Raw genomic sequence first — 230686 nt, 5'->3', positions numbered from 1 at the left:
GGTTCCGCGACGCGATGGCGGCGCACGGCTATCCGTACATCCCGTGCGTCGAGGGGAATTTCACCCTCGGCAGCGGAGAGGCCGCGATGGAGCGGTTGCTGAGCGAGCATCCCGGCATCGACGGCGTCTTCATCGCCAACGACCTGATGGCCCAGGGCGCCCTTCCCGTGCTGCGCCACCACGGGTGCCGCGTGCCCGGCGACGTCGCCGTGGTCGGCTTCGACGACAGCAGCGCGGCGACCGCGAGCAGGCCCCCGCTAACGACGATCCGCCACCCCGTCGAGGACATGGCGGCCGAGATGGCACGGCTGCTCATGGCCCACGTCGACGATCCCGGCCAGCCGGTGACCTCGATCATCTTCGAGCCCTCCCTGGTGGTCAGGGACTCCGCCTGACGGCACGCGCCCGCCGCCCCGGAGGTCTGGATCCCGGCCGCGTGAATCGAAGCGGCGTGAATCGAAGGCGCGCGCATGAGGGGCGGGTGGATCCGGAGCCGCGTACGCGGGTCGGGCGCCTCGGGCGGGCGCGCGCGTACGCGGCTCGCGGTCTACTTCACCGCACCAGCGGTGAGGCCCTGAACGAGATAGCGCTGGAGGAGCAGGAAGCCGGCCACGACCGGGATGCTCACCACCAGGGACGCCGCCATGACCTGGTTCCAGTAGACGTCGTTCTCGGTGGCGTAGCCCCGGAGGCCGACGGCAAGGGTGCGGGTGGAGTCGTCGGTCATGACCGAGGCGAAGAGCACCTCGCCCCACGCCGTCATGAACGCGTAGATGGCGACCGCCACGATGCCGGGGATCGCGGCCGGGATGACCACGCGGAACAGCGCCCCGAGCGGCCCGTTGCCGTCCACCTTGGCCGCCTCGTCCAGCGCCACCGGGATGGAGTCGAAGTAGCCGACCAGCATCCAGATCGAGAACGGCAGCGAGAACGTCAGGTAGGTGACGATGAGCCCGGTGCGGGTGCCGTACAGCTCCAGGCCGGTGGCGTTGCCGAGGTTCACGAAGATCATGAACAGCGGGAGCAGGAACAGGATGCCCGGGAACATCTGGGTCGACAGCACCGTGATCGTGAAGGTCTTCCTGCCGGGGAAGCGGTAGCGGCTCACCGCGTAGGCGGCGAAGATCGCCACCGTCACCGACAGCACGGAGGCGATGGACGCCACGACGACGCTGTTCACGAAGTACCGGGCCAGCGGGATGGTCTTCCAGATGTCGGCGAAGGGCCGGAAGCTGATCGTCGAGGGGATCCAGCGGAAGCCGTTCTGCACGTCCTGCAGCGGCTTGATCGCCGAGCTCGCCATCACGTACAGCGGGATCAGGGTGAACAGGCCGAGGAATCCGAGGCCGATCCATCGCGCCCACGGCAGCCAGCGCGGCTCATGCATTGGTCCTCCTCCGGGAGGTGATCGCCAGGTACGCCGCGGTCACCACGAGGAGGAACAGCAGCAGCAGGACCGACATCGCCGAGCCCGAGCCGAAGTTCCAGGTGATGAACGAGCTCTGGTAGATGTGCACCGAGATGAGGTCCGCCTGTTGCGGCGCCGCCTTCCCGAACAGCACATATGGGGTGTTGAAGTCGTTGAAGGTCCACAGGAACAGCACCAGGATCAGCACCTGGTTCACCGGGCGCAGCATGGGCAGTGTGATGGAGCGAAGCTGCCGCCACCACCCGGCGCCGTCGATGGCCGAGGCCTCGTACAGGTCGCGGTCGATGTTCTGCAGGCCCGCCATGAGGATCAGGAACGCGAACGGCCAGGACCGCCACACGCAGACCACCACGACCGCCGCGAAGCTGTTCGTGCCGATCAGCCAGAACGGGCGGTCGGCGCCGCCGAGGCCGAGCTGGTCGACCAGGACGTGGTTGACGAACCCGGTGTCACGCTGGAACATGAAGCTCCACGTGATCACTCCGGCGTAGACGGGCAGCGCGTAGGGCACCAGGAAGAAGGTGCGCAGGAGCCCGCGACCGCGGAAGGCGCCCTGCATCAGCACCGCCCCTACCGTGCCGAAGAGCCAGGAGAACCCGACCGCCAGCGCGGTGAACGCGATGGTGATGAGGAACGAGTGGAGCAGCGAGCTGCCGACGGCCGAGTTGACGTCGACCGCGATCTGGTAGTTCGACAGCCCCACGAAGGGGGCGGCCGACCAGTTCCTGATGAAGAACTGCGTGAGCCGCAGGAAGCTCATCCCGACGCCGATGAGCATCGGCACCACGTGGATGAGCAGTTCCAGCACGATCGCCGGGAGGATCATCAGATAGGGCACGCCCAGGCGGCGCAGCCGTACCGGGATCCGGCCCGCGACCCGCGATGGCAGCCCCCTTCCGGGCGGGGGCGGCCCGCCTCCGGCGGGCGCGGTCGCGCGCCGCTCGTCTTGCTGAGGCGTGGTACGGGCGACCATCTATTCCTCTCGATTCGGCAGTGCCGGTCGTGGACGGCGTGAGGGTGTTCGTGTGGACGGCTTGAAGGTGTTCGTGGACCTCCCGCCGGGCCGTCTCGTGAACGACCCGGCGGGGGCCGGTGCCGGCCGGGAGACGATGGGGGAAGGCCCCCGCCCGGCACCGTCGTACTCGGGTGGAACGTCAGCTACCGGGCTGGACCTGCTGGTTCGCCTGGGTCAGCTTGGCCTTGACGGCCTCCTCGGTGATCGGCTTGCCGCTGGCCGCGTCGGCCCAGAGCTGGTTCATCGCGGTGCCGACCAGGGTCTCGAACTGGCTCTCCTCCGGCACCTGGGGCAGCGGCGCGGCGGTCTTGCCGAGGATCTCCTGGAACGTCTTGATGTCCTCGCTCTGGAACGCCGGGTCGTTGTAGGCGTCCTGGACGGTGGGCAGCGACCCGTACGTCTTGTTGAGGATCTGCTGCTCCTCCGGGCTCGTCATGAACTTCACGAACTTCAGAGCGCCGTCCTGGTTCTTCGTGAAGTTAAAGACGGCGAGGTTGATCCCGGCCACCATGCCGTTGACCTGCTTGCCCCCGGAGTCCGCCGCGGGCAGCGGAATGGGCGCGAGGCCGTAGGTCTCGTTGGTCAGCCCGGCGGCCTTGATCTGCGAGCCGATGGACTGCCACATCAGCATCGCGGCCTTGCCGTTGACGAAGTCGTTCACGGCCTCGGTGCCGTTGGAGTACTCGGCGTTGCTCGGGTTGACGATCTTGTCGGCCGCCATCAGGTCCAGGTACTGCTTGATGGCCGCGACGTTCTGGGGAGAGTCGAACTGCGGCTTGCCACTGGAATCGAAGAGCTCCGCGCCGTGCTGCTGGCCGAAGATGAAGGCGTGGTGGGAGTTCTCGCTGACGCTGGCGCCCTCGACGGCGAGGCCCCACTGCTTGCCCTTGGTGAGCTTCTTGCCGTCGGCGACCAGCTCGTCCCAGGTGACCGGCGGTTTGTCGATGCCGGCTTCCTTGAACATCTTCTTGTTGTAGTACAGCCCGTACGTCATGCCGTAGATCGGCACGGCCGTGGGCGGCTTGCCGGGGGCGCCCGTCGCGGCGAGGCTCGGGCCGAGGAAGCGCTCCTTGCCTCCCAGCCCGGCGAGCAGGGTGTCGTCGAAGGGCAGGAAGGCGCCGGTGGCCTGCAGCGAGGCCGACCAGGTGTTGCCGATGTTGACCACGTCCGGGCCCTTGCCCGACGTGGTGGCGGCGAGGATCCGGTTGAGCAGGTCGGCCCAGGGAACCACTTCGACGTTCACCTTGATGCCGGTCTGCTTCTCGAACTTGTCGAGCTCGGGCTGGAGCACCTGCTTGTCGTTGTCCAGGCTGGTGCCCTGGTTGGACGCCCAGTAGGTGAGCGTCTTGCCCGCGCCGTCGTCGGCCGACCCGCCACCGGCCGCGGTGCCGCCGCCGTCGCCACCGCCACCGCACGCCGCGGCCGCCACCATCAGCGCGCCCGCGACCGCGACATATCCGAACTTGCCTATACGCACAATGAACCCCTCACTAGAACGCGGCTCCGGCCTCGTGCCGATGGAGCCGCCCTACGCCGGATCGGCCTCTCCGCCAGGGGACGGGAAGTCGAAAGGAGGCCGTCAAAGGCCAAAAGAGAGACCTCCTCCTTCAAGGACGCCGGGTCCCGCCGCCGGCGGGACCCGGATGATGTGTCATGGGTAGCGGTCGACGTGGACGACCCGCGTACTCGCGTTCGCCGGTCCCCCGGTCGTGTCGATGACGTGACGCATCGTGGCGACAGCGTCGTGCCCGAGTCCGCCACCACCGCCGAGGCGGGTGTGCCCGCGTTCTCGGTGAAGAGGGTGGAGGCGGTCTCGCCCTGAGAGAGCAGGCTGTCGACGGCCACGGCGGGGCCGGTCACCGCCAGGCCGGACGCGATCGACACCGCCGGGAAGGCGGTGAGCGGACCTGTGTGGTGTAGGCCCGGACTGCGTGCAGGATTGCACAGCCTCTCCTTGGTGCAAGGGGGTACCCGTCGATCAAGGGTGACGACGGATGAGGGAGAGCGCTCTCCAGACAGAGATTGTCCGCTGTATCACGACTTGTCAACACATCCTTGCTGACGATTTGGAAACCCCCTGCTCACCCCCTCGAAACACGTGGGGCCTCATCGAGCCACTTGTCTGACCTCCACAGAGCCGTGAGACGCGCCTGGATCACAGTGTGGACACCAGATCGATCTTCGATTGCCTTACCGCTCGTCAGGAACGCGGTGAACCCACGGGTCAGAGGCCTGCCGGGGCCTCCGAGGCCCCCTCCTGACGGCCTCCGGACGCGGCCCGGAGACGGCCGGTCGCCGGATGGCGGCGACGAAACACGCGCGTAACCCTCGACGGAGAGCGCTCTCCGCTGCCGCCTGGCCGACCCCCTCGGGGGCCTTGCCCGACCGGCCCCTTCCTTCGAACGCGGCCCGTTCTCCGTGGCGGCCTTGTGCTCGCGTGCCGGGCAGGAAGAGACTGGGTTGGGCCAGGTCCCAGGTCGGGAGGTCGACATGCCGCTGACGGTCCGCCGCGAGGCCCGCCGCGAGTTCACCGTCATCACGATCATCGGCGAGGTGGACAGGAACGGCGCCCCCCATCTCGGGGAGAGCATCGACGAAGCCCTGCGCGCGACCAGCCCCAGGCTGCTGTTCGACCTGTCCGGCATGGAGTTCATCGACTCGGCGGGCCTGCGGCTCCTGGTGGGGGCCTGCGAGAAGGCCACGCGGTGCGGCGGCACCTGCGCGCTGTGCTGCCTCTGCCCCACGCCCAGGAAGATCATGGATGTGACGGGCATCGGCGACGCTTTCGACATCTACCCGACCATGGCCGCCGCCCTCGCAGGCGGCCCTCTGGAGAGCCCCGCCTCCCGCAAGCTCCCCTGACCGGCCGTCCGGGAGCGGCCGTCCGGAAGCGGCCGGGCCCCCCGTACGGCGAGCCGGTTCAGGCTACGGTGCGGCGTCCCCCCGCTCGGCCTCCTGGGCGCACACCTCCTCGACGTCGGCGAGCCGGCGCATGCCGTAAACGCTGCGGGCCGTTCGCGGGTTACCCGCCAGGAGCTCCTCGTTGCGGGAGACGAACCACCAGTAACCCGAAGTGAACGGGCAGGCGACCTCGCCGGTCCGCCGGTCGGGACGGTACCGGCAGCCCCCGCAGAAGTCGCTCATCCGGTTGATGTACGCGCCACCGGCGGCGTAGGGCTTGGTCGCGAGCATCCCCCCGTCGGCGTACTGGGACATGCCCACCACGTTGGGCACCATCACCCAGTCGTACCCGTCGACGAAACAGCGGTGGAACCAGTCGGTGAGCCGGGCGGGGTCGAACCCGCGTTGCAGCGCGTAGTTGCCCAGCACCATCAGCCGCACGATGTGGTGGGTGAACCCGGTGTCGCGGACCTGGCGCAGCGCCCACGACAGGCAGCGCGCCTCCACGGCGTCGGCGTCCAGTTCGGTGAACCACCCGGGCAGGGGCGTCCGCGCCGACAGGCGGTTGAGCTCCCGGTACCGCTCGCCGAAGTGCCAGTACAGGTGCCAGACGTAGTCACGCCAGCCGATGAGCTGCCGGACGTACCCCTCGACGCTCCCGAGTGGCGCCCGTCCGGCCCGGTAGGCGTCCTCGGCGGCGCGCACGCATTCCATGGGGTCGAGCAGGCCGAGGTTGACGGCGGGAGAGAGCATGCTGTGGGCCATGACCGGATCGGCCGACAGCATGGCGTCCTGGTACGGCCCGAACACCGGCAGCCGGTGGGCGACGAAGTGCTGAAGCGCCCGCAGCGCCTCCTCCCTGGTGGCGGGGAAGGTCCTCGGCCCGTCACGTCCCACGAAGGCGACCTCGCCCTCGCGTTCCCTGCGGTCGAGGTCGTGGCGCACCTCCTGGTCGATCTCGTCCTCCTCGGCCCGCCACGGCCCGGGGACCTCCATCCCCTCCGACGGCGGCGGGCGGCGGTTGTCGGCGTCGAGGTTCCACCGCCCCCCGGCCGGGCCGTCGCCCTCCATGAGCACGTCGAGGCGGCGCCGGGCGTCGCGGTAGAAGTCCTCCATCAGCAGCCTGCGCCCGTCGCCCCTGCCTTCCGCCCATGCCTTGAACTCCACAGCGGTCGTGGTGAAGCCGCGCGCCGGGAGCACGGTCACCTCCTCGCGGCTCCGGACGAACGCGTCGGCCGCGTAGCTGGTGGGATGGCAGACGGTGAGCCCCCCGCCCACGCGGTCGAGCGCCTCGCCGTAGGTCTCCGTCCGCAGGAACACCGCCCGCTCGCCGAGCTCGGCCGCGCGGTGCCGGAGCGCCGACAGCACGAGGTGGGCCTTCTGCCGGTGGAAACGCCGGCGCCGCAGCACCGACCGTGCCTCGACCAGCAGCACCGGCTGCTCCGCGGAGTCGAGGAAGTGGTCGCCGAGCTGGTCGGCGAAGAGCCATCGCCTGCCGTGATCCCCCATATGCCCATCTTCGTACGGCCGTTTCCGCACCTCACCGCGGGTGGAGGGCTCAGCCGACCGCCGCCGCGCGGGGCTGGTCGAACTGCGTGCGGTACAGCTCTTCGTACCGGCCGCCCTGGGCGAGCAGGTCGGTGTGCGTGCCGCGCTCGACGACCCTGCCGTCCTCGATCACCAGGATGAGGTCGGCGGCCCTGATGGTGGAGAGCCGGTGGGCGATGACCACGGCGGTCCGCCCGGCCAGGGCCTCCCCCAGCGCTTCCTGCACCGCCGCCTCCGACGTGGAGTCGAGGTGGGCCGTGGCCTCGTCCAGGATCACCACGCGCGGGCGCGCCAGCAGCAGCCGCGCGATGGTCAGCCGCTGGCGTTCGCCACCGGAGAGGCGGTAGCCGCGCTCGCCGACGATGGTGTCCAGCCCGTCAGGGAGCGCCGCGATCAGATCTTCCAGGCGGGCCCTGCGCAGCACGTCCCACAGTTCCTCCTCCGAGGCCTCGGGCCTGGCGAGCAGGAGGTTCGCGCGGACGGACTCGTGGAACAGGTGCCCGTCCTGCGTGACCATGCCGAGCGTCTCGCGGATCGACTCGGCCGACAGGTCCCTGACGTCCACGTCCGACAGCCGCACGGCGCCGGCCTCGACGTCATAGAGCCGCGTCGCGAGCTGCGCGATCGTCGACTTGCCCGCCCCCGACGAGCCGACCAGCGCCACCATCTGGCCCGGTTCCGCGCGGAACGACACCCTGTGCAGCACCTCGGCCCCTCCCCGCGTGTCCAGGGTGGCCACCTCTTCGAGGGACGCCAGCGACACCTTGTCGGCCGCCGGGTAGCCGAAGACCACGTCGTCGAACTCCACCGAGACCGGCCCGTCGGGGACGCGGCGGGCGTCCGGCCGGTCGGCGATCAGCGGCTTGAGGTCGAGCACCTCGAAGACCCGCTCGAAGCTCACCAGCGCGCTCATCACCTCGACCCGCGCGCTGGCGAGGGCCGTCAGCGGCGCGTACAGCCGGGTGAGCAGCAGCGCGAGCGCGACGACGGCGCCCGGCTCCAGCCGGCCGGCCAGGGAGTAGTAGCCGCCGAGGCCGTAGACGATGGCCAGCGCCAGCGCGGACACCACCGTCAGCGCCGTGACGAACACCGACTGCACCATGGCCGTGCGGATCCCGATGTCGCGCACCCGCCGCGCCCTGATGGCGAACTCCGCCGACTCCTTCGCCGGCCTGCCGAAGAGCTTGATCAGCGTGGCGCCCGGCGCTGAGAAGCGCTCGGTCATCTGCGTGCTCATGAGGGCGTTGTGGTTGGCCGCCTCCCGCTCCAGCCGCGCCAGGCGCGAGCCCATGCGGCGCGCGGGCAGCACGAACACCGGCAGCAGCACCAGGGCGATCAGGGTCACCTGCCAGGAGATGCCGATCATCACGACCAGCGTCAGCGCGAGCGTCACCACGTTGCCGACCACCCCGGACAGGGTGTTGCTGAACGCCCGCTGGGCGCCGATGACGTCGTTGTTCAGGCGGCTGACCAGCGCTCCGGTCCTGGTGCGCGTGAAGAAGGCGACGGGCATGCGCTGCACGTGGTCGAACACCGCCGTGCGCAGGTCGAGGATCAGCCCCTCACCGATGCTCGCCGACAGCCAGCGTGTGAGCAGCCCCAGCCCCGCGTCCAGGAGCGCGATGCCCGCGATGAGCACGGCGAGCCCGAGGATGGTCTCGAAGGGCGAGCGGTTCACGATCGCGTCCACGACGCGGCCCGCGAGCACCGGCGTAGCCACCGCCAGCACGGCCGTCACCACGCTGAGCACCAGGAACCACGCCAGCATCCCGCGGTGCTTTCGCGCGAACCCGCCGACGCGCCGCAGGGTGGCCATGGAGAACGGCCGCCGATCGTCCTGCGCGTGCATCGCGTTGTACAGCGAATGCCACGCGGTCACTTCCATGTCCATGACGTACCACCGGTCCTGATCTGGGTCAGTATGCGAAAGAGGTCACCGGGGCGGTCGTCACCGGTGACCTGTACCAGACCCTAATTGCTCAACTTAAGTCGAGGTCAAGCTTTCCGGTGTCAGGGCGGGACGGCTCCTCCTGAGATGGGCGGTCGAGTGCCCCGCCACGTGGATGCGCCTCCCCCAGTAGGGGATCCCCCTGTCTGTGACCCGGGCCACCAGCGCCGGCCAGCTGCAGACCGCTCGTTCGAGGACCCAGCCGGGCGCGAGCAGGGAGCTGGTGAACGGGAAGACGCGCCTGCCCCCGCCCCGGCGCCTGCCGACCTCCGCGAGCACGACCACCAGGCCCGCGCACGCGAGGACCGCCCGGTGACGCCTCCGCACGAGCGCGGCCGTCACGGCGGGCAGGATCAGCAGGAAGACCGCCATCCGGGCGGGCTGCGCCAGGTCGTCGTAGGCCTGCCAGACACGCTGCGCGCGGAACCGGTCCAGACCGGGCGGGACGCGGGGGACGAACAGGTCGCGGGGACGGCATTCCCGCCCGCCGTGCGCCCGCACCGTGCGGATGAGTTCGAGGTTCTCGAACAGCACGTCGCCGTCGTACCCGCCCATCGCGAGGAAGGTCGACCGGCGCACGCCGAACGTCCCCGGGTAGTCCGCGCCGAAGGCCCGGTTGAGCAGGGTGCGGGCGGTGTCCCAGCGGGCGTGCCAGGGCAGGGGGCGGTAGTAGTTCTGCGGGCGCACGAGGTCGGCCCCGGCCAGCAGGGCGTCCACGCGGGCCAGCGTGTCCTCGTCGTGGCGGACGTCGTCGTCGGCGATGACCACGTGCTCCCCCCGGGCCCGCCGCAGGCCCGTGGTGACGCCCGAGACCTTGCCGTTGACGAAGTCGAGGTCGCCGTCGGGCCGTACGTGGTCGGCGAGGTGCCCCCAGGCCCGCGCGTGCCGCTCGAACAGCTCCGGCGCCGAGCCGTCGACGACCACGACCCGGGCGTACGTGCTCAGCCGGCGCAGGTAGGCGGTCATCTCCTCCAGCCTGGCGTCATCCCTCCATCGAAGGGGCAGCACGTAGTCGAGATCCATCACGCGGGTTCCGCCGCCAGGCCACCGCCTCGGAGCGACGTGGCCCCGTTCTCCCACGATTTCATGACATGTTCGGCGAAGAGCCGGTCGAGCGCCAGGCCGCACGCGGCCCCGTACAGGATGTCGCCGGCCATGGACGGATACGCGGCGGCGAACGTCCCGCACATGTCGTGCCCGGCGATCTGCTCGTGGACGGCGTCGGCCTGCACGTGCTCGTCGTAGAACCGGGCGGCGGTCGCGTCTCCCCCGACGCGCCGCAGTCCGCGCCCGTACTTGGCGTTCGGGAGCGAGGACGTCATCTCCAGCGCCGCGAGGTGGCCGAGCAGGGCGCCCCTGTGGCGGCGGTGGAGCCCGAAGAGCGACATGACGTTGTTGACCGCCAGGGTGATCGCCGGGACCCGGCCGAGGAAGGCCCCATAGGAGTCGGACAGGCCGAGACCGCGCATCGTGGCGCGGAACAGCTCGGCGTGCATCCGCTCGGTGCGCCCGCCTCCGTACTCGTCGGCCTGGATCTCCACCAGCGCCGCCTTGGCGTGACCGCGCAGCCGGGGGATCCCCCAGGTGTGCGGGTCGGCCTCCTTGAGGTGGTAGATCGACCGGTGGACCACGAACTCGCGGAAGTGCGCCCGCCCGGCCTCGTGGTGCAGGTAGTCCGCGAGCGGGGGGCCGTCGTCGGCCTCCGCCGCCAGCCTGCCGAGCGCCCTCGGCAATTCCCGCGCCGGCACCGGCGGCGGCCGGCGGACCACGGCCGCGAGGCCGTCCTCGAACCGCCGTTCCAGCGTCGCCCGCACGCGCAGCAGCGACGGATCCCACTCCCACCGGTCGTCGACCTCGCCGAAACCCTGGTAGTGCAGCTCGTAGCAGGCGAAGAGCGCGAGCTGGAGATCCTCGTCGTAGGGGACAGGATCGGCGGAGGGCACGACGAGCTCGCCCAGCTCGTGCGGCGGGCGTACGAGCCGCTCGAACAGGAAGGCGCTCACCGGCCCCCGGGGCTCCGGCAGCGCCGGGGCGGTCTCCCCTGCCTGTCTCGCGCTCACGATGTCCACGGGTTCCATGCGGTTCTCACTCCGGAGTGCCGGTGTCGCGCAGCGCCCGCCGCTGGACGGCGAGCAGCCAGGCCATGGACGGCGCGATCAGCGCCACGCCGATGGCGGTCACGACGAGGGTGGCGGTCAGTACCGAGGGCTCTGCGGCGGCCTGGCGGTAGGTGAGGGACGGCGGGAGCATGACGGGGAACTGCGCCAGCGCCCATCCCCACAGGATCGTGATGACGCCCAGCATGGCGGTGGCACGGACCAGCGGGTAGACGCGCCGCCAGAGCAGGACCAGGGAGCCGACGCCGAGCACGGCCCCGGCCACGACCAGGGGAAGCCCCCGGTGGGTGAGCCCGGTGAACAGCCCCGGGGCGTCCCAGCGCAGCACGGCGATGCCGCCGAGCGCGACGGCCCCGATGAGCACGGCCGCGACCAGCCCCCGCACGCGGAACCACTCCGCCAGATCGGGACGCCCGGCCTCGACGGCGTCGTCGCACAGGTACGCCCCGGCGAGGTAGACGCAGACCATGACGGCCAGCACCCCGCCCAGCAGCGAGGTCGGGTTGAGCCAGCTCGTCAGGATGTCCCCCCTGGCCAGCCCCGGCGGCACCCGTCCCGAGGCGATGGCCCCGGCGGCCGTGCCGAGGAAGAACGGGGTGAGGACGGAGGAGACGGCGAAGGCCCCGCCGAAAAGGCGCCGCTGCCAGAGCTCCGTGGCGGCCTTGCGGAAGGCGAAGGCCGTGCCCCTGGCGATGATCCCGATCGCCGCCAGCGTCAGGGGGATGTACAGCGTCGACATCACCGAGGCGAACACCCCCGAGAACGCCGTCCACAGCAGCACGAGCACGAAGATCAGCCATACGTGGTTGGCCTCCCAGACCGGCCCGATCGACCGCTCGATGAGGCCGCGCCGCGCCATGCCCGTACGGCTGCGCCCGGCGAGCAGGTCCCAGGCGCCCCCGCCGAAGTCGGCCCCGGCCAGGAGCGCGTACAGGGTGATCCCCACCCACATCACGACCAGCACGATCCGCGCGGTGTCCATCAGGAGGGTTCCGGCTCGCGCGTGCGGTCCCGCTCCTGGGGGGCGACCGGTCTCTCGCTCCACCTGATCAGGCGCATGACGTAGAGGGTGACGACGGTGAGCACCGTGTAGACGAGCGCGACGACCACGAAGCCGGTCCACAGTCCGGGGGCGGGGTTCACGGCGTCGGACGTGCGCAGATGCCCGTACACCGTCCACGGCTGGCGGCCTACCTCGGTGACGGTCCACCCCGCCTCCACCGCGACCACCGCGAACACCCCCGACAGGGCGGCCGCCCGCAGGAACCACGGTGAGCGGGGCAGTTCCCTCCGCCGCCACCAGGTGTAGCCCAGCCAGGCGGACAGCAGGAGCAGGAGGAAGCCCATCCCCACCATCATGTCGAAGGCCAGATGGACGATCATGACGGGCGGGCGGGCGGCCCTCGGGACCGCGTCGAGTCCCTGGACGACGGTGCCGGGGTTGTGCCCCACCAGGAGCGACAGCCCGTACGGGATCTCGATGGAGTAGCGCAGCCGATCGCCGGTGACGATCCCGCCGACGCTCAGCGGAGCGCCCGCCCCCGTACGGAACAGCGCCTCGGCGGCGGCGAGCTTGGTGGGCTGCAGCGTGGCGACGCGCTTGCCCGCGAAGTCGCCCACCAGGATCTGGATCGGGGTGAACACCGCCGCCAGGGTGAAGGGGACCAGGAACCCCAGCAGGTGGTAACGGTCACGGTGACCCCGGAGCATGCCCGCGGCGTAGACCCCGGCGACCAGGAAACCCGCGACCATGAAGGCCGCCACGATCATGTGAAGGGTCTCGTGGGGCACGGCCGGGTTGAACATCGCCCGCCAGGGGCTCACCCGGTTCACCACCCCGTCCCTGAGGGCGAATCCGCGCGGCGCGTTCATCCACGCGTTCGCGCACACCACCAGGAACGCCGACAGCGTTCCCGCGACCAGCACCGGGATGCCGCTGAGCAGGTGGGCCCTGGGCGGGACGCGGTCCCACGCGTACAGGTAGATGCCGAGGAAGATGGCCTCGATGAAGAACGCGATGCCCTCCGCCGCGAACGGCAGCCCGATCACCTGGCCGTAGGTGCCCATCATCCCCGGCCAGAGCAGGCCGAGCTCGAAGCTGAGGATCGTGCCGGACACCGCGCCGGCCGCGAACAGCACCCCGATCGCCTTGGCCCACTGGCGGGCGAGCCGCGTGTAGTCGGCGTCCCCGGTGCGGATCCCCCGCCACTCGATGATCAGCATCAGCGCGGGCATGCCGACGCCCAGGCAGGCGAGCACGATGTGCCAGCCGAGCGACAGCGCCATCTGCGTGCGGGCCGCGACGAGGTCGGCCGGGGTCGCCGGGCCGGCGGCCGCGAGGACCGACTGCCACGTCGCCATCCGCACCTCCCGCCGCGCCCATGGCGCGCCGGTCGAGGCACGCGTGGTCTGTTTCTGCAGGTTAAGCGGTTGGTGTACGGGAGAGCGGCTTCCCACGCGGCGCGTCGCGCGGGGCCGTGGCGCCTTTGCCCGAACCCGGTTACGGATTTAACTCCCCTCGGGTGACCCGTGCGCGTGGCCTGGCTAGTGTGGGGGTCGTACCGCGCCGTATGGCGTCTCCCGGGAACCCATCGCGACGCTCCGTAGGCCCAGGGCGCACCACACCCCTGAAGGCCGCAGACGAATCTGGATACGGAGTGATTCCCATGCTCAGACGACTCATCGCCACCGGTCCTCTGCCGGCCCTGCACCTTCGGGGCGGGGACGACGACTGGGACGACGACTACGACGACGATTTCGACGACGACTACTAGAACGGTTTCTAGAAGTCGACGACTCCTGGAAACCGTCGGCGACACGGGCCCGGCGACCGCGACCGGTGGCCGGGGCCCAGAGCGCGAAGGCGTCGCCCCGCGAGAAGCTCCTCGCGGGGCGACGCCCATGCGCGCGTGTCCCGGTTCTACCGGTCGGTGATGTCAGGGTCAGCCGCAGCGCCTGCCGTTGTTGATGCAGTCGACGGCCTGCTTCATCAGCGCTTCCGACATCACGTTGATGAAGTCGCCGTGGTCGGTGACCGGCTTGTGGAGCTGCTCGGGGAAGCTGTCGAGCGCGAAGCCCGGACCGGGCGGCACGTTGTAGGTGATGCGCTGCTCCAGGGCCGGGATGGCCTGGAACCCGCTGGGACACGACCCGTCGGCCCCGGTGAACGCGACGTGCGTGCGGTGGTTGGCGCTGTCGGTGTTCTTACCGTCCCAGCAGCTCTGGAACCGCAGGAGGCGCACCACCTGGCTGCCGCGCGGGCAGATCGGGTACTTGTCCTTGAGCTGACGGTTCTCGAACCCCGTGCACGTCCACCGGGCGTTGGCGTTCGTCGGGCCGTTGGTGAACGACTTGGCGTCCCCGGTGATGATGCGCAGGAAGACCGGCATGCCGACCACCTTGCTGGTGGGGTTACCGCTCAGCGTCAGCGTGACGGTGGCGGGGCGCACGATCTGGCCGACGTTGCCGTCCAGGCCGCCGCCGGGCTTGTCGGCGTCGTCACCCTTGCCCTTCTGCAGGCGCAGGACCGGCCAGTAATGGGTGGACTTGTCGCCGTTGGAGCAGGTGGTGCCGGCCGCCTGGAGGCTGTCGTTGGTCGAGAAGCCGCTGGTGTCCCGGTTGCCCACGTAGTCGTGGACGTGGTGGGCGCCGTTGGTGACCCCCGGCGCGACGATCACGTTGTCGGAGTTGTGGTGGCCGTCCTCGTTGCGCCCGCACCGGGAGACGAAGGTGCCCCTCGACGCGCCCTGCTGGTCGCGCGGCTTGTCGGCGTTGGGCCGCACGGTGCGGATGTCGACGAAGTCGTCGGGCGAGGGGCCTGTCGCGCCGCCGGTCGCCGTGGCGCTGGGCGAGGCGGAGGGAGAGGCCGAACCCGAGCCCGTCGGGCTCGCGGTGGGGTTCGCGGTGTCGCTGGGCGACGGCGAGGCGGAAGGGTCGCCGGTGGCGGTGGCCGTGGGGCTCGGAGACGGGGACTGCCCGCCGCCCGCGCCGTTCCGCACCGTACACGCCGTCAGGTTCCGCAGGTCGGCCCGGGTGCCGGCGCGCCGCAGGGCGGTCCCGATGCGGTTGACCGTGACCGAGCGCTGGAACCGCAGCGGGTTGAGCACCGCGTTGCGGATCTGGCTGTTGCTCGCGCGGGCGCCGATCCTGGCAAGCCGCTGGTTCGCCTGGGCGATCTGCCTGTCGATCGTCACCAGGTTCCGGTCCACCTCGGCCTGGGCGGCGGCGGGAACGTCGGTCAACCTGTCGGCGACCGCCGGGCAGTTCACCGTACGGACCTCGCCCGCGCCGGTCCTCGCAAGGGCGCTGGGCGACTCGGAGGCGCCGGGGTCGCCGGAGGCGCTCGGGTCGTCGGACGCGCTGGGAGCCTGGGACGGACCTGGGTCCTCAGACGGGCTCGGAGCCTCGGAAGGCGCGGCGGCCTGGCTCTCGCCGTTCTGCCCCGCGTCGGGACTGGGCGCGCCGGTGCTCACGATGCTCACAAGGCTGTAGCCGGCGCCGGCGGTGAGGGCCGGCAGCGACCCGTCCGCGCTGACCGCCTGCCCAGCCGGAGCCAGGCTCGCCACGACGAGACCGACCCCCGCCCCACCCAGGGCAAGGACACTCAGGACGGGCCTGAACCGCCGTCTGTGCTGGATTCGGATCATTCGAACTCCTCCCGGAGTACGTGCTCATGGCGGCATTGGTTGGTGCCCCATCGTCACGAGGTACGCGGCACGGACCGGAAGAGTTCGACATCCGGGAAAACTTCTGTTCCCACCTGACTCATCCGTAACTACTGAACCGGACCCGCTCCCCGCGCGTACCCGCTGACGGTGACTTCTGCAGGCACACTGATCGGAGATCCGCCATGGGACGCCCAAGCCTCACCACGCGCGCGACCGCCCTCGCCGGGTCCGCCCTCGCGCTCGCGCTCGTCACGGGATGCGGTGGCGGCGCGACCTCGGACGACCCCTCCCTCGCGGCGGCGGGCGGCGCCGCCGCGGCCGACCCCGGCCCCCCGGCCACCCTCAAGCAGCTCGCCACCAAGACGGGATGCGCCAAACCGCAGGTCCAGACCGACGCGGAGGAGCTACGCCAGGGCGTGTGCAAGACCGACAAGGGCCAGTACACCGTCACGACGTTCTCCACCGACAAGGGCAAGGCCGAGTGGCTGGAGGAGGCCAAGAAGTGGGGCGGCAACTACCTCGTCGGCACGCGCTGGGTCATCGCGGGCAACGACCCGGGGGTGCTGCGGTCCTTCAGCGAGAAGGTCGGCGGCAACATCGAGACGACCGCGCCATGACGGGCCGCGCCAGGCGTACGGCCGCGCTGGCCGGCGCCGCCCTCGCCCTCGCCGCCCTCGGCGGGTGCGGCACCGCGCGCGGCGCCACCGGCGGGCCCGCCACCGTGGAGGAGATCGCGGCCAGGACCGGCTGCGGGAAGCCCCAGATGCAGGTCGAGGCCGACGAGCTGCGGCAGGGCGTGTGCAAGACCGGCAAGGGCCAGTACTCCGTCACGACGTTCGCGACGGAGAAGGGCAAGCAGGAGTGGCTGGACGACGCGCTGAGCTACGGCGGCGCCTACCTCATCGGCACGCGCTGGATCGTCCTCGGCAACACCCGGGAGATGCTGGAGTCCTTCCGCGCGACGCTCGGCGGCAGCGTCAGGATGGGCGGGCACATGATGCCGTCCGGCGAGCCCATGCCGGAGGGTCACACCATGCCGCCCGGTGAGCACACGATGCCCATGCCGTGACGCGCGGGGCCGGTCGCCGAGAACGGCTCGGCCCCGCGCGGGACGGCGGATCCTCAGAAGTGCTCAGGAGATGGACAGGGCCCCGGACGGGCACACCTGCACCGCGCGGCGGACGCCCGCCTCCTGCGCGGCGGACGGCTCATCGGTGAGCAGCAGCACGGTGCCGTCCTCCTCGCTCTGGTCGAACACCTCGGGAGCCGTGAGCACGCACATCCCGGCTCCGATGCAGACATCGGTATCCGCTTTTATCCGCATGAGTTGGGAAACCTCCTACCAGGCGACCGGCAACCGGTGAACGCCGTAGATAGCCATGTCGGAACGCATCGAGACCTCCTCGCTCGGTATGGCGAGACGCAGGTCGGGGAAGCGCCGTAGCAGGGCCGGGTATCCGATGCGCATCTCGATGCGGGCGAGCTGCTGGCCGAGACACTGGTGGATGCCGTGGCCGAACGAGACGTGCCCCGTGGCCTGACGCGTGATGTCCAGCTTATCGGGGGTTTCGAAGCGTCCTGGATCACGGTTGGCGGCGCCCAGCGACAGCGTCACCGCCTCCCCCGCCTTGATCGTCTGGCCCTCCACCTGGACGTCCTCCAGGGCCGTGCGCATCGGGCCGATGTGGACGATCGTCAGGAACCTCAGGAGTTCCTCGACGGCGCTCTCGGCCAGTGAGGGGTCCCCGCGAAGCGCGGCGAGCTGGTCGGGGTTGTTCAGCAGCGTGTACGTGCCGAGTGCCAGCATGTTCGCCGTGGTCTCGTGGCCCGCGATGAGCAGGAGCACCGCCACGCCGGTGATCTCCTCGTCGTTGAGCTCCCCCGTGGCGACCAGCCCGCTGAGCAGGGCGTCGTCCGGCTGGGCGCGCTTGCTGACCACGAGGTCGTGAAGGTAGTCCATCAGGCCGTCCATCGCCTCGCTCACCTGTTCCGGCGTCGACTTGAGGCTCAGCAGCCTGGCCGAGTCGCGCTGGAACCGGTGATGGTCGGAGTAGGGCACGCCCAGCAGCTCACAGATCACCAGGGAGGGGATCGGCAGCGCGAACAGCTCCACCAGGTCGGCGGGTGAGCCGGCCTTCTCCATGGCGTCCAGCTGGTCGGAGGTGATCTTCTCGATCCTCGGCTCCAGCTGCTTCATGCGGCGGACGGTGAACTGGCCGGTGAGCAGCCGGCGGAAGCGCGTGTGCTCGGGCGGGTCCTCTCGGAGGAAGAACCCGGGGCGCTTCCTGAGCGCCGCCTGCCTCAGCAGGTCACCGATCGGCGGGTGCATCAACTCGATGCGGGTGCTGAAACGGGGATCGGCGAGCACCGCGCGCACGGTCTCGTACCGGGTGGCTATCCATCCCACGTGGCCGTCGGCGTAGAGCATCGGCCTGATCGGGCCTTCCTCACGCCAACGTCCCAGGTCATCTGGGGGGTCCACCGGGTTCTTCCGTGACATCGGAAGGGTGACCGGTTCGGGCATTGCCTTGGTCATGACGCGCTCCTTGACTTTACAGCGGTCGAAACTTGACGCCCTTTCCTGTAGTCACAGAAAACAGTACCCTCTTTGAAATTGCAATGGATGAAAGAAAACAGCGGATGCAGTAAAGTTCCCCCATGGACCATGGTCCCGGTCTGAGAGAACGCAAGAAGCTGCGCACGCGCCGGGCGCTGATCGAGTCCGCCATGCGCCTCTTCGAGGACAAGGGGTTCGAGGAGACGACCGTGGCCGAGATCGCGGCCGCCGTCGACGTGTCCACACGCACGTTCTTCAGCTACTTCGCGAGCAAGGAAGACGTCGTGTTCTTCGACACGCGCACGCGCGTCGACCGCGCGCTCGCCGTCATCGCCGGCCGGCGGCCATCGGAGCCGGTGGTGGAGCTCCTGCTCCGGGTGGCCGAGGCCACCTTCAACCTCGGCGCCGCGGACACCCACGACCCCTCGGACTCCCACGACCCTTCGGACACCCATGACGCCGAGGAGATCGAGGACCCCGGGGACGCCCAGGTCGCCGAGGACGCCGAGGTGGCTCTGGAGATGACCCCCGCGCGCTCCCACCTGATCTTGTCGGTCCCGGCCCTCCAGTCCCGCGCGCTGCACCTGCTGTTCGACGTCCAGCGGGAGCTCGCCGAGGCGCTGCGGCGGGCCTATCCCGGCGAGCTCGACCCCATCGAGGCCGCCGCCGCCGTCGGCGTGTTCGTCGGAGCGGCCAAGATGGCGGCCATCGCCAGCAGGGACAGGGGCGACCCGCCCGCCATGAGGTGGGCGGCGATCCGCAGGGGCGTCGACATCGCGGTGAACGGGCTGCTCTCGCTCGACACGGGCGCGGGCGCCCTCGGCACGTCCAGAGAGGCGACGACCGCCGGCCGTTCCTAGGCCGCTCCCCCTGTGCAGCAGGCATTTTCGCTACAAAAGGGTAACCGATGGGGTGATGCGGCACGCATTGTGGGCCGAAACGGTTTGATCAGGGTGATCAGCTCGCCACCAGCCTGTTTTACGACAAAATCATCCTCCGAGGGCGTCCACGTGGTGAGCCCTCGACCGTGAGCATCGCGCCCCCTCGGGAGTCCCGCGCCAAGTCCCTGGCGGAATTGGATTGCGGCGCGGCTGTTCGTGGTGTTCCGTCTCGCTGTGGGGTACAGACATGAACAGTCGTGAGACTCTGCCAGCTGGCGAGGGGTCCGAGACGGCCCACACCGGCGGGATCCCGCTCGTCGGCCGCCGCGACGCGCTCCGCTCCTTCACCCAGACGGTCGACGCGACGCTCACCGGCGGGTTCCAGTTCCTGGCCGTGGTCGGGGAGCCGGGGGCCGGCAAGACGCGGCTGCTGGCCGAGCTCGCCTCGTCCGCCGCGGGCGCGGGGCTCAGCACACTGTGGGGCAGGGCGGCGGAGTTCGAGCAGATCATGCCGTTCAGCGCGCTCGTCGACGCCCTGGACGACCACCTGGAGGCCCACCGCGACGAGCTGTCCGAACGGCTCGGAGCGGGGCAGGCCCGGCAGCTCGCCACCGTGTTCCCCGCGCTCGCCGCCAAGATGCCCGAGGGAGCCGAGGGGGCCGAGGCCGCCGACCAGAGCGGCATGGTGCGCTACCGGCTCTACCGCGCGCTGCGGCAGCTCATCGACGAGGTGGCGGCCCCGTCCGGGCTCGCGCTGATCCTGGACGACGTTCACTGGGCCGACGACAGCTCGGCGGAGTTCCTCGACCATCTGGTCCGCCACCCGCCGCGCGGCAAGGTGCTGGTCACCGTCGCCTACCGCCCGGCGCAGGTCACCCCGCGCCTGGCGGCGCTGGTCATGAGCGCGGGCGGCCACGGACGGCAGGTCACGGTCGGCCCGCTCAACCAGGCCGAGGTGGAGGAGTTCCTCGGCCCGCGCGTCAACCGCACACGCGGCCGGGCGCTGTACGAGGCCAGCGGCGGCAACCCCTTCTACCTGGAGGCGCTGGCCCGCATGAGCCGGCTCGACGTCAGCGAGCTGCCGCCGACCGTACGCGCCGCGCTCCAGGTGGAGCTCGGCGACCTGTCCCCCGGGTCGCTGCTGGTCGCCCAGGCGGCGGCGGTGACGGCGGACGAGTTCGAGCCCGCCCTGGCCGCCGCCACCGCCCAGGTCTCCGAGGCCACCGCGCTGGAGGCGCTCAACGAGCTGGTCGCCCGCGACATCGTCCGGCCCGCCGCGGCGGGCCGGTTCCGGTTCCGCCACCCGCTGGTCCGGCGGGCCGCCTACGAGTCCTCTGCCGCCGGCTGGCAGCTCGCGGCCCACGCCCGGCTGGCCGCCCACCTCGCCTCCCTCGGCGCGCCGGCCACCGTCCAGGCCCACCACTTCGAGCGGTCCGGCTCCTTCGGCGACCAGCGGGCGGTCGCCACCCTGGTGGAGGCCGCCCGCGCGGTCGCCGCCCAGGCTCCGGTCACCTCCGCCCACTGGCTGCGCAAGGCCCTCGACCTGATGCCCGAGGAGCCGGGCACGCTGGAGGAACGGCTGGAGCTGCTCCTGGAGCTGAGCCGGGCGCAGGGTGTCAGCGGCCGGCTCACCGAGGGCCGCGACACCGCCCGCGAGCTGCTGCGACTGCTGCCCGAGGACGACCACGCGCGCCGGGCCAGGGCCGCGCGCATCTGCGCCCTCATGGAACGCCAGCTCGACCGCCCCCACGAGGCGCGCGCCCTGCTGCTGGACGAGTTGCGCCGGATGCCCGACCCCCGCGCCGCCGCGGCCATCCCCCTGCGGATGCGGCTGGTCGCCGAGAGCATGATGCGGGTCGACTTCCGCGCCGCGCAGGCCGTCCTCGACCTGATGCCGGACTCCGGGGACGACTGGGAGCCCGACCTCGCCATGGCGGTGGCGGCGCTGCGCCCGATGCCCGCCTACGCCGCGGGCCGGATGGAGGAGGCGCTGCGCAGCGCGGACGCCGCCGACCGGCTCATCACCACGGCCCTGGACGAGCACCTGGCCGAGTGGCTGGACGCGGTGGCCTGGCTGTGCTGGGCGGAGACCAACATGGGCCGCTACTCGGTGGCGCTGCGCCACTTCGAGCGCGCCGCCGCCGTGGCCCGCTCCACCGGGCAGACCTACATACTGACCAACCTGCTCGCCGGCAAGGCCCGCACCCTCATCGTGCTCGGACGGCTCCCCGAGGCGCTGGCCACCGTCGAGGAGTCGGTCGAGGGGGCCCGGCTGCTGGAGTCGGGGCAGCAACTGGTGTTCGCCCTCACCCAGCTCTGCATGGGCTCGGTCTGGACCGGTGACCACGACGCCGGCCTGCGCGCCGGCGAGGAGGCCGTCCAGGCGGGCGTCGGCGGCGGCGAGGCGTGGGGCGACATGGCGCGGCACGCCCGGGGATCGGCGCTGATCGCCGCCGGGCGGCTGGAGGAGGGCATCCAGGCCGTCCTCGACGCCTGCGCCGGGTTCGAGGAGCCACGTCTCGACCGGGGCACGCTGATCGCCTGCTGCGAGCTGCTCGCCCACGCCGAGGCCGCCCGGGGCCGGAGCGACGAGGCCGCCGCGTGGGCCGAGCGGGCCGCCGACCTCTCCCATCCCCATCTGCCGGTCTTCTCGGGCCTGATCCCGCTCGCCCGCGCCCACGCCCTGCGCGCCGTCGACCCCGCCGCCGCGGCGGCCCACGCCGGGAAGGCCGCCGTGCTGCTGGCCGCCGGGGAGCGGCGCCTCGACGCCGGGCGGGCGCTGCTGGTGGCGGGGCTGGCCCACGGCGAGGCCGGCGAGCGCCGCCTCGCCCGCGAGCGGCTGCGCGAGGCGACCGAGGTCTTCCAGGCGTGCGGCGCGCGCGGGCTGGAGGCCCAGGCGATCCGCGAGCGCCGCCGGCTCGGCGTGCGGGTCTCCGCCCTCGGATCCGCCGGGCAGGGCGGCCAGGGCGCCGCGCCGTACGGGCTGTCGCCCCGGGAGCTGGAGATCGCGACGCTGGTCGCCGAGGGGCTCACCAACCAGCTCATCGCCGAGCAACTGTTCCTCAGCGTCCGCACCGTGGAGACCCACCTGTCGCACGTCTTCGCCAAGCTCGGCGTCGGCTCGCGGGTCGGGGTCGCCACCAAGCTGAACCGAAACCCCTGAATCGGAGTCTCATATACGGAATCCCCTGCTCCGGGTACGGGGTTCCCCGGAGTTATGTACGGGGTTTCCACGATGCCGTACGTGCCCGGCGGTTGGCATTGTTGGACCGGGTCACGAGGAGGACGGTCAGATGGAGCACCGCATACCGCGGTACACGCTTGAGGGCGTGAGGGGCGCCGAGGTGTCGGTGCATCCTTTCTCGACCGAGGACGAGCTCGGTCTGACGCTGACGAGGTTCCTCGCGCAGGAATCCGACGACGTCGTGCTGCTCGTCCACGGGCTGACCTCGTCGAGCGACATGTTCATCATGCCGGAGCACCGCAACCTGGTGAGCTACCTGCTGGACAGCGGCTTCGGCGACGTCTGGACGCTCGACTTCCGGATGAGCAACCGGTTCCCGTACAACATGGAGACCCGGCGGCAGACCCTGGACGACATCGCCGCCTACGACCACCCGGCAGCCATGAAGGAGCTCCGCCGTCACGTTGGGGCACGGCGGATCCATGTCATAGCGCACTGCCTGGGGTCGGTGTCGTTCCAGATGAGCCTGTTCGGAGGAGCGGTCGAGGGCGTCACCAGCATGGTCGCCAACAGTGTGGGGCTGACCCCGCGGGTGCCCGCCTGGGCCCGCGTCAAGCTGGGCCTCGGTCCGCTCCTCCTGGAGTACGCCCTCGGCCTGTCCTACCTGGACCCCCGGTTCCACGACGCCCCGCCGCTGACCCGGCGCTGGCTGCTCGCCCGCGCGATCTCGTTCTTCCACCCCGAGTGCCGGGAGCCCGCCTGCCACATGCAGAGCTTCATGTGGGGCAGCGGGCGCCCGGCGATGTACCGCCACCGCAACCTCGCGTCGCGCACGCACGTCCACGAGCGGCTCGCCGACCTGAACGGCGCGTCCGACGTCAACTACTACCGGCACATCAGCAAGATGGTGCGGGCCGGTCACGCGGTGAAGTGCGACCCCGGCAGCCTCGCCCTCGCCGGCCTGCCCGACGACTACCTGGAGCGGGCCGGCGACGTCGAGACGCCCGTGCTGTTCATGACCGGCGACCACAACGACGTCTTCACCGACTCCAACATCGTGTGCCACAAGGTGCTGTCGAAACTCGCGCCCGGCCGCCACGAACTGCAGATCCTGGCCGGGTACGGGCACATCGACCCGCTCATCGGCAAGGACGCCCACGTGGACGTGTTCCCCCGCGTCCTCGACTTCCTGAAGCGCAACGCGGGCTGAGCGACCTCATGAGCACAGCGAGAGGGGCGCACGCGGGCGCCCGCGAGAGTGAGCATGTCGACGCGCTGGTCGTGGGCTCGGGCTTCGGCGGCTCGGTCGCGGCGTACCGCCTCGCCTCGGCGGGGCTGTCGGTGGTGGTGATGGAGAGGGGCCGCGCCTACGCGCCTGGCATGTTCCCGCGCAGCCCCGCCGAGATGGGCAGGGCCTTCTGGGATCCCAAAGAGGGCCACTACGGCATGTACGACGTGTGGAGCTTCGGCGGCTGCGACTCGGTGGTCTCCAGCGGCCTCGGCGGAGGCTCGCTCATCTACGCGAACGTGATGATGCGCAAGGACGAGCGCTGGTTCGTGCACGAGGAGCCGATGACGGCGGGCGGGTACGAGTCGTGGCCGGTGGCACGGGCCGATCTCGACCCCCACTACGACGCGGTGGAGCAGATGATCGGCGCCACGCCGTACCCTCTCGACCACCCCGTCTACTCCGACACCCCGAAGACCAGGGCCATGCAGGACGCCGCCGCCGAGCTCGGGCTCGACTGGCGGCTCCCGCCGCTGGCCATCAGCTTCTCCCCCATCAGGGGCGCCGAGCCGGGGCTCGGGCTCCCCATCGCCGAGCCCGGGTACGGCAACCTGCACGGCGTGCCTCGCCGCACCTGCCGGCTGTGCGGCGAGTGCGACATCGGCTGCAACGACGGGGCCAAGAACAGCCTCGACCACACCTACCTCTCCGCCGCCCGCCACCACGGCGCCGACCTGCGCACGCTCCACGAGGTGCGGGCGATCCGGCCGCGCGCGGGCGGCGGCTACGAGGTGAGCTACCGCCGGTACCACCCCGAGAGCGGCCCGCGCGTCATCAGCTGCGACCGGCTGGTGCTCGCGGCCGGCACGTACGGCACGACGTACCTCCTGCTGCGGAGCCGCGCGCGGCTCCCCGGGCTGAGCGGCACGCTCGGCAGCCGGTTCTCCGGCAACGGCGACCTGCTCACGTTCCTGCTGCGGGCCAAGGACCGCAGCCGCACCCGCACGATCAACGCCAGCCGGGGCCCGGTCATCACGAGCGCGATCCGCCTGCCCGACGACGCCGACGGCACGCGCGAGACCGGCAGGGGCGCCTACATCGAGGACGGCGGATACCCGGCCTTCATCGACTGGCTGGTCGAGGGCGCCGACGTGGGGCACGAGATCCGGCGCGCCGCCCGCTTCATCGCCGACCGCCTGCGCGCCTTCGTCACGCACGACACCAACCTGTCCGCCGAGATCGCCGGCCTGGTCGGCGACGGAGAGCTCTCGGGAAGCTCCCTTCCGCTGCTCGGCATGGGCAGGGACGTACCCGACGGAGAGCTGCGGCTGCGCGACGGCAGGCTCGACGTCAAATGGAGCTCGCAGGCGAGCGAGGAGTACTTCGACCGCCTGCGCGCGACCATGCGGCGCATCTCGGACGTGCTCGGAGCCGAGCAGTCCGGCCTGCCCGCGTGGCTCGGGAAACGCATCATCACGGTTCACCCGCTCGGCGGCGTGCCGATGGGACGTCACCCCGGCGAGGGCGTCTGCGACGCCTACGGCGAGGTCTTCGACCATCCCGGGCTGTACGTCGCCGACGGCGCCGCCCTGCCGGGGCCTGTGGGCGCCAACCCGTCGCTGACCATAGCGGCGCTCGCCGACCGCATGTGTACCCGGCTGCTCGAAAAACGGCCTGTGGGAACACAGCACAGGAAAGAAGGACAGGCTCGAATGACCGTGGGAACCGGAGGGGTGGAAACCGCCCTGTCCGAGGAGGCGCTGAGCCTCGTGGCGGGCGAGCCCGCCGAGCGTACTTCGCTGTCGTTCACCGAGAAGATGGCCGGATTCGTCTCCCTCGGCGTGACCGACCCCCGTTCCGGTGGCCTGACCGGACGATCCGACGGTGACCGGTTCTCGTTCCGGCTCACCATCGACGTCGACGATGTGGACCGTTTCCTGTCCGAGCCCGAGCACCTCGCCCGGGCCGAGGGATGGATCGACGCCGCCTTCTGCGGGGGCAGGCGTCCGATCGAACGAGGATGGTTCAACCTCTTCGCGCCGGGCGACACTCCCGACCGGCGCGAGATGCGTTACCGGCTGTGGTTCACCGACCACGAGGGCCAGGCCCGCACCCTGGCCGGCTGGAAGGACGTACACCACGGGCCCGCCACACGGCTGTGGCTCGACACCTCGACCCTGTACACGCGGTTGCTGCGGGGTCACGTGCCGGAGGGCGGGGACGACGGGGCGGTGGTGGACGGCGCGGGGACGCTGCGCATCCAGCCCCTGGACCTCGCCGCGACCCTGAAGAGCTTCGACACCGAGGGCCCGCACGGCGTCGCCGCGCTGGTCCGGTTCGGGAAGTTCTTCGTCGGTCAGCTCTGGGACGTCTACGGACCGGGGTGAGGCGGAAACCCCGAGGCGGCCGATCGGTGAGAGGGAGGTGGATCCCCCGCCGATCGGCCGCCGGTCCCGGGGGTTCGGCGGCGCCGGTCGCGGTCGACGCGGTGCCTGGGTGAAACAGATGGCTCTCTGGACGCCTTCGTCCCCTATTTGGAGGGGTTAGGGGAGGGAGGCGGGGGTGTGGGCAGCGCCGCGAAGTCGACCTTGCCCGTGCTTTCGAGGAGGGTCATGTGCTTCATGACCACGTCGACCGCGACCTGCGCGAAAGCGCGGATCTCGGAGTTCTTGGTGCCCGCGCGGACCAGGGCGACCGCCGCGAACACCTTGCCGTGCGCCGCTCGCAGGCGGTCGGCGAAGGTCTTGTCGTAGGCCTGGCCCGTCTTGGTGGACAGCTCGGCCATCCACCCCTGCTGGTCCTCGTTCGGCGTGCTCGGCAGCTCGACGTTCAGCTTGGCGGCGAGGGCCCGCACCTGCTCGTCGAGCTTGGTGTGGTCGGCGACCAGCATCTGACCGACCTCCTTGACCCGCGTGCTCCCGGCCCGCTGCTGCGCCTGCTGCCCGGTCGGGATCTCCCAGAGCCCCGCCTGCCGCACTCGAACGAGGAAGTCGCGGTCGGCCGGCCCGAGCGGGCCCGACTCGGTGTCGGTCCAGTCGGCCGGGGAGTCCCCGCTGGCCGAGGTGACGGCGTTCGGCGCGATCATGAAGACCGCCACCGTGGCGATGACCAGGAAGGTCAGCGCCGCGAGAACCTCGACGAGCCGCATGGACCTGAGTTGAAGTCGGTTCACCGATGCCCTCTCCCTTTCGTGTCCCGGATCCCTACCGGCGCGCTTGTCAGGAGGAGGTACGGGGGGAAATCGCCGATGGTTCAACCAATGTGGTGAGATTTTCGAATCTTACGGAAGTTGCCGAATTTGCTCACGTGACGGGTGATGCGCTGCCACCATGTGCCTGTGCAGCGTCACCGCAGCGTCCGGTCCCGACCGGAGGAAGCCCACGACGACTCGGAAGAGCAGCTGGTCACAACGCTCTACCGCGAGTTCGGCGGTCCCCTCCTCCGCAATGTGCGCAGATTGACTGGAGGCGACCAGCAATGGGCAGAGGATGTCGTACAGGAGACGGTCTTTCGCGCGTGGCGGAACGCGGGGAAGCTCAACAGGGAGCCCGGCCTCCTGTGGGCGTGGCTCATGACCGTGGCCCGCAGGATCGTCATCGACGCCCACCGGCAGCGATCGGTGCGTCCGCAGGAGGTCGAACCTGACAGGCTTGACAGCGTCGCCATTCCCGACGGGTCTGAGCCGATGCTGTCGGCGATGGTGGTATCGGAGGCCCTGTACAGCCTCTCGGAGGAACACCGGGAAGCGCTCGTGCAGACCTACCTCCACGACCGTACGATCAATGAGGCGGCAGAGGTGCTGGGAGTTCCGCCCGGGACGGTCAAGTCCCGGGTGTACTACGCGCTTCGCGCCCTCCAGAAGACGATGAAGGAGAGGGGGTGACCGGTCTCATGGATTCACCCCCCCACGTCGAGGTGGCCGCGTACATCCTCGGAGTCCTCAACAAGGAGGACTCCGAGGCCTTCGATCTCCACCTGCTCGACTGCGCGAGCTGCCAGGACGAGCTACGGGACATGTACGAGCTGCCCGACGCGCTGGATGTGATCAAGCGCGGCATGAAGGGCACGGTGGACGACGCGGCCCGGGGCACGGTGACCGGCCCGGTGTTCAGCCCGCTGAACGACCCGGGCACGGGCACGGTGAACGGCACCGGGTACAGGACGAACGGAGCCGTGAACGGATCCTCGCCCACCGGCGTGGTGAGGGACCTGTGGTCACCTCATCCGCCGCGCAGGCCCCCCGTCCGGAGCCATCGCCGGGCCGCCTCCCGCGCCGGACGGCCGGACGACGAGCTCGCCGAGGCCCGGGTCCGGCGCCGCAGGGCCATGTGGCTCGGCGTCGCCGCCGCCCTGGTGATCGGGGCGACCGGCACCGCCACGGCGCGGCTGTGGCCGCGCGGGGCTCCCTCGTCCACGGTCGTGGCGGCGCCCAGCGGCTCCGCCAAGGCCGACGTCAGGGAGGGCACCAGCCCCGACACGGGGGTCAGCGGCTCGGTCGGCATGGTGGCCAAGGGCTGGGGCACGGAGGTCGCCTTCCAGCTCGCCGGGGTGCGGGGGCCCGAGCGTTGCAGCCTGGTGGCCGTCTCCCGGTCCGGCGACACCGACGTCGTGTCCGGCTGGCGGATCCCACCCGGGCAGGGGTACGGCGTGGCCGGGCATCCCGACCCGCTGCGCCTGACGGGCGGCACGGCCCTCACCAAGGCCGAGATCGACCATTTCGAGGTACGCAGGGAGGACGGGGTCCGCCTGCTGGCGATCCCCGTCGCCTGACCGGGGAGGAAACAGGGGGGCGCGGGCCAGGCGACGGCGCCTGGCCGCGGGGCATCCGCGTGCCACCGGGAGGGGCCCGGAGGCACGCGACGGGCACGGGGACGATGAGGACACAGCCATCCTTTCTATGTCCTACCGCCTGCTCTCGGTCGGGGCCGGGGTGAGCCGGAGCGCGAGCGCGGGGCACATCTCGATCGCCCTGCGCGCGTCGCCTTCCAGCCGGCCCGGTACGGACGCGGTGCTGACCACGGGGTAGCCGTGCTGGTCGAGCCTGATCAGCTCGGGTATGACCAGGGAGCACAGGCCGTGGCCCTCGCACCGTGCCCAGTCGAGGATCAGCTGCGCCTCGGCGGCGCGGGACGAGGGCTCGGCCGGCAGCGGCAGCACACCGCGCACCGGCATGCCGCAGGTGCCGTACGCCGCGTGCGTCATGATGTCCTCGGCGAAGACGTCGATGGCCGACAGCACGAACCGCGCGGTGCCGTCGGGGTGGCCGCAGGCGCCCCGCCCCCTCATGGTCGCGGCGGCGCGCTGCACCGCCTCGATGTGCCCGGTGCCGTCGGCCAGGGCTCCGAACGCCTGCGCCAGGTCGGGCAGGCCCATGTAGCACGGCCCGCACTGCCCGGCGCTCTGGCCCGCCATGTACCTGGCGACCCGGGCGGTCTCGCCCAGCGGGCAGGAGTCCCATCCGAGCGGCACCACGATGCCGGCGCCGAGCGCTCCGCCCAGGGCCTCGAACCCGGCGCGGGACACCTCCGCCCGCTCTACCGCCTCGGCCGACATCCACTTGCCGTGGTAGCCGCCGAGCAGGACTCCCTGTCCGACGGTGGCGTCGCACAGGTCGAGCACCTCGCGCAGCCGTACCCCGGTGGGCGTCTCCACGACGGCGGGACGGCGCGCCGAGCCGGTGACGCTCAGCAGCACCGTTCCGGGCTCGGAGGCGAGGCCCACCGAGGAGTACATGTCGACGCCCAGCATGGCCATCAGGGCGAGCTGCGCGTAGGTCTCGGCGTTGGACAGCATGGTCGGCATCCCGCCCACGCCGCTGTCGCTGGAGCGGACCTTGCGTCCGGGCGGGATGGGCCGCTCGCCGTTGATGCCGCGGACCAGCGCCCCGCCCTCACCGGAGATGAAGCGGTCGGGCATGCGGACCACCCGGACGGTGTCCGTCATGCCCCGCTCGTGGATGGCGTTGAGCAGCGAGCGCTCGCCGGGACCGCCGTGGGCCACGCCCACGACGATCTCCACGGCGGACAGCGCCCTGGCCACCAGGTCGGCGCCGTCCAGGATCAGGTGCGGGGCCCGGGTGAGCAGCACCTTGTCCTTGTGGGCCGCGGGCTCCCCCTCGGTGGCGTTGACCACCACCGTGATAGGCGCCCCCCGGCGACCGGCCGAGTCGATCACGGCTCTGAGCTTGCGGGCGAACGGGAAGCCCGCGCCGCCGCGACCGCGCAGGTCACCGAGCTCGGCCAGCGCGATCAGGTCGTCGATCGGCAGCCGGGGCATGTGACCGTGTACCCGCCGGTGGGTGTCGTAGTCGAGCCTCGGCGAGCTGTCGAGGCCGGCGGTCAGGCGACCTGGCCCGATCCGGAACACATCCTGGACTCCGTACGTGGTCATCGCCGCACCTCCTTTCTCAACGTCACCCAGAACTCCTCGTCGAAGACGTCGTCCACGCGGATCTGCTCCGCCTTGCGGCCGATGTTCGCGGGGCGGGCGGCGACGGGGCCGTCCTTGGGACCGACGGTCACGACCAGCCGTACGAGCACGGCGAGCGCGACCGCGGCGAGGGAGCCGACGTAGCACATGGTCACCCAGTCGGCGGCGGGCCGTCCCGCCGTGAGCCCGTGCACGATGGAGACGGGCCAGGAGACGTAGGCCGTGACGTGCAGCGCCCGCCACAGCCAGGGCCATTTGATGCCCACGAACCGCCCGCGGAAGGCGCCCGTGGCCGCCACCAGGATCATCAGGTCGGAGGCGATGGTGCCGAGCCCGACCGCGAAGCCGGATCCGCCGAACGGCAGGAACGCGTCGGCGGGGTTCACGCGCCCTCTCATTATCTGCAGGACCACGTGGGTGATCAGGGAGCCGACCGCCACGACGGCGAAACCCCTGTGCAGGCCCTGCATGAACACACGGTGCCGTACCGCGAGGATCAAGCGATCGGTGGCGGCCAGTCCGACCACCACCGTCCCGGTCAGTCCAAGGAGAGTGAACACCCCCGCATAGAAGATGAGGAACTGCTGCACTGCGACGAGGACCGATGCTCCGAGGAGAGCGGTCCCCGCCAGAAGCGACGTGGACGTGAACAGTCCGACCACGATTGGGCCCGTGATCGAGACCGTTGGGGAGCTCGTCGATGTCGCGTTTGATTCATCCCGTCCTCCGCCAGATAACGCAGTTCCGGCATAAACCGGACAACGTGCTGCTGGGTGCCTACCGGGATCTATCGGGACATTTGCGCGCGCGATCACACTAGCGCCTCGGCAGCCCCGCTGGTACCAGAACGTTACAGAAATTCGGCGCGCTTGAATTTTGCACGATCCGGGGTAAATACTGCTGGACAAATCAGACAAGCAATGCTAGACGACCGCTTATCGCCCGAAAACAAGTGGCCTGACCTCGGCGATCCGCTCTAACGTTTGACGACGTGGAGACTCTCAGCCGCCGCACGATCACCGATTCCGCGGGCCATCCGGTACTCAGCTATGTCGAAGGCACCCGCGCCGGGCGTCCGTACGCCGACCTCGCGGAGGTGCTCGGGCCGGGAGCGGTGGAGGTCATCCTCCGCGAGATGGCGGGCTGGGTCGTCTCCGGCGACGAGGACCTCGGACGGCGCCTGATGGCCGCCGGCGGGCGGCGCCTCCGCCACGCCCACGTCTACTCCCGCGACCTGCGCGCCGACCCCGCCCCGCCGGAATGGGCGGAGACCGGCTACGGCGTGGTCGCCTGTGACGCCGTCCCGGCCGAGGAGGTCTTCCCGGCCTGGCGGAGCGCCTACCCGCCGGAGCATCCGGACCACAACGCGGGCGACGACACCACCGTGCTGGAGCGCGATCTCGCCCCGATGCTCGCCGGTCGGTCGTACGGCCGGCTGCTCCCCTGCGGCGGCCTGCTCCTGAGGGAGGGCCAGGTGGCGGCGGGCGTCGTCGTCGGCGAGCTCGACGGGAGTCCGCCCTTCGGCGGCCCGTGGGTCCTGGACGTCTTCCGCGCCCCCGACCCGCGGTTCGCCGGGCTCGGCGCCGTCATGCTCCGCCGCGCCCTGGCTCTGGCCACCCTGCACGGCCTGCCCATGCTCGGCCTCGCCGTGAGCGACGGCAACCCCGCGCGGCGCGTGTACGAACGCCTCGGGTTCCGTCACACGTTCTCGTCGATCACCGTGATCGTCCCGGGCTGACCCCGGTGGTCAGGAGCGCAGGTAGGCGAGGACGGCGAGCACCCTGCGGTGCTGGTCGCCGTCGTCGGCGTACAGGCCGAGCTTGTTGAAGATGCTCCTGACGTGCTTCTCCACCGCCCCGTCGGTGATGACGAGCTGGCGGCCGACGGCGGGGTTGGACTTACCCTCGGCCATCAGCCCGAGCACCTCGCGCTCCCTCGGGGTCAGGGAGCCGAGGGGATCGTCTCTGCGACGCCTGACCATCAGCTGGGCCACCACCTGCGGGTCGAAGACGGTGCCTCCGGAGGCCACCCGGCGAAGCCCGTCGAGGAACTCCTCCACGTCGGCGACCCGGTCCTTCAGCAGGTAGCCGACCGCCCCCCGGGCGTCGGCGAGCAGGTCGTCGGCGTAGGAGACCTCGACGTACTGCGAGAGGATCATCACCGGGGAGCCCGGGACCCGGCGCCTGGCCTCGACGGCGGCGCGCAGGCCCTCGTCGGTGAAGCTGGGCGGCATGCGGACGTCCACCACGGAGATGTCGGGACGGTGGGCGGCGACGGACTTCACCAGAGCGTCGCCGTCTCCCACCGCGGCCACCACCTCGCAGCCGAACTCCTCCAGCAGCCTCACCAGGCCTGATCGGATGAGAACGGCGTCATCGGCCACGACTACGCGCACGGAACCTCCGCAATGATCAATGTCGGGCCGCCCGCCGGGGACCGCACGATCAGCTCGCCGTCGACGGCACGCAGCCGATCGGCCAGACCGGCAAGACCGTGGCCCTTGGCGACGTGTGCGCCGCCGACCCCATCATCGCCGATCGCGAGCAGCAGCGTGTCACCCACGCGGCTGAGCGCGAGCGTGCACAGCTCGGCCCTGCTGTGCTTGCCGATGTTGGTCAGCGTCTCGGCCGCCACGTAGTAGAGGGAGTTCTCGACGACGGCGGTGTACCTCTCGACGGTCTGCACGTCGAGCTCGACCGGGATGATGCAGCGACCGGCGAGCGCGGCGAGCGCTGGGGCGAGCCCCCGGTCGCTCAGGATCGGCGGGGCGATGCCCCGCGACAGCGCCCGCAGCTCGTCGAGCGTCTCGCGGGTGGCCGTGATCGCCTCCGACAGCGTCGCGTGAGCGCCCTCCGGGTCCTTCTGGAGCTGGCGCTGGGCACGGGAGAGCTCCATCGCGAGGTACACCAGGCGCTGCTGCGGCCCGTCGTGGATGTCCCGCTCCAGCCGGCGCAGGGCGCTGGCCTCGGCGGACACCGCGGCGGCTCGTCCTTCGGTGAGGTCGTCGATGCGCTCGTGCAGCTCGGCCACCCCGGTGAGCAGGGCCCTGCCGAGCCCCGCCTGGAGCAGGGCCCCGCCCCTGACGATCCCCGGAAGGGTGATCGCGAAGACCGCCCCGATGACCAGGTAGAACGCACTGTCGGTGAGGTAGCCCCTGCCGAACCCGAGCAGCTCGGGGAGCTGGGTGTTGCCGGGGATGTTGGAGATGATCCAGCCGTACAAGGGGTACAGCAGGCCCGCCACGGTCACCGCCCACCAGGTCACGGTCACCACGAACGTCACGATCGCGATCGGGAAGACCACCACGCCGTGCAGCAGGTCGAGCCAGGACTGGCCGTTGGCCAGCGGCTGGATCAGCCTGCGTGCCCACCCGGCCGTCTCCGGGGGCTTCTTGTACCGGGGGCGGGCCACCGGGCGGCCGAGGATCTCGGGGAGCCAGCGCCGCTCCACGTCGGCGAAACCGCGTGCGATCAACATGGTCACGGACAGGATGGGGAGCCCGATCCAGACCACGACGGTGCCGAGCCCCGCGGAGAACCCGGCGACCAGCAGGCTGAAGCTCAGGATGGCGAGGGGTAACCCGAGCAGGGTGTAACGGGTGTCGGCGCCAAGGTGCTTGAGGAGGGATCTCATGGCGACCAAGCTACGAGCCGCGACGGGGCCCGTTCGACCCCGTGCGCCGGTCTCACCGGGGTAGGGCCAGCCCTACCGGAAACGGTCATGTGATCTCCCCTGAAGACACCCGTATGCGTCACTGCGCCGGCATGTCCTCCGGCGGGAGCCTCGGGTCATCGGATTTCCCCTGATTTCCCGTGGCTCCCCCCTGACGATACGAGGTGCGCCGTGCCTGCACTGCTCGACAGACCCCCGATCGCGCCTCCCCAGGCCGAGGTGACCGGCGGAGGCGTCACCCGCCCCGCCTCCGCCCCCGCGCGCCACGGGCGGCCCGGACGCGACGTTTTCATCGACCTGCTCCGGCTTTTCGGCATCGCCGTCGTGGTGCTGGAGCACTGGAGCATCCCGGTCCTGTCCTACGCTGAGGGCCGAATCACCACGGGCAACGCGTTCACCGCGCCCGGAGCGTTCGCCATCACCTGGATCAGCCAGGTGATGCCCCTGGTCTTCTTCGCGGGCGGGGCCGCCAACGCGATCAGCCACCGGTCGCACCTGGAACGCGGGGGCGGCGAGCCGCTCTGGCTCGCGGGCCGCGTCCGCCGCCTGGCCTGGCCGGTGCTCCCGCTGGCGGTGGTGTGGATCCCCCTCCCCCACGTGCTGCTCGCCCTCGGCCTGCCCGGACAGCCGGTGGAGACGGCCGCCCGCCTGGCCGGGCAGCTGCTGTGGTTCCTCGCCATCTACCTCCTCGCGGTGGTCCTCACCCCGGTCCTGCTCCGGCTCGGTGAGCGGTACGGATGGCGCGTCCCCGCCGCGCTGGCCGCGGGGGCGGTCGTGGTGGACGTGGTGAGGTTCACCGGGCCGGAGGCGGCCGGGTTCCTCAACGTCGGGCTCGTCTGGCTGGCGGTACACCAGCTCGGATTCCTCTACGCGAGCGGCCGGCTGGGCGGGTATCGGCTGATGGCGGCCGGCGGTTTCGCCACCGCCGTCGTCCTTGTGGCCTTCGGGCCGTATCCGGGCAGCATGATCGGGATGCCGGGCGCCGCGATGTCCAACATGGCCCCGCCAACCGTCGCGCTGCTGGCCGTGGCCTGCGGGCAGATCGGGCTGGCGATGATCCTGCGCCCCGCCATCCTGCGGCTGGCCGCCAGGCCCGCCGTCAAGCGGGTCGTGACCTGGGCCGGGCCGCGCATGATGACCGTCTACCTGTGGCACATGAGCGCGCTGTTCGTGGTCGCGGGCGTGGCGGTCGTGGGGCTGGGCATCGCGACCCCCTCTCCCGGCGGCGGCGCCTGGCTGGCCGGATGGCCGATCTGGCTCGCCGCCCTGGTGCTCGTCGTACGGCCGCTGATCAGGCTGTTCGCCCGCTTCGAGGAGCCGCCCGCCACGTCGTACGGGACCCCGGGGTGGGTGAGGGCCGTCTCTTCGGCGGGGCTGGCGGGAGCGGGGCTGCTCACGCTGACGGTCACCGGCTTCGCCCCGGGAGCGGCGCCGATGCTGGGAAGCGCCGCGATCGTCACCGGCCTCGCCCTGGTCACCCCGATCGGGCGCCCGGCTCAGTGATCGGCGGAAAGCCAGACGTAGCCCGCGAACCGGCCGGTCAGCCGCTCCCTGCGATGGGAGTAGAGGCCGGCCGTCTCGATGGTGCAGCGGTCGTCGTGCCGTACGTCGGTCACCCCGGCCCTCGCGAGCTGGGCGGCGATGCCCGCCCGCAGGTCGAGCGCCGGAGTGCCCGCGCGGCTGACCGACCACGCCTCCGGCAGCACCTCGGCCACCTCCCGGCGCAGCTCCTCGGGCACCTCGTAGCACGCGCCGCACGCCAGCGGCCCGACCAGCGCGACCAGGTCGGCGGCCCCGTGCGAGCGCATCGCCTCCACCAGCGCGGTCACCACGCCGGCCGCCGTACCGGCCCGGCCCGAGTGCGCCCCGCCGACCAGGCCCGCGACGGGGTCGGCGAGCAGGACGGGCGCGCAGTCGGCCGCGAGCACGGCGAGCCCGAGGCCCGGCCGGTCGGTGAAGACGCCGTCCAGCGAGGGCGGGTCGGCTCCGAAGGGCCCGGCCGCGTAGCTCACGTCGCGGCCGTGGACCTGCCGCATGAACACGACCTCGCCGGGGTCGAGCCCGAGCTCCTTCGCGGTGCGCGCGCGGTTCTCCGTGACGGCCGCGGGATCGTCGCCGACCGACCCGCCGAGGTTGCGCGTGCCGTACGGCCCGGCGCTCACCCCTCCGTGACGGTCGGTGAACGCCATCCTGACCCGGTCGATCGCAAGCACGCCGCCAGTTTACCCAGCGCGGGCTCCATGATCACCGCTGGCTACAGGTGGGTGCCGGCGGCCATCGGGGAGACGTCGAGGCGTCCGTCGTCGCAGGGGGCGGCCTTGAAGGGGATCTCCAGGTGCGCGTCGACCTCGTCGGGCGGCAGGATGATCAGCCGTGCGGACTCCGGGCACCGGGTCTCGCGCCCGGTCGGCACCACGGTCCAGTGCGTCTTGGCGTAGGCCCCGGCTCCCGGCCGGAGGGTGATCCGGCGCGGCTGGGTCCCGTCCCTGCGTGTCCTGGTGCGCAGCACGTCGCCCCTGCCGTCGATCATGATCAGGCCGACGTAGCCGTACACCCAGCAGGTCCTGGCGGATTTGTTGGTGAGCACCAGAGGGGCGTACCGCTGCCCGGCGCCGGGCGAGACGGCGCCGACGCGCGCCGCGAGCGAACCCGTGTGGCACCGCCCGGCCGCGGCCGCGACCGTGGAGGACCCCGCGGAGGAACCGGCCGTGGCCGTAGAGGACCCCGCGGAGGAACCGGCCGCGGCCGACACGGTCACCACACCCGCCACCACGGCCGACACGAAGGCGAGACGTCTGGCGTTGTTGGATGGCTTCATACCGTGTTAGACGCACCTTGCGCGGCATTTGTTCTGAGGCTGTCGTAGAGCGCCTGGGTGCGGGCGGCGATGGCGGGCCAGGAGAAGTGCTCGACGGCACGCCGGCGCCCCGCCTTGCCCATCGAGGCGGCCAGTTCGGGGTCGGACAGCACGGCGTTGACCCGCTGGGCGATGGCGTCCGCGAACTCCTCCGGATCGTGCGGCTCGCCGTCGGTCCCCTGGTCGATGGGGACGAGCAGGCCGGTCGAGCCGTCGGCGACGACCTCGGGGATCCCGCCGGTGGCGGTGGCCACGACGGCGGTCTCGCAGGCCATGGCCTCCAGGTTCACGATGCCCATCGGCTCGTACACCGACGGGCACACGAAGACGGTGGCGTGGGTGAGGATCTGGATGACCTCGGTCCTCGGCAGCATCTCGGAGATCCACACCACCCCGGCCCTGCTCCCGCGCAGCTCCTCGACCAGCCCGGCGACCTCGGCGGCGATCTCCGGGGTGTCGGGCGCGCCCGCGCACAGCACGAGCTGGGCGTCCGGGGCGAAGGACCGCGCCGCGCGGAGCAGGTGGACCAAGCCCTTCTGCCGGGTGATGCGCCCGACGAAGACCACGTACGGCCTGGCGGGGTCGATGCCGTGCGCGAGCAGGACGCCGGTTTCCCGGTCAGGCGCGTACTCGCCCGTGTCGATGCCGTTGTGGATCACGGTCACGCGGTCGGGCGCGATCTCCGGGTAGCAGGTGAGCACGTCGCGCCGCATGCCCTCGGACACCGCGATCACCGCGTCCGCGCCGAGGAGGGCGGTGCGCTCGGCCCAGGAGGACAGGGTGTAGCCGCCGCCGAGCTGCTCGGCCTTCCACGGGCGCAGGGGCTCAAGGCTGTGGGTCGTGACCACGTGCGGCGTGCCGTACAGCATCTTGGCGACGTGACCCGCGAAGTTGGCGTACCAGGTGTGGCTGTGGACCACATCGGCCCCCTCGCACGCCGACGCCATCTCCAGGTCGACGCCGAGCACCTGGAGCGCCGGGTTCGCGGTCTCCAGGCCGCCGGGGACGCGGTAGGCGTCCACGCCGCCCTCGTCGCGCCGGGCCCCGAAGCACCGGACCCGCACGTCGGCCAGGCTCCGCAACTCCCTGGCGAGATACTCGACATGGACCCCGGCTCCGCCGTACACCTCGGGCGGGTACTCACGGCTCAGTAGATCAACACGCATGGATAAACCTTAGCGTTTGGCGGTGTTTCGGCAGGTTTAGCAGGGTAAAGCCGGGTAACGTCCTCTCATGACGACGCCCAGAATCCTCGCTATCGTGCTGGCCGGTGGCGAGGGGAAGCGGCTGATGCCGCTCACAGCCGACCGTGCCAAGCCGGCGGTGCCCTTCGGAGGAATCTACCGCCTGGTCGACTTCGTCCTGTCGAACCTGACCAACGGCGGCTACCTCAAGATCGTCGTCCTGACCCAGTACAAGAGCCACAGCCTCGACAGGCACGTCACGCGCACCTGGCGGATGTCGACCATGCTGGGCAACTACGTCACACCGGTGCCGGCGCAGCAGCGGCTCGGCCCGCGCTGGTTCGCCGGGTCGGCCGACGCGCTCTTCCAGAACCTCAACCTCATCTACGACGAGCTGCCCGAGCACTGCATCGTCTTCGGCGCCGACCACATCTACCGCATGGACCCCCAGCAGATGGTCCAGCAGCACATCGAGTCCGGCGCCGACGTCACCGTCGCGGCGATCCGCCAGCCCCTGTCGCTGGCCGACCAGTTCGGCGTGATCGAGACCGACCCGGCCGGGCACAGGATCGTGGCGTTCCGCGAGAAGCCCACCGACGCCATCGGCCTGCCGGACGCCCCCGACCAGGTCTACGCCTCGATGGGCAACTACGTCTTCAGGACCCAGGCGATGATCGACGCGCTGAGGGAGGACGCGCTCGACCCCAGCAGCAAGCACGACCTGGGCGGCAACATCATCCCGATGTTCGTGAAGTCGGGCGGCGCGCAGGTGTACGACTTCGCCCACAACGTCGTGCCCGGCTCCACCGAGCGCGACAAGGGCTACTGGCGCGACGTCGGCACCCTCGACGCGTACTACGACGCGCACATGGACCTGGTCTCGGTACACCCGGTGTTCAACCTCTACAACGACCGCTGGCCGATCTACACCGGCCACGACCCGCTGCCGCCCGCCAAGTTCGTGCACAACGACGGCGACCGCGTGGGGCACGCCGTCGACTCGCTCGTCTCGCCCGGCGTGATCGTCTCGGGGGGCGTGGCCTCGCGGTCCATCCTGTCTCCCGGGGTCGTGCTGCACTCCCACTCCCAGGTCGAGGACTCGGTCCTCATGGGGTCCGTCAAGGTCGGCAGGGGCGCCATCGTCCGGCGGGCGATCATCGACAAGAACGTGGTCATCCCGGACGGCGCCCGGATCGGGCTCGACCTCGAACACGACCGCTCCCGGTTCGCCGTGACGAGGGAGGGCGTGGTCGTGATCGGCAAGAACGAGGTCGTCGAGAGGTGACCCCCCGAGCCCTTGAGGATCTGGCGAGCGATTTCACGGCCGCCGGAGGGCAAGATATTGCCAGATAGGGGTATGGCATCAGGTATGACCGAAACCACGCGCGGACCCGATGACATGGGCGATGACGCGCAGTTGACCGAGATAGAGGAATGGACGGACAACCTGCCCATCGGCCATGAGATCGCCGAGGACGATCCCGACGATCGGAACGGCATCTCACGGCGGGTGTGGCAGGAGGCGCCCGAACGCGGTCGCGTGCCCCGCGAGGAACACCGGCTCGTCGCTCCGGACGAGGGCGCCCACGCGGACGTCGACTCCGAGGAGTACGCCCAGGAGGTCGGACCGGACGACGGCGACCTTTCCGCCGAAGAGCGGGCGATGCACATCGAGCCCGACTAGCACGCGAGCACCCTCCGGGGTTTCTGCCCGCTTGATCAGGCTTGCCCGGCCGAAGCGCTCTATCTCGCGCTAAGGTCCCGATGTGCGGAGATCACGGCCATTCTGGCGGCTGACGCCGGCGGAACGTCAGGTGTGGGACGCCTATCCCTCGGGCGCGTGGGTCGACCTGCGCACCGGTGACGCCGGGCGCGACGACCCCGCGCAGGGTGCGCGGTGGGGGCGAGAGCGGACCGTCCGCGCTGGCCTCATCACCGCGCTCATGCTCGGAGCGCATCCCGCGGGGCCAGGTCAGGTGGCGGGGCTGCGCCTCGCCGGGGCCCGCGTCGTCGGCGAGCTCGACCTCTCGGACGCGACGATCACCACGAAGCTCCACCTGCTGAACTGCCACCTGTCGGGCATCGTCTCCCTCACCGACGCGACCGCCAAGGGCCTGCGCTTCCGCGGCTGCGACATCCGCCGCATCCGAGGGGCCCGCTGCACGGTCGACGGGCTGTTCGAGCTGGACGCGTGCACGATCCGCGCGGGAGTACGGCTCGACAACGCCCACATCGCCGGCCAGTTCCGCCTCAGCCGTACCCACCTGTTCGCGCCGGACCAGCCCGCCTCCGTCGCCTCCGAGAGCTTCAAGGAGGACAGGAGCCGGACAGTGACCGAGGCTGAGAAGCGCGATCGGGGCTGGGACCAGGACCACTGGGCGCTGTGGGCCGGGGGCCTGACCGTGGACGGCGGCGCCTTCTTCCGCGACCTGCGGGCCACCGGCGGCCTCAGGCTGATCGGTGCCCGCTTCAACAGCGGCCTCTACCTCCAGCGCGCGGTGATCAAGGGCACCGGCCCCCTCGCCGTGTACGCCGACCACATGCACGCGTCCAGCGCGGAGTTCAGCGCCGGCTTCACCGCCGAGGGCACCGTACGGCTGCGCGGGGCGCGGGTGACCGGAGTGCTCTCCTTCGACCGGGCCGTGGTGAGCGCCCCGGTCCGCTGCCTGCACCTCAGCCACATGCAGGTCGACGAGCTCATCCTGCGCCCGGAGTCGGTACAGGGCGAGATCAACCTCGGCTACTCGCGGATCGGCGTCCTGCTCGACCACCCCGACGCCTACCCCGGGCACGTCCGCCTCAACGGGCTCACCTTCGAGTCGCTGCGGGGCGGCACCTCGCTCGCGGACCGCCTGGCCTGGGTGGCCCGTGACCCGCAGGGCTACCGGCCGCAGCCCTACGAGCAGCTCGCCGCGTGGTACCGCAGGATCGGCCACGACCAGGACGCGCGCGGGGTCCTGCTCGCCAAGCAGCGGGCCCGGCGCTCCACGATGCGCTTCCCGGGACGGCTCGCGGGCTACCTGCTCGACCTGGTCGTCGGGTACGGGCACCGCCCCTGGCTGGCCGGGGTGTGGTTCGGCCTCCTGCTCACCGTCGGGACGGCCGTCTTCGCCACCCATCCCCCCGCCCAGGTGGGGCTGGACGAGCGGCGGATCTTCCACCCCTTCCCCTACACGCTCGACCTGCTGGTCCCGGTGAGCGTCTTCGAGCAGCGGGGCGCCTGGGAACCCGTGGGATGGACGCAGTGGCTGGCGAACATCCTCATCGCGTCGGGCTGGATCCTCGCCACGGCGCTGATCGCGGGCGGCACCCGCGTGCTCAGGCCGTCGAACAACTGAGCGGCCGACCGGCGCCCACCTCAGACCCCAGGGCCCGCCGCGCGTCCGGTGAGGTTCTCCAGGCGGGGACCGGCGGTCTTCTCCGCGCGGGAGCGGGCGGGCCGTTCGCCCGGGAGGTCCTCCACGCGCAGACGCGGCAGCGCCTCGGGGTGGTTCTCCCGGATGTAGGCGATCAGGTGCTCGCGCATGTCGCACTTCAGATCCCACACGCTCGGCGCGTCGGAGGCGCTCATCAGCGCCCGCAGCTCCACCACGCCGTTGGGCTGGATGCCGGTCACCTGGAGGGTCCAGTCCTTCTGGTCCCACAGCGGATGCTCGCGCAGCCGCCGGTACAGCTCCGCCCTGATCTCCTCGACGGGCACCGACCAGTCGACGTACAGCATCACGTGCCCGACGACGCGGCTCTCGTAGCGGGTCCAGTTCTCGAAGGGGGTGGTGGTGAAGTGCGAGACCGGCAGGATGAGCCGGCGCTCGTCCCAGAGCCGCACGACGACGTAGGTCAGCGTCAGCTCCTCGATCCGGCCCCACTCGCCGCCGACCACCACGGCGTCGTCCAGCCGGATGGCGTCGCTGAAGGCGAGCTGCAACCCGGCGATGAGGTTGCTCAGCGTGGACTGCGCGGCGATGCCCGCCACCACGCCGGCGATCCCGGCCGAGGCCAGCAGCCCGGCGCCGAGAGCCCGCACGGACGGGAAGCTGAACAGCATCGCCCCCGCGGCCACCACGATCATGACGGCGGCGGCCACCCGCCGTACGAGGGTGATCTGCGTGCGGATGCGGCGCGCCCTGCGGTTGCCGTCGCCCTCGATCGTCCCGAGCCGCGCCAGCACCACGTCCGTCACCGCGTACGCGGCCTGGATGACCAGCCAGGCCACGGTCGCGATCAGCAGCACGGTGACGCCCTGCTCCACCGCGTAGGAGGCGTCCTCGCCGGTCATGCCCGGCGCGAATCCGGTGTTGAACGCGACCAGGCCCGCCGTGGCGAACCCCGGCCACGTGCACCGCTCGACGATCGGGCCCGCCAGCGAGAAGCGGCCGTTGACGCGACGGGATCTGAGCAGCCGCCTGAGCAGCTCCACCGCCACGATGGCCGCCACCACGACGAGCACAAGGACAACCCAATTGACTGCTGATGACACGGACGGCGCCTCCTTCGTCGTCTTTCCTACCGTGTGCCATCGGTTGGGGGAAATCAGATTGGCTCAGAACACCTCGTCGAAGCTCACCGTGCCCTCCACCGCCACCTGGTAGGCGGACACCCTGCGCTCGAAGAAGTTCGCCAGCTCCTGCACGTCCTGGAGCTCCATGAAGGCGAACGGGTTGGCCGTGCCGTACCGGATGGGCAGCCCGAGCCGCACCAGGCGCCGGTCGGCGACGTACTGGAGGTACTCGCGCATCTGGTCCGCGCTCATGCCGGCGAGGCCCTCGCCGCACAGGTCACGGGCGAACGCCAGCTCGGCGGCGACCGCCTCCTCGATCATCCGGGTCACCTGGGCGCCCAGCTCGTCGTCGAAGAGATCCGGCTCCTCCGCCCGCACGGTGTCCACCACCGAGAAGGCGAACTCCATGTGCATGGACTCGTCGCGGAACACCCAGTTCGTCCCGGTCGCCAGCCCGCCCAGCAGGCCGCGCGAGCGCAGCCAGTACACGTAGGCGAAGGCGCCGTAGAAGAACAGGCCCTCGATGCAGGCGGCGAAGCAGATCAGGTTGAGCAGGAAGGCCCCGCGGTCCTGCCGGGTCGCGAGGCGGCTGAGCCCGTTGATCGAGTCGATCCACCGGAAGCAGAACTCCGCCTTGTCCCTGATCGACGGGATGTGCTCGATCGCCGCGAACGCCTTGGCCCGCTCGTCGTGGTCGGGGAGGTAGGTGTCCAGCAGCGTGAGGTAGAACTGCACGTGCACGGCCTCCTCGAAGAGCTGCCGTGAGAGGTACAGCCGCGCCTCGGGGGCGTTGACGTGCTGGTACAGGTTCAGCACCAGGTTGTTGGCCACGATCGAGTCGCCGGTCGCGAAGAACGCCACCAGGCGGTTGATCAGGTGCCGCTCCCCCGGGCTCATCTTCGCGAGGTCGGCGAGGTCGGACTGGAGGTCCACCTCCTCGACCGTCCAGGTGTTGCGGATCGCGGCCCTGTACCGCTCGTAGAACTCGGGGTACCGCATCGGCCGCAGCGTCAGGTCCATTCCGGGGTCGAGCAGCATCACTGGCAGGCCTCACAGATCTCGGGGTTTTCGAGGGAACACGCGACGGCCGCGAGGTCGGGCACGACCTCGAACGTCTGGACGGAGTCCGCGCCGCGCGCGGACGGCGACGGGGACGCCGACGGGGAGCCTGCCGTGGACTCGGCGGCCACGGTGGTCTGCGCTATGCGCGTCGCCGGACGCGAGCGCAGGTAGTACGTGGTCTTCAGCCCGGACCGCCACGCATAGGCGTACATCGACGACAGCTTGCCGATGGTCGGGGTGGCCATGAAGAGGTTGAGGGACTGCGACTGGTCGATGTACGGCTGCCGCGCGGCGGCCAGGTCGATCAGCGCCTTCTGCGGCAGCTCCCAGGCGGTGCGGTACAGGGCCTTGAGGTCCTCGGGAACCGAGGCGATCTCGCCCACGGACCCGTCGGCGCGCTTGACCGCGTCCCTGACCTGCGGCGTCCACAGCCCGCGCTCCTGCAGATCGCGGACCAGGTAGCGGTTGACCTGCAGGAACTCACCCGAGAGCGTCTCGCGCTTGAAGACGTTGGACACCTGCGGCTCGACGCACTCGTAGCATCCGGCGATCGAGGCGATGGTCGCCGTGGGGGCGACGGCCAGGAGCAGCGAGTTGCGCAGCCCGGTGACCGCGACGCGCTCGCGCAGCTCCGCCCACTCGGCGGGGTGTACCGGGTTCGCCGCCGGGAAGTGGTCGAGGTGCAGGACTCCCCCGGCCGCGCGCGTGTCGGCGTACGACGGATGCGCCCCGTGCGCCTCGGCGAGGCTCGCGGACGCCCAGTAGGCGGCGAGCGCCATCTCCTCGGCGATCCGCGTGGACAGCGCGAGCGCCTCCGGCGAGTCGAAGGGAAGCCGCAGCGAGAAGAAGACGTCGGCGAGGCCCATCACGCCGAGGCCGATCGGCCGCCAGCGCAGGTTGGCGGCCTCCGCCTCGGGTGTGGGGTAGAAGCCCCGGTCGATGGACCGGTCGAGGAAGCGGACGGCCGTCGCCACCGTGGAGCGCAGCCGGGCCCAGTCGACCCCGCCGTCCACCAGGTGCGCGGCGAGGTTGACCGAGCCGAGGTTGCACACGGCCGTCTCGGCGTCGCTGGTCACCTCAAGGATCTCGGTGCACAGGTTGGACAGGTGGATGACGTTCCCGGGCCTGGCCGTCTGGTTGGAGGCCCGGTTGGCGGCGTCCTTGAACGTCATCCAGCCGTTGCCCGTCTGCGCGAGGGTGCGCATCATGCGGCCGTACAGGGTCCTCGCGGGGAGCTGGCGGACGTAGAGCCCGGCCTCCTCCGCCTCGCGGTACCTGGCGTCGAACTCCTCGCCCCACAGGTCGACCAGCTCGGGGACGGCCTTGGGGTCGAACAGCGACCAGACGCCGTCGTCCTCGACGCGGCGCATGAACTCGTCGGGGATCCAGTTCGCCAGGTTGAGGTTGTGGGTGCGGCGGGCGTCCTCGCCGGTGTTGTCGCGCAGCTCCAGGAACTCCTCGACGTCGGCGTGCCACGGTTCGAGGTAGACGCAGGCCGCGCCCTTGCGCCGCCCGCCCTGGTTCACCGCCGCGACGCTGGAGTCGAGCGTGCGCAGCCAGGGCACGATGCCGTTGGAGTGACCGTTGGTCCCCCGGATGAGCGAGCCGCGCGACCGGACGCGGGTCCAGGAGACCCCGATCCCCCCGGCGTACTTCGACAGGCGCGCGATCTGGCCGTACCGCTCGTAGATGGCCTCCAGCTCGTCGCGGGGCGAGTCGAGAAGGAAGCACGACGACAGTTGCGGGCGCCGCGCCCCGGAGTTGAACAATGTCGGCGAACTGGGCAGGTACGACAGCGTGGAGATCAGCCGGTAGAGCTCCGCGGCCTCGGCCACCGTGCCGGCGAGCCCGCAGGCCACGCGCAGGAAGAAGTGCTGAGGCGCCTCCAGCACGCCGCGCGTGACGGGGTGGCGCAGCAGGTAGCGGTCGTAGACGGTGCGCAGCCCGAAGTACTCGAAACGCGCGTCGCCCTCGGGGTCGACCAGCTCGTCCAGCACGTCCGCGTTGGCCCGCACGAACTCGGCCAGCTCATCCTGGATCAGCCCCGCCGCGTGCGTGGCGGCGATCGACTCCGAGAACGTCCGCACGCCGTGCGCCGCCGCCTCGTCCGCGATCTCCTCGGCCAGCAGCCCGGCGGCGATCCGGGAGTTGGCGGGATCGGTGACGACCCGGGCGGCGGCCTCCTCGATGGCAAGGCGCCTGTCCCCGGTCTGGTACGGCAGTGGCAAATCGCGTGTCACGGTCACGTGCTCTCCCTCGTTGCGCTCGAATCCCCGCAAGGAGGGCACGCGTCGGAGCACGACCGGCAGGCGTCGCGCCGAGCGGGCAGGCCGGATACCCCGTCCGCGGCCCTCCCTCGAGGCCTGGACGACATGTCACCGGCAGGTCTTCGGACTCGCGGGCGTCTTCTCACGCCTAGTGGCCGTCGCTTCCCAGGCCTTCCGCTGCCCAGTGCTCATGTGACGGCGGTCGTTCCCGCTCACCGCTGCGGGGCAGCCCCGGAATCGCACCGGGTTCCCTCTTACCTCGCTCCGCAGAGCGAACCAGCAACGATCAGGATCCTACATGTAGTGGGCGCCGCCACAACAACCCCTACAGGTTGTGTCAGGGGCCGTTACTTACTGCCACTCGCACCATGGATTACCTCCTCAACGAACCGTGACACGAAATCGAGGGCGCTCTGGAGGGGGAGAGGGGTTGCGGCCGGAGCGGCGTCGCCGGGCGGCGGGATCATCGCCCTGTGCGTCCCCCGGCAGCCGCGCCATCCCCCGCGACCGGGGGACCCCCGGCACGGTGGTCGTGATCGATGCGAGCCAGTGCCGCGACGCCTGTGGCGAGCGCGCCTCGCAGCGCGGTGCGCTGTCCGGGTTCCAGGCCCCCGAGGTCCTCCTCCAGGTCGTCGAGGAGGTCGGTGAGGATCTCCTCGGCCAGTGGTTCGATCGCGGTGGCGGGTCCGAGCTTGCTCAGCACCGCTGCCGCACGCGCCGGGGTGAGCCGCTCGACCGCCTCGGCGACAAGCCATCCCGGGACACCTGCCGCTCCCTCGACCGGCGGCACATACGGCCGGGCACCCTGATAGCGGGAGTCCTCAGCGAAGCGCGGATGCTTGCGTTTGACCAATGGACGCGGGATGGCCCGCGTGCTCGCCTTCCAGCGCCCGGCCGGTCTGAGCACCAGCCCCTCGGCGAGGTTGTCCGCCAAGGCGGGCAACCCGAGCAGTGCGGGGAGCCGGCTGGAAAAGGCCGGCGGTAGTTCGCCGAGCGTGGACAGCGCCCCTTCGGCGAGGCGCGGCACGCAACGCGCTCCCGCCCGAGCGGCCGCCTGGCGCAGGGTGTCATCGGCGAGCCAGACGACGCCCTCTTCGGTCTCGAAGGCCGCGTCAAACAGGATCCATACCAGATCAGGGCAGTACCACACGCCTGTCTGCACTGGTTGGACGCCGGGCACCGCCGTCACCTCAGGATGCGGATAGTGACCGCCGGCCAACTCCCCATAGAGCACCAGGTTGCCATCGAACCCCTCCAGGCCACGCAGGAACCGGGCCATCTCGGCGGCCGTGACCGCCAGATCCGGCCAGATCCGCGACAGCCCGAAGAAGGAGTCGAGCTCCGCCTCCGACAGCAGGACCCGCCGCTTGGCAGGCCATACCGATGTGCCGTCGCACACCACCGCCAGATGCGCGCCGTGGATCTTCTCGGTGGCCACCCACGGGCCGCCGGTGTGCGGGACAGGGCCCGCACGCCGCGCCATCTTCGGGTAGACCGACCACTCGACGTCCATGACCAACCCTTCCGTATCGAAGACCTCACCGCCCGGCCAGAGTAGAGCCAGACCGATCATCGACGACAAGGGTTTTCGGCTCGACGCACGCGGTCGCGACGCTGCCACGCGGTTGGTGCCGGTGACCGAGACGGCGTCGGCGTCGGCGTCGGCGTCGGCGAACGGCCTCGACACTCTCCCCGGCGGCCGTGGCCGCTCAGGCGCGCAGGCCCAGCTCGCCGAGTGCCCGGCTCAGCCGGGCGGACTCCACGCGCAGCCACTGCCGGAACTCCTCGCCCTCCAGGTACAGCGGGGTCCAGCCGTTCCGCGCGCACAGCGCCCTCCAGCGCGCCGAGTCCGCGATGTCGTGGCACAGGCCGATGAGGGCGGCCCGGTCGTCGTCGGCGAGGTCACCGGCACCGAGCAGGCCGCGCCAGTTGGCGCAGGACAGGTGTACGTCGCACTCCAGCAGCGTCGGGGCGTCCAGACCCTGGATGCGGTCGGGCGAGGAGACCGCCAGCGCGTGCAGCTCTCCGGCCCGTACGCGCTCGCGCACCCCGGCATGGCTGCCGAGCGCCGCCACCACGCCCCCGCCCGAGAGCGCGGTGACCGCTTCGTCGCTGGTCGGGTAGGCCACGTAGTGGAGCAGACGCGCGTCCAGGCCGAGGCTCTGGGCGAGCATGCCGAACAGGACGTGGTCCATCCCGCCCTCGGCCCTGCCCGCCACCGCCAGCCTGGCCGGATCGCGCCGCATCGCGTCGGCGAACGCGCCGAACGACCCGAGGCGCGAGGACACCGGGACCACCAGCACCTCCCACTCGCCGCAGAGCCTGGCCAGCGGCGTGGTCCTGGCGAAGGCGCCCGCGGGCCGGACGGTCCGTACGGTGCCGACCAGTTCGGGCTCGGCCATGAGGATCTGGTCGGCGCGCCGCGCGCGGGCGAACTCCGTCAGCGCGACGTGCGGCGGGCGGTTGACGACCCGCACCTGGCCGGCCAGCGCGGCCCGCTCGGCCGTGCCGGCGAGGGCCCGCGCGACCCGGTCGGCCTCGCCCCCGTACGGCCCGGGGACGACCATCGAGAGCCGCGTCGCGGCGAGCGAGCGTGAACCGGTGGTGCTCCCGCATCCCGCGGCCAGCGCCACGAGCCCCGCGCCGAGTGCGAGCACCTCCCGTCGACGCATGGTTCATGCCCTTTCCCCCGATATACGGCTAAATGCCCACTTCAGACCATGTACACACGAAGGTGCGGCAGGAGCGCCCTCCCGGCCAAAGGGCTCGCGTCGGCGTCAGCCTCGGCACACGGCCCGGCCCGGCCGCTCGCCGGTCGAGGTCTAAGACACTCAAACTTGATACTCTCATCTATGAGTGTTTCACCTATGAGTGCCTGCGAGGACGTATGGATGGATTCATCGGCAGGCGGGGAGAGCTCGCCGCGCTCTCGCGCATGCTCGCACGGACCGAGGCGGGAGGCCGGGCAGGACGTCCCGGCCGAGCGGTGCTCATGCGCGGGCGGCGGCGCGTCGGCAAGTCCCGCCTGACCGAGGAGTTCATCGGGCGAGCCGACGTACCCCACCTGTTCTTCACCGCCTCCGCGCAGCCGAGTCTCCAGGCCGATCTTGCGCTGTTCACCGACGCCGCCCGTTCTTCCTCACTTCCGGGAGCCCAAGCCTTCCAGGAACAGGCCCCGCGGACGTGGGACGCCGCTTTGCATCTGCTCGCGGCGGCGTCGCCCGCCGATCGTCCCAGCGTCGTCGTCATCGACGAGATGCCGTACCTGATCGCCAACGATCCGGGGTTCGAGGGCACCCTGCAGAAGGTCTACGACCGGGAACTGTCGAAGCGCCCCGTCCTGCTGCTGTGCATCGGTTCCGACCTGGCGATGATGGAAGCGCTCAACGAGTACGGCCGTCCGTTCCACCAGCGCGCCACCGAGATGGTGATCCCCCCGCTCAATCCGGCCGAGGTCGCCGAAATGCTCTCGCTGCCGGCCGCCGACGCGTTCGACGCGTATCTGGTGACCGGCGGGCTCCCGCTGGTCCTCGACGAATGGCCTGAAGGCGACAGCGTCTTCGACTATCTCGGGGACGCCGTCATGGATCCCACGTCCGCCCTGCTGGTGAGCGGTGAGCGCGCCCTGGTGGCGGAGTTCCCCACCGGGGCCATGGCGCGGCAGGTCCTCACCGCGATCGGCTCAGGAGAGCGCAGCTTCTCTCTCATCGGCCGGGCGGCGGGCGGCATGCCCCAGGCCTCACTGAACAGGGCACTGCACCTGCTCACCACGAAACGGATGGTCGAAGCCCTCGTACCACTCTCCACCCGTCCTTCGAGGGAGACGCGGTACGTGGTGGCGGACCCGCACCTGCGCTTCTGGCTGAGCTTGCTCGGCCCCTATCTCGTGGAGGTGGAGCGTGGTCGCGGCGACCTGGTGCTGCAGCGGATCAAGAAGTCATGGACGGCATGGCGGGGCCGGGCAGTGGAGGCGGTCGTCCGGGAGGCCCTGTTCAGGATGCCAGGCAGCATCCTTCCCGAGGGCACCGGAGCGGTCGGAGGCTACTGGACGCGCACCAACGACCCTGAGATCGACATCGTGGCGGCCGATCGCGCGCCGGTCGCCAAGCGCGTCACGGCCGTCGGCTCGATCAAGTGGCTGGAGAACCGCCCCTTCGACGGCCACGACCTCGCCCGGCTGGTTCTCCACCGCTCCCTGCTGCCGGGAGCGGACGACACCACCCCTCTGCTGGCGGTGTCCCGGAGCGGGTCCACGGTCGACGGGCTGCCCACGATCGTCCCCGACGACCTGCTGAGCGCCTGGAGGTGACGAATGTGCGTCACCCCGCGCATCGCGGGGTGACACGCGTTCGCCGGCCGTGGCGCGGGGGGGCGTTCCGCGTTCAGCCGTCCCGTGACGGGCGTAGTTCGATGGAGGAGACGGCGGGCATGGGGAGGTCGAAGGTGAGGCTGAGGGTGCCGGAGGTGGGGTGCGCGGGCGCCGGGGGGTGGAGGTGGTCGAGGGTGTCGCGGGCGTGCAGCTCGTCCCACTGGTCCGCGTCCGGCCAGTCGCCGCCGCCCAGGGACGCCCACACGGCCTGGATGTCGGAGTGCCCGGCGGCCACGCGGTGGTGGGTCAGCTCGTAACGGTCGGCGGGAAGCCCGTCCAGGGTGAGGGTGACGCGCCGTTCGAGGATCGGGGCGCCTCCCGCCTGGGCCTGGTTGAGCGTGCCGTTCCACACGAGCACCCCGATGCGGCCGTCGTCGTGACGCGCCGCCCACGCCTCGACCCCGGCGACGTCGCCCGTGACCCGCGTGGCCAGCTCGTGGTCGCCGAGCCGTTCGGCCAGGCGGAGCGCGAAGTAGCGGGGCTTGCGCAGGTTGCCGACCGTGAGCAGGCCGAAGCCTCCGTGGAAGAGGCGCGGCGGGCGGCCGAGCTCCTCGAAGTGGTCGGAGGCCACCCAGTGCGACAGCGCGTCGACGCGTCCCGCCGCCGACTTCATCCCGTGGAGCAGGAACGCCGCGCCGAAGGGCCCGTCGCCGATGCCGTGGAAGTGCGTGGGGGTGGGCCCCCACTCGGTCCACCAGATCGGCGTGCCCGCCCTGCCGTGCCTGGCGAGGACGGGCCGCCAGTCGAGCGGGGCGTTGCCGTAGGTGTGGGTGGAGACGAAGTCGAGCGCCGCGCCGGAGCCGGCCGTGTGCGCGATCAGCTCCTCGACCCAGCCGTTGGCCGCGCTTGCCGGGCCGCCCACGCGCAGACCGGCGTCGACGCTCTTCACGGCCGCCGCCGTCACGTCGTACAGCCGGAAGTACTCCTCCGGCGTGCCGCTCCAGAACACCTCCAGGTTGGCCTCGTTCCAGACCTCGAAGGACCAGTTGGCGGCCACCTCGTTCAACCCGTAGCGGTCCACGAGGTGCCGTACGAGCGCCTGGACCAGGTCGCCCCAGCGGCCGTAGTCCTTCGGCGGGGAGATGATCGCCCTGTAGCCGAACACGGTCTTCGACGGGTCGGCGGCCAGGTCGCGCGGCATGTACCCGAGCTCGACCACCGGGCGCAGGCCGAGTCCCATGAGGGTGTCGTAGACCCGGTCCACTCCGGTGAAGTCGTACACCGGCACCCCGTCGACCTCGCGGTACACCCCGAGGTCGTCGCCGAGGATCGCGTGGGCGCGGACCGCCCGTACGCCCAGCTCCTCGTGCGCGAGGCGCAGCGCCCCGGCCAGCTCGGTGCCGATGGGCCGCCCGCCGGTCTCGTCCCGGCTCAGCAGGTGCGACAGGTGCTCCGACCCGATCATCTCGCGCCAGGGGCGCGGCAGCGGCCCGGTGACCTCGGCGGCGTCCACCCGGACCGTCACCGCCCCATCCCCGTCCTCGCGGCGGGCGGCCGCCACCGCCGCGCCCCCACCCTCGCGGGGCGTGGCCGCCACGGGCGCCGAGAACGGCCCGGCCAGGTCCATCGTGGCGAGGGCCGCGACGACGTAGTGGACCGTCTCGCCCGGTGTGACCGCCGTGTCGACGTACCGGGCGCCCGGCACGCCCGGTACGTCCACGTCGGGCTGCTTGGTGGTGAGGAACGGCCCGGCCGCGTCCGCGCCCCGATGGACGAGGTAGCCGATGGCCCCGTCCACGGGGTCCCACTCCAGCGTGACCTGCCCGGCGCCGGCCGACGCGCGCAGGCCGGTGGGCGCGGCGGGCACGACGCCGACGGCCATGCCCGCCTCGCCCGACCTCTTGTAGATGCGTTCTCTCCAGTCCGTGAGGGCGGACTCGGTCATGTGACTCTCCCCGATCGGTTGTGGTGAGGGCGTCTCCGCCGCCCGTCAGTGAAGCCGCGCGTCCCAGCGCTCCAGGCCAAGGACAGGCTTGAGGAGCCTCTCGGGCCCTCCGGGGGTGAAGTAGCGGCGCAGGTCGTCGCCGGCCAGGGCGTTGCCGAGGGCGCCCATGATCATCCCCTGGTCGAGGGCGAGGTACTCCTTGGCGACCTTGCCGCTGCGCACGGCCACGGCGTCGTAGAAGCCGCCGGGGCCGTAGGAGTCGAAGTTCGCCCGCAGCCGTGCAAGGTTGTCCAGCGCCTTGTCACCCGCGTAGCGCAGGGCGAGGAAGGACGCGTGAGGCGTGACCACCCCGTCCCCGTAGTGGTCCGGCTCGGGCTTGGCGGGCCGGCAGTCGCCGAAGCCCGGGTCGGAGGAGGTGCGCTCCTCGTCGGAGGTGTAGCCGTCGGTGTCCATCCCGAGGCCGTCCACGCCGTACTCGCGGTAGCCGCCGTTGGGGTCGTCGGAGGGCGAGAAGCCCCAGTAGCCGTATTTCGCCTCGTTCATACCGTGCTCGATCTGCGCGGCGACGAAGACCGGATGGTTGCGGCCCCAGCTCCGCGCGCCCCACGTCTCCTCGGGGACCACGAGGTTCGCCATCAGCGCCTCGAACATGCTGCCGCCCCAGTTCGGTACGAAACGCATGCCGCGATAGCCGTACGTCCCCTCGAAGACCTTGACGCCCTGGTAGGTCTGCCAGCTTCCCTGCGGCTTCTGGTCGGCCCAGCCCCAGTCGCAGGTGTCGGGGAAGGTGCGCCAGAGCCCGAAGTAGTGGGTGGCGGGCACCTGGCCGAGCGCGACGGCGACATAGGTGACGATGCGGGTCTCGGACATGGCGCCGTAGCGGTGACAGGTGGAGTACACCGTCGTGCCCGTGTGCGCGTAGTCGGTCTCCTGCGAGCACCCTTCGGGCTTGTCCGGCCAGTAGCCGCCGGTCATCAGGCCGGTTCCCGCGTCGGCGCGGGCGGCCGGGTCGTAGAAGGCGGCGAAGTTCATCCGTGACAGAACGCTCCCGGCCTGCCTCGCCTGCCCCGGCATCGCGTTCTTCACCATCATCAGCGCGGCGGCCAGCCAGGCGTTGTCCACGCTGGACACGAAGGGCAGCACGGGTGCGCCGCTCTCCGGCCAGGTGTGGACGACCTCCAGCGTCGCGGGGTCGTACCAGTTGTAGAACAGGCCGGTGGCGGTGTCGTGGTCGAGCCTGCCCAGGGCGTCGAGCACCTTGGCGACGCGCGCCGTGGCCTCGCGCTGGTCGATGAGCCGCAGGTCCCTCGCGGCCAGGGTGCTCCACAGGTACGTGCCCGCGTTGGTGGGCGAGGTGACCTTGGCGCGGGTCCGAAGGTCGCCCGACACCTTGTCGGACGGCATCCCGGTGCCGGGGTCGGCCATGGCGGCCATGGATTTCCAGGTGTCGGCGGCGTACGTGCGCAGCACCGCCGTATGGGAGGCCGCCGGACCTGTGAGGGAGGGCGACGGCTCGCCCGTACGGGTGCGCGCCAGCGCCTCGGAGGGGATCGCGGCGGCGAGGCCGAGTGCGAGCGTGCAGGCCAGAACTGTCTTGCGCATGGGCACCTCAGATCGCTCGAATGCTGCGGACGTTCACGGGAAGGGCGCTCACTTGAGTCCGGCCGTGGCCACGCCCTGGACGAAATAGCGCTGGAGGGACACGAAAAGGAGGAGGACGGGGGTGATGACGACGATCACCCCGGCCAGCAGCAGCCCGTAGTGCACGGTCTCCCGGCTCGACAGGCTCGCCAGCGCGACCGGCAGCGTGTACATCTCCTTGTGCTGGGCGACCACCGCCGGCCAGATGAAGCCGTTCCACGACCCCATGAAGGTGATCAGGCCGAGCGTCGCGAGGACCGGCTTGCAGAGCGGCATCACGATGCGGAAGAAGATGCGGAACTCCCCCGAACCGTCCACCCGGGCCGCGTGTACGAGCTCGTCGGGGATCTCGCCCATGAACTGCCGCATCATGAACACCCCGAGCGGGGTGACCAGCCCGGGCAGGACGATGCCGGCGTAGGTGTCGGCCAGGTTCAGGCTCGCGACCGTCACGAACTGCGGGATCAGCAGGACGATGCCGGGCACCATCATCTGCAGCAGGACCAGGCCGAAGACGAACCGTCCCCCGGCGAAGTCCAGCTTGGTGAGCGCGTAGGCGACCAGCGAGCAGAACAGCAGGTTGGACCCCACCACGATCACCGCGACGACCACGCTGTTGACCGTCACCGTGACGACGTCCATCCGCTCGAACAGCGCGGAGTAGTTGCCGGTGATCCAGCGGACGGGCAGGAAGGTGGGCGGGTCCCGCCGGATCTCGGCGTCGGTCTTGAACGAGCCGAGCAGGGTCCACAGGAAGGGCCCGGCGACGACCACCAGCCCGGCCGTGAGCGCGGCGTACAGCACCGCGGTACGTGCCCTCTTCACGGTTGCGCTCCTCACGTCTTGGGCCGCAGCCATCGGAACTGCGCGAACGAGAACGCGGCGATCACGGTGAACAGCACGGTCGCCGCGGCGGCCCCGTAGCCGTAGTTGCCGAAGCCGAACTGGTTGTAGATGGCCAGCGAGGCCGACAGCGTCGAGTTGAGCGGCCCGCCCTTGGTCATCACCAGGGGCTCCTCAAGGAACTGCATGAAGCCGGCCGCGCTGTAGACGCCGCAGAACAGGATCGCGGGCCGCAGCATCGGGACCGTGATGCTCCGGAACTTCGCCCACACGCCGGCGCCGTCCACGTCGGCCGCCTCGTACAGCTCCCTGGGCACACCTTGGAGGGCGGCCAGGAAGACCACCATGTCGAAGCCGAAGTTGCGCCACGCCGACATGAGGACCAGCGAGGGCAGCGCAGTGCGCTCGTCCAGCAGCCAGGCGGGACCCTCGATCCCGGCCGACCTGAGCAGGGAGTTGAGCAGGCCGGCCTGCGGGTCCAGCAGCAGCCGCCAGGCCACCGCGATGCCGATGATGCTCGTGACGTACGGCAGGTAGTAGCCGAGCCGGAAGAACGTGCGCAGCCTGGTGATCCCCGAGTTGAGCAGGATGGCCGCCGCCAGGCCGAGCGCGATCGTCAGCGGCGTCGTGGTGACCACGAAGAACAGCGTGTTGGCCGCCGCCCTGCGCATCGACTCGTCCTGGAACAGGCGCTCGAAGTTGCCGAGGCCGACGAAGTTCACCGCGAAGGGGTCGCGCACGTCCGTACTGCGCATGTCGGTGAACCCCATGACCAGCCCCGCGAGCAGCGGCAGCGCGTACATCACGCCGAACACCAGCAGGAAGGGAGCCGAGAACAGCCAGGCATGGCCGGTCTTCTTCGGCGGGTTCAACCCGGGCCGGGGACGGTGCCGTCCCGCCCGCGCCTGGTCAGGGGCGCGGCCGGACCGGTCCGCGGTCGCCAGGCCCGCGGCGGGCGCGGCCATCAGAGGCCGGTGCCGACCGTGTCGGCCTGCGCCTGGACGGCCTTGGCCGCCTCCTGCGGGGTCGCCTTGCCGAGGGCCACCTTCTCGACCTCCTGGTCGATCACCTTGGAGATCTGGTCCCAGGTCGGGAAGGGAGGCGGCGTCTTGGCGTCCTTGAGCTGCTCGCCGAACACGGTGACGCGCTTGTCGGCCGTCAGCTCGGGAAGCCGCCACGCCGCCTGGACGCTCGGCAGGTCCTTGACCGTCGTGAACCACTCGGCCTGGGTCGCCGGGTCGCTCAGCCACTGGACGAACTTCCAGGCCGCGTCCCTGTTCTTGGAGTCCTTGAAGACCACCAGGTCGCTGCCGCCGATGAAGCTCGTGCCCCCCGCGCTGCCCTTGGGGTAGGGCGCGACGTCGAACTTGTCAGCGAAACCGGGGCCGCCGTCCTTCTCCATCCCGGCGATCATCCACGGGCCCGAGTAGTAGGCGCCGACGTCGCCCTTGAAGAAGCTCGCGGGGAACGAGGCCGGATCGACCTTGCTGGAGGCGAGGCCCTCCTTGAAGTACGACTGCTGCTGGGTCAGCGCCCTGACCATCTCGGGGGTGTCGAAGGTCCACTTGCCGTCGGAGCCGATGATGGAGCCGCCCTGCTGCCAGACCAGCGGAAGGATCTCCTGCCAGGAGCCGGTGGTGTAGTTCAGGTTCATGCCCTGGCCGGCGCCCGCCTTCTGCAGGCCCTTGACGAAGCTCTTGGTCTCGTCCCAGGTCGCGGGCGGGGTGAGCCCGGCCTTGGCGGCCAGGTCCTTGCGGTAGTACAGCACCCGCGTCTCGACGTACCAGGGGACGCCCCAGGCCGTGCCGTTGACCTCGACCGTCTCCCACGCGCTGGGGAAGAACGCCGACTTGTCGATGACGTTGCCCGGCGTCGGGTCCACCGCGCCGGACTTGGCGAGCTCTCCCATCCAGGTGGAGCCGATCATGCTGACGTCCGGGGTCGTACGGCCGGCGATCGACGCGGTGATCTTGTCGTGTGCGACGTCCCAGCCGATGGGCGTGACGGTGACCTTGATGCCGGGGTTGGCGGCCTCGAATCCCTTGGCGAAGGAGGCCAGCGCCTCCCCCTCCGACCCCATGGCCCACACGGCCAGGGTGCCGGTCGCCTTGGCGGAGGTGTTCACGTCCGTCGGCTTCTCCGCGGTCCCACCGGACCCGCGCCCGCAGCCGGTCAGTACGAGGAGCCCGGCGGTGACCAGGGCGAGTGAACTGGCGGTGTATGGCTTCAACTCAATGACCTCCTGGGGATGCGGCTACCGAGGACGCGACTCCCCGGCACGCGGCTCTTGCGGGTGCTGCTCAAGGGGACGCACCTTGCCGCGGTACGCCTCTTCTTCGGAATGCGGGCCGCAGCTGCGGCGGATCACCGGCTCGGTGGCGAGGGTGCGGTGGCTGTCTTCGAGGCTCACTCCGGCGATGAGCTGGTCGAGCGCGCGAGCGGCCAGCGCGCCGAGCTCCCGCATCGGCTGCCGCACCGTGGTCAGCGCCGGCCTGGCGTGACGGGCGGCCATGATGTCGTCCCAGCCCGTCACGGCCACGTCGTGCGGTACGGAAAGCCCCAGTTCCTCGGCCGCCAGGATCGTCCCCAGAGCCACCTCGTCGTCCGAGCAGATCACCGCCTCCGGCCTTTTTCCGGCGCCGAGCAGCCGGAGGGCGGCCTCGTAGCCGCTCTCGACGGTGTACTCGGCGGTCAGTACGGGCTCGATGGCGTCCCCCAGCACCTCGCGGACGCCCTGCCAGCGCTGGTCCACGTCGTCGCCCGTGGCGTACGGCGCGCCGAGGAAGGCGAACTTCGTGTGGCCGTGGCCGAGCAGGTGGCGTGCCAGCGCCCGGGCCGACGCGAGGTTCTCGCTGCGCAGGGTGACGGCCCCCGGCCTCTCGGCGTGGGAGATGAGCACCAGCGGCAGGCTCGACGCGACCAGCTCGTCGATCACGTCGTCGGGGACGGTGCTCCCGAAGACCACCAGGCCGTCCACCCGCCCGGCCAGCTCGCGCACCAGATCCCTGATCGCGTCACGCCCCTTGGTGGACAGGATGACGACCGAACGGCCGAGCTCCGAGGCCACCTCCTCGTACCCGATGAGGACCTCGGCGAAGTACGGCCCGGACAGGTTGGGGAAGACGATGCCGTTGGCGGCGTGCCGGCCCTCGGCGAGGCTCACCCCCGCCCGGCTCGGCGTGAACCGCAGCTCCTCGACCGCGCGCATCACCTTCTCGCGCGTGGCCCCCGCCACCGGCCCTGTCCCTCGCAACGCCCGCGACACCGTGGCGATGGACACCCCGGCCCGCCGTGCGACCTCGTAGATCGTCACACCGCCCGCCGCCGAGACGTCTCGTCCATCCATGACTACCTCCTGGGTGTAAGCGCTTCCACCGGAGGTACTGCGGAAGTACGGCAGTGGAAGCGCTTACAGTCTCAGGAGTATGCCGCCGCATTACCGAAATGTAAACACCCACGCACAACGCCCCATGTCAACCGGTACGTTCCGCTGAGATAGACGACCCCTTCGGCTACAACCACGGATCATCGAGCAGTGGCAGTGGCAGTGGCGGCACGAACATGCCGGTCCCAGAGATGGTGAAAACAGCTACATCCCGAAGTCGCCGGCTCTCAGGTGACCGATGAAGTTTCTCCACTCGCCACGACCGAGTCGAAGGACGGGACCACAGGGGTTCTTGGAGTCTCTCAGGGCGATGTCGCCGCCGATCTCCGCGATCTCCAAGCAGTCGTTTCCGCCTCCGCTGAAGCTGCTTTTCCGCCACGCCGCACCAGCAAGATCAACCTGCTCGGCCATTACAACTCCTCAGCCGCTCCCGCGACCATGATCGCGGTCTCTTCGGGGTCCAGCGCAAGCTCGCACAAGCGCTCGAACAGCAGCGTATAGCGCCGAACTTCCTCGACGCTCTCCAGATAGAGGTCTCCCATCGCCCCCTCGACATAGGCGACGTCAGCATCGTGTTCTTCAGGGAAGCGGAGCAGGACGAACGGGCCCTCGATCGCCGCGTGAGCTCCAATCGCGAACGGAAGGATCCGGATGACCACGTCCGGACGCTCTCCCATTTCGATGAGCCGTCCCAGCTGAGCCCGCATAGTCGATGATCCGCCGACGGGTCGCCCTATAACAGCTCACCGGGCTGGTGACGGGAGGCGGGCGAGGGCGCCGAGTTCGAGGGCAGCCCACATCGCGCCGTCGGGGCCGGGCGCGATGCCGTGGGGTTCGGAGGAGGGGGTCGGCAGATCGTGCTCGTCGATCAGGCCCGCGGAGGTGATGCGGCCGATCCGGTTGGCGCCCCATTCGGTGAACCACAGGTCACCGTGGGCGTCGGCGGCGATGGCGTGCGGCCGTGCCGCCCGGTCCGGGAGCGGGAACTCCTCGATCTTCCCGTCCGGCTGGATCCGGCCGATCTGACCCGCGCCGATCTCGACGAACCACATCGCGCCGTCCGCCCCGGCGGTGATGCCCACGGGAGCGGAGCCGGGGGCCGGCAGCGGGTGGATCGCGACCTTGCCGCCCGTACCGATCCTGCCGATGGCGTCCGCCATGTTCATCGTGAACCACAGCCCGCCGTCCCGTCCTGCGGCGATCGCGGACGGGAAGCCGCCCGCGACCGGGAGCGGGAACTCGGTGATCTCCCCGTCGGTCGTGATCCGGCCGATGCGGTCGGCGCCCGTCTCGGTGAACCACAGCGCGCCGTCGAGGCCGGGCGCGATGCCGAAGGGCCCGGCCTCCGGGGTCGGCAGGGCGAAGGAGGTGAGGTCGCCGCCGGTCGTGACGCGGCCGATCCGATGGTCCCTGAACCGCGTGAACCACAGCGCGCCGTCCGGGCCCCCCGTGATGATCGTCGGCCCGGAGTCCGGGCCCACGTCGTACGTGGTGATCGTCGGCCCGGAGCCCGGGTCCGCGTCGTCGGTGGTGGGCTCCCTGACGCCGGGCTCGAACCGGGCTATCTGGCCCTGGTGCACCAGCGTGAACCACAGCGCGCCGTCGGGCCCGGTGGTGATGGCGTACGGTCCCGCGTCCGGGCCGGACACGGAGATCTGCTCCATCTGTGTCACTGCGGTGCTCCTTCGAGTCGATCGCAGTCCGGTGAGGCTGTCAGAGGCGGCGGCCCCGGGGTTTGAGGGGGGTGACCGGCAGGGCCGGGGCGGGGAGGGGGGCGCCGTCGAAGCCCTCGACGGTGCCGAACTCGGCGCCCTCCGACCATTCCTTGCGGAACCGTTCGATCTCCTCGTGGCTGCGCCCGACGAAGTTCCACCACATCACGATCTCCTCCTCGAACGGCTCGCCGCCGAGGAGCAGGACGCGGCTCGGCCGCCGGGCGCGGAAGGCCAGCTCCGAGCGGCCGGACCCGAGGTAGAGGAGAGGACCGGGATCGAGGTCCACCCCGTCGGCCTCGACGCCCCCGGACATCACCAGCGCGGCGTACTCGAAGTCCGGCCGTACGGGCAGCGTGATCCGCGCCTGGTCGTCGAAGGTCATCTCGGCGCCGGCCAGAGGACTGTGGACGCGAGCCGGTGACGTCACGCCGCCGAGCTCGCCGGCGATGACCGTCACGCGGACGCCGGGCATGTCCAGCGCCGGCAGGACCGGATGGTGTTCGAAGGAGGGCTCGACGTGGCGCGCGGAGCCGGGAAGCGCCACCCACAGCTGGACGCCGTGCAGCACCGTCTCCCCCGGCGACTCCTCCGAATGGGAGATCGCACGGCCCGCGGTCATGAGATTCAGCTGACCCGGCCTGATGAGCTGCTCGCTGCCGACGCTGTCGCGGTGCAGCACCTCGCCTTCGAGCAGCCAGCTCACGGTCTGGAGCCCGGTGTGCGGGTGGGGAGGCACCCGCATGCTCGCCCGCTCGGGGCCGTAGTGGTCCACGAAGCACCAGGCCCCGACCATCCGGCGGTCCCGGTCCGGCAGGGTCCTGGTCACCTTCATGCCTCGCGGCCCGCCGAGGACCACCTCCCGGCCGGTCAGCAGGTCGCGCGCCGGTCCCTCGCCCGCCTCGCTCAGGCCGCCGCACACCGTCTCCCGCGGATCCCGCTCCAGGTTGCTCACCCGACGACTGTACGACGGCCTCCCGGGCCCGGTGTCACTCCACCGTCACGCTCTTGGCGAGGTTGCGGGGCTTGTCCACGTCGCGTTCGAGGGCCACGGCCGCGTGGTAGGCCAGCAGCTGGAGAGGGATCCCGAGCAGGATCGGGTCCAGCTCGACCTCGTTCTTCGGCACCACGATCACGTCCTCCACGAGCCTGCTGTCGGGCACACGGTGGCCCACCATGAGCACCTTGCCGCCGCGCGCGCGGATCTCGCCGAGGGTGGTGAGGTTCTTGTCGAGCAGTTCGTCGTCCGGCACGATCGCCACGGTCGGCATCTCGGGGCCGATGAGCGCCAGCGGGCCGTGCTTCAGCTCGCTCGCCGGGTACGCCTCGGCGTGCACGTAGGAGATCTCCTTGAGCTTCTGGGCGCCCTCGCGGGCGACCGGGTAGCCGCGCACCCGGCCGACGAACATCATGCTCGGGTGGGTGGCGTACTTCTGGGCGAGCGCCTCGATGGCGTCGCTCTGCTTGACGATCTCCTCGATCTGCTCGGGCAGCCTGCGCAGGCCCTCGACGATGCGCCGCCCGTCCGCCGGTGACAGGTCGTGGACCCGGCCGAAGTGCAGGGCGATGAGCGCGAACGCCACGGCCGTGGAGGTGAAGGCCTTGGTGGAGGCCACCGAGACCTCGGGGCCCGCGTGCAGGTAGACGCCGCCGTCGACCTCGCGGGCGATGGCGCTGCCGACCGCGTTGACGACGCCGAGCACCCGGCCGCCCTTGCGCTTGAGCTCCTGGACGGCGGCGAGGGTGTCGTAGGTCTCCCCCGACTGGCTCACGGCGACGTACAGCGTGTCGTGCTCGACGACGGGGCTGCGGTAGCGGAACTCGGAGGCAGGCTCGGCGTCGGCGGGGATGCGGGCAAGCTCCTCGATGAGCTGGGCGCCGATCTGGCCCGCGTAGTACGCCGAACCACAGCCGATGATCTTGACGCGGCGGAACGCGCGGGTCTCGCGGGGGTCGAGGTTGAGGCCGCCGAGGTGGGCGATGTTGAACCGGCCGTCGAGGCGCCCCCGCAGCGTACGGGCGACCGACTCGGGCTGGTCGGAGATCTCCTTGAGCAGGTAGTGCTCGTAGCCGCCGGTGTCGTAGTGCCCGAGGTCCCAGTCGACGGTCAGCGGCTCCTTGGAGGTGGCGCGGGCGTCCATGGTGAAGGTGTGGAAACCGTCGGCCCTGAGCACGGCCAGCTCGCCGTCCTCCAGGTGGACGACCTGCCGCGTGTAGCGGACCAGGGCGGCGACGTCGGAGGCGCAGAACATCTCCCTCTCGCCGATGCCGATGACGATCGGGCTGCCGTTGCGGGCCACGACGATCTCACCGGTGCGCTCGGAGTCCAGCACGGCGATGCCGTACGTGCCGACGATGCTCTTGAGCGCCTTGCGGACCGCGTCCTCCAGGGAGTCGGTCTCCTGAACGGTGCGGGCGATGAGGTGGGCGAGCACCTCGGTGTCGGTCTCGGAGACGAAGACGGAGCCGTCGGCGACCAGCTTGGCGCGTAGTTCGTCGGCGTTCTCGATGATGCCGTTGTGGACGACGGCGATGCGCTCCTTGCCGTCCAGGTGCGGGTGGGCGTTGACGTCATTGGGGACTCCGTGCGTGGCCCAGCGGGTGTGACCGATGCCGAGGCCGCCCTTGAACCTCGCCGGTACGGCCGCCGCCAGATCGGCGACCCTGCCCTTGACCTTGCGGACCTTGAGCCCCTTGTTGCTCACCACGAGGCCGGCCGAGTCGTAGCCCCGGTACTCCAGGCGCTGCAGGCCCTCCAGCAGGATCGGCGCCGCATCCTTCGGGCCGATATAAGCGACAATTCCACACATTTTCGATCTCCTTGGTGCGCTAGCCGTACACGATGCGGCGCAGTTGGCGCAGGGACAGCTCGGGTGCCGCGACACGGCGTGCGGACAACTCGGCGGCTATGGAAGGAAAGATGCGCTCATTAGTGAGGCCGCGGGCCTTCATCTCGCCGTGGCGGCGCCTGACGAACTCCTCGACGGACTCGGAGAAGTACGCCACGACCTCGGCCACCACCCGCGTGGCCTCCCCCGGCCCGAGCGACGTGGTCCGGGTCAGGTGCGCGATCAGATCCTCATAGGAATGCCGTGCCGTTGACACAGGCAGGGACTTTACGCAGGAAAGAGACGACACGCCAAGATTCCTGCCCGATTCCGGGCAGGGTACGCCCTCAACTGCGCCTGAGGTGTCCCAGGACGGGCCTGCCACCGCCGATCACGGTGCCCCCGAACGGACCGGCCGCCGCCGGTTCACGGTGGTCGCGGGCGGGCCGGCCTCCGCCGGTTCAGGCGTGCGGCGGCGACGCGAGAAACCTCACGTTCACATGCGGCTCGCGTCGTGGACTGCGCACGCCGGGTCTCCGGACGCGCTAGAGTCTTTGCGTGGCCGGGGATCGTTTCCCCGAGATTCACGCGGACGTGGCTCAGCTGGTAGAGCATCACCTTGCCAAGGTGAGGGTCGCGGGTTCGAATCCCGTCGTCCGCTCGAAGATCCTGGTGGAGTGGCCGAGAGGCGAGGCAGCGGCCTGCAAAGCCGCGTACACGGGTTCAAATCCCGTCTCCACCTCGACGGGATCTCGCACCTCCGGGATCCGGTAAAGTTGGACAGGCATCACACGGAAACGACTTCCGAGTGATCATGCGGACGTGGCTCAGCTGGTAGAGCATCACCTTGCCAAGGTGAGGGTCGCGGGTTCGAATCCCGTCGTCCGCTCTGATTTTCCTCATCGAGGGCGATTAGCTCAGTGGGAGAGCGCTACCTTGACACGGTAGAGGCCACTGGTTCAATCCCAGTATCGCCCACCACCACCCTTGGCGCACCCGGGCCGTACGTCCGTTCGCGACCCGCGCGGGGCCCGGGGTCCTCGCCGCCTCGCGGGGGTTCTGCGAGGCTGGAACCGTGCCGCACTTCGTCCCGGAACCCGTCACGGCCGACCCGCCCAGCGCCACGCCGGATCCCCTGCTCACCCAGTCGTGGCTCGACATGGCCTTCCTCCACTGGTCCGCCGACCCGGCCGACGTGGCGCCCCTGCTCCCGGACGGCACCGTGCCCGACACCCTCGACGGGGTGACCTACGTGGGCCTCGTCGCCTTCCGGATGCATCGCATCGGCTGGTTCCGCCTCCCCGGCATCCCTTACCTCGGCACTTTCCCCGAGACCAACGTCCGCCTCTATTCGGTGGACGCCCACGGCCGGCGCGGGGTGGTCTTCCGCTCGCTCGACGCCTCGCGCCTGATCCCGGTGCTGGTCGCGCGGGCCGCCTTCCGGCTTCCGTACGTGTGGTCGCGCATGGCCGTCCGCCACAGCGGCGACACCATCGCCTACACCAGCAGCCGCCGCTGGCCCGGTCCGCGCGGCGCGCACTGCCGCGTCACCATACGGACCGGCGAGCGCATCGAGGAGCCCACCGAGCTCGAACACTTCCTGACCGCCCGCTGGGGCATGCACAACACCGTCTTCGGCCGGACGACGTACCTGCCCAACACCCACCCGCGCTGGCCCCTGTACAGAGCCCACCTGACCGGCTGTGACGAGGACCTGGTCGCGGCGGCGGGACTGCCCTCACCCGCCGGGGAACCCGCGAGCGTGCTCTACTCCCCCGGCGTCCCCGTGCGCTTCGGCCGCCCCGTTCCCGAAGGCCGCCCCACCCGTTCATGAAGCCCCGGCGGCGGTGTGAAGGAGGGCGGGTCAGCCGGTGGCGGTGATACCGGCGGCCGGGGTGGCGTTGAGGAACTCCTCGATGACCAGGGTGGCCGCGCCGAGCGCCACGGCGTCGGGGCCGAGCCGGCCGAGCACCAGGGAACTGGCGGCGTACGGCTGCGCGAGGGAGTTCTCGGCGACCACGGCGCGGATCTCGGGAAGCAGGGTCTCGCCGAGCAGGAGCCCGACCCAGCCGCCGATGATGATGCGCTCGGGATTGAGCAGGTTGATCAGATTGGCCAGGCCCACCCCCAGATAGCCCACCGTCTCCTCGACCACGGGAGTGCGCGAGGCGAGCACCCGGGTGAGCTCCTCCTGCCAGCCGGCCTTCTGCGTGGAGACCCCGGCCCTGTCGAGGATGGCCTCCGCGCCGATGTAGGCCTCCAGGCACCCGCGCCCGCCGCACCGGCAGGGCCGTCCGCCCGCGACGATCTTGGTGTGCCCCCACTCTCCCGCGCTGCTGCTCACCCCGTGGAAGGTCGCCCCGTCGGCGACGACGGTGGCTCCCACGCCCGCGCCGATCAGGACGATGACGGCGTTCGCCGCGCCCCGGCCGGAACCGAACCACAGCTCGGCCTGACCCATGGCCTTGGCCCCGTTGTCGACGTGCAGGGGAAGCGAGGTGCCGGCGCGTAGGAGCGCTCCCAGGGGAACGCCGTTCCAGCCGAAGGCCTTGGCGTGGATGAGCACGTCGGCGCCGCGCTCAACGATGCCGGGGACGCCGACTCCGACCCCGAGGACCCGCTCGGCGGGCACCCCGGCGTCCGAGAGCACCACCCCGATGCCCGCGAGGATGTGCATGGCGACCAGCTCGGGATCGTGGCGGGCCGGCCGCAGGGCGTACTCGACCTTGGCGAGCTGGTTCAGGTCGAGGTCGAACAGCTCGACGCGCACGTGCGTCTCGGACACGTCGACGCCGATGGCGTAGCCGTACCGGGGGTTGACGCGCAGGAGCACGCGCGGGCGCCCGCCGTCGGAGTCGACCTGGCCGGCCTCGACGATGATGTCGTCGCCCAGTAGCCCGCCGGTCATGGTGCTGACCGTGGCCGCGCTCAGGCCGGTGAGCGCGGAGAGGTCGTTGCGGCTGGCCGGTCCGTCGAAGTACAGCATGCGCAGCAGCATGGCGCGGTTGCCTCTGCGGACATCGCGCACCGTTCTGCGCTCGGGCCTTGCCATGACGTACCTCCACGAGTTCCACGGCCATGCTAGTTCAGCGGCGTTAGTTCAGACGCCGAAGGAAGCCGGCCCTCACCCGTTCGGCACGAGCCTGACATGCTCCGATGCCCGTGTTACCAAAGCGTTTCACAGAAGGGCTGAACTTATTTCGATGCTTAGATTATGTTCTGTGAAACCCCCCGTTGAGGAGAGCGAAATGATCAGGAGAGTGACAGGGGCGGCCGCCGCGACGGTGCTGCTCGCCGGGCTCACCGCGTGCGGCGGCGGCTCCGGAGGAGCGGAGGCGACCACCACGCTGACCTACTGGATGTTCCAGGACCGCACTCCGCAGGCCACAGAGGTGGTCGAGAAGCTCCGCACGGACTTCGAGAAGGCCAACAAGGGCGTCAGCGTCAAGATCGTCAAGATCCCGAAGGACGACTACAACACCAAGCTGGGCAGCGCCATCGCCAGCGGTTCGGTGCCGGACGCGGGCGTCCTGGACCAGCCGCTGGTGGCCCGCTACGCGCTCGACGGCACCATCAGGGAGATGCCCGCCGGCACGATCGACGAGAAGTCGCTGTACGCCGGGGCCCTCGACACCAACCGCGTCGACGACAAGCTGTACGGCGTGCCGGTGGACCACACCACGGTCGGGCTCTTCTACAACAAGAAGCTCGTCCCGGCCCCGCCCAAGACCTGGGACGAGCTGAAGCAGATCACGACCCAGATCCACCAGAAGGACCCGAAGATCGCCGGCATGGTGGTGCCGAAGGGTGACGGGTACGGCGGGTGGATGTGGCCGGGCTTCGTGGCCGGGGCCGGCGGGTCGATGGCGGACATGAAGGCCAAGAAGATCCTGTTCGACCAGCCGCCCGCCGTCGAGGCGCTGCAACTGTGGGTCGACCTGCTCAAGTCGTCGCCGAGGGAGATCACCGACTCCGACAAGCCCTTCGAGAACGGCCTGGCCGGCATGATGATCTCCGGCCCGTGGGACGTGGCCAACATCAAGGACCAGTTCCCCGACCTGGAGTTCAACGTCGCGCCCCTGCCGTACAAGACCGGGCCGGCCGGCAACATCGGCGGCGAGAACGCGGTGGTGTTCACCAAGGGCAAGAACGCCGACCTGGCCTGGAAGTGGCTGGCCTACCTGACCAACGCCGACAACAACACCAAGCTGGCCCAGGCGCTGGGCGGCTTCCCGACCAACATCGCCGCCGCCGAGAGGGACGCCGCCACGTTCGGGACCGAGCAGGCCGCCTTCCTGGAGCAGCTCAAGGTCGCCCAGGCCCGCCCGCCCGTACCGCAGTGGATCCAGATCAACGACGAGATCATCGCCCCCGCGATCGAGTCGGCGCTCAGCGGCAAGGCCACCGCCCAGCAGGCCCTCACCGGCGCCGCGGACAAGACCCGCGCCCTGCTCGGCTGGACCGGCTGACCGAGAGGCAGGCAAGCGTGGCAACTCCAGTGGTGGCCGACAAGCCCACTGTGACGCCCCGCCCCGGGCGGCGCCGCCGCCCGGGGTTCGGGGGGAGCGACCGCGTCATCGGCTGGCTCCTGATCGCTCCCGCGATGGCGTACTTCATCGTCTTCCTGCTCTACCCGGCGCTCGCCGCCCTGTACTACAGCTTCACCGACTGGGACCTGCGCTCCGCGCCTGGCTGGGTGGGTTTGACCAACTACACCGACCTGCTGTTCGACGACGCCAAGTACCCGCACTTCTGGCAGTCGGTGAAGGTCACCCTGCAGTACACGCTGATCGCGGTGCCGCTGACCATGGGGAGCGCGCTGTGCCAGGCCCTGCTCATCAACGCGATTCGCAGGGGCTCCAACCTGTTCAGGCTCCTGCTCTTCCTGCCCGTGGTCACCGCGGAGACGGCCGTCGGCGCGATCTGGCGGTGGCTCTACGATCCGCAGTACGGCCTGATCAACGTGTTCCTCGGGCTGTTCGGCATCCCCCGGCAGAACTGGCTCAACACCCCCGAGCTGGTCATCCCGGCCCTGGCGTTCATCGCGGCGTGGCAGTGCGGCATCTCGATGATCATCTATCTGGCGGGGCTCAAGGGCATCCCCTCGTCGATCCGCGAGGCGGCGATCATCGACGGCGCGGGCCCGGTCCAGCGGTTCTGGAGGGTCGTGGTCCCGATGCTCAGGCCCACGACGTTCTACCTGCTGGTGACCGGGGTCATCGCGGCGCTACAGGTGTTCGGCCTGGTCTACGTGATCTTCTCAGGCGGCGGCGGCAGGAGCGTCACCGGCGGGCCCGAGCAGGCGGGGCTGACCTACGTCCTGCACCTGTATCTGTTCGCCTTCCGCTACGACGCGATGGGCGCGGCCTGCGCGATGTCGTTCATCCTGCTGGCCTTCATCATGATCATCACCGCGCTCCAGTTCAGGTTCGTGAAGCAGGAGGTGTCGTGAGGACGCTACGGCTCTCCCCCATCTACGTCGCGCTGGTGCTGCTGGTGCTCGTGTCCGTCGTCCCGTTCGTGTGGATGCTGGCCACCTCGTTCAAGCACGGCCCGGACGTCTACACCAAGGTGCCCAGCCTGCTCCCGCTGGACCGCAAGACCGGCGAGTGGTCGCCGACCCTGGACAACTACGAGCACGTGATCCAGATCGGCGGGCTCGGCCGCGCGTTCCTCAACAGCGTGTGGGTCTGCCTGATCCTCGTGCCGGCCAAGCTCCTGGTGGACGCCCTGGCGGCCTACGCCTTCGCCCGCATCCCCTTCCCCGGCAGGGACAAGCTGTTCGCCGTGCTGCTGGCAGGCATGATGGTGCCGACGATCACCCTGCTGGTGCCGCGCATCCACATCACCCAGGCGCTCGGCATGTTCGACTCCGGTTGGGGCCTGATCCTGCCGAACGTGGCCTCGGTGCTGGACATCTTCCTGCTCCGCCAGTTCTTCCTGACGCTGCCCGGCGAGCTTGAGGAGGCGGCGCTCATCGACGGCGCGGGCCGGATGCGGATCTTCTGGAAGATCGTGCTGCCGCTCTCGAAGCCGGTGCTCGCGGTCGTCACGATCACCAGTTTCATCTTCCACTGGAACGACCTGGTGTGGCCGCTGGTCGTGCTGAACGACCCCGACCTGTACACGCTTCCGCTCGCCCTGCAGCAGCTGGCCAGCAGCGAATCGGGGCGCGCCTACTACATCATGGCGGGCGCCGCGCTGGCCGTCATCCCGGTGATCATCGTGTTGATGGTGTTCCAGCGGCGGATCATGGAGGGGATCGCCTTCAGCGGGCTGAAGAGCTGACCCTTCACGGGTTCACGCGGTGATGGCCAGTGTCTCCGGGTCGACCGGGTGCAGCAGGGGCTCGTCGGCGGCGAGCCGCAGCACCTCCTCGACGGCGGCGGCGCCGAGCCTCGCCACCTCGTTGCCGAGCGACCCGGCGACGTGGGGGGTGAGGACGACGTTGGGCAGCTCCCACAGGGGCGAGCCCGCCGGGGGCACCTCGGGCTCGGTCACGTCGAGCACCGCCGACAGCCGCCCGGTGACGAGCTCGGCGACCAGCGCGTCCTGGTCGACCAGCGACCCCCGGGCGGTGTTGAGGAGGGTCGCCCCGTCGCGCATCGACGCCAGCCGCCGCGCGGTGACCATCCCCCGGGTGCGCGGGGTCGCGGGAGCGTGCAGGGAGACGACGTCGCTGAGCTGGAAGATCTCGTCGAGCCCGACGAGCCGCGCCCCCAGCGAGGCGGCCGTCGCCGCGTCGACATGGGGGTCTGCCAGCAGGGGCGAGAGGTCGAAGGGACGCAGCAGCGCAAGGACGCGCCTGCCGATCCGGGACGCCCCGACCACCCCGACGACCCTGCCGTGGTTGCCCACGTCGTGGCCGCGCCTGATCAGCCCGAGGTCCTCGCGCCGCGCGCGGTACTCCCGGGCGAGTGCGGGGACGGCCTTGTTGGCCAGCAGGATCATCGCGATCGTGTACTCGGCCACGGGAACGGCGTTGGCCGCCGCGGCGGAGCTGACCTGGATGCCCCGGGCGAACACGGCGGGGCTCAGGTGTCCCTTCACGGTGCCCGCCGCGTGGACGACGGCCTTCAGGCCGGGGGCGCCCGCGAGGGCCTCCTCGTCGAGCGCCGGGCTGCCCCAGCCGGTCAGAAGGATCGTGGCCCGCCGCAGGCGGTCCCGCGCCTCCGGCGAGCGGAACTCGGTCAGCGGCGAGGCCAGGTCGATCTCGGCCACCGCCCGAAGGCGCGCGGCCACCTCCGGCGGGAACAGCCTGCCGGGAAGGCCAGGGTACATGGCCAGCTCGACGACCGTCATCGGCCCGCCCCCACCCCGCCGCCCGAGACCGTCCGCGGCGGGGACCCGTGCCTTCTGGGACGAAACAGTCATGCGCCGGATTCTATGCTTGAAATAAGCAACAAAAACAGAGCGGACAGACACCCCCCGCCGCGCGTGGCGCCGCCTTCAGGACCCCTTCCGTAAAGATCTTAAACTAAGTATTGACAAGATCGTGGGCCACGGGTCAGTCTCAGTCGGAAGCGAAGTCGATGCCAGAAGTTCGATGCCAGAAGCCGATGTCACGAGATTCGACGTCACGAGATTCGGCGTCACCCGAGATTCGATGTCACCTGAGATGGAGAACCACCGGATGCAGAGGATCCGGCCGGCCGTGCCGCGCGACCGTGAGGACCTGCGCCGGCTCGTACGGGCGCTGACCGAGCCGCTGATCCCCCACTTCAGCCCAGGCGGGGCCCGGCCGCGCCTCGGCGTCAACGCCGCGCACCACTCGGACGCCGCCGCCGAACTGGAGTCGTTCGCCCGCCCGCTGTGGGGGCTCGCGCCGCTGGTGGCCGGCGGGGGGTCGTTCGACCACTGGGAGCTGTGGCGCCGGGGGCTCGCGGCCGGCACCGACCCCGGGCACGAGGAGTTCTGGGGCGCGGTCACCGACATCGACCAGCGGCTGGTGGAGACCGCCGCCATCGGCCTGGCGCTCGCGCTGGCGCCCGAGGAGGTCTGGGACCCGCTGAGCGGCGGGGAGAGGGACAACCTGCGGGCATGGCTGCTCCAGGCAATCGCCGCCGAGCCCGTGGACAACAACTGGGCGTTCTTCCCGGTCGTGGTGGGACTCGGTCTCGATCGCGTCGGCGTCGCCTTCGACCCGACGCCCAACGCCGCCCGCCTCGACCGGCTGGAGTCCTTCGCCCTCGGGCGCGGCTGGTACAGCGACGGCCCCACCGCCCAGCGCGACTACTACATCCCCTTCGCGATGCACTACTACGGCCTGATCTACGCGGCGCTCGCCGGGGAGCGCGATCCCGGCCGCGCCGAGCGGTTCCGTGAGCGTGCCGCCGAGTTCGCGCTCGACTTCCAGCACTGGTTCGCGTCGGACGGGGCGGCCGTGCCCTTCGGCCGGAGCCTCACCTACCGCTTCGCCCAGGGCGCGTTCTGGGGAGCGCTCGCGTTCGCGGGCGTCGAGGCCCTGCCCTGGGGCACGGTCAAGGGCCACCTGATGCGCCATCTGCGCTGGTGGCTGCGGCGGCCGATCCAGGACCCCTCAGGGCTGCTCACCCTGGGCTACGGGTACGCCCAGCCCGCGCTCACCGAGCAGTACAACGGACCCGGCTCCCCGTACTGGGCGTTCAAGTCCTTCCTCCCCCTCGCGCTGCCCGACGGTCATCCCTTCTGGGCCGCCGAGGAACGGGCCGCGCCGCCCCTGCCGGAGGTCAGCGACCAGCCCGAGGCCGGCGTCGCGCTGATGCGCTGCGAGGAGGGCCGCCAGGTCGTCATGCTGAGCGCGCAGCAGCACCACACCTGGGTGCGCAACGGCGCCGCGAAGTACGCCAAGTTCGCCTACTCCACCTCCTTCGGGTTCAGCGTGCCGAGCGGTTCGTGGGGGCTGGAGCAGGCGGCGCCGGACAGCACCCTGGCGCTCAGCGAGGACGGCGTCCACTGGCGGCCCTGCGAGGTCCCCCGTGACTCCACGGTGCGTGACGGGCTCCTGCGCCTGCGATGGAACCCCTGGCCGGACGTGGAGATCGAGACCTGGCTGCTCGCGTGCCCTCCGTGGCACATCCGGGTGCATCACCTCTCCACGGGGCGGCCTCTGAGGTCGGCGGAGGGCGGGTTCGCGCTGGACCGCGACCTTCCCTTCGGCCACGTGGAAACCGGCCCCGGTCGCGCGCGGGTGTGCTCGCCCGCGGGAACGTGCGTGGTCGACGACCTCACCGGCGCCCGGACCGGACGGCTCGTCGAGGCACTGCCCGGCACCAACGTCATGGCGCCGCGCACGGTGATCCCCGCCCTGACCGACGCCCACGCGCCCGGTGAGCACCTGCTCGCCTGCGCGGTGCTGGGCGCGGTGGACGCGCCGCCGGCCGAGGGCTGGCCGGCGTCTCCCACCTTGGAGGCGGTGAACGAACTGCTCTCCCGCCACCCCGGCCCCGAGGCCGCCGTGCTGCGCGCGACGCTCCGCGAGGCACCCTGGGTCTTGTGAACGCGGCACCCTGGGTCGTATGAGCCGATCACCCTTGGTCGTATGAAGGCGCGGGAACATCTCCGCCGGACGGAGGAGCGTTCTCGGTCTTCCGGCCGATGGCCCGCCGTCCCGGCGGCGAGGAGTCTGGACGCGGAGGCCCGGACCATGTCGTGGCCCGGGGTGAGCCGACGGAACTGCTGGGGGCGGTCATGGAGCACAGGGTCCGTACGACACGGTGGCTGGGCTGGACGGCCCTCGCACTCGCCGCCACCCTGCTCGTCGCGTCATGCGCGGGAGGGGGGAAGCCGGGGGCGTCCGGGAGCCTGGACTCGGCGTCGGTCACCGGAACGCACAGCGGGCACGGGAAGCCGTTCACGGCGCCGCCCGCCGCGCCGCTCCGGGCCTCGGAACGGTTCGTCAACCTGACCCTGGCCGAGCCGTACACCCCGGCGGCGCCCTCCGGGGGGACCGATGAATACCGCTGCTTCCTGGTCGACCCGGGGCTGACCGGCAGGGCGTTCCTCACCGGCAGCCAGTTCATGCCGCAGAACACCGCGCTCGTCCACCACGCGATCATCTTCAGGATCGGCCCCGACCAGGTGAAGGCGGCCAGTGACCTCGACGCCCGTACGCCAGGTGAGGGGTGGACCTGCTTCGGCGACGCCGGGGTGGAGAACGGCGCCTGGATCGGCCACTGGGCGCCGGGAGCCAACGAGACTCTGCTCGCCGGCAACGTCGGGTACCCCATGCCCCCGGGCAGCCGGCTGATCATCCAGGTTCACTACAACCTGCTCGCCACCGAGGGCAGGCCGGGCGGCAGCGACCGTTCCTCGATCCGGCTGCGGCTCACCGACGGCAAGGCCGACCTCGACCCCCTGGACACCGCGCGGCTCATAGCACCGATCGAGCTGCCCTGTACGAAGCGGGAGTCCGGGCCGCTGTGCGACCGTGAGGCGGCGGTGCGGGACGTCGTCCACCGTTTCGGGGAGCAGGCGGGGACCACCGTCACCCAGCTCAACCAGTTCTGCAACCAGGCCAAGCCTCCCGTCCCGGAACCGACCCAGCACTGCGACCAGCCGGTCCGCAGGGCGGGCACGGTGTACGCCGTCGCCGGGCACATGCACCTGCTGGGGCGCTCGATCAAGCTGGAGCTCAACCCCGGGACGCCCAAGGCCAGGACGCTTCTCGACATTCCCAGCTACAACTTCGACGAGCAGGCCATCCGCCCGCTGGCCACGCCGGTCACGGTCAAGGCCGACGACACCGTGCGGGTGACCTGCACCCACGACGCCGGCCTTCGCGAGATGCTCCCGGCGCTGCACGACGTCCCACCGCGCTACGTCGTGTGGGGCGAGGGCACCAGCGACGAGATGTGCCTCGGGCTGCTCGTCTGGTCACCCAAGGCCCCGGCCGCGGGCTGACCCACCGGTCCTCACAGTCCCACGTCCCGGCGCATCAGGTCCTCCGCGCCCTCCCTGCGCACCACCAGCCGTGCCCCGCCCCTGCCGACCGCGACCACGGGCGGGCGCCCGGTCATGTTGTAGGTGGAGGCCATGGAATGGTGGTAGGCGCCGGTGGCCGCCATGACGATCACGTCGCCTGGGTGGATGTCGGCCGGGAGCTGAACGTCCTCGGCGAGCACGTCTCCCGCCTCGCAGTGGTGACCGACCACGTGGAAGGCCCGCGTGCCCACGTGGCACTCCCGCCCGATCATCCGGACCTCGTACGGCGCGCCGTACAGGGAGTGGCGGGGGTTGTCGCTCATGCCGCCGTCCACCGCCACGTAGGTGCGGGTCAGCCCCTTCTTTACGGATATGACCCGATAGAGGGTGACCCCGGCGGGCCCGCTGATCGCCCGCCCCGGCTCGACGATGAGCCGGGGCATGGGCAGCCCGAGGCCCGCGCAGCGCTCCCGCAGGGCTCCGGTGATCCGCTCGGCGAACGTCTCCAGGCCGAGCCCGCGCTCCCCTTCCAGGTACGCGATGCCGTGGCCTCCGCCGAGGTCCAGCTCGGGGAGGATCACCCCCCGGGTCTCCCGGATCCGGGCCGTCTGCTCGACCATGACGCGCACGGCGGTCTCGTACGGCTCGGGCGCGTCGATCTGCGAACCGAGATGGCAGTGCAGGCCGGTGAGCTCCAGGCGGGGCTGGGCCAGCACCCTGGCCACTGCCTCGCCCGCCGCGCCGGTGGAGATGGAGAGCCCGAACTGCTGGTCCTCCCCGCCCGTGCGGATCGCCGTGTACGCGCCCGCGCCCACATCGGGGATGACCCTGATCAGCACCTTCTGCCGGTGCCCGAGCGGGACGAGCGCGGCGAGGCGGCTGATCTCGGCGAGGTTGTCCACCACGATCCGCCCGACGCCCTCGTTGACCGCGGCGATGAGCTCTTTCGGGGTCTTGGCGTTGCCGTGGAAGATGATCCGTTCGGCGGGGAAGCCTACCGAACGCGCGACCACGAGCTCCCCGGCGCTGCACACGTCGAGGCTGAGCTTCTCCGCGCGGATCCAGCTCGCCATCGCCCGGCACAGGAAGGCCTTGGCGGCGTAGGCGATCTCGGCCTCGGGCAGGGCCGCCCTGTAGGCGCGGCACCGCCGGCGGACGTCGGTCTCGTCGAGGACGTACGCGGGGGTGCCGAACCGGTTGGCGATCTCCATGAGGGACACGCCCGCCACCGTGGCCTCGCCGTGCGCCCCGAACACCGCGGACGAGGGCCACGGCCCCTGAGCGGTCTGCGTCATGACGGTCATGCGTGCCTCGTTTCGGACGGTTCCGCGGCACCAAGCGAGTCTCGGCCCGGGTCGGTGCCGGGAACGGCCGCTCGGCCCGGGTCGGTGGCGAGAACGGCCGCTCGTACCTGGTCGGTGGCGGATACGTGGTCCACCCGCTCTTCGGCCTGGGCGGAGCCGGACGCCAGGTCCTGCGTCAGGGCGCACATCAGGCGACCCGCAGATCGTGTGCCTCGTACCGCCGTTCGCGCCGCGGGTGCGCCGCTAAGAGCAGGTCGCTCATGATCTTTCCTCCTGCTGAACCCTTCGTCAGACCGGAAATACGGCCTCGAAAGGAACGCTAGGCGGGTTAACCGGCGATCTCCGCCATCTTGACGCCCTCCTGACGGAGAGGCCGCGAGAACTGACGCCCCCTTGACGGCTCCTTATCGAGAGCACCCCCTTTTATGAGAGGTGATTCACCTGTTAACTTGGCCGCAACAATTCTCTTCGTCAAGGGATGGCGATGAACGCAGTCCGATCCCGTACCGTCCGCACCGAGCGTCTGACGACGCACCTCCGGGAGACGGGCGCGGGTGTCCCCGTCGTTTTCGTACACGGCAACCTCTCCGACGGCTCCGCCTGGGACGAGCAGCTCTCCCTGCTCCCCGGCGGCTACCACGGCATCGCCCCCGACCTGCGTGGTTACGGGAACAGCGAGCCCGCTCCCGTCGACGCGACCCGGGGGGTCGGCGACTACCGCGACGACCTGGTCGCGCTGCTCGACGCGCTCGGCCTCGACGCCGTCCACCTGGTCGGCCACTCGCTGGGCGGCGGCGTCATCCTTGACTTCGCCATCCACCATCCCGGCCGCGTCCTCTCGCTCACCCCGGTGGCGACGGTCTCGCCGTACGGGTTCGGCGGCACCAGGCGCGACGGCACGCCGTGCGCGCCCGACTTCGCCGGCTCGGGCGGCGGCACCGCCAACCCCGACCTCGTGAAGCTCATGGCCGAGGGCGACGAGTCGGACGCCAGCCCGCTCTCGCCGCGCAACGTCGTGCGCAGCCTCTACTTCCCCGGCCCGGACGCCGTACGGGACGAGGAGGCCCTGCTCCGGGGGATCCTGGCCACCCACCTCGGCGACGGCAGCTACCCCGGGGACACCCAGTCGTCGGAGAACTGGCCAGGCGTCGCGCCGGGCACGCGCGGGGTTCTCAACGCGATCTCCCCGAAGTACCTGAACTGGAGCGGCCTGCCCGAGTCGGGGTGCAGCGCCCCGGTGCTCTGGGTCCGCGGCGACCAGGACGCGATCGTCTCCGACACCTCGATGGTCGACCTCGGTCACCTCGGGGCCCTCGGGTACGTGCCGGACTGGCCCGGCGAGGAGTCGTTCCCCGCCCAGCCGATGATCCAGCAGACCAGGGACGTCCTCACCCGGTACGGCCGCTACTCCGAGCACGTCATGGAGGGCGCGGGGCACTTCCCGTACACCCAGCGGCCGGGTGAGTTCTCGTCGCTGCTGCACGCCCACCTGTCCCGGGTGTCCGCGGGCTGACGCTTTGACCGGGGGAGCGCGAATGCAGGCATGGCGGGTCGAGGACGAGCCGCCGCCCACGAGCACGCGGGGCCGCCCGCTGTCCCCGAAGGGGGAACGCACCCGGCGGCGGCTGCTCGACGCCTCGGAGGAGGTGTTCGCCGAGCTGGGCTACCACGAGGCCTCGATCGTCAAGATCACCGAGGCGGCCGGGTGCTCGCAGGGCACGTTCTACATCTACTTCGAGGGCAAGCAGCAGATCTTCGACGAGCTGGTCGCCGACCTCAACCGGCGCGTACGGCGGGCGATGTCCGAGGGTGCCCGGCAGGGACGTACCCGGCCCGAGTCCGAAAGGCTGGGCTTCAAGGGGTTCTTCCGGTTCACCGCCGAGCATCCCGGGCTCTACCGGATCATCCGCCAGGCCGAGTTCGTCTCGCCGGGCATGCTTCAGCGGCACTACCGGACGATCGCCGACGGCTACGTGGGCGGGCTGCGCGCGGCGATGGCCGACGGTGAGATCGCCCAGGCCGATCCCGAGGTGCTCGCCTGGGCGCTGATGGGGGTGGGCGAGCTGATCGGCATGCGATGGATCCTGTGGAAGGACGGTCCCGGCGGGGTGCCGGACCAGGTCTTCGAGGAGATGTACGCGTTCATCCTCCGCGGCCTCGGCGCCGACGGCGCACCGTCCGGACAGGGCACACACGTGCCCGAGGCGTCCGGCTCGGGTCCGAACGGATCCGGGGTGTTCAGCTCGGGTCCCAACGGATCCGGGGCGTTCGGCTCGGGTCCGGACGGATCCGGGGCGTTCGGAGGGGGATCGGAACGGTGACTCTCGCACTGGGCCGGTGGCTGCGCGACCGGGCGCGTGCCACACCCCACCGCACGGCCATCGTCTTCGAGGGCGATGACACCTCGTACGGCGAGCTGGATGCCCGGTCGGAACGGCTGGCGGCGGGCCTGCTCGCCGCCGGGGTCCGGCCGGGCGACCGGGTCGCCACCCTGACGGGCAATCGTCCCGAACACGTCGAGCTGTTCTTCGCCTGCGCCAAGGCAGGGCTGGTCCTCACCCCGGTCAACGTCCGGCTGACGGCGCCGGAGGTGGCCTACCAGCTCACGGACGCCGAGCCGTCGATCCTGCTGGCCGCTCCCGAACTGGTCCCGCTCGCGGAGGAGGCCCGCATGAGGTCCGGCCACCCATGCCGGATCGCGGAGCTCACCCGGGACGGCCTCGACGCGCTCGCCTCGACCGCCTCCGAGGCCACGGCCCCGCACACGCCGGGCGAGCACAACGGCACCGGAGACGACGGCGGTCCGGGAACCGGCCATAGTGTCCCCAACGACCCCAACGACCCCAACGACCCCGCCGACGACGCCGGGCTGCTGCTCGTCTACACGGGGGGAACGACCGGACGGCCGAAGGGCGCCCTGCTGACCCACGCCAACTGCTTCTGGACCAACCTGTCCCTCGACCGTGGCTGCGAGCTGCGCGAGGACGACGTCGTCCTTCAGGTGCTCCCCCAGTTCCACGTCGGCGGGTGGAACGTCCAGCCCCTGCTCGCGTGGTGGAAGGGCGCGACCGTCGTGCTGGAGCCGTCGTTCGACGCCGGGCGGACGCTGCGCCTCATCGCCGAGCGGGGCGTGACCACGATGATGGGCGTGCCCGCGACCTACCTGTTCATGGCGCAGGACCCCGGCTTCGCGACCGCCGACCTGTCCCGGCTGCGCCGCGTCGTGGTCGGCGGCGCCCCCATGCCCGAGCCGCTGCTGCGCACCTGGCTCGACCGTGGCGTGCGGATCGTCCAGGGGTACGGCCTCACCGAGGCCGCGCCGAACGTCCTGTGCCTCCCCGAGGAGGACATCGAGGGGCGGGTCGGCTGGGCGGGCATCCCGTACCCCCACGTCGACGTGGCGCTGCGCGACGTCGAGACCGGCGGCACGCTCGACGGGGCGGGCATCGGCGAGCTGGTCGTGCGGGGCCCGAACGTGTTCCCGGGCTACTGGCGCGACCCGGAGGCCACCCGCGCGGCCGTGACCGGGGGCTGGCTGCGCACCGGCGACATCGCCGAGCGCGACGCCGACGGCTTCTACCGCATCCGCGGGCGGGCGAAGGACATGTACGTCTCCGGCGGAGAGAACGTTTATCCGGCGGAGGCCGAGTCGGTGTTGCAGGGGCACGCCGAAGTGGCCGAGGTCGCGGTGGTCGGCGTCCCCGACGAGCGCTGGGGCGAGGTGGGCTGCGCCTTCGTGGTGCCGGTGCCCGGCGCCGCGCCGGAGGCGTCCGACCTGATCGCGTACTGCAGGGTCCTGCTCGCCGGGTTCAAGGTGCCCAAGTACGTCCGGCTGGTCGACAGGCTGCCTCGCTCCGCCGTCGACAAGGTGCTGAAGAGCAAGCTGCGCGGCGTGTGGGAGCAGGCCGGATGACCCGCGTGCGGCTCGCCGCCACGGCGTCGTACCTGCCGGAGCGGTGGATGGGCGCGGCCGAGATCTCCGGCCTGTCCGGGATCCCCGAGCAGGTGCTGGTCGACAGGTTCGGCCTGCGCGGCAAGCACATCGCCGCCCCGGACGAGCATGTCAGCGACATGGCCGCCACGGCGGCACGGCGGCTGCTCGCCGAGCAGGGCATGGAGCCGGACGAGGTCGACGCCCTGGTCTACTTCGGTTCCACCTGGAAGGACTTCGAGGTGTGGCACGCCGCGCCGCGCGTGGCCCACCTGGTCGGCTGCGGGCGGGCGACGGTGCTGGAGCTCGCCTATGTCTCCTGCGGGTCGCCGGTGGCCGTACGGGTGTGCCGCGACCTGCTGCGGGCCGAGGACGAGCTGCGCACGGTGCTCGCGGTGGCCGCGTCCCGCGAGTCCTCCCTCATCGACTACGGCAACCCGCGCACGCGGTTCGCCTACGACTTCGGCGACGGCGCGGTGGCGGCGCTGTTCGTCAGGGACCCCGGTGACGACGGCGGGCGGGTGCCGGGGGAGGTGCTCGGCTGCCACATGATCACCGACGGGTCGTTCTCCCTGGACGTGATGGTCCCGGCGGGGGGCAGCGCCGAGCCCGCGAGCCACGAGACGGTGCGCGCGGGGCGGCACCTCCTCGACGTGCCGGATCCGGGCTCGATGAAGGAACGGCTGGACCCCGTCACGCTGCCCAACTTCCTCGCCGCCGCCGACGAGGCACTGCGCCGCTCGGGCGCCGGTCGCGAGGACGTCTCGCATCTGTGCGGCATCCACGTCAAGCGCTCGCTGCACGACACCCTGGTCAAGGAGCTCGGGCTCTCCCCTGACCGGGTGACGTACCTGGACGACACCGGCCACATGAGCGGGGTGGACCCCCTGCTCGGCCTCGACCGGGCGGCCCGGTCGGGACGGCTCTCCCCCGGCGACCTCGTGCTCCTCCTCGCCGCCGGCACCGGCTACACCTGGGCCGCCAGCGTCATCCGGTGGTGAGCCCCCCGTCGCCGATCACGCGCGCGGTCACGGCGGACGCACCGAGCCCCGGACCCTAAGGTAAGCGACGGGGAAGCACCCCCCGAGAGCGAGGGGATAGTCGATGCCGCACGAGAAGCTGTCGTCGATCTACGACAACGTCCTGCGCCGCAATCCAGGCGAGGCCGAGTTCCACCAGTCCGTCCAGGAAGTCCTTGAGAGCATCGGACCGGTCCTGGTCAAGCATCCCGAGTACGCCGAGTCGAAGATCATCGAGCGGATCTGCGAGCCGGAGCGGCAGATCATCTTCCGGGTTCCCTGGGAGGACGACCGGGGCGAGGTACACATCAACCGCGGCTTCCGCGTCGAGTTCAACAGCGCGCTCGGCCCCTACAAGGGCGGGCTGCGCTTCCACCCCTCGGTCTACCTCGGCATCGTGAAGTTCCTCGGCTTCGAGCAGATCTTCAAGAACAGCCTGACCGGCCTGCCGATCGGCGGGGGCAAGGGCGGCTCCGACTTCGACCCGAAGGGGCGCTCCCCTCGCGAGATCATGCGCTTCTGCCAGAGCTTCATGACCGAGCTCTACCGCCACATCGGGGAGCACACCGACGTTCCCGCCGGTGACATCGGCGTCGGGCAGCGCGAGGTCGGCTACCTGTTCGGGCAGTACAAGCGCATCACCAACCGCTACGAGTCCGGAGTGATCACGGGCAAGGGCCTCGGTTACGGCGGCGCCCAAGTACGCACCGAGGCCACCGGGTACGGCTGCGCGTTCTTCGTCGACGAGATGCTGAAGGCACGCGGCACGTCGTTCGACGGCAAGCGCGTCGTGGTCTCCGGCTCCGGCAACGTCGCCATCTACGCCATCGAGAAGGTCCAGCAGCTCGGCGGCGTCGTCGTCGCCTGCTCCGACTCCTCGGGGCACATCCTCGACGACAAGGGCATCGACGTCGACCTGCTGAAGCGGCTCAAGGAGGTCGAGCGCGCCCGGTTGCACGTCTACGCCGAGCGGCGCGGCGGGAGCTCCTCCTTCGTACCCGGCCGGAGCGTCTGGGAGGTGCCGTGCGAGGTGGCCATGCCGTCCGCCACCCAGAACGAGATCAGCGCCGCCGACGCCGAGACGCTCGTCCGCTCCGGCTGCGTCGCGGTCGGCGAGGGCGCCAACATGCCTGCCACCCCGGGCGCCATCCGGGTGTTCCAGCAGGCGGGCGTGTCCTTCGGACCGGGCAAGGCCGCCAACGCGGGCGGCGTCGCGACCAGCGCGCTGGAGATGCAGCAGAACGCCAGCCGCGACTCGTGGACCTTCGACTACTCCGAGCAACGCCTGCGGCAGATCATGCGGGACATCCACGCCCGCTGCCTGGAGAGCGCCGACGAGTACGACATGCCGGGAAACTACGTCGCCGGCGCGAACATCGACGGCTTCAAACGGGTCGCCGACGCGATGCTCTCCCTCGGCCTGATCTGAGCACCTGGTCTGAGCACCTGGTCTGAGTGCCTGGTCTGAGTGCCTGGTCTGAGTGCCTGGTCTGAGTGCCTGGTCTGAGCATCCCAGGAGGGAGGTTCCTCCCTCCTGGGCGTCAGGGACCTGGTCCGTCGGGCAGTCGAGAACCGGATCGGCTGTGACGAGCCGCCTCCCCCGTCGGCCTGTCAGGCGACGACCGGCTCCCCGTCCTTCCACACGCGGGCGACCAGGGGGACGCCGGGGCGGTACGCCAGGTGGACGTGGGACGGGGCGTCCAGGAGCACGATGTCGGCGCGGGCCCCAGGGGCGAGGTGGCCCACGTCCGTACGGCGCAGTGCCCGGGCGCCGCCCATCGTGGCCGCCCACACCGCCTCTCCCGGCGTCATGTTCATGTCGCGCACGGCCAGGGCGACGCAGAACGGGATGTTCGTGGTGTAGCTCGACCCGGGGTTGCAGTCGGCGGCCAGGGCGACCGTCGCCCCGGCGTCGAGCAGGCGGCGCGCGTCGGGGTAGCGCGAGCGCGTGGAGAACTCCGCGCCGGGCAGCAGCGTCGCCACCGTGTCACCGGAGGCGAGCGCCTCCACGTCGGCGTCGCTCAGATGCGTCACGTGGTCGGCCGACGCCGCCCCCAGCTCCACCGCGATCTCCACGCCGGGACCGGGCCCGAGCTGGCCGGCGTGTACCCGCGGCACCAGGCCCCGTTTCATGCCCGCCGTGAGGATCGCCCTGGTCTGGTCGCCGTCGAAGGCCCCGCGGTCGCAGAAGACGTCGATCCACCTGGCGTGCGGCGCGCACGCGTCGAGCATCGCGCCGCTCACCAGCTCGACGTACGCGTCCGCGTCGCCGCCGTACTCCGGCGGGACCACGTGGGCGCCGAGGTAGGTGACCTCGGCGGTGTGCTCGGCGGCCAGGCGCAGGCTCCGCTCCTCGTCCTCGACCGTGAGGCCGTACCCCGACTTGCACTCGATCGTGGTCGTGCCCGACCTGAGCGCCTCGGACACAAGGCGCCGCAGGTTCGCCCGCAGCGCGTCGTCGGTCGCCGCTCGCGTCGCCGCCACCGTCGTACGGATGCCACCGGCCGTGTACGGGCGGCCGGTCATGCGGGCCTCGAACTCCCCCGTGCGGTCCCCGGCGAAGACCAGATGCGCGTGGCTGTCGACGAACCCGGGGATGACCGCCCGTCCCCCTGCGTCGAACCGCTCACTCGCGGCCCCCTCGGGCACCCGCGAACGCGGGCCCGCCCAGGCCACGCGGCCGTCCTCGACCACGAGCGCGGCGTCGCCCACGATGCCCAGCACGCCCTCCCCGATATCCGGGGCATTGGTGACGAGCGAGCCGATGTTGTCGATGAGAAGGGCACTCATGTCAGCTCCGAAACCACGGTGGCAAGGGCATTCAGGTCTGGATTCGCGGGGCCGGGGGCACTCATGTCAGCTCCGCGATCGCGGCGGTGAGGGCGGCGGGGACGTCGTCCACCAGCAGGTGCCGCCCGTCGGTGACGACGCGGCGGCCACCGGCGACCACCTCGCGGACGTCGGCCGCCGTGGCGGCGAACACCACGGACTCGACCAGGGCGCCCACGGGCGAACCGGCCATCCGTACCGAGTCGAGGGTGACGGTCACCAGGTCGGCGGGGACGCCCACCTCGATGCGGCCCGCCTCCGGCCAGCCGAGCGAGGCGTGGCCGCCCGAGGTGGCCGCCCGCAGCAGGTCGGAGGCGAGCCAGTGCCCCCGTTCACGCGTGGCGAGGCGCTCGTCCAGCTCCACGCCGCGCGCCTCCTCGAAGAGGTCGACGACCGCGTTGCTGTCGCTGCCCAGCGAGAGCGGCGATCCGGCGTCCGCCAGCGCCCGCGCCGGGCCGATGCCGTCCGCGAGGTCGCGCTCGGTGGTGGGGCACATGCACACGCCGGTGCGGGACTCCCCGAGAAGCGTGAGGTCATGCGGGGTGAGGTGGGTCGCGTGAACGGCGGTCGACAGCGGGCCGAGCGCGCCGTGCTCGGCCAGCAGCTCCGCCGGGGTGCGGCCGTAGGCCGACAGGCACGCCTCGTTCTCGGCGACCTGCTCGGACAGGTGGAAGTGCAGCGGCGCCCCCCGCTCGCGCGCCCAGCCGCTCACCGCGCCGATCGCCTCAGAGGGCACGGCGCGCACCGAGTGGACGGCCGCGCCGACGCGGGCGTGCTCGCCGCCCTTCAGCCCGGCGGCCCTGTCCGCCCAGGCTTCCACGTCGCGGTCGCCGAAGCGCAGCTGCGGCCCTTCGAGCGGCATCCCGAAGCCGCCCCGCAAGTAGCAGGTGTCGAGCAGCGTGACGCGGATCCCCGCCTCCGCGGCGGCGGCGATCAGCGCCTCCCCCATGGCGTTGGGCGAGGCGTAGGGCCGTCCCCCGGTGTCGTGGTGGAGGTAGTGGAATTCGCCGACACAGGTCACCCCGGCGAGCGCCATCTCGGCGTAGGCGGCCCGGGCGAGGGCGTGGTAGGTGTCCGGGGTGAGACGGGCCGCGACGTCGTACATCTGCCGGCGCCACGTCCAGAACGTGCCGCGCTCGCGCTGGGTGCGCCCGCGCAGCGCCCGGTGGAAGGCGTGCGAGTGGGCGTTGGCGAGCCCCGGCACGGTCACCCCGCGCAGGTGGACGGCCCCGGGCGGCGGCGTGGCCACCCCCTGGCGTACGGCCGTGACGCGCCCGCCGCCGACCTCGACGACCACCCCGGCCACGGTGCCTTCCCCGCCCAGCCAGGCGTGATCCGCGTAGAAGACGCTCACCACCCCACACCCCCTGCCAGATCCTCCAGCACGGCGGTCAGGGCCACGACCCCCGTCACGCAGTCTTCCGTGCCGGCGTGCTCGGCCGGGCTGTGGCTCACCCCGGTCGGATTGCGCACGAAGAGCATGGCGGTCGGGACGGAGGCCGACAGGATGCCCGCGTCGTGCCCCGCCCCGGTGGGCAGGGCGGGGACCCCGCCCAGCGTCGCGGCGATCCGGTCGCGCAGCCCGTGGCCGAATTCGACCACGGGAGTGGTGGACTCCGCCACGACCTCCACCCGCACACCGTGCTCGGCGCCCGCTTCGCGCGCGGCCTCGGCTATGCGGCCCACCATCGCCTCCACGGTGGCGGCGTCGGGCGCGCGGCCGTCCAGCCAGGCGTCGACCCGTGAGGGGATGGCGTTGGTGCCGTTCGGATCGACGCGCACCTTGCCGAACGTCGCCAGCGCACCGGCCTGCTCCGCCGCCCGCCGGGCGGCGAGCACCGCCGAGGCGAACGGCAGCATGGGGTCGTGCCGGTCGGCCAGCCGGGTGGTTCCCGCGTGGTTGGCCTCACCGTGGAAGGTGCACCGCCACCGGCCGTGCGGCCAGATCGCGCTCGCCACCCCGACCGGCGAGTCCAGGTCGGCGAGCCCGCGTCCCTGCTCGACATGGAGCTCCACGAAGGCTCCGATACGCGCGAGAGCCTGGTCGTCTCGTCCCAGCGTGCCGGGATCGGCGTGCGCCGCCCGCATTGCTTCCGCCAAGGTCACTCCGTCGCCGTCGCGCAGGGCTCGGGCGTCGTCCGGGTCGAGGATCCCGGTGAGCAGGCGGCTGCCGACGCAGGCCACCCCGAAGCGGGCGCCCTCCTCGTCGGCGAAGTTGACCACCGCGATCGGCCGCGCGGGGACGACGCCCCGCTCGCGCAACCCGTCGACGGCGAGGAACGCCGAGACCACGCCGAGCGGGCCGTCGAAGGCGCCGCCTCCGGGCACGCTGTCCAGGTGGCTCCCGGTCACCACGGCGCCGGGGGCGGGAGTTCCCCACCAGGCCCATTGGTTGCCGTTCCGGTCCAGCTCGTACGTCAGGCCGCGCAGCGCCGCCTGTTCCCGGAACCAGTCGCGCAGGGCGAGGTCGACCGGCGTCCAGGCGAACCGCCGGTACCCGCCGGCCCCGCCGTCCCCGATCGCGGCGAGGTCCCTCCACATCCCTTCGAACCGGGCATGGAGCGCCTCCCGTTCACCGCTTTCCAGGCCGGTGTGGCCGGTCACAGGGTTTTCCCGTCCGCCATCGGGACCGCGACGCCGCGCTCGGCGGCGATCTCGGCGGCCCGGTCGTAGCCCGCGTCGACGTGCCTGATGACGCCCATACCCGGGTCGTTGGTCAGGACGCGCTCCAGCTTCTGCGCGGCCAGGGCCGTACCGTCGGCGACGGCCACCTGGCCCGCGTGGATCGAGCGGCCGATGCCGACCCCGCCGCCGTGGTGGATCGACACCCAGGACGCGCCCGAGGCCACGTTGACCATCGCGTTGAGCAGCGGCCAGTCGGCGATGGCGTCGGAACCGTCGAGCATGGCCTCGGTCTCGCGGTACGGCGAGGCGACCGACCCGCAGTCGAGGTGGTCGCGGCCGATGACCAGCGGGGCCCGCAGCTCGCCGGAGGCGACCATCTCGTTGAACCGCACCCCGGCCTTGTCGCGCTCGCCGTACCCGAGCCAGCAGATGCGGGCGGGCAGCCCCTGGAAGGCGACCCGCTCCCCCGCGAGCCTGATCCAGCGGGCCAGCGACTCGTTCTCGGGGAACAGGTCGAGGATCGCGCGGTCGGTCGCGGCGATGTCCCGGGCGTCGCCCGACAGCGCGGCCCAGCGGAACGGGCCCTTCCCCTCGCAGAACAGCGGGCGGATGTAGGCGGGGACGAAGCCGGGGAAGTCGAAGGCCCGCGTGTAGCCGGCGAGCATCGCCTCCCCGCGGATCGAGTTGCCGTAGTCGAAGACCTCGGCGCCCCCGTCCATGAAGCCGACCATGGCCTCGACGTGCGTGGCCATGGCCTCGCGGGCGCGCAGGGTGAAGGCGGCCGGGTCCTTGTCCGCCTCGTCGCGCATGTCCTCGAAGGCCATGCCGAGCGGCAGGTACGACAGCGGGTCGTGCGCCGAGGTCTGGTCGGTGACGATGTCGATCGGCGCGCCCATCGCGAGCAGCCTCGGCAGCACGTCGGCGGCGTTGCCGAGCAGCCCGATCGAGAGCGGTCGCCGGGCGTCCCGGGCCTCGACGGCGAGCCGCAGCGCCTCGTCGATGTCCCGTGCCTCGACGTCGAGGTAGCGGTGCTCGATCCGGCGGGCGATGCGCGAAGGGTCGCACTCGACGCAGATCGCGACACCGTCGTTCATGGTCACCGCCATCGGCTGGGCGCCGCCCATCCCGCCGAGACCGGCGGTGAGCGTGATCGTCCCGGCGAGCGTCCCGCCGAACCGCTTGGCGGCCACCGCGGCGAAGGTCTCGTAGGTGCCCTGCAGGATGCCCTGGGTGCCGATGTAGATCCAGGAACCGGCGGTCATCTGGCCGTACATCGTGAGCCCGGCCGCCTCCAGGCGCCGGAACTCCTCCCAGTTCGCCCAGTCGGGGACCAGGTTGGAGTTGGCGATCAGCACACGGGGCGCCCACTCGTGGGTCCGCATCACGCCGACGGGGCGCCCGGACTGCACGAGCAGCGTCTCGTCCTGCTTCAGGCCCTGGAGCGTGCGCGCGATGGCGTCGAACGACGGCCAGTCGCGCGCCGCCTTCCCCGTGCCCCCGTACACGACCAGCTTGTCCGGATGCTCGGCCACCTCGGGGTCGAGGTTGTTGTGCAGCATCCGGAAGGCGGCCTCCTGCTGCCATCCCTGGCAGGACAGTTCCGCGCCGCGGGGAGAGCGGATGACCCGCCGGACGTCGTCACTCATCGCTGTTCTTCTCCTTGCTCGGCCCGCGTCGCCCGTTCGGGGCGGCGGCTCGGTGATCGAAGACTCTTTGCTGAAAGCATGGTGTCCGCCGGGGGGACCCGGGCGGCGGCCCGCCGCTCATTCGGGCAGGAAGAGCCGGCGTTGCGCGGCACTGTTCTCGAACTCCTCGATGGACGCCTGCTCGCGGGCCGGCAGCGCGTAGATCATGGAGTGGACCAGGGCCGCGCACAGCACGCTGGGCGCGGCCTGCGAGTCGAAGGCGAACTGCGAGCTGACGGGCGCGGTGAGCACCACGTCCGCGTGCTCGGTGAGCGCGCCGACGGAGTTGTCGGTGACCAGCGCCACCCGCAGGCCCACCCGTCTCGCCCAGACGAGCCCGTCGCGCAGCTCACGCGGGTAGCGGGGCAGGCCGAACGCGAGCACCCACCCGGCGCCGGCCTCCCTGGCCCGGCTCAGCGTGTCCTCCAGAGTGGACCCAGGGGTGTCGACGACCCGTACGTCGGGATGCGCCTTGGCCGCCAGGTACCCGAAGAGGTGGGCGAGCGGCGCGGACACCCGCAGCCCGATGACCGGCAGCGGCCGGGACGCCGCCAGGGCCGCCGCCACATCCACGAGCCGCCGGGTGTCGCTGAGGGAGTCACGGAGCGATTCCAGGTTGCGAAGCTCGGAGTCGACCATGGCCTGGACGGGGTTGAGCTCCGCGGGCTCGGCCGCCACGCCGTCGCCGTCGCGCAACGCGGCCCGCAGGTGGTCGCGGAACTCCGGGAAGCCGGTGAACCCCAGCGCGAACGCGAAGCGCGTCACGGACGGCTGGCTGGTGCCGACGGCCTCGGCGATGTCGACGCTGGTGAGGAACACCGCCTCGTGGGGGCGTTCGAGGAGGTGCCGCGCGATCCGGCGCTGCGAAGGCGACAGCCGATGACCTTCGAGCAGCTCCCGCAGACGGGCCGCCACCCGCGACGCGTCCTCGGCCGCCACCCCCTGGCTCACCGGACCACCCACCCCCTCGTCCCTCTCTCCCGCTCGCCCCCCTGCCACCGGGGCTCGGCGTGGCCTGCCTGGTTTCATTCTCTTGCTTCGAATGCATACTTTCATGCAGGATTGTCGATGTATACGTGCATGTCAATGGGTCCGGGCGAAATGCAGAGTAAAGTGCTTGACAAGGGGCTCTCTCGATGACGTCGCGGACGATCACCCTGGACGGGACCCGAACCCGTCCGGCGGACATCACGGACATCGCTTACGCCGATGCCCCGGTCTCCCTTGCCACCGAAGGGCTCGACCGTGCCGCCGCCGCCCACAAGGCCGCCGCAGAGATCGCGCGACGACGGCCCGTCTACGGGCTCAACACAGGGGTCGGCGCCAACCGCACCGAGGACGTCGCCCCCGCCGACAGCGACACCCACGGACTCCGCCTGCTGCGCAGCCACGCCGGCGGCATCGGCCCGCTCGTGCCGGCGCCCCAGGTGCGCGCGATGCTCGCCGTCCGCGCCAACCAGATCCTGGCCGGAGGGGCCGGCCTCCAGCCCGTCTTCGCCGAGGCGCTGGCCCAGGCGCTCAACTCGGGGCACCTCCCCGAGATCCACGAGATCGGGGCCATCGGCACAGGAGACCTCACCGCGCTGGCCGAAGCCGGACTGACCCTCATCGGCGAACGCCCATGGACAGGCGGTCACCTCGGCGAACGTCCATGGACAGGCGGTCACCTCGGCGAACGCCCGTGGACAGGCGGTCACCTCGGCGAACGCCCGTGGACAGGCGGTCACGCCGGAGAGCGCCCCTCGTCCGGCGGGCACGCGGCCGCGCCCGGGCCGATCAGGCTGGAGACCGGAGACGCGCTCGCCTTCTGCAGCAGCAGCGCCCTGACGATCGGCCAGGCGGTGCTCGGCTGGTCGGACATCACGCGCCTGCTGCGGGCGACGCAGGTGGTCGCCGCCCTGTCGCTGATCGCGGTCGACGGGGGCGGAGAGCCGTACGACGAGCAGGTGCACGCCGGACGACCCCATCCCGGCAACGTCGCGGTGGCCGCCGAAATGCGACGGTTGCTGGGCGGACGGGCGGCGCCACCGGCACGCGTCCAGGATCCTTTCGGCTACCGCTGCTTCCCGCAGGTCCACGGCCCGGCCGTGGAGGCCGCCACCGCGCTCGAACGCGTCCTGGACGTCGAGATCAACTCGGCGTCGGAGAACCCGCTGATCTCCGCCGGGAGCGGCACGGTCCACCACCACGGGGGCTTCCACCAGGCGACCCTCGGACTCACCCTCGACCACCTGAGGGTGGCGCTCCTGCACACCGCGCACCTGTCGGCCGCCCGGCTGGCCACCCTGGTCGAACCCGCGTTCACCGGGCTGCGGCCCTTCCTCGCCGAGGGCGCCCCGGCCAGCTCGGGGGTGATGATCCTTGAGTACTCGGCGAACTCGGCGCTGGCCCAGTTGCGCAATGCCGCGTACCCGGCCGCGCTCGGCCACGCCGTGCTGTCGCGGGGCGTGGAGGAGCACGCGAGCTTCGCGGCCCAGTCGGCGCGGCAGACGTTACAGGCCGCCGCGTCCTACCGGCTCGTCCTCGCGTGCGAGCTGGTGGCGGTCGTACGGGCGCTGCGCCAGCGCGGCGTCACCCCCGGCCCGTCGACGCCCACCGGCGCGGCCTTCGCGGCGGCGGCACCCCGGCTCGACCCCCGAGGCGAGGACCGCTCCCTGAGCGCGGACGTCGAGGTGGCCGCCACCCTTCTGGACGCCCTCGCCGAGATCTGACCACCACAGGACGACCCACTCGATGCCCTGGCCGAGATCTGACCACCACAGGACGACACACTCGATGCCCTGGCCGAGATCTGAACAAACTCACCGCGAGGCGGCCGTCCGGGTGGGCTCAATGGCCCTGTGGCACCGGGAGGTCGAAGCGGCCGAAGAGCCAGGTGCCCGGGGCGTCCGGGTCGTCTCCGGCCCAGAACTGCGTCCAGAGCCGGACGAACTCCCCCTGTGAGAGGTAGCCGTCACCATCGGGGTCGAGCAGGGGGAAGATCTCGTCGGTGTCGGTGGCACAGCCGTTCCACGTCTCGATGAGCTGGTTGTACTCGGCCGGGGAGATCCGCCCGTCGCCGTCCTTGTCGACGGCCTGGAACATCGCCTCGGCGGTCCCGGTGACCGCGTCGGACCTGGCGTCAAGCTGGTCGACGACCAGCAGGACCTCCTCAAGCGTGACCTTGTCGTCGCGATCGAGGTCGGAGGCCGCCAGCAGGGCGGTCCACCATCCCATCATGATCGAGGTCAGCCGGGTGTGGCCCGCGGAGCCGGGCGTCACGCCCTGGACCTCGGCCCACCGCTCGGCCAGCGCCGCGAAGTCCTGCTCTCGCAGGAGACCGTCACCGTCGGCGTCCATGGCGTCGAACACTCCGGCGATCTTGCTTCTCTGGAACCCGCTTGCCACGGTTCATCCTTCCGGCCGGCTGTGTGTGGGCGAGAAACGCGCGGCTCCAGAGTGGCCGACCGCCACTCCAGGCGACACTCGCCACAGGGGTCAACTCACGTCCCGCCGGAGTTACCCATTGCTTACCTTCGACAACCCACCGTGCCCACCGGCCGGGCGTCCCCCGCGCGCGACCGGCAAGGCGTGACAGCCTTCAGAGCGGGATGTCAGTGAGCGCGTGAGGCAACATATTTCAACATATATTGACATAATCTCCCGCAGCCCCACAATGAAGTACACATCTCCGGTACCACCCCCCGCCGGGAGAACTCGTGAGAACTTCGCATCGGCTGGCCGCCGTCGCCGTGGCGCTCCTTCTCTGCGTCTGCGGGACGCCGGCCGCTCCCGCCGCCGCCGTCCAGCCGCCGAGCCGCTACCCCCGGACGCCGCAGGGCACCATGTTCCTCGACCATGGCGCGCTGCTCGGCCCCACCGAGGACCCGGCCTGGTTCGAGGCCAACATCCCGTTCCTTGAGGTGCCTGACCAGCAGATCCAGAGCGTCTACTACTACCGCTGGCAGACGTACAAGGAACACCTCGTCTACACCGGCCCGGAGTACGGCTGGCTGTCCAACGAGTTCTTACAGCCCGTCTCCTACGGCGCCCCCTACGGAGGAATCTCCGCCGCCGCGGGGCACCAGATCAGCGAGGGCCGCTGGCTCCGCGATCAGCAGTACGTCAAGGACGTCATCCACTACTGGCTCAACGGGCCTGGCCGGTTCCCGAAGCCGATGGTCGACGCGGTCAACGCCGACACCTCCGACTGGGCGCACGAGTACAGCTTCTGGGCCGCGAGCTCCGTCTGGCAGCAACTGCTCGCCGGCGGCGACCGCGCGTTCACCCTCGCGCAGCAACCCGCGCTGATCAGGCAGTACGACGGCTGGGCCAACCACTTCAACCCCGCGCTCGGCCTCTACTGGCAGGCGCCGGTGTGGGACGCGACGGAGTTCTCCGCCTCGTCGCTGGAGTCCTCCGACCCCTATCACGGCGGCCACGGGTACCGTCCGACGATCAACTCCTACCAGTACGGCGACGCACGGGCCATCGCCCGGATCGCCTCCCTGGCCGGGGACGCCGGCACCGCCGCCGACTTCAACGCCCGCGCCGCGGCGTTGCAGAACGCGGTGCAGGCACGCCTGTGGGACGGCGGACGGCAGTTCTACTACGGCATCGCGCGCGACGGCAATCCGAACCTCGCCAAAACGGGCAGCAGGGAGCTTATGGGCTACCTGCCCTGGGTCTTCGGCCTGGCCCCTGCGGCCAACGCGAGCGCGTTCCAGCAGCTCCTCGACCCGAACGGCTTCGCCGCCGCCTACGGCCCGACGACCGCCGAACGGCGCAGCCCCTGGTTCATGTACCAGGCGGGCTCGTGCTGCCGGTGGAACGGCCCCTCCTGGCCCTTCGCCACGTCGCAGACGCTGACGGCGCTGGCCAACCTGCTGCAGGACTACCCCGCGCAGCCGTACGTCTCCGCCGCCGACTACGTCAACCTGCTGCGCACCTACGCGGCCACGCAGTACAAGAACGGCAAACCGTATGTGGCTGAGGCGCACCACCCGGACAATCCCACCTGGATGTACGACGGCGCCAACCACAGCGAGGACTACAACCACTCGACCTACACCGACAACGTCATCTCCGAGCTGGTCGGGCTGCGCGGCAAGCCCGACGACACCCTTACCGTACGGCCGCTGGCCCCGGCCACCTGGGACTACTTCGCCCTGGAGAACACGCCTTACCACGGGCACAGCGTCACCGTCCTTTGGGACCGCACAGGCGGCAGGTACGGGCAGGGCGCCGGCCTGCGCGTCTACGTCGACGGCGTCCTGGCCGGGAGCCAGGCCGGGCTCGGCGCGATGACCGTCAACGTGGGCGCGCCGATCACCCAGTCCGGAGGCGGCGGCACGGTGAACATCGCCGCCAACGGGCAGCGGTTCGGCTACCGTGCGCAGCCGTTCGCCTCCTACACCTCGCCGTACGACAACGTGTGGAACGTCGTCGACGGCCTGGTCTGGCGCCGCGACATCCCGAACAACACCCGCTGGACCAGCTACGGCACGCGCAACGCGAGCGACTCGGTGGGGGTGGACTTCGGCCGCGCCGTGACGGTGCGGGACCTGCGCCTGTGGTTCTACGACGACGGCGGCGGCGTCCGCACACCGGGGAGCTACGACCTGCAGTACTGGACCGGCGCCAACTGGGCGACCGTCCCCGGCCAGGTCCGCACGCCGGGCGTGCCGACCGGCAACGCGCTGAACGAGATCACCTTCCCGCCGATCGACACCTCCCGGCTTCGGGTCGTCGCGCCCAACCCCGGCGGCGGCACCGGCTGGGGACTGTCGGAGTTCGAGGTGTGGTCGCCACCCGTGTTCAAGATCTTCAACGTCGGCAGCGGCAAGCTGCTCGCCGTCCAGAACGCCTCCCAGGACGACAACGCGAACGTGCAGCAGTACGCCGACAGCGGGACGCAGGACCATCTGTGGGAACTGGCCGACGCGGGCGGCGGCTACTACAAGATCCTCAATCTCGGCAGCGGCCTGCAGCTCGCCGTCCAGGACGCGTCGACCACGGCCGGGGCACAGGTGAGGCAGTTCCACGAGAACGGCACGGCCGACCAGGTGTGGAGCCTGGTCGACGCGGGCGGCGGCCGGTTCAAGGTGCGCAACCGCAACAGCGGCCTGCTGCTCGGCGTCGCCGGCGCCTCGACCGCCGACAGCGCCGACATCGTCCAGGTGGCGGACTCGACCGCCGACGACCGGCTCTGGACGTTCCCCGCCGCGGCCCAGCCGTCGCGGCTGACCGACGACTTCGAGACCCAGAGCACCGCCCAGTGGCAGCCCCAGTCGGGCTCGTGGTCGGCCTGCCGCCCCGCGTCATGGGAGCTGTGCTCCACCGGCACCGGCGACAGCGTGACCCTGGCCGGCGGCGCCGGCTGGCGGGCGTACACCGTCGACGCCTCGATCCGAGCGGCCGCGAACCCACCGGACTCGGGCATCGCCCTGCTGGCCCGAGCACAGGACGGCACCCACTACTACCAGGCCGAACTCAAGCGAAACGGCGACGGTACCCAGGAGTGGATCATCGCCAGGAACGACGGCGGCCAGTGGGCCACCCTCGCCTCCGGGCGTCTGACCTGGCCGTCCGCCACCTACCTGAACCTTCGCTTCGCCGCACAGGGGCACCGGCTGACCATGGGCCTGATGGGCCCCGGCGGCACCTGGCAGACCCTCGGCTCCGCCACCGACACCCGGTACGTCAGCGGCCGCCCCGGCCTGCGCACCTGGGGCCTCACCGGCAGCTTCGACCTCGTCCACGTCCGCTCCGGCTGACCGTGGCCGAGGTCTGGTGAAGTCACCGGCACGTGATCGACCGGCGGGAACAGGCCCTGGCCTGTTCCCGCCGCGGGTCAGGCGGGCACCGAGTCGACCCAGGCGCCCACGATCTGGTCGAGCACGCCGAGCGGCACCGCGCCGTTGCCGAGCACCGCACCATGAAAGCCCCGGATGTCGAACCGGGATCCGAGGCGGTCCTCGGCGAGGGCGCGCAGGCGGCTGATCTCCCGGCGGCCGATCATGTACGCCGGCGCCTGGCCGGGCCACGAGATGTAGCGGTCGACCTCGTTACGGACGTTGGCCTGCGTCGTCGCGGTGTTCTCCCACATGAACCGCCGGGCCTGCTCCCTCGACCAGCCGAGGTGGTGCAGGCCGGTGTCGACCACCATGCGGCAGGCCCTGAGCGCGTCGAACGACAGCATCCCCAGCCGGGTGATGTCCGAGGTGTACAGACCCATCTCGTCGGCCAGCCGCTCGCAGTACAGGCCCCAGCCCTCGACGTAGCCGCACACCTCGGCGTCCAGGAACCGCCGGTACTCCGGCAGGTCGGTCAGCGTCTGCGCGGAGGCGATCTGCAGGTGGTGGCCGGGCGAGCTCTCGTGGAACGCCAGCGCCTCGTACTCGTAGACGAACCGCTCCTGCGGGTCGGTGGTCAGCACGCAGAAGGCGCCAGGACGTGACCCGTCACCCGCCGGCGGCCGGTAGTGCGCGAGCGCGGCGCTGCCCGCCTCGATCGGGTTGATCTCCTCGATGACACAGCCGGCGATGTCGTACGCGGGGAACCAGTCGCCGCGGACCTCCTCCGCGCGGCGCAGCCCGTCGGAGACCATGTCGACGATCTGGGAGCCGGCGCTGAACCGCAGGGACGGGTCGTCGCGCAGCCGGGAGAGGATCTCTCCCACGTCGCTCGTGCCGAGCGCCCTGCCACCCAGCTCGGCCCACTGCGTCCGCAGCTCCGCCAGGCAGTCGAGGCCTAACTGGTGGATCTCGTCAGGAGTGAGGTCGGTGGTGGTGTGCCGCCTGACCGCGTTGCGATAGCCCTCCTCGCCGCCTGGGACGAAGCGAATGCCGACCCGGTCGTCGGGACGGGCCACCGGCAGCAGCTCCTCCTCAAGGCCTTCGACCAGGCGCCGCAGCGCGGGGCGTACGGACTGCTCCACGATCTCGGACAGGCGGGCCCGCACCCGGGCCTCGTCGACGTCGTCCGGCAGCCGGGGGCTGAGGAAGGTGTCGTCGGCCAGGCTCAGCGAGAGGTGCCCTTTGATCTGGTCGATGGCCTGGCCGACACCGACGCGGGTCGGGACCCGCCCGTCCGCCTTGGCCAGCCGATGGCGGTCGAGGACCGCGTCGAGGAACGGCGGCAGGGCGGTCAGCCGCTGGGCGTACCGCTCGACGGCCTCGGCGTCGGTGAGCGAGGCGGCGGGGACCGCCATGAACATCATCGCCTGCGGCGAGGAGTACCCGGCCGCGGACGCCCCCGTCTCCCACTGCGCGTCCTCCAGATCGGATCGCACACCCCAGGCGAGGCTGCCCAGCACCGCGTGGTTGATCCGGTCGGCATGGTTCAGCCCGGCGGGGTCGATCTCGTCCAGGCGCCGCTCGATGTCTGCCACCTTCGCGACCTCGGCGGCGGTGCCGGCACGGCTCGGGTCGGGCACCAGGCCGTCGAAACCCGAGACGCCGAGCAGCGTGGCGCTGAACGGGTCGGCCGCGTGCTTCACCTGGAAGAACTCCGCGCTGAGCCGGGCGAGCCGGTCATCCGGCCCGGCGGTCGCCTCGGCTGCGGGTTTGTAGTCTGCCACCACTGCTCCTCGCTTCGGTCGTTACGACACGATCATTGTGAGGCCAAGATTGTCTTAAGTGCCGGAAGTGTCCCGACATTTTTCGGGGCCGGCGACCCCGGTGTGGTGCGCGCCGGAGCGGGCATGCATCCTGGCCATACGCAGGCCGTGGAACGGGGTCGGGGGGCGCTCATGTTGCTCGTCGGGACGTCCGGGTGGCAGTACACCCACTGGCGCGGAGTGCTGTATCCGCCCGGGGTGCCGCAGCGCGTGTGGCTGGAGCGGTACGCCGAGTGCTTCGACACGGTGGAGAACAACAACGCCTTCTACCGGCTGCCGTCTCGAGAGACGTTCGAGAGCTGGCGCGAGCGCACCCCTGCCGGGTTCGTCATGGCGGTCAAGGCCAGCCGCTTCCTGACCCACATCAAGCGGCTCAAGGACCCGGAGGAACCGGTCCAGCGGCTGATGGACGCCGCCGGAGGTCTCGGCCCCAAGCTCGGGCCGATCCTGCTCCAGCTCCCCCCGACGCTCCGGGTGGACGCCGACCGGCTCGACGCCTGCCTGCGGTGCTTCCCCCGCCACGTGCGCGTGGCCGTGGAGCCCCGGCATCCCTCCTGGTGGACCGGCATCGTCCGGGACGTGCTCACGTCGCACGGCGCCGCCCTGTGCTGGGCCGACGCCCTCGGCCGGCCGCTCACTCCCCTGTGGCCGACCGCCGGATGGGGCTACGTGCGCTTCCACCAGGGCCGCGCCAGCCCGTGGCCCTCGTACGGCGACGCGTCACTGCGGTCCTGGCTGCACCGCGTAAGCGACTCCCTGGACACGGAGTGCGACGTGTACGCCTACTTCAACAACGACCCTGGCGGCGCCGCCGTACGCAACGCCGTACGGTTCGCCGACCTTGCCCGCGCGGAGGGCTGGCCGGTGAGCCGCACCCCGGAGACCCTCCCCGAGAGCGCGGCCGTGAGGTGACGTCTCGCGGCATCTTCCCGCGCCGCGTCTCCATGTGATCACGGTTCCGCGGTCGCCCTGACGGCGAGGGGTCAGATGAGCGAGCATCCCGGACATGGCTGGGGGTCGGCGGCGCCAGGCGATGGTGGCCACCATCGCGGTCTTCCTGGCCTTGACGGTGCTCACCGCGATCCTCATCTTCGTGTTCACCAGGGTCGACATGGGCGAGAAGCCGCACGTCGGCGATGCCGCGAGCGTCCTGCTCGCCGTGGTCCCGCTCGCGGCCGGGCTGATCTTCTGGCTGCGGCGTACCTTGGCGGCCCCGGCCCCGGGGGATATCACCGACGTCAAGACGACCTTGGCAGGGCTGGTGTGCGCCCGGTGGGAGGAGGAGACGGCCATCCGTTCCCAAGGGGCCCCGCGCATCCCGATCGCGTGGCACCTGACCGGGCGAGCCACCCTCAAGGACCATCCACGGTTGGTCGCCGACGGCGAGCTCGTCCTCACCGGCGGCTCGGCCGACGTCGCCGCGCTGGCCGCGAGCTTCCGCAGGCTCCGGCGCCGCCGACTGGTCATCACCGGAGGCGCCGGTACGGGGAAGACCACCCTGGCGGTCGAGCTTCTGCTGGAACTCGTCCGCACCCGCGCTCCGGACGAGCCGGTCCCGGTGCTGCTGTCGATCGCCGACTGGGACATGGAGGTCCACCCGTACTTCCACGACTGGCTCGCGGCACGGCTGCGGACCGACTTCGCAACGGTACTCGGAGGCGGGCGCGGCCCCGACGGGGCCGATCTTCTCGCGCGGCGCGGCCACACCAGGTCGTCAGCCATCCTGCCGATCCTCGACGGCCTGGACGAGCTTCCCGGCCCGGCGCGGGCCAAGGTGATCATCACTCTCAACCGGACGCTCGCCGAAGGCGACCAGGTGATCGTCACTTCCCGGACCACCGAGTACGCCGACGCGGTGAAGTCCGCGAAACGCGTGCTGAAGGCCGCGGCCGTCATCGCGCCCATGGCGCTGTCACGGGAGGTCGCGGTCGGCTACCTCGCGGACGACCTGCCGCCGAACCCTCCGTACACCTGGGAGGAGACGTTGCGCGCGCTGGGTCGGGCACGGCTCCGGCACTCGCCTCGGTGACCAAGACCGCGCTCGGACTGTGGCTGATCCGCACCGTCTACATCGGCAGGGACGCCGACCCCGCCCCCTTGCTCACCGTCTACCGCGACGACGTCGCCGCGCTGCGCGCGCACCTGCTGGACAACCTGATCGGAGCCCTCCTCGACCGGCCGCCCGCACAGGACCGCCCGCCCGCACAGGACCGCTTCCGGCCGCGCCGGTCCTGGGACCCGGATCAGGTGCGCAGGTGCCTGACTTACCTAGCCGTGCTGTCGGCGAGGCACGGTACCCGTGACCTGGGCTGGTGGCAGATCACCCGATGGGCGGCGGAACGTCCCGATCAGCGGCTCAGCGTGCCGGTCAGATCCTTGGCCACCTTGTGGACCGGCATCGTGCTCGGGCTGCCGGCCATGCTCGCGGCCCTCCTGAGCGGCAGGCCCGTGCTCGGACTCGCCCTGGGCCTCACGTTCGGGCTGGCGAGCGCGACGTACGGCTCCGGAACGCCGGTCTTCTCCCGCCTGGAGCTGCCCGGCCGGCTGGCCGCCCTCATCACCGAGCAACGTCCGAACGTCCGGCTGGCCATGCTCACCCTACCCACCCTCGGCCTGCCGACGGGAGTGGTGGTCGGGGCCACGAACGGCGTGGCGGCCGGGCTCGCCACAGGCGCGATCATGACCATCATGACCTGGCTCGGGCTCGCCCTCCAGCGTCCCCCCGAACCATCGGAGGAGCGGCTGCCACGGTTCACCGCCGCCCGCACCCCCATGTCCACCTGGAAGGTCAACCGGGCTCTGATCGGCGTCCGGCTCATGACCGGTCTCGCACTCGGCGCCGCGGTCATGCTCGGCGCCGACTGGATGATCGCGCAGCTCGGCCGGGGGACGGCGGACCTGTGGAGCAATCTCGGGCTGGGGATGGCCCTCGGAAGCTGCTTCGGGATGGTGCGACGCCCACGGCAGGCGTGGCTGATGTCCACGATCACCGTACTCCTCCTGGCCCCGACCGGCCGCCTGCCGCTGCGCATGATGGCCTTCCTCGACGACATGCACAAGCTCGGCCTGCTCCGCGCCGTCGGCCCCCTCTACCAGTTCCGGCACGCCGAACTCCAGGACCACCTCGCAAGCAGCCCCAAGAAAGCCGGCCCCCCACCGGTCACCTCGCCGCCGAGCTGACGCCCCTCCTCACCGCAACCCTCAGCCGCACACGACAGACGCCAACAGGCCCAGACGCCGGCGATCAGGGGTGATGCCGTGCTCGTCTGCAAACCTGTCAGGCCCATTTCGAGCAGGCTGTGCCAGCCGATGGGGTTCTCTCTTCGCTGCAGTCGGCACACTCACAGCCATTGGGCGGATATGCGTGTAAGGCACCCGAACGTCTAACAGTCACTCGGTCGTGACAATCGAACTAAAAAGCGCTAGTAGATTGGCCCTATCAAGAAACACCCCTCAAAAGGAGACAGTTATTTCTTGACTGGCATCACCATCCATCGGATGCTGGGGCTTGCCCTGATGCTCCAGCTTGGAGGGAACGCCTCGTGCAGAACGATGTCACGCGAGCTCACTACGACAGCCTCGCTGACAGGTACGACGAGAACTGGGCATACAGTCCAAATTTCATCCAATGGATGACCGGAAATATTCTCGACCGGCTTCGGATCGGCCCGGGTCATCGTGTGCTGGATGTCGGTGGGGGAACCGGGCTTTACGCGCGCAGGCTTGCCGAGCACGCCGACGCTGTGGTCTGCGCCGACCCGTCCACCTCAATGTTGGACCAGATTTCCCCCCATCAGCGTTTGATCCCGCTGCACGCCGCAGCGGAAGATCTTGCCGAAGGGCGTGCGGAGCTCCCGTATGACAGCTACGACTCCATCCTTATCAAGGAAGTGATCCACCACGTCGGCGATCCTCCCCGTGTCCTTGACGGTCTTGCCCGCCTCTTGCGACCCGGCGGGCGGATGCTCGTGGTCATGTTGCCTACGGTCATCGCCTACCCGCTGTTCGCCGCCGCGCTGAAGCTCTTCAAGGACCGGCAACCCGACCCCTCGAAGGTCGCCGCGGCAATGAGGAGTAGTGGGCTCACCTCCGAACTGACCTACGACGAGTTCATGCTCACCTTCAGTACAGAGCGCTACGTGCAAATGGTCCGCAACCGATACATGTCTCTGTTGTCCAGCTTTGACGACACTGGGATCGAACAGGGCATCGCGGAGATTCATCGCAGGCATCCTGGCTCCGAGTTGCGGTTCCCGGACCGATTCGCCTTCGTGCTCGGGGCGAAAGCGTGAGCAGCGTGGAGTTCGACACCCGTCTCTACCAGCTGCGCAATGAGCTGGACGACCACTCCCGTGTCGCCCGCCATCTCGGGCTGGATTTCGAACGTCCGATCAAGTCGCTCGGCGATGGGTATCCGGAGAACACGATCGCCCTGGTCGGGAAGATCACCGAGCGTATCCTCAAGCAGCTCTGGAGGTATCACAACGTCCCCGGCGATCCCGGCGGCAAGGCGCTGAGCGAGCTGATCAAGGGCGCTCAGCCGCATATCCGCAGCAGTGTCGTCATCGACTCGCTCCGTGACATCCAGCGTCTACGCAACCGTTCCACTCACGACGGTTACCACGTCGCCGACGAAGACGGGCTGACCGCAGTCCGCCGGTTGCTCGATGTGCTGGCCTGGTTCAGCAGCACGGGCAGCGGCATCCTGACCGGGGATATGCCCAAGCTCTCCCCCGATGTAGCGCTGAAGGCCGAGTTCCTCGCCGGGCTCTACCTGACCCTGGACTACAAGCCGGTCAAGCGCTTCGAGCTGTCCCGCAATACCATCTACCAGCTCTTCTTCCGCGAGCGAGGGCTGCGAAGCGAGTACGTCGAACTGCTGCTCAGTAAGAACGTCGATGATGTGACCCAGGTCTTGGACGCCACCGGCGGCGATCTGTTACAGACGCAACTGCCGAAGCTCACCCGGTTCCTGATCCTGGAGGAGAACGGTGTCCACGTGGCTCCGAGCCCGCTGGGCAGCGATTACCGGGTCGTCACGTACGACCGCTTCATGGATGCCTTCGTCGATCTGGACCGGCATCTGGCAGACGTCTCCAACGCCTATCCGGGGTTGCTCGACGCGGCGAGCATGGCGATCTCCGGCGATCTGCTCACCACGAACGAGCGCACCGGCGAGCAGCGGATCTCCCGCGTTGGGGCCGCCGACCGGTTGGTGGACGAGGTCGCGTCGTCCGGGGGGAACCTGCTCATCGTCGGCCGTTCCGGAAGCGGGAAGTCGACGCTGCTGAAGCGATTGGTAGCCGGATCGGCGACGGCGAGCCGACGCCGCTACCGCTTCTACTTCGACATGAGCCTGAAGAGGCGGGACGAGGAGTTCCGAGAGTTCGTCACCCGTACGCTCGCGCCCTACATGGCCGTCGAGAGTTCGTACGTCTTCGACGTCTTCCAGTACTTCGCGCGTTCGGGGTCGGTGGCGTGCGCCCTGGACGGAATCGACGAGGCGGTGCCGTCGATGACGTTGCAGGGGTTCCTGGAGCTGTTCACCGAGTTGGCCCAGGTGCTGTCCGCGGAGTCGGCGGTCGTCACCAGCTCGCGGGTTTCCTTCCTGGAGGATTCCCCGCAGGTGCGACGGCTGCTGGACGGCACCGCGCTGGTGTCGGAGAAGCTTGTCCAGCAACTCCATGCCCAGGGCGTGAACCCACTGCGTGTGCCCCGATTCTCGGCACTGAGGCTCCAGGATGTGGCCGGCGCCGGCACCCCCCTTGAGATGCGCCTGGTACGTGAGCTGGAACTCGACAGCGGCGATCTTCCTCATCTCGCCGAGTTGGCCTGGCAGCACATGGAACGGGTCATGGCATCGACCCATCTCACGGACTCAATGCGGTCGATCATCACGTACTTCGGCGAGGCTTTCCTCCGAGGTCAGACGACCTTTACGTTCGTGGACATCGTGAACGATGTGGGTATCTTCCTCTTCGAGGGAGGGCGCCTGAGCTACAACGCGTTCCGATTGAGAGCGTTCTTCAGGCCCGTCGAGTCGTCCGGGGTCGCCTTCGTGCACTCGGCCTATCAGGAGCTGCTGGCCGCCGAATACCTACGTGATCCCGCTAACCGGGAGTCCGCCGTCGAGACCGGCCCTCGCCTGACCGAGCAGGTTCGGGACTTCCTGTACCGGCGATCCCGCCATGCGCCGCAGGCACCCAGCGTCGACTGCGTCCTCCCCGCCGGTACATATCTCGTCGGGCCGAGCCACCATCTGATGCTCCGGCACGTCGAACGGCCCGTCCGATTCGATCGCTTCCCGGTCACGGTCGGCCGCTACAACCGCTTTCTGGAAGCCGTCCGGCAGCATGGCTCACATGAGTGGGACCACCCGGGCAAGCCGCCTTCCTACTCCCACGAGCCATGGCAGGAACGCCTCAAGGTGCAGGACTACTTCACCGATCGGGCGTACGAGAACCACCCTGTGATCTGCGTCAACTACTGGAGCGCGTACGCCTTCGCCCGCTTCGAGGGCAAGCGCCTGCCCACGTCTCTCGAATGGGAGGCCGCCGCTCGAGGAAGTGACGGCCGGTTGTTCCCCTGGGGCGACGACATCGACCTGGACATCGTCAATTGCGCGGACACATGGAGCGGGCAGCCGCTGATCACCTACGAGGCGTGGAGAGAGGAATTGGACGGTGGGCGGCTGAGCCAAGCCATGCCCGGTCCGGTCGACGCGCATCCTGGCAACGTCTCTCCGTTCGGGATCAGGGAGATGGCCGGAAACGTATGGGAGATCACAGGAACGGTGCTTGAGAACCTCAACGAGGTCGTCATCTGCGGCGGCTCCTACGACAACCCGTACCGAGCACTTCAAGTCTCCTCCAAGGGGCTCTCCCGGCGCCGGGGATGCAGCAACGCGGTCGGTTTCAGGTGTGTCGAGGAGCTCGGGTGACCAGCGAGGAGATCAGAGCGGCGAGCGGTCAGCGGTTCGGCAACATCGTCGACCGCATGCCACTCGGCAGCGGTCACGAGGGCCGCCAAGGCACATACGTGGTTCGGGATATCGAGACAAATAAGCATCACGCCTTCATGTACGCCGACATCGTGACCGAGGGATTCCGCACCATCAGGACAGGTGAGCGGGTGAGATTCATGGTGGACCCCGAAGATCCGGAGCACGCGCGCTATGTCATCCGTCTTGACCTTCCCGAAGTGGAGGACTACTACCGGTGACCCGGTTCGCCAGGCACGCCCTGATCGTCGTCTACGAAGCGCGATTCCCCTCCACACCGGAATGGGCGCCTGGGCCACTGGTCCTGCAGCATCGGCAGGTGCGTTCCACCGCCGAGGCACGCAGCGAGTATTACCGCGACAAGGCGACCCATGTGCTGTACGGGCGGGAAGATCACCCTAACCGTTGGCACGATCCCACCCAGCGCGTGGTCGGCGACGTCGAGATCCTGGGCATCGAGGCTCTCCGCGTATCCGACGAGCCGGACGCCTGTGGGTTGGTGGCGATCCACCTGCGGTCGAGACGAGGAGCGCCGATCTCGCTGCTGCGTGGTCTCGCCGGACGCAGGGACGCGCCACCCGTCAGCTTCGATGCGCAGGCTCTAGTGAACGGACAAGCCAAGATCGAGTCCGCCGTACCCCCCTTCACCGTCTGCTTCGTGACCCCCGCCAAACGGGGGCTGCCCCGTCTGTACCTGCACCCCAGGTACTGGCGCTGGCCTGCGGCCCGTCAGTGGCTGTGGGCACTGGCCTCGCGCACCATCCTGGCGGACTATCCGCCCGATCCCAAACACCTCGAACCGGCCGACGACGAGATCATCAGACTCTCCGTCGACTGGCATGCCGTCGTGCTGCGCGACGGGATGGGCGTCGTCGGCGTCCGTCCTGACGAAGGGCCAGATGATGCGTTCTTCGGCTACGCGGAGCTGTACCTGCGCTCGATCTACCTGGACGCGGTCATGCTCGGCTTGCTCCAGAGCCAAGGGCTCAAACATCTCGAACAGCGTATGGTGGCCGCGCTCGACACCAACCTGGCGACCACGATGGCCCGACTGGAGAGGGAGGTCGGTTCCTTCCGGCGTCGACTGTGGGCTCAGCACCTGACGACCCACGGGATCCCGAACCGGCTCCTGGCCGCCTACCAGCGCCAGCATGGGCTTCGCGAGCGTTTCGATCAGATCCTCACCGAGATCAGCGACTTCAATCGGCTGACCAGAGAGGACGAGACCAGGCACGTCAACAGCGCGGTGGTCGTGTTCACGCTCATCACCGTTCCAGCGGGTATCGCACTGGCACTGCTCCAGGTCGTCCCGTCAGATGATCCTTGGTTCTTCACCGCCGTCGCCGCAGGCTTCATCGTTCTGACAGCCGTACTCCTGCGCACTCGCTCTGCCCGATTCGCGCTGAGGGCGCTACGCGGCCGGTTCACTTCGTAGTGAGTGAGAACACCCGGGTGATCAGGTCAGTCCGGCGCGTCGGATGATGTTCGTTCACACGAGGCGCCAACAGGCCCAGACGGTCTTGCCGGAGGTACCAGAGGGGCCGGAGAGTGGCGTGATGCCGCACTCGTGGGCCAGGGCCTCGACGATGGTCAGGCCGCGGCCGTGGACGGCCTCGATGCCGAGGTGGAGGTGGCGAGGCAGTTCGGCGGCGTGGTCGGTGACCTGGACGCGCAGTAGTTCGCCATCCTCGGCGGAAAGGGCGAGCCTGACCGGTGGCTCTCCGTAGCTCAGCGCGTTGGCCAGCAACTCGTCGACCACCAGCACCACATCGTCGGCCAAGGACTCCAGCGTCCATGAGGTGAGGATCTCCCTCACCATGCTCCGGGTCTTGCCGATCACCGACAGGTCGCAGGGTAGATCCCAGCAGACGGTACGCGCGCCGTCCGGCGTGCTGTCCGGCATCTTCGCTCCTCGGGGTGGACGCGACATTGGCAGGGGCCTACGCGGCTCCGGCCGCGTGGGCAGGGGCAGGCGGGGCACGAGCCCCGGCCGTACGGCGGGCACCGGCTGTATGGGCAAGGCTTCGAGGGGCACGTGCCCCGGCTGTACGGCGGGCACCGGCTGTACGGGCAAGGCTTCGCGGGGTACGGGCGCCGTCGGTGGCCGTGGGCGACGCGCCCATGCGGACCGCTCGGCCTGGAGCACAAGATCGCGCCGCCCGGCCTCACGTACTAGGTCGCCCACCTCGGCCTCACGCATCCGGTCGCGCAACTCATCAGCGGTACCGGCCTGCACGATCAATGGCTCGGACGCGGACCAGACGGCAGCGGCATAGAAACGGCGCGCACCCAGCCCGTACCAAACGGCCCAGACCGGCTCCAATAGATCCAACTGCCGCGCGGCGGCCCGCTCAGCCGGATCCCAACCCCTCGGGCGAACCCGAACCACTGCCTCACTCCGCCGATGCCGGCCCCGTTGCCGCGTCGTGTTCTCGTGATCGTTCATGCCGCTCCCCCGCCCATATCCGGCACGGGGATCGCCTGCGGAGAGTGGCGGAGGAGTGACAGATCCCTAGCCGGCACTCGGAGGAACGGACCATCGAGACCACGCTTTCCCGCTCTCGATACAGCCATTCTTATCCCCTCTTATCTGGACATAGTGGACCGTCTTTTATCGCCCCTATATAGGCATCTCCGCAGCATCGGCAGGAGGTCTGCTTAGGTCGCCTTCTCGGCCCCTCAAGTCACTTCACAGAGTGCCTCTGACCGGCTACGTTGTGCATCCAAAGGCAGAGCACATTGCCGGACGGTTTGTACTACCGGTGTGCTGGCTGTGCTGAAGGAGTAGCGATTTCTCGCCGGACGGAGGCAGCATGTACGTACCCCCCGATCCTGACCCGACTGTTAAGCCTTTGGTTTTTCTGGGCGCCGAAATGCGCAAGCGCCGAATTCGGGCGAATTTGACCCAAGACCGACTGGCCAGGACCATCCAGTTCAGCCAGAGTCTGGTCGGCTTCATCGAGCGCGGCGAGCGCACGCCGAGTCAGAACTTCATGCAGCGCTACGACGACGCCCTCAACGCGGGCGGCGAACTCGTCCGCCTGTGGGCACACCTGACCCGGGGCGCGAGCCCCAGATGGTTCCGCAACTGGCTGGAAGTCGAGCATGAGGCCCACACCCTGCATAGCTGGGAACCACTCGTGGTACCAGGCCTTCTACAGACAGATGCCTATGCGCGAGTGGTCATCCGCGGTGAACCCGGTCTCACCGAGGAGCAGGTCGAGACCGCAGTACAGGCACGAATGGAGCGACAGAAGATCTTGACCCAGTCCACCCCGCCGATGCTCTGGGTCGTGCTCGACGAGGGCGTTCTACACCGGCCGATCGGCGGCAATAAAACCATGCACCGCCAACTCGAGCGCCTCCTCGAAGCAGATGAGTCGCCGAGGGTGAGCATCCAGATAGTCCCCCTGACACTCGGGGCGACTACCGGAACCTCCGGCGGGTTTATCATCGCGCAGCTTCCTGGAGATGGGGATACCGTATACATCGAGTCCGCGACTCACGGCCACGTCACGAATCGGCTAGAAGACGTCGAGGCGATTCGCGCCAGGTACGACAAAATCCGAGCTGACGCACATCCCCAGCATGTCTCGATCCAGTTGATCAGAGAGGCGCAGACATCATGGATTTAAGTGACGAGTTGAAGACCGCAGCCTGGCGCAAGGCGACCAAGAGCGCGTCCAACCAGGGGAACTGCCTAGAGGTGGCTCCGCTCTCGGGGGGACGGGTCGGGTTGCGGGACACCGAAGCACCCGACAAGGCGCCCTTCGTGGTGAGCGCGAGCGTCTGGGATGCCTTCCTCGACGGAGCAAAGCAGGGCGAGTTCGACTTCTAACCTCAACGCCAGACCCACGAGAAGCCCGTAGGCCACCGCCACGGGCTTCTCGTCGTCCAAGCCACGCGGTGTCCGGCTTCAGGTTCCTGGGGATTGGAGACGTGCCAGCAGGTCTCTGATCTCCAATGTACGGGCGTCGTCGGGGCCGTAGATGACGGAGAAGTCGTCGTGCAGAGGTTCGAGGACGGCGACGGCGTCCTTCCTCTGTCCTTCGGCGGCGAGCAGGTACCCGATGTCTCGTCGCAGGTCCAGCACGGTCTCGTCCCCGTCGCCCCTCTCGGCCCGGAACCGTGCCAGCACCTGTCGCAGCTCTTCGAGGGCCACGGTCCCCTGGCCCAGTTCCGCGCGGCAGTAGGCCGCCTGCCGCCGGCATTCCAGGGTGTCCACGTCGGCTGGGCCCGCGACCCGCGCGTACGCGGCGGCGAGCCTGTCGAACTCGGGCAGGGCACGCCGGACGTCACCGCCGATCACCAGGATCGCCGCCCGCCGCTGCCGAAGCCGCAGCACCCGCTGGTTGTCGCTGCCCAGGGCGTCGGAGGCCGCTTTGAGCACCGCGTTGAGCACGTCGGCGGCCTGCGTGTACCGATCCTCGGTGAGCAGTTCGTCGGACTCGGCCTCCGCGTCCGCGATGGCCTCAAGTGCCTCCCCCGCGGAGACAGGCTCCGCGTCACTCTGCTCGACGAGGCTCTGATCAGGCCGGGGGCGCGGCGCGCAGGGGTTCCGGTACGGGCGAGTGGGGTCGGGCAGTCGTGCCCCGCCTCGCTCGGCGACCTCTGGACGCTCACCCGGGGCCGGCAGGAACGGGATCAGCCGCTCGAAGACCTCCTGAGCATCGGCGGGGCGGTCTTCCGGTCTTTTGGCCAGCAGTTGCAGCGTCAGCCGTTCGAGATCCTCCGGCACGTCTCCCCGGAGCAGCCCCAGCCGCCGTGGCTGCTCGAAGAGGTGCTGCCACATGAGACGAGCGCCGTTCAGACCACCATCGAAAACGGGTTCCCCAGTGCAGAGCTCGTGCAGGATGCATCCGACCGCGTACAGGTCGGTTCGCGGAGTGACCTGGACCGCCTGGACCTGCTCGGGGGACATGTAGCGGGCCGTCCCCATGGGCACTCCGGCCTCGGTCAGCCTGGTGACGTCGGGCCGTAAGATCGCGGCGATGCCGAAGTCCAGGACCTTCACCGTCCCGTCGGCGGCGACCATCAGGTTGTCCGGCTTCAGGTCTCGGTGGACGACCGGGATCGCGTGCGCGTACGACAGGACGGTGCAGATCTGGGCCACCACGGACGCCACCCAGGAGATGGGCAGCGGCGCCTCCGGGGAGATGAACCTGGTGAGCGGCGTGCCGTGCACCAGCTCCATCACCAGGTACAGGTGCGCGACCGAACGCTCCAGAACCGCGTCGTACACCTCGGGGACGCCGTGATGACCGATGCGAGCCGTGACCCTGGCCTCCCGGCGGAACCGCCTGGTCAGCACCTCGGCGTGTTCAGGGTAGGAGATGAGCTCCGGGAGGATCCGTTTGATCGCGACCTCGCGGTCGAGCACCGCGTCGTACCCCCGCCAGACCTGGCCCATCGCCCCGGCGTCGAGCTCCTCGACGAGCTCGTATCGGCCCGCGATCTTCCGTGATCTCACCGTTCTCCCGGTCGTCTCACATCGTGACGCAGTTCATGTCCCCTGTGGGGATCACTGTTGATCATCGGGATCCGTGTCCGCTGACCACAGGGACATCCCCCATCTCGTCGAGAGTGTTACGCCACGTCGTCCGCGATGCCCTGCTGGCGGCGGATCAGGTTCCACGCGGCGCTGCGGGCGCTGCGGTTGAGGGAACTGCGGAAGTCGCGATCCGGGGCGAAGTACTTGCGACCGAGGTCCGCCATCGTGTCGAGGTGCTCCATCATCTTGTCCTCGAAGACCGGATCGAATACCTGGCCGAAGTTCTCCTCGTCGACGTTCGCGACGGCGGCGAGTTGGACCTTCGACTCCTTCATCGCCTCCTCGAAGGGCTTGATGATGTCCTGCTCGGTGAGCGAGGTGCCGAACCGCTGGTTGAACTTCTCCACCAACTCCGACAGCAGCGACTTCTCCGGCTCCTTGCCACCACCGGCTCCGTCGCCGAAGCCTCCAAGGACGGCCTCACCCTCCGAGGTCAAGCTGACGTCGTACTCCCCGGTCTTCTCGACCCGCAAGTGGCTGAGGTCGACGTCGCCGATGTCCACGCTGCCGTCCTCCCGCCGGTCCAGGCGGGTGAGCAGGTGCCGGCCGTAGAGGTAGAGGCGTTCCAGGTCCTCGTCGCTGTAGGGGATGATCTGAGCGAGGAAGGCGTACTTACGGACGTAGTCGTCCAGGTCCGCGCGGAATTTGTCCGCCGTCTCCCGTTCCTCCTCGTCATCGCTGTGGAGCAACGCGGAGAACCGCTCGCACGCGGGCGCGAGGTGCCGGTAGAGCTCCGCATGCAGCTTCACCCATTTCGCCTGGTCACCGGCCGCCCGCTCCTCGGCGGCCAGGTAGGCGGCGGCGAAGGCGTGCATCTCCGCCTCGACCAGGACCGCCGCCGACATCACCCTCGTCTGCGCGGTGTAGAGGAGGTTCGGATCGGTGGGGAAGGTGATCGCCTGCTCGAAATACGGCCGGAAGGCGTCCTGGATGTCTCCCGCCTTGTTGGTGAAATCCAGCACGGCCAGGTCGCCTTGCGACTTGCGGTCGGCGGTGCGGTTGAGCCGGGAGAGGGTCTGCACGGCGTTGATGCCGGTGAGCTTCTTGTTGACGTACATCGTCGTCAGCAACGGCTGGTCGAATCCGGTCTGGTACTTCTCGGCCACGACGAGGATCCGGTACTCGGGCTGTCCCGGTGCGCCCGACGCCACGGACTTGTCGTCGGCGCGGGTGTAGCCGAACGCCTTCGGCAGGGCGGGTTCTGACAGCCCGCCGTTCTCCTTGGACTCGCTGGTCTCCTCCCCCTCATAGGTGAGGGTCCCGGAGAATGCGACCAGCACACCGATCCCCGCAAAGCCGCGGTCACCGATGTACTGCTTGATCTTCCTGGCCATCCGCACGGCATCGAGACGGGAAGAGGTCACCACCATCGCCTTGGCACGGCCACCGAGACGGCCCGCGGTGTGCGCGCGGAAGTGCTCGACGATCACCTGCGCGTGCCGCACCACCGTGGATTCGTGGGTGTACGCGGCTCTGGCGAGCAACGAATTCGCCTTGGCGGCGTCGACCTCCCGCTCGTCGGGGTTGTTGTTGACGAGCCTGTAGTAGGTGTCGTAGGTGACGTAGTTGCGCAACGGGTCGAGGATGAAGCCCTCCTCGATGGCCTGCCGCATCGCGTAGGTGTGGAAGGGACGGTAGACGCGGTCGCCGCCGAGCGTCCCGAACAGTTCCAGCGTCTTGGCCTTGGGGGTGGCGGTGAAGGCGAAATAGGACAGGTTCGCGCTCATGCCGCGCCTGGCGGCCCTGGTCTTGAGTTTGGCGGCGGTGCTTTCCGCGCCTTCCGGCGCGGCCTTAGCGGCGGTCGCGCCCTCCTCGTCGGTGTCCGCGTCCAGGCCGAGATCCCGCAGGGCGTCGCGTACGGCCGTGGCCGCGTCACCGGACTGGGAGGAGTGCGCCTCGTCGACGATGATCGCGAAGCGGCGACCCTTGATCTCGGTCGGCGTGCGCCTCAGGTAGTCCATGAGCGCGGGGAAGGTCTGCAACGTCACTGTGATGATCTTGCCGCTCTCTTTCGAGAGCGCCTGGGCGAGCTGTTCGGACTTGGCGCCGCGGCTCTCGTCGATCGACACCACCAGCCCGGCCGTCTGCTCGAAGCTGCCGACCGTTTCGCGGAGCTGCGCGTCGAGGTTCCTCCGGTCGGTGAGGATGACGACCTTGTCGAACACCGGGGCCCCTGGCTTGAGGCCGGCCGCGACCGCGTCCGGATCGAGCCGCGACACGTCGGTCGAGGTATGTAACGATGACAGACGGTGTCCGAGCCAGGCGATCGTGTTCGACTTGCCCGACCCGGCCGAGGCCATGATGAGGTAGTTGTGCCCCGCACCGTGCCGGGCGGCGTGCTCGGTCAGCTTCCTGACCGCGTCCCACTGGTGATAGCGGGGGAAGACCAGCCTCTTCGTCGTCCGCCCGTCCGCCCCCTTCTCCTTGTGCAGGTGGACGAAGCGCTCCAGCAGGTCCAGCCAGTTGTCCGGCTGCCAGATCTCCTCCCACAGGTAGGACGTGGCGTATTTCCCGGGACCGGCCGCGACCGCGTTTCCCTTGCCGCCCTTGTTGCCCGGCCCTTCCGACCCTTGGTTGAACGGCAGGAACACCGTCTTGGCACCGCGGAGCCGGGTGGCCACGAAGACGAGGTCGGGGTCGACCGCGAAGTTCGCCACCACCCGCCGGAGGAAGATCGGCTCGGTGGGGTCACGCTCGGTGCGGTACTGCTCCTTGGCCTGCTCCACGCTCTGACCCGTCAGCGGGTTCTTCAGCTCGGCCGTCGCGACAGGGATGCCGTTCAGGAAAAGGGTCAGATCGAGCCGGTTGCCGTGGTCCGCCTGCTTGGTCGCGTACGCCAACTCCGGGACCACGGTCAGCCGGTTCTGGCGATATTCGGCCAGGATGGCGTCGGAGGTGACCAAGGAGGGCTTGAAGTAGGCCACCCGGATCCGGACGCCGCGGTCCTTGACCCCCTTGCGCAGCACTTCCAGGAGGCCGTCGTTGGAGATGGCCTGATCGAGCCGCTTCGCGAACCCCTGCTGCGCGGCGTCGGGGTCCCCGCCGTAGGCGATGAGCAGTTCGTTCCATTCATCGATCTGAGTGGCGCCGATGAACGTGAACAGCTCGCCCGTGTCCAGCCCCAGCTCGGGGCGGTAGCCGGCGGGGTCACCTAACTCCCACCCGTTGTCGACCATCGCGGAGACGATAGCGGCGCCGAACACGGACTCGTGATGAATGGGGCTCATTGGGGGGTTACCTCTTCCCGGTGATCAGGTACTCGACGTCCCGCCAGAACTTGTCGAAGGACGGCGAGTTCTGCCGCGCCAGGTGGAGTTCGAAAAGGGCCGCCAGACTGGTCTGGTGTTTCTTCGGGTTGTACGACTGGTGGTCCGTCCGATGGTTGGTCAGCCACTCTTTGCACCCCCTGATCCGCTCCGGATCGTCAGGGGGCCGCAGATCCGCCCGAAGGCTCGTACATCCTCGGAGAGATTTCGCGGCGGCCAGGAACCACGCCTCGAACTCCCGGTTGGCCAGCACCACGGCTATGGGGACATCCGGTCTCGCCGCACATGCCCGGGACAGCAGCTGGGGGCCAAGGTCTGCCGGGCAGTCATCGTCCGCATCGAGCAGCACTAAGACGCCCGTCACGCCCTCGACGTCCGAGATCAGGCGGTCGACCGCGTCCTCGATGCCTCTGGGAGCCACCAGGGAGTTCCGGTTCACGCGGCGAGGTGCGGGCAGGTCGGCCCACCGATGCGGGGCGATCTCCGTCACAAGCCTGCGCAGAAGCACCGGCAACGCCTGCACTTCCCCATGCCCTTCAACGATGGTGGCAATACGGATCGACGTCACTGCTGCGGTCCCTGCCCGCCGTCGACTGAGGCCGCAGGGCGGAGATGTCCCTGCCGATGCATGTCGGCCAGGTGGGAGGGATTCTTGAGCAGATTTCGCTGAGTGTGGTCGCTGAGTTCGCCGATCCTGGTCACGCCGTCCACCATCTCGACGATCCGAAGGAGTGAGGGATGCACCTCTTCTGTGTCCAGCAGATCCGAACTCTGCGTCGTCACGATCACCTGAGTCCTGATCGAGGTCTCTTTGATCGCATCGAATAGGCCCGCGACCCTCGCGGGATGGATGGCGATCTCCGGCTCCTCGATTGCCACCAGCGGGATCGCGCCCGTCAAGGCATCTGGCTGGAAAAGAGCCGCGAGCACACCCGTCCCCCGAACGGTGCCTTCGGAAAGCTGCTCGGACTGGAACACCTCGACGTAGGGGTCTCCAGAATGAACCGCATTGGAGTTGACCGCGTTCCAGAACGGTAGGACCGGGTCACCGGTCCAGAACCGCGCCTGGATCGTCGCGTAGTCGCCCTGGAGCCGCTGATCCACACCCAGTAGCGACGGGATCAGCCAGCGCATGAAACCGTCCAGGGACTCCTTGAACGACGGATGCTGGGCGGCGAGGAGTCCCAGCACCTGCCCCAGGTGTTCACCCCGCTCGCCGAGCTGTGTCCGTCGGAGGCGAGTGTCGTCCAGTCCCCGCAGGACATCGGTCTCCAACTCGTAGAATCGCATCGCGAGCAGCGCCCGCAACAGCTCGTCGTATGGCGCCAGCCGGCCGACGACAGGCAACAGGAGCTCCTTCGGATGGAGCCGCGCCCCAGGAATGCCTCCCTTCACGTCGCGTTTCCGTTTGCTGGACAGATCCGTGGAGAAGGAGGCATCCTCGCCCGGAAGCCGCAGCGAACAGCTCTCCCGGAGAACCAGATGCGTGAATTCATCCGTCGGGTCCCGGCCGATGCACACCTCGTACGTCGCCCGCCCGCCGTCAGGTCGCAGTGCCAGCTCAAGAGCGATCAGGAAGGAGTCCGCGATCTCCTTCCCGCCTGATTCACCCGCCGTTCCGACCCTTCGGAGAACCGACTCCAGCCCACCCCGTTCAGCGATCGCGTGGGCTGGCGAGTAGGCCAGCGCGTCACGGACGAACCGGATCGCGTCAAGGAAGTTCGACTTCCCCGATGCGTTGAACCCGGCCAGCACGGTGAGCGGCCCAAGCCGCACATCACACTCGGCAAGGGAACGGAACCCCTGTACCCGAACCCGGGAGATGAAAGGAGGCGCCTGATCATCAGTGCTGGTCATGAAACATCTATCCCTCGCCCACTGGCCGTGGACACATCGAACTCCCCGGTCACAGCAGCCGTGATCAAGGCTTGACACCTCTCAGTGAGCAATTCCAACTGGCGAGCACGCAAGGTTTGCTCCCCTTCGATTTTGCCCAACTCTGCATCAATTTCCGACGTAATTCGATCTTGTTCGCTGGGCGGCAGAACAGGGACACGAAGGTCTCGGAGGTTGGGCAGCGAGAGTTGGGTCTTTGTACCCCCGTACTGACTGCTAAAAAGTTCATCCTGAACTGGCGGTGACGCCAAATAGTACGCAAGCCAACGCCCCCGAATGCCACCCACCGGTCGCATTAGGCACACATGCTGACTGACATTTGCACCGGATACAATCGAATCTGCATAAGTCACCCAACCAGCATTCGCTCCAGTGAGCCCAATAAGGACATCTCCATACTCAACACGGGAGCGCTTAGCCTCAACCTCTGCGCTCTCTGGAGGCGCGACATAGCTAACCGAATCAAGGTTTGGATCGATACTATCTCGCCTTAAATTGGCGCTACGAAAGAAGAAAGTCCCATGCTCAGAGGCATATTCACCCCAGCCGCGTGGTCCACTCGTGGTGAGTTTCAGGAAGTATCCAAGGCGCACGGAAGGTGTCCCATTTTCACCTGATGCTCGCATCAGTACAGCACTACGGCGCGCCGCGAGCAAGTCATTTTGGGCTTGCATACAGGTTGCAAGTCGATCGATATGGACAAGCTCCGTATCTAGAAAGTCAGCGATGCGTCGCTGCTCGTCAATACCAGGAAGGCGTACAGGTAGAACGCGGAGGCCGTCGTTGTCGATCTCGATCTGACTCGGGCGAACCCCACGCGACAAGCGCATGTATTCCAGGGCATAAACATCCGACCGCAAAAGCCAATTCAAAAACCGAGGATCTTCTTCATGCTTAGGGCGGAAACAAATGTAATGCCCCGACACAATTCCCCGATACGAGGAAATACCGACCGAGCCCTGCCATGCCTTCATCCGGTTGACAACCAGCCACCCTTCATCAACCAACTGATAGATGTCCCTGTTCTCGGCCGTCTTGTTAAAGTTGTCACCGCGACCGTCCTTCTTCACTACCCCGTAGTTGCGATAGACGCTGAGCATCTCCTCATCAGGGTGGCCCACATCCTTGATGCGCTCAAAAAGCGTCCACAAGGGAACAGTCCGCCACGCACTCGGCCATTCAACTGCACTAGCGAAATCTGCCCTCGTAGTCATGATGTCACCTTGCCAAGGAGTGCCTGGATCTCGGCCTCCAGAGCCTTGAGTTCCGCGTCGATTTCTGCGAGCGGGCGGGGCGGTTTGTAGATGTAGAAGTGGCGGGTGAAGGGGATTTCGTAGCCGGTTTTGGTTTTGGTGTGGTCGATCCAGGCGTCGGGGACGTGGGGCAGGACCTCGCGCCGTAGGTACTCCTCGACGTCCTCGTCCAGTGGGACGTTCTCGTAGTCGCGCAGTTCCGGGTCGGGCTCAGGGTCGCCCTTCTTCATCTGCACCTCACCCTCAGGGTCGCGTACGCCTATGGCATCGCGGAGGGCGACCAGGAACGGCTGTGTGGACGGCCAGAGCACGCCGGACGAGGCCATCGCCTCACGTACCGACGCGAAAGCGGTGAGCTTCTTGTCCCAGCGCTGCCCGAGGAGCGGCTTGAGCACCTCCACCAGGAGGTCGGCGTCCACCTGCCGCCCGAGCGCCTTGGAGTCGCGTACGGCCGCGAGGGTCGCGTCGGTGACCTCGAAGCGGAGCTTCAGCGGGCGTTCGACGGTGATCCGGTGGTAGCCGAAGTCCTGGTTCTGGAAGACCTTGACCTTGCCGTGCAGCGGGTGCTCGGAATCGGCTGCTACCTGGAGCGCTTCGCCGTACAGCCGGGTCAGCTCGCCGATGTGGTCCTTGGTGAGGTACTTGCGCTTGTCGCCGAGGGACTTGCGCATCTTGGCCCAGTAGTCACGCGCGTCCAGCAGGACGACCTTGCCCTTGTGGTCCTCGTCCTTCCGGTTGGTGAGGATCCAGAAGTACGTCGAGATGCCGGTGTTGTAGAAGAGCTGGTCGGGCAGTGCGACGACCGCTTCGAGCCAGTCGCTCTCCAGGATCCACTGGCGGATCTTCGACTCGCCCGACTCGGCGGCACCGGTGAAGAGGGGCGAGCCGTTGAAGACGATGGCGATGCGGCTGCCGCCCTTCTCCACGTCCTTCATCTTGGAGATCATGTGCTGGAGGAACAGCAGCGAGCCGTCGTTGATCCTGGGCAGGCCCGCCCCGAAGCGGCCGCTCTCCCCGAGCTGGTCGTGCTCCCTCTCCACCTCGTCCTTGACCTTCTTCCACTCGACCCCGAACGGCGGGTTGGCGAGCATGTAGTCGAAGGTGGCGCTCCGGTGTCCGTCGTCGCTGAAGGAGTTGCCGAACTTGATGTTCTCCGGGTTCTGCCCCTTGATCATCAGGTCGGAACGGCAGATGGCCCAGGACTCCGGGTTGAGCTCCTGTCCGAAGACGTGGACCGTCGCGTCGGGGTTGCGGTCGCGGATGTGCTCCTCGGCGGCGGTGAGCATGCCGCCCGTACCGCAGGCGGGGTCGAGCACTGTGCGCGAGACGCCAGGGACGACCAGCGCGTCATCGTCCGGGGCGAGCAGCAGGTTGACCATCAGCTCGATGACCTCGCGCGGGGTGAAGTGCTCACCGGCCGTCTCGTTGGACTGCTCCGCGAAGCGGCGGATCAGGTCTTCGAAGGCGTAGCCCATGTCGTGGTTGGAGACCACCACCACGGGCGCGCCCCGCTCGTCGGTGACCACGTCGCCGTCGTCGTCCCGCTCCACGGGCCGCAGATCCAGGTCGGCGAACCGTCCCACCACCTTGTACAGCAGGTTCGCGGCGTCCAGCTTCTTGATCTGCTGGGCGAACTCGTACTTCTCCATCACCTCCTGCGCGTTGGGCGAGAACGCGCCGATGTAGGCGAGCAGGTGCTTGGCCACCTGGCCCGAGTCACCCGAGATCGCCTTCAGCGTGTACGTGCTGATGTTGTAGAAGCTGTGGCCTGCGGCCTTGCGAAGGAAACGGTCCATGTCGATGTCCCGGCCGGAGAGCCGCTCGACCTCGGTGAGCACCTTGTCCCGCGTCGGCGCCAGGACGCATTCGAGGCGGCGCAGCACGGTGAACGGCAAGATGACCTTGCCGTAGTCGGCCTGCTTGTAGTCGCCTCGCAGCAGATCGGCGACCGACCATGCGTGGTTCACGAGTTCGGCGACCTTGTCGTGGTTCAACGGTTTCCTTCCGAAGGCTCTGGGGGTTGGTCGCTGGGCGGTGAGCACCTGGTCTCACCCTGTCATTCTTCGGGCGGGAGCACCGCCCCGCTGGTAAGTCCCACATCGTGTTGACGGGCGGTCTCCGCGGCCAGCCGCACGGCGAGGTCGGCCGCCCGTCGCAACGCGACCATCCTGCGGAACGCCTTGCCGTACCGGCGTTGCTCGTCCAGCGGGAGGAGCGGCACCCGCAACCGCCGCGCGTCGACCCGCGTGATCGTGCTGCCGCTGGCGTTGCTGTTCAGGTTGTCCTCGGCCGACAGGAATCCCGCGAGGAACCATGGATCGAGCCGGTCCAGGTCCGGGCGGAACAGATGGAGGTGCGGGCCGAGGAGCGCGCCGGCATCGCCTTGGTCGGCCACCCGGGCCGTGCTGGGGCCGCCGTGCACCATCTCGGGGAGCAGGACGTCTCCGCGCCGGATCTCCACTACTTCGCCGAAATGACTCGCCGGAACAGTGCCGGAGGCCGCTCGACTCGCGGTCACGTCACCGGCCGTCAGAACCGGCGTGTCATCGTGCTCCGAGGACGCGCCATGCCCGGGAGGCTGCCTGTCACGTATGGACCTCGCCCGGTGCAGGTCGATCGCGCCGCCGCGCACGAGGTCGGCCACCGTCGCCGTGCGCCAGGTGGCGGGCTTGGCGCCGGCGGGCTTCCAGTCCTCTCCCTGGCTCAGCAGGGCTAGGGCGTCGATCGCGCGCCGAAGCCGCAGCCGGGTGGAGCGGGCGTTCTCGGCCTGCCAGTCCGGCTCTCCGGCGACGGGCCCGGTCCGGACGTGACGGCTCGGACTCAGGTCGACCGCTTCGTCGACCAGCTCAAGGACGGGCACGGCACGCGCCACACCAGGAGTTCCGGTGAAGCCCTCGGGCTCCTCGACGTACCCGCGCCACTGCTGGAGAACGGTGCCGAAAAGGCCGTCTTGATTCTCGCCGGACAGCTCGTCCGATGCCGTGTCGACGAACAGCACCGACGACGCCTCCCCCTTGTCCCCTGCCGGTCGCTGGAGGATCCAGAGGTGAAGCCCGACATGGAGTGGCGGCGCCGTCCCGGGCGGCAGCGAGGCGACCGCGCGCACCGCTCCCCGTCGTACGAGCTCGGCACGGATCTTCCGTCCCCCCGGCCGTTCGGCCACCGCGGGGGGCAGCAGGATGACCGCCGTCCTGCCCGGATCCAGATGGGCGAGGCAGTGCTGGACCCAGGCCAGCTCGGACTCCCCCTTCGAGGGCACGCCGTACGCCCACCGCGGGTCGTACCCCAGCGCGTCATGGCCCCACTCGCGATCGGCGTACGGCGGGTTGCACAGCACGGCGTCCACGGTCAGCCCGGGAAAGGCGTCGTCCCGCAGGCTGTCGCCCGAACGCACCTGGATCTCGGCTTCAGGGGTGAGGACGCTGAGGCGGATCGCCGCTTGATCGGCCTGCAGTGCGGCGACATCCTGCCCGAACAGGTGCGCCGCGCCGCGCCGGCTCGCGGCGGCCAGCAGTCCTCCCGTTCCGCAGGCGGGGTCGAAGACGCTCGCCGGGTACGGCCGCTCCGCGATGAGCGCCGCCATCAGGTCCGCTACCTGCTCGGGCGTGCTGTACAGGCCGCGTACGCCGGTGTCCGCCGGTTGCCACTCATGGAGCAGTTCGAGCGTTTCCACGGCACCGATCGCGCTCATCGACCGGAGGACCGCCCGTAACCCGGGCGATGTGAAAGCCGTGAACCGATCGTGCCCCGTGCCACGCCGACCGGCGGCCTGTTCTCGCACGGCCTGCCGTACTCGTCGCAGGAAATCCTCGTCGGGAAGATCGTCGAGTTCCCCACGCTCGGCGGCGTCCATCCGCAGCGCGGCACGCACTACGGCGGGGACGCCCTCTGTGACGACGTCACGGGGTAGTTTGCGCAGTTCGGCCCTCAGCTCGTCCAGCGGCGACGCCTCCGGGAGCTGGTTGCGAGCGGCCAGCCAGGACTCCACGGCCTCTCGGTCGTAGGTGGGGCTGGCCTCTGTGCCCCCGCTCGGCTGCGGGAAGTCGGGGTGGCGCCGCCGCCAGTTGCTGACCGTCGCGCGCGTCACCCCCGCCAGACGGGAGATCTCCGCGGCCGTCAGCTGTTCGGAACGGTGTTCTACCACTTCGTCCTGCCAACGCTCGGGGGGCTTGTGGGCAAGCTCCACTGTATACACACCGCCAACAGTTGCATAGTGATTGACAGTGCTTTCACTCCATGCTCTCCTAGAGATGCTTTCAGGGTCGTAACTCTAGCGACGCCTGCCGCCTCATGTGGTGAGAACCGCCCCGCCACCACAGGGCGTCCGTCAGCAGCACCGCGAGCAAGAGCACCTAGACCCTTCCCCACCGGCCGTGCCCCGAGGCACGGCCCTCTTCCCTGTGGAGCCGGCCATGGCTGAAAAGCGCGTTGTCACGCTGTACCACCTGCTCGACGTCGAGCCCACCCTCGACGGGCTGTTCGACGCACTCGACGGAAAGCTCCTCGACGAGCGCACGTTCGCCCCGCTCTTCCCCGACTTTCCCGGGGACGCGGTCGCCTACCTGGTACGCGGGCACTTCATGATCCCCAAGGTCGAATGGTCATCGGACCTGTCCCAGCTCGTCGGCGAGGACACCCCGCTCGACGCGAAGAACCCCGCCGCGCTCCTCCTCGTCGCGCTCGACGGCCAGGTCTTCGCCATCGGGTTCGGCCACGGCTTCCGCCTCGTTCCGGACGAGCTGAAGGACCCCGACTTCGGGCTGCGGTTCGCGATCCGCGCCATCGACCCCGACCGCGTACGCGACATCGTCCGCCGGTCGACGGTGCGCCAGGGCCGTCAGGACGCCACCCTCGTCCCGTCCGGCCTGCCCATCGACAGCGTCGGCGTCCGGCGGCACGCCGAGATCGTCCGCAAGCTCGGGGGAAGGCTTCACCCCGAGGTCCTCGGGCTGGAGGACGGCGACTCCATCACCGTCGATGGTTCCGCCGCCGGGCTTCGCCTGCCCATCCCGCTGGACAACGCCAAGCTCGTCGCCCTTCTGCAGCAGATCATCAAGGTGTGTGAGATGGAAGTGCACCCGAGCTTCGCCTTCATCGAGGCGATCAAGCCGGTGCGGGACGCCGCCGTCATCAGCCGCCTCGACGCCATGCTCGACGAAGGGCTGCGCGGGAAGACCGAGGTTCCCCTCGCCCTGGCCGTACCGGTCGACCTGGCCGCGAAGCTCGACGAGACCGTCTCGTACAACATCAAGATCGGTTCGGCGTGGGTCCGGGGCAGGCGGAGCCTGGAGACAGAGGACATCCTGAACCGCTGCCGCGTCCTCAACGGGACCGCCCCCACGGCGGCGCTGCGCGCGGGCCGCATCGAACTGTCCGACGGCGGCGACGGCGCCGGGACGATCGGAGGCGCCATCGCCATCCGCTGGCTGGAGGCACACATGGCCATCGATGCCCGCCAGTTCTTCCTGATCGACGGCGAATGGCATGAGAGCGGCGCCGACTACCTCAACGGCATTCGCGAACAGGTCGACCAGCTCATCACCACGGTCTCCTCGACGGTCCTGCCGCCGTGGCGGAAGGGCGAGCACGAGAAGGCCTACAACCTGCGGGTCCAGCACGAGCTGGGGCGGGCTTCGTACCTTTGCCTGGACCGCAAGGGGGTCCGGACCGCACTCCACCGCCACCAGGGCGTCGAGGTCTGCGACCTCCTCGGTCCCGAGGACGAGCTCATCTGCGTCAAGCCGGCGAGCGGCTCGGACTCCCTGAGCCATCTGTTCAACCAGGCACTCGTCGCCGTCGAGACTCTCCTCAACCAGGCCGACGCGCGGCAGCGCTTCAGCGAAGTCGTCACCGAGGCCAGCGGTGGTGGCCGGAGCGTTCCCCTGAGCTACCGGCCCAGGAAGGTGGTCTTCGCGATCCACATGAAGACGGGCCGGAAGCTCACTCCCGCGACCCTCTTCCCCTTCTCCCAGGTCGCACTCGTCCACATGGCCGCCACGCTCAAGTCGCTCTACGGGGTGGAGGTGGAGGTCATCGGCATCCCCGCGGAGTAGCGTCCTTTCGGCACACTCACCGAAGGAGACCGGCTGCCTTCGTCGCCCGAGAACGCGTCGAGCGCACGTACTATGCGGATGCGCCCGGTTGGGACCGCCGACATCCTGATCCCCCTCGACCGGCACCAGGTGGTATACGGCACCTTGATCTGAGGACAAACCCCCAATAGCTCCCATGGATCCCGCCGAGCGTCCTAAGCGAGCCGAGCAGAGAGGGACGGATGATATGGAGCTGAGTGACGAACCGAAGACCGCGGCCCGGCGCGAGGCCGCGTCGCCCGTCGCGGTGTTGCTGGTGGAGGACGACGAGGTGATCCGCAGGACGGTGGGCATGACGCTGGAGCGCTACGGGTACCGCGTCTCCACCGCCGGTGACGGCCTGAGCGGCCTGGAGTCCTTCCAGGACGGCGGGCATGATCTGCTGCTGCTGGACGTCATGCTGCCTTTCCTGGACGGGATCGGCCTGTGCCGTAAGGTCAGGGAAACCAGCATGGTGCCGATCCTGATGATGTCGGCGCGGGGCGACGCCCTGGACGTGGTGTCGGGCCTGGAGGCGGGCGCGGACGACTACGTCGTCAAGCCGGTCGACATGCCCGTGCTGGTGGCCAGGATCCGCTCCCTGCTGCGGCGGGCCACCTTCACCCCGCAACCGGAATCCACCGTCGGCGTCGAGGGCGGCGGCACGTCCACGCTCACCTTCGGGGATCTGACCATCGACAGCGGCTCCCTTGAGGTGTGGCGGGCCGGACGGCCCGTCGCGCTGGCGCCCACCGAGCTGCGGCTGCTCCTTGAGTTCACCGCCCACCCCGGGCTCGTGCTGGACCGCCGGACGCTGCTGCGCGACGTGTGGGACTACGGCTGGGACGGCGACAGCCGCGTGGTGGACCTGTGCGTGCAGCGGTTGCGGAAGAAGATCGGCGCCGAGCGCATAGAGACGGTGCGCGGCTTCGGATACAAGCTGCGACGTTCGTGAATCCGGCCTCCCTGCGGTGGAAGATCGCCGTACTGGTCGCCATGGCGTCCTGCTCGGTCGCGGCCGTGGTCGGGGTGCTGGTGCATCGGGCGACCTTCGACCGGTCGCTCCGCATCGGTGAGGACAGGGCGGTGCTGGCCGTGACGCAGGCGGCGGACGAATACCTGCGCACCGGCACGGCGACGAGCGACGCGCTGAGGGATCCGGCCGAGCTTCCTGAGGGGTTGCGGCAACGGCTCACGTCCGCCGAGACGGTCACCTGGTACAGCGAGGAACGGCCTGACCAGCCCTGGATGTGGGCAGCCAGACCGGTGGGAGACCACGTGGTCACCGCCAAGATCGACATGGGGACGGAGCTGAGGAGCCTGCGGGCCCTCGACCGGAACATGGTGAAGGCCGCGCTGGCCGCGCTCGCCGTCGTCGTGCCCGTGTCGGCGCTCGCCGCCGAGCTGCCGAACCGGCGGCTGCGCCGGGTGGCCGCCACGGCACGGCTGATCGCGGACGGGGACCTGAACGCCCGTACCGAGGCGGGCGGCAGTGACGAGATCGCCGGCATCTCGGCGGCCGTCGACTCGATGGCGGCGACCTTGCAGCGGAGGCTGCTCGCCGAACAGCGTTTCACCGCCGACGTCGCCCACGATCTGCGCACCCCCCTGATGGGGCTCCTCACCGCGACCGGGCTGCTGCCCGATGGCGAGGCGACCGACCTGGTTCGCGACCGGGTCGGCGTGCTGCGGTCATTGGTCGAGGACCTGCTGGAGATCTCCCGCCTGGACGCGGGGGCCGAGCAGGCCGAGCGCTCCCCCGTGCCGCTCGGTGACCTCGTCTCCGAGTCGCTGCGCCGCCTCGATCTCACCGCCCGATTGACGGTGGAGGGCGACCCCGTGGCCGACACCGACCCTCGCCGCCTGGACCGGATCATCGCCAACCTCGTCGCCAACGCGCACCGGCATGGCCGGCCTCCGGTGGAGGTCCGCGTGAGCGGCCGTACGATCGTGATCCGCGATCACGGGCCGGGCTTTCCCGATGACCTGCTGGCCGAGGGGCCGCGACGCTTCCGCACCGGCAGAGCCGAACGCGGCCAGGGCCACGGTCTGGGCCTGGCCATCGCTCTCGGCCAGGCCCAGGTGATAGGCGCCGAGCTCGTCTTCGCCAACGCCCCGGACGGCGGCGCGATCGTCACGATCCTCCTCCCAGGCTGACATACGCGCCCGGCCTCACGGGCTGACATACGGGCCGGACCTCCCGGGCTGGCATACGCGCCCGGCCTCCGGCGCTGATACACACCCGAAACGCACCTGAGCGTCGTCTGATGGGCCGCTTCCGCAGGGTCGACACCTCCGCGGCCGAAAGTGGCCGGTAAACGCCCGATCGAGGCGTGAACCGAGCCCTCGTGGAGGTCCCACCATGTGTTCCGCCCGTCACAACGCCGGCCGCTCCGTGCTGTGGGCCTGCGTCCTCGCCCTGACGGTCGCCGGCGTGTCCGGCTGCGTCGGCGCGGCCCGCAGTGACGTCCAGGCCGCGCCTCCCCGGCCTGTCATCGACCTGTCACTGCCGTGGCCGAGCGAAGGGCAGGCCGGTATCGAGGTGGTCGGCGTGGGCGGCCTCGGCACGAGCGGCCAGATGAGGCCGGTGCCGATCGCCAGTGTGACCAAGGTGATGACGGCCCATGTGATCCTCAAGGATCACCCGCTCAAGGACGGCGAGGCGGGTCCGCTCATCGAGGTCGACAGGACCGCCGCCACCGAGTCGCTTTCCGGGCAGGAGTCCACCGCGCCCGTACGGGAAGGGCAGAGGCTGTCGCTGCGCCGGTCACTGGAGCTGATGTTGATCCCGTCCGGCAACAACGTCGCCCGGTTGCTGGCCCGCTGGGACGCCGGATCGCAGGAGGCCTTCGTCGCGAAGATGAACGCCGCCGCCGGCGGCCTCGGCATGGCCGACACCGTCTACACCGGCGCCAGCGGCAACGAGGACTCCACGGTCAGCACGGCGGTCGACCAGTTGAAGCTGGCCCGGCAGGTGATGAAGGACGAGGTGTTCCGTCAGGTCGTCGCCATGACCGAGACGACCGTGCCGGGCGACCCTCGCGTGCTCCGCAACACCAACACCCTGCTGGACAGGCCCGGTGTGATCGGCATCAAGACCGGGTCGGGCACCGCGGCGGGCGGCAACCTGATGTGGGCCGTCAAGGCCGAGGTGAACGGCAGGACTCGCCTGGTGCTCGGCGTCATTCTGGCCCAGAGGCCGGGCGCCGGCCCGACGGCGGGCAAGTACGCCGCGCTGGACGCCGGCGACAGGCTGATCACCGCCGTGCGGGAGGAACTGGCTTCCCGGTGAGGTCTGGCCGGTCGGCCCGCCGGCGGCCCAGGCCACTCCTCCAAGACCGTCTTGTCCGCTGCCTGGTAAGAGATCCCGCCTGCGCGCCCGGCCTCGGCCGATCATTCCAAGGCGAAGGCGACGCCGGTCCGTCTGGACTCGTGATGCACACCTGATACACGGCCGAGCGCCAGGGGGTACGCGGCTCCGACGGTGTGGATACCCGGGTCGCACAGGATGGCGGTCATGTTCCCCACTCGAACGCCCGGTGCGCTGGCCGCACTGTCTATGACCATGATCCTGGCGGCTACCGGATGCGGCTCGACCGCGGCGGCCACGCCGTCCGAGGCCGCCAAGCCCGGTGCCCCGACCGCCAAGCCCGGTGCGCGGACCGCCAATGACCCCCTCTTCGCCTACCTGGGTAACGGCGGCTATGACGTCGGCTCGTACGACGTGCGCTACGACTACAGAACCGGCACCACGAAGATGGACGGCTCGGTGAAGATCACGGCCACCGCGACACAGGCCCTGTCCGCTTTCAGCTTGGACGCGGGGCTGGAAAGGATCACGAAGGTCTCCGTGGCAGGGCATCCGGCCGGCTTCCGCGTCGCCGGTGAGAAGCTGCTGATCACACCGGAGCAGATCCTGCCCAAGGGACGGCCGTTCCAGGTGGACGTCTCCTTCCGTGTGGACCGCGGCACCAACCCGCAGTCGCCCGCCTTTCCCAAGGACGAGGAGCCGCACCGCACGGCCTGGGTCGAAAAGAAGGACGGCTTCGCGGTCATGGGCCAGCCGGACCGAGCCCACCTGTACTTCCCCAGCAACGACCACCCCAGCGACAAGGCGAAACTCACCTTCCGCATCACCACCCCCAAGGGTCTCCAGGCGGTCGCGAACGGCACGCTCCGCTCGGTTGAGGAGAAGGCGGGCCGCGTCACCTACACGTTCTCCACTCGCGACCCCGTCCCGACCCACGTCGTACAGGCGGCCGTCGGCCGGTTCACGCTGATCAAGGACAAGGGGCCCGGAGGTCTGCCGCTGCGTAGTTACGTCGCCACCGGCCAGGCCGCGAAGACACGCAAGCTCGTCAGCGGCATACCCGACCAGATGGCCTGGCTGGAGAAGCGGCTCGGCCCATTTCCTTTCGAGACCTACGGCGTGCTCGGAGTGCCCGGAGACTACAACGGTGTGGCGCTGGAGGCCGCGACCATCTCCACCTACGCCGTCGAGAACCTCACCGGCACCGACCTGAAGGGCCACGTGACCAAGGAGGACACGCGGAACGACGCGATCACCATGATGCACGAGCTGGCCCATCAGTACTTCGGTGACGCCGTCTCGGTCCGCGACTGGAACCAGATGTGGATCAGCGAGGGCCACGCCGAGTTCTACCAGCTTCTGTATGCCGTGGAGATGGGCTACCGCACCCTCGACGACCCCGATCGCGGTCTGCGTGCCCGCTACGTGTTCGACGGTGACAAGCGTGCCGAGTCGGGCCCCCCGGGGAAGATGAAGCACGCGCGGGACGTGCTGGTCGGCACGAACCAGGCGGGCCTGCTGATGCTGTTCGGCTTGCGGGAGCTCGTCGGCGAGGACACCTTCGGAAAGATCGAGAAGGCCTTCTTCACCGGGTTCCGCGGCCGCTCGGCCGGCACCCAGGACTACATCGACGTCGCGAACCGGGTGAGCGGCGAGGATCTGACCGGCTACATCAACGGCTGGATCTATGACGCCGAGACCCCGCCGATGCCGGGCCACCCGGACTGGAAGCCCAAGCGGTGAGGTGCGCGTACGGCCGGCCGTACGGTACCGCGTGGCGGCCCGGCCTTTGAATGTGCGGCGACCCGGCCCGGAGGCGACGGCGGCCCGTCACCTCCGGCCCCCGGTCCGATCAGATCTCGTCGAGGATCTTGGTGAGGGCCTGCTTGGTGTCGGAGACCGGGACGGCGTCGATGCACAGGCGTTCCATGACGGCCTGGTAGCGGTCGAGGTCGTCGCGCTTGTCGAGGTAGATCGCGCTGGTGAGCTGCTCCAGGTAGACCACGTCGGGCAGGTCGCGCTCGGAGAACCGCAGGATGCTGAACGGCCCGCCGGCGGCGGCGTGGCCGCCCGCGCTGAACGGCATGACCTGCACGGTGACGTTGGGGGACGCCACGACGTCGATGAGGTGCCTGATCTGGCCGCGCATGACCTCGGCTCCGCCGAGCGGGCGCCGCAGGACCGCCTCGTCGATCACGGCCCACAGGTGGGGCGCGTTGGGCCTGCCGAGCAGCTTCTGCCGGGCCATCCGCAGGTCGACCCGCCGCTGGATCTCCTCCTCGGGCCCGTCCGGGTGGCCGAGCAGGACGACGGCGCGGGCGTACTCCTCGGTCTGGAGCAGGCCGGGGATGAACTGGACCTCGTAGCTCCGGATGCGGGTGGCGGCCTCTTCCAGCCCGACGTACGCCTCGAACCAGTTCGGCAGGACGTCGTCGTAGTTGTGCCACCAGCCGGGGCGGTTGGCCTGCGCGACCAGGGACAGCAGACCCTCGCGATCGCTCTCCTCGGTGACCCCGTAGAGCGACAGCAGGTCGGCGACGTCCCGCGCGCGGAAGCTGACCCGTCCGAGCTCCATGCGGCTGATCTTGGAGTGTGAGGCGCGGATGGAGTGGCCGGCCGCTTCGAGGGTGATGCCGCGCTTCTCACGGAGGCGGCGGAGCTGGGATCCGAGCAGGATGCGCAGGACCGTCGAGCTGCCTCGCTCCCGAGCCATCATGTTGAGCGGGGTCTCATCCCCTTCGGCTCGGGCAGTGATCATGTCCATTCCTTAGAACAGCGGTGTTGTCTCACTTCTCGTGGTCACAGAGAAGTTCACGATACCCCTGGCACTCTAATCCGGATATACCCCAACATCACCCTTAGGCTACGATTTTGGACCCTCCGTAGCTGCCGATTCAGTTAAAAGGCCAGGTCATCGAAGTCGCCGTTCTTGGCTCCCTGGATGAACGCGGCCATTTCCGCCTGGCTGTAAATGAGTGCGGGGCCCCCCGGATACCGCGAGTTGCGGACGGCGACCCCGCCGTCCGGGAGTGGGGCCACCTCGACGCAGTTGCCGCTCGGGTTGCTGTAGGCGCTCTTGCGCCACCGCACGCCCGAAATCGCGGACGCGGCCATGCCGTTGGAGATCTCGTCCATCTCGCCTCTTCACATCTCCCCGAAACCCCGACGAACCCTGACATTCGTCACCTCAGGCCCCTCACCGGAACGAGGGCACCCAGATGGGTGCTTCCATCCTCAAGCGTCAGCATACCTCTGTGCGTTTGCACGTGCATCGGTACTTGCACCTGCACACCAAATGGGAGCAATATGTCCAAGTAGTTACAACTCCATGCTGAGATCGACCTAACCTCACAGGGCTCCCTATGACTGGGTACAGGACACAACGGACTAAACCCACACAGGTGGGAAACGACAGCTGGGAAGAGTGGCTCGCGGCGCTCGACCACGTCCTTTCCTCCGCGGGTCCGTGGGCGGTCGGCGGCGGCGAGAATCCCGGGCGCTTACAGCTCGCGTTATGCGAGCTGAGGCACGACCCGTACGCGGCGCGCACCGCACGCCGGTTCACGACGAACACGCTGCGGTCCTGGGAACTGGAAGAACTCCTGGACGACGCCGAGCTGGTCATCGGCGAGCTGGTGATCAACGCGCTGAGGCACGGGCTGAGCAGCCGCGCCGCCGTGTACTCCGGACGCCCCGTGAGGATCATCCTCGCCCTCACCGAGCAGTCCCTGATCTGCGTGGTCACCGATCCCAGTGACGAGTTCCCGACGCCGCGCGACCCCGACTTCGTCTCCGAGTGCGGGCGCGGGCTGCAGGTCGTCGCGGGCATCAGCCAGCACTGGGGATGGGCCCCGCTGAGCTCCCCCGGCAAGGCCGTGTGGGCCGGCTTCACCCTCCCGGGCGGCGAGACCCACCCTGTGCGGCACCTGGAGGTGTGCTACTAGCCGCCGAACCCGAGAATCAGCGTGCAGACTGGAAACGGTCTGTAGTCGCTGAGACCGTCGCCGGCATCCGCCGTCAGCGCTTTCCGAAAAGACGGACAACGTCTCCCGAACCAGCGCTAGCATCGGCATCCGGCGGAACGGGGGGATCATGACGGCGTTCTCAAGGCTCGAACGTCTCGGATTCGATCCGTCGATCCCCAACGAAGCCCGCATGTACGACTACTTCGTGGGCGGCAAGGACAACTTCGCCGCCGACCGGAAGGCCGCGCGGCGAGCCCTGGAGTTCGCGCCCGAGCTTCCCATCCTGTGCCGTGAGGGCCGGCGGTTCCTCGACCGGGCGGTGCGCTACCTGGCCGGCGCCGGGATCCGGCAGTTCGTCGACATCGGCTGCGGCCTGCCGACGCAGGGCGGCGTCCACGAGATCGCCCGGGCCGCGGCGCCCGATTCGCGTGTGGCCTACGTCGACAACGATCCGGTGGTCGTCGTCCACTCCGAGGCCCTGCTGGAGGGCGACGAGCGGGCCACGGTCATCGAGGCCGACATGCGCGACCCTGATCAGGTTCTCAGCCATCCCCGGCTGAAGAGTCTGATCAACCTGGACGAGCCGGTCGCGATCCTGCTGCTCTCCACGCTGGTCGTCATCCCCGACGACGCGCTCGTGACCCACATCGTCCGGCGGCTACGCGACGCCGTCGTCCCGGGCAGCTACGTGACCATCGCCCATAGCGTCTCCGACGTACGGCCCGAGGCCACCGCGAAGCTCGCCGCCCTCTACCAGGACCACGGGGTGGTATCCGGCCCGCGCCGCGACCAGCTCCGCACGAAGGCCGAAATCGAGGAGCTCTTCGAGGGCCTGTCCCTGGTCGAGCCTGGTGTCGTCTACGTCACGGCGTGGCGGCCTGACCCAGGAGAACAGCCCGGCGACCCCGAGGCGGTCTGGTCCGTCGGCGGCATCGGCCTCAAGGCCCCCTGAGGCCGGCTGGCCGTGCCCGGTCCGCGTCTTCCCAGCTCACAGGCGTAACCTTGCGGAAGATGGCCTCGACGTAGCCCCGGACACCGCGAAGGCGCCGTGTCGGCGAGCCGGTGGCGTGGGTCCTACCGCCTCGATGGAGTCCTCAATGTCCGCTACCGCCACCCTCAGCGCACCCCGGGCGACCGGTGCGGCTCCGCTGCTGGTCACCGTGCTCGGCCTGCTGTCGGCGTTCCAGCCGTTCGCCCTGTACATGTACCTGCCGGGCCTGGTCCCTCTCGCGCGCGACCTGGGCGCCTCAGCCGTGGGCGCGCAGCTGACCATCAGCGCGTTCCTCCTCGGGCTGGCGCTGGGCCAGTTCTCCGCCGGGCCGCTGTCCGACCGCCTCGGCAGGCGAACGCCGCTTCTGGCCTGCCTGGCCGTGTGCGCGGCGGCGGGGGCCGTGTGCGCCCTCACCCCCACCCTCGGGGTGCTGATCGGGGCGCGGTTCGTCCAGGGGCTCGCCGGGTCGGCCGCGATCGTCGTCGGCCGCGCCATCGTCGCCGACACCATGCGGGGCAGGGACGCCGCGCGCGCCTTCGGCGTCCTCATGGCCGTCCTCGGCGTCGCGTCCGTCGTCGCCCCGCTCGCCGGGGGGATCGTGGCGGGCACGGCGGGCTGGCGCGGGGTGTTCGCGGCGCTCGCCCTGCTGGCGCTGCTGATGTTCCTCGCCGCCCTGGTCGCCGTCCCCGAGACGCTGCCGGAGCACCAGCGCGCCGTGGACCTCCACGCGACCACCCGGACGGTCCGCGCCCTGCTGCTCGACGGGCCCTTCCTCGGCTACGCGCTGGCGTTCACCTTCGCCTTCGGCGCCCTGATGGCGTACGTGGCCGCGTCGCCCTTCGTATTCGAGAACCTCTTCGGCCTGACGACGGCCACCTTCTCGCTCGCCTTCGCCCTCAACGCGCTGGGGCTGATCCTCGTCAGCACGGTCAACTCCAGGCTGGTGTACCGGTTCTCCCCGCGCCGGCTGCTGCGGACCGGGCTGGCCGTCCTGTTCGTGGCCTCCGCCGCGCTTTGGGTGCTGGCCGTGACCGGGCGGCTGTCGGAGGTGACGGGCCTGCCGCTGCTGCTCGTCGCGGTGTCCTCGCTCGGGCTGGTGCTGGGCAACGCGGGCTCCCTCGCGCTCGGGCGGGATCCTCACGCCGCAGTGACCGCCTCGGCCCTGCTGGGGACCTCGCAGTTCGCGTTCGGCGCGCTGGTGGCGCCGCTGGCCGGCCTGCTCGGCGATCGCAGCGCCGTGCCCTTGGCCTTGGCGATGGCCGTCTGCGCGGTGCTCGCCCTGTCGGCGCTGGCGCTCACCCGCGACACGCTGGAGCTCACACTGGGCGAGCCGCCGGATGCCGGCCGTACCGGCATGAGGTCTTGCGATCAAAAGGGCTGAAGCCCACACTCGAAACGGGCAAGGCCCGTCTGACAAGGGCGCCCGGGGGTGGTCTTCGTGTACGAAGGGTTCAGCACGAGCGAGATCTGGCCGTTCGAGTGTCCTCGCTGCCTGATGGTGTGGGAGGAGGAGTACGTCGTCCGGCATCTCACCGACGGCCACGGCAACGTAGCGGACGTCTGGCTCCACGCCGGGTTCCAGGTCCAGCCGCCGTGGTCGGGCGCGCACTGCCCGGGCTGCGGCGACACCGGGGTGAAGTCGTTCCCCAGAGGATATCTCGCACGACATCCGGAGCTGCGGCCCGCCCGTCCCGTCCCCGCGACCGCGCCCGCGCCCGCCCTGGGCGATCCGGCGCCGTCCCTCGCCTCACCCGGGCGGCGCTTCCCGCTGAGGGCTCCGGCCATGCTGTACGCCGCGATCGGCCTGTCGATCCTTCTCTTCGCGAGCATCGAGCTCTTCGAGATCCTCAGGGCGACCCACCGCGTGCATTGAGAGGGCCGCCCTCGCCGGGCCGGGGAAAAAACTTTACGGACGTCCGGCGGCGTGACTGTCAGCGGTACGGCGCACCACTGACACGCAGGGCAGACCCGCCACCCCCGTCATGATCTCGAATGATTACGGACCGTTGGTACCGTCCAGACGATCGAGCCCCAATATGTCAGCGATCTCACGGCAGGCAGATCGGTCTCCATCCGCGCGTCGCGGCGAATCAGACTTAACTTTTGCCCCATACCCCGTAAAATCCGCCGATGTGAACGATGGTCATCACGCTCCACAGGAGCTCCCGGTCCGCGAACGCTCGTTCCGGACCAGCTCCGGCCGGCACCGGCGGCCGGTGCCCGCGCAGTTGCCTCCGGACGCGCCCGCGCTCGTGCTGGCCGCACCGGGCACCGCCGGCGACGTCCCCGCGGCCGTCAAGACCATTGTCTGCGTCGAGCATCCCCAGCTCGACGTGCGCCTGATCCATCTCGGCGACAGCAAGACCAGCCTGGCGGAGACGCTCACCGAGTGCGCCTCCGACCGGCCGAAGGAGTCGCCGGCCGCCATCGTGGTCCCCCTCGTGACCGGGCCGCACCAGCAGGTCTACCGGGCCATCCGGGAGGCCGTCGCCGACAGCGACGTCCTGACGACCATCGCCGACCCCCTCGGCCCGCACCCCCTGCTCGCCGAGGCGCTGCACGTCAAGCTCTCCGAGAGCGGCCTCGCGCGAGCCGACCGCATGCGCCTGTTCAACATCGCGGCCCCGGTCGACGGCATCATCGTCGCCACGGTCGGCGGCCAGGAGGCCGTGCGGGCCGCGGACGCGACGGTCGTCCTGCTGGCCGCGCGGCTCACGCTTCCCGTGGTGGCGGCCTCGCTGGACGCCTCCCCCGGCGTCGGGGACGCCGCCCAGCGGCTGCGCAACATCGGCGCCTCACGCCTGGCCCTGGCCCCGTTCCTCATCGGCCCCGAGATCGACCCGCAGAAGATCACGACGGCGGCCGAGTCGGTGGGCGCGGGGTGCGCGGAGCCGCTCGGCGCCCACAGCGCGGTGGCCCAGCTCGTCGCGCTCAGCTACGGAAGCTCCCTCACCGGCGTCGACCCCGACCAGTGACGCCCGGCCGCCCGCTCAGCACCGGAGCGGGCCCGGCCGGTGACGTCAGGTCATCCGCCACGAACCGGAGCGGGCCCGGCCGGTGACGTCAGGGCACCCCGCTCAGAACCGGAGCGGGCCCGGCCGGTGACGTCAGGGCACCCCGCTCAGAACCGGAGCGGGGCCGGCCAGGTGTGCACCGGCTGGTCGGTGAAGGCCAGGTCGCGGTAGCGCGCCAGCATGGACGCCCGGGCGCCCGGCTCCTCTCCCAGCGCGGCCAGCGCCTCGCGCTGCCAGACCGCTCCGGTGCGGCGCAGCACGACGCGCTCACGGATGATCGAGAGCAGCCTGGACGCCTCGGCGTCGTCCACCCCGGCCGCCGCCAGGCCCTCCGCGGCCACCGGCAGCAGTCCGAGGACCAGCTCCGCGGCCGGGGCGGGGTCCGTACGTCCCGGCCAGGCGAGCGTGGCGTCCAGCCCGTTGCGGGCGGCGCGGTAGAAGTTGCGGTAGGCGTCGGCGAAGGGGAACCCCTCGATCCAGTCGGGCCCGGCCGCCGTCGCGACCACGAGCCCGAGCAGGAGCGCCGCGTTGGCCGCCATGTCCGCGCAGGTGGGCCCGGCCGGCAGGGCGCGGAGCTCGACGCGCAGGTGCCCGCCGCCCGCAGGGTCGTAGACGGGCCGGTTCCACTGCCACACCGTGCCCTGGTGGAGCCGCAGCTCCGCGAGCCGGGGCACGCCACCGCCCCGTACGGTCGTGAGCGGGTCCTCGTCGTCCATCACGGGCATGACCGGCTCGTACTCGCGGACACTCAGCTCGAACAGCTCCTCAGCGCCGCTCACGACCCAGCCTGAGCCGAAGCACACGCGGCCGTCCACCCGCCACGGGCGCTCCATGTCACGGTCGTCCGCCGAGGCCTCGAACAGCGCGATGCGGGTCTCCTCCCACAGATCGCGGCCGAGGAAGGACGGGGAGTTGCCGCTGACCGCGAGCACCGGGCCGATGGCGAGCTGGGCGGCGTTGTACACGCGCGCGAAGTCGGCGGGAGGCGTGCGCAGGTGCACCTGCCAGGAGGTGTTGGCGCTCTCCAGGATGACGTCCTCCACCTCCAGCTCCAGGCGCTCGACGCCGTGGATCTGGACGCGGAACGGCTCGGCGCGCACCCGCCGCATCCCCCGGCTGAGCGCCCGGTAGCGGGTCTCGTCGCTCAAGGCGTCGCGGGTGAAGTCGAACTCGCTGAGCGTGGGCAGGATGCCGATGGGCACCACCCGGCCGCCCTGCGAGCGGGCGGCCTTGTCGACCAGGAGCATCAGGTCGCGCGCCTCGGCCGCCAGAGCCGTGAAGGGCCGCCCGGCCAGCGGCAGGGGGGTCAGGTTGACCTCCAGGTTGAAGCTGCCCAGCTCCAGGACCACCCGGTCGTCCCCCGCCGCCGCGCGGACCTCCTTGTTGCGGCGCAGCGGGCGGCCGTCCCCGTCGATCAGGAAGAGCTCCAGCTCGGCGCCGACGGTCGCGGGCCCGGCGCCGAACGCGGGCCTGGTCAGCAGCTCGCGAAGCGCCAGGAGGGAGTCCTTCAGGCGCTCCCCGAAACGCCCGTACTCCGCCTCGGAGAACCGCTCCTTGGCCACTTGCTGTCCCATCGCTTCCCCCACAGGTGCAGGTCCCGGTCTCCCCCTCCCTCTCCCGGGGAACCCGTTTCATGCCTCCTACCTCGGCGCGCGTGCCTCGCGGAGCGCGGCGAGCCGCTCGCGGTAGCGCTCCACGCCCGCGAGCTTCACCTGCTCGTACCCCCGGATGAGGTCGGGCAGCCCGGCCAGCTCCACCGCCCGCTCGTGCGTGGTGGCGGTGAGCCCTGATACGCACTCCTCGACCAGGGCGGCGTACTCCTCGACGAGCCCTCTTTCGACTTTACGGAGGTGGGCGTGGCCGAAGGGGTCCCAGGGGGTCCCGCGCAGGCCGCGCATGGCGTACAGGAGCCGGAACGCCGGGCGGAACCACGGCCCGAGGGAGATCTTGCGGCGCAGGCCGATCGCCCGCAGCAGCGGCGGGTGCAGGCGCCAGCGCACCTTCGCGCCGGCCCCGAAGCGCTCGTCGATGTCCGCCTGGACCGCCGGGTCCAGGCAGAGCCGCGCGACCTCGTACTCGTCCTTGTAGGCCATCAGCTTGTGCAGGTGCCGCGCGACGGCCTCGGCCAGCGTGGTCTCCCCGGTCACCGCCGCCTCGGCCTCCCGGACCCGCCCGACGAGCTGGGCGTACCGCTCGGCGTAGCGGGCGTCCTGGTAGGCGATCAGCTCGGGCACGCGCACGGTGACGAGCCGTTCGAGCTCGCTTCCCGGCTCGGCCTTGACCATGTCGATCAGCGCCTCGGCCTCGGTGCCGGGCGTCACGGGCGTGCCGGCCGGCTCGCCGGGCGGCGAGGCCAGGAGGCCCGGGTCCCCGGGGGCGTGGACGACGTGCCTGCCGAGCCGGAAGGCCCGCATGTTGGCCGCCACGGCGACGCCGTTGAGCTCGATCGCGCGCTCCAGCGACGCGGCGGAGACGGGCAGCGCCCCGGCCTGGTACGCGGCGCCCAGCAGGACCAGGTTGACGTGCTGGTCGTCGCCGAGCAGCCGCCCGGCGAGCTCCTGCGCGTCGATCACCACGGAGTCCTCGCCCCGGGATGCCGACACCACGCGGTCCACCACGTCGTTGGCCCGGGGGAAGGCCAGGCCCGGGTCGGCGACCATGCGGCCGGTCGGGACCTCGGCCGTGGAGAGCACCGTGACCGTCCGCAGGGGCGACGCCACGGCGAGGTTGGCCGCGTCGGCCGCGACGAGCAGGTCGGCGGCGAGGTAGAGGTCGCAGCCGCCCTCGGCGATCTTGTTGGACTCCTCGGCCGGCTCGGTGGTGATCTTGACGTCGGAGACGACCGCGCCGCCCTTCTGCGCCAGGCCCGTCTGGTCGAGGCTCCTGACGTGCCTGCCGTCGAGCGTCGCCGCGACCGAGATGATCTGGGCGAGCGTGACCACGCCCGTACCGCCGACCCCGGTGATCCGCATGGCGAACCGGTCGGCCGGCACACTCGGCACCGGCTCTGGAGCCTCCTCCGGCGGCTCCCACAGCCGGGCGGCCCTCGGCTTGCGCTCGCGGGCGTCCCCGGCCGGGGTGACGGTGAGGAAGGACGGGCAGTCGCCGTCCAGGCAGGAGTAGTCGACGTTGCAACTCGCCTGGTGGATGCGGGTCTTGCGGCCGAACTCCGTCTCCACCGGCTGCACGGAGAGGCAGTTGGACTTCGCCCCGCAGTCGCCGCAGCCCTCGCAGACCCGCTCGTTGACGACCACCCGCGTCGCGGGGGCCACCGCCTTGCCGCGCCGTCGCTTGCGCCGCTTCTCTGCCGCGCACTCCTGGTCGTGTACGAGCACGGTGACGCCGTCGACGGCGGCCAGCGTCTCCTGCGCCCGGTCCAGCAGGTCGCGGTGCCAGACCTCGGCCCCGGCCGCGAGCCGTACGCCCCGGTAGCGGGCCGGGTCCTCGGTCGTGACGATGATCTTCCGTACGCCCTCGGCGGCGAGCAGGCGGGTGATCTCGGGGACGGCCATGCCGCCGACGGCCCGCTGGCCTCCGGTCATGGCCACCGCCGAGTTGTACAGCAGCTTGAAGGTGATGCGGCTGCCCGCCGCCACCGCCGCCCGTACGGCGAGGCTGCCGGAGTGCAGGAAGGTGCCGTCGCCGATGTTCTGCACGAGGTGGTCGCGGTCGAGGAAGGGCTCCATGCCGATCCACTGCGCGCCCTCGCCGCCCATCTGGGTGAGCCCGCTGACCTCGCCAGCCTGCGACTCGTCCATGAACAGGACCATGGTGTGACAGCCGATGCCGGCGCCCACCAGCGTGCCCTCGGGCACCTTGGTGGAGCGGTTGTGCGGGCACCCCGAGCAGAAGTACGGCGTGCGCGGCATGACGGGGAGAAGCTGGATGGACTCCCTGCGCGCACGCGGCGGCGGCTCGACGCCGAGGCGCCGGGCCAGCCTGCGGGCGATCAGGTCGGGTCCCAGCTCGCCGCCCATGGGGAACAGCGCGCGGCCGTCCTCGTCCGACTTGCCGAGGACGGCGGGACGGCCGGGAGTCGCGTACAGCAGCTCCTTGATCTGCTGCTCGACGAACGAGCGCTTCTCCTCGACGACCACGATCTCCCGGAGCCCCTCGGCGAACTCCCTGACCGTGCGGCCGTCGAGGGGCCAGGGCATGCCGAGGCGCAGCAGGCGGATCCCCCGGCGCTCCAGCTCGTCGTCCGCGAGGCCGAGCATCGCGAGCGCCTCCCGCAGGTCGAGGTAGGTCTTGCCCGCCGCCACCAGCCCGATCGTGTCGCCCGACCGCCCGGCCGTGACGCGGTTGAGCCCGTTCTCGTGGCCGTAGGCGCGGGCGATCTCCAGCCGGGCGAGGTGCGCCGAGCGCTCCAGCTCCAGCGGGACCGGGTTCAGCATGCGCGTGGTCGGCACGTGGCGGTACGGCCGGCCGTCGAGCTCCACGTCGGGCAGCACCGGCCACGGCCGTTCGGCGGGAAGCTCCACGGTCGCCGACCCGTCGGCCACGTTGGTCACGATCTTCATGGCGGCCCACAGGCCGCTGTGCCGGGACAGGGCGAACCCGTGCAGGCCGAGGTCGAGGATGTCGGCGGGGTCGGCCGGGTAGAGGATCGGCAGCAGCAGGTCGGCCAGCGCCGCCTCGGAGGCGCAGGCCACGGTCGAGGACTTCGACACCGGGTCGTCCCCGACGAGCGCGAGCACCCCACCGTGGCGGTGGGTGCCGGCCAGGTTGGCGTGCCTGATGGCGTCGGTGGCGCGGTCGAGGCCGGGGGCCTTGCCGTACCAGATCCCGAAGACCCCGTCGTGGCGGAAGCCCGCGAGGGTCGCGGCGGTCTGCGTACCGCCGACCGAGGTGGCCGCCAGTTCCTCGTTGAGCCCCGGCCGGTGGAGGACCTGGTGCTCGTCGAGCAGCGCGCGGTTGCGTCCCAGCTCCAGGTCGTAGCCGCCCAGCGGCGAGCCCTGGTAGCCGGAGACGAACCCCGCCGTGTCCAGCCCCGCCTCCCGGTCGCGCCGCCGCTGGTCGAGCGGGAGCCTCACCAGTGCCTGGATGCCGGTCAGGTGGACACGGCCTTCCTTGCGGCCGTACCGGTCCTTGAGCCGGAAATCCACGTGCGCCTCCTTGAATTCGTTACATCCACGATCCTCCTGATCGTCCCGCAGGCGAATCGGATGATCGACAGAAACGTACGCGGTTCTTGGAGCCGAAGGCCCTTGACAGGGTGGACGGAGGTCCGCCGAAAGCCTGTTCCCGCTCGACGCGGGCGCGGTGTGGCCGCGCGGAGTGAGAACGCGATCACCTGAAGCCATTGACTCCGCCCACCCGAGTCGGTATGCCTGGACAACGCCATTTGTTGGGTGAGGGCCCCTCGTGGGGAGGCGGTGGCAATGCGCGTGCTCGTGCACGCCTACCCGTGGGACGTGATCGGCGATCCGCTGTTCACCGGACGGGTGCAGGCGCTCGGCTGCGACGGGGTGAACCTCGCCGCGAGCTACCACACGGTCAGGGCCGCGACTCCCTGGCATCCCGAACGGGCCTATCTCGACGCCAGGCACTCCGCGCTCTACCGGCCCGTCCGCGAGGAGGCATGGGCGGGCAGGCGCCTGGTGCCGGCCACTGCCGGCTGGATGGACGAGCCCGACTCCTTCGGCACGGCCGCGCGCACCCTCACCGACGCCGGGGTCCCGGTGACGGCCTGGATCGTGCTCACGCACAACTCCCGCCTCGGCGAGGCGCATCCGGACGTCGGCGTGGTCAACTGCTTCGGGCAGCCCTATCCCTGGGCGCTGTGCCCCTCGCACGCCGAGGTGCGCGAGTACGCCGCCACGCTGGCCGCCGAGGCCGTACGCGATCTTCCGCTCGCCGGAGTGCTCCTGGAGGCCTGCGGGCAGCTCGGGGCCGACCACGGTGGCCACCACGACAAGACGGACGGCGCCTACGACGCGCGGGCCCGGCGCATGCTGTCGGTCTGCTGCTGCGCGGCCTGCCAGGCCGCCTGGACCGAGCGCGGCGTCGACGCCGAGCGGGCCGTGCGCGACCTGCGCGCCGCCGTACGGTCCCACGAGCACGACCTCGACCCCGCCATGACGGCCACGCTCCTGGCCGTACGCCACGAGGCGGCGGACGAGCTGCGCCACCAGGTCGTCGAGGCGCTCCCCGGGCTCAAGGTCGGCCTGCACGCCAGTCCCGACCCGTGGGCCACCGGCGCCAACCCCGGGCTCACTCCGCACGCGGGCAAGGATGTGGACATCGTCGTGGTGCAGTGCTGGCCGACGGGTCCCGAGTCCCCCGACAGGGTGCGGCTCGCGCACCACATGCTGCCCGAGGAGGTGGCGGTCGGCGCCTACGTGACCGTGCTGCCTCCGGTACGGCCCGAGGAGACCACCGCGCACGTCCGGCGGCTGGCCGAGGCGGGAGCGCAGGAGATCCACCTCTACCACGCGGGCCTCGCCGGGCCCTCGCGCCACGGCCTCCTCGCCGACGCCACCCGCGCCGCCGCCCTCTGATACCAGGGCCACCCCCCGATATCGTGATATATCAGGATACGAGGTGGTGACCAATGCAGCGTCTGACGCCTGAGCGGTTGAGAAGCCACCGGTGGTACGGCACCGAGAGTCTCCGGTCCTTCAGCCACCGCGCCAGGACCCGCCAGCTCGGCCTGTCCGCCGAGGAGCACCTGGGCAGGCCCGTCATCGGCATCCTGAACACCTGGAGCGAGCTCAACCCCTGCCACATCCACCTGCGCGAGCGGGCGCAGGACGTCAAGCGCGGGGTGTGGCAGGCGGGCGGGTACCCCGTGGAGCTGCCGGTGATGTCGCTGTCGGAGACCTTCCAGAAGCCGACGACCATGCTCTACCGCAACCTGCTCGCCATGGAGACCGAGGAGGTCCTGCGGTCCTACCCCGTGGACGCCGCGGTGCTCATGGGCGGGTGCGACAAGACCACCCCGGCCCTGCTCATGGGCGCCATCAGCATGGACCTCCCGGCGATCTTCGTGCCGGCGGGGCCGATGATCCCCGGCAACTGGCACGGCGAGGTCCTCGGCAGCGGCAGCGACATGTGGCGCTACTGGGCCGACAAGCAGGCGGGGCTCGTCGGCGACGCCGAGATGAGCGGAGTCGAGGAGGGCATCGCCCGCTCCCCCGGCCACTGCATGACGATGGACCGCCTCCACCATGACCTCGGTAGCCGAGGTGCTCGGCATGACGCTGCCGGGCGCGGCCTCCATCCCCGCGGTGGCCTCCGCCCACAACCGGATGGCCGCCGCGACCGGCAGGCGCGTCGTCGAGATGGCGTGGGAGGACCTGCGCCCGTCGGCGATCCTCAACGCCGAGGCGTACGCGGACGCCGTCACCGCCGTGCTGGCCCTCGGCGGCTCGACCAACGCCGTCATCCACCTCGTCGCCATGGCCCGCCGCAGCGGCGTCGAGCTCGCGCTCGACCACTTCGACGCGGCCTCCCTGCGCGTTCCCGTCCTCGCCGACCTGCGGCCGAGCGGCACGTACGTCATGGAGGACTTCTACCTGGCGGGCGGCCTGCCCGGCCTGCTGAGCCGGATCACGGACCTGCTCCACCTCGACCGGCCGACCGTCACCGGACACACCCTCGGCGAGGTGCTCGACGGGGCGGCCGTGTTCGACGACAAGGTCATCAGGACGCGCGGCAACCCGTTGTCCGCCGAGGGCGGCCTCGCCGTCCTGCGCGGCAACCTCGCCCCGGACGGCGCGGTGATCAAGCACGTCGCCGCCGACCCCCGGCTGCTCAAGCACACCGGGCCCGCGATGGTGTTCGACGGGCACCGCGACCTGATGCGGCGGATCAACGACGAGAGCCTGCCGATCACGGCCGACTCGGTGCTCGTGCTGCGCGGCGCGGGACCGCGCGGAGGCCCAGGGATGCCCGAGCACGGCATGCTCCCCATACCGGACCGGCTGCTCAAGATGGGGGTGCGCGACATGCTGCGCATATCCGACGCCCGCATGAGCGGCACCAGCTACGGCGCCTGCGTGCTGCACGTCGCACCGGAGTCCCACGTCGGCGGCCCGCTCGCGCTCGTACGGGACGGGGACCCGATCACCGTGGACGTCGGGGCCCGGCGCCTGTCCCTCGACGTCCCCGAGGAGGAACTGGCACGACGCCGCGCGTCCTTCCGGCCTCCCGAGACGGTGTTCCGGCGCGGGTACGGCTCGCTCTACGACGCCCACATCCTGCAGGCGAACGAGGGCTGCGACTTCGACTTCCTCGCCGGCAGCGGAGGCGCCCCCGAACCCGACACGGAGTGAGACGCGGGGCGGCTCGCGGCGGGGGACGGCGTGGGCGGCGGGGGTGAAGGTGCGCGACGATATACCGGTGTACAACATGGCAGACGATCCGGTCCTGCGGCCGGTCGCGAGGGCGACCACGCGCACCGATCTGGTCGCCGACTCGATCCGGGCGGCCATCCTGTCCGGCCGGATCAGACCCGGCGAGACGCTGGTGGAGCGCCGGCTCGCCGAGCAGCTCGGCGTGTCCAAGACCCCGGTGCGGGAGGCCCTCATCGGGCTCGCCTCGACCGGCCTCGTCGTGATCAGTCCCAACCGCGGGGTCAGCGTACGGGTGCTGGACGCCGCCGACCTGCGTAAGGCCCAGGAGCTCCGCCTGCTCCTCGAACCGTGGGCGGTGGCGGGCGCCACGCGGACGGCCCGCCCGCAGACCGTACGCGACGCGCAAGAGGCGCTGGAGGGGGCCCGTGAGCTGCTGTCGGGGGACGACCCGACCTCCCTGAGCCTGGCCAACCGGCGCTTCCATCGCGCGCTCTACTCCGGCTGCGACAACGAGCTGGTCACCGCTCAGCTGGACAACCTGCAGGACCTCACCGCCGTCGGCACCGTCACCGTGCTGTGGAGGCACTGGCCGACCTGGCGGGAGGAGTTCGCCGAGCACGAGGCCATCCTCGCCGCCGCGCGGTCGGGCGACGCCGCCCTGGCCGAGCGGCTGACCAGGGCGCACATCAAGCGTTCCGTGACCCACCTGTCCCGCGACCCCGTCGAGAACCCGGCCCGGCGCCGCACCTGAGCCGGTGGGGGCCGTGCTCGGTTCAGCCTGCGCCTCCACCGCCGGGGAGGGTGTCGCGGTACCGGCGGAGGGTGTCCTCGTCGGGGGGATAGGTGCCGCGCAGCGGGGCGCCCGCCGCCACCTCCGCCTGGATGAAGTCCTCCAGGCGCTCCTGCTCCAGGGCGTCGCGCGCCACCTGCGCCGCGAGGTGGCGGGGCACGCAGACGACGCCCTCGGCGTCGGCCACGATGATGTCGCCGGGGTAGACGGGCACCTCGGCGCAGCCGATGGGGACCTGCAGGTCGACGGCGTGGTGGCGCGCGAGGTTGGTGGTCGCGCAGACCCCGGCGGCGAAGGCCGGCAGCTCCAGCTCGGCGAAGTACGGCGAGTCGCGCACCGCGCCATCGGTGACCAGCCCGGCAGCGCCGCGCCGCAGCAGGCGGGTCGCGAGGATGCCGCCGATCGACGCCGCGCGGGTCTGGCCCCGGCAGTCCATGACCAGCACCTGCCCCGGGCCGACCGACTCGACCGCGAGCCGCTGCGGGTGGTCGTAGTCCCTGAACACCGACAGCACGTCCAGATCCTCGCGCGCGGGGATGTGGCGCAGGGTGAACGCCTCCCCCACCATCCGCGTGTGCGCCGGGTTGAGGGGGCGCAGCCCGGCGAGGAAGGTGTTGCGCAGCCCCCGCGCGAACAGCTGCGTGGTCACCGTCGCCGTCGACACCTTCCGCAGCGCGTCGAACACCTCCGCCCCGATCTCCCCTGCCATCTCCACCTGTCCCGCCCTCCCGGACTTCTCGACGTGTCCCGCGTCCCCGGGCGTCCCGGCCCTCGCCTTCTGCCCGGTCGGATCTGCCTGCGGCTTTGCTACGGGGGTCTCGGCCTGCGGTCCGGCCCGATCGGTCATGACGCGCCGACCGGGAGCCGCGGGCCACCAGAGTGGCGTACGCCGGCCCGTCGACCTGCCCGAGCCCGTCGAACGGCGTCACCGGCACGGTCACCACCGACGCGAGCGCCCGCCTGACGTCATCCACCATCGAGATCTCCCCTTCGTGGGCTGTTGAGATCTGGTATATCAGTACATCATCACGTCCCTGGTCGGTCCGGCGAGGTCGAGCAGCGCCTCGCCGTACGGCCCGCGGCCGAGGACGCCCACCGCCTCGCCGGCCCTGGCCCGGCCGCCCGTACCGGCCGAGCCGACCGTGCTGAGCGGGGCTCACGAAGAGATTGAAATCGGTTTGAACCGGGTCTCAGAGCGCCGCGTACCTCCGTCCGTACGCACATGCAGACGACATAGGAGGCCTGATGCGGCCACGCATCGTCACGCTCTGCGCTGCGGCACTCGTCCTGGGCATTTCCACCGGCACGATCCCGGCGCACGCTGAGTCCACGCAGTCCAAGGAGTCCACCAAGACCACCACTCACACCAACACGCGATTCGCCGAGCTCCCCCTGATCTCGGACGTGGCGGGCAAGGCGGACGTCACCGACCCCAAGCTGGTCAACCCCTGGGGTCTCGCCATGGGCAAGACGCTGTGGGTCTCCAACGCGGGCACCGGCTCGGCGACCGTGTACTCGGGCGGGGCGAGCCAGCTCACCAAGGAGAAGACCGAGGTCGCCATCCCCGGCGGCACGCCGACCGGCCAGGTCTTCAACGGTGAGGAGGGCTTCGAGATCTCCAGCAAGGGCGTTTCCGGCCCGGCGACGTTCATCTTCGCCAGCCCCAGCGGCGCCATCACCGGCTGGAACGCCGAGGTCAACCCGGGCAGCGCGATCATCGCGGCGTTCACCCGCAAGGCCGACTACAAGGGCCTGGCGATGATGCGGACCAACCACGGCTCCTTCCTCCTCGCGGCCGACTTCGCCCACAACCGGATCCACGTCTTCGACGACGACTTCAGCCGCGTACGGCTGTCGAGGTGGGCCTTCGTGGACCGCGGCCTCCCCCGCGGCTACTCGGCCTACAACGTGGAGATCGTCGGAAACGCCGTCTACGTCGCCTACGCCAAGCGGGACCCGGAGACCGGCAAGTCGATCGCGGGCAAGGGCCTCGGCTTCATCAGCCGGTTCAACGCCTCCGGCCGGCTGACCGCCCGTGTCGCCGCCCGTGGCGCGCTCAACGCCCCCTGGGCGATGATCGCCGCACCGCAGGGCTTCGGCCAGTACGCCGGGGCGCTGCTCGTCGGCAACTTCGGTGACGGCTGGATCAACGCCTACAACCCGAGGAACGGCCGCTACCTCGGCCCGCTCCGCAAGGCCGACGGCAAGGCCATCGCGATCGAGGGCCTGTGGGACCTGGAGCAGGGAACCGCCGCCAGCGGTGGCGAGAACGCCCTGTGGTTCTCCGCCGGAATCCAGAAGGCCCAGCACGGCCTGGTCGGCCTGATCATGCCCGCGGACGCCGCGAACACCACCGCCACACCGTCCTCCTCTCCGAGCGCGTCGGCCTCGCCGACCGCCTCACCGACTTCCTCCTCCAACTCTTCGTACTAGCCAGAAGGGGGTGGGCGACCACCGGGACACTCACTCAGAGGGCTCCTTGAAACAGAGGATTCACATCTTTCCAACAGTTCAGCACGACCCGCCCGAATGAGCGGAAGTCGGCTGCGGGGTGGCGCGCCCCGCAGCCGGCTTTCGGTCGTTCGGACATCCCGCTCTCCGGGGGTTGTCCGGCGTCCCCCGGCTTCCGCGTGCCGGGCGGGCGGTCAGCTCAGCCGATGGCGCAGCTCACGCCGCCGAGGGTGAAGGACGCCGGCTTGCCGGTGTTACCCGTGTGGGTCGCCTGGAAGCCGAACCCCGTCGAGGCGCCCGGCGCGATGGTCGCGTTGTAACTGACGTTCTTCGCGGTGACCTGGCCGCTGGACGGTGAGACGGTGGCGTTCCACGCGGAGGTGACCACCTGCCCGCTTGGCAGGGTGAACGCCAGCGACCAGCTGTTGATCGGGGTGGTGCCGGTGTTGGCGAGGGTGACCTCGGCGGTGAACCCCGTGTTCCAGGTGTTCATCGTGTAGGTGACGCGGCAGGGTCCCGAGGCCGGAGGCGGGCTGACGGTGGGCGTGGCCGACGGGGTCGTCTGCGGGGTCGGCGGGGGCGTGCCCGACGGGGTGGCCGACGGGGTCGTCTGTGGAGTCGGCGGGGGCGTGACCCCGCCCGCGAGACCGAAGAACTGGATGGCCGCCGCGGCCATGCCGCTCGCCGGCAGGGTGTGCGCGGCCCCCTGGACGCTGATCGCCTCGACCGGGACGATGGTGCCGTTGCCGCCGTAGCGGGTACGGGTCCAGGTCGGCTGCGGGTGGTCGGTCAGCGAGGCCGTCTGGGTGAGACCGTGGACGTTGGTCCACTGCTTGATCTCTTCCTGGAAGTTCGGGTAGCGGAGGGTCGGGTCCTCGGTGCCGTGCCATACCTGCATCCGGGGACGGGCGCCGCTGTAGCCGGGGTAGGCCCCGCGCACGAGGTCGCCCCACTGCTGCGGGGTCTTGGTGATGGTGCCGTTGGCGCACGCGCTGTTCCAGCTGGAGCCGTCGGTGGTGGCGAAGCATCCGAACGGCACGCCCATGAAGGCCGCGCCGGCCTTGAACACGTCCGGATAGTCGCCAAGCAGGACGTTGGTCATCATGGCGCCCGAGGACGCGCCGGTGACGAACACCCGATCGGGATCGCCGTTGTTGTGCTGCTCGACGTACTTCACCATCGAGACGATGCCCACGGGATCGCTGCCGCCGTCGTGCTTCAACGCCTGCGGCGAGGAGACGTCGAAGCAACTGCCGCTTCTGGTCGCGGACGGGTAGACGACGATGAACCCGTACCGGTCGGCGAGGGAGGCGAACTCCGTTCCCGAGAAGAAGGCCGGGCCGGAGCCCGTGCAGTAGTGCACGGCGACCACGATGGCAGGCCGCGCCGCCACCGAGTCCGGCACGTACATGTGCATCCTCAGGCCGCTGGGGTTGTTGCCGAAGCCGGTCACCTCGGTCAGCGACGCGGGCGACGCCGGCGGCGCGGTGGCCAGGCCCGCGACGACCAGCGTCACGGCGGCCGCGAACGCGCCCAGCAGTTTGCTTCTGATCCTCATCCGTTCTCCTGCTCTCCGGTCCGCGTGGCGTTCTTTTGAAATATTCCGGAGTATCAGCCGGAATGTTTCAGCACACAAGACGCCATGTACGACGGCCGAATCAGCAGCGCGCGGACCTGCCGGGCATGCAAACCACCGGCTTGAAAGCGGTGAAACTTTCGGCCCGGATGAGGCCGTGCCCTACCGTCCGGTAGCGCGGGGGATGCCCGCGCTACCGGACGGTGCCGAACGCCAGGCCCGCGGCGAGGGCGATCACCAGGGACAGCACGACCAGGACCATGACCGAGGACAGCGGGTTGCGGCGGCGGGACGGCTGGAGCGCCGCGCGAACGGCGCGGATGCGGGGGGCCGGGGTGACCGCCGACGGTGTCGGGGCCGCCTCCGCCGGGGTCCGGGGCGCGGCGGGTGGTGTGCGCGGTGGCTGCACGACGGGCACGGCCGGACGGATCGACGGCGGAGGCGCCGGAACGCGGGACGGAGCCGGAACGCGGGGCGGGGCGGGGGCACGCGTCGGTGCCGGGGCACGCGTCGGGGCCGCGGTGGGGGTGGGTGGAGACGGTGGGGTGGGGGGCGGCGTCGGAACCGGGGGCGGGACCGGAGCGGGGGCGGGCGGCGGCGGCGGGACCGGCGCGGGCGCCGAGGGCGGGGAGGCCGGGTCATGGCAGATCGGAGGGTATCCGCCGATGCTGATGCCGACCCGCAGGCTCACCACCACGTCGACGTCGAGACAGACGGTGACGTCGGACGGAAGTACGCCCCCCGCCAGAACCGAGACGGCGGCCGGGAGGGGATGCGCGACGGTGCCCGCCGAGGCGGGGAGGGATCGGGCGGTGACGCCCGCCTGGGCCGAGACCGGAAGGGCGTGGGCGACCGTCCCGGCGGAGACAGGGAGGGCGTGCGCGGCCGTCCCGGCGGAGACGGGGAGGGGGTGGGCGGCCGTCCCGGCGGAGACGGGGAGGGGGTGGGCGACCGCCGGGGCGGGGGTGATTTCCAGGAGGCCTGCGAGCGGCAGGCTCGCCAGTGGCATCGCCAGGAGGGCCGCCGTGCGGGGCGAGGCCACGGTCACCCGCTCCACGGGATCCGCTGGAACTCCGTGAGCGCCGCGCTGAACGCGTCGGGCCCGACCGACAGCCCACTGGAGAACACGTGGGAGATCTGCCAGGTCAGGAAGACGCCGAACCCGAGCAGCCCCGCCATCACCACCAGCGGCACGAGCGTCTTGCCCCGGGGCCGGGCACCGGCCATGAACGGGAACACGATCACGATCAGGCCTGTGACGATGGTCAGGGGCAGCAGGCCCGCCGGAGGCGTGGCCCGCGCGTCCGCCGCTCTCTGGCGGCGGGCCGCCGACAGGTCTCTCACCTCGTCGAGGACGTCGGCCTTGGCGGACCTGGCGTCGTCGTCGTTCACGATCATGGCCGCCGCCTGTGTGCGCAGCGTCTCCAGGCGGGACGCGCCCTCCGCGCTGAGCCGGCCCGAGGCCATGAGCGGCCACTCCTTGTGGACCACGAACCCGACGTAGTCGCGCAGCTGCTGCTGCAACTGGGAACCGCCGGGAGCGGGAAGCCGGGCCGCGGACCAGTAGGTCTCCACGGCCGCCTGGCTCTCGGCGTAGGTGTTCTGGCGCGCGGCGTCGGCCGTCGTCCAGGGGACGACGATGGCGATGGCGAACACCAGCAAGAACAACGACGAGAGCATCGAGCCGGCGTGGCCGGCGGACGGGCCGTCCGGGACCAGGTCGTCCGTGCCGCTGCCGAGCCTGCGGAAAAGAAAGGCGGCGCCGGCCACCACGCCGATCGCCGCGGCCACTGCGAGTACGCAGACCAGCATGACCATCTCCATAGCTTCGTATTGGACGGGGCGACCGCGCCTTGCCGATCGCATGCCGTCACATAGCTATCACATTACGTAACGGCGATGATGGTCATTCGGGGAGATCTAGGTGGGGATTTCCCCACCCCCTTTAGGGAGGCTTCGCCCATGTCTCCCCTACCGCCGCGGTCTCTACGGTGGTGGCATGACTCACGCCGATGTGGCCACCCCCTGGGACAAGATGCGTGCCCACTGGTCGGCACCGAGCTGGCTCCGCACGTTCCATGTGGTGACGGGCGTCCCGATCGCCCTGGCGACCCTGTTCGTGATCGCGGGGCTGGCGGTGGTCTCGGTGCTGCTGGTCTGGACCGTCGTGGCGCCGCTGATCGCCCTGCCGCTGCTCTTCTGGTCGGCGCGGATGTTCACGAGACTCCAGCGCGCGCGCTTCGCGGCCTTCCTCGGCGTGGACATCCCTCCGGTGCCACGGCGTTCCGGCGGCGGCAACCCCGCGGTGCGGCTGTTCCGCGAGGCGCGGACGAGGAGCACCTGGCGGCAGCTCGGCTACCACCTGCTGGCGCCGCTGATCAGCGCCGCCGGCTTTCTCGCGGTGGTGGTGGTCTGGTCGGCCTGCCTGGTCGTGGCGGCGCTCGCCGTGCGGGTCTGGAGCGTGGGCGGCACCTGGAACAGCGCGCCGCTCGCCCTGCTGGCCCTGGCCCTGTGCGTCGCGGCACCGTGGCTGGCGCGGGGGATCACCGCGCTGGACGTGATCGCGGCCGAGGCGCTTCTCGGGCCGAGCCTCAGCGAGCAGCTCGCCCTGCGCGTGGAGACCCTGAAGGAGAGCCGCGCCGAGGTGATCGACGCCGCGGACGCCGAGCGGCGGCGCATCGAGCGCGACCTGCACGACGGCGCCCAGCAGCGGCTGGTGTCGCTCGCCATGAACCTCGGCATGGCCCGCGCCGCCTTCACCGACCTGCCGGGCCCGGCCAGGGAGACGATCTCGCGGGCGCACGAGGAGGCCAAGCAGGCACTGAAGGAGCTGCGCGACCTCGTACGCGGCCTGCATCCGGCCGTGCTCAGCGACGAGGGGCTGGACGCGGCGCTGTCCGGCCTCGCCGCGCGGGCCCCCCTCCCCGTACGGCTGCGGGTCGAGGTGCCGGAGCGCGCCTCCCCCACGATCGAGGCGGTGGCGTTCTTCGTCATCTCCGAGGCGCTGGCCAACGTCGCCAAGCACGCGCGGGCGTCCGCCGCCGAGGTCACGGCCCGGCGTACGGGAGACAGGCTGTTTCTCCAGGTCACCGATGATGGCCGGGGCGGCGCGGAGCCGGACGGCGGGACGGGACTGCGCGGCCTGTCGCAGCGGGTGGGCTCGGTCGACGGCAGGCTGAGCATCGACAGCCCGCCCGGCGGGCCGACGACGATCAGTGTGGAGCTGCCATGCGCGTAGTGCTCGCCGAGGACTCCGTCCTGCTCAGGGAGGGGCTCGTGTGGATGCTGGGCTCGGCCGGCATGGAGGTGGTGGCCGCGGTGGCAGACGCGGAGTCGCTGCTGCGCGCCGTCGACGAGCACCTGCCCGACCTCGTCGTCACCGACGTCCGCATGCCGCCGGGTCACTCCGACGAGGGCCTGCGGGCCGCGCTCGTCCTGCGCCGCCAGCGGCCGGGGCTCCCGATCGTCGTCCTCTCGCAGTACGTCGAGGAGCGTTACGCGACCCAGTTGCTGTCCACCGAGACCAGCGGCATCGGCTACCTGCTGAAGGACCGCGTGGCCGACGTGACCGAGTTCGTCGACGCGCTGCGCCGGGTGGCCGGGGGCGGCACGGCGCTGGACCCGGAGGTGGTCGCCCAGCTCCTGCTCCGCCGGCACAGCGACCCGCTCGACCGGCTCACCCGCCGGGAGCACGAGGTGCTGGCGCTGATCGCCGAGGGCCGGTCGAACGCCGGGATCGCGGAGGCGCTGGTGGTCTCCGAGGGCGCGGTCGGCAAGCACATCAACAACATCTTCGCCAAGCTCGAACTGTCCGGCGCGGACAGGGACCACCGCCGGGTGCTCGCCGTCCTGCGCTTCCTGAAGATCTGAGAAAGGCCGCGTTCCGATGCGAAGCACCGTCAGGACAGTCTGGATCGCCGGGGGCGGGGCGCTCACCGCGCTGGCCGTGATCGGCATGGCCCTGTGGGCGTGGGCCGGCATCCCTCTGCCCCACGACTACGACTTCGCCTTCCCGGGCTCGTACGACTCCTCCGACCTCGGTCGCCAGACCACCGAGACCTCCACGGTGACGTACGCGATCACCACACCGCTGGTCATCGTGGACGCCACCGGGCGCGTCGGCGTCCGGTTCACACCCGGCGTCGCGGGCCGGCTCTCGGTGCGGCGCGAGCTGACCTGGCGGGACGGCGACCGGCGGTTCGGGGAGACGTGGGAGAAGGGCAGGACGTTACGCGTCAGCCTCACCTGCGCCGGCGGCACCGGCTGCCACGGCGAGTACACCCTGGGCGTGCCTCCCGGCGTGGAGGTCCTCCTCACCACGCCCTCGGGCACCGTGAGGTGCTCCCCCAGCTCGCCCGGATCCCCCTGCCCTCCTCCTCGCCCCTCCTCCTGAGGATCGCACCGCCTCCTGAGGATCGCGCCGGCGACGCGTAGAGGCGGTGCCCGCCGACGCCGCCCCCCTCGGAGCGAATACGAGGGTTACCTAAAGCGATCCGCTGAGGTAACGTTCGGCCAGCTCGCAGCTCCCCCGGGTGTAGCCGGCGCCGAGCTCGCGGGCGACGTCGACCGCCGAGTGGGAGCCGATCCAGGCGACGAGCAGCAGGCGGCGGAACATGATGAAGGTCCAGATCTCGTTCTCGTCGTCCCTCGGCAGGCCGAGGACGCTCCGGTAGCCGCGCACCCAGGAATCGATCATCTGGGGCACGTGCGGGTGGTGCTCGATGAAGCTGACGGCGGCGCCGAGGTCGTACAGGTACCAGCCGAGCCCGCAGTCGTCGAAGTCGATCACGGTGGTGCCCGCCGCGCCGTCCACGAGCAGGTTGGCCAGGCGCAGGTCGGCGTGGATGAGCCCGTAGCGCTCCGGCCCCCTGCCGAACCGCTCCAGCCGCTCGCGCAGCGTCCGTTCCAGCCGGGACAGCACGGCGTGCGCCTCACGGTCGACGCCGGCGCCGTCCTGCCACCTGCCCCAGCGCGGCACCGGGCCGAACGCGGCGTCGGCGTCCCAGTGGAACCGGGTGAAGCCGGCGGGCCTTGCCCAGCGGCGGGCGTGCAGGTGCATGCGGGCGGTCATCGCGCCGAGCGGCTCGAAGTACTCGACCAGGCGGTGCTCGGCGGGCTCGGTCCCGGGGACGAACTCGAACATCACGCAGTCGCGCGGCGCGGAGCCCGGGTCCTCGACGGTGACGACCCTCGATCCGTCCAGCGCGGGAAGCACCGCGGGGGTGCGCACGCCGGCCTCGTCGCGCAGCGCCGACAGCCAGTCGAGCTCCGAGCCGATCGCCTCGGGCGAGTGGTAGCCGAGGCGGTGGACGCGCAGGACCGTACGGAGGTCCCCGTCCGTGACGAGGAAGGTGGCGTTCTCCGACACGTTGATGAGCTTCACCCGGGCGGCGGGCGAGAGGCCGTACAGCCGCAGCGCCCGCCGGGCGACCAGCTCGATGCGGGCGAGCACGTCGCCGCCGCCCGACAGGTCATGGACCTCCATGCGCACTCCTTGTGGTCACGGTCATTCAGTGGTCATGCCTTTCTAGTGGTACGGGCCCTCGACCGCCGACATGACCCCGGCGACGGCGGGCGGCGTCCCGTTCGGCGGCGATACGTAATCCGCCCGATGTGCGAAATAGCCGGACGTTCTACCGTCTGCGGCGTCGAGAGCCCCTTCAGGGAAGGTGAGCCATGCGCCCGCTGACCATGTTCCGCTCCGCGTTGTTATCCGCCCTTCTGGTGGCCGCCGCCGCGACGCCCGCCGCCGCGACCGGCGCGAAACCTCCACCGAACCCGGTGAAGGTCGTCTACCAGCGGGCCTCCTTCCACTCCGGCACCGCCGAAGGGGTCGCCGCCGGTCGCGACCTCGCCTTCGGCTCCGCGGTGGGCACCACCTCCTACACCGACGCGCTCGGCACCAAGAGCTGGGAGTACGCGAGATGGACCGGGCGGGAGCGGCTGATCGGCTTCGCCGCCACGGAGCTGATCGCCTCCTGGACCGCCGACACGCCGCCCGGGAGCTGGCTGCAGGTCGAGATGCGCGGCCGAAACACCGCCGGGCTCACCAAGTGGTACGTGCTGGGCCGCTGGGCCTACGGAGAGTCCGACATCCGCCGCACCTCGCTGGCGGGCCAGGCGGACACCGACGGCACCGTCTCGGTCGACACCTTCGTCGCCGCGTCGGGCAGGCCGATCACCGCCTACCAGCTCCGCCTCACGCTGCATCGCACGCCCGGCTCGGCGGTGGTCCCGCGGGTCAGGACCCTCGGTGCGATGGCCTCCGCCGTCCCCGACCGGGCGACGGTGCCGGTCAGCCCTACCGGGGGCGCGTGGGGGACCGAGCTGAACGTGCCCCGCCGCTCCCAGAACGTCCACCGCGGCCACTATCCCGAGTGGGACGGCGGCGGCGAGGCGTGGTGCAGCCCGACCTCGACCACCATGGTCCTCGGATACTGGGGCAAGTGGCCCAGCTCCCAGGACACCTCCTGGGTCGACCCCTCCGATCCGAACCCCGAGGTCGACTACGCCGCCCGGTACACCTACGACCACGCCTACGAGGGCGCGGGCAACTGGCCCTTCAACACCGCCTACGCCGGCCGCTACGGCCTGGACGGCTTCGTCACCCGGCTGCGGTCGCTCACCGAGATGGAACGCCTGATCGCCTCCGGTATCCCGGTCGTCACCTCCCAGTCGTTCAAGGAGAGCGAGCTGCCCGGCGCGGGCTACGGCACCAACGGACACCTCATGGTGATAGTCGGCTTCACCGCCACCGGCGACGTGATCGCCAACGACCCCGCCTCGCCGGACAACGACGCCGTGCGCCGGGTCTACCCGAGGGCCGACTTCGAGAACGTCTGGCTGCGCAGTTCCAGCAGCGGCGGCATCGTCTACATCATCCATCCACGCGGGCGCGCCCTGCCCGCCACCACTCTGGGGCTGCCGGCCAACTGGTGACCCCTTCTCCGGGTGCGGCGAGCCCCGCGCAGGGCTCGCCGCACCTCGGTATCCAGCGGCGCCACGACGAATCGGCGATCACCTTGGGCATCCGCCTCGCCGCCGGCCGCTTGTGACGGCAAGCCCGTTCGGTGTTGAGCACGCCGGCGGGCGGGCAATGCCTAGCTCGTCATCGTGAGCGTGGTGGCGGGGGTGCGGAGGGCGTCGGTGAGGACGCTTCTGGCCTGGCGGACGACCGCCTCGTCGACGAAGCGGCCGTCCGGGAGGGCGACGGCGCCGACGCCGGCCGCCGCGACGACCTCGTTGGCGGCCGTGACCTCTTCTTCGGTCGGGCGGTAGGCGGCCTCGATGACCGGGAGCTGGGCGGGGTGGATGGCGGCCCTGCCGCGGAAGCCCATGGCCCGGCCGAGGCGGCACGACTCGGCCAGACCCTCCAGGTCGTGGAAGTCGGTGTAGACCGACTGTACGGGCGCGGGCAGCCCGGCGGCGCGGGCCGCGACCACGAGCCGCGACCGGGCCCACGCCAGCCCCGCCTCGTCGCTGACGCCCAGGTCCGCGCGCAGGTCGGCCTCACCCAGGCCGATGCTCGCCACCGCGGGGTCGGCCGAGGCGATCTCGTAGGCCCGTTCGAGGCCGAGAGCGGACTCGATGAGCGGGTGCAGCGCGACGCCCGGCACGGCCCTGGCGACCTCACGGATGTCGACGGCCGATTCGACCTTCGGCACCCGGATGCCGGCCGTGCCCGAGCACAGGGCGCCGATCGCCCGCAGGTCCGCCTGGCCGCAGGCCGTGCGCACCTCGTTGATCCTGATCTGGACGCGCGGCTGGGGGGAGGCGAGCAGCCCCACGACCTCCGCGCGGGCCTGGTCCTTGGCCTCGGCCGCCACGGCGTCCTCCAGGTCGACGATCACCACGTCGGCGGGCCCGGCGAGCGCCTTGGCCACAAGCGCCGGCCGATCGGCGGGCGCGTACAGGAAAGTCAGCACGGCATCGCTCCCCTCGCGACCACGTACAGAAAGGTCAGCACGACATCAGTCCCCTCGCGACCGCGAACAGAAAGGTCAGCACGTTACCGCGTGCGTTGTGAGCGTGTGTGGGGTGGTCCGGCATCAGACGACTCCCTTTTCGCGCAAGGTCTCGATGTCCGAGCCCGACAGGCCGAGTTCCGTCAACAGTTCGGAGGTGTCGGCGCCGTGGGGGCGGCCTGTCCAGCGGATCTCGCCGGGGGTGTCCGACAGGCGGAACATGACGTTCTGCATCCGCAGCGGCCCGAGCTCGGGGTCGTCCACGGTGGTGACGGCGTCCAGGGCGGTGAGCTGCGGATCGGCCAGCACGTCGCGCACGTCGTAGATCGGCGCCACCGCCGCCTGCGCCTCCTCGAACGCGGTGAGCACCTCCTCGCGTGTGCGCGCGGCGACCCAGGCGGCGACGGCCTCGTCCAGCTCGGCGGCGTGCTCCACCCGTCCCGCGCCGGTGGCGAACCACGGCTCGGCGATGTACTCGGGCCTGCCCACCAGGCGCATGACCCGTTCGGCGATGTTCTGCGCCGAGGTGGACACCGCCACCCAGGAGCCGTCCGCGCACCGGTAGGTGTTGCGCGGCGCGTTGTTCACCGAACGGTTGCCGGTGCGCGGCGGCACGATCCCGAGCCGGTCGTAGATCGTCGGCTGCGCCCCGAGCACCGTCAGGATGGGCTCGATGATCGACATGTCGACCACCTGCCCCGCGCCGGTCGTTTCACGCGCGCGAAGCGCGGCCATCACGGCGTAGGCGGTCGCGAGGGCGCAGATGCCGTCGGCCAGGCCGAACGGCGGCAGGGTCGGCGGGCCGTCCGGTTCGCCGGTCATCGCGGCGAACCCGCTCATCGCCTCGGCGAGCGTGCCGAACCCGGGCCGTTTCGCGTACGGCCCGAACTGGCCGAAGCCCGTGACCCGGGCGAGCACCAGGCGGGGGTTGGCCTCGCGGAGGCGGTCGTAGGAGAGGTTCCACCGCTCCAGCGTCCCCGGGCGGAAGTTCTCGATGACCACGTCGGCGTCGCGGACCAGCGCGAGGAGCAGGTCCTGGCCTTCGGCCGTGGACAGGTTCAGGGTCATGGCCCGCTTGTTACGGCCGAGCATCTTCCACCACAGGCCGCCGGGGCCGTGCCCGCGCGACGGGTCCGGCTTGGCCGGGTGCTCCACCTTGACGACCTCGGCGCCGAAGTCACCGAGCAGCATCGCCGCCATCGGCCCGGCGAACAGCGTGGCGAGGTCCAGGACGCGGACGCCTTCAAGTGCTTTCAACGGTGTTCCTCCATCACAGGGCCGCGTCGATCTCGGCGCGGGTGGGCATCGACGTGCTCGCGCCCTCACGCTGGACCGACAGGGCCGCGGCCGTGGCGGCGAACCGCAGGGCCTCCGCCCGTGGCCTGCCCTCGGCCCGTGCCACGGCCAGCGCGCCGACGAAGGTGTCCCCCGCCGCCGTGGTGTCGACCGCCTTCACCGGTACGGCGGGCACGCGCAGCCGTTCGCCGGATCGGGAGCCGTACAGCGCGCCCTCCCCGCCGAGGGTGATCACGGCTTCCGGGACGAGGTCCAGCAGCGCTTCGAGCGCCTCGGCGGGGTCGGCGAGGCCGGTGATCGCCTCGGCCTCGTGCTCGTTGGGCACGATCAGGCCGACGGCGTCGAGCAGCTCGCGCGGCAGCTCCCGCGCGGGGGCGGGAGTGAGGATCACGGGGACCTCGGCCTGCCGGGCCGCCGCCACCACGGCCTCCATGGGCAGTTCGAGCTGGAGCAGCAGAGCGTCGGACCGGGCGATCACGGCGAGGTCGTCCGGCGACAGGCCCGTCACGGTACCATTGGCGCCGGGGATCACGATGATCGAGTTGCCGCCCTCGGCGTCCACGACGATGTGGGCGATGCCCGAGGAGCCCGGTACGACGCGCAGGCGGCTGACGTCCACGCCCGCCGACTCCAGCGTCTCGCGCATGACCGGGCCGAACGCGTCGTCCCCCACCGCGCCGAGGAACGCGACCCCGGCGCCGGCGCGGGCCGCCGCGATGGCCTGGTTTGCGCCCTTGCCACCGGGAACCGTGCCGAACGCCCGCCCGGTCACCGTCTCACCACGCCTCGGGGCGGTCGCGGTGTACGCCACCAGGTCCATGTTGGCGCTGCCGAAAACCGAGATCATCGTCTGTCCTCTCACACACCCGCCGACCGGCGCCGACCGGCGGCCCGCGACCACCACGAAACCGGGATCATCGTCTGTCCTTCCGCGCACCCTCCGACCGGCGCCGGCCGGCCGCCCGCGACCACCACATCGCCGGGATCATCTTCTGTCCTCTCGCCACCGGCGGTGACCACCGGATTCCCGGGATCACGCCGCCGCGTCGCGGTTCACGGGGCGGCGACCGCCAGGGTGCGGCGGGTGAGCTCGTCGAAGCCGATGCCGTCGAAGCCTCTCATGCTGCTGGCCAGCCGGTTCCCCAGCGTCCACTCGGCGGGGATCTTCGACGCGCCGAGCAGCCCGCCGGCGATCGATCCCACCGTCGCCCCCGCCGAGTCGGTGTCCCAGCCTCCGGCGACCGCCCCGGCGATCGAGGCCGTGAAGTCGCCGCGCCCATGGGTCAGGGCCGCCGCGACCAGCGCCGCGTTGTTGATCGTGTGGACCCAGTGCAGGCCGCCGTGCCGCTCGTACAGCCGGTCCACGACCCGCTCGAAGTCGGGCTCGGATTCGGCGTCGGCGACGGCCTCCCGTACGGCTCGCGCCAGCCGCGACCCGGCGGGCACGACGGAGAGCCCCGCGGCGACGACCTCCTCGATCGAGGAGGCGACGAGGGACCGCGCGCACATGGCCGCGACCATCATCGCGCCGTAGACGCCGTTGGCGGTGTGGCTGAGGCGGGCGTCCCGCCAGGCGAACTCGGCCGCCGTGCCGGGATCGCCCGGGTTGACCCAGCCGTACACGTCCGCCCTGATCAGCGCGCCGATCCACTCCCTGAACGGGTTGCGCCACGTCGCCGTGCCCGGTGGCTCCACCCCGTCGAGCAGGTTGCGGTACGCCACCCTTTCCGCGGTGAAGACGCGGCCCGCGGGCAGCTCGTCCAGCCACATCGTGGCGACGTCCGCGGTGGTGAAGTCCCGGCCGAAGCGCTCCAGCAGGGACAGGGCGAGGAGCGGGAAGTTGAGGTCGTCGTCCTCGGGCACGCCGTCGATGTTCTCGGCCAGGGAGTTGACGGCGCTGCGCCGGTTCCACGGCCAGCGGGCCGCCACGTCGTCCGGAAGTCCGGCGGCGGTGAACCAGCCGCGGATGGGCCAGTTGCCGGTGGCCTCCGCGATCCGCCTGATGCCCTCGCGGGGGATCTTCTCGACCGGTTTGCCCAGCACGCACCCGGCCGCGCGCCCGAGCCACGCGCCGAGCAGCCGCTCGCGCGGCTCGTCACCCCTGACGCCCGTTCCTGGGCTACCCCGATCACCTCCGGGAGCGCTCGCCCGGATCGCGGGGAGGCCGGAGGGTTCGGGGAGCGGGGATGGGATGGCTGCCAGCTCGTCGAGCAGTTCGAGCGCCAGTGCGCGCAGCTCGGGGGTGGGCGGCTCGGGCGAGGCGCCGGCGCGCGGCGGAGCGTCGTGCCCTCCTGCGGCGTGCCACCGTGCCGCGATGGGCACCACCTTGCCGGAGCGACCGTCCTCGACGGCCTGGCGCAGCTCATGGCCGACGAGGTCCTCCGGCTGCACCCAGGTCATGCGGATCAGCCGATCGGCCGTGCCCTCTCCCCCGCCGGAACCTCCCCCGATCGGAGCGGTCGTGCCCTCTCCCTTACTGGAAGCTCCTCCTATCGGAGCGGCCGTGCCCTCTCCCTCGCTGGAAGGTCCCCCGATCGGAGCGGTCATGCCGTTTCGCCCGTCGAGGTGCCCCAGGTCAGGGAGGTGAACGCGGTCTCGTGGGCGCGGCGCGCGGCGAGGTCGGCGGCGTGGAGGCGGCGGGCGACCTCGGCGATGGACACGCCGGGGGCCACCAGGTCGATCCGGCTGGACTCCGTCACCGGGTCGAGCCATTCGGACGGCACCGCCTTGGCGCCCGAGAGCGCCCCGGCGATGGCCCCGCCCATGCTGGCGATCGAGTCGGCGTCGCGGCCGTAGTTCACGCCCCCGAGGACGGTGTCGCGGTAGTCGCCGCCCGCGATCAGCAGGAAGGCGAGCGCCAGCGGCAGCTCCTCGATGCTATGCAGGCGGCTCGGCCTCCGGGCGCCGAGCCCCTGGTCGCGGTAGGTCTCGGCGACGGTGTCGTACGGCGCGACGGCCTCGCGCAGCGCGCCGAAGGACCCTTCCCAGTGGCCGAACCCCCGCGCCCGCTCGCAGACGGCCTCGATGGCGGCCCGCGTGCCGTCGCGCGCCAGGCGCAGGCAGGTGGCGACCACCGAGTCCGCGGTCGCTCCCGGGCGCATGCCCTCGGCCACCGCGGCGGCGAGCACCCCGGCGGCCTCGCGGCCGTAGCTGGACTGATGGGCGCCCGCGAGGTCGATGGCCTCGGCGTACGCCGCGTCGGGGTTGGCGGCGTTCACGATGCCGACCGGTGCCATGTACATCGCGGCGCCGCAGTTGACGATGTTGCCGACCCCCGCCTCACGCGGGTCGATGTGGCCGTAGTGCAGGCGCAGGACCAGCCACTTCTCGGCGAGGAAGACCCGGTGCAGCGGCAGCGCCTCGGCCTCCAGCTCGGGGATCCAGCGCTTCTCGCCCATCATCTCGGGCACCAGGTGCTCGGCCGCCGCGTAGGCGTCCAGGTGCCGGCCGGCCTTCTCGTACACGCGGATCAGCGCGTGCGTCATCAGGGTGTCGTCGGTGACGTGGCCGTCGCCCTTGTGGTACGGGGCTATGGGGCGGGCGTTGCGCCAGTCCTCGAAGTACGGCGGGACGATGCCCGTCACGTACCCGTCGTAGCGGTCCTGGATCTGCTCGGGCGTCCAGCCCTCGGTCGCGCCGCCGAGCGCGTCGCCGACCGCCGCGCCCGTCACGCATCCGACGGCCTTGTCGGTGAGCAGGTCGGTGGGCAGGCCGGTCAGCGGGTCGTCCTGCGGCGTCATGCGAGTCCTCCAGCGATGTCGATGAGATCCGTTCCTGCCAGGTCGGGCAGGCCGCAGCCCGCCAGCGTGCGCGCGGCGGCCCGCCAGCCCTCCGGCAGCGCCTCGTACCCGGTGAACGCCCCGGTGAGCGCCCCGGTCAGGGCCGGGGCGGAGTCGGCGAGCGAGGGCAGGCACGCGGCGGCGGGTACGGCCGCGCCGAGCGCGCCCCCGGACACCTCCGCGAGCGCGAGCGCCACCGCGACCGTCTGCGACGCGGCGACGCCGTAGCTGTACACGTGATCGAGCAGCGCCGCGTCCAGCGCGGGGACCGCCGCGAAGGGGTCGCCCGCCTTCCGCGCCACGGCGAGCGCCGTCCTGGTCGCGTGCCCGATCGCGGTGCCCGCGGGCAGCTCGGCCAGCGCCGCCTCGACGGCCGAGGCCATCGGACCGCCCGCCACCAGCTCGGCGACCGCCGCCGCCACGGCCATGGCCGCGTGGACGCCGTCCCCGGCGTTGGTGACCGAGGCGTCGGCCTTCGGGTCGGCCCCGATCGCCCCGAAGGCGACGGCCCGTACGGCCGCCGCGTCGTCGAAGAAGTGCGGGTTGTCGTGACCGCTGGCCGGGGGCCGCTTGCCCGCGGCCAGGTTGTCCAGCGCCGAGCGCACGGAGATCCGCACGCGCAGGTCCGTACGGCCGGCCAGCCTGCCGAAGGCCTCGGCGCGGTCCTCGTGGATGGTGAGCGCGGTCCAGGCCAGCCATTCGGCGTCGTCGGACGGCCCGATCGACAGCGGCTCGACGGGCTGGTTCAGCGTGAACGGCACGGGCGGGGTCGTGACCCGGTGCTCCTCGGCGAAACCGTCCAGCTCCCTCGCGAGCCGCCTGCTCCAGGGCGCGAGCAGCGCGGAGCGGTGCCGCGCGGACGGCCAGCCGGCCGCGTCGCCGATCGCGAGGCCGATGAAGGCCCCGCGGATCCTGTCCCCCGATGACATGTCTCTCCTCTTATCCCTTGGACCGGCGGCTTATCCCTTGGACCGGCGTCGCGAACGTGCCGGCCGGCCCTCGCGCCCGTTCACGCCGGTTCCCCGGTCGCGGCCACGAGTTCGGTGGCGACGTCGAGTACGTGCCTGCCGGCGACGGCCGGCAGGCACCTGCCCGTGACCGGGCCGATCTCCCTGGCCCACCGCGCCGGTACGGCGCTCTCGCCGCGCCCCGCCCCCGCGAGGGCGCCGGCGATGGCCGCGGTGGTGTCGGCGTCCCTGCCGAGGTTGGCGGCGCACACCACCGACTCCTCGACCTCGCCCGCGCCCATGAGGTATCCGGCGAAGGCGAGCGCGACCGCCTCGGGCGCGAGGTCCGTCCAGGGGTAGTGGCGCACGACCACGGCCTCGTACAGTCCCCCCGCCGACCCCGCCTCGCGCAGGCTTTCGGCCGACCCCGCGGCGACCGCGGCGACGGCGGCACGCAGGTTGCGGGAGGTCCAGGAGTCCTCGGGGACGGCGGCGATGCCGGCCTCGACGACCTCGCCGGGCGACGCGCCGGTCATGGCGACGGCCACCGCCGCAGCGACCGCCTGCCCGCCGTACACGCCCTCGCCGCTGTTGCTCACCACCCCGTCGACCGCCACCAGGCGGGCGGCCTCGGCCGGGTCGCCGGTGGCGAAGATGCCGTACGGCGCGGCGCGCATGGCGAGCCCGTCCGACCATCCGTGCTGGTGCCACATGCCGGACAGCGGCGGCTCGATGCCCCGGCGGAGCGCCTGGATGGCCCCGAGCTCGGAGAAGCCCGCGCCGCGCATCGGGCCGTCGATGTTCGGGATGATCTGCTCGCGGTACTCCCTGGCGACGTCGGCGGGTGTCATGGCCGACCCGTACCTGCACAGCAGGGAGGAGGCGAAGATGGTGTACTCGGTGTCGTCGGTGCCTCCCATGCCGGGCTCGATCTCGGTGAGCCGGCCCCAGCGCCGTGCGATCTCCTCCGGGGCGAGGTTCTCGGCGGGCCGCCCGAGGGCGTCGCCGGCCGCCAGGCCGAGCAGGCACCCCCGGGCGCGGGTCAGCTTCACTTGCTGTAACGCTCCAGCACCTTGTTGCCCTCCTCGACGAGCGTCTTGGCCGCCTGGTCGATGGTGATCTTGTTGGCGAAGTACTGCTGCAGAGTGGGCGTGGCCACCTTGCTCTTCCACTCGTCGAACCCGTTCACCCGCAGGTAGGGGGCGACCACCAGGTTCTTGGCGGAGGCGGTGGCCACGTCCCAGCCGTTCTCCTTGGTCGTCATCGACGGGTCGCTCGCGGCCTTGGTGCTGGTCGGGAGCAGCCAGTCGCCCTTGGCGAGCTTGGCCTGGTTGGCGCTGTTCAGGAAGAACGAGATGAACTGCGTCGCCTGGTCGGGGTACTTGCTGTCGGCCGCGACCGACAGGGTCTGCGAGGCGGCGCCCTGGTTGGAGCTGGTGCCCTTCAGCGGCGGGAGCGTGATCCACTCGAAGCCGGCCGGGGCCTGCTCCACGACCTGCTGGCGCAGGTAGACGCTCGCGGGGATCATGGCGTACTTGCCCGCGTAGAAACCGGGAAGCGGGTCGGCGGTGCCCATGCCGAGCGTGGACGGGTCGGCCGACTTGTCCTTGTAGAGCTGGTCGTGGATGCGCTGCAGGACCTCGCGCTCCTCGGGGCCGACCTTGACCGTGGCCTTGGTGCCGTCGGTCTGGAAGAAGGTGCCTCCGAAGTTCAGCCCGAGGTTGAGCACCTTGTTGACCGGCGACTTCAGCGGCCAGGCCACCCCGAAGGAGCCGCCCTTGGTGAGCTTCTTGCAGATCTCGGCGTACTCGTCCCAGGTCCAGGGGTCGTCCGGGGTCGGGACGCGGACCTTCGCCGCGTCCAGCAGCTTCTTGTTGGCGATGATGACCTGCGACTCCTGGAGGAACGGCACGCCGTACACGCCCTGGCCGCCCTTGCCGTCGGCGAAGGTCACGGTGTCCCAGGCGGGCTGCGGGATGTCGCTCTTCAGGTCGGCGGGGAGCTTGCCGGTGAGGTCCAGGAGGTAGCCGCGCGAGGCGAAGCCGGCGAGCGCCGGGGAGTCGTCGTGGATGACGTCCGGCGGGTCACCGCCCTCGAACGAGGTGACGAGCTGGTCGTTGACGTTGTCCCAGCTCCCCTGGACGTACTCGACCTGGGTGCCGGGGTTGGCCTTGTTCCACTCGCCGACGATCTGCTTGTTCGCGGCGATGGACTCCTTCTGCCAGGCGAGGCTCAGGAACTTCAGGTTCACGGCCTTGGCGGGCTGGTCACCGCCGCCGGTGTCTCCGCCCGACGAGCAGCCGGCGGTCAGTGCGACCATCGCGGCCGCCGCCACCGCGAGTGCGGTTCTGGTACGCAAGAGTTTCTCCTATCGGGGGGTGCAGCATGCTTGTTGGGTTCCGCGGGAGCTAGCCCTTGACGGCGCCGGCCATCAGGCCCGATCTGAGCCGTCGCTGGATGATCGCGAAGAACACCAGGCTCGGGATCGTCGCGAGCAGCGACGCCGCCGCGAGCGGGCCGAGACGTACGACCCCCTCCGCGCCGGTGAACTTGACGAGGGTGAGTGGCAGGGTCGCCACGTCGGGGTTTTTGAGGACGACCAGTGCGAACAGGAACTCGTTCCAGGAGGAGATGAAGGCGAACAGGGCCGTGGCCACCACGCCGGGGGCGAGCAGCGGCGCGACGACCTTCACCAGCGAGCGGATCCGGCCAGCGCCGTCGACGGCCGCGGCCTCCTCCAGCTCGCGCGGCACCGCACGCACGTACCCCTGGAGCATCCACAGCGCGAACGGCAGCACGAACGTGACGTGCACGATGGTGAGGCCGGGCAGGGTGTTCACCAGGTCCAGGCTCCGCAGCACCATGAACAGCGGGATGATGATCAGGATGAACGGGAAGACCTGGCTGACCAGCACCCACCCGACGGCGAGCTTGCTGACGAGCGAGCGGTAGCGGGCCATGGCGTACGACGCGGGCAGCGCGAGCACGACGGTCAGCACCGAGCACGCGACCGCCACCGCGAGGCTGCGCAGCGCGCTGCCGACGAGGTCCTGCTCGCCGAAGGCGTCGGCGAAGTTGGTCAGGATGGGGTGGCGCGGGATCCAGGTCGGGACCAGGCTCGCCATCTCCCGCGAGGTCTTGAGCGCCGTGGACAGCAGCCAGACCATCGGGAAGGCCAGGAAGACCACGTAGCCCAGCAGGGCGAGGTACTGCAGTGGCCTGCGCATGTCAGTCCGCCTCCCTCATCTGCCGCCAGATATAGAGGCCGAGCACGGCCAGCACGAGGATCACGAAGGCGACGCCCAGCGTGGCCGCGTACCCGAAGAAGCCGTAGCGGAAGGCCTCCTCGTAGGCGAAGAGCATCGGCAGTCGGGTCTGCCCGCCCGGCCCGCCCTGGGTGAGGACGTAGACCAGGCCGAACTGGTTGATGTTCCAGACGAAGTCCAGTGAGGTGATCGTCACGATCACCGGGCGCAACTGCGGCAGCGTGATGCTCCAGAAGCGGCGGAAGGCCGAGGCCCCGTCCATGTGACCGGCCTCGTACAGTTCCTTGGGCACGTTCTGCAGCCCCGCGAGCAGCACGACGGTCGTCTGCGGCATGCCCGTCCAGATCCCGACGACGATCACCGCGGGGAGCGCGATGGAGAAGTCGTTGAGCCAGTCGACGTTGTGGTCGAGCAGGCCGACGTCGCGCAGCACGCTGTTGAGGATCCCGGCGTTCGGGTGGTAGACGAGCCGCCACATCAGCCCGATGACGACGGGCGGCATGGCCCACGGCACCACGACCAGCACCCGGGCGAACGACCGGAACCGCAGGTCCTCGTTGAGCAGCAGGGCCAGCCCGAGCGAGGCGAGGAACTGCAGCACGGTCACCGAGACCGCCCAGATCAGGCCGATGCGGAACGACGACCAGAAGTCCGCGTCGCCCATGAGGTCGCCGAAGTTCGCCAGACCCACGAAGGAGGTCTCGGCGTTGCGCCCCGACCTGGCGTCGGTGAACGCGAGGAAGATGCCGTACAGCAGCGGCCCGACGCTGAAGACCAGCACCGGCACGAGCGCGGGCAGCATGAGCACGAGCGTCTCGCGCCCCTGCCTGGTCCTCGTCCGCCCGCCGCGGTGACCCGCCGCGGGCCTTCGCGTCCTTTCGGCCGTCAGGGTCATGAGGTCTCCTCCCCCAGGGTCGAGGCGCGGACCACGAGCCGGGGCTCGACGGTGACGACGCGCGGCGCGCGGGCGCCGTGGGCCAGCCGGTCGAGCAGGAGCTCGGCCGCCGCCCTGCCGCGTTCGGCCGAGCCGAGCGAGACGCTGGTCAGCGGGGGCCAGGCGACGGTGGCGAGGTCGGTGTCGTCCATGCTCGCCACGGCGACCTCCTCCGGCACGCGCCGCCGCTCGCGGCGCAGGACGTCGAGCGCCCCGAGCGCGATCAGGTCGTTGGCGCACAGCAGCGCGTCGAGGTCGGGCACGCGTTCTACGAGGCGGCCCGCGGCCCGGGCGCCTTCGGGGCGGTAGAAGTCGCCCACCTCCACGAGGTCCGGGTCGTACGGCAGGCCGAGCGCCGCGAGCGCCTCGGCGTAGGCGGCCGAGCGGGCGGCGCCGGGGACGGTGTCGAGCGGGCCGTTGACGAAGCCGATCCGCCTGCGGCCCAGCCCGTGAAGGTGCTCGACGGCCAGGCGAACGCCCTCGCGGGAGTCGGTCCTCACGTTGTCGACGGGGGTGCCCTCCGGGACCGAGCCGATGATCACGATCGGCGCGCGGGCGGAGGCGAACATCTTCAGGTGCTCGCCGGTCACCCGCAGCGGGATCATGATGAGGCCGTCGATGTACCGCTCGCCGAGGCCGCGCAGCACGTCGATCTCGTCGGCGGCGTCCACGTTGGTGGAGTGCAGGACGAGCCGGTAGCCGGCCGCCTTGAGCACCGGCTGGATCTCGCGGATCATCGCGAGGTACACCGGGTTCCCTATGTCGGCCATCGCGAAGCCGACCTGGTTGCTGCGCCGGGACTTCAGCGACCTGGCCACCGAGTTCGGCACGTAGCCGAGCTCGCGCGCCGCGCTCATCACGCGGCGCTCGGTCTCGGCCTTGGTGGGCAGCCCGTTGAGCACGCGCGACACCGAGGCTATCGACACGCCCGCGCGCTGGGCGATCGTCGTGATCGTCGGCCCGTCACTCACGTGTCACCTCGGAGGTCGAAAACGGTAAACGTTTACACAAGCGCTGGTCGAGAACGCTGAAAACGTTTACGGGGTGAGGACATGTAACCTGGCGGACACATTCAGCGTCAAGTCACGATCGGGTAAACCGGACATCGCCTCTGCTAGGGAGCATATGTGGGCGCTCGCCGCCGACAGCCCGGCACGAAGTCGAACCGGTACGGCTCGCCGAGGTGCCGGGCATAGGTGGCGCGACCTATCCGGAAACGGGACAGGTCAGACCGTACGGCGCCAGACGTCGATGGCGAGCACGTGCCGCATGCCGACGGACAGGTACAGATCGAGCGCCGGGGAGCTGTTGTTGGAGTCCACGTGCAGGTACGTGCCGGCCCTCCCCCCGCGCGCGTCCCTGGCGAAGGCGTGCCTCAGCAGCAGCCGGCCGAGGCCCCTGCCGCGGAACTCCGGCAGCACCGAAAGGATCCGGACGTATCCGCAGTTCTCATCGCTGACGAACATGTCGCTCCCGAGCAGCATCGCCGCCGGCTGTCCGTCCACCTCGGCGACGAGGAGCTGCGACCAGTCGTGGGTGCTGGAGGACTCGAAGTCCTCCCTCCACCGGTCGTACTCCTTCGGGACGAACCCGAAGTGCTCGGCGAAGCCCTCCTGGTGGATCCGGTGGGCGGCCCGCGTCAGCTCCTCGGACCCGGCCGCCTGGCGGACGGTCACGCCGGGCAGGGACCCCGGGTCCACGTCGGTGTGGTCGGCCCTCAGCCGGTGAAAGCTGGTGGCGGCCTCGAAACCGTGCTCCTTGGCCAGCGCCTGCTTGGCGTCGTCCTGCCGGTAGATCCCCACGTCGGCCACCGCGTGCGGGTGCCCTGCCTCCACGGCCAGCTCACGGGAACGGCGCAGGACGGTGTCCCACAGCCAGGGGGTCACCACGTCGTCCCGGGAGAGGATCTCGATGTCGACGCTGTCGCTGTCGCCCTGGCGCGCGGCGTAGCCCCAGCCCACCAGGGAGGGGTCCGCGTCGCGCCGGAACACCAGCCAGCCGTCGCGGGCGAGGTCGAAGCCGGGCTCGGCGAGCACGTCCGCCACGTCGTCCTCGGTCATGTCGGGGTGGCCGAGGATGGCGGTGTCGCAGGCGGACACCAGCTCGTGGATGACCGGCACGTCCTCTGCCACGGCCCGCCGGACGTCGTACACGTCCGTGATCGCATCGTTGTCGTAGGTGTGGTTCACGTCTCCGTTGTAGGACCGGCCACTTGCACGGCGCTGAGTCCGGACTTGGCGAAGGCGCCGCCTGGGGGATGATGGCGTCCATCGCGACGAGTCAGAAGCGGGGACGTATGGAGATGCGGGACTTCTTCGAGCACATTTCAGGGGCCCGGCGGGTGTACGGGGAGCCGTACGAGAGGGACGGCTCCACCGTCATCCCGGCGGTCTCGGTGCGCGCGGCGGGCGGGTTCGGCACCGGCGACGTGCAGGGACGGGTCTCCGGCGGCACGGGCGGGGGCGGAGCCACGACGGCCCGCCCCGTCGGCGCGTACGTCGTCAGGGACGGCAAGGTGTCGTGGGAGCCCGCCATCGACGTGAACCGCATCGTGCTCGGCGGGCAGATCCTCTGCGGGCTCGCGCTCATCGTTTACGCGCTACGCGCCGGGCTGCACCCGGATCGCCGACGTGGACGTTGACGGGCGCGACTAGTCTTGGCAGGCATGGCCCGCACCCGCCTTTACCGCGACGGCGTCCTGGAAGCCGAGGGCTTCCCGATCGCCGACGTCTCCGACCACATCAAGGACCCGTCGGCGACCGTGTGGTTCGACCTGCTGGCTCCCACCCCTGAGAAGCTCGCGGTGATCAGCGAGGAGCTCGGGCTGCACCCCCTCGCCGTCGAGGACGTCCTGCACCCCCACCAGAGGCCGAAGCTCGACATCTACGACACCCACCTGTTCCTGACCGTCTACGCCGTCAGGCTCGGCGAGGGCGGTGGGCCCCTCGACCTCACCGAGGTGTCGGTCTTCGTGACCAAGAACGCTCTGGTGACGGTGCGGTCCGACGACACCTGCGACATCGACGCCGTGGTGGCCCGCTGGGACGCCGAGGCGAGGCTCGCCAAGCACGGCGTGTCGTTCCTCCTGCACGCCCTGCTCGACTACGTCGTGGACGGCCACTTCGACGTCGCCCAGACACTCGATGACCAGGTGGAGTCGCTGGAGGACCAGCTGTTCACCGAGCAGACGGGCGACGGGCGCGCCATGCAGCGCCAGATGTTCGACCTCCGCAGGACCACGGTGCGGTTCCGGCGAGTCGTGGTGCCGATGCGCGAGGTGGTGAACTCCCTCATCCGGCGCGACCTGCGGGTGGTCGGGTCCGAGATGGGGCCCTACTACCAGGACGTCTACGACCACGTGCTACGGGTGTCCGAGTGGACCGAGTCACTGCGCGAGCTGGTGGGCAACATCTACGAGACCCACCTGAACCTGCAGGGCTACCGCATGAACGACATCATGAAGCGGGTGACGAGCTGGGCCGCCATCATCGCGGTGCCCACGTTGATCACCGGCTTCTACGGGCAGAACATCCCGTTCCCCGGCTTCTCGCACACGGCCGGGTTCTGGACCTCCAGCCTCCTGATCGTCGTGGCCTCGTCGATCCTCTACCTCGTCTTCCGCAAGAAGGACTGGATCTGACCGGCTCTCAGCCGGTGCAGGCGCTGGAGCCTCCGAGCCTCACCATCGCCTGGTAGACCTCCTCGGGACGCATGGGCGGCTCGGGGAGCGGGCGGGCGCGGTCGGCCCGGAAGGCGTCGAGCATCAGCCCGAGGTGGCGCCGCCACGCCGTGGGACAGAACTCGCTGGTCGCCTCGCTGATACGGGTGTGGGCCCAGATCACGAGCGCCAGGTCCTCCACCGTGACGTCCGGACGGACCGCGCCCTCGCGCTGCGCCCTCTCGACGATGCGGCGGCTCAGCTCGTTGATGTGGCCCTGGGTGCGTTCGATGCACGCCGCGTGGGGGAAGCGCATGGACGCCAGATCGTTGAACCCCCGGTCGTGGGCCTGCAGCTCGCAGAGCCTCTCCAGGTAGAACGCGAACGCCTCCCACGCGTCATCCATGCTCAGGGCCTGCTCCGCGCTCTCCAGCCACGTGCTCAGCTTGCCGACGAATATCGCCTCGACGAGGTCCATGCGGGTCGGGAAGTTGCGGTAGAGGGTGCCGATGGCGACCCCCGCCTGCCTGGCGATCTGTTCGAGGGGAGCGTCGAGCCCTTCGGAGGCGAAGACCATGCGGGCCGCGCCGACGAGCGCGTCGCGGTTGCGTTGCGCGTCGCGGCGCAGGGGCCGCGCGGCCTTGGTGGGCGTGATCTCGTCGGACGACATCTCCCTAGTGTAACGAACTGGAGGGACGCCTCGACTTCTGTGCTACGCTCGCGAGTCGAGGTGACCCTCGACTTTGTGTCGCGCGCTCCGCACCAGGTCAGAGTCACGTCGAACTTCCCTAAGGTGATGACGGCCGGGCTCACCTGCGGGCATGCCCCCTCACTCCCCCCGGCCCTCGAAGGAGACCCTGTGAACGTCTTCCTGTGGATACTTCAGGTGCTTCTCGCCCTGGCGTTCGGCATGGCCGGTGTCCTGAAGACCACTCAGCCCAAGGAGAAGCTCGCCGCGAACATGGGGTGGGTCGAGGACTTCTCCGCGGGCACGGTGAAGTTCATCGGCGGAGTGGAGTTCCTCGCCGCGCTCGGGCTGATCCTGCCCGCGGTCACCGGCATCGCCACCGTCCTCACTCCGCTCGCGGCCACCGGCCTGGTCCTGGTCATGATCGGCGCGATCGTGGTCCACGTGCGGCGCGGCGAGATCCAGGGAGTGGTCATCAACGTCGTGCTGCTGGTCCTCTCCGGCCTCGTTGCCTGGGGCCGCTTCGGCCCGTACCACTTCTGAGCCTCCTCTTCTGGGCCTCCTCAGGATTCCGGTCCGGCGTCGATCACCCAGGCGGACGTCCCCGCTCGTAGGAACGCATGACCGGCCGCCTCTCAGGCTGATGCGGCCGGGCCGCTTCCGTGTGTCCGGCCTCGGATGCCCCGGCCGTCCTGGATGGCGTTCCACTCCTCGTCGGTCACCGGTGGGGTGCCGAGCGCGCGTGCCGCCTCGTCGAGGTCCGCACGGCTGAGCTGCCAGCCGTGCATGAGACCCTCGGCGCGTCTTCTCCGGCTCTCGCTCTCCATGATGAGGGCCACGGCGGCGCGCACGCGGTCCACCGTCACGCGGTTCACCTTCCGGCGCCGATCCGCCTGCCCGCCCGCGTGAGCGCCCCCCTCGCCGATCACCCGGCCCCCTCGGCGGTTCTCCCATGCTGCCGAATGCTCATAGACCGAAGTTAGAAATGCCAGCAAATGAGTGGCAAGAGAGTTTCGCGTAGTTGCTACGCGCACGGCTCCGGGAACCAATACTCCGGATGTTCAGCCGGTCTTGGGGGAGAGGAACTCAAGGCGGTTCTCGTGGCAGTCGGCAGCGTAGAACCTTCGGTGTCCGGGGAAGTCGTCGTCCCAGACCACCTTTACGCCGAGGTCGGCCAGCCGTTCGGCGAGAGCGTCCAGATCGGCGACCAGGATGCCCGGGTGGGCCTTGCGGGCCGGTCGGAAGTCCTGTTCGACCCCCAGGTGGATCTCCAGATTGTCGGACCGCACCCACAGTCCGCCGCGGGCGGCGAGCACCGGGGGCTTCTGGATCTCGGTCATGCCCAGCACGTCCACGTAGAACCGGCGGCACACCTCCTCCTCACCCGGCGGCAGGGCGAGCTGCACATGGTGCAGCCCGAGGCCGAAGGGCGAGCGGGCCGCCTCGGTGTCGTAGGGCTGGGCCCTCTGACGTTCGCTCATGGTTCGGTGCCTCCGTCCGCCCGCTGCTCTACGAGCAGGTCGAACGCAGACGGGATGATCAGTATAGACGCGACATGTGCGGGTCCGCCCGGCGGAACGATGCTGAACGTCATGTCAGCTTCAGCGTCCACCCTCTTGGCTGCGACCGTGGTGCTTGAGCGCCAGTCGAACCGCGCCGTACCGAGAATCGCGAAATTGTTCTTACCGGGTCAAGCGGGCGGCAGCGCTTCGCGCCGACGCGCGGACAGAGGAACCCACGGCGGTTCTCGTGGCAGTCGGAGACATAGAACCGCCGATGGCCCGGATCATCTCAGTGATCGACAAGCTGTTCTCCAACGCCCGCCTCTAGCGTCGTTCGGGGCCTTCGCGCCAGGTGCGACACCGGAGCCGGCCCCAGGCAGGTGAGCTCCTCAAGAGAGATAGTGGTGAGGTCCGAGAGATGAAGAGCGTGAGCCGGCGTCAGTGGAGCAGATGGCAGTGGGCGGTCGCAGGACTGACGATCGGCGTATTGGTCGTCGTCTCAGGGTTCGTGTGGCGGACAGTGACGGCGACCGTGACCATGGTCCCCTCCTGGACCCGCAACGTCGGCTTGGGGGCCTCCGCGGCGCCGGCGGTGGCCGACGGTGTGGTGTACGTCCTCAACAGCGAGGACAGCATGTACGCCCTGGACACGGCCTCCGGCGGACAACGCTGGACCCACAAACTTCCCAGAGTTCCCGTAATCGGCTACTCCGAACCGGTGGTGGCCGGAGGTGTCGTATACACCACCAGTGACGGCAGGATGTACGCCCTGGACGCGGCGACCGGCGAGCAACGCTGGACCCACGAAACCCGCCACCGCGCCAGCGTCGACTTCAGCCCGGTGGTGGCCGGGGATGCCGTCTACTTCGCCGACGAAACGGGCAGGGCGTACGCCCTGGACACAGCCACCGGCAAGCAACGCTGGACCTACGAAACCGGAGGCAGGGGCTTCAAGCCGGTGGTGGCCGGGGATGCCGTGTACGTCGGCGACGAAGTGGGCAGGGTGCATGCCCTGGACGCGGCGACCGGCGGGCAACGCTGGACCCACGAAACCCGCCACCGCGCCAGGGTCGACTTCAGCCCGGTGGTGGCCGGGGATGACGTCTACTTCGCCGACGAAACGGGCAGGGCGTACGCCCTGGACACGGCCACCGGCAAGCAACGCTGGACCTCCAGAATCGGCAGCGGCCCCTACGTCAGTCCGGTGGTCGTCGGCGGTGTCGTGTACATCGCCAATACCAAGGTGTACGCCCTGGACACGGTAACCGGCGAGCGACGCTGGACCTCCGAGGCCGGCGGCCCCTGCGTCAGTGCGATGTCGGCCGGCGGTGTGGTGTACGTCCGCAACGCCGAGGGCAAGATGTACGCCCTGGACGCGGCGACCGGCGGGCAACGCTGGACCTACGAGGTTTCCCGTGGTGACCACTCCGATCCGGTGGTGGCCGACGGCGTGGTGTATCTCGACGATGACAATGAGAACAAGGTGCACGCCCTGGACGCGGCGACCGGCGAGCAACGCTGGATCTATGAAACCGGCAGCGGGATCTTCAGGCCGGTGGTGGCCGACGGTGTCGTGTACATCTTCACCATCGGCGCCACGGTACATGCCGTGAGAGCGACGACTGGATAAGGCCGACCAGCCCGTCGCGCCGGACCGCATCGGAACCGCACAGAGCCGCCTGGGGCCGCCTGGGGCCGCCTGGCCAGGGCTTGCCCCCTCGATAGGCTGAGGGGCATGGGGCGGGCGAATGACGAAGCGGCGGCGGCGCTTGAGGAGTATGCCGAGCTGTTCGCGATGAACGGCGGTGACGCCTTCCGGGTGCGCAGCTACCAGAAGGCCGCCAAGGCCATCGCGGGCTTTCCCGAGGACATCTCGAAGGTGGACGTCCGCAAGGTGCCCGGCGTGGGCGAGGCCATCGCGAAGAAGATGGAGGAGTTCCTCCAGCGGGGCGGCTTCCGCCAGCTCGACGACCTTCGCCGCAAGGTGCCCGACGGCGTGCGGAAGCTGACGCGCATCCCGTCGCTCGGGCCGAAGAAAGCCGTCTTCCTGTTCCAGGAGCTCGGCATCGCCTCCCCCGAGGCGCTGGCCGAGGCGATCCAGGAGGGCAGGCTCGCCGGGCTGCGCGGGTTCGGGGCCAAGAGCGAGGAGAACATCCTCAAGGGCATCGAGCAGCTCCAGCGGGCCGGTGAGCGGGTGCACCTCGGCGTCGCCATGGATCTGGCCGAGCGCGTGATCGCCTCGCTCCCCGCCGAGAAGATCGCCTACGCCGGGTCGCTGCGCCGCATGAAGGACACGGTCGGCGACATCGACATCCTGGCCGTCGGGCCGGTGACGCTGATGGAGGAGTTCAGGCGGCAGCCGTACGTCGCCGAGGTCATCGCGAGCGGTGACCTGAAGACCTCGGTGCGCACGACCCAGGGCCTTCAGGTGGACCTCCGCGTGGTGCCGGCGGAGTCGTGGGGCGCGGCGATGCAGTACTTCACCGGCTCCAAGGAGCACAACGTACGGCTGCGCGAGATGTGCGTGAAGCGCGGCTGGAAGCTGTCGGAGTACGGCCTGTTCGAGGGCGAGACCGTGATCGCCGGACCGACCGAGGAGGGGATCTACGAGGCCCTCGGCATGCAGTGGGTGCCGCCGCCGCTGCGCGAGGACTCCGGAGAGATCGAGGCGGCCCTGCGCCGGGAGCTTCCCGAGCTGGTGACCTTGGATGATCTCAGGGGCGACCTGCACACCCACACCGATCTGACCGACGGCATCGCCACGCTGGAGGAGATGGTCGCGGCGGCGGCCGGGCGCGGCTACGAGTACTACGCGGTGACCGACCACGCGCCCAACCTGTTCATGCAGCGCATGACCCTTGAGAAGGCGCTGGAGCAGCGCGAGCGGCTCCACCGGCTTCAGGCCGCCTACCCTGGCATGCGACTGCTGCACGGCACCGAGCTCAACATCGCGCCCGACGGCACCGTCGACTGGCCGGCCGAGGTCCTGGAAGGCTTCGACGTGTGCGTCGCGTCCGTACACTCGCATTTCACCCAGTCACGCGACGAGATGACCCGCCGGTTCATCACCGCGTGCGAGAACCCGAACGTCCACATCATCGGTCATCCCACCACCCGCAAGATCGGCAAGCGCCCTCCCGTGGACGCCGACTGGCCGGCCGTCTTCGCGGCGGCGGCGCGCACCGGCACCGCGATGGAGATCGACGCCTACCCCGACCGCGCCGACCTCCCCTCCGATCTCGCCCGGCTCGCGCGCCACCACGGGGTGACGTTCTCCATCGACAGCGACTCCCACGCCGTGCCGCACCTCGGCAACCAGCGCTTCGGCGTCGGCATCGCCCAGCGAGCCTGGCTCACCACCGACGACGTCATCGACACCTGGCCGCTCGACCGCCTCCTGGCCTTCCTCGGCCGGGGCTGACCGCTCCGCGAAGGCCGTGGCCCCCGGGGCCGGGGCGGGAAGGCGGGGAGGAGGAAGATGGAGGTCCGGGGCCGGAAACCACCCGCACACCGCAGGCGCCGATCATCATGAATAGGTTCTGATCATGAGAAATATCGACAAGACCGATCTCTCGGTTTTCCCGTTGTGCCTGGGCGGCAACGTCTTCGGCTGGACGGCCGACCGTGACACCTCGTTCGCCGTCCTCGACGCCTACGTCAAGGCGGGAGGCAACTTCATCGACACCGCCGACTCGTACTCGGCGTGGATCGCCGGCAACCAGGGGGGCGAGTCCGAGACGATCATCGGCGAGTGGATGGCCGAGCGCGGCAACCGCGACTCCCTCGTGATCGCCACCAAGGTCGGCCAGCAGCCCGGAGCCAAGGGACTGTCGGCGGCCAAGATCCGCTCCGCGGCCGAGGGGTCGCTGCGGCGGCTGGGCACCGACAGGATCGACCTGTACTACGCCCACGCCGACGACCGGGGCACCCCGCTGGAGGAGACCCTGACGGCCTTCGACGAGCTGGTGCGCGAGGGCAAGGTGCGCCACATCGGCGCCTCGAACTACGAGGCCGACCGGCTGGCGGAGGCGCTGGCCGTGTCCGACCGGCTGGGCCTCGCCAGGTACGTCGCCCTCCAGCAGCCCTACAACCTCGTGGAGCGCGAGTACGAAGGGCGGCTCGAAGAGGTGGTCGCCCGCGAGCGCCTGTCGAGCGTGCCCTACTACGGTCTGGCCAAGGGGTTCCTGACCGGGAAGTACCGTCCCGGTGTCCACGTCGACTCCGCGCGGGCGGAAGGCGCCGCTGCCTACCTCCAGACCGAACGGGGCCGCCGCGTGCTGGACGCGCTGGACAAGGTCGCCGCGGCCCACGGAGCCGAGGCGGCGACCGTGGCGCTCGCCTGGCTGCTGACCCGGCCCTCCATCGCCGCGCCGATCGCCAGCGCCAGGGTGCCCGAGCAGGTTCCCGCGCTGGTCGCGGCGGCGGACCTGGTGCTGTCCCCCGAGGAGGTCCGGCTTCTCGACGAGGCCTCGGCCTAGAAACGCGGCGGCCCGCAAGGAAGGCCGTAAAAGGACCTTTCCAACCGAAGAAAGGCCCGTAGAAACCGTGGAAACGCCCGTAGAAGCCGTCGAAACGCCCGTAGAGCGGCCCGTAGGAGGGCGTGGGAGGGCGTGGGAGGGCGTGGGAGATGGCGAAGGCCCGGTCGCGGGGCCTCTGGAGGTGAGGAGACCCGCGACCGGGCAGCTCGGGGGAGCCGCTCCCAGCCGTGACGGCTCCCGGCGCGAGGGGGACGCCGGGAGCCGGGCTTCTCAGTGGGAGACGGCCTTCTCGGCGCCGGCGCCGGTGAGCGAGCGGACCTCGATCTCGGCGTACTTCTGCGCGTTGAACTCCTTGCTCATCACGGTCCCGATGTACCCGGCGAGGAAGCCCAGCGGGATCGAGACCAGCCCCGGGTTCTCCAGCGGGAACCAGTGGAAGTCCACGGTCGGGAACAGCGAGGTCTTCGCGCCCGAGACGACCGGCGAGAAGATCACGAGGATCAGGGCCGACGCGAGCCCGCCGTAGATCGCCGAGACCGCCCCCGCCGTGTTGAACCTCTTCCAGAACAGGCTGTAGAGGATGGCGGGAAGGTTGCCCGACGCGGCGACCGCGAACGCCAGCGCCACCAGGAACGCCACGTTGAGGTTCTGCGCGAAGATGCCGAGGACGATCGAGACCGCGCCGATCGCGAAGGCGGAGATCCGCGCGACCTTGATCTCCTGCTGATCGGTCGTGTTCCCCCGCTTGAAGACGTGCGCGTACAGGTCGTGGGCGAAGCTCGACGACGAGGCCAGCGTCAGGCCCGCGACCACCGCGAGGATCGTCGCGAACGCCACGGCGGCGATGACCGCCAGCAGGATCGTGCCCCCGACGTCACCGAAGATGAGCTGCCCGATCTTCAGCGCGAGCTGGGGGGCCGCGGTGTTGCCCGCCGCGTTCTGGGCCGCGATCTCCTTGCTTCCGACCAGGGCGGCGGCGCCGAAGCCCAGCACCAGCGTGAGCAGGTAGAACACGCCGATGATGCCGATGCCCCAAAGGACGGACTTGCGGGCGACCTTGGCGGTCGGCACGGTGTAGAAGCGGATGAGGATGTGCGGCAGGCCCGCCGTGCCGAGGACGAGGGCCAGCCCCAGGCTGATCAGGTCGAGCTTGCTCGCCAGGCCCTTGGCCTCCACCCCGTACTTCAGTCCGGGCTCAAGGAATGCCTGCCCCTTGCCGCTCGCCTGCGCGGCGCCGCCGAGGAGGCTGGAGAGGTTGAAGCCGAAGTGCCCGAGGACGAGCAGGGTCACCAGGGCGGCGCCCGTCATCAGCAGCACGGCCTTGACGATCTGCACCCAGGTGGTGCCCTTCATGCCGCCGACGACCACATAGACGATCATCAGCAGGCCGACGACCACGATCGTGCCCGCCTTGCCCGCGGGAGAGGTGATGCCGAACAGCAGGCCCACCAGAGCGCCCGCGCCGACCATCTGGGCGAGCAGGTAGAAGATGCTGACCGTGATCGTCGAGACCCCGGCGGCCGTACGGACCGGTCGCGGGCTCATGCGGAACGCCAGCACGTCGGCCATCGTGTACTTGCCGGAGTTCCGCATCAGCTCGGCGACCAGCAGCAGGGCCACCAGCCAGGCGACGAGGAACCCGATCGAGTACAGGAAGCCGTCGTACCCGGACAGCGCGATGATGCCCGCGATGCCGAGGAACGACGCGGCGGACATGTAGTCGCCGCCGATGGCGAGACCGTTCTGCGCGCCGCTGAACGACCGGCCGCCCGCGTAGTAGTCGGTGGCGCTCTTGGTGTGGCGGCTCGCCCAGAACGTGATGCCCAGGGTGGCGGCCACGAACAGCACGAAAAGCGTGATCGACAGGGCGTGGTTACTCATTGGAGGACGTCCCCTCGATCTCACCGCGAAGCTTGTCGGACAGCGGGTCCAGCTTGGTGGCGGCATGCCGGGAGTACGCCCACGCGATCAGGAACGTCGACACGAACTGCAGAACGCCGAAGATCAGCGCCACGTTGATGTTTCCGAAGACCTTGGTGCCCATGAAGCCACGCGCCCAGCCGGAAAGGATCACGTACAGCAGGTACCACACAAGGAAGGCGACGGTCACCGGGAACGCCCAGCCGCGGTAACGACGGCGCAGCTCCTGGAACTCGGAGCCGGCCTGCACCCGTTGGTATTCCGATGACTCGTCTTGCTGAGTGGCCACGAGACCTCCACGTTGTGATCTGGATCACGCTTACCGTAGAAGGGTCAGGGGGGTGCCGCAGAGGGCTTGGGTCCGCGTCATCGCCAAGTCGCCCCTACCCGTCGCTCACGGGGCCGGGCCCTGCGCCGAAAGGCGCGTTCCACGCGACGAATGGTCCGCCCGCCTTTGGCCGAGCTGAAGGTTCGGGTTTCAGGTCGAGCGGGGGCGCCAGTCGCCCCGGTTGACGTTGAGCGTCTCGGGCGTGTGAAGCCGCACCATCGTGCGCGCCACCCCTCGCGGCACCCGGCCGGGGGTGAGCAGCGACACCAGGATCATCACGCCGAAGGAGATCGGGACCGTCCACGCCGCCGGCTGCGCGAGCAACGCCCCCGTCCAGCCGGTGTACGGGCCGCCGGTGATGACCGCGATCACGGCGACGCTGGCCAGGCCGCCCCCGGCGAGCAGCCCGGCCATGGCCCCGGTGGTGGTCAGCCGCCGCCACCAGATGCCGAGCACGAGCAGCGGGCAGAACGACGAGGCGGCGACCGCGAAGGCCAGCCCCACCACGTCCGCGACGGCGAGGGACCTCGCCATCGCGGCGAGCAGGAGCGGCACCGTCACGGCAAGCAGCGTGGCGGCACGGAAGCTCGGCACTCCCCCGCGCAGGATGTCCTGCCCGATGACCCCGGCCACCGACACCGCGAGCCCCGAGGAGGTGGACAGGAACGCCGCGAAGGCCCCGGCGGTGACCAGGGCGCCGAGCAGTTCCCCCGCCGTCCCGCCGACCATCCGGCCGGGCAGGGTCAGCACCACCGCGTCCGTACGGCCCGTCATGAGCAGCTCGGGCGTGTAGAGACGCCCGAGGGCGCCGTAGACGGCCGGGAGCAGGTAGAACGCGCCGAGCAGGGTCAGCACCACGAGGGTCGTGCGACGCGCGGCCCGCCCGTCGGGGTTGGTGTAGAAGCGCACGAGCACGTGCGGCAGGCCCATGGTGCCGAGGAAGGTGGCGAGGATCAGCGAGTAGGTCGCGTACAGCGGGTGCTCGCGGCCGTGCAGCGGAAGCGCCCACTGGTGGTCGGTGAGCACGGGCAGGCTCTCCACGTGCGGCACGGGCGTGCCGGCCGGGAACCCCACCGTCGTGTCATGGGTGATCGTGTGGTCGCCGGGCCGGAGCGTGAGCCGCTCTCCGCGCACCGCCCGGCCGTCCACGCGGCCGGTGGCGGTGACCACGGTCTCCCGCTCGAACCGTACGGTCACGTCGGCGCTGACCGCCACGGTGACGGCGTCGGTGAAGACCGGGGGCGCGTCGCGTCCGAGCCCCGGCTTGCCGAGCCCGTACCAGGCGAACAGCAGGAACACCACGGGCAGGGCCAGCGCGGTCAGCTTCAGCCAGTACTGGAACGCCTGGACGAACGTGATCGAACGCATCCCCCCGGACAGCACGTTGACCGCGACGACGACGGCCACGAGCAGCCCGCCCACCCACGGCGGCGCCCCGGTGATCGTGCGGAACACCAGCCCCGCGCTCTGGAACTGCGGCATCAGGTAGAGCCAGCCGATCAGCACGACGAGCACGCTGGCCACCCGCCGCACGGCCATCGACTCCAGGCGGGCCTCGGCGAAGTCGGGCAGGGTGTAGGCGCCCGACCTGCGCAGCGGGGCCGACACCAGCACGAGCAGCACCAGGTAGCCGCCGGTCCAGCCCACCGGCAGCCACAGCATGTCGGCGCCGTAGGCGAGGATGAGGCCGGCGATGCCGAGGAAGGAGGCCGCCGACAGGTATTCGCCGCCGATAGCCGAGGCGTTCCACAGCGGCGAGACCGTACGTGAGGCGACGTAGAAGTCGGACGTCGTGCGCGACAGCCGCAGCCCGAAGGCCCCGATGAGGATGGCCGCCACCACCACGACCATCACGGCGGCGAGCCCCAGCGCCGCGTTCACCGCACCCCGCCCACGACTCCCCCTGCGACTTCGCCCGCGACCCCGCGAACGACTCGGCCCGCGACCCCGCGTACGGCTCCGCCCGCGACTGCGCCCGCACGCCGCCCGGGTGGCACGCTCACTGGCGTTCGACCAGGTCGGCGAAGTGGCGCTCGTTGCGTTCCGCCTGCCGCACGTACAGCCACGCGCCGGCGACGAACGACGGGTAGATCAGCCCCGCCAGCACCACCCACGGCAAGGGAAGCCCGAACACGCGCACCTCGCGCAGGCCGGGGACCAGCAGGAACAGCAGCGGCAGCCCGCCGATCACGCATCCGAGCACCGTGCACACGAACAGCGCCAGCCGGAACTGGGTGCGGATCAGCGAGCGCATGTAGACCTCGCCGAGGCGCGTCTGCTCGTCGATCTCCATGGTGACCGGGTAACGGGGCCTGCGCGCCGCAGTGGTACGAGGGCTGGTGACCACCTCCCGCTTCGGCCTCTCCGGCGTCTTCGGCGTCATCTGGTACGGCCCTCCGCGCCCGGCCGCATCGCGCACGGGCACCCTTTTGTCCTCCGCGTCATTCCGTACGGCCCTCCGCTTTCGGCCTCATCGCGCACGGGCCCCCTCGCGTCTTCGGAGTCATTCCGTACGGCTCTTCCTGGCGCGGCGTACGAGCAGGTCGCGGAGCTCGCGGGTGTGGCGGCGGCTGACCGGGATCTCGGTGTCGCCGATGCGCACCGTGCAGCGCCCGGAGTCGATGTGCAGCTCGTCGATGTGCTTTACGGCGACCAGGTGGCTGCGGTGTACGCGGATGAACCCCGCGGCGGCCCAGCGCTCCTCCAGCGCGGCGAGCGGGATGCGCACCAGGTGGCTGCCGGCGGCCGTGTGGAGCCGGGCGTAGTCCCCCTGCGCCTCCACGTACCGGACGTCCGAGCTGGCGACGAAACGGGTGACCCCCGCCAGCTCGACCGGGATGGTCTCCGCGTCCGGCGCGGTGCGGGCGGCGTCCTCCACCGATTCGGGCGCGTCCGGGATGGCGGCGCAGACCCTGCGGATCGCCTCGGCGAGCCGTTCGGGCCGTACCGGCTTGAGCAGGTAGTCCTCGGCCTTGATCTCGAACGCGTCCACGGCGTGCTCTTCGTAGGCGGTGACGAACACGACCCGGGGAGGCCGGGCGAACTGGGCCAGCAGGCGGCCGAGCACGACGCCGTCGAGGCCGCGCATCCGGATGTCGAGGAACACCGCCTCGACGGGTCTGCCGTCGGCCATGGCGCGGTCGAGCATCTTCAGCGCCGACGCGCCGTCGCGGGCCGTGGCGACCTCGCCGATGCGCGGATCGGCCCTGAGCAGGTACGCCAGGTCCTCCAGCGCCGGCTGCTCGTCGTCCACCGCCAGCACGCGCAGGCCGGTCACATCACTCCCATTCGCCCGATCGCACTCCCGAGTGAACTAGAGAGTGATGAATCCGGCAGAGGAAGTCAACGCCTCACCTCACCAGCGGCCATAACTATCCGGAGACACCACACGACCCCCAGTCCCAGCTAAGGGCTCCTAACAGAAGCGGTGGACTTGACCTGGTCAGTGGTCGGTGTCGCGCACGTGGCCGCCGTGTAGCGGGACGCGGTCAGCCGCGCGATCGCACGCGATAAACCCGGCGACGTCGACGGTCATCCCCGGGATACTGGTCGCCCATGGATGAGGTCAAGATGATCGTCGCCCATTCCGAGCGCGCGACCCTGCCCGCCGACCTGGTCACCCGCAACCGCGAGGTCGCCGAGGCCGCGCTCCGGCCGTGGGCTCCGGTGTTCACGCACGGCGACCTGCAGATCGCTCACGTGTTCGTCGACGGCGACGGGATCACGGGCATCATCGACTGGTCCGAGGCGGGCCAAGGTGATGCCCTGTTCGACCTCGCCACCTTGACGCTCGGACACGAGGAACACCTCGGCGACGTCGTCGCCGGCTATGGCACCGACGTCGACCTCGACGTGATCCGCGCGTGGTGGTCGTTGCGAAGCCTGCTGGTGGTTCGCTGGCTGGTCGAGCACGGCTTCGACCCGTTCGCCCCGGGCTGCGAGATCGACGTGCTGAGATCCCGGCTGTGAGGCCGCGCGGGCCCGACCGCCATGAGAAGTCCTATCGGAACGATCAGTGGACGAGGCGTCGCCAGCGGATGATGGCGACGAGGGTCATGACTTCACTGAGTACCAGTGATGACATCAGATGCTTCCAGCAATGCTACGGCTTCTATTTCGAAACTCTCAAGGTCGTCGAACCAATTCGGATATCCACCTCTGCGAGTGAAGAACTTAACAGTAGTGCCATGAGTTGACCAATCGGCGTCGACTCCCGTGGATATAACTGCAGTCAACGTGTCAAAGCCCGGAAGGTTCCTCGCCGCAGCAAGGGCGGCCAAGGAGAAGGTTAGAGCTCGAACACAAATCGCAGTCAGGTAGCCCTCTCGGTCAACAGGAAGATCGTCTCCCGGGATCCATACCTCATTGCGGTGATATTCCACTTCGAAGGGTTCAAGGTGATCTACCTGCATGTCAAGCTCAGGATCATGGAGAGCTGCGAGCGACAAGACCCCATGTGGCCCCACAACCCACCCGCCCTCGATTACCTCTTCGAGCTCGGAGGAAATGTCCTGCGACAGTAGTTCTTTTGATGCGGTGGACAACAGGGCCCGCATACTCGAATTAAGGATCACATAACTCCTGGAATATTGAGGTAGTTAAGTGCTTTTTTAAGGGCATTCCCATCCATCATCTTAAGGTATTTTCTCGGCAACTCCTTACCTTTTACCCAGCGCGGGCGCCGGCTTGGGGTGAGTGATCCAGGAGAACCGGTGTGACCAGCGTGATCCCGTATTTCTTCCTGGCCTTGAGGAGGAGTTCGGCGGATGGGTAGCCGGATTCGAGGTAGTGCTCGGCCGGGAGCAGCCCGCGCTGCTGGAGCGCCCGATGGATCTTGTCGGTCATCTGGTTGTCGGGCACGGTCGCGTCGGTAGTGGCCATGTTGGTGATCAGGCTGGGCGGCACGACGTTCGTAGCGTTCGTGGTGTCGGCTGCGGTGTGACAGGTCTCGCTGACGTGGACCTTGTAGCCGTTCCAGAACAGGTCACCGCCTTTAGCCGCCCAGCGGGCATCGGTGTCGTAGGGGGAGGTCAGCCGCACTCGGCCGGGCGGCGGTTCCTCTCCGCCGTCATCGAGGGGCCGCGGCCACTCCCTCTGGCTTAGATCCATCACCTCCTCGATTCCTCTACTGAGCCCGGTCACGCCAAGCGGTGTTGCGGCTGGTCTTGAGGTCGCCGATGAACGCATGCCACTCACCTCGGGCGAACACCAGGGCGGGGCCGCCGCGGTTCTTCGAGTCGCGTATCGCGACGACACCAGGGAGGTTGGTGGCCACCTCAACGCACTGACCGCCGTCCGGGCCAGACCGGGTTGACTTGCACCACTTCGCGGCACTCAGGTCCATTGCTTCATCACGTCCTTGATGAGCTGGAGCGATACATACTGGGCGTGAGCCTCGGCGCGGATTGCCTCGTAACGAGCGGCCACTTTCGCGAGCGTTGAGCGGTCTTCGATGACTTGTCCGCGAGCTGAGGACTCGACGTACACGATATGTGGCGAGCCCTGGAGCTCCGCAAGGGTGAAGGCGCTGAGCATGCCTGCGGTGGATTCGGCGCTGTATGGGACCACCTGGATGGTGACTCTCGCATGCTGTGCGATGTCCAAGAGGTATTCCAGTTGCTCACGCATGACAGCGTGACCTCCGAGGGGGCGACGCAGAACGCTCTCGTCCATCAAAGTCACGATCACCGGCGGGCTCTCCCTTGCGAGAATCGCCTTACGGCGCAATCGGGCGGCGACATGTTCGTCTCGTTGCGCGGTGGTCAGCCCGGGCTCACCTTCAATGACGCGCCGAGCGTACGCCTCGATCTGGAAGAGTCCGGGGATCAGCAGTGGATCCCAACTGCGAAGCAGTGTCGCCTCCTGTTCGACATCCATCCAGTCGCGGAAGAACTCGGGGACCGTTTCCCATCTGGCTATGGAGCAGAGTCGCGTCAAGACGCCGTCGAGGCCCAAGACCTGATCGCAAAGCTCGGCGAAACGTTTCCCTGGTGGACGCCTGGCCGTCTCCACCATGCCCACCACACTCGTTGCGTATCCGATCCGGTGGGCCAGCTCTGCTTGTACCAAGCCTGCTTCGAGGCGGTAACGCCGTAGCTCGTAGGCGAACAGGGCTTGGGGGGACTCTTCCGGGTTGATCTCGACGGGTTTTGTCACTTGATCCCTCCTCGGCTCGTACGGCCTGCCCATGCACACCTCACCCCGGACCTCTCTCTGACTGTGTCGTCGCTGAGAGGTGGATCCGCTGTCGGCAGCATCTTCGGATTGGCCACTCTATGAAGTCAAGTCTTCACTATTCGTATGCAAGGTGGGGTGGGAAGGCGTGTCAACCTCGCAACAACCCGGCAAGAGCGCGCGTGGTTCCGACCGACCGGAGGTAGCGGACGTAGGTGACGCGGCGAGGAACCTTCTCGGAATGGCCGAGCTGGTCGGGGTCCCGGAGTCGGTGGCGCGGGCTCGGGCGTTCGTGCGTGAGGTGCTGGGGCGTACGCATCCGGTGCTGGACGAGGTCGTACTCCTCGTGTCCGAGCTGGTCACGAACAGCGTCACGCATTCGGACTCGCGTGGTGGCGGGCAGGTGACGCTCGCGGTGAGCGATGTTGACGACACCGTCCATGTCGAGGTCGTCGACTCGGGATCCGACAGCGAGCCGAGAGTCCACGACGAGCCGTACGGCGAAGGCGGTCGCGGGTTGTTCCTGGTGGACGCCATCTCCGAGCGGTGGGGCATCTATAGGGACGGCGCTGGCCGGGTGGTCTGGTTCGCCCTCAGATTCCGAGGGCCGGGGTCGATGAACACCGTACCCGGGGCTGGTCCAGAAGTCCGGTCTGGGAGTTGATGCGCGGCCAGCCGGGTGCCGGAGGAAGTGCGGGTCCTGGAGCACAGCCGCGCGCCCCACTCCGGCGCCTCACCCACCTCCCGCCACTCGGGTGGGCACTGCTCGGGTGGGCAGCCCCGGTGCACCACCCACGTGGGTGCCGGGTGGGCTATCTACAAAGCGCACAAACGCCCACAGAACCCCCGTCCCAACAAGGCACGAGCGAGAGGCCCTCCCGTGACCCGGGTGACGTGGTGGGCCGGGTGTTTCCCACCCGGGCCGTGAGTTGCCCATAACACGGGAAAGGGGACGCTCCGGCGTGAAGGACCGGCTGGTGGGTCCGTTAGACGGAGACGCCCTGTTTGTACTTGGGGAGGCGGATGCTGATCTTGGCGCCGGCGCCCTGGGCGGTCTCGACCACCAGGCCGTACTCGTCGCCGTAGACCTGGCGGAGCCGCTCGTCGACGTTGGCGAGGCCGACGCCGCCCGCGCCCGAGCGCTCGTCCGGGTCGCCGGACAGGATGCGCCGCAGCCGCTCGGGGTCCATGCCGATGCCGTCGTCCTCCACGCTGATCAGGCACTCGGCGCCCGCGTCCTCGGCGACGATCGTGATGCGCCCGACCCCGTCCTTGCTCTCAAGCCCGTGGCGCACGGCGTTCTCCACCAGCGGCTGGAGGCAGAGGAACGGCACCGCCACAGGCAGCACCTCCGGCGCGATACGCAGCGTCACCCGGAGCTGGTCACCGAAGCGGGCGCGCTCCAGGGTGAGGTAGCGGTCGATCGAGCGCAGCTCCTCGGCGAGCGTGGTGAACTCGCCGTGCCGCCTGAAGGAGTAGCGGGTGAAGTCGGCGAAGTCCAACAGCAGCTCCCGGGCGCGCTCGGGGTCTGTGCGCACGAACGAGGCGATGGTCGTCAGCGAGTTGTAGATGAAGTGCGGGGAGATCTGCGCCCGCAGCGCCCGTACCTCGGCCTCCATGAGCAGGGTGCGCGAGCGGTCGAGCTCGGCCAGCTCAAGCTGGGAGTCGACCCAGGTGGCGACCTCCTGCGTGGCGCGGACCAGGCCCGCCGAGGCGTGGTCGCCGTAGGCCGCCAGCGAGCCCACCACCCGGTCGTCCGTGGTCAGCGGCACCACCACGGCGTACCTCACCGGGCACTCGGGCAGGTCGCAGGAGACCGCGTCGGGGCCGAGCACCTGGATGCGGCCGTCGCGCAGGGTCGCGGCGGCGTTGGCGAAGGCGTTTCTCGCGTGGTGGTCGCCCGCGCCGTCGTAGACCAGCAGCTCCTCGCCGTTGGTGATCGCGATGGCGGGTGAGCCGAGCAGCTCGCGCAGGTAGCGCGAGGCCTTCAGCGCCCCGGCGGCCGTCAGGCCCGCGCGCAGCGGCGGCGCGGCCAGGGAGGCGGTGTGCAGGGTCTCGAAGGTGGCGCGCTCGGCCGGGCTGGTGCCGAGCTCGCGCCGCCCGCGCAGCACCCGCCACAGCACCACGGCGGGGACCCCGACGAGGACCAGCAGCACGGGCACGGCCAGGAGCGGTTCCACGCCGCCGGAGCCTACCCGACCGTCCCGGCCCCAGCACCCGCCGACAATGCAGGACCGCCCACCCGCCGCGCGGACGGCTGACCTGACCGCTCACCGCCAGGCCCCGCCTCCCCCGGTCCACCCCGCCGTCCCGCACGGGCAACGCCGATCACGGCCTGCGGGCGAGGTAGGCCCACACCCTGTGCCCGGTCGCCGGGGCGCCCTGGAAGCCGGTACGTTCCGCAAGGGCGGTCACGATGGCCAGCCCACGACCACCTTCCGCGCACGGGGCGTCCGCTTGGCCGTGGCCGCCGAACCGCGGGACACCGGCGCCGCCGAGGTCGTAGACGGTGACCAGGACGCTCGCGTCCACCGGGGGGCCGCCGGGCGGTTCACGACGGGGCGTGGTGAGGATGATCTCGACGGTGAAGTGCCCGCCCGGGGATCCGCTGCGGGTGTGGCGGACGGCGTTACCCGCCAACTCGCCGACGACCAGTTCGGCGTCGTCGGCGAACGGCGTGCCGCCGAGCAGGAAGCGGGTGAAGCGCCTGGCCTCCGCGGCCTGGTCGAGCGCGCCGGGGAAGGCGCGCCGCCAGATGAGGATCTCCGGGCCGGTCCGTACGGCCTCGTCGACTGGCAGGGCGCGGGAGGAATGACCGGCCTGCGGCAGACCGGGCAAGGTGACGGGAGCGGCGGCGACGCGAGGCACCTCGTCGCCGGGGTCGGTTGTGATGGACACGAGCCACAACGATCGACGATCGGGCGCAGCTCACCGATCCCACCTTCCACTACGACGATCTTTCAGCCAGGAACCTCGATGACCTGCGTGAACACGCGTATCCAGCTGATCACCACCCGCCGGGCGCCCTGCTCGATACCCCAGCTTTCGTCATTCTCGGTAGTCAAGAGAATACTTTCCGTATAAGTTCTGTGATCCGGGAACCTGTTCGAACCGGGGAGGCATACGGCCATGTCGGGCGAGGGAATCCACACTCTGCTGGAATGCCGGCGACGCGGCGAGGCGTTGCGGGCCATGGGTTACACGTTCGACGAGATAGCCGACCTGTTCTCCGTCTGCCACGACGTCAGCCCGCTGCGCCTGTACCGCTACGCGTACGGGCTGACCGCGGCCGAGGCCGCCGCGCGGTACAACGACCTCGACCCGGCGGGCACCGCCGCGCTGCGCGAGTCACGGCTGTACGAGTTCGAGCACTGGCCGCAGCGTGGGATGCGCCCGACCGCCCGCACCATCGCCCTGTTCGCGCAGGTCTACCGGACCACCGCCCGCCGCCTGGTCGGCGACCGGGTCTACGCCTCCTACAGCGTGCGCGACCGCGACCTCATCGACCGCACCGACCACCGTTCGTCCCTCACCCCCCAGCGGTCCTCTGCCGTCCCGGCCGCCGCCCCCGGTCATGTCACCATGGGTCAGGAAGTGGAAGCGGCACGCCCGGCGGCCCCGGTTCCCGGCTTCAAGGATTGCGCCGCGCTGCTGCGTACCCTCACAGCCGAGGAGGCCGATGTGAAGCGCCGCGATCTGCTCTTCGAACTGGCCCTGGCGCTCGGCGGCGCCCCTGCCCTGGTGCTGCTGCGTCACCTGTCCCCACCGGAGAAGGACCGGCTGGCCACCGCGATCCGCTCCTCCACCCGGGTGGACGCCGCGACGGTGGAGCTGATCGAGAAGCTCACCGCCCGCTGCCGCCGCCTGGACGACGAGTTCGGCCCCGCCAAGGTCCTCCCTGTGGTGGACGGCCAGCGCGCCCTCGTCGCCGACCTGCTGCACCGCGAATCCCTGCTTCCCGCCCTGCGCGACCGCCTCATCCGCGCCTACGCCGAGCTCAGCCAACTCTCCGGCTGGCTCCACCACGACCTCCTCGACCACCCCGGCGCCCGCCAGCGGTACCAGGAAGGCCTCACCGCCGCCCACCAGATCCGCGACCCCACCCTCATCGCCTACCTCCACACCTGCCTGGCCAACATCTCTAGATTCCAAGGCCATGTCGGGGTAGCTCTCGACCACATCTACGCCGCACAAGGCTGGGCACGAAAAAGCCCGAGCGCTTCCCTCAGATCGGTACACTTCCTCGCCCTCGCACGCATCGTGGCGCTGAACGGCAGTGCCGACGACAGCGAGCGCGCGCTCGCCCAGTCGAGCCATCTGGCCGAGCAGCCGAGAACCGAAGCCGACCCCAATTACCTCTACTGGTGGACGCCCCAGGGTGTGGAGAGGCACACGGCATCCTGCATGCTCGCCTGCGGACGTCCCGATGAGGCGATCGATTCGGCCGAACGGGCCTTGGCGCGGTCGATGCGCAAGCCCGCACGCGGGGTAACCCTCCTGCAGTACGCCGGGGCACTCGTTCTGAAGCGAGAGATACCGGCTGCGACCGAGAAGATCCGCGAGGCGGCCCGAATCACCGTAGGGCACAGCTCCGGACGCCTCGCCGACACCGTCCGCCAGACCCGCGCCCGCCTCCAGCCCTGGGCGACCAACAAACACGTCCGCACCCTGGACGAGGAACTCGCCTCCCTGCGCATCCCCCTGATCGACAGGTGACCGGGGTTACGGGGTTGGGAAGTCCAGGCTCTCAGCAAGCCGGTCTGCTCGAACCCGTCGCACCGGCAGGATGAGGGCGTCGCCCTCGCAGAGGGTCTCGGCCGGCGCGCAGTCGTCTCCATCCGACCCCGAGTTGCAGTCCGTCGCGCCGCGGCCGGGACCTCTGCGCGCGTGCCGGAGGTCGGGCGGAGCCCGGGAAAACAGTCCGAGCGGAGCGAGGCCCATTTCGCCGGGGTGGGCATGAGGGTCGCGTGGGGCGCTATGGGGTGGGTTCGAGGGCGTCGCGGAGGCGGGTGGCGTAGGTGGCGGCTTCGGTGCCGTCTTCGTATTTGACTCTCGGCCAGAAGAAGCCGCGCAGGCCGTCCTTCTTGTGGCGCGGGACGACGTGGGTGTGCAGGTGGGGGACGCTCTGGCTGACGCGGTTGTTCATCGCCACGAAGCTGCCCACCGCCCCGAGCCCCTCCTCCACGGCGCGGGCCACCGCCTGGACGCGCGCGAAGTACGGCCCGAGCGCCTCGGCGGGCAGGTCGGTGAGGGTTTCGGCGTGCTCTCTCGGGATGACCAGCACGTGCCCCTTGAACACCGGACGGGCGTCGAGGAAGGCCACGGCCACGTCGTCGGCGAGCACGACGTGGGCGGGCACGGCGCCCGAGGCGATGGCGCAGAACGGGCACGCGGCGTCGGTCACCAGCCGAGCTTAGCGGCGCCGGACAGCAGCGAGCGGGCGATGACCATGCGCTGCACGTCGTTGGTGCCCTCGCCGATGGCCATGAGCGGGGCGTCGCGGTAGAGGCGCTCGACCACGAACTCCTGGGAGTACCCGTAGCCGCCGTGGATGCGCATGGACTCCATGGTCGCCCGGAGCGCCACCTCGGAGGCGAAGTACTTGGCCATCGCGGCCTCGGCGTTCACCGCGCCCGCCTCCGAGCGGGCGGCGGCCCAGTAGGTGAGCAGCCGGGCCGCCTGGATGTCGGTGGCCATGTCGGCGAGTTTGAGCTGGATGGCCTGGAAGTCGGCGATGGGCCGTCCGAAGGCCTGCCGCTCCCTCGCGTAGGCCAGCGCCGCCTCGTAGGCGCACTGGGAGACGCCGACCGCGCGGGCCGCGATGTTGATCCGGCCGAGCTCCAGCGCCGACAGCACCTGCTGCATGCCCCGCCCCTCGGTCCCGCCGAGCAGGCTGGAGGCGGGCACCCTCACCCCGTCGAGGACGACCTCGCAGGTCTCGGTGCCCTTGTAGCCGAGCTTCGGCAGGTCGCGGCCGACGGTGAAGCCCCTGTCGGCGTCCACGAGGAGCACCGACATGCCCTTGTGGGCGGGCTCGGTGATCGAGGTCTTCACGAGCACCGGCAGCGGGTCGGCGTGCCTGGCGTTGGTGATCCACGTCTTGGTGCCGTGGATGACGTACTCGTCGCCGTCACGCTCCGCCCGGGTCTGGATGCCCTGCAGGTCGGTGCCGGCTCCCGGTTCGGTGAGGGCGATGCCCGTGCGGCGGGCCCCGGTGGCGAGGTCGGGCAGGTAGGCGGCCCGCTGCTCCTCGGTGCCGTACTTGGCGATCATCCAGGAGGCGAGCGAGTGGGAGCCGAGCACCCCCGCCACGCCCATCCAGCCTCTGGCGATCTCCTCGAAGACCAGGGCGAACGACACCCGGTCGAGGTCGAGCCCGCCGTATTCCTCAGGGATCGAGATGCCGAACAGGCCGAGCCGCCTGAAGCCCTGGACGATCTCCTCGGGGTAGCGCCCCTCGCGCTCCCACTCGGAGGCGACCGGCACGATCTCCTTCTCGACGAACTCCCGGAGGGTACGCCGGAACAGGTCCTGCTCCTCGTTCAGCTCGAAATCCATGGGGGCGTCCGATCTGTTCGGTTCTATTCGCTCTGGAGGGGGCCGTTCTTCGCCCGGGGGAAGTAGCCCTTGTCGTGCGGGGCGTCCCGCTTGTAGACCATGACCGACCTGCGCCACGACATGACCTCGTCGCCGTCCTGGTTGAGGCCCCGCGTGCGGCAGGTGACGATGCCGGCGTACGGCCGCGACCGGGACTGGCGCGTCTCCAGCACGATCGACTCCGCGTACAGGGTGTCGCCGACGAACACCGGGTGGGTGAGCCGGATCTCCTCCCAGCCGAGGTTCATCATCGCGTTCTGGCTGACGTCCATGACCGAGATGCCGAGCACGATGGCCACCGACAGCCCGGAGTTGACGATGATCTTCCCCACCGGGGCCTTGGCGGCGAAGTGGGCGTTGAAGTGGTTCTGGTTGGTGTTCATGGTCAGCAGCGTGAACCAGGTGTTGTCGGCCTCGCTGATCGTCCGGCCAAGCGGGTGCTGGTACACGTCGCCCACGGTGAAGTCCTCGTAGTAGCGCCCGATCCGGGCCTCGTACACGGTCACGCCGTCACCCTCTCAACGCTCACCGCACCATTCCAGCATGCCCCTCCCCCGGGGCCACGCTGCCACATAAGCCGATCAGGTAGGTGTCCCTGACGGAAGGGTCTCCGGCGCGGGCAGGTCGCCGCGGAAGGCCGGCAGCAGGAGGCGGAACACCGTACGGCCCGGACGGCTCTCGACCTCGACCGAGCCGCCGTGCGCGCCCGCCACGGCTCTCACGATGGCCAGCCCGAGCCCCGTGCCCCCGGAGGCGCGCGACCGGCCGAGGTCGGCCCGGACGAACCGCTCGAAGATCTCTCCCCGGAGCTCCTCGGGGATCCCCGGCCCGTCGTCGGCCACGGACAGCTCCACCCAAGGCCCGCCGGTCGCGGGCAGGCCGTCCAGCGGCAGCCCGGACACCGGCATGCCGTCCGACAGCAGGCCGGACACCGATGGGCCGGACGCCGGTGGGCCGACCCGTACCAGCACGGTGGTGCCCCCGGGGGTGTGCGTGCGGGCGTTGTCCAGCAGGTTGGTCAGCACCTGGTGGAGCCGGTCGGCGTCCCCGGCGACCGTGACCGGCTCCTCGGGCAGTTCCAGCCGCCAGCGGTGATCGGGCCCCGCGACGCGGGCGTCCCCCGCCGCGTCCAGGACCAGGCGGGTCAGGTCGACCTCCTCGCGCCGCAGCGGGCGGCCCGCGTCGAGGCGGGCCAGCAGGAGCAGGTCGTCGACCAGGTGGCCCATCCGCACGGACTCCGCCTGCACCCGTTCCAGCGCGTGCCGCACCTCGGGGGGCACGGGACCCGGATGGCGGCGGGCCAGCTCGGAATGGCCGCGGATGGCCGCCAGCGGCGTGCGGAGCTCGTGGCTGGCGTCGGCGGCGAACCTCCTCAGCCGCTGCTCGCTCGCGTGCCGCCGGGCGAGGGCGTCGCCCACGTGGGCGAGCATCCGGTTGAACGAAGCGCCGACCTGTCCCACCTCGGTACGGGGGTCGGTGTACGGGACGCCCTGGGGCAGCTCCACCGCGCCGTCGGCGAGCGGCAGCTCCGTCACCCCGCGCGCGGTGGCGGCGACCCGGCGCAGGGGCCGGAGCGACACCCCGACCCACAGTGCCCCGGCGACCCCGGTCAGCACGAGGGCGACGGCGAAGACGGCGGCCTCGACGGCCTCCAGGCGGTGCACGGTGGACTCCGCCTCCACCAGCGGGAGCCCGGTGACCAGCGTGTCGCCGTCGAGCCCCGGCACGGCCATCAGGCGGTAGTCGCCCAGCCAGGACAGCCTCACAGTACGCCCCCGCCCGTCGGCAGGGAGGGCGGCCAGAGCGGCCGTGTCGGCGGCCGAGAGGGTCAGCCTGGCACCGGGCGCGGAGATGTCGTCGGTGTCCCGCTGCGGGGCGACCACGCCGCACTGCGTGACCACCCCGGCCACCAGCCTGGCTCCGAAGGTCCCTGCCGACTGCCCGCGCGTGTCGCCCTGGGAGTGCTCCAGGCTGGAGGCGTACCGGCCCCGCGAGGTGGCGAGCTGGCGGTCGAGGCCCTCCAGCAGCGACCGGTCCAATGCGAGGACGCTCACCACCCCCACCGCGGCGCACGCGCAGGCGAGGAGCACCAGGAGCCCGGCGATGAGTCGCCCGCGCAGCGTCACCGGAGGCAGGGGGCGCGGGAGCCTCACGAGGGGCCCGGTTTGAGCACGTACCCGACCCCGCGCACGGTGTGGATCAGCGGTGACCGCCCGGCGTCGATCTTCTTGCGCAGGTAGGAGATGTACAGCTCGACCACGTGCGCCTGCCCTCCGAAGTCGTACGACCACACCCGGTCGAGGATCTGCGCCTTGCTCAGCACCCGGCGCGGGTTGCGCATGAGGAAGCGCAGCAGCTCGAACTCGGTGGGGGTCAGGTCGACCAGCTGCCCGGCCCGGGTCACCTCGCGGGCCTCCTCGTCCATGACCAGGTCGCCGACGGCCAGCCGGTCGCCGTTGCCGGCGCGGGTCATCCCGGCCCGGCGGAGCAGGCCGCGCAGCCGCGCGAGGACCTCCTCCAGGCTGAACGGCTTGGTCACGTAGTCGTCGCCTCCGGCCGTGATCCCGGCGACGCGGTCCTCCACGGAGTCCCTGGCCGTCAGGAAGAGCACGCAGACCTGGGGGATCTCGGCGCGGAGCCTCCGCAGGACCTCAAGGCCGCCGAGGTCGGGGAGCATGATGTCCAGGATGACGGCGTCGGGGGCGAACTCGCGGGCGAGCCTGATCGCGGACGCGCCGTCACCGGCCGTCCGCACCTCCCAGCCCTCGTAGCGCAGCACGGCGCTGAGGACCTCGGCCAGGTCGGGTTCGTCGTCGACGACCAGTACGCGGACGGGCGTCCCGTCGGGACGCAGCAGGCCGGTGGTCGGAGCGGGCGCGGGCGTGTTTTCCTCCATCAGGCCTCCAGGGTCCTATCTGGACCGCAACGCAGCCTATGTGATTCTTCTGAGGATCCTCTGAACGCCGTTCTTCATAGGAAAAGCAGAAATTGCGCTGGCACGGTGGCCGATATCTCGACGAAAGGGGATCTCGTGACCACCACGCACGCCGGCCACCGGCCGGGCTCCAGCGGGCGGCACGTCTCCGCACGGGAGGCGCCGGCACGGAGAGTCACGCGTCTCGTGCCGGCGGTGACCCAGGCCCTCATCGCCGCCGGAGTCGTGGCCGTGCTGGCGCTGTGGTGGTCGGACACCCCGTCGGTGATCGGGCTCGGCGGCCGGCTGACCGGCGCGGGCCGGATCACCGGGCTGCTGGCCGGGTACGCGATCGTCGTGCTGATCGCGCTCATGGCCCGGGTGCCCGCGCTGGAGCGGGGGGTCGGCGCCGACCGGCTGGCCCGCTGGCACGCGATGGGCGGCCGGTACACGGTGGGGCTGGCCGTGGCGCACACGCTGCTGATCATCTGGGGCTACGCGGTCACGGCGCGTACGGGCGTGGCGCACGAGACGGCGAGCCTGGTGCTGACCTACCCCGACATGCTGAAGGCGACCGTGGCGGTGCTGCTGCTGGTCGGCGTCGGCGCCGTCTCCGCCAGGGCCGTACGGGCGCGCGTCCGCTACGAGACCTGGTTCTACCTGCACTTCTACACCTACCTGGCGGCGGCTCTGGCCTTCGGCCACCAGTTGAGCGACGGCGAGCAGTTCGTCGGAGACCGGACCGCCCAGCTCGCCTGGTACGGGCTGTACGGCGTCGTCGCGGCACTGGTGCTCTGGTACCGGTTCGTCACGCCCGTGGCGCGGGCGTACCGGCACCGGCTGCGGGTCACGCACGTCGTGCCCGAGGCCCCGGGGGTGGTCTCGGTCTACGTGACCGGCCGCCACCTCGGCGAGCTCAAGGCCGAGGCGGGCCAGTTCTTCCGGTGGCGTTTCCTCACCCGCGACCTGTGGTGGGCGGCCAACCCCTACTCCCTGTCGGCCGTCCCGGCATCCCACGAGCTGAGGATCACCGTCAAGGACCTGGGCGACCAGAGCCGGTCTCTCGGCCGCCTGCGGCCGGGCGTCCGCGTCGCCGCGGAGGGCCCGTACGGCGCGTTCACCGCCCGCCGGGCCACCCGGCGCCAGGTGCTGCTGATCGCGGGCGGGGTGGGGATCACCCCGATCCGGGCCCTGTTCGAGACGGTGCCGGGCGAGGTGACCCTGCTCTACCGGGCGAGCAGGCCGCAGGACGTCGTCTTCCAGCGCGAACTGGCGGCCATCGCCGCCCGGCGCGGAGCGGCCCTGCACTACCTGATCGGGCCACGGGCGCAGGTCGGGGAGCCGTTCACCGCCAAGGTCCTCACCTCGCTGGTCCCCGGGCTCCGCGACCACGACGTCTACCTCTGCGGGCCGCCCGGCATGACCGGGACCGCGGTGGCGGCGCTGCGTCGCGCCGGGGTGCCGCGCCGCCGCATCCATCACGAATCGTTCGAGTTCTGATCCAAGGAGCCCCGATGCGAAGAGCCATATTCGCCGTGCTGGTCACGGCCGCCGGACTGATGCTGCTGCTGTCGTTCAAGCCCCACGAGGTCGCCTCCGCCGAGCGGCCGCCCGCCGCCGTCTCCGGGTCCACGGCCGGCTCCACGGCCGGGTCCACGGCCGGGTCCACGGCCCAGGACGCGGGCGGCACCGGATCGTCCGGTGAGAGCGCCGGATCGTCCGGAGACGGCGCCCGTACGGTGACCGGCGACGCGGTCGACACCCGCTGGGGGCCCGTCCAGGTGCGGATCACCCTCTCCGGAAGCAGGATCACCGCCGTGGACGCCATAGTGGTCCCGGACTCCAACGGCCGCGACCGTGAGATCAACTCCTTCGCCGTGCCGGTCCTGACCCAGGAGGCGCTGGCCGCGCAGAGCGCCCAGATCGACACGGTGTCCGGCGCGACCTACACCAGCCAGGGGTACGCGGGGTCCCTGCAGAGCGCCCTGGACAAGGCGGGCCTGTAGATGAGGCACGTCGAGCACGTCATGGGCACGGTGTTCTCCTTCGACGTCCGGCACGAGCCGTCCGACGGCCTGCGGGAGGCCCTCGCGGGGGCGGTGGCCGAGTTGCACCGGATCGACGAGGTGTTCTCGACCTATCGCGCGGACAGCCCGGTGAGCCGCCTCGGGCGCGGCGAGATCACCCTGTCGGCCTGCCCCCGGGAGGTCGCGGAGGTGCTGGCGCTCTGCGAGGAGGCGGCGCGGGTCAGCTCGGGGTACTTCACCAGCGCGCCCGGCGGGCGGCTCGACCCGTCCGGCATGGTGAAGGGATGGGCGGTGGAACGGGTGTCGGAGATGCTGGCCGAGGCGGGGGCGTCCAGGCACAGCGTCAACGGCGGCGGCGACGTGCGGGTGCGCGGCGAGGCCGCCCCCGGCAGGCCGTGGGGGGTCGGCGTCGCGCACCCGCTCCGCCCCGGCGCGCTCGCCACCGTGATCCAGGGCCGCGACCTGGCCGTCGCCACCTCCGGCGTCGCCGAGCGGGGAGCGCACATCGTCGACCCGCACACCGGCGCCCCCGCGACCGCCCTGGCCTCCGTGACCGTGGTCGCCGAGACGCTGACCAGGGCCGACGCGATGGCGACCGCGGCGTTCGCCATGGGTGAGGCCGCGCGCGACTGGGCTGGGGGGCTGCCCGGCCTGGAGGCGTTCGCGGTGACGCGCTCGGGCGCCGTCTGGTGGACGGACGGCTTCCCGCGCTATGGCACCACGTACCCGGCACAAGCCTCAAATGATGTGCTATGACGTGATTGAGAGTGAAATGGACAATGCCGGGCATGCCATCGGCCCAGGCGTGTCCCGAGAGTGAAGGACTACCTTGGCCAGAAGCAGCACCAGTCACGGCCCCGGCGCCGGTCACGCGGATCCCCTCGCCGCGTACAGCATCGACGAGCTGCGGGAGCGACACAGCTCCAAGTGGCGGGAGTACCCGCCGGACGTGCTGCCGGTGTGGGTCGCCGAGATGGACACCCCGCTCGCCGAGCCGATCGCGGCGGCGCTGGTGGAGGCCATCGGCCGGGGAGACACCGGGTACGCCGTCGCAGGAGGGCTGCCGGAGGCCTTCGCCGGGTTCGCCGCCCGGCGTTTCGGCTGGCGACCCGACCCCGCGCACATGCGCCTGGTGCCGGACGTGATGGCCGGGATCGTCGAGGTGCTGCACCTGGTGACCGGGCCGGGAGACCGCGTGGTCGTCAACACCCCCGCCTACCCGCCGTACTTCTACTGGCTGCCCCGGATCGGCCGCGAGGTCGTCCAGAGCCCCCTCGCCCTGACCCCGGAAGGCTTCCGGCTGGACCTCTGCGCCCTAGAGCGGGACTTCGCCGCCGGGGCCGCCGCGTACCTGCTGTGCAGCCCGCACAACCCCACGGGCTTGGTGTTCGGCGAGGACGAACTGCTGGCCGTCGCCGCGCTCGCGGACCGCTACGGGGTGCGGGTCGTGGTCGACGAGATCCACGCCCCGCTCGTCTACCCGGAGGCGCGTCACGTGCCGTTCGGATCGCTGGACACCCCGGCCTCGGCCCGTTCGATCACGCTCGCCTCGGCGTCCAAGGCGTGGAACCTCGCCGGGCTCAAGGCCGCGCTGGCCGTGCCGGGCGAGGAGGCCCGTTCCGATGTCGCCGCCATCGACGCGGAGGTGAGCGAGAGCGCCGGGCTGCTCGGCGTGATCGCCTCCGAGGTGGCGTTCAACGCCGGGGAGCCCTGGCTGGCCGGGCTGATGACCGGTCTCACCGCCAACCGCGCGCTGCTGGGCGACCTACTGGCCGAGCGGCTGCCCGAGGTCGGGTACCAGCCGCCGCAGGCGACGTATCTGGCCTGGCTGGACTTCCGCGCGCTCGGGCTCGGCGACGACCCCGCCGGATGGTTCCTGCGGCGGGGCGGGGTCGCGCTGTACCCCGGTACGAGGTTCGGGGCCCCCGGGCGCGGGTTCGCGCGCTTCAACTTCGCGACCGCCTCCGAGCGGGTGGAGGAGGCCGTGGGCCAGATGGCCGCGTCGCTCACCAGCCGCCCACGCGCGGGCGTGACCAGGGCTTTGCACGCCTTGTAGGCCCTCAACTCGCGGGCCCCAACTCGCAGGCCCGCGACTGGTAGGTCCGCAACTGGTCCCAGGTGCTCGTCACCAGCCTTCAGGCCCGCTGGCCGATCCTCGGCATCCTGCTCGGCGTGCCGCGCGTGCCGACCTACCAGGCTCCAGCGGACACCTACACCCCCGGTGTCCACTCCGGTTCTGACCTGTACGACCACTGATTGCGCAAAGGGCAGCGCCCGTCTTCCTTGGGGTGGAGGACGGGCGCTTTTCGCGTTCCCAGGATCAGCTGATGGTGGCCTTCCACCGGCCGCGCTGCATGTGGATCGTCCCGTCCGGGGTGATGCGGACGTTCGCGCCGTACAGCGGCAGCATGCCGTGCTGCAACCAGTAGTCGCGGGCCTCGTCGAGCACGTCCCACAGCCTTCTGGGGCCGCCCTGGTGCACGGCCGGGAGTTCCCGGCCGATCTGTTCGGCCCGCGCCCATGACCCGTCTTCGTGAACCATGAGCGCGATCCGGGCGTCGCCGTTCTCGTGGTAGTTGTGCTCGATGCCGGGGGCCATGACCTCCAGCATAGAACGCAGCTCCCAGGCGTTCTCCTCGATGTCGATGACGGGGAACCGGCCGATCGAGACGTGCTCACCGTCCGCTGTGCGCGCGGTCTCCACCAGGCCAGCCAGGCTCGGCGGGTAGTCGGCGCCGGTCCTGGTCTTCATGAACATCGCCCAGTCCCGCTCGACGACACCGACCGCGCCGCCGTCGTCGGTCTTGACGGCGGACACGATCAGCGAGGTGTTGCTGATCGTCGTGGTCAGACGGCCGCCGGGGTTGAGCGCGGTCAACCACGATGCGGGGATGGGCCGTACCGACACCATCGCCACGATCCGGTCGAACGTCCATGGGATCTCCCCGGTGGCGTTCATCGGCGCGATTCGCGGATTGCGGTCGAGTTCAGCCAGTCGCCAAGCGGCGACGGAGGTCACGTATTCGTCTACGTCGATGCTGGTCACCTGCTCGTCGCCGAACAGGTGACACAGCAGGGCGGTGCCGTACCCCGAGCCGGTGCCGACGTCGAGGATGGTGTGCTTGTCGCCGATCATGGCGTGCCGGTACATCTGCAGGACCAGGCTAGGCAGCGTGGAGGAGGAGGTGGGCCGTCCGGTCGGCTCGTCATGCGCCTTGGCCTGGTCGGCGTGGAGGGTGCCGATCTTGGTGACGAGGGTGCGGTTCCGGTAGGCGGCGTCCAGCCAGGCCGCTTCGTCGGCCGGGCCGTACTGCACCTCCCAGTGGCCGCCGCTCGACTGCCACCACGCGGGGATGAACTGGTGCCGGGGGGTGTCGGCGACGGCGTCTCGCCAGCGCGACCCCGGGTGGGTGACGCGGTCGGCGAGCTTTTGCGCGTGGGGTAGCCAGTCCATATCAGCAGTGTCCTCCGTGAGGGGCGCCGAATCTCATCGTGGCAGCCCGGCGAGGTGAATCATCCGGTCCGGGCGTGCAGGCAGGATGAGGGCGTTGCTCTCGCAGATGGTCTCGGCCGGCGAGCAGTCGTCCCCATCCGACGCCGGATTGCAGTCCGTCGCTCCACGGCGGGGCACCTGCTTAAGGAGGCCCTGCCAGCTCTGCCCGGCGAGGATGTCCGCGAGCGGTGTGGTCTTGACGTTCCCCGCAGACTGGAGGAACCGGGACATGACGCACATCCACACGTCCCCGTTGGAGGCTACGGCGGCGCGGCCGTTCCCGCACTGTCCGCACAGCCCCTTGACACCGGTCTCGATGGTGTTGGCGCCGCGGCGGACGCCGCGCATCCGGTCGATCGGGCCGAGACGGTTCACGCCGAGCGCCTTCATCTGCGCGTGTGCCTCCTCGGCGCGCTGCCCGTCCCAGAGTTCGACGATTGCGACCTTGAGGGGGATGCCGCGCCGAAGGGCCTCTTGGATGTTGGCGAGGGTCCGGGCGTGGGAGCCGCGGCGCTGGGTGATGCGGTCGTGCTCGTCGGGGTCGTCGGAGTAGTACGACGTGGCCAGCGTGACGTTGGGGTCATCGAGCAGGTTCCACAGCTGGTCGGGCACGTGGTACAGGTTGGAGAACATCTGCACGGTCAAGCTCTGGGCGAGGGCGTGCTGGACCAGCCGCTCGAAGTCGGGGTGCTTGGTCGGCTCGCCGCCGATGAACTGCACGGTCTGGATTCCAGCGGCGGGGACGGAGGTGAGCAGGTTCTCCCAGTCGAGCGTCTCCATGGTGCCGTGGCCGACGGTCGGGCCGGAATCGGCGTAGCAGTGGCCGCACTGGAGCTGGCAGCGGCCGGTGATTTCCAGCTCCAGGAAGTGAACCGGGTCGAACTGGGGAGCGGCTTGTGGTGTCATCGTGTGTCCTTCCCTTGATGGGTGTGGCAGTGGAACCCGTGGCCCAGAGAGGGTGTCCGCCCTCCCCTCGCACACCCTTCGGGGATAAGAGGGCGGGTCGTCTCGTGGCCACGGGGGTGTGCCTGGCGCCGGATGATGAGCCAGCCGGGGGAGAGTTGCCGCAGGACTTCGGCGTGGGCAGCCTCGTGCAGGTCATACCGGCGTCGCGTCACGGAGAACCTCCGTCTCGTTGAGCAGTTCAGCCGCCAAGGCAGCACGCGGTCGTGCTCGATGGCGTGCTGGGCTACCCAGTCGCTGTGGCGGCCAGAGCCGTCCACTTCACGAGAGATGTGCCACTCGGGATAGTCGCCCTGCAGGATCTCCGCAGAGCTGGGCCAGGTCCCGAGGTTGTGCAGGGTGTTGTCCGCGTGCATGTCCGCACCTCCGACTCCCGCGAAGGTACGCCGCCGCCGCATGGGCGTAACAGAAACGCGGCGCAGCCGTTTGGCTGCGCCGCGTCCGAAAGGAATACGGAACGTATCCCTCTAGTCGTCGAGGCCGAGGAAGTCGGCGAGGTCGCGCTGCTCGGTGGACGGCATGCGCGTCCTCGACTCCAGGATCTCCCTGGTCACGTCCCGACCGGCCTGCTGATACTGCAACCACTCGGCGTGCTCGCGCCGCAGGCGGGTCATCACCTCGGTCGCCTTGTCGGAGTCCCCGACGCGCACCAACGCCCGCGCCCGGTCGAGGTGCGCGCGGTTCAACGTGGAGGGGTCGGTACGGCCGACGCCGCGCGGCAGGTCGTCCATCGCCTGCGGTGCCCTGTCTGGCCGGCCTTCGATCATGGCGTTCTCAGGCTCCAGCAGCGCGACGGTCAACGGCCCGAACGCCTTCTGCCCGCCAAGGTCGTGCTCACAGCCGAGCCTGGCCCCTGCGGTCTTCGCGAGGCCGAGGTATTCGCCGGCCTCCTCGGGCCGGTTGTTGCGGATCGCCCCGGCGCAAGCTCAGGTTAGGCCGCAGGGCTCATTCATGCGAAAGCTTCGGCTGTTAAGGGCCCGTCCACTCCTTCGGGGGTGGGCAGGCCCTTTCGCCTTACTGACCGTTCGGTTGCTGCTAAACCCTTACGCCATGACGGTGAGCTGCAAGTCCTCGCTGATGCGGACGCGCCCCGCGTCGGCGACCCTGCGGCGGTCCGGTGGCCCCTTCGACGCCGGGGTCAGTCGAGCAGTGTGGCGAGGAACGTGTTGGAGAAGACCTTGTGGGGGTCCAGGGCGTTGAGGGTGGCCACGGCCGTGTCCCAGTTGTCGCCTGCGGGCTGCCCCGCCCGGTAGGCGTTGGGGATCGTGGTGTCGCGGATGGTGGCGTCGGCCCATGCGGCCGTGCCGGAGTAGCCCCAGCCCTTGGACCACTCGGGCCGTACGGCGGCGTAGGAGCCGGTGTAGTTGGACAGGATCCACTGCTCGGTCTCGCGGTAGAACTGCTGCGAGTACGGCGTCCCGGGCACGGTGAGGATGTCGAGCCAGACCGCCACGTTCCAGTCGGTGTGGTCGGGCCGTGGCCGCAGCGCCGAGAGCTGCGGGGACACCGCCCCGGCGACCTGGGAGTCCGCCGGGTTGTCGAGCCCGGTGACGCGGATCTCCAGCGGGCCGTTCATGGGGTAGCGCCCCTGGTTCGCGTACGAAGTGATCGCGCCCTGGTAGTAGGCGTAGAACTCGCTGACCACCCGCTGGATGTTGCTCCTGTTGGTCAGGATGGCGTAGCCGTTGGCCGTGACCCGCAGCGTGGTCGGGCGCACGTACAGCATCAGGTTCTTCGACCAGCCCCAGATGTCCCACGTGCCGGTGAGGATGAGGCCGGAGCCGACGACCCCCATCTGCGTGTTCTCGAACGTCGGGGTGAGCGCGGCGTTGCCCGCGACGATCTGCGAGAGCAGGTCGGAGGCGTCCTCGGAGAGGAAGTCGGAGAAGGAGTAGTTGTAGGGGCTGTTGACCTGCCTGGAGAGCAGGGGCTTGCTTGGCGCCACGCTCCACACCTTCAACCAGGGCACGGTGGTGAAGGGGAACCAGATCGCCTCGACGCGCCCGGTCGAGTTCACGTAGCTCGCGAACGAGTCGGACCCCGCCGAGGCGGGCGGCGCGAACATCGTGTTGACGTTGATGTGGTAGAAGCTCTGGCACCTGAGCCGCTTGTTGGCCCCGACCCTCAGCGTGACCTCGGTGACGAACGTCCGGCCGAGGTTGACCAGCAGCGCGCCGATCGCCGGGTCGGACCGCTGGAAGGTCCTGACGGCGTACTGGCTCGTCGCCGGATCCCAGACGACGGCCTTGAGCTGCGTGACGAGGTTGCTGATCGAGCCGAAGGTGTGGCCTGGGGTGAGGGTCTCCCCCGTCTTCGGCACCGCCGTGCCGTGCGCGTCGATGGCGAGCACGCCGCCGAGCGACAGGTCGCCCGGCGCCGGGACGGCGGTCAGGCCGTAGCCCGCCCCCTCCAGGACGGTCAGCAGCGCCTCCATCGTGACGCCGGTCTGGGCGGTCACGCCGGCGGGCGAGCCGGAGTTCACCGTGACGGCGGTGAGGTGCTGAGTGGTGTCGACGAGCAAGGTGTCCCCCGGCGCGCCGGGCGGGATGACCAGGGGCGACCAGTTGTGCGACATGCCCCGGGCACGGATCTTCCAGCCGTTGGCCCTGGCCCAGTTCGCGAGGGTGACCACCTCCGCGGCCGACGCGGGGGCCGACGTCCAGACGCCGTCGATCTCGATCTCCCCCGACCAGTTCTCGTAGGTCTGCTGGTAGAGGGAGATCCCCGCCGGGTAGTTCGGCGGCGCCGCGAGGGTCGCGCCGCTCGCGGGGGTGAGGCGGGCGGCGGGCGTCCACTGGAGCGCGCTGAGCGCGGCGGCCCCGGCGGCGCCGCCGAGTAACGCCCGTCGCGTCAGACCGTGGCGGCCGGTGTCGTCACCGTATGCCATGAGATACCTCCGTTGATCGCTGTCTTTCGGGCATGCGGCGGCCCGTGGCGACGATGGAGGAGATTCCGGGCAGTCCCGTGCGGCCGCACGGGGCCGGGGCCGTTCCCGGATGGCTTTTTATACGCCCGCGAAACATGGCGGTCAAGCAAATGCTTGTTTGTGTTAACGAGCGGGTGGGACTCAGGTGTCCAGGAAGCCCGGGGGGACCATGACGCGCAGCCCGTTGGGGATCGAGCGGATCGTCAGCGGCGTGCGCAGGCGCACCTCGCCGTCGACGTCGGCGGCCATCGAAGGCTCGGTCTCCAACAGCATCTCGCTCCCGGTCACGAACGGGCCGCCCGCGAGGCTGCTCCACCGGCCGCTCGTGGCCCGCACCAGGGTCTCGGCGAGCAGCCTGAGCCGCTTGCCCGAGCCGAGCTGGTAGGCCACCAGGCGGCGATTGTCGATGCTGATGTCGCGCGCGATCTGCCAGCCGCCGTGGTAACGCCCGTTGGCGATGTTGAGCTGGTGGGTGAGCAGCTCGTGACGCCGCCCGTCCACCGTGATGTAGGCGCGGAACGGCGCGTGCCCGGGCAGGATGGTCAGGGCGGTGAGGGGGTAGGCCGCGCGGCCGAGCGCCCGCTTGAGCCACGGCCTGACCTTGCCGGCCACCTCGACCGACACCCCGAAGCTCGCCAGGTTGGCGAACGGGCGGTCGCCGGCCATGCCGAGGTCGATGTCGGCGACCTTGCCCCGGCTGAACACCTTCACCGCCATGGCGAGGTCGAGCGGGAGGCCGAGGCTGCGGGCGAAGTTGTTGGTGGTGCCGAGCGGCAGCACGCCGAGGGCCACGTCGCGGTGGGCGACGTGCTTGACGGCCTCGCTCAGGCTGCCGTCGCCCCCGCCGACCACGAGCAGGTCGGGCTGGAGCTCCAGCGCCTCCTTGATGATCTCGGGAAGCCGGGAGGGGTCCATGACCGCGTAGGTGCGCAGCGGGTGGAACCCGTCGGCCTGGAGCAGCCGCAGAGCCTCGAAGTAGCGGTGGCGGCCCTTCCGGGAGCGCGTGTTGACCACCAGAGCCACCCTGCGCAGATCGCGGATCGCCTTGGTGTGTTCCGCCTTGCTCCGCAGCTCGCTCACCGATCACCCGTCCCGTAGATGGCTTCGGGAGACATGCTATTCAGTCGCGGGACGCGGGCGGGACGGGTACGGCGTCGCCGTAACCCGTCCCGCTTGGACCTATCGCCGGTTGTCTGTCCGGCTCAGTGCACGTCGCGTCCGGACGCTATCTCCGGCTCACTTCTTCGGCGCGGTCACCTGGGCGATGACACCCAGGTTGCCGGGAAGCGGTGCGATGAGCTTGATCTGCACGCCGAGCTGCTTGCCCTCGTCGCCGGGGTTGCCCGAGCCGAGGGTGAAGCCGTTGACGTCCTCGCCGTACAGGTCGGTCGCCGGCGTACCGTCGGCGTTGACGACCCGCAGGGAGTACGGCTGGTTGTCCTTGGAGGGGACGACCACGGAGGCGTCGCGGTTCCGGTAGTAGAGCCCGTCCGCACGGCTCTCCAGACCCGGGTACCAGGTCCTGGCGTCGGTGAACGCCGTGACCGGGTTCTGCGGCGCGAACTTCGTGCAGTACTCGGTGAACGGCGCGCCCTCGATGCACTCCTTGAAGGAGTACGTCTTGTTGAAGCCGAACGCCGCGTTGGACGACTGCGGGCGCGAGGGGATGTTCTTCAGCGCGCTCGTGTCGATCTCGGCCGCCTTGCCACTACGGCGCAGCGGGTCGAAGTGCGAGTCCACCAGGAGCAGCTGGCCCTTGGCGCCCGCCGAGGGCAGCGACCAGATGTTGGACGCCGCGTTGTTGTAGCCGAGCGAGGTGTCGCGCAGCCAGACGAGCATGCCAGGGGCGTTGTAGGCGACCTTCTCGACCTTCCAGGCGCCGTCACGGTTCCAGGTGGTGTCGTAGGTGTAGCTCAGGCCCTTGTCGAAGCCGTCCAGGTTGCGCCACTCGGCCAGGTAGTACTGGGCGCTCTTGAGCGTGCCGTTGTGCTGCTGCCAGCCGGTGCCCTTGGTGTCGGTGAAGGTGCCTCCGGCCGCGGTCCAGCCGGCGGTGCCGCCCTCGACGTCGTCGCTCCAGATGGTGCCGCCGCCGCTGGTGACCGAGAAGTCGTCGGCGAACCAGCCGCGCTCCACAGCCGCCGCGTCGGTGGCGTAGCGCAGGCGCAGCTTGATGTTCTTGCCCGCGAACGGGGCGAGGTCGGCGTAGAGGTGCTGCCAGCCGCCGGTGTCGCCGGTCAGGCCGTACTTCTTGTTGCCGTAGTCGCGCAGGCGCTTGTTCGGGTCGGCGTAGTCGTCCCCGGTGGAGACGAGCGTGCCGTCCGCGCCGTAGACCTTCTGCTCGGTCCAGGTCGTGCCACCGTCGGTCGAGACCTCGATGAACCCGAAGTCCCAGTCCTGCTCGATGGTGTAGTCGCTCCACAGCCAGAACTTGCTGTCGGCTCCGGCCGGGACCGCGATGTCGCGGGTCAGCTTGACGTCGGCCCAGTCCTGGTCGTTGCTCGACCACCACGCCTTGGCGCCGCTGTGCGGCGTCGAGAGCGTGACGTCCTTGTCGGGCAGGTTGACCCGGACGCCGTCCTCGGTCAGCTTGGGCGTCCGCGAGGCCTGGCCGACGGTCACCAGCTTGGTGCCGTCACCGGGGTTGATCACCTTCGGGTTCGCCCAGCCGAGCACCCACTTGTCCCACAGGCCCATGTGGATCGGCATCGACTGGAAGATCGGCCCAGAGTGCGAGCCGGTCGACATGAGGTCCCAGAACTCCACGTCGCTGTCACCGGCGCCGGTGGCGTCGTACAGGTCCGGGAGGCCGAGGTCGTGGCCGTACTCGTGGGCGAACACACCGACGCCCGAGTCCTCCGGCTGCACGATGTAGTTCGAGATCTTGATGTTGGTCCCGGGGACCGTGTAGCCGCCGGCGATCGCGCTGGAGTGGGCCCAGATGGCGAAGGTGCCCTGGGCGCCGCCGCCGCCGGACTTGTCCTTGCCCGCGTGGACGAGCACCAGGTGGTCCACCACGCCGTCGGGCTCGTTGTAGTTGCCGTCGCCGTCGGCGTCCGAGGTGTCCTCCTGGTCGTAGTCCGCCCAGGGGAAGTTCGGGTTGCTCTTGGCCAGCTCGTTCACCGCGTCGATGCCCATCTGGGCCGCGCCGCGGGGGTTGTCCGGGTGACCGGAGGTGTCCTGGATCGCGGCGTGGCAGGCGCCGGCGCCGTACCAGGCCTCGGAGTGCGGAACCTTGATCCAGCCGATCGCCTCCCCGCTGACGGTGTAGGCGCCCTTGGACATCTCCTCGTACATGTTCTGCATGGTGTAGCCGGCGATGTCGATGCCCGGCTTGCCGTCGCGAGGGTCCTTCAGGTCCGTGCGGACCCGCTTGGTGATGCCCTTGCTGGAGTAGAGCATGTCGTTGTAGAAGGCGTTGTTGAAGTCCGCCACCCACATCGAGTTGTTGTCCTTGCCGCCCCCTGCCGCCTGGGCGGGGTTCGGGATCTTGTTGTGCAGCGGCCCGTTGATCTTGGTGCCGGGCGGCTCGGTGATGCAGTCGTCCGCGTCGTCGGTGTTCTTCGGGTGGCTGAAGCCCGAGAAGTCGTCGTTCGCGTTCTCGTTGAACTCGACCAGCAGCGTGAGCAGCTTGGCCTTCTGCGTCGTCTTCGACTTCTTGTAAAGGAACTCGAAGGGGTTCTTGCCGGTACGGACGGCCGTGCGCTCGTGCTTGGCCAGTTCGCGTGCGGCGACCGGGTTGCCCTCGGCGTGCTTGTGATCGAACTCCTCGGCGGTGGGCGCGCCTCCGCGCCGATTGGCCGCCGCGATGTCCACCTTCTCCCCCGATTTGGGGGTGGTGTCGCTCTGGACCCTCGGGGGGGCGTAGTTGATGTAGTAATCACTCGCCGTGGGCTGATACCTGGCCACCGAGGTGTCCCCCGGTGCCGCGGCACCCGTGACCGCGAGGCCCGCCGCCGCCAGTCCCACCACTGGCAGCATCGCGGTGAGACGCCTGATTCTGCGTGACAACAGGGTTTCCTCCTCCGCCCGGGTTGTCCGGGCTCCACCCGGGGTCTCCGGGCGACGTCCAAGGCGCGCCGGGATGAACGCGCCGACCGTTGGAGATCTGTGGCGCTTCCCATGGAACGCCCCAGAATCGGCAAAGCGGACGTTAGAGGATCTAGTAAAGCAAAAGTAAAGCCGACCAAGGATGTTGCGAAATTGTCATCGTGGGAAGTACGGCGTCCAGGGCGTTTCCCGCGCCCGCGATCAGCGGTTTCCCACGGTTTTCCTGCTCAGGGATGACACGGCGGCGGCGCCTTTCCCCGGCCCACCCCGAGTCGGCAAGTCCGGGGCGCGGAACGTACAGTCGCAGGCGTGAACGCCGTCGATGAACTCGTGGACGCCCTTCCGGCCGGGAGGGTGCTGACCGATCCAGATGTGGCCGCCTCCTACGCCCGGGACCAGACGTTCCTCGAACCCGGCAAGCCCCTGTGCGCCGTCGCGGCGCAGACCCGTGACGACGTGGTCGCCACGATGCGCTGGGCCACCGAGCACCGGGTGCCGGTGGTGCCCCGGGGCGCGGGCACCGGGCTCGCGGGCGGCGCCACGGCCGTCGAGGGCTGCGTGATGCTGTCGCTGGCCCGCATGACCGCGATCCGCGAGCTGTCCCCCGCCGACGAGATCGCCGTGGTCGAGCCCGGCGTGATCACCGCCGACCTCGACCGCGCCGCCCGCGCGCACGGCCTGATGTACCCGCCCGACCCGTCCTCGTACGAGATCTCCACCATCGGCGGCAACCTCGCCACCAACGCGGGCGGGCTGCGCTGCGTGAAGTACGGCGTCACCCGCGACTCCACGCTCGGCCTTGAGGTCGTGCTGGCCGACGGGCGCGTCCTTTCCACCGGCCGCCGCACGATGAAGGGCGTGACCGGATACGACCTCACCGGGCTCTTCGTGGGCTCCGAGGGCACCCTCGGCGTCATCACCGCGGCGACGATGCGGCTGCGCCGGGCTCCCGCCGTGCCGCCGGTCACGATCGCCGCCGAGTTCCCGTCGCTGCGCGCCGCCGGGGACGCGGTGGCCGCGATCGTCGCGGCGGGCTGCCAGCCCTCCCTGCTGGAGCTGATGGACCGCAACACCCTCAAGGCCATCGACGACTGGAAGAACATCGGCCTCGAAGCCGGCGTCCAGGCCATGCTCATCGCGCAGTCGGAGGGCGACCCGCCGGGGAGCGCCGACGTGATGGCCCGGTTCTGCGAGGAGAACGGCGCGAGCTTCGTCGCGGTGTCCTCGACCCCGGAGGAGACCGACGAGCTGATCGGCGTGCGCCGGCTGGCCTACACCGCCAAGGAACGGCTGGGCGCGTGCCTGGTGGAGGACGTCTGCGTCCCCCGCTCGGTGCTCCCGGACATGATCTCCACCATCGAGGAGGTCGCCGTCCGCCACGGCGCCATGATCTGCACGGTCGCGCACGCCGGGGACGGCAACCTGCACCCGGTCTTCATCTTCGACCGGGGGCTCCCCGAGCCCCCGGCGAACGTCTGGGCGGCGGCCGACGAGATCTTCCGCGCCGCGCTCGACCTCGGAGGCACGCTGACCGGCGAGCACGGCGTCGGGCTGCTCAAGCGCCGCTGGCTCGGCCTTGAGAGCGGCCCGGTGGTGAACGACGTCCAGCAGGGGATCAAGCGGGTCTTCGACCCTCTCGGCATCCTCAATCCCGGCAAGGCCATCTGACACCCGCCGTACCGCCATTCCCACTGGTAGCGTTCTTGGCCAACAAGCAGTGACAAATCGGGCTTTCGGGGGTCGGGGTGACACAGGGGCTCACGGGTGAGGACCCGCGCCGCCTCGGCGCGTTCGAGATCCTCGCGCGCCTCGGCGAGGGCGCCCAGGGCGTGGTCTACCTCGGCCGGTCGTCCACGGGCGAGCAGGTGGCGATCAAGCTGCTGCACGCCCGGCTCTCCGCCGACGCCGACGCCCGTGCCCGGTTCCTCCGCGAGGTGTCGGTCGCGCGGAGGGTCGCGAGGTTCTGTACCGCCTCCGTCCTGCACGCCGACCTCGCCGGCAACCAGCCCTACATCGTCAGCGAGTACGTCCCCGGCCCGTCCCTGCGCCAGCTCGTGGACCGTGAGGGACCGCGCCGGGGCGCCGCGCTCGACCGCCTCGCGGTCAGCACGGCCACCGCGCTCGCCGCGATCCACGGGGCGGGCGTCCTGCACCGCGACTTCAAGCCCGCCAACGTGCTGATGGGTCCCGAAGGGCCGGTCGTCATCGACTTCGGCATCGCCAGGGCGCTGGACACGCCGGGCGCGACCGCCACGGGAGACACTCTCGGCACCCCGTCGTACCTGGCGCCCGAGCAGCTCGGCGGCGTGGCGGTGACCCCGGCGGTCGACGTGTTCGCGTGGGGCGTCACGATGGTCTTCGCGGCCACAGGGCGGCCGGCCTTCGGCGCGGACTCCATACCGGCGGTCATCAACCGCATCCTCAACGAGCAGCCCGACCTGACGGCCCTGGACCCGGCGCTGCGCGACCTCGTGGCCGCGTGCCTGTCGAAGGACCCCTCCCGCCGCCCTTCGGCGCAAGCCATGGTCTCCCACCTGATGGGCCGGCCCGTCGCCCAGGCGAGGCAGGAGACCCAGCTCGCTCCCGGCGCGCGTCAGGACGCCGGGCGCGGCGCCAGGGCCGGCGGGGCGCGGCCCGGGAGGGGCGCCAGGACCGGGAGGGGCGCCAGGACCGGCCGGGCGCGGCGCAAGTCGCTCGGCGAGCGGACGGTCATGCTCTCGGTCATGGCCGCGGTCGCCGCCGCGGTCCTGACCGCCGGCACCGTCGTGCTGGCCCAGTCGGTGACCTCGTCCGGCTCCACCGCCGATGGGACGGCCACCGGCGCGCCGCCCGGCACCGGGACGGCCAACGCGGTGCGGGCGCAGGTCCCGCCGTCGGTGGACGCGACGGCCGTCGAGGCGCCGCCCTCCCCGTCACCGAGCCCGACGGGCAAGCCCTCGGTGAGGGCCTGGACCAGCCGGTCCCCGGCTCGGCGCTCCCCCTCCCCCCGGCCGGCCACGCGGGCGCCGTCGCCCACCCCGACGCCCACCCCGACGGTCAAGCCGACGCCGAAGGCGACGCCCACCCCCAAGCCGAGCGCCTCGCCGACCAAGAAGCCCACCCCGACCCCCACCAAGCAGCCCACCTCCACCCCCAAGCCCAGCTCGCCGGGGAAGGCGAACCCGAACACGCCGGCCGGGGTGTGCGGCTCGGGGTACAAGGCGGTCGACTCCCACTCCCTCGGCGGCGCCACCGTGTACCTGCTCTACAACGGCGCGGCGGGCAAGAACTGCGTGGTCACGCTCTCGAAGTACGTCGTGCCGCAGAAGGTCAGGATGAGCGCCGTGCTACAGGTCAAGGGCGGCGCCTCGGGCAACGACACCGGCGGCTACGCCGAGTACGCGGGCCCGGTCAGGCTGGCCGCCTCGAAGACATGCGTGATCTGGGGCGGGGGCTACGGCACGGCCACCTGGAAGAGCGGCTGGTCCCACTGCGGCTAGCGACCCGGCGCCCCCGGTGTACTACGTTCTGGGCCACGGCCACCGGCAACCACGGGAGTGAAGCGTGATCGACAGCCGTCTCGACACCGCGAGCGCCGGCTTCCAGGCCAGGCGGGCCGCCATGCTCGCCAAGCTCCGCGATCTCGCCTCCGAGCAGGCCAAGGCGGTGGCGGGCGGCGGCCCCAAGTACGTCGAGCGCCACCACCGGCGCGGCAAGCTGCTCGCCAGGGAACGCGTAGAGCTCCTGGTGGACCCAGACTCGCCGTTCCTTGAGCTCTCCCCGCTCGCCGCCTGGGGGACCGACTTCCCGGTGGGCGCGAGCGTGGTCACCGGCATCGGGGTGGTGGAGGGCGTCGAGTGCGTGATCGTCGCCAGCGACCCGACCGTACGGGGCGGGTCGTCGAATCCGTGGACGCTGCGCAAGACGCTGCGGGCGTCGGACATCGCGCTGGAGAACCGGCTGCCGCTGATCAACCTCGTCGAGTCGGGGGGCGCGGACCTGCCGACGCAGAAGGAGATCTTCATCCCGGGCGGCCGTATATTTCGTGATCTGACCCGGTTGTCGGCCGCCGGGATCCCGACCATCGCCCTGGTGTTCGGCAACTCGACGGCCGGCGGCGCGTACGTCCCTGGCATGAGCGACCACGTGGTCATGGTCAGGGAACATGCCAAGGTCTTCCTCGGCGGCCCCCCGCTGGTCAAGATGGCCACCGGCGAGGAGTCCGACGACGAGTCGCTCGGCGGCGCCGAGATGCACGCCCGCCTGTCCGGGCTCGCCGACTACCTGGCGCTGGACGAGCACGACGCGCTCCGCATCGGCCGCCGCGTCGTCAGGCGCCTCAACCGGCGCAAGGCGGGTGGGCTCCGCCCGAGCCCGGCCGGAGCCGTGCCCTACGGCGGCCCGCCGGGCGTGCGGGCCCCGCTCTACGACGAGGAGGAGCTTCTCGGCATCGTCCCCGAGGACCTCAAGATCCCCTTCGACCCGCGCGAGGTGATCGCCCGCGTCGTCGACGGCAGCGAGTTCGACGAGTTCAAGCCGCTGTACGGCGCGAGCCTGGTGACCGGCTGGGCCGCCCTGCACGGGCACCCGATCGGCGTGCTGGCCAACGCACGCGGCGTGCTGTTCGGCGAGGAGGCCCAGAAGGCGGCGCAGTTCATCCAGCTCGCGAACCAGACCCGCACTCCCCTGGTGTTCCTGCAGAACACCACCGGCTACATGGTCGGCAAGGACTACGAGCAGGGCGGCATCATCAAGCACGGCGCCATGATGATCAACGCGGTGTCCAACTCCACCGTCCCCCACCTCACCGTCGTCATGGGCGCCTCCTACGGGGCCGGGAACTACGGCATGTGCGGGCGGGCGTACGACCCGCGCTTCCTGTTCTCCTGGCCGAGCGCGAAGTCGGCGGTCATGGGCCCGGCCCAGCTCGCGGGGGTGCTGTCGATCGTCGGGCGCGCGTCGGCGCAGGCGCGCGGCCAGGTGTACGACGAGGAGGCCGACGCGGCGATGCGGCAGATGGTCGAGGCCCAGATCGAGTCCGAGTCGCTGCCCTTCTTCCTGTCCGGCCGCCTGTACGACGACGGGGTGATCGACCCGCGCGACACCCGCACCGTCCTCGGCCTGTGCCTGTCGGCCATCGGCAACGCCCCCGACGCCCCCGCCCCCGCCGGTTTCGGCGTCTTCCGGATGTGAGCGCATGATCAGACGACTGCTGGTGGCCAACCGGGCCGAGATCGCCCGCCGGGTCTTCCGCACCTGCCGTGACCTCGGCGTCGAGACCGTGGCGGTGTTCTCCGACGCCGACGCCGCCTCCCCGCACGCCGCCGAGGCCGACCACGCCGTACGGCTGCGCGGGGTCAGGCCCGCCGACACCTACCTCGACGCCGGGGCGATCGTCGCGGCGGCGCTGAGCTCCGGGGCTGACGCCGTCCACCCGGGCTACGGGTTCCTGTCGGAGAACGCCGCGTTCGCCAGGGCGGTGCTGGACGCGGGCCTGACCTGGATCGGCCCGAGCCCGGAGGCCGTCACCGCGATGGGCTCCAAGATCGAGGCCAAGCTCCTGATGGCCCGGGCCGGGGTCCCCGTGCTCGCGTCGGTGATCCCCGGGTCCCCCGAAGCCGGGGAGCTCGCGTTCCCGGTGCTGGTGAAGGCGTCGGCGGGCGGCGGGGGACGCGGGATGCGGATCGTGCGCGACCCCGCCGAGCTCGACGAGGCCGTGGCGGCGGCCCGGCGCGAGGCGCTCTCGGCGTTCGGGGACGGCACCGTCTTCCTGGAGCCTCTCCTGGAGGACGCCCGGCATATCGAGGTCCAGATCCTGGCGGACACGCACGGCGCGGTGTGGACGCTCGGCGAGCGCGAGTGCTCGATCCAGCGCAGGCACCAGAAGGTCGTCGAGGAGACCCCCTCGCCCGGCGTCTCCCCCGGCACGCGCGGCATCCTGTTCGAGGCCGCCGCCAGGGCCGCCAAGGCGATCGGCTACGTCGGGGCAGGCACGGTCGAGTTCCTCGTCAAGGGGGACACCGTCGCGTTCCTGGAGATGAACACGCGGCTCCAGGTCGAGCATCCGGTGACCGAGTGCGTGTACGGGATCGACCTGGTCCGCCTCCAGTTGGAGATCGCCGAGGGCGCCCGCCTGCCCGCCGAGCCGCCCGAGCCGCGCGGCCACGCCATCGAGGTCCGCCTCTACGCCGAGGACCCCGCCCACGGCTGGCGCCCCCAGCACGGCACCCTGCACCTGTTCGACGTGCCCGGTGTGGACGCCCGCTTCGAGGTGCCGGGCACCCGGGGGCCGTTCCCGGGGCCGGGCGAGGGCCCGTCCGGGGCCTCCGCGTACGGCCTGCGGCTGGACTCGGGGGTCGAGAGCGGGTCGGAGATCGGCGTGCACTACGACCCGATGCTGGCCAAGCTCATCGCCTGCGGCCCCGGACGGCCGGCGGTGGCGCGACGCCTCGCGACCGCGCTCGCCCGTGCGCGCGTCCACGGCCTCACCACCAACCGCGACCTGCTGGTGAGCGTGCTCCGGCACGAGGCGTTCCTGGCGGGTGACACGCACACGGGCTTCCTCGACCGGTACGACCTCACCACCCCGGCCCCCTCACCCGTACCGCTGCTCGCCCTCGCCGCCGCGCTGGCGCTCGCCGCCGCCCGCCGCGCGGAGGCCGGCGTGCTGGGCGGGCTGCCGAGCGGCTGGCGCAACGTGCCCTCCCAGCCGCAACGCACCGCGTTCGAGACCCCCGGAGGCCGGGTCGAGATCGCCTACCGGCTCACCCGCGACGGGCTGGAGGCGGAGGGCTTCGACCAGGTGACACTGGTCGCGGCGAGCCCTGGGGAGGTCGTCCTCGACGTGGCGGGCGTCGTGAGCCGCTTCGCCGTCGCCGCGTACGACGGCGCCGGGCGAGACGGCACGGGCGGCGCCCTCCATGTGGACTCGCCGCTCGGCTCGGTACGGCTCGTGCCTCTCCCGAGGCTGCCGGAGCCGGTCGTGTCGATCCCCCCGGGCTCTCTGCTCGCCCCCATGCCGGGTACCGTTCTGCGCGTCGAGGTCACATCGGGAGCGGCGGTCACGGCGGGGCAGCCGATCCTCACACTGGAGGCGATGAAGATGGAGCATCAGATCTCCGCTCCTGCGGCGGGTGTCGTCTCCGTGCTCAACGTGACGCCTGGCCGCCAAGTCGAGGCGGGCGCCGTGCTCGCCGTCATCGAGGAGTCGCGATGAGCACGCTGGTCCACCACGAGACGCGCGGCGGGGTCGCCACGATCACGCTGGACTCGCCGCACAACCGCAACGCGCTGTCGGTCCGCCTGCTCGGCGACCTGGAGCGGGCGCTCGACCGCGCCATCGGCGACGACGGCGTCCGGGTCATCGTGCTGACCGGCGCGGGCCCGGTCTTCTGCTCCGGCGCCGACCTGAAGGAACAGGCGCCCGCCCAGAACGGCGCGGCCCACGACGCGCCCGTGACCGCGTCGTTCCCCGAGATCATGAGCCTGATCTGGGACAGCCCCAAGCCGGTGATCTGCCGCCTGAACGGCACCGCCCGCGCCGGCGGCCTCGGCCTGGTGGCCGCGTGCGACTTCGCGATCGCCCCCGACTCGGCGACGTTCGCCTTCAGCGAGGTACGGCTCGGCGTGGTGCCCGCCATGATCTCGGTGACCGTCCTGCGGCGCCTCGACCCGCGCGCCGCCGCGGAGTACTTCCTCACCGGGGAGGTGTTCGGCGCCGCCCGCGCGGCGGAGATCGGGCTGCTGACCCGGGCCGTCCCCGCCGAGGAGCTGGACGCCACGGTCGCCCACTACGCCGGCATGCTGCTGCGCGGCGGCCCGGAGTCCCTCGCGATCACCAAGCGGCTCGTGCGCACCGTGCCCGGCCTGTCGGTGGACGACGGCATGCGTGAGATGGCGCGGCTCTCCGCCCAGCGCTTCACCTCCCCTGAGGGCCAGGAGGGCATCCGCGCCTTCATGGAGAAGCGCCCCGCCTCCTGGATCCCCGCGGCCGAGCCCGAACGGGACGGGGCCGCGTGACGGGCGGCTCGGCCCCGCTCCGCGTCGCCAACTGCAGCGGGTTCTACGGCGACAGGCTGTCGGCCGCCAGGGAGATGGTCGAGGGCGGCCCGATCGACGTGCTCACCGGTGACTGGCTGGCCGAGCTGACCATGCTCATCCTCGCCGGGAACCGGCGGAAGGGCGGGCCCGGGTACGCGCGCACCTTCCTGACGCAGATGGAGCAGGTCCTCGGCACCTGCGTGGACCGGGGCATCAAGATCGTGTCGAACGCGGGCGGTCTCGACCCGGCCGGGTGCGCGCGGGCCGTGAGCGAGCTGGCCGCCCGGCTCGGGCTCGCGGTGAGGGTGGCCCACGTGACGGGCGACGACCTCATCGGCCGCGACCTAGGCGACCTGCTCCACCCAGCCGGCCCACCCGGCTCGGGCTCCAGTACCGACACCGGCTCGGGCAGGCCCGGCTCGGGCTCGGGTTCCGGCACCGGCTCCGGTGAGGGGCAGGGGAGCGTGGCGCTCACCGCCAACGCCTACCTCGGCGGCGAGCCCATCGCCGTCGCGCTGGCCAACGGCGCGGACGTGGTGGTGACCGGCAGGGTGACCGACGCGGCGCTGGTCACCGGTCCCGGCATGTGGCGGTACGGCTGGCGCCCCACGGACCTCGACGCCCTCGCCGGGTCCGTGGTCGCCGGGCACGTCATCGAGTGCGGCTGCCAGGCGACCGGCGGCAACTACGCGTTCTTCACCGAGGTGCCCGACCTCGCGCACTGCGGCTTCCCGATCGCCGAGCTGCACGCCGACGGCTCCAGCGTGATCACCAAGCATCCGGGCACGGGCGGGCGGGTGTCGGTGGGCACGGTGACCGCGCAGCTCCTCTACGAGATCGGCTCTCCCCGGTACCTCGGGCCCGACGTGACCGCGCGCTTCGACACGATCGAGCTGGCCCAGGTCGGGGACGACCGCGTCAGGGTGTCCGGCGTCCGGGGCGAGGCGCCGCCGGACACGCTGAAGGTGGCGCTGAACCACCTCGGCGGGTACCGCAACACCATGACGCTCGTGCTCACCGGCCTGGACATCGAGGCCAAGGCCCGCCTGGCCGAGGAGGCCGTGTTCGCGCGCGTCCCGAGGGAGACGTTCGACGAGGTCCACGTCGAGCTGACGCCGCTCGGCAGGCCGCCGGGGGCCGGGGCCGTCGAGCCGGCGCCGTCCGGGAAGCCGGAGGAGCCCGGGGCCGTCGAACCGGCCCTGTCCGGGAGGCCGGAGGGACCCGGGGGTGTGGCGCTGCTGCGCGTCACGGTGATGGACGCCGACCAGCGCAGGGCCGGGCGCGCGTTCTCCTCGGCCGTGGTCGAGACCGGGCTCGCCGGCTATCCCGGCTTCTACGGGCTCACTCCCCCGGGTGACGCCTCGGCGTACGGCGTCTTCCAACCGGCCGCCGTGCCCCGCGCCGCCGTACGGGCGGAGGTGTGGGAAGGCGACGAGCGGGTCTGGCTCCAGCCCGCCCCCGCCGCGGCGGCGCCCGTCCCGTCCGGCACCGGCGCGGAGGCGTCCGCGGACACGCCCGTCCCGCTCCCCCCGGCGGACGGCGGCACGACGGGACGTAGCGGTGAGGGTTCGACGGGACGTACCGATGAAGGCGAGACGGGACGTACCGGCGGGGGCGCGACGGCCGTGCGGCACGCGCCGCTCGGCACGGTCGCCGGAGCACGGTCCGGCGACAAGGGCGGCGACGCCAACCTCGGCGTGTGGGTCCGCACGGCCGAGGAGTACGCGTGGCTGGAGGAGTTCCTCACCACCGACCGGCTCCGGAGCCTGCTCCCCGGCACGGCCGGTCTTGAGGTCGAGCGCCACCGCCTGCCCAACCTGCTCGCGCTGAACTTCGTCGTACGCGGCCTGCTCGGCCGGGGCGTGGCCGCCAGCCCGCGTATGGACGCCCAGGCCAAGGCCCTCGGCGAGGAACTGCGGGCCTGCGTGGTCCCCATCCCGTTCTGACGGCCGGACGGCCCGTTTAACGATTGGACAGGCCGTCCCCGGGTCTAGCAGGCTCCAGCGCATGACACGTACAGACCTGCCCTCGGCCTGGGACGAGCGCGCCGTCCTGGCGACCTTCCTCGACTACACACGGGCCACCGTCCACGCCAAGTGCGAGGGCGTCTCCGAGGAGCACGCGAGGAGCGCGCCCCTGCCCGGCTCGCCGCTGATGACGATCAGCGGCCTGGCCAACCACCTGCGGTGGGTGGAGTACTCCTGGATCCAGGTGAGGCTGCTCGGCGGGGAGGACCTCGGGCCCTGGACCGACGATGATCCCGACCGTGAGATGCGCATCGCCGTCGACATGCCCCTCGCCCAGATCCTCGCGGAGTACGAGGAGCAGTGCGCCCGCCACCGGGAGCTGGTGGCCTCGCTCGACCTGGACACGGTGACGAAGAAGCCGCTCAGGGACGGCACACACGTCACGCTGCGCTGGATCCTGCACCACCTGATCGAGGAGACCGCCCGGCACAACGGCCACCTGGACATCCTGCGCGAGATGGCCGACGGCGTCACCGGAGACTGACCGCCCGTTCGCACCCGGCCGCCGCCTCCGCGAGCCTACTGTTGGTAGCCACACCTCGTGGAGGACGAATGGACCTGTATCCAGCCGGTGGCGAGCGGTGTGAGAGCCCAGGAGGCGGCGGGAGCGGCGGGCCCGGCGGGTGGCAGGAGTCCGGCCACAGCCTGGATGACAGCCACAGCCTCGATGGCGGCCACCGCGTCGAGGTGACCGTCCTCGACCAGGCCGCGATCAGGGAGGCCGCCGAGCGGGGCGAGCCGGGGGCCCTCGGCGGGGCGCACAAGGCCGGGCACGACAAGCTCTACGTCCTGTGCGACTCCAGGGACCCCGACGGCCCGAAGCTCTACTTCACCCCGGCCGAGTGGGAGGCGTTCCGTCTCGGCGTGCTCGACGGCGAGTTCGACGGGCTGAACGGCTGAACGGCCGCGTCGCCGTACCGTCCGCCGCTCGCACCGTACCGCTCGCCGCTCCGGCCCTACCGCCCGCCGCCCCGCACCCACCCCATGCAATACAATTGCGCGCAATTGCGGCCACTCCGGGCGCTTCTGGGGGAAGGGACCCTACATGCGTCTGCGGTTTCTCGGCTCTACATCGGAGGCCGGCGCCTGCCCGTCGCTGTACGAGACCGATCGGGGCACGATCGTCGTCCAGGGGCTCACGCTGACCGACCCCGACGCCCGCGCGGACCTGCGCCATGTGCTCGACGGGGAGTCCGCCGTCGAGGTGCCGCGCGAGCTTCTCATGGAGATCGCGCGCGGCGTGCTTTTCCCGCCGGAACTGGACGGACGTGTAACTGATCACGAATAGGGAGATCCCTATGGCATGATCGCTTCGCCCGGTCTACCCTCATGCAGGTCCGATGCCGACGGGAGGTGGCGTGAGCGGCTTTCAGCAGGCACGCGTCGACCTCGGCGCCCAGCTCCGGCAGCTCCGCGAGGCGGCCCAGCTGTCCGGCAAGGACCTCGCGGCACGCCTGAGCTGGCAGGCCTCCAAGGTCTCCCGCATCGAGAACGCCCGGCAGAGCGCCACCGAGGACGACGTCGTGCTGTGGAGCCAGGCCGTGCAGGCGCCCCCCGAGGTCGTCGACGAACTGATCGCCCAGGCCGTGTCGCTGCTCGAACGGCAGGACTCCTGGCGCCAGCGGCACAAGAGCGGCCTGGCCGCGCTCCAGGAGGACATCCGCGACCTGGAGTCGCGCACCAAGCTGTTCCGGGTGTTCGAGCCCGGCGTGGTGATCGGCCTGCTGCAGACGGCGGAGTACGCCCGCAACATCTTCTCCAAGGTCCGCCGCCTGTACGGCGCGTCCGACGACATCGACGCGGCGATCCGGGTCCGCATGCGCAGACAGGACATCTTGTACGACCCGGCGAGGCGGTTCCGCTTCCTGCTGCCGGAGGCGGTGCTGCGTTACCGGCTCGCCCCCGACGACGTCATGCGCGGCCAGCTCGACCGGCTGCTCGCCGTCACCACCCTGCCCAACGTCGAGTTCGGCGTCATCCCGTTCTCGGCGCAGCTGCCGTCCGCCCTGCTCAACGGCTTCTGGATCTACAACGAGGCCATGGTCGGCGTCCCGACCAGGACCAAGGACCTGGTGTTGCGCGACCCCGAGGACGTGGCCTTCTACGCGAGCGCGTTCGAGGATCTGTGCGAGGTGGCGGTGTTCCGTGAGGACGCGCGCGAGGTCATCGTCCGCGTCCTCGTCGACTTCGCCAAACAATCTGCCCAATAACCACACAATTGCTTGCCGACCACGCCAAGATCATGCAATCCTTACCAGCCATGGGTGACGTGGAGGTGAGGCACATGCTGGACACCATGTCCTGTCTGGAGCAGTTCGCCTTGGCGACGCGCCGGCACATCGATCTCTCCGTGCAGGTCCTCGGCGGCGCCCCCGGCGCGGTCCGGGTCCGCAACCGCTTCAGCGACACGCTGATGGAGGTCGTCACCTGCACGCCGCAGGGCGCCTTCCTCACCTCGTGGGGCTACCGGCTCGGCACCGTCGACAGCATCGACGACGCGGCCGCCCGCCTCGCGTACCTGCTGGCCGCGCTACCCGCCTGAGGGTCGCAGGGCCGCCGCCATCCGTTCCAGGTTCCCGACGAAGCGGCGCACGTCGGCCTCCGAGTGCTGGACGGACACCGTCCACTGCTCGCACTTGCCCCACGGGGGCAGGAACACCCCGCCGTTGTGCTGGAAGAGCCAGTGCGCGTTGCCCCACTGGTCGGGGTACTCCGCGAAGTCCCGGTAGTCGAGCAGCGGCCGGTCGTGGAAGACGACCGCGCCCTTGGCCCCGTACGACCTGACGTGGCCCGGCAGGTCGTGACGGCGCAGCACGTCCTCGGCGCCCTCGGTCATGACGCGCCGGAGCCTGTCGAAGTGCCGGTACGCGTCGTCGGTCAGGATGCCGAGCAGCACGGCGCGGGCGGCGGCCATCGTCAGCGGGTTGCCGTTGAAGGTGCCGACCTGCTCGTACCTGCCGTCGGCGATCATGTTCATGAGCTCGGGCACCCCGCCGATCGCCCCGCACGGCACGCCGCCGCCGAGCGCCTTGGCCAGGCAGATCAGGTCCGGCACCACCCCTGACCACTGCGTCGCGCCGCCCGCGGAGACGGCGAGGCCCGTCTTCACCTCGTCGAACGCGAGGTAGGCGCCGTGCCGGTGCAGCAGGTGCCTGAGCCCGGCCAGGTAGCCGTCGGGCGGCGGGATGAGCCCGATGTTCATCATGATGGGCTCGATGATCATGCCGGCGATCTCGCCCGGGTTCTCCACCAGCAGGCGCTCGACCGCGGCGAGGTCGCCGAAGGGCGCCACCAGCGTGAGCTGCGCGAGGGCGGGAGGGACGGCGCGGCCGACCGGCACGGAGTACGGCCGGTCGGCCGGCCCCGCCTGCTCCGGGTCCGGGTACACCGACACCTGCACGCTGTCGTGGTGCCCGTGGTAGGTGCCCTCGACCTTGATGATCTTCATGCGGCCGGTGGCGGCCCGCATCAGGTGCACGGCGTCCATCGTCGCCTCGGTGCCGGAGTTCCCGAAGCGCCACAGCGGCAGCCCGAACCTGCGGGCCAGCTCGCGGGCGACGACGACCGCGTCCTCGGTGGGCTGGGCGAAGTGCGTGCCCTTGCGCACCCGGTCGGAGACGGCCTCGACGATCGCGGGGTGGGCGTGGCCGGCCAGCCCCACCCCGAAGCCCCCGTGCAGGTCGACGTAGGAGGTGCCGTCCACGTCCACGACCCGGGAGCCGTCTCCGTGGGAGATCCACACCGCCCCGGGAGGCGCGTCCTGCCAGTTGGAGGCGACGCCTCCGGGAAGCACGTCGGCGCACTCCCTCCTGACACGCTGGGACTCGGCCGTGCGTTCGAGGAAGACCGACTCCTCCTTGGCTATCAAACCGTCGAGCTGGACGAGATCACGCTCGACCGTCGACGCGCCGGCGACTGACATCTCATTTCCTTTCAGCCGGCGAGAGCCGGCCCGTCAGATAAGCGGTCGCGACGGAGGTGATCCACTGGTGGGTGACCTCCTCCTCCGGCGCGAACGGCCCCGGCACGTACCCGCGCGAGGCGACCCCCCGCTGCACGCCCTCGCACGCGCCCCAGTCCTGACGGTTGGTCAGGTCCCAGAAGTCCACGGCGTACGACGGGTCGGCGCCCTCGGCCTCCGGGGGGAACAGCCACTGGCACGTGACCTTCGTGTGGCCGGCGGCGACGGGGTCGAGCACGTGAGTCATCACGTAGTCGGGGTGCAGGCTGAGCAGCAGGTTCGGGAACAGGTGCAGGTACTCGACCTTGCGCAGGAGCGGGCCGGTGACCCCCGGCAGGAAGGCGCCGCCCGAGGCGCCCGTCATCGACATCGTCTCGGCGCCGTCGACCAGGGTCATGCTGCCGCCCGCCCACAGGCCCTCGGGCTCGTAGTTGTCGCCGCTGTCCGGCGGGGACACCCGGCACAGCTCCGGGTGGATCGCCGGGCAGTGGTAGCACTCGTGGTAGTTCTCGACCGCGAGCTTCCAGTTGGCCGCGAGGTCGTACTCGTGCGAGGCCGCGACGGTGAGCCTTTCCATCTCGTACGGGGCGACGACCGCCTCCAGCCCGGCGAGGCAGGCCGCGAGCGGGGGCGCGTCGCCGGAGGCGTTGACGAAGACGAACCCGTGCCACTCCTCGACGCGCGCCGGGACGAGGCCGAGCCGGTCGAGCGCGTAGGCGTCGCCGTGGTCGCGGGGCACGCGGTCGAGGCGTCCGGTGAGGTCGTACACCCAGTTGTGGTACGGGCAGGCGATGAACCGGCCCGTCGCGCGGGAACCGCAGGGCAGGAGTTCGTGGCCCCGGTGGCGGCACACGTTGTAGAAGCCGCGCAGCGTCCCGTCCTCGTCGCGCACCAGCAGCACGCTGTCGTCCCCGACGGCGACGGCCGTACGGGTGCGCGGGCCGAGGCCGGCGGAGCGCGCGGCGCACACCCATCCGCCGGAGAAGACCACGCGGCGTTCGAAGGCGAGCACGTCGTCGCTGAGGTAGGCCGCGGCGGGCAGCATCATGCCGGGCGGCTCCAGGCAGGCCCGTACCTGGTCGAGGTCCAGCGGCGCCGTACGGCCGCCGGCCGCCGGGGCCGTGCCGTCGGGGCCGGGACGGCTGTCGCGGGCCGTGCGGGAAAGGTCGGTCATCGCCGCCACCTCCGGTCACGCAGGATTCTCCTGGAGCACAGATACCCGGCGATGCCGGTGACCCCGCCGCCGCCGTGGGTGGCGGACGAGCACTGGTAGAGGCCCCTGATCGGCGTGGTGAAGTCGGCGTAGCCGGGGGCGGGGCGCATGTGGAAGAGCTGGTCGGGCGAGAGCTCGCCGTGGAAGATGTTGCCGCCGATCAGCCCGTACTCCTGTTCCATCCGATGCGGGCCGATGACCTGGCGGTGGATGACCGAGGCCTTGAACCCCGGGGCGAGCTGGTCGTACAGCTCGATCACCCGGTCGGCGTAGGCGTCCAGCTCCTCGGTGTGCGGCTCGGCGGACCAGGTGTGCGGCACCCACTGGGTGAACATCGACATGACGTGCGTGCCTTCTGGGCACAGCGTGGGGTCGAGCGTCGAGGGGATCACGCTGTCGGAGAAGGGGGCCGCGGCGGGCCGTCCCTCGCGGGCGTCCTGGAAGGCCCGCTCGATGTACTCCAGGGAGTGGCACAGCTCGACGGACCCGCTGAGCTGCTGTGGTGATAAATCGGGATTCGAGGTGAACCTCGGAAGCCCGGAGAGCGCGACGTTGATCTTGACGACGCCACTGCGGGAGCGCCACCGCTCGATGTCGCGGACGAAATCCGGAGGCAGCTCCGAGCGGTCGATCTGCTCCAGGAACGTGATCTCGGGATGCGTCGCGGCGACCACGATGGGGGCCGCGAACACCCGGCCGTCCTTCAGCGCCACCCCGCGCGCGCGGCCGTTCCTGACGATGACGCGCTCGACCGCGGCCTCGGTGAGCACGTGCGCGCCGAACGACTCGGCCGACGCGCGGATCGCCAGCCGCAGCCCGTTGACGATGGTGGGCGGCATGAGGCTCATGACGTAGGACAGCGCGGTGACCTTGAACTCCAGCCCCCAGGGGGTCTCGGTGGTGGCCGCGCCGCCTGTGGTGGCGCGGGCCTCGACCACGAGCGGCTTCAGGCCCGCGCGGGCGAGGTAGGCGGCGGAGACGAGGCCGTTGTGCCCGCCACCGACGATGATGGCGTCGTAGGTCGTGTGCGGATCTGTCTTCGTGTCGCTCTTCGGGCCGCCGCTTTCCGCGCCCTGCGAAACTCCGTGCCGGTCCACTCGCCGGAACCTTTCCTGCCGCGTCCTGGCGGACGCCTTCCGTTCGGCCGTAACGACCCGGAAAACTTGGCCTGAGAGCCTTGTGGCCGCAGACCCTCCTCACCAGACTAACTGGTTAACCAGTCAGTCTGGCAAGAGGTGGCCTGACGTGAGAAAGGAGCCGCGCATGCCCCCCATCCTCGTGAGCCCTTGGATCGCCGCCGATTCCTGCCGGCCGGCGGCCTGCTCGGCCTGACCGCGGCGTGCGGCGCCGACCGGTCTGTCGGCTACCGCGCCGACCGGGTGACGTCGGTCCCCGCCGACGGGTACGACCTGCTGTGGGATCCGGCGTACAAGGGCAAGGCGTACGTCCTGGACGACGCGCGCGAGGGGCTGGCCATGGCGATGCTCCGCGACGGCGTCGCCGACGTCAACACCGAGGACCCCGCCACGATCAGGCGGGCGGGCGACCGGCTCGCCGAGCTGATCGGCGCGACCAACATCAAGATCGGCATCAGCGCGTACCAGCTCGTCCCCGAGGGGCAGGCAACGGTTCATCACTGCTGGTCGGGTGACATGGTGAACGCCCAGTCGTACCTGCCGAAGGGCGTGAAGCCGACGTGCTCGGCTACTGGTTCCCCTCCGGCTCCACCGGGATCGTCGGCACCGACACGCTCGCGATCCCGCGCACCGCGTCCAAGCCCGTGCTGGCGCACCTGTTCGTCGACCACCTGCTCGACCCCGCCGTGGCGCGCTTGACGATGCCGCCCACCACGTCCTCTGGCAGCCGGCCGCCCGCGCGCTCGGCGGCCTCCTCGTGCGGGATCAGCTCCTCGTCGACGAAGCGCCGCGCCCGTTCCTGAAGCTCGGCCTGCTGCGGCGTGAGCCGTACCAGCGACGCCATGTCACCACCCGGATCGCTCAATCCTGACTGGTCACCCAGTCAACTCACCGGGACCGCCCGCTGTCAATAGCGGCCGCGCGACACGGGATACGGAGGTCATCACCGGGGCGGACCCGGCGCTCACCCAGCAGGGGCCGCCACGCGCTCGGCCCGCCGCCGCGCTAGGAGGCGGGGAAGGCGGAGCGGTCGATGCCGGCCTCGCGGGCGGCGGCGATGCGCGCGTGCTCCAGGAGCCGCTTGCGCGACAGCACGGACGGGTGCAGCGTGTAACGGATGATCAGCCCGTCGAGCATGCTGTCGAGGCGCTCGGCGGCGCCGTGCGGGTCGTCGCAGACGAACTCGCCCGAGTCGACACCGGCCTGGATGACCTGTTCGACCGAGCCGATCCACGCCGTCTCCAGTTCCAGCAGGATGTGCTGGACGACCGCCTCGCGAAGGCCGGCCGCGAAGGCGTCGATCCACAGGATCCAGCTCTGGTCGGCGCGTGACCGCGGGATGTAGAACCGGAGGACCCGGTCGAGGCGGTCGACGGCGGGACCTGAGCCCCGCACCAGCTCCTTGAGCCGGCCGACCTCGGTGTCGATGGTCGTCCGGAGCATCGCGGTGATCAGCTCGTCCTTGGTGGCGAAATGGTAGTGGATCAGCCCGCCACTGACGTTCGTCGCCTTGGCGATGTCGGCGACCCTGGTGCTGGAGATGCCTCGCTCAAGCACCACCCGCCGCGCGGCCTCCAGCAACTCGGCCCGGCGCTGATCCGCCTGGTCGGCCCGGCTTCCGCGTGTCCCCTCGGCTGTACCCTCCGCACTGCGCACGGCCTGAATCCTACCTGAGCGACCCCGCCCTGCCGCTGCTTACTGGCGGTTCAGTCAAACGGATCTCGCGCCCACGCCCGGTGGCCCACCCCATGGGCTTGACGTTTGACTGGCCAGCCAGTCAGTCTCTGAAGCTGTGAAGCTGACGCGCCTGCTCGCCCCCGAGTCCGTCGCCGTCGTCGGGGCCTCCACCCGCCCCGGTTCGTACGGCAACCTCGCCGTGGCCAACCTCGTCGCCGCCGGCTTTCCCGGCCCCGTGTTCGGCGTCCATCCGACCGCCACCGAGGTCCACGGCGTGCCCTGCCACCCGAGGATCGAGGACCTGCCCGTCGTGCCGGACGCCGTCGTCATCGCCACCCCTGCCGCGACCGTCCCCGCGCTGGTCGCCGAGGCGGGGGAACACGGCTGCGGCGGAGCCGTGGTGTTCGCGGCGGGGTTCGCCGAGGTGCCCGGCGGCGCGGGACGGTCGCTGGAAGACGCGCTGGTGGCGGCGGCAGCGGCGTACGACATGCCGGTGTGCGGGCCCAACGGCAACGGGATCGTCGCGGTCGCGGGAAGGGCGCCCCTGTGGGGAGACGCCTACACGCCCCGGCGCGCCGGACCTGTCGCCCTGATCTCCCAGAGCGGCAACATCGCCGTCAACGCGCTGCTCAGCACCCGGGCCCTCCGGCTGCACACGGTCGTGTCGTGCGGCAACCAGGCGGTGGTCGACGCCGCCGCCCACCTCGCCGCCCTCGCCGAGACCGGCGGGGTACGGTCGGTCGCGCTCTACCTGGAGGACGAGGGCGACGGGGCCCGACTCGCCGGCGCCCTGGCCACCTGTGCCGACGCGGGCATCGGCGTGGCCGTGCTCAAGGCCGGTACGAGCGAGCTCGGCGCCTCCGCCGCCGCCGCGCACACCGGCGCTGTGGCCGGAGACGCCCGGGTGCTCAGGGCCCTGATCGAGGAGGCCGGAGGCGCCTGGGCCCGCAACCCCCACGAACTCCTCGAACTCGCCAAGACCCTGGCCCACGGCTCCCGCCCCGGGCGTACGGCCGGCACGCACCGCGACCGTACGGACCACGCGCACCGCGACCGTACGGACGACCGGCACCGCGACCGTGCGGAGAGCGGGAGCCGAGACCGTGCGGAGAGCGGGGGTCACCGTGAGGGAGTGCTGGTCGTGACGTGCTCGGGCGGTGACGCGGCGGTCGGCGCCGACGAGGCCGCGCGTCTCGGGGTACCCCTACCGGCGCTGTCCCCGCCGACGCGCGCCGCGCTCATCCCGGTGCTGCCGCCGACGGCGACCCCGGGCAATCCGCTCGACTACACAGCGGTGATCTTCGGGGACACGCGGCGCACCGCCGCCGCCACACGCGCCGCCGACAGGGTCGGCCAGGCGCGCCGTCCGGACACGGCCGGCTGGCTCGCCGAGCACGAGGCCAAGGCGCTGCTGAGGGACCATGGCATCGCCGTCCCCTCCGGCTTCGCGGTGCGTACGCCCGAGGAGGCCGTCGAGGCGGCCGCCGCGCTCGGTACGGCCGTGGCGCTCAAGCTCAGCGGCAGGCACCTCCGGCACAAGACCGACCTTGGAGCGCTCCTCCTCGGGATCAGTGGCGCGGAGGCCGTACGGGAGGGAGCCACCACCCTCCTGACCTCCCCCGCGCTCGGTGAGCGGACCGCATCCGGCCCGGTCGTCCTGGTCGAGGAGATGGTCCCGCCGGGGGTGGAGCTGCTGGTCGCGGTGCGGCGGGACGGGGTGGTGCCGGTCCTGGTCCTCGCGCTGGGCGGTACGTGGGTGGAGGTGCTGGACAACGCCGTCCTGCTGCCCCTTCCCGCTACTCCCCAGAGGGTGGTCGAGGCGCTGGGACGGCTGCGCGGAGCCCCGCTGCTGATCGGCGCGCGCGGACGACCCCCGGTGAACCTGGAGGCCGTCGGAGACCTCGCCTCCCGGACCGGCGACCTGGCCCTCACGCAGAACCTCACCCTGGTCGAACTGAACCCAGTGATCGTCACCCCGGCCACCGCGACCGCCGCCGACGCCCTGATCCGAACCTGACGACACCCCACTCACGCTGAGGCCCCGAGCAGCGCGGGGAGGAGCGTGGGTGGGCGGTGGCGGGGACGGGTGGGTGCCGGCCGGGGCGGTGGCCGGATCGGGGCTACTTGCCGAGGGCCCCCTGGAGGTCCATGACGTGGTCCTGGGTCTGCTGGAGCAGGGGGCGCAGGGCTTCGGCGACGTCGGGGAGGCCAAGCTCCACGGCCTGGCTGACCCGTTCGCGGTAGCGCTGAAGCTGGTTCTCTTCGAGCTCCAGGTCGAGCTGGAGCGCGGCGGCGCCGTCGGGAACGCTCGGGATCTCGGGCACCGAGACCGACGGGATCCCGCCGAGGAACGCGATCTGCCCGGCCAGCGTCGTCGCGTGCTCCAGTTCCTGGGCCAGGTGGGCCTTGAGCTCCTCGATGATGCTCTGGTACTCGGGCCCCTTGACCGTGGCGGTGTGCTGCGCGTACTGCACGATCGAGCGGTACTCGCTCTCCAGGTCCTCGTTGAGGAGGGCGATGAAACTGTGCTGGTCCACGCTTGATCATCCTTCCGTTGCCTTGTAGACCTGCCCTCCTACCCCCTATCGCGGCGACAATGCGGTTCCACTCCGCCACGCCGTTCAGCCGAGCTTGTAGAGCGCCTGGGCGGTGCCGGTTCCTCCGTACTCGGAGGCGTCCACGAGGGTCCCGTTGGCCTTGACCCACGCGGTGACCTCGTCGTTGCCGCGCTCGGGGCCGCCCATTCCTCCGCCGAGCATGATGTACTTCAGCCGGCCGCTGGTGACGTACTCCTTCAGGGTGGCAACGGTCATGGCCGCGTCGCTGCCCGTGAAGCCGCCCATCGCGATCACCGGCTCGCCGCCGGTGGACAGGATGATCGACGAGGCGCTCTGGGCGCTGCCGACCGCGAGAAGCCAGGTGGCGCCACCCCGGTTCTTCTCCAGGTAGGAGATCATCGCGGCGCTGACGTTCCCTCCACGTCCTCCGCCGCCGAAGCCGGCCGGGGGGTTCCCCATCGGGCCGTCGCCTCGCTGCCCGGGAACCCGGTCGCGCGTCCCGGCGGGAGGCGCGCCCATGCCACCGGGTCCCCCCATGCCGCCAGGACCGCCCACGCCGCCGAAGCCGCCGCTTCCCGCCGGTCCGGCCGTGGGGTTGGTGCCGTTCACGGCCGAGGACAGCGGGGTGAGCGCGTACGCGGCGGGGCCCGCCAGGCCTCCCACGAGGCCGAGGATCAGGGCGACGGCGGCGGGCCGTGTCCGGCCCCTTCCGCCGAGCCGCAGGACGAGCAGCCCGAGCGCCGCGACCGCGCACAGGCCCGCCACCGCGTACGCGAGCCACGGCGTCCACGTGGGAGTACGGCGGAGCAGGACGAACGCCCAGGCTCCGGTGACCGCGATGCCCAGGGGCGGCGCCCAGGCCCACGCGCGCGTCCGCCGGTACGCCTGCCACATCAGCACTCCCCCGAGCCCGGCCAGGGCCGCTACGGCGGGGGCGAGCGCCGTGGAGTAGTACGGGTGGAAGGTCCCCGCCGAGAAGCTGAAGACGGCGTAGTGGACGACCAGCCACCCACCCCAGAGGAGCAGCGCCGCCCGCGGACCGGAAGAGCGCTCCGTGAGCAAGCCCACGGGACCGGACCGATCACCGGTGAGGGCGGAATCGGGAACCGGCGTCCGGCCGGGGCGGCGGGTCGTGAGGATCAGGCCGGCGATCAGTGCCAGGGCGGCGAAGGGGATCAGCCAGGAGATCTGGCCGGCCATGATGTCGTTGAACAGGCGTCCCGCGCCCGACGCCCCTCCGAAGCCGGCGCCACCGCCGCCTCCGCCTCCCCCCTCGCGGCCGAAGATCCGCCCGAGGCCGTTGTAGCCGATGACCAGGTCCCAGACCGTGTTGTCGGTGCTGCCGCCGATGTACGGCCGGTCGGCGGCGGGCCACAGGTCGACGACGACCATCCACCACGCGCTGGACACCAGCAGGACGGCGCCGGCGACCAGCAGGTGGCCGAGGCGCCGCAGGAGCCTGCCGGGCGCGGCGTACAGGTACACCAGGGCGAACGCGGGGAGCACCAGGTAGGCCTGCAGCATCTTGGTGGTGAAGGCCATGCCGACCAGCAGGCCGCAGAGCACCAGGGTCCGCATCCGCCCGGTCCTGATCGCCTCGGCGCAGAACCAGGCCGCCGCGACCAGGAGCAGCACGAGGATGGTGTCGGGGTTGTTGTCCCTGTTGATCGCCACGGTGATCGGCGTCAGCGTCATCACCAGTCCCGCGACCAGCCCCGCCACGTGCCCCCGTGCCCCGGCGAGCGCGGGGTCCCCGGTCCGGCCGGTCCAGGCGAACACGGGGTCCTCGGTCCGGCCCGCCCAGGCGAACGCGCGTCGTACGGCGGAGTGGACGAGGGCGACCGAGGCGACTCCCGCGAGGGCCTGCGGCAGGAGCATGCTCCAGGTGCCGAAGCCGAAGATCCGTGCCGACAGGCCCATCACCCACAGTGCGAACGGCGGCTTGTCGACGGTGATGAACGACCCCGCGTCGACCGCTCCGAAGAAGAACGCCTTCCAGCTCCGCGTGCCCGACAGGATGGCGGCGGAGTAGTAGTCGTTGGCATACCCGTTGCGGCCGAGTGCCCAGGTGTACAGCACCGCCGCGAGCGCGAGCACGCCGAGCAGCGCCGGTCGCGCCCAGCGGGGATCGTCAACGGGGCCGAGCAGGATCCGCGCGGGGAGGCCGCGCCCGGCGGGACGGCGCCGTCCCCCGACGGCCGCCGGCCGTTCGACGTCCACGGTCATCGGGAGTTCTCCTTCCTGCGGCCCGGGCTGAAGACCCAGGCGCGCAGCAGCATGAAACGGACCAGGGTGGCGACCCCGTTGGCGACGACGACCGCGCCGAGCTCGACCGACCTCGGCGCGGTCGCGGGCAGCAGGGCCAGCGTCCCGGTCGTCAGCGCGAGGCCGACGAAGAACGCCACCAGCCCTTCGACCTGGTGCCGCAGGGCTCCCGCCGAACCTGTCACGCCGAAAGTGAAGCGCCGGTTGGCGGCGGTGTTGGCGACGGCGGTGACCAGCAGCGCGACGGCGTTGGCCACCACGGCGGCCGTGACCCCGCGAAGCACCCAGAACAGGGCAAGGTAGGCGAGGGTGCTGATCACCCCGACGGCCACGAAGCGGGGAAGCTGCCGGACCATGCCCGACGGCAGCCGGGCCGCGACCACCCGGTCGGGAACCGGGATGCGGGCCGCGCCCGACAGCGTCCTGCGTGCCACCCTGGCCATCCCCCTGAGGTCGTCGAGCGCGGTCCGGAGGACGTCGACCCGGCTGTCGGGGTCGTCCACCCAGTCGACGGGGACCTCGTGGATGCGCAGGCCGTGGCGTTCCGCCAGCAGCAGCAGCTCGGTGTCGAAGAACCACTCCTCGTCCTCGACCGCCGGCAGCAGGGCCTGGGCGACCTCGGTACGGGCCGCCTTGAAGCCGCACTGGGCGTCGGAGAAGCGGGCGCCCATGGCCGAGCGCAGCAGCAGGTTGTAGGCCCGGGAGATGATCTCCCGCTTGGGCCCGCGCTCCACCCGGGCCGCCCTGGACAGGCGGGTGCCGATCGCGAGGTCGCTGTGGCCAGAGAGCAGGGGGGCGATCAGCGGCAGGAACGCGGTCAGGTCCGTGGACAGGTCGACGTCCATGTAGCTGACGACGTCGGCGTCGCTCTCGGCCCAGACCTGGCGAAGCGCCCGTCCCCGGCCCTTCTTGTCCAGGTGGACGGCCCGTACGCGAGGCAGGTCGCGCGCGAGCCCGGTGGCGATGTCCCAGGTGCCGTCGGTGCTGGCGTTGTCGGCGACCGTGATCCGGAAGCCGTACGGGAAGGTGCGGGTCAGGTAGTCGTGGAGGCGGTGGACGCTCTGCGCGAGCACCCGCTGCTCGTTGTACACCGGGACGACCACGTCGACGAGGCGGGGCCTGGTCTCCGGAGCGAGGGACGCCCGCGCGGGCGCCGGTGCGAGGGAGGAGGTCATGCGCGATGACCGGGGTTCGGCTGGCTCATGGCTCCACCGTCGAGGAGCGGGATTGAACCACCCTTAGGCGTTGATTAACCCTGTCTGAGAATGCGCCCGGCCGGGGAGCCTCAGGGTGGCGCGGGTGCCGCCTCCGGGGGCGTTGGACAGGGCCACCTCGCCCCCCGCGTCCCGAACGGCCTGCGCCACGATGGCGAGACCGAGGCCGGAACCGGGCATGCTCCTGGCCGTGGACGACCGCCAGAACCGGTCGAAGACGTGCGGAAGCTCGTCCTCGGGGATGCCGGGGCCATGGTCGCGCACGGTCAGCTCTCCCCCGCCGAGCCGTACGGTGACCGTGCCCCCCTCGGGGCTGAACTTCACGGCGTTGTCGAGCAGGTTGACCACGGCGCGTTCCAGCGCCCCCTCGCGCCCGTGGACGTACCACTCGCCGAGGTCGGCGTCGATGCGCACGTCGTGGGCGCGCAGGCGGGCGCGGGCGACGGCGGCCTCCACCACCTCGTGGAACGGGAGGTCCTGCGTGGGCTCCTCGCCTCCGGACACGCGCGACAGCTCCAGCAGGTCCCCGACGAGGGCGGACAGCTCGGCCATCTGGGCCTTCACGCTCGCGAGCAGGCGCCTTCTGGCCAAGGGGTCGAGCTGCCTGCCGGTGTTCTCGCTGTGCAGCAGCAGGTCGATGTTGGTGCGCAGGCTGGTGAGCGGGGTGCGCAGCTCGTGCCCGGCGTCGGCGATGAGCTGCCGCTGGCGCTCGCGGGAGCTTGCCAGGGCGGCCGTCATCGCGTTGAAGGACGTGCTCAGCCGCGCGATCTCGTCCTCACCGTCGACCGGGATGCGGGTGAGCAGGTCCTCGGTCCGCGCGATGTGCTCGACGGCGCTGGTCAGGCGGGCGACGGGGCGCAGGGCCGTACGGGAGACGAACCGGCCCGCCGTGGCCGCGCCGAGGACGCCGAGCGCGGCGACCCCCGCCAGGAGCAGCGCGAGGCCGCGCAGCGTCGCATCGGTGCCCGCCAGAGACCGGGAGACGCTGACGGCCATGCCAGGGCCGACGTTCACGGTCAGCACCCGGACGGTGTCGCCGCTGTCGGTGACGCCGTCCCGCAGGATCCGCCCCCCGCGCACCCCCGCCACGCGCAGGTCGGCCGGTTCCACCTTCACCGCGTCCCACCCCTGGGCGCAGCGGGTGCCGCCGGTGAGGACGATCTGCTGCAGGCGCAGGAACGGTCCGGGCTCCTCGGTGCCGGTCGGGTGCTCGGTGCAGTTCCTCTGGATCATCTCGACCGTCCTGCCGCCCACCGGGGGCTGGTCCAGGGAGTCGTTCAGCTGCCGCGACAGCTCGTTGCGCACGAGGAACCAGCAGGCCGCCGCGCAGACGGCGATCGCCACGGCGACGGCCGTCGCGACCAGCACGGTCAGCCGCGACCCCATCGACCGGCGCCCGCGCCGCATCAGGACGGCGTCCTCAGCACGTATCCCACGCCGCGCACGGTGTGGATGAGGCGCGGCGCTCCCCCGGCCTCGGTCTTGCGGCGCAGGTACATGATGTACACGTCCAGGGAGTTGGACGAGGGCTCGAAGTCGAAGCCCCACACGTCGCTCAGGATCTGTTCGCGGGTGAGCACCTGCCGGGGGTGGGCGAGGAAGAGCTCCAGCAGCAGGTACTCCGTGCGCGTGAGCTCCAGCGGGCGCTCGCCCCGGGTGACCTCGCGGCTGGTCGTGTCCATGCGCAGGTCGGCGTGGCTCAGCACGCCGTCGGGGACGGCGGCCGGGGCCTGCCTCGCGCCCCGCCGCAGCAGCGCGCGCACCCGCGCGAACAGCTCGTCCAGCTCGAACGGCTTGACGAGGTAGTCGTCGGCCCCGGCGTCCAGCCCGGACACGCGGTCGCCGACGGCGTCGCGGGCGGTGAGCATGAGCACGGGGATCTGGTTCCCCGCGGCCCGCAGGCGCCTGCACGCGGTCAGCCCGTCCACCCGCGGCATCATGACGTCGAGCAGCACGAGGTCGTACCTCTCGCGCCCGAGCGCGTCGAGGGCCCCGGCGCCGTCCTCGGCCAGGCCGACCTTGTATCCCTCGAACTCCAGGCTGCTCTGCAGGGCCTCGCGCAGCGCCGGTTCGTCGTCGACCACCAGCAGCCGCGCGACGTCCCTGTCTCCCGTTGTGCTCACCGGCTCACGGTAGCCGGACATCGTGAGAAGCCCATCAGTTCCTCCCGAGGGGACTGTTGCCTCTAGGCGACGGGGGAATCGGGAGCGGGAGGGCCGCCAGGGCCCGAGCGTGCGGTGACCTGTCTGGTCTGCGCATCAGAGTTCTCCGTTCGTCGTCACG

The 230686-nt window shown here is 70.6% G+C and carries 192 protein-coding genes, 4 tRNA genes, 1 pseudogene and 1 riboswitch (1 of these 198 cut by a window edge); of the genes and pseudogenes, 87 read left to right on the top strand and 110 right to left on the bottom strand.

The genetic code is table 11. The annotated features are described in order from the left end of the window. A protein-coding gene (locus ACGFIV_RS07570; protein ID WP_358558738.1) for a LacI family DNA-binding transcriptional regulator crosses the window boundary here: on the top strand, positions 1-395 show its end. The gene continues 658 nt to the left of window position 1, outside the view; 395 of the gene's 1053 nt are visible here — the last part of the coding sequence; the start codon falls outside the window, past its left edge; it ends in the stop codon at positions 393-395. A 152-nt stretch (positions 396-547) separates the two neighbouring features. Here ACGFIV_RS07570 and ACGFIV_RS07565 read toward each other — a convergent pair whose 3' ends face one another. From ACGFIV_RS07565 to ACGFIV_RS07555, 3 genes are all read right to left on the bottom strand, one after another. Then, positions 548-1387, bottom strand: a complete 840-nt coding sequence (locus tag ACGFIV_RS07565; protein WP_358558736.1) for a carbohydrate ABC transporter permease — start codon at positions 1385-1387, stop codon at positions 548-550. After that, positions 1380-2402, bottom strand: a complete 1023-nt coding sequence (locus tag ACGFIV_RS07560; protein WP_358558734.1) for a sugar ABC transporter permease — start codon at positions 2400-2402, stop codon at positions 1380-1382. The genes ACGFIV_RS07565 and ACGFIV_RS07560 overlap by 8 nt, the downstream gene beginning before the upstream one ends. A 181-nt stretch (positions 2403-2583) precedes the next feature. Beyond that, positions 2584-3921, bottom strand: a complete 1338-nt coding sequence (locus ACGFIV_RS07555) for a sugar ABC transporter substrate-binding protein (protein WP_358558732.1) — start codon at positions 3919-3921, stop codon at positions 2584-2586. 1013 nt (positions 3922-4934) lie between these two features. Here ACGFIV_RS07555 and ACGFIV_RS07550 point away from each other — a divergent pair. Further along, positions 4935-5306 (top strand): STAS domain-containing protein, encoded by a 372-nt coding sequence (locus ACGFIV_RS07550; protein ID WP_358558730.1) that lies wholly within the window; start codon positions 4935-4937, stop codon positions 5304-5306. 63 nt (positions 5307-5369) lie between these two features. On the opposite strand, the gene ACGFIV_RS07545 is transcribed toward ACGFIV_RS07550, so the two are convergent. From ACGFIV_RS07545 to ACGFIV_RS07515, 7 genes are all read right to left on the bottom strand, one after another. Further along, positions 5370-6854: a cryptochrome/photolyase family protein gene (locus ACGFIV_RS07545; RefSeq protein ID WP_358558728.1), complete on the bottom strand. Its 1485-nt coding sequence runs from the start codon at positions 6852-6854 to the stop codon at positions 5370-5372. A gap of 49 nt (positions 6855-6903) precedes the next feature. Then, the gene (locus ACGFIV_RS07540) at positions 6904-8784 is read right to left on the bottom strand and encodes an ABC transporter ATP-binding protein (protein ID WP_392832888.1); all 1881 of its coding nucleotides are present in this window, start codon (positions 8782-8784) and stop codon (positions 6904-6906) included. 93 nt (positions 8785-8877) lie between these two features. Continuing rightward, positions 8878-9864, bottom strand: coding sequence for a glycosyltransferase (locus tag ACGFIV_RS07535; RefSeq protein ID WP_358558724.1), 987 nt, complete (start codon positions 9862-9864; stop codon positions 8878-8880). Then, positions 9864-10919: an iron-containing redox enzyme family protein gene (locus ACGFIV_RS07530; RefSeq protein WP_358558722.1), complete on the bottom strand. Its 1056-nt coding sequence runs from the start codon at positions 10917-10919 to the stop codon at positions 9864-9866. Before ACGFIV_RS07530 ends, ACGFIV_RS07535 begins: the two co-directional genes overlap by 1 nt. A gap of 7 nt (positions 10920-10926) precedes the next feature. Next, positions 10927-11940 carry a cytochrome d ubiquinol oxidase subunit II gene (locus tag ACGFIV_RS07525; RefSeq protein WP_392832883.1) on the bottom strand — a complete coding sequence of 338 codons (1014 nt, stop codon included), beginning with the start codon at positions 11938-11940 and terminating at the stop codon, positions 10927-10929. Then, on the bottom strand, positions 11940-13319 hold the full coding sequence (locus tag ACGFIV_RS07520; protein WP_358558718.1) for a cytochrome ubiquinol oxidase subunit I: 1380 nt from the start codon (positions 13317-13319) through the stop codon (positions 11940-11942). The genes ACGFIV_RS07525 and ACGFIV_RS07520 overlap by 1 nt, the downstream gene beginning before the upstream one ends. Before the next feature lie 581 nt (positions 13320-13900). After that, positions 13901-15604 carry a DUF1996 domain-containing protein gene (locus tag ACGFIV_RS07515; protein WP_358561071.1) on the bottom strand — a complete coding sequence of 568 codons (1704 nt, stop codon included), beginning with the start codon at positions 15602-15604 and terminating at the stop codon, positions 13901-13903. Positions 15605-15807: 203 nt separating this feature from the next. Here ACGFIV_RS07515 and ACGFIV_RS07510 point away from each other — a divergent pair, with 203 nt between their 5' ends. Both ACGFIV_RS07510 and ACGFIV_RS07505 read left to right on the top strand, forming a co-directional pair. Further along, on the top strand, positions 15808-16242 hold the full coding sequence (locus ACGFIV_RS07510; RefSeq protein ID WP_358561068.1) for a hypothetical protein: 435 nt from the start codon (positions 15808-15810) through the stop codon (positions 16240-16242). Continuing rightward, entirely contained in the window at positions 16239-16694 is a 456-nt protein-coding gene (locus ACGFIV_RS07505; protein WP_358561066.1) for a hypothetical protein, read from the top strand. The genes ACGFIV_RS07510 and ACGFIV_RS07505 overlap by 4 nt, the downstream gene beginning before the upstream one ends. Positions 16695-16757: 63 nt before the next feature. Here the strand turns inward: ACGFIV_RS07505 and ACGFIV_RS07500 are convergent, their stop codons facing one another. Further along, a complete protein-coding gene (locus tag ACGFIV_RS07500) occupies positions 16758-16949 on the bottom strand; it encodes a (4Fe-4S)-binding protein (protein ID WP_358561063.1) in 192 nt (63 codons plus the stop codon). Positions 16950-16964: 15 nt separating this feature from the next. After that, complete coding sequence (locus ACGFIV_RS07495) at positions 16965-18161, bottom strand: cytochrome P450 (protein WP_392832876.1); 1197 nt, start codon at positions 18159-18161, stop codon at positions 16965-16967. 122 nt (positions 18162-18283) lie between these two features. On the opposite strand from ACGFIV_RS07495, the gene ACGFIV_RS07490 reads away from it, so the two are divergent. The 4 genes from ACGFIV_RS07490 to ACGFIV_RS07475 all read left to right on the top strand — a co-directional run bounded on the left by ACGFIV_RS07490 (position 18284) and on the right by ACGFIV_RS07475 (position 25862). Then, positions 18284-19042 (top strand): helix-turn-helix domain-containing protein, encoded by a 759-nt coding sequence (locus ACGFIV_RS07490; RefSeq protein WP_358561057.1) that lies wholly within the window; start codon positions 18284-18286, stop codon positions 19040-19042. 268 nt (positions 19043-19310) lie between these two features. Further along, complete coding sequence (locus ACGFIV_RS07485; RefSeq protein WP_392832871.1) at positions 19311-22226, top strand: helix-turn-helix transcriptional regulator; 2916 nt, start codon at positions 19311-19313, stop codon at positions 22224-22226. A gap of 130 nt (positions 22227-22356) precedes the next feature. Continuing rightward, positions 22357-23457: an alpha/beta fold hydrolase gene (locus tag ACGFIV_RS07480; RefSeq protein WP_358545995.1), complete on the top strand. Its 1101-nt coding sequence runs from the start codon at positions 22357-22359 to the stop codon at positions 23455-23457. 8 nt (positions 23458-23465) lie between these two features. After that, complete coding sequence (locus tag ACGFIV_RS07475) at positions 23466-25862, top strand: GMC family oxidoreductase (RefSeq protein WP_358545997.1); 2397 nt, start codon at positions 23466-23468, stop codon at positions 25860-25862. A gap of 143 nt (positions 25863-26005) precedes the next feature. On the opposite strand, the gene ACGFIV_RS07470 is transcribed toward ACGFIV_RS07475, so the two are convergent. Beyond that, the gene (locus ACGFIV_RS07470; protein ID WP_358545999.1) at positions 26006-26647 is read right to left on the bottom strand and encodes a DUF4142 domain-containing protein; all 642 of its coding nucleotides are present in this window, start codon (positions 26645-26647) and stop codon (positions 26006-26008) included. Positions 26648-26812: 165 nt separating this feature from the next. On the opposite strand from ACGFIV_RS07470, the gene ACGFIV_RS07465 reads away from it, so the two are divergent. Next, positions 26813-27358, top strand: coding sequence for a sigma-70 family RNA polymerase sigma factor (locus ACGFIV_RS07465; protein ID WP_380831328.1), 546 nt, complete (start codon positions 26813-26815; stop codon positions 27356-27358). 8 nt (positions 27359-27366) lie between these two features. Then, on the top strand, positions 27367-28245 hold the full coding sequence (locus tag ACGFIV_RS07460) for a zf-HC2 domain-containing protein (protein WP_358546000.1): 879 nt from the start codon (positions 27367-27369) through the stop codon (positions 28243-28245). Positions 28246-28377: 132 nt separating this feature from the next. On the opposite strand, the gene ACGFIV_RS07455 is transcribed toward ACGFIV_RS07460, so the two are convergent. After that, the gene (locus tag ACGFIV_RS07455) at positions 28378-29865 is read right to left on the bottom strand and encodes an NADH-ubiquinone oxidoreductase-F iron-sulfur binding region domain-containing protein (protein ID WP_358546003.1); all 1488 of its coding nucleotides are present in this window, start codon (positions 29863-29865) and stop codon (positions 28378-28380) included. Then, positions 29862-30566 carry a hypothetical protein gene (locus tag ACGFIV_RS07450; RefSeq protein WP_358546005.1) on the bottom strand — a complete coding sequence of 235 codons (705 nt, stop codon included), beginning with the start codon at positions 30564-30566 and terminating at the stop codon, positions 29862-29864. The genes ACGFIV_RS07455 and ACGFIV_RS07450 overlap by 4 nt, the downstream gene beginning before the upstream one ends. Positions 30567-30895: 329 nt before the next feature. Here ACGFIV_RS07450 and ACGFIV_RS07445 point away from each other — a divergent pair, with 329 nt between their 5' ends. Next, complete coding sequence (locus ACGFIV_RS07445) at positions 30896-31642, top strand: GNAT family N-acetyltransferase (protein ID WP_358546007.1); 747 nt, start codon at positions 30896-30898, stop codon at positions 31640-31642. A gap of 9 nt (positions 31643-31651) precedes the next feature. Here ACGFIV_RS07445 and ACGFIV_RS07440 read toward each other — a convergent pair whose 3' ends face one another. Further along, positions 31652-32299 carry a response regulator transcription factor gene (locus tag ACGFIV_RS07440; RefSeq protein WP_358546009.1) on the bottom strand — a complete coding sequence of 216 codons (648 nt, stop codon included), beginning with the start codon at positions 32297-32299 and terminating at the stop codon, positions 31652-31654. Beyond that, positions 32290-33537: a sensor domain-containing protein gene (locus ACGFIV_RS07435; protein ID WP_358546012.1), complete on the bottom strand. Its 1248-nt coding sequence runs from the start codon at positions 33535-33537 to the stop codon at positions 32290-32292. Before ACGFIV_RS07435 ends, ACGFIV_RS07440 begins: the two co-directional genes overlap by 10 nt. A gap of 210 nt (positions 33538-33747) precedes the next feature. Here ACGFIV_RS07435 and ACGFIV_RS07430 point away from each other — a divergent pair, with 210 nt between their 5' ends. Further along, the gene (locus ACGFIV_RS07430; RefSeq protein ID WP_358546015.1) at positions 33748-35079 is read left to right on the top strand and encodes an acyltransferase; all 1332 of its coding nucleotides are present in this window, start codon (positions 33748-33750) and stop codon (positions 35077-35079) included. Here ACGFIV_RS07430 and pgeF read toward each other — a convergent pair. From pgeF to glgA, 3 genes are all read right to left on the bottom strand, one after another. Beyond that, positions 35073-35765, bottom strand: coding sequence for a peptidoglycan editing factor PgeF (pgeF, locus tag ACGFIV_RS07425; protein ID WP_358546047.1), 693 nt, complete (start codon positions 35763-35765; stop codon positions 35073-35075). The two genes, ACGFIV_RS07430 and pgeF, sit on opposite strands and share 7 nt — an antisense overlap. A gap of 65 nt (positions 35766-35830) precedes the next feature. Then, a complete protein-coding gene (locus tag ACGFIV_RS07420; protein WP_358546017.1) occupies positions 35831-36394 on the bottom strand; it encodes a DUF4232 domain-containing protein in 564 nt (187 codons plus the stop codon). After that, positions 36391-37599: a glycogen synthase gene (gene glgA, locus ACGFIV_RS07415; protein ID WP_358546019.1), complete on the bottom strand. Its 1209-nt coding sequence runs from the start codon at positions 37597-37599 to the stop codon at positions 36391-36393. The genes ACGFIV_RS07420 and glgA overlap by 4 nt, the downstream gene beginning before the upstream one ends. A gap of 67 nt (positions 37600-37666) precedes the next feature. Here glgA and glgC point away from each other — a divergent pair, with 67 nt between their 5' ends. The 3 genes from glgC to ACGFIV_RS07400 all read left to right on the top strand — a co-directional run bounded on the left by glgC (position 37667) and on the right by ACGFIV_RS07400 (position 40955). Continuing rightward, the gene (glgC, locus tag ACGFIV_RS07410; protein WP_358546022.1) at positions 37667-38902 is read left to right on the top strand and encodes a glucose-1-phosphate adenylyltransferase; all 1236 of its coding nucleotides are present in this window, start codon (positions 37667-37669) and stop codon (positions 38900-38902) included. 84 nt (positions 38903-38986) lie between these two features. Then, positions 38987-39301, top strand: coding sequence for a DUF5709 domain-containing protein (locus tag ACGFIV_RS07405; RefSeq protein WP_358546023.1), 315 nt, complete (start codon positions 38987-38989; stop codon positions 39299-39301). Positions 39302-39383: 82 nt separating this feature from the next. Then, the gene (locus ACGFIV_RS07400; RefSeq protein ID WP_358546025.1) at positions 39384-40955 is read left to right on the top strand and encodes a hypothetical protein; all 1572 of its coding nucleotides are present in this window, start codon (positions 39384-39386) and stop codon (positions 40953-40955) included. A 20-nt stretch (positions 40956-40975) separates the two neighbouring features. On the opposite strand, the gene ACGFIV_RS07395 is transcribed toward ACGFIV_RS07400, so the two are convergent. The 5 genes from ACGFIV_RS07395 to ACGFIV_RS07375 form a co-directional block, all read right to left on the bottom strand. After that, positions 40976-42094, bottom strand: a complete 1119-nt coding sequence (locus ACGFIV_RS07395; protein ID WP_358546027.1) for a mechanosensitive ion channel domain-containing protein — start codon at positions 42092-42094, stop codon at positions 40976-40978. 63 nt (positions 42095-42157) lie between these two features. Then, on the bottom strand, positions 42158-43153 hold the full coding sequence (locus ACGFIV_RS07390) for a ribonucleotide-diphosphate reductase subunit beta (RefSeq protein ID WP_358546028.1): 996 nt from the start codon (positions 43151-43153) through the stop codon (positions 42158-42160). After that, positions 43153-45423 carry a ribonucleoside-diphosphate reductase subunit alpha gene (locus ACGFIV_RS07385; RefSeq protein ID WP_392832855.1) on the bottom strand — a complete coding sequence of 757 codons (2271 nt, stop codon included), beginning with the start codon at positions 45421-45423 and terminating at the stop codon, positions 43153-43155. The genes ACGFIV_RS07390 and ACGFIV_RS07385 overlap by 1 nt, the downstream gene beginning before the upstream one ends. 116 nt (positions 45424-45539) lie before the next feature. Continuing rightward, positions 45540-45740, bottom strand: a riboswitch (cobalamin riboswitch). A 167-nt stretch (positions 45741-45907) separates the two neighbouring features. Further along, positions 45908-47131, bottom strand: a complete 1224-nt coding sequence (locus ACGFIV_RS07380) for an RNA ligase family protein (protein WP_358561082.1) — start codon at positions 47129-47131, stop codon at positions 45908-45910. A 22-nt stretch (positions 47132-47153) separates the two neighbouring features. Next, positions 47154-48116 (bottom strand): tripartite tricarboxylate transporter substrate-binding protein, encoded by a 963-nt coding sequence (locus ACGFIV_RS07375; RefSeq protein ID WP_358561079.1) that lies wholly within the window; start codon positions 48114-48116, stop codon positions 47154-47156. Positions 48117-48331: 215 nt separating this feature from the next. Between ACGFIV_RS07375 and ACGFIV_RS07370 the strand changes: the two genes are divergently transcribed. Then, positions 48332-49753 (top strand): DUF234 domain-containing protein, encoded by a 1422-nt coding sequence (locus tag ACGFIV_RS07370; RefSeq protein WP_358561077.1) that lies wholly within the window; start codon positions 48332-48334, stop codon positions 49751-49753. A gap of 73 nt (positions 49754-49826) precedes the next feature. Here ACGFIV_RS07370 and ACGFIV_RS07365 read toward each other — a convergent pair whose 3' ends face one another. The 12 genes from ACGFIV_RS07365 to ACGFIV_RS07310 all read right to left on the bottom strand — a co-directional run bounded on the left by ACGFIV_RS07365 (position 49827) and on the right by ACGFIV_RS07310 (position 62384). Further along, the gene (locus ACGFIV_RS07365; protein ID WP_392832851.1) at positions 49827-51698 is read right to left on the bottom strand and encodes a hypothetical protein; all 1872 of its coding nucleotides are present in this window, start codon (positions 51696-51698) and stop codon (positions 49827-49829) included. A gap of 45 nt (positions 51699-51743) precedes the next feature. Continuing rightward, a complete protein-coding gene (locus ACGFIV_RS07360; protein ID WP_358560736.1) occupies positions 51744-53300 on the bottom strand; it encodes a glucoamylase family protein in 1557 nt (518 codons plus the stop codon). Between the two features lie 48 nt (positions 53301-53348). Beyond that, positions 53349-54164: a carbohydrate ABC transporter permease gene (locus tag ACGFIV_RS07355; RefSeq protein WP_392832847.1), complete on the bottom strand. Its 816-nt coding sequence runs from the start codon at positions 54162-54164 to the stop codon at positions 53349-53351. Positions 54165-54175: 11 nt separating this feature from the next. Then, entirely contained in the window at positions 54176-55147 is a 972-nt protein-coding gene (locus ACGFIV_RS07350) for a carbohydrate ABC transporter permease (protein ID WP_392832844.1), read from the bottom strand. After that, positions 55147-56412, bottom strand: a complete 1266-nt coding sequence (locus ACGFIV_RS07345; protein ID WP_392832840.1) for an extracellular solute-binding protein — start codon at positions 56410-56412, stop codon at positions 55147-55149. Before ACGFIV_RS07345 ends, ACGFIV_RS07350 begins: the two co-directional genes overlap by 1 nt. 24 nt (positions 56413-56436) lie before the next feature. Beyond that, positions 56437-57528, bottom strand: coding sequence for a LacI family DNA-binding transcriptional regulator (locus tag ACGFIV_RS07340; protein ID WP_392832836.1), 1092 nt, complete (start codon positions 57526-57528; stop codon positions 56437-56439). A 243-nt stretch (positions 57529-57771) separates the two neighbouring features. Continuing rightward, entirely contained in the window at positions 57772-57978 is a 207-nt protein-coding gene (locus ACGFIV_RS07335) for a DUF397 domain-containing protein (RefSeq protein ID WP_358560750.1), read from the bottom strand. After that, a complete protein-coding gene (locus tag ACGFIV_RS07330; RefSeq protein WP_358560753.1) occupies positions 57978-58274 on the bottom strand; it encodes a DUF5753 domain-containing protein in 297 nt (98 codons plus the stop codon). Before ACGFIV_RS07330 ends, ACGFIV_RS07335 begins: the two co-directional genes overlap by 1 nt. Before the next feature lie 36 nt (positions 58275-58310). Then, positions 58311-59231, bottom strand: a complete 921-nt coding sequence (locus tag ACGFIV_RS07325) for a virginiamycin B lyase (protein ID WP_392833049.1) — start codon at positions 59229-59231, stop codon at positions 58311-58313. A gap of 49 nt (positions 59232-59280) precedes the next feature. Beyond that, positions 59281-60234, bottom strand: coding sequence for a pirin family protein (locus ACGFIV_RS07320; RefSeq protein ID WP_392832833.1), 954 nt, complete (start codon positions 60232-60234; stop codon positions 59281-59283). Positions 60235-60268: 34 nt separating this feature from the next. Beyond that, positions 60269-62089 (bottom strand): glutamine--fructose-6-phosphate transaminase (isomerizing), encoded by a 1821-nt coding sequence (gene glmS, locus ACGFIV_RS07315; RefSeq protein ID WP_358556752.1) that lies wholly within the window; start codon positions 62087-62089, stop codon positions 60269-60271. A gap of 19 nt (positions 62090-62108) precedes the next feature. Then, positions 62109-62384 (bottom strand): hypothetical protein, encoded by a 276-nt coding sequence (locus tag ACGFIV_RS07310; RefSeq protein ID WP_358556755.1) that lies wholly within the window; start codon positions 62382-62384, stop codon positions 62109-62111. A gap of 311 nt (positions 62385-62695) precedes the next feature. Between ACGFIV_RS07310 and ACGFIV_RS07305 the strand changes: the two genes are divergently transcribed. From ACGFIV_RS07305 to ACGFIV_RS07285, 5 genes are all read left to right on the top strand, one after another. Continuing rightward, positions 62696-62768 (top strand) — tRNA-Gly (locus ACGFIV_RS07305). A 10-nt stretch (positions 62769-62778) separates the two neighbouring features. Further along, a tRNA-Cys gene (locus ACGFIV_RS07300) sits at positions 62779-62849 on the top strand. Positions 62850-62923: 74 nt separating this feature from the next. Next, positions 62924-62996 (top strand) — tRNA-Gly (locus ACGFIV_RS07295). Positions 62997-63013: 17 nt separating this feature from the next. After that, positions 63014-63088 (top strand) — tRNA-Val (locus ACGFIV_RS07290). Positions 63089-63182: 94 nt separating this feature from the next. Beyond that, positions 63183-63941 (top strand): DUF2071 domain-containing protein, encoded by a 759-nt coding sequence (locus ACGFIV_RS07285; RefSeq protein WP_358556757.1) that lies wholly within the window; start codon positions 63183-63185, stop codon positions 63939-63941. A 30-nt stretch (positions 63942-63971) separates the two neighbouring features. Here ACGFIV_RS07285 and ACGFIV_RS07280 read toward each other — a convergent pair whose 3' ends face one another. Continuing rightward, the gene (locus ACGFIV_RS07280) at positions 63972-65159 is read right to left on the bottom strand and encodes an ROK family protein (RefSeq protein ID WP_392832829.1); all 1188 of its coding nucleotides are present in this window, start codon (positions 65157-65159) and stop codon (positions 63972-63974) included. 196 nt (positions 65160-65355) lie between these two features. Between ACGFIV_RS07280 and ACGFIV_RS07275 the strand changes: the two genes are divergently transcribed. Genes ACGFIV_RS07275 through ACGFIV_RS07265 form a run of 3 tightly spaced genes read left to right on the top strand, consistent with a single transcriptional unit; the run spans position 65356 to position 68395 of the window. After that, positions 65356-66576, top strand: coding sequence for an ABC transporter substrate-binding protein (locus ACGFIV_RS07275; RefSeq protein WP_392832826.1), 1221 nt, complete (start codon positions 65356-65358; stop codon positions 66574-66576). A 17-nt stretch (positions 66577-66593) separates the two neighbouring features. Then, positions 66594-67559, top strand: a complete 966-nt coding sequence (locus ACGFIV_RS07270) for a sugar ABC transporter permease (RefSeq protein ID WP_358556766.1) — start codon at positions 66594-66596, stop codon at positions 67557-67559. Then, positions 67556-68395 carry a carbohydrate ABC transporter permease gene (locus tag ACGFIV_RS07265; RefSeq protein WP_358556769.1) on the top strand — a complete coding sequence of 280 codons (840 nt, stop codon included), beginning with the start codon at positions 67556-67558 and terminating at the stop codon, positions 68393-68395. Before ACGFIV_RS07270 ends, ACGFIV_RS07265 begins: the two co-directional genes overlap by 4 nt. A gap of 12 nt (positions 68396-68407) precedes the next feature. On the opposite strand, the gene ACGFIV_RS07260 is transcribed toward ACGFIV_RS07265, so the two are convergent. Beyond that, complete coding sequence (locus ACGFIV_RS07260) at positions 68408-69481, bottom strand: hydroxyacid dehydrogenase (protein WP_358556772.1); 1074 nt, start codon at positions 69479-69481, stop codon at positions 68408-68410. 259 nt (positions 69482-69740) lie between these two features. Here ACGFIV_RS07260 and ACGFIV_RS07255 point away from each other — a divergent pair, with 259 nt between their 5' ends. Beyond that, entirely contained in the window at positions 69741-71585 is a 1845-nt protein-coding gene (locus ACGFIV_RS07255; RefSeq protein ID WP_358556775.1) for a DUF2264 domain-containing protein, read from the top strand. Between the two features lie 98 nt (positions 71586-71683). Next, positions 71684-72988 carry a monooxygenase gene (locus ACGFIV_RS07250; protein WP_358556778.1) on the top strand — a complete coding sequence of 435 codons (1305 nt, stop codon included), beginning with the start codon at positions 71684-71686 and terminating at the stop codon, positions 72986-72988. Between the two features lie 11 nt (positions 72989-72999). Here ACGFIV_RS07250 and lysA read toward each other — a convergent pair whose 3' ends face one another. Next, entirely contained in the window at positions 73000-74313 is a 1314-nt protein-coding gene (gene lysA, locus ACGFIV_RS07245) for a diaminopimelate decarboxylase (RefSeq protein ID WP_358556781.1), read from the bottom strand. A gap of 484 nt (positions 74314-74797) precedes the next feature. Here lysA and ACGFIV_RS07240 point away from each other — a divergent pair, with 484 nt between their 5' ends. The 5 genes from ACGFIV_RS07240 (at position 74798) to gdhA (ending at position 80692) form a co-directional block, all read left to right on the top strand. After that, the gene (locus tag ACGFIV_RS07240) at positions 74798-75826 is read left to right on the top strand and encodes an alpha/beta hydrolase (protein ID WP_358556793.1); all 1029 of its coding nucleotides are present in this window, start codon (positions 74798-74800) and stop codon (positions 75824-75826) included. Positions 75827-75848: 22 nt separating this feature from the next. Further along, on the top strand, positions 75849-76634 hold the full coding sequence (locus ACGFIV_RS07235) for a TetR/AcrR family transcriptional regulator (RefSeq protein WP_392832818.1): 786 nt from the start codon (positions 75849-75851) through the stop codon (positions 76632-76634). After that, complete coding sequence (locus ACGFIV_RS07230) at positions 76631-78226, top strand: class I adenylate-forming enzyme family protein (RefSeq protein WP_392832815.1); 1596 nt, start codon at positions 76631-76633, stop codon at positions 78224-78226. Before ACGFIV_RS07235 ends, ACGFIV_RS07230 begins: the two co-directional genes overlap by 4 nt. Next, a complete protein-coding gene (locus ACGFIV_RS07225) occupies positions 78223-79245 on the top strand; it encodes a 3-oxoacyl-ACP synthase (protein ID WP_358556802.1) in 1023 nt (340 codons plus the stop codon). The genes ACGFIV_RS07230 and ACGFIV_RS07225 overlap by 4 nt, the downstream gene beginning before the upstream one ends. A gap of 103 nt (positions 79246-79348) precedes the next feature. Further along, the gene (gene gdhA / locus ACGFIV_RS07220) at positions 79349-80692 is read left to right on the top strand and encodes an NADP-specific glutamate dehydrogenase (protein WP_392832810.1); all 1344 of its coding nucleotides are present in this window, start codon (positions 79349-79351) and stop codon (positions 80690-80692) included. A 182-nt stretch (positions 80693-80874) separates the two neighbouring features. Here the strand turns inward: gdhA and hutI are convergent, their stop codons facing one another. The 5 genes from hutI to ACGFIV_RS07195 form a co-directional block, all read right to left on the bottom strand. Next, complete coding sequence (gene hutI / locus ACGFIV_RS07215; RefSeq protein WP_358558513.1) at positions 80875-82053, bottom strand: imidazolonepropionase; 1179 nt, start codon at positions 82051-82053, stop codon at positions 80875-80877. 61 nt (positions 82054-82114) lie between these two features. Further along, positions 82115-83446, bottom strand: a complete 1332-nt coding sequence (locus ACGFIV_RS07210) for a formimidoylglutamate deiminase (protein WP_358558515.1) — start codon at positions 83444-83446, stop codon at positions 82115-82117. Next, the gene (locus ACGFIV_RS07205) at positions 83443-84633 is read right to left on the bottom strand and encodes an allantoate amidohydrolase (protein ID WP_392833046.1); all 1191 of its coding nucleotides are present in this window, start codon (positions 84631-84633) and stop codon (positions 83443-83445) included. Before ACGFIV_RS07205 ends, ACGFIV_RS07210 begins: the two co-directional genes overlap by 4 nt. 59 nt (positions 84634-84692) lie before the next feature. Beyond that, positions 84693-86363: a urocanate hydratase gene (gene hutU / locus ACGFIV_RS07200; RefSeq protein WP_358558519.1), complete on the bottom strand. Its 1671-nt coding sequence runs from the start codon at positions 86361-86363 to the stop codon at positions 84693-84695. Between the two features lie 117 nt (positions 86364-86480). Continuing rightward, positions 86481-87353, bottom strand: a complete 873-nt coding sequence (locus ACGFIV_RS07195; protein ID WP_358558521.1) for a MurR/RpiR family transcriptional regulator — start codon at positions 87351-87353, stop codon at positions 86481-86483. A 185-nt stretch (positions 87354-87538) separates the two neighbouring features. Here ACGFIV_RS07195 and ACGFIV_RS07190 point away from each other — a divergent pair, with 185 nt between their 5' ends. Then, positions 87539-89113, top strand: a complete 1575-nt coding sequence (locus ACGFIV_RS07190; RefSeq protein WP_358558523.1) for an aromatic amino acid ammonia-lyase — start codon at positions 87539-87541, stop codon at positions 89111-89113. Positions 89114-89231: 118 nt separating this feature from the next. Here the strand turns inward: ACGFIV_RS07190 and ACGFIV_RS07185 are convergent, their stop codons facing one another. Beyond that, entirely contained in the window at positions 89232-89789 is a 558-nt protein-coding gene (locus tag ACGFIV_RS07185; RefSeq protein ID WP_358558525.1) for an EF-hand domain-containing protein, read from the bottom strand. Positions 89790-90100: 311 nt separating this feature from the next. Between ACGFIV_RS07185 and ACGFIV_RS07180 the strand changes: the two genes are divergently transcribed. Then, a complete protein-coding gene (locus ACGFIV_RS07180) occupies positions 90101-93157 on the top strand; it encodes an RICIN domain-containing protein (RefSeq protein WP_392832803.1) in 3057 nt (1018 codons plus the stop codon). 77 nt (positions 93158-93234) lie between these two features. On the opposite strand, the gene ACGFIV_RS07175 is transcribed toward ACGFIV_RS07180, so the two are convergent. Further along, positions 93235-94962 carry a DUF885 domain-containing protein gene (locus tag ACGFIV_RS07175; RefSeq protein WP_392832801.1) on the bottom strand — a complete coding sequence of 576 codons (1728 nt, stop codon included), beginning with the start codon at positions 94960-94962 and terminating at the stop codon, positions 93235-93237. A gap of 171 nt (positions 94963-95133) precedes the next feature. Here ACGFIV_RS07175 and ACGFIV_RS07170 point away from each other — a divergent pair, with 171 nt between their 5' ends. The 7 genes from ACGFIV_RS07170 (at position 95134) to ACGFIV_RS07140 (ending at position 103436) form a co-directional block, all read left to right on the top strand. Beyond that, entirely contained in the window at positions 95134-95913 is a 780-nt protein-coding gene (locus ACGFIV_RS07170) for a DUF72 domain-containing protein (RefSeq protein ID WP_392832798.1), read from the top strand. Between the two features lie 94 nt (positions 95914-96007). Next, complete coding sequence (locus ACGFIV_RS07165; protein ID WP_392832795.1) at positions 96008-97030, top strand: NACHT domain-containing protein; 1023 nt, start codon at positions 96008-96010, stop codon at positions 97028-97030. Then, complete coding sequence (locus ACGFIV_RS07160; protein WP_358561767.1) at positions 97027-98181, top strand: hypothetical protein; 1155 nt, start codon at positions 97027-97029, stop codon at positions 98179-98181. Before ACGFIV_RS07165 ends, ACGFIV_RS07160 begins: the two co-directional genes overlap by 4 nt. A 362-nt stretch (positions 98182-98543) precedes the next feature. Beyond that, positions 98544-99293 (top strand): methyltransferase domain-containing protein, encoded by a 750-nt coding sequence (locus ACGFIV_RS07155; RefSeq protein WP_358561770.1) that lies wholly within the window; start codon positions 98544-98546, stop codon positions 99291-99293. Beyond that, entirely contained in the window at positions 99290-101941 is a 2652-nt protein-coding gene (locus tag ACGFIV_RS07150) for an SUMF1/EgtB/PvdO family nonheme iron enzyme (protein ID WP_392832790.1), read from the top strand. Before ACGFIV_RS07155 ends, ACGFIV_RS07150 begins: the two co-directional genes overlap by 4 nt. Next, a complete protein-coding gene (locus ACGFIV_RS07145) occupies positions 101938-102222 on the top strand; it encodes a hypothetical protein (RefSeq protein WP_392832787.1) in 285 nt (94 codons plus the stop codon). The genes ACGFIV_RS07150 and ACGFIV_RS07145 overlap by 4 nt, the downstream gene beginning before the upstream one ends. Further along, a complete protein-coding gene (locus ACGFIV_RS07140) occupies positions 102219-103436 on the top strand; it encodes a hypothetical protein (protein ID WP_392832784.1) in 1218 nt (405 codons plus the stop codon). The genes ACGFIV_RS07145 and ACGFIV_RS07140 overlap by 4 nt, the downstream gene beginning before the upstream one ends. A gap of 54 nt (positions 103437-103490) precedes the next feature. On the opposite strand, the gene ACGFIV_RS07135 is transcribed toward ACGFIV_RS07140, so the two are convergent. Further along, positions 103491-103904 carry an ATP-binding protein gene (locus ACGFIV_RS07135; RefSeq protein ID WP_358553577.1) on the bottom strand — a complete coding sequence of 138 codons (414 nt, stop codon included), beginning with the start codon at positions 103902-103904 and terminating at the stop codon, positions 103491-103493. A 910-nt stretch (positions 103905-104814) separates the two neighbouring features. Between ACGFIV_RS07135 and ACGFIV_RS07130 the strand changes: the two genes are divergently transcribed. Both ACGFIV_RS07130 and ACGFIV_RS07125 read left to right on the top strand, forming a co-directional pair. Continuing rightward, a complete protein-coding gene (locus ACGFIV_RS07130) occupies positions 104815-105636 on the top strand; it encodes a helix-turn-helix transcriptional regulator (RefSeq protein WP_392832780.1) in 822 nt (273 codons plus the stop codon). Continuing rightward, positions 105627-105839, top strand: a complete 213-nt coding sequence (locus ACGFIV_RS07125) for a DUF397 domain-containing protein (RefSeq protein ID WP_392832777.1) — start codon at positions 105627-105629, stop codon at positions 105837-105839. Before ACGFIV_RS07130 ends, ACGFIV_RS07125 begins: the two co-directional genes overlap by 10 nt. A gap of 78 nt (positions 105840-105917) precedes the next feature. Here the strand turns inward: ACGFIV_RS07125 and ACGFIV_RS07120 are convergent, their stop codons facing one another. From ACGFIV_RS07120 to ACGFIV_RS07090, 7 genes are all read right to left on the bottom strand, one after another. Beyond that, on the bottom strand, positions 105918-107471 hold the full coding sequence (locus ACGFIV_RS07120; RefSeq protein WP_392832775.1) for a protein kinase: 1554 nt from the start codon (positions 107469-107471) through the stop codon (positions 105918-105920). A 116-nt stretch (positions 107472-107587) separates the two neighbouring features. Continuing rightward, entirely contained in the window at positions 107588-110779 is a 3192-nt protein-coding gene (locus ACGFIV_RS07115) for a type I restriction endonuclease subunit R (RefSeq protein WP_392832772.1), read from the bottom strand. A 7-nt stretch (positions 110780-110786) separates the two neighbouring features. Continuing rightward, positions 110787-111386: a DUF4276 family protein gene (locus ACGFIV_RS07110; RefSeq protein ID WP_358553587.1), complete on the bottom strand. Its 600-nt coding sequence runs from the start codon at positions 111384-111386 to the stop codon at positions 110787-110789. Then, a complete protein-coding gene (locus tag ACGFIV_RS07105) occupies positions 111383-112675 on the bottom strand; it encodes an AAA family ATPase (protein ID WP_392832767.1) in 1293 nt (430 codons plus the stop codon). Before ACGFIV_RS07105 ends, ACGFIV_RS07110 begins: the two co-directional genes overlap by 4 nt. After that, positions 112672-113928: a restriction endonuclease subunit S gene (locus tag ACGFIV_RS07100; protein WP_392832764.1), complete on the bottom strand. Its 1257-nt coding sequence runs from the start codon at positions 113926-113928 to the stop codon at positions 112672-112674. Before ACGFIV_RS07100 ends, ACGFIV_RS07105 begins: the two co-directional genes overlap by 4 nt. Next, positions 113925-115961, bottom strand: a complete 2037-nt coding sequence (locus tag ACGFIV_RS07095) for an N-6 DNA methylase (RefSeq protein WP_392832762.1) — start codon at positions 115959-115961, stop codon at positions 113925-113927. Before ACGFIV_RS07095 ends, ACGFIV_RS07100 begins: the two co-directional genes overlap by 4 nt. Before the next feature lie 62 nt (positions 115962-116023). Continuing rightward, on the bottom strand, positions 116024-118153 hold the full coding sequence (locus ACGFIV_RS07090; protein ID WP_358553595.1) for an N-6 DNA methylase: 2130 nt from the start codon (positions 118151-118153) through the stop codon (positions 116024-116026). 226 nt (positions 118154-118379) lie between these two features. Here ACGFIV_RS07090 and ACGFIV_RS07085 point away from each other — a divergent pair, with 226 nt between their 5' ends. The 5 genes from ACGFIV_RS07085 to ACGFIV_RS07065 all read left to right on the top strand — a co-directional run bounded on the left by ACGFIV_RS07085 (position 118380) and on the right by ACGFIV_RS07065 (position 125091). Then, positions 118380-120020 carry a DUF6119 family protein gene (locus ACGFIV_RS07085; protein ID WP_358553597.1) on the top strand — a complete coding sequence of 547 codons (1641 nt, stop codon included), beginning with the start codon at positions 118380-118382 and terminating at the stop codon, positions 120018-120020. Between the two features lie 226 nt (positions 120021-120246). After that, a complete protein-coding gene (gene cseB / locus ACGFIV_RS07080; RefSeq protein WP_358553599.1) occupies positions 120247-120993 on the top strand; it encodes a two-component system response regulator CseB in 747 nt (248 codons plus the stop codon). Continuing rightward, positions 120990-122195, top strand: a complete 1206-nt coding sequence (locus tag ACGFIV_RS07075) for a sensor histidine kinase (protein ID WP_392832756.1) — start codon at positions 120990-120992, stop codon at positions 122193-122195. Before cseB ends, ACGFIV_RS07075 begins: the two co-directional genes overlap by 4 nt. A gap of 205 nt (positions 122196-122400) precedes the next feature. Further along, a complete protein-coding gene (locus ACGFIV_RS07070) occupies positions 122401-123330 on the top strand; it encodes a serine hydrolase (RefSeq protein WP_358556190.1) in 930 nt (309 codons plus the stop codon). A 273-nt stretch (positions 123331-123603) separates the two neighbouring features. Beyond that, positions 123604-125091: a M1 family metallopeptidase gene (locus ACGFIV_RS07065; protein WP_358556188.1), complete on the top strand. Its 1488-nt coding sequence runs from the start codon at positions 123604-123606 to the stop codon at positions 125089-125091. Positions 125092-125200: 109 nt separating this feature from the next. Here the strand turns inward: ACGFIV_RS07065 and ACGFIV_RS07060 are convergent, their stop codons facing one another. Together ACGFIV_RS07060 and ACGFIV_RS07055 are read right to left on the bottom strand one after the other, a co-directional pair. After that, positions 125201-126106 (bottom strand): helix-turn-helix transcriptional regulator, encoded by a 906-nt coding sequence (locus ACGFIV_RS07060; RefSeq protein ID WP_358556186.1) that lies wholly within the window; start codon positions 126104-126106, stop codon positions 125201-125203. 140 nt (positions 126107-126246) lie between these two features. Further along, complete coding sequence (locus ACGFIV_RS07055; protein ID WP_358556184.1) at positions 126247-126483, bottom strand: DUF397 domain-containing protein; 237 nt, start codon at positions 126481-126483, stop codon at positions 126247-126249. Between the two features lie 266 nt (positions 126484-126749). On the opposite strand from ACGFIV_RS07055, the gene ACGFIV_RS07050 reads away from it, so the two are divergent. The 5 genes from ACGFIV_RS07050 (at position 126750) to ACGFIV_RS07030 (ending at position 131279) form a co-directional block, all read left to right on the top strand. Continuing rightward, positions 126750-127292, top strand: coding sequence for an ATP-binding protein (locus ACGFIV_RS07050; RefSeq protein ID WP_358556182.1), 543 nt, complete (start codon positions 126750-126752; stop codon positions 127290-127292). 148 nt (positions 127293-127440) lie between these two features. Further along, positions 127441-128265: an SAM-dependent methyltransferase gene (locus ACGFIV_RS07045; protein WP_392832750.1), complete on the top strand. Its 825-nt coding sequence runs from the start codon at positions 127441-127443 to the stop codon at positions 128263-128265. A gap of 145 nt (positions 128266-128410) precedes the next feature. Further along, entirely contained in the window at positions 128411-129685 is a 1275-nt protein-coding gene (locus ACGFIV_RS07040; RefSeq protein ID WP_358556178.1) for a multidrug effflux MFS transporter, read from the top strand. A gap of 57 nt (positions 129686-129742) precedes the next feature. After that, the gene (locus ACGFIV_RS07035) at positions 129743-130177 is read left to right on the top strand and encodes a hypothetical protein (RefSeq protein ID WP_358556176.1); all 435 of its coding nucleotides are present in this window, start codon (positions 129743-129745) and stop codon (positions 130175-130177) included. 259 nt (positions 130178-130436) lie between these two features. Then, positions 130437-131279 carry a hypothetical protein gene (locus ACGFIV_RS07030; protein WP_358556174.1) on the top strand — a complete coding sequence of 281 codons (843 nt, stop codon included), beginning with the start codon at positions 130437-130439 and terminating at the stop codon, positions 131277-131279. A gap of 146 nt (positions 131280-131425) precedes the next feature. Here ACGFIV_RS07030 and ACGFIV_RS07025 read toward each other — a convergent pair whose 3' ends face one another. Together ACGFIV_RS07025 and ACGFIV_RS07020 are read right to left on the bottom strand one after the other, a co-directional pair. Continuing rightward, positions 131426-132892 carry a glutamate--cysteine ligase gene (locus ACGFIV_RS07025; protein WP_358556171.1) on the bottom strand — a complete coding sequence of 489 codons (1467 nt, stop codon included), beginning with the start codon at positions 132890-132892 and terminating at the stop codon, positions 131426-131428. Between the two features lie 66 nt (positions 132893-132958). After that, on the bottom strand, positions 132959-136423 hold the full coding sequence (locus ACGFIV_RS07020) for an indolepyruvate ferredoxin oxidoreductase family protein (protein WP_358556168.1): 3465 nt from the start codon (positions 136421-136423) through the stop codon (positions 132959-132961). A 276-nt stretch (positions 136424-136699) separates the two neighbouring features. Here ACGFIV_RS07020 and ACGFIV_RS07015 point away from each other — a divergent pair, with 276 nt between their 5' ends. The 3 genes and pseudogenes from ACGFIV_RS07015 to ACGFIV_RS07005 all read left to right on the top strand — a co-directional run bounded on the left by ACGFIV_RS07015 (position 136700) and on the right by ACGFIV_RS07005 (position 140366). Next, on the top strand, positions 136700-137818 hold the full coding sequence (locus ACGFIV_RS07015) for a hypothetical protein (protein ID WP_392832743.1): 1119 nt from the start codon (positions 136700-136702) through the stop codon (positions 137816-137818). A gap of 53 nt (positions 137819-137871) precedes the next feature. Next, a pseudogene (gene araD, locus ACGFIV_RS07010) lies at positions 137872-139594 on the top strand (L-arabinonate dehydratase). A gap of 76 nt (positions 139595-139670) precedes the next feature. After that, positions 139671-140366, top strand: a complete 696-nt coding sequence (locus ACGFIV_RS07005; protein WP_358556193.1) for a GntR family transcriptional regulator — start codon at positions 139671-139673, stop codon at positions 140364-140366. Between the two features lie 22 nt (positions 140367-140388). Here ACGFIV_RS07005 and ACGFIV_RS07000 read toward each other — a convergent pair whose 3' ends face one another. Further along, entirely contained in the window at positions 140389-141252 is an 864-nt protein-coding gene (locus tag ACGFIV_RS07000) for a ribonuclease activity regulator RraA (RefSeq protein WP_392832740.1), read from the bottom strand. Positions 141253-141650: 398 nt separating this feature from the next. Here ACGFIV_RS07000 and ACGFIV_RS06995 point away from each other — a divergent pair, with 398 nt between their 5' ends. Further along, positions 141651-142838, top strand: a complete 1188-nt coding sequence (locus ACGFIV_RS06995) for a TIGR03118 family protein (RefSeq protein ID WP_358556156.1) — start codon at positions 141651-141653, stop codon at positions 142836-142838. A 217-nt stretch (positions 142839-143055) separates the two neighbouring features. On the opposite strand, the gene ACGFIV_RS06990 is transcribed toward ACGFIV_RS06995, so the two are convergent. From ACGFIV_RS06990 to ACGFIV_RS06980, 3 genes are all read right to left on the bottom strand, one after another. Continuing rightward, complete coding sequence (locus tag ACGFIV_RS06990) at positions 143056-144414, bottom strand: PHB depolymerase family esterase (protein ID WP_392832736.1); 1359 nt, start codon at positions 144412-144414, stop codon at positions 143056-143058. A 211-nt stretch (positions 144415-144625) separates the two neighbouring features. Next, positions 144626-145489 carry a hypothetical protein gene (locus ACGFIV_RS06985; protein ID WP_392832733.1) on the bottom strand — a complete coding sequence of 288 codons (864 nt, stop codon included), beginning with the start codon at positions 145487-145489 and terminating at the stop codon, positions 144626-144628. Next, complete coding sequence (locus ACGFIV_RS06980) at positions 145477-146244, bottom strand: hypothetical protein (protein WP_392832731.1); 768 nt, start codon at positions 146242-146244, stop codon at positions 145477-145479. The genes ACGFIV_RS06985 and ACGFIV_RS06980 overlap by 13 nt, the downstream gene beginning before the upstream one ends. Positions 146245-146431: 187 nt before the next feature. Between ACGFIV_RS06980 and ACGFIV_RS06975 the strand changes: the two genes are divergently transcribed. Genes ACGFIV_RS06975 through ACGFIV_RS06965 form a run of 3 tightly spaced genes read left to right on the top strand, consistent with a single transcriptional unit; the run spans position 146432 to position 148825 of the window. After that, positions 146432-147670 (top strand): sensor histidine kinase, encoded by a 1239-nt coding sequence (locus ACGFIV_RS06975; protein ID WP_392832728.1) that lies wholly within the window; start codon positions 146432-146434, stop codon positions 147668-147670. Next, on the top strand, positions 147661-148302 hold the full coding sequence (locus ACGFIV_RS06970) for a response regulator transcription factor (protein ID WP_358559812.1): 642 nt from the start codon (positions 147661-147663) through the stop codon (positions 148300-148302). The genes ACGFIV_RS06975 and ACGFIV_RS06970 overlap by 10 nt, the downstream gene beginning before the upstream one ends. Positions 148303-148318: 16 nt before the next feature. After that, complete coding sequence (locus tag ACGFIV_RS06965; protein WP_358559814.1) at positions 148319-148825, top strand: hypothetical protein; 507 nt, start codon at positions 148319-148321, stop codon at positions 148823-148825. Between the two features lie 90 nt (positions 148826-148915). Here the strand turns inward: ACGFIV_RS06965 and ACGFIV_RS06960 are convergent, their stop codons facing one another. Next, complete coding sequence (locus ACGFIV_RS06960) at positions 148916-149917, bottom strand: phosphotransferase (RefSeq protein ID WP_358559816.1); 1002 nt, start codon at positions 149915-149917, stop codon at positions 148916-148918. A 191-nt stretch (positions 149918-150108) separates the two neighbouring features. Here ACGFIV_RS06960 and ACGFIV_RS06955 point away from each other — a divergent pair, with 191 nt between their 5' ends. Continuing rightward, on the top strand, positions 150109-151371 hold the full coding sequence (locus ACGFIV_RS06955) for a C39 family peptidase (RefSeq protein WP_358559818.1): 1263 nt from the start codon (positions 150109-150111) through the stop codon (positions 151369-151371). Positions 151372-151532: 161 nt separating this feature from the next. Here the strand turns inward: ACGFIV_RS06955 and ACGFIV_RS06950 are convergent, their stop codons facing one another. The 12 genes from ACGFIV_RS06950 to ACGFIV_RS06895 all read right to left on the bottom strand — a co-directional run bounded on the left by ACGFIV_RS06950 (position 151533) and on the right by ACGFIV_RS06895 (position 164807). Beyond that, a complete protein-coding gene (locus tag ACGFIV_RS06950; protein ID WP_392832723.1) occupies positions 151533-152357 on the bottom strand; it encodes an HpcH/HpaI aldolase/citrate lyase family protein in 825 nt (274 codons plus the stop codon). Positions 152358-152480: 123 nt separating this feature from the next. Next, entirely contained in the window at positions 152481-153653 is a 1173-nt protein-coding gene (locus ACGFIV_RS06945; protein WP_358559822.1) for a CoA transferase, read from the bottom strand. A gap of 13 nt (positions 153654-153666) precedes the next feature. After that, complete coding sequence (rbsK, locus tag ACGFIV_RS06940) at positions 153667-154539, bottom strand: ribokinase (RefSeq protein ID WP_358559824.1); 873 nt, start codon at positions 154537-154539, stop codon at positions 153667-153669. A gap of 206 nt (positions 154540-154745) precedes the next feature. Further along, positions 154746-156092, bottom strand: coding sequence for an ADP-ribosylglycohydrolase family protein (locus tag ACGFIV_RS06935; RefSeq protein ID WP_358559826.1), 1347 nt, complete (start codon positions 156090-156092; stop codon positions 154746-154748). 143 nt (positions 156093-156235) lie between these two features. After that, complete coding sequence (locus tag ACGFIV_RS06930; protein ID WP_392832719.1) at positions 156236-157432, bottom strand: ADP-ribosylglycohydrolase family protein; 1197 nt, start codon at positions 157430-157432, stop codon at positions 156236-156238. Then, on the bottom strand, positions 157429-158400 hold the full coding sequence (locus ACGFIV_RS06925; protein WP_358551253.1) for an ADP-ribosylglycohydrolase family protein: 972 nt from the start codon (positions 158398-158400) through the stop codon (positions 157429-157431). Before ACGFIV_RS06925 ends, ACGFIV_RS06930 begins: the two co-directional genes overlap by 4 nt. Positions 158401-158480: 80 nt before the next feature. Further along, positions 158481-159470 carry an ADP-ribosylglycohydrolase family protein gene (locus ACGFIV_RS06920; protein ID WP_358551255.1) on the bottom strand — a complete coding sequence of 330 codons (990 nt, stop codon included), beginning with the start codon at positions 159468-159470 and terminating at the stop codon, positions 158481-158483. Further along, positions 159467-160777: a sugar ABC transporter substrate-binding protein gene (locus ACGFIV_RS06915; protein ID WP_358551257.1), complete on the bottom strand. Its 1311-nt coding sequence runs from the start codon at positions 160775-160777 to the stop codon at positions 159467-159469. The genes ACGFIV_RS06920 and ACGFIV_RS06915 overlap by 4 nt, the downstream gene beginning before the upstream one ends. Positions 160778-160826: 49 nt before the next feature. Then, the gene (locus tag ACGFIV_RS06910; protein WP_392832714.1) at positions 160827-161645 is read right to left on the bottom strand and encodes a carbohydrate ABC transporter permease; all 819 of its coding nucleotides are present in this window, start codon (positions 161643-161645) and stop codon (positions 160827-160829) included. A gap of 1 nt (position 161646) precedes the next feature. Next, entirely contained in the window at positions 161647-162579 is a 933-nt protein-coding gene (locus ACGFIV_RS06905) for a sugar ABC transporter permease (RefSeq protein WP_358551261.1), read from the bottom strand. Further along, a complete protein-coding gene (locus ACGFIV_RS06900; RefSeq protein ID WP_358551263.1) occupies positions 162576-163589 on the bottom strand; it encodes a LacI family DNA-binding transcriptional regulator in 1014 nt (337 codons plus the stop codon). The genes ACGFIV_RS06905 and ACGFIV_RS06900 overlap by 4 nt, the downstream gene beginning before the upstream one ends. A 255-nt stretch (positions 163590-163844) precedes the next feature. Continuing rightward, the gene (locus tag ACGFIV_RS06895) at positions 163845-164807 is read right to left on the bottom strand and encodes a GNAT family N-acetyltransferase (protein ID WP_358551265.1); all 963 of its coding nucleotides are present in this window, start codon (positions 164805-164807) and stop codon (positions 163845-163847) included. A 107-nt stretch (positions 164808-164914) separates the two neighbouring features. Here ACGFIV_RS06895 and ACGFIV_RS06890 point away from each other — a divergent pair, with 107 nt between their 5' ends. Then, a complete protein-coding gene (locus ACGFIV_RS06890) occupies positions 164915-165259 on the top strand; it encodes a sporulation protein (protein WP_358551267.1) in 345 nt (114 codons plus the stop codon). Between the two features lie 24 nt (positions 165260-165283). Continuing rightward, positions 165284-166258, top strand: a complete 975-nt coding sequence (locus ACGFIV_RS06885) for a magnesium transporter CorA family protein (protein ID WP_358551269.1) — start codon at positions 165284-165286, stop codon at positions 166256-166258. A gap of 7 nt (positions 166259-166265) precedes the next feature. Here ACGFIV_RS06885 and ACGFIV_RS06880 read toward each other — a convergent pair whose 3' ends face one another. Continuing rightward, a complete protein-coding gene (locus ACGFIV_RS06880; protein WP_358551271.1) occupies positions 166266-166946 on the bottom strand; it encodes a TetR/AcrR family transcriptional regulator in 681 nt (226 codons plus the stop codon). A 189-nt stretch (positions 166947-167135) separates the two neighbouring features. Here ACGFIV_RS06880 and ACGFIV_RS06875 point away from each other — a divergent pair, with 189 nt between their 5' ends. Further along, positions 167136-167507 (top strand): DoxX family protein, encoded by a 372-nt coding sequence (locus tag ACGFIV_RS06875; RefSeq protein WP_358551273.1) that lies wholly within the window; start codon positions 167136-167138, stop codon positions 167505-167507. 92 nt (positions 167508-167599) lie between these two features. Here the strand turns inward: ACGFIV_RS06875 and ACGFIV_RS06870 are convergent, their stop codons facing one another. Next, positions 167600-167830: a hypothetical protein gene (locus ACGFIV_RS06870; protein WP_358551275.1), complete on the bottom strand. Its 231-nt coding sequence runs from the start codon at positions 167828-167830 to the stop codon at positions 167600-167602. Between the two features lie 195 nt (positions 167831-168025). After that, positions 168026-168445 (bottom strand): VOC family protein, encoded by a 420-nt coding sequence (locus tag ACGFIV_RS06865; RefSeq protein ID WP_358551277.1) that lies wholly within the window; start codon positions 168443-168445, stop codon positions 168026-168028. 439 nt (positions 168446-168884) lie between these two features. Here ACGFIV_RS06865 and ACGFIV_RS06860 point away from each other — a divergent pair, with 439 nt between their 5' ends. The 3 genes from ACGFIV_RS06860 to ACGFIV_RS06850 all read left to right on the top strand — a co-directional run bounded on the left by ACGFIV_RS06860 (position 168885) and on the right by ACGFIV_RS06850 (position 172944). Then, entirely contained in the window at positions 168885-170096 is a 1212-nt protein-coding gene (locus ACGFIV_RS06860) for a PQQ-binding-like beta-propeller repeat protein (protein ID WP_392832705.1), read from the top strand. A 105-nt stretch (positions 170097-170201) separates the two neighbouring features. After that, on the top strand, positions 170202-171887 hold the full coding sequence (polX, locus tag ACGFIV_RS06855) for a DNA polymerase/3'-5' exonuclease PolX (RefSeq protein ID WP_358551279.1): 1686 nt from the start codon (positions 170202-170204) through the stop codon (positions 171885-171887). A 124-nt stretch (positions 171888-172011) separates the two neighbouring features. Continuing rightward, positions 172012-172944, top strand: coding sequence for an aldo/keto reductase (locus ACGFIV_RS06850; protein WP_358551281.1), 933 nt, complete (start codon positions 172012-172014; stop codon positions 172942-172944). 270 nt (positions 172945-173214) lie between these two features. On the opposite strand, the gene ACGFIV_RS06845 is transcribed toward ACGFIV_RS06850, so the two are convergent. The 5 genes from ACGFIV_RS06845 to ACGFIV_RS06825 form a co-directional block, all read right to left on the bottom strand. Continuing rightward, positions 173215-174825 carry a cation acetate symporter gene (locus ACGFIV_RS06845; protein ID WP_358551283.1) on the bottom strand — a complete coding sequence of 537 codons (1611 nt, stop codon included), beginning with the start codon at positions 174823-174825 and terminating at the stop codon, positions 173215-173217. Continuing rightward, complete coding sequence (locus tag ACGFIV_RS06840; RefSeq protein WP_358551285.1) at positions 174818-175153, bottom strand: DUF485 domain-containing protein; 336 nt, start codon at positions 175151-175153, stop codon at positions 174818-174820. The genes ACGFIV_RS06845 and ACGFIV_RS06840 overlap by 8 nt, the downstream gene beginning before the upstream one ends. Positions 175154-175342: 189 nt before the next feature. Beyond that, positions 175343-177073 (bottom strand): cation acetate symporter, encoded by a 1731-nt coding sequence (locus tag ACGFIV_RS06835; RefSeq protein ID WP_358551287.1) that lies wholly within the window; start codon positions 177071-177073, stop codon positions 175343-175345. 118 nt (positions 177074-177191) lie between these two features. After that, positions 177192-177617, bottom strand: coding sequence for a hypothetical protein (locus tag ACGFIV_RS06830; protein ID WP_358551289.1), 426 nt, complete (start codon positions 177615-177617; stop codon positions 177192-177194). Positions 177618-177695: 78 nt separating this feature from the next. After that, on the bottom strand, positions 177696-178469 hold the full coding sequence (locus tag ACGFIV_RS06825; protein WP_358551291.1) for a LytTR family DNA-binding domain-containing protein: 774 nt from the start codon (positions 178467-178469) through the stop codon (positions 177696-177698). A 278-nt stretch (positions 178470-178747) separates the two neighbouring features. On the opposite strand from ACGFIV_RS06825, the gene ACGFIV_RS06820 reads away from it, so the two are divergent. Further along, complete coding sequence (locus ACGFIV_RS06820) at positions 178748-179161, top strand: phosphotransferase (RefSeq protein ID WP_358551293.1); 414 nt, start codon at positions 178748-178750, stop codon at positions 179159-179161. Between the two features lie 92 nt (positions 179162-179253). Here the strand turns inward: ACGFIV_RS06820 and ACGFIV_RS06815 are convergent, their stop codons facing one another. The 4 genes from ACGFIV_RS06815 to ACGFIV_RS06800 form a co-directional block, all read right to left on the bottom strand. After that, positions 179254-179736, bottom strand: coding sequence for a hypothetical protein (locus tag ACGFIV_RS06815; protein WP_358551295.1), 483 nt, complete (start codon positions 179734-179736; stop codon positions 179254-179256). A 121-nt stretch (positions 179737-179857) separates the two neighbouring features. After that, complete coding sequence (locus tag ACGFIV_RS06810; RefSeq protein WP_392832698.1) at positions 179858-180301, bottom strand: hypothetical protein; 444 nt, start codon at positions 180299-180301, stop codon at positions 179858-179860. 16 nt (positions 180302-180317) lie between these two features. Beyond that, positions 180318-180536 (bottom strand): DUF397 domain-containing protein, encoded by a 219-nt coding sequence (locus ACGFIV_RS06805; protein ID WP_358551299.1) that lies wholly within the window; start codon positions 180534-180536, stop codon positions 180318-180320. Continuing rightward, on the bottom strand, positions 180527-181348 hold the full coding sequence (locus ACGFIV_RS06800) for a helix-turn-helix transcriptional regulator (RefSeq protein WP_392832695.1): 822 nt from the start codon (positions 181346-181348) through the stop codon (positions 180527-180529). The genes ACGFIV_RS06805 and ACGFIV_RS06800 overlap by 10 nt, the downstream gene beginning before the upstream one ends. 259 nt (positions 181349-181607) lie before the next feature. On the opposite strand from ACGFIV_RS06800, the gene ACGFIV_RS06795 reads away from it, so the two are divergent. Next, positions 181608-182030, top strand: a complete 423-nt coding sequence (locus tag ACGFIV_RS06795; RefSeq protein ID WP_392832694.1) for an ATP-binding protein — start codon at positions 181608-181610, stop codon at positions 182028-182030. Positions 182031-182352: 322 nt separating this feature from the next. Here ACGFIV_RS06795 and ACGFIV_RS06790 read toward each other — a convergent pair whose 3' ends face one another. Together ACGFIV_RS06790 and ACGFIV_RS06785 are read right to left on the bottom strand one after the other, a co-directional pair. Next, positions 182353-183546 (bottom strand): sensor histidine kinase, encoded by a 1194-nt coding sequence (locus ACGFIV_RS06790; RefSeq protein ID WP_392832691.1) that lies wholly within the window; start codon positions 183544-183546, stop codon positions 182353-182355. 148 nt (positions 183547-183694) lie between these two features. Next, the gene (locus ACGFIV_RS06785; RefSeq protein ID WP_392832688.1) at positions 183695-184264 is read right to left on the bottom strand and encodes an ATP-binding protein; all 570 of its coding nucleotides are present in this window, start codon (positions 184262-184264) and stop codon (positions 183695-183697) included. A 231-nt stretch (positions 184265-184495) separates the two neighbouring features. Here ACGFIV_RS06785 and ACGFIV_RS06780 point away from each other — a divergent pair, with 231 nt between their 5' ends. Further along, complete coding sequence (locus tag ACGFIV_RS06780; protein ID WP_392832686.1) at positions 184496-186082, top strand: hypothetical protein; 1587 nt, start codon at positions 184496-184498, stop codon at positions 186080-186082. 259 nt (positions 186083-186341) lie between these two features. Here the strand turns inward: ACGFIV_RS06780 and ACGFIV_RS06775 are convergent, their stop codons facing one another. From ACGFIV_RS06775 to ACGFIV_RS06755, 5 genes are all read right to left on the bottom strand, one after another. Beyond that, positions 186342-186770 (bottom strand): HIT family protein, encoded by a 429-nt coding sequence (locus ACGFIV_RS06775; RefSeq protein WP_358551309.1) that lies wholly within the window; start codon positions 186768-186770, stop codon positions 186342-186344. Beyond that, positions 186767-187924 carry an acyl-CoA dehydrogenase family protein gene (locus ACGFIV_RS06770; protein ID WP_358551311.1) on the bottom strand — a complete coding sequence of 386 codons (1158 nt, stop codon included), beginning with the start codon at positions 187922-187924 and terminating at the stop codon, positions 186767-186769. The genes ACGFIV_RS06775 and ACGFIV_RS06770 overlap by 4 nt, the downstream gene beginning before the upstream one ends. A gap of 23 nt (positions 187925-187947) precedes the next feature. Next, complete coding sequence (locus ACGFIV_RS06765) at positions 187948-188469, bottom strand: MaoC family dehydratase (protein WP_358551313.1); 522 nt, start codon at positions 188467-188469, stop codon at positions 187948-187950. 75 nt (positions 188470-188544) lie between these two features. Next, positions 188545-190116: a sensor histidine kinase gene (locus ACGFIV_RS06760; RefSeq protein WP_392832681.1), complete on the bottom strand. Its 1572-nt coding sequence runs from the start codon at positions 190114-190116 to the stop codon at positions 188545-188547. Beyond that, positions 190113-190859, bottom strand: coding sequence for a response regulator transcription factor (locus ACGFIV_RS06755; RefSeq protein ID WP_392832678.1), 747 nt, complete (start codon positions 190857-190859; stop codon positions 190113-190115). Before ACGFIV_RS06755 ends, ACGFIV_RS06760 begins: the two co-directional genes overlap by 4 nt. A 135-nt stretch (positions 190860-190994) precedes the next feature. Here ACGFIV_RS06755 and ACGFIV_RS06750 point away from each other — a divergent pair, with 135 nt between their 5' ends. From ACGFIV_RS06750 to ACGFIV_RS06730, 5 genes are all read left to right on the top strand, one after another. Further along, on the top strand, positions 190995-192377 hold the full coding sequence (locus ACGFIV_RS06750) for a ferric reductase-like transmembrane domain-containing protein (protein ID WP_392832675.1): 1383 nt from the start codon (positions 190995-190997) through the stop codon (positions 192375-192377). A 14-nt stretch (positions 192378-192391) separates the two neighbouring features. After that, on the top strand, positions 192392-192883 hold the full coding sequence (locus ACGFIV_RS06745; RefSeq protein ID WP_358551321.1) for an FMN-binding protein: 492 nt from the start codon (positions 192392-192394) through the stop codon (positions 192881-192883). After that, positions 192884-193660: an FAD:protein FMN transferase gene (locus tag ACGFIV_RS06740; protein ID WP_358551323.1), complete on the top strand. Its 777-nt coding sequence runs from the start codon at positions 192884-192886 to the stop codon at positions 193658-193660. A gap of 73 nt (positions 193661-193733) precedes the next feature. After that, positions 193734-194960 carry an aminotransferase class I/II-fold pyridoxal phosphate-dependent enzyme gene (locus ACGFIV_RS06735; RefSeq protein ID WP_358551325.1) on the top strand — a complete coding sequence of 409 codons (1227 nt, stop codon included), beginning with the start codon at positions 193734-193736 and terminating at the stop codon, positions 194958-194960. Positions 194961-195022: 62 nt separating this feature from the next. Next, entirely contained in the window at positions 195023-195160 is a 138-nt protein-coding gene (locus ACGFIV_RS06730) for a hypothetical protein (RefSeq protein ID WP_358551327.1), read from the top strand. Positions 195161-195224: 64 nt separating this feature from the next. Here ACGFIV_RS06730 and ACGFIV_RS06725 read toward each other — a convergent pair whose 3' ends face one another. The 6 genes from ACGFIV_RS06725 to ACGFIV_RS06700 form a co-directional block, all read right to left on the bottom strand. After that, positions 195225-196358, bottom strand: a complete 1134-nt coding sequence (locus tag ACGFIV_RS06725) for a protein-L-isoaspartate(D-aspartate) O-methyltransferase (RefSeq protein ID WP_358551329.1) — start codon at positions 196356-196358, stop codon at positions 195225-195227. A gap of 33 nt (positions 196359-196391) precedes the next feature. Continuing rightward, positions 196392-197303, bottom strand: a complete 912-nt coding sequence (locus ACGFIV_RS06720) for a radical SAM protein (protein ID WP_358551331.1) — start codon at positions 197301-197303, stop codon at positions 196392-196394. Between the two features lie 524 nt (positions 197304-197827). After that, a complete protein-coding gene (locus tag ACGFIV_RS06715; RefSeq protein WP_392832668.1) occupies positions 197828-198160 on the bottom strand; it encodes a hypothetical protein in 333 nt (110 codons plus the stop codon). A gap of 338 nt (positions 198161-198498) precedes the next feature. Further along, on the bottom strand, positions 198499-200247 hold the full coding sequence (locus tag ACGFIV_RS06710) for a cholesterol oxidase substrate-binding domain-containing protein (protein WP_358560475.1): 1749 nt from the start codon (positions 200245-200247) through the stop codon (positions 198499-198501). A 180-nt stretch (positions 200248-200427) separates the two neighbouring features. After that, complete coding sequence (locus tag ACGFIV_RS06705) at positions 200428-201366, bottom strand: YegS/Rv2252/BmrU family lipid kinase (protein WP_358560473.1); 939 nt, start codon at positions 201364-201366, stop codon at positions 200428-200430. Between the two features lie 156 nt (positions 201367-201522). Further along, positions 201523-204294 carry an immune inhibitor A domain-containing protein gene (locus ACGFIV_RS06700; RefSeq protein WP_358560471.1) on the bottom strand — a complete coding sequence of 924 codons (2772 nt, stop codon included), beginning with the start codon at positions 204292-204294 and terminating at the stop codon, positions 201523-201525. 348 nt (positions 204295-204642) lie between these two features. Here ACGFIV_RS06700 and ACGFIV_RS06695 point away from each other — a divergent pair, with 348 nt between their 5' ends. From ACGFIV_RS06695 to ACGFIV_RS06645, 11 genes are all read left to right on the top strand, one after another. Further along, entirely contained in the window at positions 204643-206001 is a 1359-nt protein-coding gene (locus tag ACGFIV_RS06695; RefSeq protein ID WP_358560470.1) for an FAD-linked oxidase C-terminal domain-containing protein, read from the top strand. 77 nt (positions 206002-206078) lie between these two features. Beyond that, positions 206079-207812 (top strand): serine/threonine-protein kinase, encoded by a 1734-nt coding sequence (locus ACGFIV_RS06690; RefSeq protein WP_392832663.1) that lies wholly within the window; start codon positions 206079-206081, stop codon positions 207810-207812. A gap of 121 nt (positions 207813-207933) precedes the next feature. Next, the gene (locus ACGFIV_RS06685) at positions 207934-209505 is read left to right on the top strand and encodes an acyl-CoA carboxylase subunit beta (RefSeq protein ID WP_392833042.1); all 1572 of its coding nucleotides are present in this window, start codon (positions 207934-207936) and stop codon (positions 209503-209505) included. Positions 209506-209509: 4 nt separating this feature from the next. Further along, positions 209510-211528: a biotin carboxylase N-terminal domain-containing protein gene (locus ACGFIV_RS06680; protein ID WP_358555330.1), complete on the top strand. Its 2019-nt coding sequence runs from the start codon at positions 209510-209512 to the stop codon at positions 211526-211528. Next, positions 211525-212331 (top strand): enoyl-CoA hydratase-related protein, encoded by an 807-nt coding sequence (locus tag ACGFIV_RS06675; protein ID WP_358555327.1) that lies wholly within the window; start codon positions 211525-211527, stop codon positions 212329-212331. The genes ACGFIV_RS06680 and ACGFIV_RS06675 overlap by 4 nt, the downstream gene beginning before the upstream one ends. A gap of 74 nt (positions 212332-212405) precedes the next feature. After that, complete coding sequence (locus ACGFIV_RS06670; protein WP_392833039.1) at positions 212406-214298, top strand: acyclic terpene utilization AtuA family protein; 1893 nt, start codon at positions 212406-212408, stop codon at positions 214296-214298. A 61-nt stretch (positions 214299-214359) separates the two neighbouring features. Further along, entirely contained in the window at positions 214360-214863 is a 504-nt protein-coding gene (locus ACGFIV_RS06665) for a DinB family protein (RefSeq protein ID WP_358555322.1), read from the top strand. 68 nt (positions 214864-214931) lie between these two features. Next, a complete protein-coding gene (locus ACGFIV_RS06660) occupies positions 214932-215279 on the top strand; it encodes a DUF397 domain-containing protein (RefSeq protein WP_358555319.1) in 348 nt (115 codons plus the stop codon). A gap of 145 nt (positions 215280-215424) precedes the next feature. Beyond that, positions 215425-215667: a hypothetical protein gene (locus ACGFIV_RS06655; RefSeq protein WP_358555316.1), complete on the top strand. Its 243-nt coding sequence runs from the start codon at positions 215425-215427 to the stop codon at positions 215665-215667. Positions 215668-215737: 70 nt separating this feature from the next. Beyond that, positions 215738-216589, top strand: coding sequence for a helix-turn-helix transcriptional regulator (locus ACGFIV_RS06650; protein ID WP_358555313.1), 852 nt, complete (start codon positions 215738-215740; stop codon positions 216587-216589). Positions 216590-216639: 50 nt separating this feature from the next. Next, the gene (locus ACGFIV_RS06645) at positions 216640-216921 is read left to right on the top strand and encodes a hypothetical protein (RefSeq protein ID WP_392832657.1); all 282 of its coding nucleotides are present in this window, start codon (positions 216640-216642) and stop codon (positions 216919-216921) included. Here the strand turns inward: ACGFIV_RS06645 and ACGFIV_RS06640 are convergent. Genes ACGFIV_RS06640 through ACGFIV_RS06630 form a run of 3 tightly spaced genes read right to left on the bottom strand, consistent with a single transcriptional unit; the run spans position 216910 to position 220650 of the window. Beyond that, positions 216910-218301 (bottom strand): aspartate aminotransferase family protein, encoded by a 1392-nt coding sequence (locus ACGFIV_RS06640; RefSeq protein ID WP_392832654.1) that lies wholly within the window; start codon positions 218299-218301, stop codon positions 216910-216912. The two genes, ACGFIV_RS06645 and ACGFIV_RS06640, sit on opposite strands and share 12 nt — an antisense overlap. A 1-nt stretch (position 218302) precedes the next feature. After that, positions 218303-219514 carry an SRPBCC family protein gene (locus ACGFIV_RS06635; RefSeq protein WP_392832651.1) on the bottom strand — a complete coding sequence of 404 codons (1212 nt, stop codon included), beginning with the start codon at positions 219512-219514 and terminating at the stop codon, positions 218303-218305. Next, positions 219511-220650: an NAD(P)-binding protein gene (locus ACGFIV_RS06630; RefSeq protein ID WP_392832648.1), complete on the bottom strand. Its 1140-nt coding sequence runs from the start codon at positions 220648-220650 to the stop codon at positions 219511-219513. Before ACGFIV_RS06630 ends, ACGFIV_RS06635 begins: the two co-directional genes overlap by 4 nt. A gap of 189 nt (positions 220651-220839) precedes the next feature. Between ACGFIV_RS06630 and ACGFIV_RS06625 the strand changes: the two genes are divergently transcribed. After that, positions 220840-221388, top strand: coding sequence for a hypothetical protein (locus tag ACGFIV_RS06625; RefSeq protein ID WP_358555296.1), 549 nt, complete (start codon positions 220840-220842; stop codon positions 221386-221388). Positions 221389-221694: 306 nt separating this feature from the next. Here the strand turns inward: ACGFIV_RS06625 and ACGFIV_RS06620 are convergent, their stop codons facing one another. Beyond that, positions 221695-222345 carry a TetR/AcrR family transcriptional regulator gene (locus tag ACGFIV_RS06620; RefSeq protein ID WP_358555293.1) on the bottom strand — a complete coding sequence of 217 codons (651 nt, stop codon included), beginning with the start codon at positions 222343-222345 and terminating at the stop codon, positions 221695-221697. Positions 222346-222481: 136 nt separating this feature from the next. Here ACGFIV_RS06620 and ACGFIV_RS06615 point away from each other — a divergent pair, with 136 nt between their 5' ends. Next, positions 222482-224383, top strand: coding sequence for an acetate--CoA ligase family protein (locus tag ACGFIV_RS06615; protein WP_392832644.1), 1902 nt, complete (start codon positions 222482-222484; stop codon positions 224381-224383). Between the two features lie 103 nt (positions 224384-224486). Here ACGFIV_RS06615 and ACGFIV_RS06610 read toward each other — a convergent pair whose 3' ends face one another. The 5 genes from ACGFIV_RS06610 to ACGFIV_RS06590 all read right to left on the bottom strand — a co-directional run bounded on the left by ACGFIV_RS06610 (position 224487) and on the right by ACGFIV_RS06590 (position 230526). Beyond that, a complete protein-coding gene (locus ACGFIV_RS06610) occupies positions 224487-224903 on the bottom strand; it encodes a ferritin-like domain-containing protein (RefSeq protein ID WP_358555288.1) in 417 nt (138 codons plus the stop codon). Between the two features lie 84 nt (positions 224904-224987). Beyond that, complete coding sequence (locus tag ACGFIV_RS06605) at positions 224988-227150, bottom strand: glycosyltransferase family 39 protein (protein WP_392832641.1); 2163 nt, start codon at positions 227148-227150, stop codon at positions 224988-224990. Further along, positions 227147-228364 carry a bifunctional glycosyltransferase family 2/GtrA family protein gene (locus ACGFIV_RS06600; RefSeq protein ID WP_358555282.1) on the bottom strand — a complete coding sequence of 406 codons (1218 nt, stop codon included), beginning with the start codon at positions 228362-228364 and terminating at the stop codon, positions 227147-227149. The genes ACGFIV_RS06605 and ACGFIV_RS06600 overlap by 4 nt, the downstream gene beginning before the upstream one ends. 63 nt (positions 228365-228427) lie before the next feature. Beyond that, complete coding sequence (locus ACGFIV_RS06595; protein ID WP_358555279.1) at positions 228428-229810, bottom strand: HAMP domain-containing sensor histidine kinase; 1383 nt, start codon at positions 229808-229810, stop codon at positions 228428-228430. Next, on the bottom strand, positions 229810-230526 hold the full coding sequence (locus ACGFIV_RS06590) for a response regulator transcription factor (RefSeq protein ID WP_392832637.1): 717 nt from the start codon (positions 230524-230526) through the stop codon (positions 229810-229812). Before ACGFIV_RS06590 ends, ACGFIV_RS06595 begins: the two co-directional genes overlap by 1 nt. Positions 230527-230686 lie beyond the last annotated feature (160 nt).

The sequence above is a fragment of the Sphaerisporangium sp. NPDC049003 genome (assembly GCF_043197795.1).
Classification (GTDB): domain Bacteria; phylum Actinomycetota; class Actinomycetes; order Streptosporangiales; family Streptosporangiaceae; genus Sphaerisporangium.
Note: the sequence above shows the minus strand (reverse complement) of the source record. Positions and strands in the feature narration are given on the sequence as shown.

Coding starts and splice junctions, on each gene's coding strand:
- ACGFIV_RS07505 (WP_358561066.1), top strand. CDS start 16,239: ATGACGGGCCGCGCCAGGCGTACGGCCGCGCTGGCCGGCGCCGCCCTC.
- ACGFIV_RS06975 (WP_392832728.1), top strand. CDS start 146,432: ATGACTCACGCCGATGTGGCCACCCCCTGGGACAAGATGCGTGCCCAC.
- ACGFIV_RS06980 (WP_392832731.1), bottom strand. CDS start 146,244: ATGCTGGTCTGCGTACTCGCAGTGGCCGCGGCGATCGGCGTGGTGGCC.
- ACGFIV_RS06605 (WP_392832641.1), bottom strand. CDS start 227,150: ATGACCGTGGACGTCGAACGGCCGGCGGCCGTCGGGGGACGGCGCCGT.
- pgeF (WP_358546047.1), bottom strand. CDS start 35,765: ATGGCGTTCACCGACCGTCACGGAGGGGTGAGCGCCGGGCCGTACGGC.
- ACGFIV_RS07045 (WP_392832750.1), top strand. CDS start 127,441: ATGACGGCGTTCTCAAGGCTCGAACGTCTCGGATTCGATCCGTCGATC.
- ACGFIV_RS06645 (WP_392832657.1), top strand. CDS start 216,640: ATGGGTGACGTGGAGGTGAGGCACATGCTGGACACCATGTCCTGTCTG.
- ACGFIV_RS07360 (WP_358560736.1), bottom strand. CDS start 53,300: ATGCGCAAGACAGTTCTGGCCTGCACGCTCGCACTCGGCCTCGCCGCC.
- ACGFIV_RS06925 (WP_358551253.1), bottom strand. CDS start 158,400: ATGTCATCGGGGGACAGGATCCGCGGGGCCTTCATCGGCCTCGCGATC.
- ACGFIV_RS06865 (WP_358551277.1), bottom strand. CDS start 168,445: ATGAGCGAACGTCAGAGGGCCCAGCCCTACGACACCGAGGCGGCCCGC.
- ACGFIV_RS06995 (WP_358556156.1), top strand. CDS start 141,651: ATGCGGCCACGCATCGTCACGCTCTGCGCTGCGGCACTCGTCCTGGGC.
- ACGFIV_RS07535 (WP_358558724.1), bottom strand. CDS start 9,864: ATGGATCTCGACTACGTGCTGCCCCTTCGATGGAGGGATGACGCCAGG.
- ACGFIV_RS07055 (WP_358556184.1), bottom strand. CDS start 126,483: ATGGACGAGATCTCCAACGGCATGGCCGCGTCCGCGATTTCGGGCGTG.
- ACGFIV_RS07040 (WP_358556178.1), top strand. CDS start 128,411: ATGTCCGCTACCGCCACCCTCAGCGCACCCCGGGCGACCGGTGCGGCT.
- ACGFIV_RS06885 (WP_358551269.1), top strand. CDS start 165,284: ATGGCCCGCACCCGCCTTTACCGCGACGGCGTCCTGGAAGCCGAGGGC.
- ACGFIV_RS06820 (WP_358551293.1), top strand. CDS start 178,748: ATGGATGAGGTCAAGATGATCGTCGCCCATTCCGAGCGCGCGACCCTG.
- ACGFIV_RS06845 (WP_358551283.1), bottom strand. CDS start 174,825: ATGAGTAACCACGCCCTGTCGATCACGCTTTTCGTGCTGTTCGTGGCC.
- ACGFIV_RS06890 (WP_358551267.1), top strand. CDS start 164,915: ATGGAGATGCGGGACTTCTTCGAGCACATTTCAGGGGCCCGGCGGGTG.
- ACGFIV_RS07260 (WP_358556772.1), bottom strand. CDS start 69,481: ATGACTGTTTCGTCCCAGAAGGCACGGGTCCCCGCCGCGGACGGTCTC.
- ACGFIV_RS06880 (WP_358551271.1), bottom strand. CDS start 166,946: ATGTCGTCCGACGAGATCACGCCCACCAAGGCCGCGCGGCCCCTGCGC.
- ACGFIV_RS07515 (WP_358561071.1), bottom strand. CDS start 15,604: ATGATCCGAATCCAGCACAGACGGCGGTTCAGGCCCGTCCTGAGTGTC.
- ACGFIV_RS07375 (WP_358561079.1), bottom strand. CDS start 48,116: ATGCGTCGACGGGAGGTGCTCGCACTCGGCGCGGGGCTCGTGGCGCTG.
- ACGFIV_RS06670 (WP_392833039.1), top strand. CDS start 212,406: ATGGTCGAGGGCGGCCCGATCGACGTGCTCACCGGTGACTGGCTGGCC.
- ACGFIV_RS07005 (WP_358556193.1), top strand. CDS start 139,671: ATGGCAGACGATCCGGTCCTGCGGCCGGTCGCGAGGGCGACCACGCGC.
- cseB (WP_358553599.1), top strand. CDS start 120,247: ATGGAGCTGAGTGACGAACCGAAGACCGCGGCCCGGCGCGAGGCCGCG.
- ACGFIV_RS07475 (WP_358545997.1), top strand. CDS start 23,466: ATGAGCACAGCGAGAGGGGCGCACGCGGGCGCCCGCGAGAGTGAGCAT.
- ACGFIV_RS06725 (WP_358551329.1), bottom strand. CDS start 196,358: ATGGACTGGCTACCCCACGCGCAAAAGCTCGCCGACCGCGTCACCCAC.
- ACGFIV_RS07240 (WP_358556793.1), top strand. CDS start 74,798: ATGAACGCAGTCCGATCCCGTACCGTCCGCACCGAGCGTCTGACGACG.
- ACGFIV_RS06665 (WP_358555322.1), top strand. CDS start 214,360: ATGACACGTACAGACCTGCCCTCGGCCTGGGACGAGCGCGCCGTCCTG.
- ACGFIV_RS06935 (WP_358559826.1), bottom strand. CDS start 156,092: ATGACCTGGGTGCAGCCGGAGGACCTCGTCGGCCATGAGCTGCGCCAG.
- ACGFIV_RS07105 (WP_392832767.1), bottom strand. CDS start 112,675: ATGACCAGCACTGATGATCAGGCGCCTCCTTTCATCTCCCGGGTTCGG.
- ACGFIV_RS07235 (WP_392832818.1), top strand. CDS start 75,849: ATGCAGGCATGGCGGGTCGAGGACGAGCCGCCGCCCACGAGCACGCGG.
- glmS (WP_358556752.1), bottom strand. CDS start 62,089: ATGTGTGGAATTGTCGCTTATATCGGCCCGAAGGATGCGGCGCCGATC.
- ACGFIV_RS07250 (WP_358556778.1), top strand. CDS start 71,684: ATGGCCCGCCGTCCCGGCGGCGAGGAGTCTGGACGCGGAGGCCCGGAC.
- ACGFIV_RS07115 (WP_392832772.1), bottom strand. CDS start 110,779: ATGAGCCCCATTCATCACGAGTCCGTGTTCGGCGCCGCTATCGTCTCC.
- ACGFIV_RS07540 (WP_392832888.1), bottom strand. CDS start 8,784: ATGGACATGGAAGTGACCGCGTGGCATTCGCTGTACAACGCGATGCAC.
- ACGFIV_RS06635 (WP_392832651.1), bottom strand. CDS start 219,514: ATGACCGACCTTTCCCGCACGGCCCGCGACAGCCGTCCCGGCCCCGAC.
- glgA (WP_358546019.1), bottom strand. CDS start 37,599: ATGCGTGTTGATCTACTGAGCCGTGAGTACCCGCCCGAGGTGTACGGC.
- ACGFIV_RS06755 (WP_392832678.1), bottom strand. CDS start 190,859: ATGGAGGAAAACACGCCCGCGCCCGCTCCGACCACCGGCCTGCTGCGT.
- ACGFIV_RS07490 (WP_358561057.1), top strand. CDS start 18,284: ATGGACCATGGTCCCGGTCTGAGAGAACGCAAGAAGCTGCGCACGCGC.
- ACGFIV_RS06600 (WP_358555282.1), bottom strand. CDS start 228,364: ATGACCTCCTCCCTCGCACCGGCGCCCGCGCGGGCGTCCCTCGCTCCG.
- ACGFIV_RS07405 (WP_358546023.1), top strand. CDS start 38,987: ATGACCGAAACCACGCGCGGACCCGATGACATGGGCGATGACGCGCAG.
- ACGFIV_RS07510 (WP_358561068.1), top strand. CDS start 15,808: ATGGGACGCCCAAGCCTCACCACGCGCGCGACCGCCCTCGCCGGGTCC.
- ACGFIV_RS06955 (WP_358559818.1), top strand. CDS start 150,109: ATGCGCCCGCTGACCATGTTCCGCTCCGCGTTGTTATCCGCCCTTCTG.
- ACGFIV_RS06930 (WP_392832719.1), bottom strand. CDS start 157,432: ATGACGCCGCAGGACGACCCGCTGACCGGCCTGCCCACCGACCTGCTC.
- ACGFIV_RS07060 (WP_358556186.1), bottom strand. CDS start 126,106: ATGATCACTGCCCGAGCCGAAGGGGATGAGACCCCGCTCAACATGATG.
- ACGFIV_RS07340 (WP_392832836.1), bottom strand. CDS start 57,528: ATGGATGGACGAGACGTCTCGGCGGCGGGCGGTGTGACGATCTACGAG.
- ACGFIV_RS06810 (WP_392832698.1), bottom strand. CDS start 180,301: ATGGATCTAAGCCAGAGGGAGTGGCCGCGGCCCCTCGATGACGGCGGA.
- ACGFIV_RS07325 (WP_392833049.1), bottom strand. CDS start 59,231: ATGGAGCAGATCTCCGTGTCCGGCCCGGACGCGGGACCGTACGCCATC.
- ACGFIV_RS07165 (WP_392832795.1), top strand. CDS start 96,008: ATGGCTGGGGGTCGGCGGCGCCAGGCGATGGTGGCCACCATCGCGGTC.
- ACGFIV_RS07275 (WP_392832826.1), top strand. CDS start 65,356: ATGATCAGGAGAGTGACAGGGGCGGCCGCCGCGACGGTGCTGCTCGCC.
- ACGFIV_RS07065 (WP_358556188.1), top strand. CDS start 123,604: ATGATCCTGGCGGCTACCGGATGCGGCTCGACCGCGGCGGCCACGCCG.
- ACGFIV_RS06660 (WP_358555319.1), top strand. CDS start 214,932: ATGGACCTGTATCCAGCCGGTGGCGAGCGGTGTGAGAGCCCAGGAGGC.
- ACGFIV_RS06595 (WP_358555279.1), bottom strand. CDS start 229,810: ATGCGGCGCGGGCGCCGGTCGATGGGGTCGCGGCTGACCGTGCTGGTC.
- ACGFIV_RS07225 (WP_358556802.1), top strand. CDS start 78,223: ATGACCCGCGTGCGGCTCGCCGCCACGGCGTCGTACCTGCCGGAGCGG.
- ACGFIV_RS06740 (WP_358551323.1), top strand. CDS start 192,884: ATGAGGCACGTCGAGCACGTCATGGGCACGGTGTTCTCCTTCGACGTC.
- ACGFIV_RS06745 (WP_358551321.1), top strand. CDS start 192,392: ATGCGAAGAGCCATATTCGCCGTGCTGGTCACGGCCGCCGGACTGATG.
- ACGFIV_RS06770 (WP_358551311.1), bottom strand. CDS start 187,924: ATGGATTTCGAGCTGAACGAGGAGCAGGACCTGTTCCGGCGTACCCTC.
- ACGFIV_RS07495 (WP_392832876.1), bottom strand. CDS start 18,161: ATGACCAAGGCAATGCCCGAACCGGTCACCCTTCCGATGTCACGGAAG.
- ACGFIV_RS07420 (WP_358546017.1), bottom strand. CDS start 36,394: ATGAAGCCATCCAACAACGCCAGACGTCTCGCCTTCGTGTCGGCCGTG.
- rbsK (WP_358559824.1), bottom strand. CDS start 154,539: ATGATCTCGGTTTTCGGCAGCGCCAACATGGACCTGGTGGCGTACACC.
- ACGFIV_RS07335 (WP_358560750.1), bottom strand. CDS start 57,978: ATGGCCGAGCAGGTTGATCTTGCTGGTGCGGCGTGGCGGAAAAGCAGC.
- ACGFIV_RS06680 (WP_358555330.1), top strand. CDS start 209,510: ATGATCAGACGACTGCTGGTGGCCAACCGGGCCGAGATCGCCCGCCGG.
- ACGFIV_RS07170 (WP_392832798.1), top strand. CDS start 95,134: ATGTTGCTCGTCGGGACGTCCGGGTGGCAGTACACCCACTGGCGCGGA.
- ACGFIV_RS07125 (WP_392832777.1), top strand. CDS start 105,627: ATGGATTTAAGTGACGAGTTGAAGACCGCAGCCTGGCGCAAGGCGACC.
- ACGFIV_RS06655 (WP_358555316.1), top strand. CDS start 215,425: ATGCGTCTGCGGTTTCTCGGCTCTACATCGGAGGCCGGCGCCTGCCCG.
- ACGFIV_RS07135 (WP_358553577.1), bottom strand. CDS start 103,904: ATGCCGGACAGCACGCCGGACGGCGCGCGTACCGTCTGCTGGGATCTA.
- ACGFIV_RS07100 (WP_392832764.1), bottom strand. CDS start 113,928: ATGACTACGAGGGCAGATTTCGCTAGTGCAGTTGAATGGCCGAGTGCG.
- ACGFIV_RS07000 (WP_392832740.1), bottom strand. CDS start 141,252: ATGACCGATCGGGCCGGACCGCAGGCCGAGACCCCCGTAGCAAAGCCG.
- ACGFIV_RS07130 (WP_392832780.1), top strand. CDS start 104,815: ATGTACGTACCCCCCGATCCTGACCCGACTGTTAAGCCTTTGGTTTTT.
- gdhA (WP_392832810.1), top strand. CDS start 79,349: ATGCCGCACGAGAAGCTGTCGTCGATCTACGACAACGTCCTGCGCCGC.
- ACGFIV_RS06990 (WP_392832736.1), bottom strand. CDS start 144,414: ATGAGGATCAGAAGCAAACTGCTGGGCGCGTTCGCGGCCGCCGTGACG.
- ACGFIV_RS06850 (WP_358551281.1), top strand. CDS start 172,012: ATGAGAAATATCGACAAGACCGATCTCTCGGTTTTCCCGTTGTGCCTG.
- polX (WP_358551279.1), top strand. CDS start 170,202: ATGGGGCGGGCGAATGACGAAGCGGCGGCGGCGCTTGAGGAGTATGCC.
- ACGFIV_RS07255 (WP_358556775.1), top strand. CDS start 69,741: ATGCAGAGGATCCGGCCGGCCGTGCCGCGCGACCGTGAGGACCTGCGC.
- ACGFIV_RS07205 (WP_392833046.1), bottom strand. CDS start 84,633: ATGTGGAGGGACCTCGCCGCGATCGGGGACGGCGGGGCCGGCGGGTAC.
- ACGFIV_RS06970 (WP_358559812.1), top strand. CDS start 147,661: ATGCGCGTAGTGCTCGCCGAGGACTCCGTCCTGCTCAGGGAGGGGCTC.
- ACGFIV_RS07525 (WP_392832883.1), bottom strand. CDS start 11,940: ATGGACACCGCGCGGATCGTGCTGGTCGTGATGTGGGTGGGGATCACC.
- ACGFIV_RS07485 (WP_392832871.1), top strand. CDS start 19,311: ATGAACAGTCGTGAGACTCTGCCAGCTGGCGAGGGGTCCGAGACGGCC.
- ACGFIV_RS07015 (WP_392832743.1), top strand. CDS start 136,700: ATGCGCGTGCTCGTGCACGCCTACCCGTGGGACGTGATCGGCGATCCG.
- ACGFIV_RS07330 (WP_358560753.1), bottom strand. CDS start 58,274: ATGCGGGCTCAGCTGGGACGGCTCATCGAAATGGGAGAGCGTCCGGAC.
- ACGFIV_RS07365 (WP_392832851.1), bottom strand. CDS start 51,698: ATGACCGAGTCCGCCCTCACGGACTGGAGAGAACGCATCTACAAGAGG.
- ACGFIV_RS06960 (WP_358559816.1), bottom strand. CDS start 149,917: ATGGAGGTCCATGACCTGTCGGGCGGCGGCGACGTGCTCGCCCGCATC.
- ACGFIV_RS07480 (WP_358545995.1), top strand. CDS start 22,357: ATGGAGCACCGCATACCGCGGTACACGCTTGAGGGCGTGAGGGGCGCC.
- ACGFIV_RS07070 (WP_358556190.1), top strand. CDS start 122,401: ATGTGTTCCGCCCGTCACAACGCCGGCCGCTCCGTGCTGTGGGCCTGC.
- ACGFIV_RS06910 (WP_392832714.1), bottom strand. CDS start 161,645: ATGCGCAGGCCACTGCAGTACCTCGCCCTGCTGGGCTACGTGGTCTTC.
- ACGFIV_RS07520 (WP_358558718.1), bottom strand. CDS start 13,319: ATGGCGACGTGGCAGTCGGTCCTCGCGGCCGCCGGCCCGGCGACCCCG.
- ACGFIV_RS07280 (WP_392832829.1), bottom strand. CDS start 65,159: ATGGCAAGGCCCGAGCGCAGAACGGTGCGCGATGTCCGCAGAGGCAAC.
- ACGFIV_RS07435 (WP_358546012.1), bottom strand. CDS start 33,537: ATGAGATCCCTCCTCAAGCACCTTGGCGCCGACACCCGTTACACCCTG.
- ACGFIV_RS07370 (WP_358561077.1), top strand. CDS start 48,332: ATGGATGGATTCATCGGCAGGCGGGGAGAGCTCGCCGCGCTCTCGCGC.
- ACGFIV_RS06860 (WP_392832705.1), top strand. CDS start 168,885: ATGAAGAGCGTGAGCCGGCGTCAGTGGAGCAGATGGCAGTGGGCGGTC.
- ACGFIV_RS07085 (WP_358553597.1), top strand. CDS start 118,380: ATGGCTGAAAAGCGCGTTGTCACGCTGTACCACCTGCTCGACGTCGAG.
- ACGFIV_RS06710 (WP_358560475.1), bottom strand. CDS start 200,247: ATGGCATACGGTGACGACACCGGCCGCCACGGTCTGACGCGACGGGCG.
- ACGFIV_RS07500 (WP_358561063.1), bottom strand. CDS start 16,949: ATGCGGATAAAAGCGGATACCGATGTCTGCATCGGAGCCGGGATGTGC.
- ACGFIV_RS06675 (WP_358555327.1), top strand. CDS start 211,525: ATGAGCACGCTGGTCCACCACGAGACGCGCGGCGGGGTCGCCACGATC.
- ACGFIV_RS07390 (WP_358546028.1), bottom strand. CDS start 43,153: ATGCTGCTCGACCCCGGAATGGACCTGACGCTGCGGCCGATGCGGTAC.
- ACGFIV_RS06685 (WP_392833042.1), top strand. CDS start 207,934: ATGCTCGCCAAGCTCCGCGATCTCGCCTCCGAGCAGGCCAAGGCGGTG.
- ACGFIV_RS06905 (WP_358551261.1), bottom strand. CDS start 162,579: ATGACCCTGACGGCCGAAAGGACGCGAAGGCCCGCGGCGGGTCACCGC.
- lysA (WP_358556781.1), bottom strand. CDS start 74,313: ATGACCGTCATGACGCAGACCGCTCAGGGGCCGTGGCCCTCGTCCGCG.
- ACGFIV_RS06640 (WP_392832654.1), bottom strand. CDS start 218,301: ATGTCAGTCGCCGGCGCGTCGACGGTCGAGCGTGATCTCGTCCAGCTC.
- ACGFIV_RS06795 (WP_392832694.1), top strand. CDS start 181,608: ATGGCCGAGCTGGTCGGGGTCCCGGAGTCGGTGGCGCGGGCTCGGGCG.
- hutI (WP_358558513.1), bottom strand. CDS start 82,053: ATGAGTGCCCTTCTCATCGACAACATCGGCTCGCTCGTCACCAATGCC.
- ACGFIV_RS06965 (WP_358559814.1), top strand. CDS start 148,319: ATGCGAAGCACCGTCAGGACAGTCTGGATCGCCGGGGGCGGGGCGCTC.
- ACGFIV_RS07455 (WP_358546003.1), bottom strand. CDS start 29,865: ATGACCACGTACGGAGTCCAGGATGTGTTCCGGATCGGGCCAGGTCGC.
- ACGFIV_RS07190 (WP_358558523.1), top strand. CDS start 87,539: ATGACGTCGCGGACGATCACCCTGGACGGGACCCGAACCCGTCCGGCG.
- ACGFIV_RS07565 (WP_358558736.1), bottom strand. CDS start 1,387: ATGCATGAGCCGCGCTGGCTGCCGTGGGCGCGATGGATCGGCCTCGGA.
- ACGFIV_RS07460 (WP_358546000.1), top strand. CDS start 27,367: ATGGATTCACCCCCCCACGTCGAGGTGGCCGCGTACATCCTCGGAGTC.
- ACGFIV_RS07530 (WP_358558722.1), bottom strand. CDS start 10,919: ATGGAACCCGTGGACATCGTGAGCGCGAGACAGGCAGGGGAGACCGCC.
- ACGFIV_RS07350 (WP_392832844.1), bottom strand. CDS start 55,147: ATGGCCGCGCCCGCCGCGGGCCTGGCGACCGCGGACCGGTCCGGCCGC.
- hutU (WP_358558519.1), bottom strand. CDS start 86,363: ATGAGTGACGACGTCCGGCGGGTCATCCGCTCTCCCCGCGGCGCGGAA.
- ACGFIV_RS07550 (WP_358558730.1), top strand. CDS start 4,935: ATGCCGCTGACGGTCCGCCGCGAGGCCCGCCGCGAGTTCACCGTCATC.
- ACGFIV_RS07545 (WP_358558728.1), bottom strand. CDS start 6,854: ATGGGGGATCACGGCAGGCGATGGCTCTTCGCCGACCAGCTCGGCGAC.
- ACGFIV_RS06805 (WP_358551299.1), bottom strand. CDS start 180,536: ATGGACCTGAGTGCCGCGAAGTGGTGCAAGTCAACCCGGTCTGGCCCG.
- ACGFIV_RS07025 (WP_358556171.1), bottom strand. CDS start 132,892: ATGGGACAGCAAGTGGCCAAGGAGCGGTTCTCCGAGGCGGAGTACGGG.
- ACGFIV_RS07560 (WP_358558734.1), bottom strand. CDS start 2,402: ATGGTCGCCCGTACCACGCCTCAGCAAGACGAGCGGCGCGCGACCGCG.
- ACGFIV_RS06780 (WP_392832686.1), top strand. CDS start 184,496: ATGTCGGGCGAGGGAATCCACACTCTGCTGGAATGCCGGCGACGCGGC.
- ACGFIV_RS06720 (WP_358551331.1), bottom strand. CDS start 197,303: ATGACACCACAAGCCGCTCCCCAGTTCGACCCGGTTCACTTCCTGGAG.
- glgC (WP_358546022.1), top strand. CDS start 37,667: ATGACGACGCCCAGAATCCTCGCTATCGTGCTGGCCGGTGGCGAGGGG.